The organism is Ruegeria sp. CJ2 (assembly GCF_056536745.1).
This window is the reverse complement of the sequence record NZ_JBQFQF010000008.1, coordinates 1-226,583: the sequence shown is the minus strand read 5'-3', so window position 1 is coordinate 226,583 and position 226,583 is coordinate 1. Positions and strand designations below refer to the sequence as shown.

Annotated in this window: 227 protein-coding genes, 5 tRNA genes and 1 riboswitch; of the genes, 90 read left to right on the top strand and 142 right to left on the bottom strand. The window is 57.5% G+C overall.

What is annotated here, in order from left to right:
• Positions 1 to 947: 3'-5' exonuclease (locus ACR0MS_RS13720; protein ID WP_480578955.1), on the top strand; the 947-nt coding region annotated here is incomplete at its 5' end.
• Between the two features lie 229 nt (positions 948 to 1,176).
• Here ACR0MS_RS13720 and ACR0MS_RS13715 read toward each other — a convergent pair.
• The 7 genes from ACR0MS_RS13715 to ACR0MS_RS13685 form a co-directional block, all read right to left on the bottom strand.
• Positions 1,177 to 2,394: a hypothetical protein gene (locus ACR0MS_RS13715; RefSeq protein WP_480573780.1), complete on the bottom strand. Its 1,218-nt coding sequence runs from the start codon at positions 2,392 to 2,394 to the stop codon at positions 1,177 to 1,179.
• A gap of 666 nt (positions 2,395 to 3,060) precedes the next feature.
• A tRNA-Phe gene (locus ACR0MS_RS13710) sits at positions 3,061 to 3,135 on the bottom strand.
• Between the two features lie 79 nt (positions 3,136 to 3,214).
• Positions 3,215 to 3,397 (bottom strand): DNA gyrase inhibitor YacG, encoded by a 183-nt coding sequence (locus tag ACR0MS_RS13705; RefSeq protein ID WP_480573777.1) that lies wholly within the window; start codon positions 3,395 to 3,397, stop codon positions 3,215 to 3,217.
• Complete coding sequence (locus ACR0MS_RS13700) at positions 3,394 to 4,416, bottom strand: ribonuclease E/G (protein ID WP_480573774.1); 1,023 nt, start codon at positions 4,414 to 4,416, stop codon at positions 3,394 to 3,396. The genes ACR0MS_RS13705 and ACR0MS_RS13700 overlap by 4 nt, the downstream gene beginning before the upstream one ends.
• A complete protein-coding gene (locus ACR0MS_RS13695) occupies positions 4,416 to 4,991 on the bottom strand; it encodes a Maf family protein (protein WP_480573771.1) in 576 nt (191 codons plus the stop codon). Before ACR0MS_RS13695 ends, ACR0MS_RS13700 begins: the two co-directional genes overlap by 1 nt.
• Before the next feature lie 11 nt (positions 4,992 to 5,002).
• The gene (gene infA / locus ACR0MS_RS13690) at positions 5,003 to 5,221 is read right to left on the bottom strand and encodes a translation initiation factor IF-1 (RefSeq protein WP_005978431.1); all 219 of its coding nucleotides are present in this window, start codon (positions 5,219 to 5,221) and stop codon (positions 5,003 to 5,005) included.
• Between the two features lie 90 nt (positions 5,222 to 5,311).
• Complete coding sequence (locus ACR0MS_RS13685) at positions 5,312 to 6,187, bottom strand: carbon-nitrogen hydrolase family protein (RefSeq protein WP_480573768.1); 876 nt, start codon at positions 6,185 to 6,187, stop codon at positions 5,312 to 5,314.
• A gap of 138 nt (positions 6,188 to 6,325) precedes the next feature.
• Here ACR0MS_RS13685 and ACR0MS_RS13680 point away from each other — a divergent pair, with 138 nt between their 5' ends.
• Complete coding sequence (locus tag ACR0MS_RS13680) at positions 6,326 to 6,541, top strand: hypothetical protein (protein ID WP_480573765.1); 216 nt, start codon at positions 6,326 to 6,328, stop codon at positions 6,539 to 6,541.
• A 20-nt stretch (positions 6,542 to 6,561) separates the two neighbouring features.
• Here ACR0MS_RS13680 and ACR0MS_RS13675 read toward each other — a convergent pair whose 3' ends face one another.
• From ACR0MS_RS13675 to ACR0MS_RS13635, 9 genes are all read right to left on the bottom strand, one after another.
• Positions 6,562 to 7,161 carry a GNAT family N-acetyltransferase gene (locus ACR0MS_RS13675; protein WP_480573761.1) on the bottom strand — a complete coding sequence of 200 codons (600 nt, stop codon included), beginning with the start codon at positions 7,159 to 7,161 and terminating at the stop codon, positions 6,562 to 6,564.
• Positions 7,154 to 7,552 (bottom strand): ketosteroid isomerase-related protein, encoded by a 399-nt coding sequence (locus ACR0MS_RS13670; protein WP_480573758.1) that lies wholly within the window; start codon positions 7,550 to 7,552, stop codon positions 7,154 to 7,156. Before ACR0MS_RS13670 ends, ACR0MS_RS13675 begins: the two co-directional genes overlap by 8 nt.
• A gap of 2 nt (positions 7,553 to 7,554) precedes the next feature.
• Positions 7,555 to 8,007: an arsenate-mycothiol transferase ArsC gene (locus ACR0MS_RS13665; RefSeq protein ID WP_480573755.1), complete on the bottom strand. Its 453-nt coding sequence runs from the start codon at positions 8,005 to 8,007 to the stop codon at positions 7,555 to 7,557.
• Between the two features lie 3 nt (positions 8,008 to 8,010).
• On the bottom strand, positions 8,011 to 8,490 hold the full coding sequence (locus tag ACR0MS_RS13660; protein WP_170385513.1) for a UPF0262 family protein: 480 nt from the start codon (positions 8,488 to 8,490) through the stop codon (positions 8,011 to 8,013).
• Positions 8,491 to 8,676: 186 nt separating this feature from the next.
• Positions 8,677 to 9,978, bottom strand: a complete 1,302-nt coding sequence (gene hisD, locus ACR0MS_RS13655; RefSeq protein ID WP_480573752.1) for a histidinol dehydrogenase — start codon at positions 9,976 to 9,978, stop codon at positions 8,677 to 8,679.
• 20 nt (positions 9,979 to 9,998) lie between these two features.
• On the bottom strand, positions 9,999 to 10,487 hold the full coding sequence (locus ACR0MS_RS13650) for a GNAT family N-acetyltransferase (RefSeq protein WP_480573749.1): 489 nt from the start codon (positions 10,485 to 10,487) through the stop codon (positions 9,999 to 10,001).
• 61 nt (positions 10,488 to 10,548) lie between these two features.
• Complete coding sequence (locus ACR0MS_RS13645; RefSeq protein WP_480573746.1) at positions 10,549 to 11,025, bottom strand: DUF2948 family protein; 477 nt, start codon at positions 11,023 to 11,025, stop codon at positions 10,549 to 10,551.
• Positions 11,022 to 12,290, bottom strand: coding sequence for a UDP-N-acetylglucosamine 1-carboxyvinyltransferase (gene murA, locus ACR0MS_RS13640; RefSeq protein WP_480573743.1), 1,269 nt, complete (start codon positions 12,288 to 12,290; stop codon positions 11,022 to 11,024). Before murA ends, ACR0MS_RS13645 begins: the two co-directional genes overlap by 4 nt.
• Before the next feature lie 6 nt (positions 12,291 to 12,296).
• On the bottom strand, positions 12,297 to 12,452 hold the full coding sequence (locus ACR0MS_RS13635; RefSeq protein WP_480573740.1) for a hypothetical protein: 156 nt from the start codon (positions 12,450 to 12,452) through the stop codon (positions 12,297 to 12,299).
• Between the two features lie 83 nt (positions 12,453 to 12,535).
• Here ACR0MS_RS13635 and ACR0MS_RS13630 point away from each other — a divergent pair.
• A tRNA-Thr gene (locus ACR0MS_RS13630) sits at positions 12,536 to 12,610 on the top strand.
• 145 nt (positions 12,611 to 12,755) lie between these two features.
• Here ACR0MS_RS13630 and ACR0MS_RS13625 read toward each other — a convergent pair.
• Positions 12,756 to 12,998, bottom strand: coding sequence for a hypothetical protein (locus tag ACR0MS_RS13625; RefSeq protein ID WP_480573737.1), 243 nt, complete (start codon positions 12,996 to 12,998; stop codon positions 12,756 to 12,758).
• Between the two features lie 669 nt (positions 12,999 to 13,667).
• Positions 13,668 to 14,135: a cupin domain-containing protein gene (locus ACR0MS_RS13620; RefSeq protein ID WP_480573734.1), complete on the bottom strand. Its 468-nt coding sequence runs from the start codon at positions 14,133 to 14,135 to the stop codon at positions 13,668 to 13,670.
• An 86-nt stretch (positions 14,136 to 14,221) separates the two neighbouring features.
• Between ACR0MS_RS13620 and ACR0MS_RS13615 the strand changes: the two genes are divergently transcribed.
• Entirely contained in the window at positions 14,222 to 14,800 is a 579-nt protein-coding gene (locus ACR0MS_RS13615; protein WP_480573731.1) for a TetR/AcrR family transcriptional regulator, read from the top strand.
• Between the two features lie 183 nt (positions 14,801 to 14,983).
• A complete protein-coding gene (locus ACR0MS_RS13610; protein ID WP_480573728.1) occupies positions 14,984 to 16,651 on the top strand; it encodes a pentapeptide repeat-containing protein in 1,668 nt (555 codons plus the stop codon).
• Between the two features lie 104 nt (positions 16,652 to 16,755).
• Here ACR0MS_RS13610 and ACR0MS_RS13605 read toward each other — a convergent pair whose 3' ends face one another.
• Together ACR0MS_RS13605 and ACR0MS_RS13600 are read right to left on the bottom strand one after the other, a co-directional pair.
• Complete coding sequence (locus tag ACR0MS_RS13605) at positions 16,756 to 17,277, bottom strand: hypothetical protein (RefSeq protein ID WP_480573725.1); 522 nt, start codon at positions 17,275 to 17,277, stop codon at positions 16,756 to 16,758.
• A gap of 394 nt (positions 17,278 to 17,671) precedes the next feature.
• The gene (locus ACR0MS_RS13600) at positions 17,672 to 18,622 is read right to left on the bottom strand and encodes a GlxA family transcriptional regulator (RefSeq protein ID WP_480573722.1); all 951 of its coding nucleotides are present in this window, start codon (positions 18,620 to 18,622) and stop codon (positions 17,672 to 17,674) included.
• A gap of 123 nt (positions 18,623 to 18,745) precedes the next feature.
• Here ACR0MS_RS13600 and ACR0MS_RS13595 point away from each other — a divergent pair, with 123 nt between their 5' ends.
• The 4 genes from ACR0MS_RS13595 to ACR0MS_RS13580 are packed head-to-tail and all read left to right on the top strand — an operon-like array spanning position 18,746 to position 23,215.
• A complete protein-coding gene (locus ACR0MS_RS13595; protein ID WP_480573719.1) occupies positions 18,746 to 19,453 on the top strand; it encodes a GntR family transcriptional regulator in 708 nt (235 codons plus the stop codon).
• A 7-nt stretch (positions 19,454 to 19,460) separates the two neighbouring features.
• Complete coding sequence (locus ACR0MS_RS13590; protein ID WP_480573716.1) at positions 19,461 to 20,378, top strand: dihydrodipicolinate synthase family protein; 918 nt, start codon at positions 19,461 to 19,463, stop codon at positions 20,376 to 20,378.
• A 3-nt stretch (positions 20,379 to 20,381) separates the two neighbouring features.
• Positions 20,382 to 21,878: an aldehyde dehydrogenase gene (locus ACR0MS_RS13585; RefSeq protein WP_480573713.1), complete on the top strand. Its 1,497-nt coding sequence runs from the start codon at positions 20,382 to 20,384 to the stop codon at positions 21,876 to 21,878.
• A complete protein-coding gene (locus tag ACR0MS_RS13580) occupies positions 21,875 to 23,215 on the top strand; it encodes an NAD(P)/FAD-dependent oxidoreductase (RefSeq protein ID WP_480573710.1) in 1,341 nt (446 codons plus the stop codon). The genes ACR0MS_RS13585 and ACR0MS_RS13580 overlap by 4 nt, the downstream gene beginning before the upstream one ends.
• Here the strand turns inward: ACR0MS_RS13580 and ACR0MS_RS13575 are convergent, their stop codons facing one another.
• The 4 genes from ACR0MS_RS13575 to ACR0MS_RS13560 all read right to left on the bottom strand — a co-directional run bounded on the left by ACR0MS_RS13575 (position 23,216) and on the right by ACR0MS_RS13560 (position 28,260).
• Positions 23,216 to 23,944, bottom strand: a complete 729-nt coding sequence (locus ACR0MS_RS13575; protein ID WP_480573707.1) for an SDR family NAD(P)-dependent oxidoreductase — start codon at positions 23,942 to 23,944, stop codon at positions 23,216 to 23,218.
• Complete coding sequence (locus ACR0MS_RS13570; RefSeq protein ID WP_480573704.1) at positions 23,941 to 24,672, bottom strand: SDR family NAD(P)-dependent oxidoreductase; 732 nt, start codon at positions 24,670 to 24,672, stop codon at positions 23,941 to 23,943. Before ACR0MS_RS13570 ends, ACR0MS_RS13575 begins: the two co-directional genes overlap by 4 nt.
• Before the next feature lie 64 nt (positions 24,673 to 24,736).
• Entirely contained in the window at positions 24,737 to 26,284 is a 1,548-nt protein-coding gene (locus ACR0MS_RS13565; RefSeq protein ID WP_480573700.1) for a trimethylamine methyltransferase family protein, read from the bottom strand.
• A gap of 155 nt (positions 26,285 to 26,439) precedes the next feature.
• Entirely contained in the window at positions 26,440 to 28,260 is a 1,821-nt protein-coding gene (locus ACR0MS_RS13560) for a BCCT family transporter (protein ID WP_480573697.1), read from the bottom strand.
• 568 nt (positions 28,261 to 28,828) lie between these two features.
• On the opposite strand from ACR0MS_RS13560, the gene ACR0MS_RS13555 reads away from it, so the two are divergent.
• The 7 genes from ACR0MS_RS13555 to ACR0MS_RS13525 all read left to right on the top strand — a co-directional run bounded on the left by ACR0MS_RS13555 (position 28,829) and on the right by ACR0MS_RS13525 (position 36,509).
• Positions 28,829 to 29,734 carry a LysR substrate-binding domain-containing protein gene (locus ACR0MS_RS13555; protein WP_480573694.1) on the top strand — a complete coding sequence of 302 codons (906 nt, stop codon included), beginning with the start codon at positions 28,829 to 28,831 and terminating at the stop codon, positions 29,732 to 29,734.
• A 100-nt stretch (positions 29,735 to 29,834) separates the two neighbouring features.
• Positions 29,835 to 30,989, top strand: a complete 1,155-nt coding sequence (locus tag ACR0MS_RS13550) for an aromatic ring-hydroxylating oxygenase subunit alpha (protein WP_480573691.1) — start codon at positions 29,835 to 29,837, stop codon at positions 30,987 to 30,989.
• 47 nt (positions 30,990 to 31,036) lie between these two features.
• The gene (locus tag ACR0MS_RS13545; protein ID WP_480573688.1) at positions 31,037 to 31,276 is read left to right on the top strand and encodes a hypothetical protein; all 240 of its coding nucleotides are present in this window, start codon (positions 31,037 to 31,039) and stop codon (positions 31,274 to 31,276) included.
• A 112-nt stretch (positions 31,277 to 31,388) separates the two neighbouring features.
• Positions 31,389 to 33,809 (top strand): GcvT family protein, encoded by a 2,421-nt coding sequence (locus tag ACR0MS_RS13540; RefSeq protein WP_480573685.1) that lies wholly within the window; start codon positions 31,389 to 31,391, stop codon positions 33,807 to 33,809.
• Positions 33,810 to 33,911: 102 nt separating this feature from the next.
• Positions 33,912 to 35,384: a flavin-containing monooxygenase gene (locus ACR0MS_RS13535; RefSeq protein WP_480573683.1), complete on the top strand. Its 1,473-nt coding sequence runs from the start codon at positions 33,912 to 33,914 to the stop codon at positions 35,382 to 35,384.
• A gap of 1 nt (position 35,385) precedes the next feature.
• Entirely contained in the window at positions 35,386 to 36,348 is a 963-nt protein-coding gene (locus ACR0MS_RS13530; protein ID WP_480573680.1) for an alpha/beta fold hydrolase, read from the top strand.
• An 84-nt stretch (positions 36,349 to 36,432) separates the two neighbouring features.
• Positions 36,433 to 36,509: transfer RNA gene (locus ACR0MS_RS13525), tRNA-Met, on the top strand.
• Between the two features lie 127 nt (positions 36,510 to 36,636).
• On the opposite strand, the gene ACR0MS_RS13520 is transcribed toward ACR0MS_RS13525, so the two are convergent.
• Complete coding sequence (locus ACR0MS_RS13520) at positions 36,637 to 37,044, bottom strand: c-type cytochrome (RefSeq protein WP_480573677.1); 408 nt, start codon at positions 37,042 to 37,044, stop codon at positions 36,637 to 36,639.
• A gap of 622 nt (positions 37,045 to 37,666) precedes the next feature.
• Here ACR0MS_RS13520 and ACR0MS_RS13515 point away from each other — a divergent pair.
• Complete coding sequence (locus tag ACR0MS_RS13515) at positions 37,667 to 38,887, top strand: APC family permease (RefSeq protein WP_480573674.1); 1,221 nt, start codon at positions 37,667 to 37,669, stop codon at positions 38,885 to 38,887.
• 44 nt (positions 38,888 to 38,931) lie between these two features.
• Entirely contained in the window at positions 38,932 to 40,548 is a 1,617-nt protein-coding gene (locus tag ACR0MS_RS13510; protein WP_480573671.1) for an MFS transporter, read from the top strand.
• Between the two features lie 3 nt (positions 40,549 to 40,551).
• On the opposite strand, the gene ACR0MS_RS13505 is transcribed toward ACR0MS_RS13510, so the two are convergent.
• Entirely contained in the window at positions 40,552 to 42,141 is a 1,590-nt protein-coding gene (locus ACR0MS_RS13505; RefSeq protein WP_480573668.1) for a trypsin-like peptidase domain-containing protein, read from the bottom strand.
• 316 nt (positions 42,142 to 42,457) lie between these two features.
• Between ACR0MS_RS13505 and ACR0MS_RS13500 the strand changes: the two genes are divergently transcribed.
• Entirely contained in the window at positions 42,458 to 43,762 is a 1,305-nt protein-coding gene (locus ACR0MS_RS13500; RefSeq protein WP_480573665.1) for a ferredoxin reductase family protein, read from the top strand.
• A gap of 265 nt (positions 43,763 to 44,027) precedes the next feature.
• On the opposite strand, the gene ACR0MS_RS13495 is transcribed toward ACR0MS_RS13500, so the two are convergent.
• The 3 genes from ACR0MS_RS13495 to ACR0MS_RS13485 all read right to left on the bottom strand — a co-directional run bounded on the left by ACR0MS_RS13495 (position 44,028) and on the right by ACR0MS_RS13485 (position 46,634).
• On the bottom strand, positions 44,028 to 44,873 hold the full coding sequence (locus ACR0MS_RS13495; RefSeq protein ID WP_480573663.1) for a universal stress protein: 846 nt from the start codon (positions 44,871 to 44,873) through the stop codon (positions 44,028 to 44,030).
• Between the two features lie 87 nt (positions 44,874 to 44,960).
• The gene (locus ACR0MS_RS13490) at positions 44,961 to 45,338 is read right to left on the bottom strand and encodes a SnoaL-like domain-containing protein (RefSeq protein WP_480573660.1); all 378 of its coding nucleotides are present in this window, start codon (positions 45,336 to 45,338) and stop codon (positions 44,961 to 44,963) included.
• Between the two features lie 150 nt (positions 45,339 to 45,488).
• The gene (locus ACR0MS_RS13485) at positions 45,489 to 46,634 is read right to left on the bottom strand and encodes an adenylate/guanylate cyclase domain-containing protein (protein WP_480573657.1); all 1,146 of its coding nucleotides are present in this window, start codon (positions 46,632 to 46,634) and stop codon (positions 45,489 to 45,491) included.
• A gap of 14 nt (positions 46,635 to 46,648) precedes the next feature.
• Here ACR0MS_RS13485 and ACR0MS_RS13480 point away from each other — a divergent pair, with 14 nt between their 5' ends.
• Entirely contained in the window at positions 46,649 to 46,777 is a 129-nt protein-coding gene (locus ACR0MS_RS13480) for a hypothetical protein (protein WP_480573654.1), read from the top strand.
• A 148-nt stretch (positions 46,778 to 46,925) separates the two neighbouring features.
• Here ACR0MS_RS13480 and ACR0MS_RS13475 read toward each other — a convergent pair whose 3' ends face one another.
• Together ACR0MS_RS13475 and ACR0MS_RS13470 are read right to left on the bottom strand one after the other, a co-directional pair.
• Positions 46,926 to 47,333: an ectoine synthase gene (locus ACR0MS_RS13475; protein ID WP_480573651.1), complete on the bottom strand. Its 408-nt coding sequence runs from the start codon at positions 47,331 to 47,333 to the stop codon at positions 46,926 to 46,928.
• Between the two features lie 17 nt (positions 47,334 to 47,350).
• Positions 47,351 to 48,100 (bottom strand): SDR family oxidoreductase, encoded by a 750-nt coding sequence (locus tag ACR0MS_RS13470; protein ID WP_480573648.1) that lies wholly within the window; start codon positions 48,098 to 48,100, stop codon positions 47,351 to 47,353.
• Between the two features lie 118 nt (positions 48,101 to 48,218).
• Here ACR0MS_RS13470 and ACR0MS_RS13465 point away from each other — a divergent pair, with 118 nt between their 5' ends.
• The 9 genes from ACR0MS_RS13465 to ACR0MS_RS13425 all read left to right on the top strand — a co-directional run bounded on the left by ACR0MS_RS13465 (position 48,219) and on the right by ACR0MS_RS13425 (position 58,630).
• Positions 48,219 to 49,097, top strand: coding sequence for a LysR substrate-binding domain-containing protein (locus ACR0MS_RS13465; protein ID WP_480573645.1), 879 nt, complete (start codon positions 48,219 to 48,221; stop codon positions 49,095 to 49,097).
• 103 nt (positions 49,098 to 49,200) lie between these two features.
• The gene (locus tag ACR0MS_RS13460; RefSeq protein WP_480573642.1) at positions 49,201 to 52,773 is read left to right on the top strand and encodes an AAA family ATPase; all 3,573 of its coding nucleotides are present in this window, start codon (positions 49,201 to 49,203) and stop codon (positions 52,771 to 52,773) included.
• 28 nt (positions 52,774 to 52,801) lie between these two features.
• Complete coding sequence (locus ACR0MS_RS13455; RefSeq protein WP_480573639.1) at positions 52,802 to 53,059, top strand: DUF4242 domain-containing protein; 258 nt, start codon at positions 52,802 to 52,804, stop codon at positions 53,057 to 53,059.
• A gap of 116 nt (positions 53,060 to 53,175) precedes the next feature.
• Entirely contained in the window at positions 53,176 to 54,591 is a 1,416-nt protein-coding gene (locus ACR0MS_RS13450) for an FAD-binding oxidoreductase (RefSeq protein ID WP_480573636.1), read from the top strand.
• A 174-nt stretch (positions 54,592 to 54,765) separates the two neighbouring features.
• Positions 54,766 to 55,167 (top strand): amidohydrolase family protein, encoded by a 402-nt coding sequence (locus ACR0MS_RS13445; protein WP_480573633.1) that lies wholly within the window; start codon positions 54,766 to 54,768, stop codon positions 55,165 to 55,167.
• 3 nt (positions 55,168 to 55,170) lie between these two features.
• The gene (locus ACR0MS_RS13440; RefSeq protein ID WP_480573630.1) at positions 55,171 to 55,395 is read left to right on the top strand and encodes a hypothetical protein; all 225 of its coding nucleotides are present in this window, start codon (positions 55,171 to 55,173) and stop codon (positions 55,393 to 55,395) included.
• A gap of 9 nt (positions 55,396 to 55,404) precedes the next feature.
• The gene (locus tag ACR0MS_RS13435; RefSeq protein WP_480573792.1) at positions 55,405 to 56,145 is read left to right on the top strand and encodes an amidohydrolase family protein; all 741 of its coding nucleotides are present in this window, start codon (positions 55,405 to 55,407) and stop codon (positions 56,143 to 56,145) included.
• A 33-nt stretch (positions 56,146 to 56,178) separates the two neighbouring features.
• On the top strand, positions 56,179 to 57,360 hold the full coding sequence (locus ACR0MS_RS13430; protein ID WP_480573626.1) for a carbohydrate porin: 1,182 nt from the start codon (positions 56,179 to 56,181) through the stop codon (positions 57,358 to 57,360).
• Positions 57,361 to 57,388: 28 nt separating this feature from the next.
• The gene (locus ACR0MS_RS13425; RefSeq protein ID WP_480573624.1) at positions 57,389 to 58,630 is read left to right on the top strand and encodes a membrane dipeptidase; all 1,242 of its coding nucleotides are present in this window, start codon (positions 57,389 to 57,391) and stop codon (positions 58,628 to 58,630) included.
• Positions 58,631 to 58,638: 8 nt separating this feature from the next.
• Here the strand turns inward: ACR0MS_RS13425 and ACR0MS_RS13420 are convergent, their stop codons facing one another.
• Complete coding sequence (locus ACR0MS_RS13420; protein ID WP_480573621.1) at positions 58,639 to 59,184, bottom strand: ZrgA family zinc uptake protein; 546 nt, start codon at positions 59,182 to 59,184, stop codon at positions 58,639 to 58,641.
• Between the two features lie 231 nt (positions 59,185 to 59,415).
• Here ACR0MS_RS13420 and ACR0MS_RS13415 point away from each other — a divergent pair, with 231 nt between their 5' ends.
• The 10 genes from ACR0MS_RS13415 (at position 59,416) to speB (ending at position 70,463) form a co-directional block, all read left to right on the top strand.
• Positions 59,416 to 60,687, top strand: a complete 1,272-nt coding sequence (locus tag ACR0MS_RS13415; RefSeq protein ID WP_480573618.1) for an imelysin family protein — start codon at positions 59,416 to 59,418, stop codon at positions 60,685 to 60,687.
• A 133-nt stretch (positions 60,688 to 60,820) separates the two neighbouring features.
• Positions 60,821 to 61,114, top strand: a complete 294-nt coding sequence (locus ACR0MS_RS13410) for a (2Fe-2S)-binding protein (protein ID WP_480573615.1) — start codon at positions 60,821 to 60,823, stop codon at positions 61,112 to 61,114.
• Positions 61,062 to 61,547, top strand: coding sequence for a bacterioferritin (bfr, locus tag ACR0MS_RS13405; protein WP_480573612.1), 486 nt, complete (start codon positions 61,062 to 61,064; stop codon positions 61,545 to 61,547). Before ACR0MS_RS13410 ends, bfr begins: the two co-directional genes overlap by 53 nt.
• Entirely contained in the window at positions 61,534 to 63,048 is a 1,515-nt protein-coding gene (locus ACR0MS_RS13400) for a di-heme oxidoreductase family protein (protein WP_480573609.1), read from the top strand. Before bfr ends, ACR0MS_RS13400 begins: the two co-directional genes overlap by 14 nt.
• Positions 63,048 to 64,058: an imelysin family protein gene (locus ACR0MS_RS13395; protein ID WP_480573606.1), complete on the top strand. Its 1,011-nt coding sequence runs from the start codon at positions 63,048 to 63,050 to the stop codon at positions 64,056 to 64,058. The genes ACR0MS_RS13400 and ACR0MS_RS13395 overlap by 1 nt, the downstream gene beginning before the upstream one ends.
• 3 nt (positions 64,059 to 64,061) lie before the next feature.
• A complete protein-coding gene (locus ACR0MS_RS13390) occupies positions 64,062 to 65,144 on the top strand; it encodes a DUF1513 domain-containing protein (protein ID WP_480573603.1) in 1,083 nt (360 codons plus the stop codon).
• Positions 65,145 to 65,246: 102 nt separating this feature from the next.
• On the top strand, positions 65,247 to 67,136 hold the full coding sequence (gene speA, locus ACR0MS_RS13385; RefSeq protein WP_480573600.1) for a biosynthetic arginine decarboxylase: 1,890 nt from the start codon (positions 65,247 to 65,249) through the stop codon (positions 67,134 to 67,136).
• Positions 67,137 to 67,158: 22 nt separating this feature from the next.
• On the top strand, positions 67,159 to 68,370 hold the full coding sequence (locus ACR0MS_RS13380) for a saccharopine dehydrogenase family protein (protein WP_480573597.1): 1,212 nt from the start codon (positions 67,159 to 67,161) through the stop codon (positions 68,368 to 68,370).
• An 84-nt stretch (positions 68,371 to 68,454) separates the two neighbouring features.
• A complete protein-coding gene (nspC, locus tag ACR0MS_RS13375; protein WP_480573594.1) occupies positions 68,455 to 69,624 on the top strand; it encodes a carboxynorspermidine decarboxylase in 1,170 nt (389 codons plus the stop codon).
• Entirely contained in the window at positions 69,621 to 70,463 is an 843-nt protein-coding gene (speB, locus tag ACR0MS_RS13370) for an agmatinase (protein ID WP_480573590.1), read from the top strand. Before nspC ends, speB begins: the two co-directional genes overlap by 4 nt.
• Here speB and ACR0MS_RS13365 read toward each other — a convergent pair.
• The gene (locus ACR0MS_RS13365; RefSeq protein WP_480573587.1) at positions 70,460 to 71,050 is read right to left on the bottom strand and encodes an HD domain-containing protein; all 591 of its coding nucleotides are present in this window, start codon (positions 71,048 to 71,050) and stop codon (positions 70,460 to 70,462) included. The genes speB and ACR0MS_RS13365 overlap by 4 nt on opposite strands.
• Positions 71,051 to 71,150: 100 nt before the next feature.
• Here ACR0MS_RS13365 and ACR0MS_RS13360 point away from each other — a divergent pair, with 100 nt between their 5' ends.
• Positions 71,151 to 71,981, top strand: coding sequence for a LysR family transcriptional regulator (locus ACR0MS_RS13360; protein ID WP_480573584.1), 831 nt, complete (start codon positions 71,151 to 71,153; stop codon positions 71,979 to 71,981).
• On the opposite strand, the gene lptF is transcribed toward ACR0MS_RS13360, so the two are convergent.
• From lptF to ACR0MS_RS13345, 3 genes are all read right to left on the bottom strand, one after another.
• On the bottom strand, positions 71,978 to 73,108 hold the full coding sequence (gene lptF, locus ACR0MS_RS13355; RefSeq protein ID WP_480573581.1) for an LPS export ABC transporter permease LptF: 1,131 nt from the start codon (positions 73,106 to 73,108) through the stop codon (positions 71,978 to 71,980). The two genes, ACR0MS_RS13360 and lptF, sit on opposite strands and share 4 nt — an antisense overlap.
• A 91-nt stretch (positions 73,109 to 73,199) precedes the next feature.
• Complete coding sequence (locus ACR0MS_RS13350; protein WP_480573577.1) at positions 73,200 to 73,643, bottom strand: hypothetical protein; 444 nt, start codon at positions 73,641 to 73,643, stop codon at positions 73,200 to 73,202.
• Positions 73,644 to 73,774: 131 nt separating this feature from the next.
• Positions 73,775 to 73,850: transfer RNA gene (locus tag ACR0MS_RS13345), tRNA-Trp, on the bottom strand.
• A gap of 142 nt (positions 73,851 to 73,992) precedes the next feature.
• Here ACR0MS_RS13345 and ACR0MS_RS13340 point away from each other — a divergent pair.
• On the top strand, positions 73,993 to 74,697 hold the full coding sequence (locus ACR0MS_RS13340) for a lysophospholipid acyltransferase family protein (RefSeq protein WP_480573574.1): 705 nt from the start codon (positions 73,993 to 73,995) through the stop codon (positions 74,695 to 74,697).
• Here the strand turns inward: ACR0MS_RS13340 and ACR0MS_RS13335 are convergent.
• The 5 genes from ACR0MS_RS13335 to ACR0MS_RS13315 form a co-directional block, all read right to left on the bottom strand.
• Complete coding sequence (locus ACR0MS_RS13335; protein ID WP_480573571.1) at positions 74,694 to 74,939, bottom strand: MoaD/ThiS family protein; 246 nt, start codon at positions 74,937 to 74,939, stop codon at positions 74,694 to 74,696. The genes ACR0MS_RS13340 and ACR0MS_RS13335 overlap by 4 nt on opposite strands.
• On the bottom strand, positions 74,932 to 77,187 hold the full coding sequence (locus tag ACR0MS_RS13330) for a xanthine dehydrogenase family protein molybdopterin-binding subunit (protein WP_480573568.1): 2,256 nt from the start codon (positions 77,185 to 77,187) through the stop codon (positions 74,932 to 74,934). The genes ACR0MS_RS13335 and ACR0MS_RS13330 overlap by 8 nt, the downstream gene beginning before the upstream one ends.
• On the bottom strand, positions 77,187 to 77,666 hold the full coding sequence (locus ACR0MS_RS13325; RefSeq protein WP_170385330.1) for a (2Fe-2S)-binding protein: 480 nt from the start codon (positions 77,664 to 77,666) through the stop codon (positions 77,187 to 77,189). The genes ACR0MS_RS13330 and ACR0MS_RS13325 overlap by 1 nt, the downstream gene beginning before the upstream one ends.
• Entirely contained in the window at positions 77,663 to 78,529 is an 867-nt protein-coding gene (locus ACR0MS_RS13320) for an FAD binding domain-containing protein (RefSeq protein ID WP_480573565.1), read from the bottom strand. The genes ACR0MS_RS13325 and ACR0MS_RS13320 overlap by 4 nt, the downstream gene beginning before the upstream one ends.
• A gap of 129 nt (positions 78,530 to 78,658) precedes the next feature.
• Complete coding sequence (locus ACR0MS_RS13315) at positions 78,659 to 81,871, bottom strand: reductive dehalogenase (protein WP_480573562.1); 3,213 nt, start codon at positions 81,869 to 81,871, stop codon at positions 78,659 to 78,661.
• A gap of 76 nt (positions 81,872 to 81,947) precedes the next feature.
• On the opposite strand from ACR0MS_RS13315, the gene ACR0MS_RS13310 reads away from it, so the two are divergent.
• Complete coding sequence (locus ACR0MS_RS13310; RefSeq protein ID WP_480573559.1) at positions 81,948 to 82,850, top strand: LysR family transcriptional regulator; 903 nt, start codon at positions 81,948 to 81,950, stop codon at positions 82,848 to 82,850.
• Here ACR0MS_RS13310 and ACR0MS_RS13305 read toward each other — a convergent pair.
• Positions 82,841 to 83,692, bottom strand: coding sequence for a LysR substrate-binding domain-containing protein (locus ACR0MS_RS13305; RefSeq protein WP_480573556.1), 852 nt, complete (start codon positions 83,690 to 83,692; stop codon positions 82,841 to 82,843). The genes ACR0MS_RS13310 and ACR0MS_RS13305 overlap by 10 nt on opposite strands.
• A gap of 103 nt (positions 83,693 to 83,795) precedes the next feature.
• Here ACR0MS_RS13305 and ACR0MS_RS13300 point away from each other — a divergent pair, with 103 nt between their 5' ends.
• Positions 83,796 to 84,497 (top strand): SDR family oxidoreductase, encoded by a 702-nt coding sequence (locus ACR0MS_RS13300; RefSeq protein WP_480573553.1) that lies wholly within the window; start codon positions 83,796 to 83,798, stop codon positions 84,495 to 84,497.
• A 2-nt stretch (positions 84,498 to 84,499) separates the two neighbouring features.
• Here the strand turns inward: ACR0MS_RS13300 and ACR0MS_RS13295 are convergent, their stop codons facing one another.
• The 3 genes from ACR0MS_RS13295 to ACR0MS_RS13285 are packed head-to-tail and all read right to left on the bottom strand — an operon-like array spanning position 84,500 to position 89,035.
• Positions 84,500 to 85,771, bottom strand: coding sequence for an NAD(P)/FAD-dependent oxidoreductase (locus tag ACR0MS_RS13295; RefSeq protein WP_480573550.1), 1,272 nt, complete (start codon positions 85,769 to 85,771; stop codon positions 84,500 to 84,502).
• A 40-nt stretch (positions 85,772 to 85,811) separates the two neighbouring features.
• Positions 85,812 to 86,846 carry an ACP S-malonyltransferase gene (locus ACR0MS_RS13290; protein ID WP_480573547.1) on the bottom strand — a complete coding sequence of 345 codons (1,035 nt, stop codon included), beginning with the start codon at positions 86,844 to 86,846 and terminating at the stop codon, positions 85,812 to 85,814.
• Positions 86,843 to 89,035, bottom strand: coding sequence for a dehydrogenase E1 component subunit alpha/beta (locus ACR0MS_RS13285; RefSeq protein WP_480573544.1), 2,193 nt, complete (start codon positions 89,033 to 89,035; stop codon positions 86,843 to 86,845). The genes ACR0MS_RS13290 and ACR0MS_RS13285 overlap by 4 nt, the downstream gene beginning before the upstream one ends.
• Before the next feature lie 237 nt (positions 89,036 to 89,272).
• On the opposite strand from ACR0MS_RS13285, the gene ACR0MS_RS13280 reads away from it, so the two are divergent.
• Complete coding sequence (locus ACR0MS_RS13280) at positions 89,273 to 90,187, top strand: LysR substrate-binding domain-containing protein (protein ID WP_480573540.1); 915 nt, start codon at positions 89,273 to 89,275, stop codon at positions 90,185 to 90,187.
• 133 nt (positions 90,188 to 90,320) lie between these two features.
• On the opposite strand, the gene ACR0MS_RS13275 is transcribed toward ACR0MS_RS13280, so the two are convergent.
• Both ACR0MS_RS13275 and ACR0MS_RS13270 read right to left on the bottom strand, forming a co-directional pair.
• Positions 90,321 to 91,478 carry an acyl-CoA dehydrogenase family protein gene (locus ACR0MS_RS13275; protein WP_480573537.1) on the bottom strand — a complete coding sequence of 386 codons (1,158 nt, stop codon included), beginning with the start codon at positions 91,476 to 91,478 and terminating at the stop codon, positions 90,321 to 90,323.
• Between the two features lie 112 nt (positions 91,479 to 91,590).
• The gene (locus ACR0MS_RS13270; protein WP_480573534.1) at positions 91,591 to 92,157 is read right to left on the bottom strand and encodes a TetR/AcrR family transcriptional regulator; all 567 of its coding nucleotides are present in this window, start codon (positions 92,155 to 92,157) and stop codon (positions 91,591 to 91,593) included.
• Positions 92,158 to 92,460: 303 nt separating this feature from the next.
• On the opposite strand from ACR0MS_RS13270, the gene ACR0MS_RS13265 reads away from it, so the two are divergent.
• From ACR0MS_RS13265 to ACR0MS_RS13235, 7 genes are all read left to right on the top strand, one after another.
• Positions 92,461 to 92,925 (top strand): nuclear transport factor 2 family protein, encoded by a 465-nt coding sequence (locus ACR0MS_RS13265; protein ID WP_480573531.1) that lies wholly within the window; start codon positions 92,461 to 92,463, stop codon positions 92,923 to 92,925.
• Positions 92,926 to 92,937: 12 nt separating this feature from the next.
• Positions 92,938 to 93,558, top strand: coding sequence for a pyridoxamine 5'-phosphate oxidase family protein (locus ACR0MS_RS13260; RefSeq protein WP_480573528.1), 621 nt, complete (start codon positions 92,938 to 92,940; stop codon positions 93,556 to 93,558).
• A 50-nt stretch (positions 93,559 to 93,608) separates the two neighbouring features.
• Positions 93,609 to 93,770: a hypothetical protein gene (locus ACR0MS_RS13255; protein WP_480573525.1), complete on the top strand. Its 162-nt coding sequence runs from the start codon at positions 93,609 to 93,611 to the stop codon at positions 93,768 to 93,770.
• 116 nt (positions 93,771 to 93,886) lie between these two features.
• On the top strand, positions 93,887 to 96,361 hold the full coding sequence (locus ACR0MS_RS13250) for a heavy metal translocating P-type ATPase (RefSeq protein ID WP_480573523.1): 2,475 nt from the start codon (positions 93,887 to 93,889) through the stop codon (positions 96,359 to 96,361).
• Positions 96,358 to 96,747, top strand: coding sequence for a Cu(I)-responsive transcriptional regulator (gene cueR / locus ACR0MS_RS13245; protein WP_180887400.1), 390 nt, complete (start codon positions 96,358 to 96,360; stop codon positions 96,745 to 96,747). Before ACR0MS_RS13250 ends, cueR begins: the two co-directional genes overlap by 4 nt.
• Positions 96,748 to 96,824: 77 nt before the next feature.
• The gene (locus ACR0MS_RS13240; RefSeq protein WP_480573520.1) at positions 96,825 to 97,697 is read left to right on the top strand and encodes an NAD(P)-dependent oxidoreductase; all 873 of its coding nucleotides are present in this window, start codon (positions 96,825 to 96,827) and stop codon (positions 97,695 to 97,697) included.
• Positions 97,698 to 97,802: 105 nt separating this feature from the next.
• Complete coding sequence (locus ACR0MS_RS13235; RefSeq protein ID WP_480573517.1) at positions 97,803 to 100,868, top strand: aminotransferase class III-fold pyridoxal phosphate-dependent enzyme; 3,066 nt, start codon at positions 97,803 to 97,805, stop codon at positions 100,866 to 100,868.
• 51 nt (positions 100,869 to 100,919) lie between these two features.
• Here the strand turns inward: ACR0MS_RS13235 and ACR0MS_RS13230 are convergent, their stop codons facing one another.
• Both ACR0MS_RS13230 and hemP read right to left on the bottom strand, forming a co-directional pair.
• Positions 100,920 to 101,396: a hypothetical protein gene (locus tag ACR0MS_RS13230; RefSeq protein ID WP_480573513.1), complete on the bottom strand. Its 477-nt coding sequence runs from the start codon at positions 101,394 to 101,396 to the stop codon at positions 100,920 to 100,922.
• Positions 101,393 to 101,560, bottom strand: coding sequence for a hemin uptake protein HemP (gene hemP, locus ACR0MS_RS13225; protein ID WP_180887396.1), 168 nt, complete (start codon positions 101,558 to 101,560; stop codon positions 101,393 to 101,395). The genes ACR0MS_RS13230 and hemP overlap by 4 nt, the downstream gene beginning before the upstream one ends.
• Before the next feature lie 221 nt (positions 101,561 to 101,781).
• Between hemP and gph the strand changes: the two genes are divergently transcribed.
• Positions 101,782 to 102,459 carry a phosphoglycolate phosphatase gene (gene gph, locus ACR0MS_RS13220; RefSeq protein WP_480573510.1) on the top strand — a complete coding sequence of 226 codons (678 nt, stop codon included), beginning with the start codon at positions 101,782 to 101,784 and terminating at the stop codon, positions 102,457 to 102,459.
• A 265-nt stretch (positions 102,460 to 102,724) separates the two neighbouring features.
• Here the strand turns inward: gph and ACR0MS_RS13215 are convergent, their stop codons facing one another.
• From ACR0MS_RS13215 to ACR0MS_RS13195, 5 genes are all read right to left on the bottom strand, one after another.
• Entirely contained in the window at positions 102,725 to 103,480 is a 756-nt protein-coding gene (locus tag ACR0MS_RS13215; protein WP_480573507.1) for an ABC transporter ATP-binding protein, read from the bottom strand.
• A gap of 9 nt (positions 103,481 to 103,489) precedes the next feature.
• Positions 103,490 to 104,245, bottom strand: coding sequence for an ABC transporter ATP-binding protein (locus ACR0MS_RS13210; RefSeq protein ID WP_480573503.1), 756 nt, complete (start codon positions 104,243 to 104,245; stop codon positions 103,490 to 103,492).
• Positions 104,246 to 104,257: 12 nt separating this feature from the next.
• Positions 104,258 to 105,463: a branched-chain amino acid ABC transporter permease gene (locus ACR0MS_RS13205; RefSeq protein ID WP_480573500.1), complete on the bottom strand. Its 1,206-nt coding sequence runs from the start codon at positions 105,461 to 105,463 to the stop codon at positions 104,258 to 104,260.
• 3 nt (positions 105,464 to 105,466) lie between these two features.
• Positions 105,467 to 106,498 (bottom strand): branched-chain amino acid ABC transporter permease, encoded by a 1,032-nt coding sequence (locus tag ACR0MS_RS13200; RefSeq protein ID WP_480573497.1) that lies wholly within the window; start codon positions 106,496 to 106,498, stop codon positions 105,467 to 105,469.
• Positions 106,499 to 106,604: 106 nt separating this feature from the next.
• Complete coding sequence (locus ACR0MS_RS13195) at positions 106,605 to 107,951, bottom strand: substrate-binding protein (protein WP_480573494.1); 1,347 nt, start codon at positions 107,949 to 107,951, stop codon at positions 106,605 to 106,607.
• 670 nt (positions 107,952 to 108,621) lie between these two features.
• Between ACR0MS_RS13195 and ACR0MS_RS13190 the strand changes: the two genes are divergently transcribed.
• A complete protein-coding gene (locus ACR0MS_RS13190; protein ID WP_480573491.1) occupies positions 108,622 to 109,467 on the top strand; it encodes a helix-turn-helix transcriptional regulator in 846 nt (281 codons plus the stop codon).
• A complete protein-coding gene (locus ACR0MS_RS13185) occupies positions 109,467 to 109,958 on the top strand; it encodes an A24 family peptidase (protein WP_480573488.1) in 492 nt (163 codons plus the stop codon). Before ACR0MS_RS13190 ends, ACR0MS_RS13185 begins: the two co-directional genes overlap by 1 nt.
• Positions 109,959 to 109,961: 3 nt before the next feature.
• Here the strand turns inward: ACR0MS_RS13185 and ACR0MS_RS13180 are convergent, their stop codons facing one another.
• The 15 genes from ACR0MS_RS13180 to urtA all read right to left on the bottom strand — a co-directional run bounded on the left by ACR0MS_RS13180 (position 109,962) and on the right by urtA (position 125,102).
• Positions 109,962 to 110,945 (bottom strand): type II secretion system F family protein, encoded by a 984-nt coding sequence (locus tag ACR0MS_RS13180; protein WP_480573485.1) that lies wholly within the window; start codon positions 110,943 to 110,945, stop codon positions 109,962 to 109,964.
• A 12-nt stretch (positions 110,946 to 110,957) separates the two neighbouring features.
• Positions 110,958 to 111,986: a type II secretion system F family protein gene (locus tag ACR0MS_RS13175; protein WP_480573482.1), complete on the bottom strand. Its 1,029-nt coding sequence runs from the start codon at positions 111,984 to 111,986 to the stop codon at positions 110,958 to 110,960.
• 11 nt (positions 111,987 to 111,997) lie between these two features.
• Entirely contained in the window at positions 111,998 to 113,395 is a 1,398-nt protein-coding gene (locus ACR0MS_RS13170) for a TadA family conjugal transfer-associated ATPase (RefSeq protein ID WP_171126260.1), read from the bottom strand.
• A 49-nt stretch (positions 113,396 to 113,444) separates the two neighbouring features.
• Entirely contained in the window at positions 113,445 to 114,647 is a 1,203-nt protein-coding gene (locus ACR0MS_RS13165) for a CpaE/TadZ family protein (RefSeq protein ID WP_480573478.1), read from the bottom strand.
• 11 nt (positions 114,648 to 114,658) lie between these two features.
• The gene (locus tag ACR0MS_RS13160; protein ID WP_480573475.1) at positions 114,659 to 115,357 is read right to left on the bottom strand and encodes a TadE/TadG family type IV pilus assembly protein; all 699 of its coding nucleotides are present in this window, start codon (positions 115,355 to 115,357) and stop codon (positions 114,659 to 114,661) included.
• Positions 115,354 to 115,845, bottom strand: a complete 492-nt coding sequence (locus ACR0MS_RS13155; protein WP_480573472.1) for a TadE/TadG family type IV pilus assembly protein — start codon at positions 115,843 to 115,845, stop codon at positions 115,354 to 115,356. Before ACR0MS_RS13155 ends, ACR0MS_RS13160 begins: the two co-directional genes overlap by 4 nt.
• Positions 115,842 to 117,386 carry a pilus assembly protein TadG-related protein gene (locus ACR0MS_RS13150; RefSeq protein WP_480573789.1) on the bottom strand — a complete coding sequence of 515 codons (1,545 nt, stop codon included), beginning with the start codon at positions 117,384 to 117,386 and terminating at the stop codon, positions 115,842 to 115,844. Before ACR0MS_RS13150 ends, ACR0MS_RS13155 begins: the two co-directional genes overlap by 4 nt.
• A 30-nt stretch (positions 117,387 to 117,416) precedes the next feature.
• Positions 117,417 to 118,268: a Flp pilus assembly protein CpaB gene (gene cpaB, locus ACR0MS_RS13145; RefSeq protein ID WP_171123777.1), complete on the bottom strand. Its 852-nt coding sequence runs from the start codon at positions 118,266 to 118,268 to the stop codon at positions 117,417 to 117,419.
• Positions 118,269 to 118,434: 166 nt separating this feature from the next.
• Positions 118,435 to 118,617, bottom strand: a complete 183-nt coding sequence (locus ACR0MS_RS13140) for a Flp family type IVb pilin (RefSeq protein WP_174825837.1) — start codon at positions 118,615 to 118,617, stop codon at positions 118,435 to 118,437.
• Between the two features lie 54 nt (positions 118,618 to 118,671).
• Complete coding sequence (locus ACR0MS_RS13135) at positions 118,672 to 118,854, bottom strand: Flp family type IVb pilin (RefSeq protein ID WP_174825836.1); 183 nt, start codon at positions 118,852 to 118,854, stop codon at positions 118,672 to 118,674.
• A 283-nt stretch (positions 118,855 to 119,137) separates the two neighbouring features.
• The gene (gene urtE / locus ACR0MS_RS13130) at positions 119,138 to 119,833 is read right to left on the bottom strand and encodes an urea ABC transporter ATP-binding subunit UrtE (protein WP_480573469.1); all 696 of its coding nucleotides are present in this window, start codon (positions 119,831 to 119,833) and stop codon (positions 119,138 to 119,140) included.
• 3 nt (positions 119,834 to 119,836) lie between these two features.
• Entirely contained in the window at positions 119,837 to 120,577 is a 741-nt protein-coding gene (urtD, locus tag ACR0MS_RS13125; protein WP_480573465.1) for an urea ABC transporter ATP-binding protein UrtD, read from the bottom strand.
• Positions 120,574 to 121,803, bottom strand: coding sequence for an urea ABC transporter permease subunit UrtC (urtC, locus tag ACR0MS_RS13120; RefSeq protein ID WP_480573462.1), 1,230 nt, complete (start codon positions 121,801 to 121,803; stop codon positions 120,574 to 120,576). Before urtC ends, urtD begins: the two co-directional genes overlap by 4 nt.
• Positions 121,804 to 121,806: 3 nt before the next feature.
• The gene (urtB, locus tag ACR0MS_RS13115; RefSeq protein ID WP_480573459.1) at positions 121,807 to 123,759 is read right to left on the bottom strand and encodes an urea ABC transporter permease subunit UrtB; all 1,953 of its coding nucleotides are present in this window, start codon (positions 123,757 to 123,759) and stop codon (positions 121,807 to 121,809) included.
• Between the two features lie 62 nt (positions 123,760 to 123,821).
• Positions 123,822 to 125,102 carry an urea ABC transporter substrate-binding protein gene (gene urtA, locus ACR0MS_RS13110; RefSeq protein ID WP_480573456.1) on the bottom strand — a complete coding sequence of 427 codons (1,281 nt, stop codon included), beginning with the start codon at positions 125,100 to 125,102 and terminating at the stop codon, positions 123,822 to 123,824.
• Between the two features lie 540 nt (positions 125,103 to 125,642).
• On the opposite strand from urtA, the gene ACR0MS_RS13105 reads away from it, so the two are divergent.
• From ACR0MS_RS13105 to ureG, 9 genes are all read left to right on the top strand, one after another.
• Complete coding sequence (locus tag ACR0MS_RS13105; RefSeq protein WP_480573453.1) at positions 125,643 to 126,314, top strand: urease accessory protein UreD; 672 nt, start codon at positions 125,643 to 125,645, stop codon at positions 126,312 to 126,314.
• Between the two features lies 1 nt (position 126,315).
• Positions 126,316 to 126,618, top strand: coding sequence for an urease subunit gamma (locus tag ACR0MS_RS13100; protein ID WP_480573450.1), 303 nt, complete (start codon positions 126,316 to 126,318; stop codon positions 126,616 to 126,618).
• A 15-nt stretch (positions 126,619 to 126,633) separates the two neighbouring features.
• Positions 126,634 to 126,795 (top strand): peptidase M23, encoded by a 162-nt coding sequence (locus ACR0MS_RS13095; protein WP_480573447.1) that lies wholly within the window; start codon positions 126,634 to 126,636, stop codon positions 126,793 to 126,795.
• Positions 126,792 to 127,097, top strand: coding sequence for an urease subunit beta (locus tag ACR0MS_RS13090; protein WP_480573444.1), 306 nt, complete (start codon positions 126,792 to 126,794; stop codon positions 127,095 to 127,097). Before ACR0MS_RS13095 ends, ACR0MS_RS13090 begins: the two co-directional genes overlap by 4 nt.
• Positions 127,098 to 127,590: 493 nt before the next feature.
• Positions 127,591 to 129,351, top strand: coding sequence for an urease subunit alpha (gene ureC / locus ACR0MS_RS13085; RefSeq protein ID WP_480573441.1), 1,761 nt, complete (start codon positions 127,591 to 127,593; stop codon positions 129,349 to 129,351).
• Positions 129,352 to 129,466: 115 nt separating this feature from the next.
• Positions 129,467 to 129,691 (top strand): hypothetical protein, encoded by a 225-nt coding sequence (locus ACR0MS_RS13080; RefSeq protein WP_480573438.1) that lies wholly within the window; start codon positions 129,467 to 129,469, stop codon positions 129,689 to 129,691.
• Between the two features lie 28 nt (positions 129,692 to 129,719).
• Positions 129,720 to 130,172 (top strand): urease accessory protein UreE, encoded by a 453-nt coding sequence (locus ACR0MS_RS13075; protein WP_480573435.1) that lies wholly within the window; start codon positions 129,720 to 129,722, stop codon positions 130,170 to 130,172.
• Positions 130,138 to 130,809 carry an urease accessory protein UreF gene (locus ACR0MS_RS13070; RefSeq protein ID WP_480573432.1) on the top strand — a complete coding sequence of 224 codons (672 nt, stop codon included), beginning with the start codon at positions 130,138 to 130,140 and terminating at the stop codon, positions 130,807 to 130,809. The genes ACR0MS_RS13075 and ACR0MS_RS13070 overlap by 35 nt, the downstream gene beginning before the upstream one ends.
• Positions 130,806 to 131,450, top strand: coding sequence for an urease accessory protein UreG (gene ureG / locus ACR0MS_RS13065; protein WP_480573429.1), 645 nt, complete (start codon positions 130,806 to 130,808; stop codon positions 131,448 to 131,450). The genes ACR0MS_RS13070 and ureG overlap by 4 nt, the downstream gene beginning before the upstream one ends.
• A 73-nt stretch (positions 131,451 to 131,523) precedes the next feature.
• Here ureG and ACR0MS_RS13060 read toward each other — a convergent pair whose 3' ends face one another.
• The 7 genes from ACR0MS_RS13060 to ACR0MS_RS13030 all read right to left on the bottom strand — a co-directional run bounded on the left by ACR0MS_RS13060 (position 131,524) and on the right by ACR0MS_RS13030 (position 137,089).
• Complete coding sequence (locus ACR0MS_RS13060) at positions 131,524 to 132,495, bottom strand: FecCD family ABC transporter permease (RefSeq protein WP_480573426.1); 972 nt, start codon at positions 132,493 to 132,495, stop codon at positions 131,524 to 131,526.
• Positions 132,496 to 132,538: 43 nt separating this feature from the next.
• Positions 132,539 to 133,486 (bottom strand): ABC transporter substrate-binding protein, encoded by a 948-nt coding sequence (locus tag ACR0MS_RS13055; protein ID WP_480573423.1) that lies wholly within the window; start codon positions 133,484 to 133,486, stop codon positions 132,539 to 132,541.
• Positions 133,487 to 133,498: 12 nt separating this feature from the next.
• On the bottom strand, positions 133,499 to 134,290 hold the full coding sequence (locus tag ACR0MS_RS13050) for an ABC transporter ATP-binding protein (protein ID WP_480573420.1): 792 nt from the start codon (positions 134,288 to 134,290) through the stop codon (positions 133,499 to 133,501).
• Complete coding sequence (locus ACR0MS_RS13045; RefSeq protein WP_480573417.1) at positions 134,287 to 134,643, bottom strand: DUF1636 family protein; 357 nt, start codon at positions 134,641 to 134,643, stop codon at positions 134,287 to 134,289. The genes ACR0MS_RS13050 and ACR0MS_RS13045 overlap by 4 nt, the downstream gene beginning before the upstream one ends.
• A 101-nt stretch (positions 134,644 to 134,744) precedes the next feature.
• A riboswitch (cobalamin riboswitch) is annotated at positions 134,745 to 134,950 on the bottom strand.
• 95 nt (positions 134,951 to 135,045) lie between these two features.
• Entirely contained in the window at positions 135,046 to 135,843 is a 798-nt protein-coding gene (locus ACR0MS_RS13040; RefSeq protein WP_480573414.1) for an iron chelate uptake ABC transporter family permease subunit, read from the bottom strand.
• Positions 135,843 to 136,574: an ATP-binding cassette domain-containing protein gene (locus ACR0MS_RS13035; RefSeq protein WP_480573411.1), complete on the bottom strand. Its 732-nt coding sequence runs from the start codon at positions 136,572 to 136,574 to the stop codon at positions 135,843 to 135,845. Before ACR0MS_RS13035 ends, ACR0MS_RS13040 begins: the two co-directional genes overlap by 1 nt.
• Positions 136,575 to 136,576: 2 nt before the next feature.
• Positions 136,577 to 137,089 (bottom strand): transcriptional repressor, encoded by a 513-nt coding sequence (locus ACR0MS_RS13030; protein ID WP_480573408.1) that lies wholly within the window; start codon positions 137,087 to 137,089, stop codon positions 136,577 to 136,579.
• A gap of 56 nt (positions 137,090 to 137,145) precedes the next feature.
• On the opposite strand from ACR0MS_RS13030, the gene ACR0MS_RS13025 reads away from it, so the two are divergent.
• The 3 genes from ACR0MS_RS13025 (at position 137,146) to ACR0MS_RS13015 (ending at position 139,680) form a co-directional block, all read left to right on the top strand.
• Positions 137,146 to 138,216 carry a zinc ABC transporter substrate-binding protein gene (locus ACR0MS_RS13025; RefSeq protein WP_480573405.1) on the top strand — a complete coding sequence of 357 codons (1,071 nt, stop codon included), beginning with the start codon at positions 137,146 to 137,148 and terminating at the stop codon, positions 138,214 to 138,216.
• A gap of 261 nt (positions 138,217 to 138,477) precedes the next feature.
• Positions 138,478 to 138,609, top strand: a complete 132-nt coding sequence (locus tag ACR0MS_RS13020; RefSeq protein WP_480573403.1) for a DUF1826 domain-containing protein — start codon at positions 138,478 to 138,480, stop codon at positions 138,607 to 138,609.
• A gap of 285 nt (positions 138,610 to 138,894) precedes the next feature.
• Positions 138,895 to 139,680, top strand: coding sequence for a 1-acyl-sn-glycerol-3-phosphate acyltransferase (locus ACR0MS_RS13015; RefSeq protein WP_480573400.1), 786 nt, complete (start codon positions 138,895 to 138,897; stop codon positions 139,678 to 139,680).
• Between the two features lie 25 nt (positions 139,681 to 139,705).
• Here ACR0MS_RS13015 and ACR0MS_RS13010 read toward each other — a convergent pair whose 3' ends face one another.
• Complete coding sequence (locus ACR0MS_RS13010) at positions 139,706 to 140,386, bottom strand: GntR family transcriptional regulator (protein ID WP_480573397.1); 681 nt, start codon at positions 140,384 to 140,386, stop codon at positions 139,706 to 139,708.
• 77 nt (positions 140,387 to 140,463) lie between these two features.
• Between ACR0MS_RS13010 and ACR0MS_RS13005 the strand changes: the two genes are divergently transcribed.
• The 7 genes from ACR0MS_RS13005 to ACR0MS_RS12975 all read left to right on the top strand — a co-directional run bounded on the left by ACR0MS_RS13005 (position 140,464) and on the right by ACR0MS_RS12975 (position 149,990).
• On the top strand, positions 140,464 to 141,534 hold the full coding sequence (locus ACR0MS_RS13005; RefSeq protein WP_480573394.1) for an AbrB family transcriptional regulator: 1,071 nt from the start codon (positions 140,464 to 140,466) through the stop codon (positions 141,532 to 141,534).
• Between the two features lie 184 nt (positions 141,535 to 141,718).
• A complete protein-coding gene (locus ACR0MS_RS13000; protein ID WP_480573391.1) occupies positions 141,719 to 143,119 on the top strand; it encodes a selenium-binding protein SBP56-related protein in 1,401 nt (466 codons plus the stop codon).
• Between the two features lie 3 nt (positions 143,120 to 143,122).
• Positions 143,123 to 143,782, top strand: a complete 660-nt coding sequence (locus tag ACR0MS_RS12995) for a hypothetical protein (RefSeq protein WP_480573388.1) — start codon at positions 143,123 to 143,125, stop codon at positions 143,780 to 143,782.
• Between the two features lie 335 nt (positions 143,783 to 144,117).
• The gene (locus ACR0MS_RS12990; RefSeq protein WP_480573385.1) at positions 144,118 to 144,303 is read left to right on the top strand and encodes a hypothetical protein; all 186 of its coding nucleotides are present in this window, start codon (positions 144,118 to 144,120) and stop codon (positions 144,301 to 144,303) included.
• Positions 144,304 to 145,211: 908 nt separating this feature from the next.
• Positions 145,212 to 146,570: a tyrosine-type recombinase/integrase gene (locus tag ACR0MS_RS12985; RefSeq protein WP_480573382.1), complete on the top strand. Its 1,359-nt coding sequence runs from the start codon at positions 145,212 to 145,214 to the stop codon at positions 146,568 to 146,570.
• Complete coding sequence (locus tag ACR0MS_RS12980) at positions 146,567 to 147,238, top strand: hypothetical protein (protein WP_480573379.1); 672 nt, start codon at positions 146,567 to 146,569, stop codon at positions 147,236 to 147,238. The genes ACR0MS_RS12985 and ACR0MS_RS12980 overlap by 4 nt, the downstream gene beginning before the upstream one ends.
• Before the next feature lie 487 nt (positions 147,239 to 147,725).
• A complete protein-coding gene (locus ACR0MS_RS12975; protein ID WP_480573376.1) occupies positions 147,726 to 149,990 on the top strand; it encodes a virulence-associated E family protein in 2,265 nt (754 codons plus the stop codon).
• A gap of 901 nt (positions 149,991 to 150,891) precedes the next feature.
• Here ACR0MS_RS12975 and ACR0MS_RS12970 read toward each other — a convergent pair.
• The 5 genes from ACR0MS_RS12970 to iadA form a co-directional block, all read right to left on the bottom strand.
• Positions 150,892 to 151,713 (bottom strand): ankyrin repeat domain-containing protein, encoded by an 822-nt coding sequence (locus ACR0MS_RS12970; protein WP_170623321.1) that lies wholly within the window; start codon positions 151,711 to 151,713, stop codon positions 150,892 to 150,894.
• Between the two features lie 486 nt (positions 151,714 to 152,199).
• Positions 152,200 to 153,936, bottom strand: a complete 1,737-nt coding sequence (locus ACR0MS_RS12965; RefSeq protein ID WP_170387170.1) for a Mur ligase family protein — start codon at positions 153,934 to 153,936, stop codon at positions 152,200 to 152,202.
• Between the two features lie 14 nt (positions 153,937 to 153,950).
• Positions 153,951 to 156,752: a cyanophycin synthetase gene (cphA, locus tag ACR0MS_RS12960; RefSeq protein WP_170576727.1), complete on the bottom strand. Its 2,802-nt coding sequence runs from the start codon at positions 156,750 to 156,752 to the stop codon at positions 153,951 to 153,953.
• A 20-nt stretch (positions 156,753 to 156,772) separates the two neighbouring features.
• Positions 156,773 to 157,663 carry a cyanophycinase gene (locus ACR0MS_RS12955; protein ID WP_170387166.1) on the bottom strand — a complete coding sequence of 297 codons (891 nt, stop codon included), beginning with the start codon at positions 157,661 to 157,663 and terminating at the stop codon, positions 156,773 to 156,775.
• A 55-nt stretch (positions 157,664 to 157,718) separates the two neighbouring features.
• Complete coding sequence (gene iadA, locus ACR0MS_RS12950; RefSeq protein ID WP_170387164.1) at positions 157,719 to 158,885, bottom strand: beta-aspartyl-peptidase; 1,167 nt, start codon at positions 158,883 to 158,885, stop codon at positions 157,719 to 157,721.
• A 520-nt stretch (positions 158,886 to 159,405) separates the two neighbouring features.
• On the opposite strand from iadA, the gene ACR0MS_RS12945 reads away from it, so the two are divergent.
• The gene (locus tag ACR0MS_RS12945; RefSeq protein WP_170645098.1) at positions 159,406 to 159,957 is read left to right on the top strand and encodes a 2OG-Fe(II) oxygenase; all 552 of its coding nucleotides are present in this window, start codon (positions 159,406 to 159,408) and stop codon (positions 159,955 to 159,957) included.
• Positions 159,958 to 160,162: 205 nt separating this feature from the next.
• On the opposite strand, the gene ACR0MS_RS12940 is transcribed toward ACR0MS_RS12945, so the two are convergent.
• Positions 160,163 to 161,473: an MFS transporter gene (locus ACR0MS_RS12940; RefSeq protein WP_170645099.1), complete on the bottom strand. Its 1,311-nt coding sequence runs from the start codon at positions 161,471 to 161,473 to the stop codon at positions 160,163 to 160,165.
• A gap of 12 nt (positions 161,474 to 161,485) precedes the next feature.
• Here ACR0MS_RS12940 and ACR0MS_RS12935 point away from each other — a divergent pair, with 12 nt between their 5' ends.
• On the top strand, positions 161,486 to 161,770 hold the full coding sequence (locus ACR0MS_RS12935; RefSeq protein ID WP_170645100.1) for a hypothetical protein: 285 nt from the start codon (positions 161,486 to 161,488) through the stop codon (positions 161,768 to 161,770).
• 103 nt (positions 161,771 to 161,873) lie between these two features.
• Here the strand turns inward: ACR0MS_RS12935 and ACR0MS_RS12930 are convergent, their stop codons facing one another.
• The 7 genes from ACR0MS_RS12930 to ACR0MS_RS12900 are packed head-to-tail and all read right to left on the bottom strand — an operon-like array spanning position 161,874 to position 170,212.
• A complete protein-coding gene (locus ACR0MS_RS12930) occupies positions 161,874 to 163,259 on the bottom strand; it encodes a M20 family metallopeptidase (RefSeq protein WP_170555235.1) in 1,386 nt (461 codons plus the stop codon).
• A gap of 12 nt (positions 163,260 to 163,271) precedes the next feature.
• A complete protein-coding gene (locus ACR0MS_RS12925; RefSeq protein ID WP_480573371.1) occupies positions 163,272 to 164,678 on the bottom strand; it encodes an amidohydrolase in 1,407 nt (468 codons plus the stop codon).
• A gap of 20 nt (positions 164,679 to 164,698) precedes the next feature.
• Positions 164,699 to 165,703, bottom strand: a complete 1,005-nt coding sequence (locus tag ACR0MS_RS12920) for an ABC transporter ATP-binding protein (RefSeq protein ID WP_480573368.1) — start codon at positions 165,701 to 165,703, stop codon at positions 164,699 to 164,701.
• The gene (locus tag ACR0MS_RS12915; RefSeq protein ID WP_170387152.1) at positions 165,700 to 166,677 is read right to left on the bottom strand and encodes an ABC transporter ATP-binding protein; all 978 of its coding nucleotides are present in this window, start codon (positions 166,675 to 166,677) and stop codon (positions 165,700 to 165,702) included. Before ACR0MS_RS12915 ends, ACR0MS_RS12920 begins: the two co-directional genes overlap by 4 nt.
• Positions 166,674 to 167,597 carry an ABC transporter permease gene (locus ACR0MS_RS12910; RefSeq protein WP_170387150.1) on the bottom strand — a complete coding sequence of 308 codons (924 nt, stop codon included), beginning with the start codon at positions 167,595 to 167,597 and terminating at the stop codon, positions 166,674 to 166,676. Before ACR0MS_RS12910 ends, ACR0MS_RS12915 begins: the two co-directional genes overlap by 4 nt.
• Positions 167,594 to 168,571 (bottom strand): ABC transporter permease, encoded by a 978-nt coding sequence (locus ACR0MS_RS12905; RefSeq protein ID WP_170482633.1) that lies wholly within the window; start codon positions 168,569 to 168,571, stop codon positions 167,594 to 167,596. Before ACR0MS_RS12905 ends, ACR0MS_RS12910 begins: the two co-directional genes overlap by 4 nt.
• A 60-nt stretch (positions 168,572 to 168,631) precedes the next feature.
• On the bottom strand, positions 168,632 to 170,212 hold the full coding sequence (locus tag ACR0MS_RS12900; protein ID WP_480573365.1) for an ABC transporter substrate-binding protein: 1,581 nt from the start codon (positions 170,210 to 170,212) through the stop codon (positions 168,632 to 168,634).
• Between the two features lie 181 nt (positions 170,213 to 170,393).
• On the opposite strand from ACR0MS_RS12900, the gene ACR0MS_RS12895 reads away from it, so the two are divergent.
• Positions 170,394 to 171,305 (top strand): LysR family transcriptional regulator, encoded by a 912-nt coding sequence (locus tag ACR0MS_RS12895; RefSeq protein ID WP_480573361.1) that lies wholly within the window; start codon positions 170,394 to 170,396, stop codon positions 171,303 to 171,305.
• Here the strand turns inward: ACR0MS_RS12895 and ACR0MS_RS12890 are convergent.
• The gene (locus ACR0MS_RS12890; protein ID WP_170387143.1) at positions 171,302 to 172,843 is read right to left on the bottom strand and encodes a M81 family metallopeptidase; all 1,542 of its coding nucleotides are present in this window, start codon (positions 172,841 to 172,843) and stop codon (positions 171,302 to 171,304) included. The two genes, ACR0MS_RS12895 and ACR0MS_RS12890, sit on opposite strands and share 4 nt — an antisense overlap.
• Before the next feature lie 67 nt (positions 172,844 to 172,910).
• Here ACR0MS_RS12890 and ACR0MS_RS12885 point away from each other — a divergent pair, with 67 nt between their 5' ends.
• Positions 172,911 to 173,495, top strand: a complete 585-nt coding sequence (locus tag ACR0MS_RS12885; RefSeq protein ID WP_170387141.1) for an RES family NAD+ phosphorylase — start codon at positions 172,911 to 172,913, stop codon at positions 173,493 to 173,495.
• A gap of 859 nt (positions 173,496 to 174,354) precedes the next feature.
• Here the strand turns inward: ACR0MS_RS12885 and ACR0MS_RS12880 are convergent.
• The 4 genes from ACR0MS_RS12880 to ACR0MS_RS12865 all read right to left on the bottom strand — a co-directional run bounded on the left by ACR0MS_RS12880 (position 174,355) and on the right by ACR0MS_RS12865 (position 178,051).
• A tRNA-Arg gene (locus ACR0MS_RS12880) sits at positions 174,355 to 174,431 on the bottom strand.
• A 64-nt stretch (positions 174,432 to 174,495) separates the two neighbouring features.
• Entirely contained in the window at positions 174,496 to 175,878 is a 1,383-nt protein-coding gene (locus tag ACR0MS_RS12875) for a sensor histidine kinase (protein WP_480573358.1), read from the bottom strand.
• A gap of 18 nt (positions 175,879 to 175,896) precedes the next feature.
• Positions 175,897 to 177,315, bottom strand: a complete 1,419-nt coding sequence (locus tag ACR0MS_RS12870; protein WP_480573355.1) for a dihydrolipoyl dehydrogenase family protein — start codon at positions 177,313 to 177,315, stop codon at positions 175,897 to 175,899.
• Between the two features lie 4 nt (positions 177,316 to 177,319).
• A complete protein-coding gene (locus tag ACR0MS_RS12865) occupies positions 177,320 to 178,051 on the bottom strand; it encodes a TVP38/TMEM64 family protein (RefSeq protein ID WP_480573786.1) in 732 nt (243 codons plus the stop codon).
• Between the two features lie 297 nt (positions 178,052 to 178,348).
• Here ACR0MS_RS12865 and rpmH point away from each other — a divergent pair, with 297 nt between their 5' ends.
• From rpmH to ACR0MS_RS12805, 12 genes are all read left to right on the top strand, one after another.
• Positions 178,349 to 178,483, top strand: coding sequence for a 50S ribosomal protein L34 (gene rpmH / locus ACR0MS_RS12860; protein WP_005980833.1), 135 nt, complete (start codon positions 178,349 to 178,351; stop codon positions 178,481 to 178,483).
• A gap of 25 nt (positions 178,484 to 178,508) precedes the next feature.
• Positions 178,509 to 178,934 carry a ribonuclease P protein component gene (gene rnpA, locus ACR0MS_RS12855; protein WP_480573352.1) on the top strand — a complete coding sequence of 142 codons (426 nt, stop codon included), beginning with the start codon at positions 178,509 to 178,511 and terminating at the stop codon, positions 178,932 to 178,934.
• Positions 178,931 to 179,188 (top strand): membrane protein insertion efficiency factor YidD, encoded by a 258-nt coding sequence (yidD, locus tag ACR0MS_RS12850; protein WP_480573349.1) that lies wholly within the window; start codon positions 178,931 to 178,933, stop codon positions 179,186 to 179,188. Before rnpA ends, yidD begins: the two co-directional genes overlap by 4 nt.
• A 56-nt stretch (positions 179,189 to 179,244) precedes the next feature.
• Positions 179,245 to 180,861 carry an acyl-CoA dehydrogenase family protein gene (locus ACR0MS_RS12845; protein WP_480573346.1) on the top strand — a complete coding sequence of 539 codons (1,617 nt, stop codon included), beginning with the start codon at positions 179,245 to 179,247 and terminating at the stop codon, positions 180,859 to 180,861.
• Between the two features lie 44 nt (positions 180,862 to 180,905).
• Complete coding sequence (gene ttcA, locus ACR0MS_RS12840; protein WP_480573343.1) at positions 180,906 to 181,799, top strand: tRNA 2-thiocytidine(32) synthetase TtcA; 894 nt, start codon at positions 180,906 to 180,908, stop codon at positions 181,797 to 181,799.
• A 71-nt stretch (positions 181,800 to 181,870) separates the two neighbouring features.
• A complete protein-coding gene (locus tag ACR0MS_RS12835; protein WP_480573340.1) occupies positions 181,871 to 183,415 on the top strand; it encodes a putative bifunctional diguanylate cyclase/phosphodiesterase in 1,545 nt (514 codons plus the stop codon).
• A gap of 123 nt (positions 183,416 to 183,538) precedes the next feature.
• Positions 183,539 to 185,368 (top strand): membrane protein insertase YidC, encoded by a 1,830-nt coding sequence (yidC, locus tag ACR0MS_RS12830; RefSeq protein ID WP_480573337.1) that lies wholly within the window; start codon positions 183,539 to 183,541, stop codon positions 185,366 to 185,368.
• Positions 185,365 to 186,102, top strand: a complete 738-nt coding sequence (locus ACR0MS_RS12825) for an MOSC domain-containing protein (protein ID WP_480573334.1) — start codon at positions 185,365 to 185,367, stop codon at positions 186,100 to 186,102. The genes yidC and ACR0MS_RS12825 overlap by 4 nt, the downstream gene beginning before the upstream one ends.
• Positions 186,099 to 186,752, top strand: a complete 654-nt coding sequence (yihA, locus tag ACR0MS_RS12820; protein WP_480573331.1) for a ribosome biogenesis GTP-binding protein YihA/YsxC — start codon at positions 186,099 to 186,101, stop codon at positions 186,750 to 186,752. Before ACR0MS_RS12825 ends, yihA begins: the two co-directional genes overlap by 4 nt.
• A gap of 238 nt (positions 186,753 to 186,990) precedes the next feature.
• Entirely contained in the window at positions 186,991 to 187,854 is an 864-nt protein-coding gene (gene argB, locus ACR0MS_RS12815; protein ID WP_480573328.1) for an acetylglutamate kinase, read from the top strand.
• A gap of 18 nt (positions 187,855 to 187,872) precedes the next feature.
• Positions 187,873 to 188,559, top strand: coding sequence for a ferredoxin (locus tag ACR0MS_RS12810; protein ID WP_480573325.1), 687 nt, complete (start codon positions 187,873 to 187,875; stop codon positions 188,557 to 188,559).
• Positions 188,556 to 189,053, top strand: a complete 498-nt coding sequence (locus tag ACR0MS_RS12805; protein WP_480573322.1) for a SixA phosphatase family protein — start codon at positions 188,556 to 188,558, stop codon at positions 189,051 to 189,053. The genes ACR0MS_RS12810 and ACR0MS_RS12805 overlap by 4 nt, the downstream gene beginning before the upstream one ends.
• Positions 189,054 to 189,099: 46 nt before the next feature.
• Here ACR0MS_RS12805 and ACR0MS_RS12800 read toward each other — a convergent pair whose 3' ends face one another.
• The 19 genes from ACR0MS_RS12800 to ACR0MS_RS12710 all read right to left on the bottom strand — a co-directional run bounded on the left by ACR0MS_RS12800 (position 189,100) and on the right by ACR0MS_RS12710 (position 207,269).
• Positions 189,100 to 189,891 (bottom strand): amino acid ABC transporter ATP-binding protein, encoded by a 792-nt coding sequence (locus ACR0MS_RS12800; protein ID WP_269149813.1) that lies wholly within the window; start codon positions 189,889 to 189,891, stop codon positions 189,100 to 189,102.
• A 12-nt stretch (positions 189,892 to 189,903) separates the two neighbouring features.
• The gene (locus ACR0MS_RS12795; RefSeq protein ID WP_480573319.1) at positions 189,904 to 191,202 is read right to left on the bottom strand and encodes an amino acid ABC transporter permease; all 1,299 of its coding nucleotides are present in this window, start codon (positions 191,200 to 191,202) and stop codon (positions 189,904 to 189,906) included.
• A gap of 3 nt (positions 191,203 to 191,205) precedes the next feature.
• The gene (locus ACR0MS_RS12790) at positions 191,206 to 192,438 is read right to left on the bottom strand and encodes an amino acid ABC transporter permease (RefSeq protein ID WP_480573316.1); all 1,233 of its coding nucleotides are present in this window, start codon (positions 192,436 to 192,438) and stop codon (positions 191,206 to 191,208) included.
• Positions 192,439 to 192,563: 125 nt separating this feature from the next.
• Complete coding sequence (locus tag ACR0MS_RS12785) at positions 192,564 to 193,580, bottom strand: amino acid ABC transporter substrate-binding protein (protein WP_171126054.1); 1,017 nt, start codon at positions 193,578 to 193,580, stop codon at positions 192,564 to 192,566.
• 207 nt (positions 193,581 to 193,787) lie between these two features.
• Positions 193,788 to 194,495: an ATP12 family chaperone protein gene (locus ACR0MS_RS12780; protein WP_480573313.1), complete on the bottom strand. Its 708-nt coding sequence runs from the start codon at positions 194,493 to 194,495 to the stop codon at positions 193,788 to 193,790.
• Positions 194,496 to 194,499: 4 nt separating this feature from the next.
• Complete coding sequence (locus tag ACR0MS_RS12775; RefSeq protein WP_480573310.1) at positions 194,500 to 195,171, bottom strand: HAD-IA family hydrolase; 672 nt, start codon at positions 195,169 to 195,171, stop codon at positions 194,500 to 194,502.
• On the bottom strand, positions 195,168 to 196,211 hold the full coding sequence (locus ACR0MS_RS12770; protein WP_480573307.1) for an RluA family pseudouridine synthase: 1,044 nt from the start codon (positions 196,209 to 196,211) through the stop codon (positions 195,168 to 195,170). Before ACR0MS_RS12770 ends, ACR0MS_RS12775 begins: the two co-directional genes overlap by 4 nt.
• Positions 196,212 to 196,320: 109 nt before the next feature.
• Complete coding sequence (locus tag ACR0MS_RS12765) at positions 196,321 to 197,631, bottom strand: replication-associated recombination protein A (RefSeq protein WP_480573304.1); 1,311 nt, start codon at positions 197,629 to 197,631, stop codon at positions 196,321 to 196,323.
• Between the two features lie 4 nt (positions 197,632 to 197,635).
• A complete protein-coding gene (locus tag ACR0MS_RS12760; RefSeq protein ID WP_480573301.1) occupies positions 197,636 to 199,021 on the bottom strand; it encodes a trypsin-like peptidase domain-containing protein in 1,386 nt (461 codons plus the stop codon).
• A 145-nt stretch (positions 199,022 to 199,166) separates the two neighbouring features.
• Entirely contained in the window at positions 199,167 to 200,057 is an 891-nt protein-coding gene (locus ACR0MS_RS12755; protein ID WP_480573298.1) for a DUF2950 family protein, read from the bottom strand.
• Between the two features lies 1 nt (position 200,058).
• Positions 200,059 to 201,372: a DUF3300 domain-containing protein gene (locus tag ACR0MS_RS12750; RefSeq protein WP_480573295.1), complete on the bottom strand. Its 1,314-nt coding sequence runs from the start codon at positions 201,370 to 201,372 to the stop codon at positions 200,059 to 200,061.
• Positions 201,373 to 201,504: 132 nt separating this feature from the next.
• Positions 201,505 to 201,927 carry a 50S ribosomal protein L17 gene (gene rplQ, locus ACR0MS_RS12745; protein WP_480573291.1) on the bottom strand — a complete coding sequence of 141 codons (423 nt, stop codon included), beginning with the start codon at positions 201,925 to 201,927 and terminating at the stop codon, positions 201,505 to 201,507.
• A 181-nt stretch (positions 201,928 to 202,108) separates the two neighbouring features.
• Entirely contained in the window at positions 202,109 to 203,125 is a 1,017-nt protein-coding gene (locus tag ACR0MS_RS12740) for a DNA-directed RNA polymerase subunit alpha (RefSeq protein WP_170403678.1), read from the bottom strand.
• A gap of 114 nt (positions 203,126 to 203,239) precedes the next feature.
• Positions 203,240 to 203,629: a 30S ribosomal protein S11 gene (gene rpsK, locus ACR0MS_RS12735; RefSeq protein WP_008757289.1), complete on the bottom strand. Its 390-nt coding sequence runs from the start codon at positions 203,627 to 203,629 to the stop codon at positions 203,240 to 203,242.
• Positions 203,630 to 203,644: 15 nt separating this feature from the next.
• Positions 203,645 to 204,013, bottom strand: a complete 369-nt coding sequence (rpsM, locus tag ACR0MS_RS12730; RefSeq protein ID WP_170332212.1) for a 30S ribosomal protein S13 — start codon at positions 204,011 to 204,013, stop codon at positions 203,645 to 203,647.
• A 210-nt stretch (positions 204,014 to 204,223) separates the two neighbouring features.
• A complete protein-coding gene (locus ACR0MS_RS12725; protein ID WP_480573286.1) occupies positions 204,224 to 204,871 on the bottom strand; it encodes an adenylate kinase in 648 nt (215 codons plus the stop codon).
• A complete protein-coding gene (gene secY / locus ACR0MS_RS12720) occupies positions 204,868 to 206,232 on the bottom strand; it encodes a preprotein translocase subunit SecY (RefSeq protein ID WP_480573283.1) in 1,365 nt (454 codons plus the stop codon). The genes ACR0MS_RS12725 and secY overlap by 4 nt, the downstream gene beginning before the upstream one ends.
• Positions 206,233 to 206,341: 109 nt before the next feature.
• Positions 206,342 to 206,815, bottom strand: a complete 474-nt coding sequence (gene rplO, locus ACR0MS_RS12715; protein WP_480573280.1) for a 50S ribosomal protein L15 — start codon at positions 206,813 to 206,815, stop codon at positions 206,342 to 206,344.
• 241 nt (positions 206,816 to 207,056) lie between these two features.
• The gene (locus tag ACR0MS_RS12710; RefSeq protein WP_480573276.1) at positions 207,057 to 207,269 is read right to left on the bottom strand and encodes a DUF1127 domain-containing protein; all 213 of its coding nucleotides are present in this window, start codon (positions 207,267 to 207,269) and stop codon (positions 207,057 to 207,059) included.
• Between the two features lie 295 nt (positions 207,270 to 207,564).
• Between ACR0MS_RS12710 and ACR0MS_RS12705 the strand changes: the two genes are divergently transcribed.
• Positions 207,565 to 209,301 carry a PGN_0703 family putative restriction endonuclease gene (locus ACR0MS_RS12705; protein WP_480573273.1) on the top strand — a complete coding sequence of 579 codons (1,737 nt, stop codon included), beginning with the start codon at positions 207,565 to 207,567 and terminating at the stop codon, positions 209,299 to 209,301.
• A 98-nt stretch (positions 209,302 to 209,399) separates the two neighbouring features.
• On the opposite strand, the gene rpmD is transcribed toward ACR0MS_RS12705, so the two are convergent.
• The 28 genes from rpmD to ACR0MS_RS12565 all read right to left on the bottom strand — a co-directional run.
• A complete protein-coding gene (gene rpmD / locus ACR0MS_RS12700; protein ID WP_074736195.1) occupies positions 209,400 to 209,588 on the bottom strand; it encodes a 50S ribosomal protein L30 in 189 nt (62 codons plus the stop codon).
• A gap of 13 nt (positions 209,589 to 209,601) precedes the next feature.
• On the bottom strand, positions 209,602 to 210,165 hold the full coding sequence (gene rpsE / locus ACR0MS_RS12695; RefSeq protein ID WP_170356677.1) for a 30S ribosomal protein S5: 564 nt from the start codon (positions 210,163 to 210,165) through the stop codon (positions 209,602 to 209,604).
• A gap of 173 nt (positions 210,166 to 210,338) precedes the next feature.
• Complete coding sequence (gene rplR, locus ACR0MS_RS12690; RefSeq protein ID WP_170356678.1) at positions 210,339 to 210,698, bottom strand: 50S ribosomal protein L18; 360 nt, start codon at positions 210,696 to 210,698, stop codon at positions 210,339 to 210,341.
• Between the two features lie 11 nt (positions 210,699 to 210,709).
• On the bottom strand, positions 210,710 to 211,243 hold the full coding sequence (rplF, locus tag ACR0MS_RS12685; RefSeq protein WP_170574987.1) for a 50S ribosomal protein L6: 534 nt from the start codon (positions 211,241 to 211,243) through the stop codon (positions 210,710 to 210,712).
• Positions 211,244 to 211,254: 11 nt separating this feature from the next.
• Positions 211,255 to 211,647: a 30S ribosomal protein S8 gene (rpsH, locus tag ACR0MS_RS12680; RefSeq protein ID WP_068340741.1), complete on the bottom strand. Its 393-nt coding sequence runs from the start codon at positions 211,645 to 211,647 to the stop codon at positions 211,255 to 211,257.
• Positions 211,648 to 211,660: 13 nt separating this feature from the next.
• Positions 211,661 to 211,966, bottom strand: coding sequence for a 30S ribosomal protein S14 (gene rpsN, locus ACR0MS_RS12675; protein ID WP_068340744.1), 306 nt, complete (start codon positions 211,964 to 211,966; stop codon positions 211,661 to 211,663).
• 19 nt (positions 211,967 to 211,985) lie between these two features.
• Positions 211,986 to 212,546: a 50S ribosomal protein L5 gene (gene rplE / locus ACR0MS_RS12670; protein WP_171126026.1), complete on the bottom strand. Its 561-nt coding sequence runs from the start codon at positions 212,544 to 212,546 to the stop codon at positions 211,986 to 211,988.
• Positions 212,539 to 212,850, bottom strand: coding sequence for a 50S ribosomal protein L24 (gene rplX / locus ACR0MS_RS12665; protein WP_480573268.1), 312 nt, complete (start codon positions 212,848 to 212,850; stop codon positions 212,539 to 212,541). Before rplX ends, rplE begins: the two co-directional genes overlap by 8 nt.
• A gap of 2 nt (positions 212,851 to 212,852) precedes the next feature.
• The gene (gene rplN / locus ACR0MS_RS12660; protein ID WP_008757934.1) at positions 212,853 to 213,221 is read right to left on the bottom strand and encodes a 50S ribosomal protein L14; all 369 of its coding nucleotides are present in this window, start codon (positions 213,219 to 213,221) and stop codon (positions 212,853 to 212,855) included.
• Positions 213,222 to 213,297: 76 nt separating this feature from the next.
• Positions 213,298 to 213,528 carry a 30S ribosomal protein S17 gene (rpsQ, locus tag ACR0MS_RS12655; RefSeq protein ID WP_068340771.1) on the bottom strand — a complete coding sequence of 77 codons (231 nt, stop codon included), beginning with the start codon at positions 213,526 to 213,528 and terminating at the stop codon, positions 213,298 to 213,300.
• A gap of 4 nt (positions 213,529 to 213,532) precedes the next feature.
• Positions 213,533 to 213,739 carry a 50S ribosomal protein L29 gene (gene rpmC, locus ACR0MS_RS12650; RefSeq protein WP_010437082.1) on the bottom strand — a complete coding sequence of 69 codons (207 nt, stop codon included), beginning with the start codon at positions 213,737 to 213,739 and terminating at the stop codon, positions 213,533 to 213,535.
• A 191-nt stretch (positions 213,740 to 213,930) separates the two neighbouring features.
• Entirely contained in the window at positions 213,931 to 214,320 is a 390-nt protein-coding gene (locus ACR0MS_RS12645; RefSeq protein WP_480573265.1) for a hypothetical protein, read from the bottom strand.
• A 134-nt stretch (positions 214,321 to 214,454) separates the two neighbouring features.
• Positions 214,455 to 215,075 (bottom strand): 2OG-Fe(II) oxygenase family protein, encoded by a 621-nt coding sequence (locus ACR0MS_RS12640; protein ID WP_480573262.1) that lies wholly within the window; start codon positions 215,073 to 215,075, stop codon positions 214,455 to 214,457.
• A gap of 73 nt (positions 215,076 to 215,148) precedes the next feature.
• Positions 215,149 to 216,516 carry an ArsB/NhaD family transporter gene (locus tag ACR0MS_RS12635; RefSeq protein WP_480573259.1) on the bottom strand — a complete coding sequence of 456 codons (1,368 nt, stop codon included), beginning with the start codon at positions 216,514 to 216,516 and terminating at the stop codon, positions 215,149 to 215,151.
• 22 nt (positions 216,517 to 216,538) lie between these two features.
• Positions 216,539 to 217,003, bottom strand: coding sequence for a CBS domain-containing protein (locus tag ACR0MS_RS12630; protein WP_480573256.1), 465 nt, complete (start codon positions 217,001 to 217,003; stop codon positions 216,539 to 216,541).
• A 300-nt stretch (positions 217,004 to 217,303) separates the two neighbouring features.
• Complete coding sequence (gene rplP / locus ACR0MS_RS12625; RefSeq protein ID WP_058283513.1) at positions 217,304 to 217,717, bottom strand: 50S ribosomal protein L16; 414 nt, start codon at positions 217,715 to 217,717, stop codon at positions 217,304 to 217,306.
• Between the two features lie 12 nt (positions 217,718 to 217,729).
• Entirely contained in the window at positions 217,730 to 218,440 is a 711-nt protein-coding gene (rpsC, locus tag ACR0MS_RS12620) for a 30S ribosomal protein S3 (protein ID WP_008758042.1), read from the bottom strand.
• Complete coding sequence (gene rplV, locus ACR0MS_RS12615) at positions 218,440 to 218,820, bottom strand: 50S ribosomal protein L22 (RefSeq protein WP_039538267.1); 381 nt, start codon at positions 218,818 to 218,820, stop codon at positions 218,440 to 218,442. Before rplV ends, rpsC begins: the two co-directional genes overlap by 1 nt.
• 3 nt (positions 218,821 to 218,823) lie before the next feature.
• Positions 218,824 to 219,102 (bottom strand): 30S ribosomal protein S19, encoded by a 279-nt coding sequence (gene rpsS / locus ACR0MS_RS12610; RefSeq protein ID WP_005980699.1) that lies wholly within the window; start codon positions 219,100 to 219,102, stop codon positions 218,824 to 218,826.
• A gap of 3 nt (positions 219,103 to 219,105) precedes the next feature.
• Positions 219,106 to 219,948, bottom strand: a complete 843-nt coding sequence (rplB, locus tag ACR0MS_RS12605; protein WP_050605843.1) for a 50S ribosomal protein L2 — start codon at positions 219,946 to 219,948, stop codon at positions 219,106 to 219,108.
• Positions 219,949 to 220,137: 189 nt separating this feature from the next.
• Positions 220,138 to 221,919, bottom strand: coding sequence for an ATP-dependent nuclease (locus ACR0MS_RS12600; RefSeq protein WP_480573251.1), 1,782 nt, complete (start codon positions 221,917 to 221,919; stop codon positions 220,138 to 220,140).
• 52 nt (positions 221,920 to 221,971) lie between these two features.
• Complete coding sequence (locus ACR0MS_RS12595) at positions 221,972 to 222,268, bottom strand: 50S ribosomal protein L23 (protein WP_008757532.1); 297 nt, start codon at positions 222,266 to 222,268, stop codon at positions 221,972 to 221,974.
• Positions 222,265 to 222,882 (bottom strand): 50S ribosomal protein L4, encoded by a 618-nt coding sequence (gene rplD, locus ACR0MS_RS12590; protein ID WP_480573248.1) that lies wholly within the window; start codon positions 222,880 to 222,882, stop codon positions 222,265 to 222,267. Before rplD ends, ACR0MS_RS12595 begins: the two co-directional genes overlap by 4 nt.
• Positions 222,879 to 223,604 carry a 50S ribosomal protein L3 gene (rplC, locus tag ACR0MS_RS12585; protein WP_171126011.1) on the bottom strand — a complete coding sequence of 242 codons (726 nt, stop codon included), beginning with the start codon at positions 223,602 to 223,604 and terminating at the stop codon, positions 222,879 to 222,881. Before rplC ends, rplD begins: the two co-directional genes overlap by 4 nt.
• A gap of 18 nt (positions 223,605 to 223,622) precedes the next feature.
• Entirely contained in the window at positions 223,623 to 223,937 is a 315-nt protein-coding gene (rpsJ, locus tag ACR0MS_RS12580; protein WP_008756422.1) for a 30S ribosomal protein S10, read from the bottom strand.
• 206 nt (positions 223,938 to 224,143) lie between these two features.
• A complete protein-coding gene (locus ACR0MS_RS12575) occupies positions 224,144 to 225,247 on the bottom strand; it encodes an acyltransferase family protein (RefSeq protein ID WP_480573245.1) in 1,104 nt (367 codons plus the stop codon).
• Positions 225,244 to 226,245 carry a sterol desaturase family protein gene (locus tag ACR0MS_RS12570; protein WP_480573242.1) on the bottom strand — a complete coding sequence of 334 codons (1,002 nt, stop codon included), beginning with the start codon at positions 226,243 to 226,245 and terminating at the stop codon, positions 225,244 to 225,246. Before ACR0MS_RS12570 ends, ACR0MS_RS12575 begins: the two co-directional genes overlap by 4 nt.
• A 95-nt stretch (positions 226,246 to 226,340) precedes the next feature.
• Positions 226,341 to 226,583, bottom strand: a 243-nt coding sequence (locus tag ACR0MS_RS12565; RefSeq protein WP_480578939.1) for a hypothetical protein, incomplete at its 5' end; no start/stop codon positions are given.

Sequence of the window (226,583 nt, the reverse complement as noted above, 5' to 3'; positions counted from 1 at the left end):
CAACCTGCCGTAACTTCAAGACAATCTCTTCGGGCTTCGGTCTCTTGTCTGCCATTCTTAGTCCTCCGTTTCCTGAACATAACGGTGGACCCGTTCAGTTGGGGAGGCTCAAGGCGACCGAGTTGTTGTTGTCTGAAGCACCAAATCTCCCCTACGTCGCCGTAGTTGTGGATGAAGCGCAGGACATGGGTGAGCAGGCTTTCAAGCTGATTAGAGCCATTGTCCCGGAAAAATCGACCGGCGATAAAAACACGATCTTTATCGTTGGAGATGCGCATCAACGAATTTATGCACGTCGTGCGAGCATGTCTGCTTGCGGTATAAACATTCGCGGCCGCTCACGCCGACTGCGACTGAATTACCGTACAACGCAGGAAATACGAGCCTGGGCCGTATCAATCCTGGAAGGGGTGAGTGTCGATGACCTAGATGAAGGAACGGATACACTGAACGGATACGTAAGTCTGTTGAAAGGGCCAAACCCTGAGCTTGCGTCCCATCCATCAGAAATTGAAGAACTGAAAGGTCTGGCCGATTGGGTAGGTAAGGTGATTTCTTCTGGCACTGCTCCTGAAGAGATTGGAATCCTTTGCAACCGGAGAAAGGACATTGCGCGTGTAGAGGATGCTCTTCACCGGATTGAAGTTCAAACAGTTGAACTGAAGGCTGGAGAAGCTGACAGCCGCGACAAACCCGGGGTGAGAATCACTACAATGCACCGCGCCAAGGGTCTGGAGTTTTTTGCCGTGGCAATTCCGTTCATGTCGAAGTCTGCTTTTCCACCGAAAATAGCTGTAGAGTCTGCTGTTGATGCTGCGGACTTGAATGACATCGTTGATCAGCACCGCTCGCTTTTGCACGTGGCAGCCACTCGAGCCAAAAAGGAACTTCGTGTCTCCTGGTCAGGGGACGTGACCGACTTGGCAGTAATCGGCGATAACGAATAGATTGGCTTCTTGCAAATTGTTGGTTGAACTCATTCGACTCTAGTTGAAATTGAGGAACATCCGCGATTGCAATTTATGGGACAACTTTTTCCTCACCAGACTATGTAGAAATCCAATTTTGCCGCCCGCTTTCAAGATCATCGGGCGGCAAGAAGTGGCGTACAAAAAGAAATAGAGGGATTTGCGTTGCGACTCCTAGCACTAGGTATCCGACCGTACGCGTAGCTATCTAAGAACTATGCACGTGGACAACTGTAGGCTTGTCGGGATCTGATCTGCCTTTCCAGTGAGGTCGTCGAAAAACCATTTTGCCGTTTCTCGCCAAGAACAGATGACCACGTACCAAATGCCTGACAGGTCCCCTTCGACGTCCAGTAGAAACTTTTTTAGTTGGCCCCCCAGAGTATAGCTTTTCAACGGTTTCGTCAGAGATCTTTAATTTAACTACGTTGATTACCCGGGGTTCGCTGTCTTTTTGTTTGGTTGGTCTTCGTCTGGTTCTTTGTTTTACAACGCCAGCAAAGACAGGCTTCTCTTGCCGAACGACGGCATCTCCATCGTTTGCTAACAAAATGGCCAACATCGCTGCGATGTTCGAAATCTCTCCACTTAGATCCTCAGGGTCGTTATGGTATAGATCCTCTGCTGCGAACGGATTGCTCTTCGTTAGTTCGTTTAGGTAACTTCTTCCTGTCTCGCTAAGTGAGATTTCTTCCATCATGGCAGTGTTGTAGACCCAAGTTGCAAAACTTAGTTTCTTTTTGTGACGAACCCTTAGAAAATCTCGGTCTGTTGGCCCAAACAAGTCCTTGAAATTATTGCGAAGGTCTTGATGACCGTCATTGTACCGCTGCCAGAGTTCCTCGGGCGTAATGAACGAAGGTTTGTTCCTGACATCGATCACACCGTCGTAGCAATTGAGACCCAAGCGCCAGAACTCAAACAATGCCCTTTCCTCCAGCTTAGTTCTGCTCACCGCGTATGAGGCATCCATTGTTTCCTTGGCAAATGCACGAGCCCGCCGAGACTCCTCGTGCGAGACCGATAGATTCCAGCATACCGAGTACTTTGCCAGACCGGGCGCGAGAACCTTGACCTGAATCCCCACCCGGTTCGCGATTGCTTCTCCGGGAAGCACATCTTGAGGAATGTGTTCGCGCAGAGGATTTAGTAGAAGGTTCCTTTCACGGCCGCCAGCTTCTAGAAAAACCGTCTTTGGTGCGTCGAAAACCGAAAGCAGTACTCCGCGGAGGCCCTCGGGGTCTCTAATCCTGAGATCTGAGGCCATGGACAGAGCGGAACCTTCAAAAAAGTAGGATTCTGCATTCTCCGTGACATCCCTCGCGAACCGCAGGACGTGACGCAGATGGCTTGGAGGAAGCACCTCCCTATCCGCCTTTGACATGCGAGTGATACAGCCAAGGCTCTCTGTCAAATAGTTTGTCATTAAACGACCGCTCCAGCTTGAAGTCCGGACAAACCAGCAGACTTAAATTGCGAAAGCCCGTTCAGCCCAAACGACTTGATTACCAGTCCAGCAAAGCCCTTCCGCACGGTCGACCTTGAAGCCTGAGAGCTTCTTTGAGCCCAGATGTGAACCCTCGCACACGAGTGTTGTAGTTTTTCAGTTACCATTGGTGTGCTTCCCATAACGTTTCGAAGTTACGTTATGATTTCCAAAAACCGAGAGATTTTCAACGCTGAAAGTTCACATATCATATTGATTTTATTAATTAAAGAATAGATGCGCTTTCTCCAAGGATAGCCAAGAATAGTGACAAGAATAGAAGCTGAGAACCAAGGATAGTGGCGTTGCGCTTTTGCAACATGTTGGTGATCTATCCTTTGCTGACCAAGCGACAACCCCATTCGCAGCAGCGCTTCTGTTCAGCTTGAAGGCCTTTGAACAGTCTACATGTAAGCCCATGTCAACGAGCAATTCACATTGCACGAATGTACATTTTGCACACATGAACTCATGAAGAAGCGATTAAGCTTTTTGAAAAACATCTTAAGTTGGGGTCAAATGGTACAGATATGGTACGCAGACCAATTCCGGTAATAGAAAGCAGCAGCAATCATCAAAATTATTAAATTATTTCAATGCTTTAAATGGTGCCCGGGGGCGGAATCGAACCACCGACACGAGGATTTTCAATCCACTGCTCTACCCCTGAGCTACCCGGGCACGGGAACGGCGACCGCCGTTGGGTGGAGGCGTTCTATGACTTGCCACTGGCAGTGTCCAGAGCCTTTTTCACATTTTTTCAATGTGGACGTTGCTGCGCTTTATCTTCTGACAACATGTCCGTTTCAACATCCTCTTCGCGCTGGGAGGGAACGGAATATGACCCATTCAGCCACTTGGCCAAGTCGATGTCGGCGCAGCGCTTTGAACAGAAGGGACGAAACTTGGTGACCGTGTCCTCTCCGCAGATGGGACAGCTCATTTCAACACCTCCGACAGGGGGATTCGGGCGCGTTTGCGCTGCAGTTCGAAATGTCCAAGAGGTGTCCAGCCTGCCATTGTCGTCTCGATCGGATCGGCCTTGAAAGCAGCACGCAGGGCCGATTCAAATCCGCGGCGATCTTTCTTGGGCATCGGGGCCAGATCCAAAGTGATTTGCCCGCCCAGACCGCGGACACGCAGCGCGCGGGCCAAACCCTTGGCACAGGCGAAGTTGGCCTTGGTTCCTGCTGCCAACGACGTGTCGGCCCCTGTATTCACATCTACGGCGACCAAGGCGCGGGTTGGCTGGATATAGAGATGACCGCCCCCCGGCAACAGCTCGGAAATCCCGCGGGCAACATCCAGAGCGTCAAGAACTCCGTGCGCATCGAATCCGCCAGCCTGCGTCACAACCTCGGCCGGATCCGTCCAGTCGCGCCATGCAAGAACATGCGGGCTATCGCCTTCCAACAGAAGCTCGGGCTCGGTCCCCGGATCATTCATAACCTGATCCGCATCTGCCAACATCGCGTTGATGTCCTCGGCGATTTCACCCGCATCTTCCCCGGCGCAGCACGACCGCAGAATCAACCCGTAGGAACTGCCATCCATACACTCATGAGCGATTTCCAGAAGGCGGTCCCGCTCATCCTCGTCCCGAATAGACCGCGAGATGTTCAGCCCCGGAGCGTCGGGCGTCACGATCGCATAGCGGCTTTTGAACAGCACCCGGTCCGTGACCGGCAATGCCTTGCCTGGCTCGGCATAGCCGGTTGCCTGAACCAGCATCAGCGCGCCGGGTGACAAGCCTTTGACCTGACGCAAAAAAGCAGGTCCGTTCGGCGTTGTCAGGAACATGCCGCCCTGTCCCTTGACCGGACGATCCGCACGGGCGCGATAGATTGTTCCGGGCGCAGGCGCGTCCCCTGCGATCAGGAAATCGTCAAGTTTGCCGTCGACCATCAACGCCGCGGCTTCGCGGCTGTCGATGTGGTCCAATACGATGGTGCGGCCTTTCATTATGCCTCACGATATAGGGGGTAGCCGATGCCTTGCAGCAATGCGGCGGTTTCAGACAGGGGCAAGCCGACGATACCTGTGAAGGAACCGGAAATCCAAGGAATGAAAGAGCCTGCAGGACCTTGGATCGCGTAAGCACCCGCCTTGCCCTGCCAATCGCCGGTCGCCAGATATGCGTTGATCTCAACATCGGACAGGCGCTTAACCTTGACCTGCGAGACCACATCGCGTTGCAGCACACGCTCGCCTCGCCGAACCGCGACCGAGGTGATCACCCGATGCCGACGCCCGGACAGAGCGTGCAGAAACTCGGCCGCCTGGCCTGCGTTTTCGGGTTTGCCCAGAATGCGGCGGCCCAGCGCCACGGTGGTATCCGCGCATAAAGTGATATCGTCACTATCCGCCTGCACCGCCTGCACTTTTTCGCGCGTGATCCGGCTGCAATAGGGAACCGGCAACTCCCCTTTCAACGGGGTTTCGTCGATGTCAGGGGGGCGGATCGCATCGGGCTGCACGCCAAGCTGGGCCAGCAGGTCCAGCCGCCTTGGGCTGCCCGATCCTAAGATAAACGCCATTGGGTTGGGCGTTACTTGAAGCGGTAGTTGATCCGACCCTTGGTCAGATCATAGGGGGTCATCTCGACCTGAACCTTGTCGCCAGCCAGAACACGGATGCGGTTCTTGCGCATCTTGCCTGCCGTATGTGCGATGATCTCATGGCCGTTTTCCAGCTCGACCCGAAACGTCGCATTAGGCAGGAGTTCCTTCACGACACCGGGAAATTCGAGCGTATCTTCCTTGGCCATGTTGTCTCCACATTTACGTTGCACTCGCAGAATCTACGAGGATGTGCGCTTAAATGAGCCTATTTTGGGCTTATTTCAAGGCCGGAATCGCTAAAGACGGGATAATGTGACGGATTCGACTCGGGTGGTCTGCTCGTCCCAATGGCTGCGGTTCAGCACATGACCGTCTGCACGCACCGTCGCGATGGCGCCAAGGTCGATTTCCGCGAAGGTCCAGCCGGGTTGATTTAGCGTGCCTTCCGCCAGTACGCCCGTTGCGGGGAACCCTTTGTCAGGTGGACCGAAAATACCGCCGGTGCCGGTGTTCATATCCACAGCCTCGGACCAGTCATTGCTTCCCACCAAGGAGGCCATCACCGTAACGCATTGATTTTCCAGGGCTCTGGACATCGCGCCGATCCGCACACGCCAATAGCCCGACAATGCTTCGGTGCAGGACGGCACAAGGATCAGGTCCGCGTCGCTTAGCGCGCGGCCCAGCAAAGGGAACTCGCTGTCATAACAGATCAGCACTCCGATCTTGCCCAGCGCAGTGTCGAACAGTTTCAGCGGGCCGCCCGGGGCGATGTCCCACTGTTCGCGCTCGAACCGGGTCATGATCTGTTTGTCCTGATGATCCTGCCCACCATCCGGCGCATAAAGCTCGGCCCGGTTCACCGGACGATCCGACCCGTCCACAACCGGGGCCGACGCCCCCAGAATATAAGCCTTGTGCTCTCGGGCCAGTCTTTGATGCAGGGTGCGCACCTCTTCCATCCGGTCGGATACGGCGTGGATCGACCGCTCCAAATCGCCTGCAACCTCAGCCCCATCCAGCGTCGACAATTCCATCGCGCCATATTCGGGAAAGACCAGCAACTCGGCCCCCTGCCCGGTGGCCTCCGAGACCCAGCGATCCAGCTTGTCTTCGTACTGCGCCCAACTGTCGAGCCAGTCGAGATTATATGCAGCGGTTGCGACTTTCATTTGGGGGATCCTTTGGTTCTGGATTGATGCAACACTAAGTCAGGCGCGTGCCATCTGTATACACCCCGCCGTGATCCGACAGGAAAGTGAATTGGCACAAAGGCCCTGACTTGGTTCAATAGGGACAGGAGGATCACCATGCAAAACCCCGAAAGCTTCGAAAAGTTCTATTTCGCCAAGGTTGGTATGGGCGAGGCCTGCGGCTGCGCCGAGCGTGTCATTGACGTATTCGAGTTCAATCGAAAAGGCGGGTCACAAACGAATACCGAAGTTCGACTGGAAAAGCCCAAACGCCGGTCGCTTCGTGGATGGGCGGTGAAATACGGCCTTCTCAGCCGCAGACAGGCTCGTTGAAGTCGGACTACTTGGCCGCGCTACGCGCCTAAATCCCTGATCCAAAATTGCAGCGGCTTCAGTGTCTCAGCGTCTTGCCCGATGTCTTTCCACGAAAACTGCGCGATCGCTCCGGGTAAGGGTTCATACCCACGCGCGCGCCAGAACGCGTCCAGTGGCCGGTAATGATTGGGCCGCATCGGATGATCCGCCGGGCGCTGCACCCCGCAGAAGGCGCATTTCTTGAAACCCAGCGCACGGGCATGCGCCTCGCGCAGATCGAAGAATTTATGGCCGACACCCTGCCCCCGGTAATCCGACAGCAAAACGGATTCCGCACAGTAGAAGATTTGCGACAGGTCCAGCCCGGTGCCCTCAAAGGCAGTCGCGAAATCGTCGGAATGGTCGGTCAGAGGGGCACCGGTAGATGCGCCGATCAGTCGATCGTCATCAAAGGCACCTACCACGATGGCCTTGTCGCTATCACGATAAGATTGCAGGTACTTCCGTTCGTAATCCAGATCACCATCATACAGATACGGCCAAGCGTGAAACACCTTGATCCGCAACCGGGCGACATCGTCCAGAGCGGCCTCAAGCGCCGCTCCGGTCAAGGGGCGGACGGCTGTAACCTCAACCATTCGAGACCTGTTTGGTCCAGTCAGCGAGGTTGTAGAAGGTCGTAACGCGGGTAATTTTCCCGTCTTTTAGATCAAAGAACGACCCCGCAGGCAGGCGGTAGGTTTGGCCATTCGCTTCGGGCAACCCTTCGTCGGTTTCCAGATAGGTGCCATTCACAGTGAATTCGGCCGCCGCGCGGGTGCCGCCTGCGGCGTCGAACACCACGATATCGGTCAGGTTTTCACGGTAGCAGCGGTTCATATGGGCGCAGAAGGCCGCGAACTTTTCTTTGCCAACCCGAATTTGGCCTTCGTTCACATGGTGGGCTACGTCGTCGGACAGGCAAGCCAGCATGCCCTCCACATCACTTGCGTTGAAGGCATCGAAATAGGTTTTGACGGTCTCGTTCATAATCACTCCGTAGGCTCGCCCCAGCGGTCTTTCAGATGCTTGATGATCTGATCGCGGGTCTGTCGGTAGTGATGTAGCTTTTCTTCCCGGTTCTCGCCCAGTCCAGTAGGGTCCATTATTGGCCAATAATCGACATCCAGGTGAAAAATCCGGGTTAACTCCAGTGCCCGGCGCTGGCTGGCGGGCGAAAGCGCCACGATCAGATCGAACGAGCTGAGGTCATCGCCCCATTCCTGCATCTCATCGAACGAGCGTGAACGATGGCGGGACAGTTCGACACCGATTTCCTGGCACACTGCGATGCAGAACCCGTCGATTTCCAGGTCATTATGAACACCGGCGGACTGAACATATGTGCCGGTGCCATAGAACTTTTTCATGATGCCTTCGGCCATCGGTGACCGAACCGAATTATGGTCGCAACAGAACAGGATGGACTGCGGCAGAGGCGTCACCCGTCACCCCCCGAAATGCAGCACGCAGATCAGCGTGAACAAGCGGCGGGCCGTATCCGTATCAACTTCGGCTTTACCCTCCAGCCGTTCCTGCAGAACCCGGCTGCCCTCGTTATGGATGCCGCGCCGGGCCATGTCGATGGTTTCGATCTGACTGGGAGGCAGGGACTTCACCGCGTCGAAATAACTTTCGCAAATCTGGAAGTAGTCTTTGACCACCTGCTTGAACGGCCCCAGCGAAAGATGGAACTCGGCTGCTTTCTCCTCGGCCTCCGTTGCGATGTCGAACACCAGCCGTTTGTCACGGATTGAAAGCTGCACATGGTATGGGCCATCCGGCACCGCCCTGTCCTCGCGCTTGGGCAGAACAAACGAGTTGTCTTCCAGCAGATCATAGATCGCAACCTTGCGCTCCTGCTCGATCTCGGGGGTCGGCGGGGGCAGATTGCGGTCATCCAGTTCGATATGCGAAATGCGGGTCATGTGCGTGCAGTCCGTTCAGGTCGGATCAGGCTTATCGCAACAGAAATAATTGGACAACGCGGGAATGGATCAAATCGGCTGCTCCGCAGGGTCAATTTCGCGCTTTTGCGGCAAAGGGTCGGCGAACATGCAGGGATGCCATCGGTTCTGACGCGCATCGGGCCCAAATTGCAGGCCGCCAAACCATCAGTCATTCAGGCGTTTCAGCCGCGCTGTTACTGACAGACCATGCGCCTCAAGGCTCTCTGACTGGGCCAGTTGCTCGGCCGCAGGGCCAATTGCGCGCAATGCCTCGGGTGTCATTTGACTAAGGGTGGTCCGTTTGAGGAAATCCATCACGCTGAGGCCCGAGGAAAAACGAGCCGACCGCGCCGTCGGCAGCACATGGTTGGGGCCGCCAACGTAATCTCCGATTGCTTCGGGGGTATATTGCCCAAGAAAGATAGCACCTGCATGGACCGTTCTTTCACTGAGCGCCACCGGATCGGACACGCACAGCTCCAGATGCTCAGGCGCGATTCGATTGGACAACACCGCGGCCTCGTCCAGATCGCGCACTGTAATGATCGCTCCGGAATCGCGCCAACTGGCCCCGGCAATCGCGCGTCGCTGCAAAGTTTCAAGGCGTTTCTCTACCGCCTTCGCCACGTCCTGCCCAAACGCGGCATCGTCCGTGATCAGGATCGACTGCGCGCTCTCGTCATGTTCGGCCTGGCTCAGCAAGTCCAGCGCGATCCAATCGGGGTCGTTATCCTTGTCGGCAATCACCAGAATCTCGGAAGGCCCCGCGATCATGTCGATGCCGACCTTGCCAAAGACCCGGCGCTTTGCGGCGGCGACAAAGGCGTTCCCCGGTCCGGTAATCTTGTCGACTGGTGCAATCGTGTCCGTGCCATAGGCCAATGCCGCGATCGCCTGCGCCCCGCCGATGCGGTAAATCTCGTCCACACCCGACAGCTGCGCCGCGAGCAAAACCAGCGGATTCACCTGACCGTCCGGTGTTGGCACCGTAATCGCCAGCCGCTCAACCCCTGCCACTTTTGCCGTTATCGCGTTCATCAACACGGAAGACGGGTACGAGGCCAAACCGCCCGGCACATACAATCCAGCCGCTGAAACAGCCGACCAGCGCCAACCCAAGGTCGCGCCGGATTCGTCAACCCATTGATGGTCGGACGGCAACTGCTTTTCGTGATATGCCCGAATTCGGTTCGCGGCCAGTTCCAAGGCGGCGCGATCGTCAGGCGTGACCTGCGCCACGGCTTCGGAAATTTCTGTCGGGGAAAACGCCAATGTGTCAGGCGTCAGGTCAAGTCGATCAAATTTTGCCGTCAGTTCTATGACCGCCGCATCGCCACGAGTGCGCACGTCTTCAATTATCTGCGCCACAACAGCGTCAACGTCGGGGCTGTCCTCGCGTTTGGCGGACAACAGCGCCTTAAACGCTGTCTCGAATTCGCGCGAGGTCGTATCTAGAAAGACGGGCATATTGTGCACTCCGGGACGTTTCACCGGGACATATCGCCCGGATGGGCTGGCCTCAACCCTTCAGCGGCCGGGTGCAGCGATTTGCGCATCGGATAATGCGGCATACCCAGCCGGTTCGTCGGTTCACCCACATCCAGCCACCCATAGCGGCGATAGAATGCGTGTGCGGTTGCCGTGGCCTCAAGATGCGCAGTTGTGCATCCCTGCCCGGCCAGTTGATGCTCCAATCGGATCAGCAATGCCAACCCGACCCCGCGCCGCACATAAGCAGGATCGACGTAAAGTAGCGAGAGTTCCGCCTCTTGGCGCACCCCACCGACACCAGCGACGACGCCATCCACCTCGGCCAGCCAGAGGATCGCCCCCGACTGTACCCATCGCCTTATGGTCTGAGGGTCCTTGTTGCCCGTCCACGCCGCCAGCAGAGAAGCGTCATTGTTGTGGTCACCCGCGCAAAGATAGGTGATCGACCGGATCAAAACCCGACTGATCTGAAACACGTCAAACACGGTCGCGCGACGTAACTCCAGACCCGTAGATGGCCCAGAGAACGCCTGCGCTATGCCGCGTTTATTCCGGATGGTGCGGGGCCTGCCCGGACGGAGCCTGATATGGACGGGTGACGTCCTTCAAGGTGGCGTCCAGCGCCTCGACCGTCAGGCGAATTGCGCCATCTCCGGCCAAGGTTAGCAAGACCTGACCTGAACCGTCCTCCGCGGCCTCGAAATCGACCGACAACAGGGACATGACCATGTCCTTGTCGCTGCGGTCGATACCCTGGCTGGCAACCGAAAGAACCGAGTCAAAAACCAGCACTGACTGCACCCGCTCGAATGGCCGGTCACGAAGGGCAGCAGCCTCCTTGTCTTCCCACCGAAAACGATTGAGCAGCAGACCGAAACGACGCTGCGACGGGCGCCACGTCATCTCGGTGATCGGAAACACCGCGTCCTGAGTGAGCGTCGAGATCACCTGTAGGTCGTCAGGGTCCTGCGCGCCCAGATTCAGAGGAGCCTCGCGACCGTCGTGGAAACTTGCATCAGTCATTGGTTCTTGATCCGTTCAATCTTGGCACCCACGCCTTCCAGCTTGCGCACCACATGTTCATACCCGCGATCCAGATGATAGACCCGGCTGACCGTCGTTTCACCTTCTGCCGCCAACCCTGCCAGTATCAAAGAGACTGACGCACGCAGATCCGTCGCCATGACAGGCGCGCCTTTCAAACGCTCGACCCCTGTCACGGTGGCCGTGCCGCCATGCACTTCGATATCGGCCCCCATACGCACCAGCTCGGGCGCGTGCATGAACCGGTTCTCAAAAATGCGTTCCTCAAGAACAGACGTTCCCTCGGCCGTACACATCAACGCCATCATCTGCGCCTGCAAGTCTGTCGGGAAACCGGGGAAGGGTTCCGTGACCACATCAACGGCGCTGACCCGTCCGTTCCGACGCGCGACTTTCAAACCCTTTTCGGTTTCGGTGACATTCACTCCGGCGGCATCCAGTTTCGCCGCAAAGCTCTCGACCAGAGACATGCGGCCGCCCAGCAGTTCGACCTCACCCCCGCAAATGGCCGGAGCCAGCATATAGGTGCCCAGTTCAATCCGGTCTGTCACAACCTGATGGGTCGCGCCATGCAGCCGGTCGACGCCCTGTATCTCGATGGTCGACGTCCCCTCACCGGCGATCTGCGCGCCCATCTTGCGCAGGCATTCCACAAGATCGACGATCTCTGGCTCGCGCGCGGCGTTTTTCAGAACCGTGGTGCCCTTGGCCAATGTCGCAGCCATCACGATGTTCTCGGTCGCGCCAACAGAGGCAAACCGCATCTCATGCACCGCACCTTTCAGCCCGCCGGGGGCCTTGGCATGCAGATACCCGTCTTTCAGCTCAATCTCTGCGCCCAGCGCCTCAAGCCCCTCGACATGCAAATCCATTGGTCGCGCGCCGATCGCACAACCGCCGGGCAGCGAGACCACGGCCTCGCCAAACCGCGCCAGCAGCGGACCCAACACCAGATTCGAAGCGCGCATCTTGCGCACGATCTCGTAATCCGCGGTGTGGCTGGTCAGGTCATGGCTGGACATCGCTTGCACCTGCCCGTCCTGCAGCGACGACACCTCGGCCCCCAGCGATTGCAGCAGGGCGGTCATGGTCTTGATGTCGCTCAGCCGTGGCGCATTGGTCAGCGTCAGCGGTTCATCGCTTAACAGCGTGGCCGGCATCAGTGTCAGGCACGCGTTCTTGGCCCCCGCAATCGGTATCTGACCGTTCAGCGGCCCGTTGCCCGTCACCAGAATCGAATCCATCTGCTCTTATCCCTCGTCCTTGCCGGCCCTGTCCCCGGATGCTGCGCGCGCCTTGGCCTGCGCCTTGCGCCGCGCCATATTCGCCTTGAGCGCGGCCTTCAGCCGATCCTCGCGCGCGTCTCCGGGTTTACCGTGTTTTTTTGGTGTATTTCTATCTGCCATAATCTTTCTCTACAGGAGGCGAAAAAAACCGTCCAGACACCCTTGCGCACCGTTTCGTTTGAGTCTAATCACCCGCCCACAGCGCTGCTGTAGCTCAGAGGTAGAGCACTCCCTTGGTAAGGGAGAGGTCGAGAGTTCAATTCTCTCCAGCAGCACCATCAAGCCCCCGAAACCTAATATACTAAAATCCAGTCGAACACTGGTTAGACCAACTATATTCTGCGGTGTCAGACGTCGGTGGATGAAACACGGTTGTTGGATGGGCTTTGCGACCTTTTGAATGCGGCTTTGGCTGCAATCGGGCTATTCGGAAAAATGTGCTTCGAAATGCAGGACCAGATGCTTTGGTTTTTGGCTGTTACCCTGTTCTTTCACGTCGTCGCGCGCCTCGCGCATCAAGCGCAGGACAGTCTCAAGGTCATCGCTTTCTGATTTCATCAATCCATAGGCATGCAGGATTTTCCCCGCAGGCTCATGTTCTCCGGCCATCGCCAGTTCCGTGGCGCATTGCCAAGATCGGTTCTTGACCATGTCGGAATATCTCATCGGCGTTCGGTTCCTTACTTCGTCGTTCCGGGCCTCCATCCGCTACTGGCACATCGCCGCCAGTTACGACCTACACTGGTGTACGGGTTTCCCTTTCGGATCTGACTGTTCTGGCTGCGAGACAGCATCATATTCAACAGATACAACATATCCGCTGTACAGTCTGCACAAACCCCGTTCTGGACTTTCTGGGGCATCCAATCGGCCTCCAACCATATTGGGACATCTGCGCAACCTTTGCATTCAACATGTCCAAGGTTGGTTCCTCAATCAGTCTTTCGATATTCGCCATACGTCTATCTCCATTCCAATCACCAAAATGATGTGGACGGAGGCAGTTCGTGCAGCATGTTTCAAAGCGCCAATGACATGCGCATTACGGCCAAATGAGGATCTGGTTGGGATTGTGGTTGCAGTCGGGGGGGCATCACAGCCTCCGTGAGTGCATGGTATTTTGGCTATGCGCCGCACCCCCTGATCCCGCCGCACTCCCCTCGGTTGATCAGGCAACCATACGAAACAGCAGGACTGCTGCACATATGGCAAGCACCCTGCGGGTCGGCATATGAAACCCTGCCAGAAACATTTGGCGATACGCCAAAGACCTATGCGAATAAGGGGTGCGACAAGGCAAATCGCCGCTGCCTTGTCAGGTGTAGTTGAGAAAGATCAGGCGTCTGCTGGGGCCAGAATCGTCATACCGGCCTTGGTTGCGACAGCCAAGATTGCGGGTATGTCAGGGGGTGCGTCCATTGCAGGAATCTCGGTCGTCCCGTCGGGCATGGCTTCTCCGGCCTCGGTAAAAAACGTGTCATGCATTGCGCCCGGGGAATTCACGCAAATCAATCGACCGGGACGCGCGCTGGTACAGGTAAAGGCGTGAACCGCACCATCCGGCACTTTTACAAAATCACCCCCTGAGACCTTGATGGTTTCGCCGTCCACAAAGAACTCGAACTCTCCGTCCAGCACAAAAAAACTTTCGTCTTCTCCGGCGTGATGATTGGGCGGTGCGCCCGCACCCGGAGCGGTCTTGATCTCGACCATCGTATAGCGATCCCCGGTCTCTGCGGGAAAGGCGTGAAAGGTCAGAAGATTACCAAGAAGGTGATAGATACGTGGACGAGATTCAGTCATCGGGCGACTCCCTTTACTTTAATCTACATACCATTATGATACACATATCTACTTATGAGACAAGTGTATCATAAAAGGGTCGGAACTTGGCAACGCGGACAAATCAAAAAAACCGAACACGCGAGGCACTTTTATCATCCGCACGTGCGCTCATGTCCGAAGGCACCGAAGTGACCCTGGCGAAAGTGGCCGAACACGCGCAGATCAGCCGCGCCACGGTATACAGGTATTTCTCGGACCCCGGCGTGCTGGCTCTGGACGCCACGCTGGACATGGAGGTTATGCCGACCTCGCACTTGCTTGAGGGGATTTCAGACGTGCGGCAGCGTGTTCACGCGGTGGCGCGCTATTACCTTGAATTTTCGCGCACACATGAGGCGTATTTTCGTCAGTTTTTGTCAGAATCCTTCAAAGCATCGCTTCAGGAAGGAAACGTAAAGATGCGAGGTGCCAGACGCGTTGCCGCTTTTGCAGAGGCTCTTGCCCCGGTACGGTCTGCTTTCAGTTCCGCAGAGTTCGAAGATCTTGCAAACCGACTTTCCATGACAACCGGCATGGAGCAGTTCATCATACTCGAAGACATTTTGCGCGTGGACCAGCCGACGGGTGCCCGGCTTCAAGAGGGGTTGGTCGACGCCCTGCTGGACAGATATCTACCGACTTAGCAGAATAAAAAGGAACAAAAACGGCCCGAACCGGCGCACCGGCATACACCAAGTTTGCCACCGCGGGCCGAAGTTTGTCCCAGCGTGTTTTCCGCGAAATTTTCGGAGTTCCGGAAAATGTGGCATAACTCACCCAAGCACGTGTCTCAGTAAACTGTTGTTTCCGAAGGACGAGAGTGACGGATGGGTATTAAACTGCAACGCCAAGCAACCAATTCGGCCAAATGCGCGAATTGCGGCGAGCTTACGGATATTACGTCCAGCACCTGCTCATCCTGCGGCGCTCCGCTAGGCGCGAATTGGTCAGGGTTTCAGGGCCGAACGTTGTGGGATGTCCTGAACCTTTTGATCGTGCCTTTTGTTCTGGCGGTGGGTGGGTTCTGGCTGAACGATCTTTCGGTCAAACGTCAGAACGAAATTCAGCAGCAGGAAACGCTCCGGCAGCGCGAAAGGGACGAAAGCCGATTGCAGACCAACGCGGTGCAGGCGTATTTCGACGCCATCGGCGAACTTCAGTTGGAACAGTCCTTGGGAAAGGTCTGGGTCAGACCCGCAGTATTGGCGATCGCAAGAACCAAGACGCAGACTATCATGCGGGAAATCAACCGCGAACGGCAGGGTCTGGTTGTTCAGTTTCTAAAAGATGCCAACCTCATTGTTCACCGGCAACCGGCAACTGTAACGCCGTTTTACCAAAGCAATGACTGTACGCCGCAGCTGTCTACGAAGGCAGACAGCCGTGCGTTTCTTTCCTTGGAAGACACCAAACTGATCGGGGTGTCGCTTGCCAACGCGGACCTGCAAGCCGTCGAACTGGCCGACGTGGACATGCGGGAAGCCGACCTACGCAATGCCAACTTGTCCTCGGCCATTTTGGTCAACTCGGATCTGCGAGGGGCCAACCTCAGCTCTGCGAATCTGATCGGGGCAGAAATGACGGGCACCTATCTGGTGAATACTCAATTGCGCGGCGCAGGGCTGACGGGCGCTATCCTGAGATGCGCGTTTCTGAGGAGGGCAAATCTGGAAGCCGCAGACTTGCGCCGGGCGAATTTCCGGGGCGCCACCATGGAGGGCGCCAACTTTTGGGCCGCAGACATACGAAATGCGGACTTGTCAGAAACGTTTTTGCGCAACGCAGACTTCAAGGACGCATTTCTGGATGGTGCCGACTTCAACTGGGCTGACCTGCAAGGGGCATTGCTGGACGATTCTTACCTTATCGGGGCTTCGTTTCTGGGTACCGACCTCAGTGGCGCGGATCTGACCAATGCCAGTTTCATCGAGGAAACCCACGACCCGGAGCTGGGCCAAAAAGACGAAACCCTGGCAAAGAACTTCGAGGTCGCGCAGGAAATGCTGCGGAACGCAATCCTGTGTGACACGATCATGCCTGACGGTTCAATTGAAAACCGTGACTGCAATCCAGCGGCAGGTGCAGAGTTGGCGGCCCCGGAGACAATGAAACCAATCGAAGACGTTGAGCGGATCGTCGGCACGTATTTTGTAGAAGGATATTTCGACGGCTACTTCGACAACGCAACGAACACATATATTGAAGAGCAATGCTGCTACAACGGTGTCCTTTCGATCCAGGCCGAGGACGACCTGAAAAACTATGTGCGCCTGCACTGGACGATCATTTCCGACGATGAAAACCAACAACGGGCCGAAGGTGTCGGCCAAGTCACCGACACCGGAGAGCTGTACTTCATCTTTTCCTTGGGTGCCTTCAAAGGCGACGGCCTGACATCCGCGATCGAGACCGACATGTTGTCAGCCAGGTTCCGCTTTTTGTTCAATGGCGGGTTTGGCGGCGAAACCTGGGGGCTGTTGGAAGCGCGTGAGTAAATTACCGTTTACTCACCCCTGCCCGGCGCATTTGCAGCGGTAGATGCCCGAGTTTCAGCGAGGGGATTGGCGTCTGTAAGCCGTGTCTAAGGCTGCAGACACCGTCAGTTCAAACGCTCGGACGCTGCCAATGCACCCGCCAGGGCATTTTCGATCTCGCCCGGGAAATCGCGACCATTTTCGTGCAAACCTGCCGCGACCCAGCCAACAGTGTGACCTCTGGCACCAATATCATTGGCCCGCACCAATGTCGGCGATGTGCGCTCCGTACGAACAAGCGCCATCGATTCCTCGATTTCGCTATCTGTCAGGACCATGCTGACTGCGCTGTAGATATCCATGGATACCTGCAACGTCTGATGCTCCAGCCGATGTACGGATTCCGAAAGCATACGCGTGCAAAAAGCCGAGAGAAAATACCACCGAAATATAGAGAATACGCGTTTTTGAAACTCACCCGTCAAACCCGCACCAAATGAGGTAGCGCGCGTGATCTGCTCAAAGGCCGCCTCTGCCGCTGAGGATGCCTGACAGATTTGGTGTTCGCGCATTTTTATTGGAACCCCGCACGAAATCGAACCAACTGCGGTGTCTTGTGTTTCAAAATTCATTTTGTCCTCCGGCACTAACCCTTGATGAGGACATGGGAAATTCAAAGATCATTCTAATGTTTTTTTCTGCCTTATTTCTCTGTAATCCTTCGAATTCTGGCAATAACAAAAATGACACAATTGGGCGTTTAACGCAAACATCTCCGCTCCTGGGTTGCATTTATCTTGATGCGGCCCGCCCCAAGCATGAGCCAAACCGTGCAACAAAATCAGACTTTCCTGCGCAAAATGCCCTCAAAACGGACATGATCTGGTACAAGTTATGCCTATTTTTCAGCCTAAAACGGTTCAATCCCGCGGATTTGTTTACCAGTAAGACTTTAACGAGGGGGTACGAGCGGGACTAAGGGGGTGAGCGCCTGCCCAGCCCGACTCGCCCAAGGGCAGAGCAGCTCCCCCATCACAGCCCTCAGTCGATCTTGCTTTTTTGCGCGTGTGGCGTGACACCAAAGCTTGACCGGTAAACCCTTGAGAAATGGCCAGGATTCTCGAACCCGCAGGCCATTGCGACCTCAGTGACAGACGCTTCGGTCTGCAACAGCAATTTCTGCGCCCGCTCCAGACGTAACTCCATGAAATACTTCTTGGGTGACGTGTTTAGGTATTTGCCAAACAGTCGCTCAAGCTGCCGGGTCGAAATGCCAAGGTCTTCGGCGATCTGCGATGGCGACACGGGGGCTTCGATACAGTCTCGCATGATGTGGATCGCCTTCGCCAAATGCGCGTTACGCATTCCGTTTCTGGATTGCAGCGACACACGCTGCTTCGCGGTGGCATTGCGCACGGCGTTGTAAACCATTTGGTCAGCAACCGCGATGGCCAGCTCTTCACCGTGGTCGCGTTCAATCAGGTGCAACATAAGGTCAGCGGTGGCCGTGCCGCCGGACGCGGTAATGTGCTTTTCATCCGCCACAAAAACACTGCGGACAAGGTTCACTTCGGGAAAGGCCTCCATGAAGGCGTCGTGATATTCCCAGTGAATTGCTGCCTGCATTCCGTCAAGAAACCCCGCCTCGGCCAGCAGCCACGCGCCGGAGCACAAGGCTCCGATCGGCGTGCCCCGCGCCCGCTCGCGGCGCAAGGTGGCCAGCAAAGGGCGTGTGACGTGGTTGCGCATATGGATGCCCGACAAGACGAAAAGCTGATCCGTTTTCGGAAGACTATCCAGCCCGCCATGCACCAATGTCACCAGTTCATTGGAACAGACCGCCCGTTCACCGTCTTCCGAGATCAGCGTCCAGTCGTAAAGTTGTTCCTCGCTGACCAGATTGGCGATCCGCAACGGCTCGACTGCGCACGAGAAAGCAAGATGCGAGAACTCCTCGATCAGGATGAAAGTGATGTGCCGGGTTTGGCGCATGGGGTGATCCGTTTGGCTGAGCATGTTTCATGCTGCACGATTCTTTTCTGTATACAACTTGTATTTTTTTCGAATACAGAAGGGAAGACCCAACACGAATCGTGTTTGACCAAGGGAAACCGGATGAAAGACGACGCCAAATCCCGCAAAGCGGAGCTGACCGAACATCTGAAGGTCGGCATCCTGACCCTGCGTTTGCAGCCCGGCACCGATCTGGACGAGGCGCATCTATCCGATGCCTTCGGCCTGTCCCGCACCCCTCTGCGCGAGGTGTTCCGGCAACTGGCAGGCGAAGGCTATCTGGATCTGCGCACCAACCGCTCTGCGCGGGTGTCCGAGATGTCATATACCACGCTGCGCGATTTCTTTCTGGCCGCGCCGATGGTTTATGGTGCCATTCTGCGGCTGGCTGCGCAGAACGCAACGCGAGCGCAGATCGACGCACTGAAAGACGCGCAGCAAGCGTTCAAAGCGGCCTTGCGCGCTGGGTCGGCCGAGGATCGCGCATTGGCCAACAACCGTTTCCACGACGTGACCGGAGAAATGTCGGACAATGTCTACCTTCTGCCCTCGTTCAACCGCCTGCTGATAGACCACGCCCGGATCGGGATGACCTTCTATCGGCCTCAAACGGCCAAGATGACCGAAAACCTGTCCGAAGCCAGTCGCCAGCACGACGCCATCATCGCCGCCATCGAAGCGGGCGATGACGCCGCGGCTGCGCAGTTGGCCGAGGACCACTGGAACCTGTCACGCGATCAGATCGAACTGTTCGTGATGCCTGACGCGCTGGATGTGCCGATGGGTGCCCCGCTTTCAAAACCTGCATGAGGATGCAATGAACCCGATTTTCAAGTTTGAGGGGATTTATACCCCCGTAGTCACGCCCCATCACGACGATGGGTCCGTGAATTGGGACGCACTGGCGCAGGTGATCGACTACCTGATCGAGAATGGCGTACATGGGCTGATCTCGGGCGGGTCCACCGGTGAGAACTATGCACAGACGGTCGATGAACGGCTGGAGCTGGCCCGCTTTACGCATCAGCAGTTGAAGGGCCGCCTGCCCTTGGTGGTCGGCACCGGCGCGATGCTGACGGCGGATTCGATCGCTCTGGCCTCGGGCGTGCGGGAAATCGGCGCGGATGCGATCTTGCTGGCCAGCCCGCCCTATGCGGTGCCCACCGACCGCGAAAACGCTCTGAACGCTCTGGCCATCGACAAGGCCGCCGACCTGCCGGTGATGTTGTACAACTATCCGCACCGCACAGGTACGATGATGGGAGAGGAGTTCCTTGACCGCATCGGGCGCAGCCGCAACTTCTGCGGCATCAAGGAAAGCTCGGGCGATATCAACCGTGTGCATCTGCTGGCGCGGGATTATCCGCATATCCAACTGGGCTGCGGCATGGATGATCAGGCGCTGGAGTTTTTTGCTTGGGGTGCGCCCTTCTGGGTCTGCGGTGGGTCGAACTTTTTGCCTGCTGAACACGTGGCGCTTTATCAGGCTTGTGTGGTCGAAGGGGATTTTGCCAAGGGCCGCCGGATCATGTCGGCGATGATGCCCTTGATGCGGGTGCTGGAACAGGGCGGCAAGTTCATCCAGACGATCAAGCACGGCGTGACCATGAACGGGATTGATGCGGGGGGGATGCGGCCTCCGTTGAAGGGGCTGAACAAGGATGACAAGCGCGCGCTGGAACAGGTGACGCGCGTGTTGAAGAAAACAATCGCTGACATCGTGGCGGAGGGATAAAGCATGGAACTGCTGACACAGGACGAATACACATCCATCGCCGCTGGTCTGGACCTGCCCACAGGGGCGTTCATTGACGGTGGCTACCGCCCCGCGATCTCGGGTCAGACGTTCGCAACGGTAAACCCCGCAACCGGAGAGAAATTGACCGATATCGCTGCCTGTGGCGCGGCGGATGTGGACTTTGCCGTTGAAAAGGCACGCGAGGCGTTTGACGATGGGCGCTGGTCGAAACTCCACCCATCCGAGCGCAAGGACGTTCTGATCCGTCTATGCAAGCTGATGACCCGCAACGCCCGCGAGTTGGCGGTGATGGAGAGCATCGACAGCGGCAAGACCATCTATGACTGCGAAACCGTGGACGTCCCCGAGACGATCCATTGCCTGAAATGGCATGCCGAGGCGATCGACAAAATCTATGATCAGGTCTCGCCTGCCAGCGACGATCATATCGCCATGGTGGTGCGCGAGCCGATTGGTGTGGTGGGGCTGGTGCTGCCGTGGAATTTCCCGCTGCTGATGCTGGCGTGGAAGATCGGGCCTGCTCTGGCGGCGGGCTGTTCCGTGGTGGTGAAACCAGCGGCTGAAACGACGCTGACCGCCCTGCGGATGGCGGAACTGGCGATGGAGGCCGGTTTGCCACGCGGCGTGCTGAATATCGTGCCCGGCGGCGGGGCCGAGGTGGGTGAACCCATCGGGCGGCATATGGATATCGACATGGTGTCCTTCACCGGCTCCACCACCACCGGCAAGAAGTTCCTGACCTATTCGGCGGAAAGCAACGCCAAAGAAGTGGTACTTGAGATGGGCGGGAAAAACCCCGCCATTGTGATGGAGGATGCCGAAAATCTGGACCGTGTGGCCGCGCATATCGTCAACGGCGCATTCTGGAACATGGGCGAGAACTGCTCGGCCTCGTCGCGCCTGATCGTGCATAAGGATGTGAAGGCCGAACTGCTGGAGCGGATCGCCCACCACGCGAAGCAATGGAACATTGGCGATCCGCTGAACCCCGAGACCCGCATGGGCGCACTGGTCAGCGAGGGGCATTTCACCAAGGTCAGCGGCTATCTGGAACAAGCCGAAAACGTGGTGATCGGCGGCACCGCCAAGGACGGGTTTGTCGAGGCCACGGTGGTTGAGGTCTCCGGTAACGACGCGGTGCTGGCACGCGAAGAGATCTTTGGACCCGTGCTGTCGCTGATCGAAGTGTCCGGTTTCGATGAGGCCATCAAGATCGCCAATGACACCGACTATGGCCTGTGCGCCTCGATCTTCACGGCCAACGCCAAACGCGCCATTCGTGGGGCGCGGGCGATCCGGGCCGGAACGGTCACGGTGAACAGTTTTGGCGAAGGCGACATCACCACGCCCTTCGGGGGCTACAAACAGTCGGGCTTTGGCGGGCGGGACAATTCGGTCCACGCGCATGATCAATATACCCAGCTCAAAACCATTTGGATTGATCTGGCCGATGACGCGGATGAGGCGGTGGATTGAGCAGCTACACCGCCCGAACCCTGCCCCTCCACCGCGGGCCAGCGGCCTGGAGCGCCATCCTTGGCGCACAGCCCCCAGCCTGCGAGTTGGAAGGCGATATCACGGCTGATTTCACCATTATCGGCGCGGGGTTTGCCGGGCTGTCGGCAGCCCGCCGTTTGATCCAACTACAACCAGATGCAAAGATCGTAGTGCTCGAAGCCGGGCGCGTGGCCGAAGGCGCGGCGGGGCGGAACTCGGGCTTCATGATCGACCTGCCGCATGATCTGGCCTCAGATGATTATGCGGGTGCGGGCGATGACCGGGCGATGATCGCCCTTAACCGGCAAGCCATAGCCTTTGCGCGCGAAGCGGTCGAGCAGTACCAGATCAACCCGAACTATTTCGACCCGGCGGGCAAGGTGAACGGCGCGGCCAGTGCAGCGGGTCACGCCCATAATGAAAGCTACGCAAAGCACCTGGCCAGTCTGGGTGAGACCGCCGAGGTGCTGGACCCCCAGCAGATGCATGAGTTAACGGGCTCGCGCCACTATCGGTCTGGCCTTTACACGCCGGGGACGGTGATGCTGCAGCCTGCGGGATACGTGCGCGGGTTGGCTGCCGGATTGATTAAGGACAGCGTAGCGCTGTTCGAGAATTCCGCCGTAACCGGCTTCGCAAAACAGGGCAGTGCGTGGCTGGTGCAAACGACGCGCGGCTCGGTCAGTACAGGTGCCGTGATCCTGACGGTGAATGGACATCTGGAAAGCTTCGGGATCGAAACCGACCGGCTGATGCAATTGTTCCTGTTCGCGGCCATGACACCCGAACTGGACGCGGATCAGATGGCTGTCATCGGCGGCCAGTCGCGCTGGGGTGTCACACCATCCGACCCGATGGGCACCACGATGCGGCGCATTGATACCGGTCAGGGCGGCAACCGGATCATCACCCGCACCTGCGCGGCGCTGCGCCCTGGAATGGCCGCCACTGCGCGCGATCTGAACCGGGCCGGGCGCGTCATGCAGCGCAAGTTCGATCAACGCTTTCCACAATTGGCGGGCCTGCAAATGCAATACCAATGGGCCGGTCATCTCTGCCTGAGCCTCAATGGTGTATCCGTCGCGCGTGAAATCGAACCGGGTGTCTTTTCCGGCTGCGTTCAAAACGGGCTGGGTACCGCCCGAGGGACTTTGACAGGTATCGCAGCAGCGGAACGCGCCTGCGGGCACAAATCCGACATCACCCGCCATTTCGAGGCCGAACAGCCCCCGAAACGCCTGCCGCCACAGCCCTTCCGCGAACTCGGTGCGAATGCCGTGTTGCGGTGGAAGGAATGGCGTGCGCGGGATGAATGATCAGGGCAAGCTGAGCTTTGCCATACGCCCCCCGTCAACCGTATAGACCTGACCGGTGATGAAACTGGCATCTTTGGAAGCGAGGAACGCCACCAACGCCGCGACCTCCTCGGGTTTGCCGGTGCGGTCGATAGGATGGATGCGCTTGATATCGTCCGCAAACCCTTCGGGATCAGGCATCGAGGCGATGAAATCCACGTTCAGCTCCGTGTCGATCCAGCCCGGAGCCACGGCATTGCAGCGGATGCCTTCGGCCCCGTGATCCACGGCAACCGCGCGGGTCAGCGCGTGCAGCCCTGCCTTGGATGCGCAATAGGCCGCATGGCCGGGATTGCTGCCCAACCCTTCGATGGACCCTATATTGACGATATTACCCCCTGCCCTGCGCAAATACGGCAGCGCGGCTTTGATCAACTGAAACGGGGCGGTCAGGTTGACCGTCAGAGTGCGCTGCCAATCGCCCAGGCTCATGTCTTCGACCGAGGCTTCCTGCATCATCCCGGCATTGTTGACCAGGATATCCAGCCGCCCTGCCCGGTCGATAACCTGATCGACCACCGACTGCGGGCTGTTGGGATCGCTGAAATCGGCCTCAATCCCGTTTTCATCCTCTCCGCGCTGCGCAGAAAACACCTGCGCGCCCTCATCCCGCAGGCGTTCGGCAATGGCACGGCCGATCCCGCTGCGCCCGCCTGTCACCAAGGCGGTTTGTCCTTCAAAACGGGTCATGCGACGGGTTTACCTCCGTTCACTTCTACCAACGCCCCGCACATATACCGCGCCGCGTCCGAGACCAGAAACATCACCACATCCGCGATATCCTCGGGTTCGGCAATTCGGCCCAACGGGACAGACTGGCCCAGTTCGGCCACCGCACTGTCCGGGTCGAAGCCACGCTTTTCAAACCCGGACCGCAACATTGGCGTGTTTACCTCATTCGGGCAGACGGCATTGATGCGGATACCCTGATGCGCGTGGTCCATCCCCATACATTGGGTCAATGAGGCAATGGCCGCTTTGGTCATGCAATAGACTGCATGGTTGGGACCGGGGCGCAGGCCCCAGCAGGATGCGGTGTTGACGATGGCCCCACCCCCTGCGGCGGCCATGATCGGAATCGCGGCGCGGCAGATGCGGAACGGGGCCTCGACATTCACGCCCAGTGACAGGGACCAATCCTGATCCGAGGTCTCGGCAACCGAGCCGCGGGTGATGACACCTGCATTGTTGATCACGATGTCCAGACCGCCCAACAATTCAAAGGCGCTTTGCGGCAGAGCGTCGGTATAGGCTGCGTCCAGCAGGTCGCCGGGCAAATGGGCCTCGGCTGTGATTTCGGCTAGGTCACGGTCAGCCACGGCGACCCGCGCCCCAGCAGTGCGCAGGCGCCTAACGATGGCGGCTCCGATCCCGCCTGCGGCCCCGGTCACAAGGGCGGTTTTTCCTGTCAGATCCATAGTACCTCTGATTTGAAAAAGCCCGCCCGAGAGGACGGGCGGGTGAGTTTCGGGGGAAATGACCTTAGTAGCTTTGGTTCAATTCGTCGGCGGCAGGGATTTCCCGCTCGCGGCGGGCGATATAGTCCAGCAAAGCCTCATTCTTGGCCTCGTCCAGCTTGGGTTCCTGGTACTCGGCCAGCAGGGTTTTGGCGCGGGTCAGGGCGCGTTCGGTGATCTCGACACTACCTTCGGCCTGCCACTGCTCGATCGAGTTGTTGTCGAACAGTTCCGGCATGAAAAAGGCGCTTTGGAAATTGTCCTGCGTGTGTGGGTGGCCCAGATAGTGCCCGCCGGGGCCGACATCAGGCACGGCGGCAAGCGCCTGATCGAAATCACCCCATTTCGGCCCCTCGGCCATGCGGTACGCCATAGCGCATTGTTCGGCGTCAACGATGAACTTGGCGACGGAACAGTGCATCCCGGCTTCATTCCACCCCGCGCTATGCCAGATATAGTTGGCACCCGCATGCATCACCGCCTGCAAGGTGGTGGCAGATTCGTACCCGGCCTGCGCATCAAAGGTCTTGGCACCGCCCAGCGTGTTCGAGGTGCGCCATGGCACGCCGTAATGCCGCGCCATCTGGCCGATCATGAAGTTCATCAGGCTGATCTCTGGCGTCCCGGCCATCGGCGCGCCGGATTTCATCGAGACGGTCGACAGGTAATGCCCATAGATTGCGGGTGCGCCCTTGCGGATGACCTGCGTATAGGCCAGCGCACTCAGCGCCTCGGCGTTCAACTGCGCGACCGTGGCGGGCACGGATGCAGGCGTGTTTGCCCCGCCCAGCACGAAGGGCGAACACAGCACCGGCTGATTGCGGCGACAGAAGGCCCGCATCGCGCCCAGCATCGTCTCATCCCAGACCAGCGGCGAGTTGCCGTTGCAATTGCCGGTCGTGACGGGGTGTTCCTCAAGAAAATCCTCGCTGAACAGGATGGCGCACATCTCCAACACATCCTCGGCGTTCTTGGGACTGGTGGTCATGCCCATGAAGGTCTTGTCCGAGTGTTTCATCGACGAATAGGTAATCCGCAAATGGCGCTGGCTGATCGGGTGATCATAGGGTTCGACGATGTGATGCGCGCTGGAATGCAGCGCGGGCAGCATGTGCGACAGCTTGTGAAACATGGCCAGATCGTCCAGCGTCGGGTTGCGGCGCACATCGTCCAGATCGCGCAGAAAGGGCGCGCCGGTCATGGGCACAAAAATCGAATGCGGCCCGCCCAGTCGCACGTTCTTTTTCGGATCGCGCGCGTGATAGGTAAAATCGCTGGGAATGGTCGCGATCAACTCGCGTACAAGACCACGATCCAGATAGACAAGCTCGCCCTCGACCTTGGCCCCGACTTTCTTCCAGTCCTCCAGCGCGATGGGGTCACGGAACTGAACGCCGACATTTTCGAGAATATCCATCGAGGCGTTGTCGATACGTTCGACCTGTGCACCGTCCATCACCTCACACAAGGGGATACCACGGGTCAGGCCGGGCAGCATGTCGAAGTTGGGCGCAGTGCGCAGGGCGCGGCGGGCAGAACGGCCTCCGGCACGGGTGTTGGTGCGAATGTTCATTGGGCAATCCTCCGATCTTGTCTGTCAGATTGGGGGATTCGGGTGCGGCGCACCTCACTGTTTGCGATATCTGTTTGCAGGAAGCGACACGGCGCTAAAACGAAAAACGCCGCCCCGATGGGGGGCGGCGTCAATCTCAAAGCGTTCAGGACAGCTTATTCAGCGGCCTGAGTCGCGCCGTGCTTGTCACGCTGACCGTCACGGAACAGCGCCTTTGCAAGCGAGATACACATCAGGCCCATCACTGCAGTAAACGGCAGCGCCCCGATGATCATCGCGTTGCGCAAGGCATCCATCGGGTTGTTCTCACCAGCGGCCAGGATCAGCGCACCGATTACAGCCGTCAGGATAACACCCCAGATGATCCGGTGCTTGATACCGGTTTCCTGGCTACCGCCGGACATGATGGTGTTCATCACCAGAATGCCCGAGTCCGCCGAGGTCACCAGGAAGGTCATGATCAGGATCACGCACATGACGTTCAGCATGGACAGCAGCCCACCGTCGATCATGTAGGACAGGGTCACGAACAGCTTGCTTGTGTTCGAGGCTCCGATGATCGCGCCTTCTGCGGCACCGGCCAGTTCCAGATCAATCGCGGTACCACCCAGAACGGTCATCCAGGCAAAGCACACCAGCGCCGGTGCGAACACGCAGCCCAGGATGAACTCACGAACCGAGCGACCCTTGGAGATGCGCGCCAAGAACAGACCCACGAAGGGCGAGAACGCGATCCACCAGGCCCAGTAGAAGGTGGTCCAGCCTGCCTGCCAGCCGAACTGACGGCCTTGCTCACCCGCAGCATAGGCTGCAGCCAAAGTCGCCTCGTCCAGCTCGGCCGCTGCGCCTTCCAGACCGCTCTTGAAGCCATCAAAGCTGCCCCAAGCATTGGTTGCGCCACCCATCAGATCAGCCGCATGCGCCTGCGCCTCGGCAGGAAGTGCCGCCGCGAATGCTTCGGCCGACAGCGGACCGTAAGCGTTAAAGCTCAGCGAGATGAAGTGCAGGATGTAGTCAATCATCGCCGAGCCATAGGTGGTCATGGCAAAGACGAAGGATCCGAACACAACGAAGGTGCCCAGCAGGATGATCGACAGAACCAGGTTCAGGTTCGACAGGTACTTAACACCACGGCCAACACCCGAAACCGCCGAGATGATCGACAGGCCCATGATGACCACCAGACCCGAGATCAGGCCCACTTTGCTGGGGGTCGGAACCTCGCCGCCCAGATCCATGATCCACCCCATGCCGGTGATGGCATAGAGACCGTCAATGAACTGGCTAACACCATAACCGATGGTCACGGACACGCCGAGGATCGTTGCAACAACGCCCAGAACATCGACCACGTGGCCGAAGAAGCCGTTGACGAAACGACCGAACAGCGGAGTCAGCGCCGAACGAATGGTCAGAGGCATACCGCGCGTATAGGCGTAATAGGCCAGCGACAGACCGGTCACCACGTAGATCGCCCAGGCATGGAAGCCATAGTGCAGATACGTAAAGCGATAGGCCGACTGCAGCGCATCGGGCGAGTTCCCCTCGACGGCGCCGGACACGACAACGGGGTTCGATCCCCACAGACCCAGCGGTTCAGCCGTTGCGAAAACCATCAGGCCCACGCCCAGACCAGCACCGAACATCATCGAGAACCACGAGAAATTCGAGAATTCAGGCTTTTCGCCTGGCTGACCCATTACGCGGCGACCCGTTGAGGGAATGAACGCGACAGCTGCGAGGAAGAAGAAGAAGAAGCCGACAATAACGATGTAGAAGCTGTTGAAAACTTCAAGCAACTTACCGTTCAAGCTGCCCAGAGTGCTGTTGGCGTTGGCGGGGAATACAAGCGCCCACAGAACCAGACCGACCATGATGGCCTTACTGATAAGCGCAATAGGGACGCTGTAGTTTTCATAGAAACCGGCATCTGCCGTTTCTATCTCAACGTCCGTAAAGGGTTCGGGTATCGACATGCTTTCCTCCGTGTTGTCGTTCGAATTTGGTAGCGATGGCTAAGATTGGTCTTGGCTTGTTTCGGATAATCAATCTTTGCATCTGTGTGCGATATCGACGGATCTGGTCTTGTCTATCCAGACAATGTCAGATCCGGATGTCCTGTCATTTTGCGGTTCCGTTTCGAGGTGACCGAGGTTGGGTTGCAAAAAACTCAACACAGCCCACCCTTGGACCGTCTGCAATCCTGTCCCTTGAGGTTGTGTTCCGCGTGTCCATCAATGTCCCTCTTTGCTTGTTACTTACGTCAGCTTGGGTCGTCGATCTGCGGCAGCACCGTCTTGCATCTTTAGGACAGAAGCCCCAAATGGCCTACTGGACACGACAATTATTGGTGAGGCTGACTATAGTGTCGTCACCGCTGGAATTCGGTCAGAACCGACACATTGGTCAAATTTGGCGACATTGACCGTAAACGTGAACTCAGAAAACACCAAATCTTAAATGCTTACTGGCTTTCACCTGCAACAAAACTAATACTAGAGTGAATGAAATTAATCCCAAAACTGACGACGATTCCCAACCATCATGTCCAGACGCCACTATAACCTTCCGCCCCTGACCACCTTATCCGCGTTCGAAGCCGCGGCGCGGCACCTCAGCTTCAAGAACGCGGCCGAGGAACTTTCCGTCACCCCCGGCGCCGTCAGCCACCAGATCAAGGCGCTTGAGGGCGACCTGGACACGGCCCTGTTTCAGCGAAAGCACCGGGGCGTTGATCTGACCGAAGATGGCAAAGCCTTGTACGAGGCGCTGTCGTCCTCTTTCGCCCGTATCTCGAAAACACTGGGCACCATCCGGGATCGCGCCTCGGTCGGGAAGGTCACGGTGGGGTCAACGACGGCCGTTGCCGCCCTTTGGTTGTCCCCCGCTGTCATCCGGTTCTGGCGCGACATGCCCGAGGTCAATGTTGATCAGTTGTCTCAGGACCGCGCATTTCGCGATCGGCCGGATGTAGACTTCTTCATCCGCTATGGCCGTGACAGCGACCCCGGCCTTTCGAACACGCCATTGTTCCGCGATCATCTGGTGCCGGTGGCCAGCCCCGACGTCGCTGAAAGGCTGACCGGAGCCAGCTTGGAGGAACTCGCATCCCAGCGATTGATTCACCTTGAGTCGGAAGACCGTAGCTGGACGACCTGGCCCGAATGGTTTCAGCAATTGGGGTATAACGGCACAATTCCGATTGAATCCCGCGTGAACAGCTATTCGGTCGCCCTGCAGCTTGCCCGCAAGGGGGCTGGGTTGGCGCTGGGATGGCAGCGCCTTATCCAGCCGATGCTGCAATCGGGCAAGCTGGTCGCCATCGGCCCTCATCAACTGACCGCGCCGAACCAGTTCTACCTCGTCGGCCGCCCCGACGAAGACCTGTCCGACAGCGCACGCGCCCTGAAAAACTGGATCATTCAAGAGGTTCAAGACGGCTCGGTTTAGGTGAAGTCACTCTCTGATGAGGTTTTCTGATATTGAGAGGGGCCCTGCCCTTCCGCCAATACAGATCAAACGCATCCAGCACCACCTTCAGGAGAGCCCGATGAACAAGCATAGCCCGCTGTCCTCCGTTCTGGCCGATGTGAACGTCGCCAACGGTCTGCCCAACGAACATTATGTCGACCCGACTGTCTTTGCCGAGGAGCGGAAGTCGGTCCTTTATGCAAACTGGTCCGGGATCGGGTTCGGCAAGGATGTGCCCGAAGAAGGCGACGCCAAGCCGGTCGACTTTCTGGGAATGCCCCTGCTGATCGTGCGTGACCGCGACGGAGAGGTCGGCGTTTTCCAGAACACCTGCCGCCACCGCGGTATGATCCTTGTAGATACGCCGCGCAAGATCGGCGGCGCGATCCGCTGCCCCTACCATAGCTGGTGCTACAGCCTGAAAGGAGAGCTGCGCGCAACCCCGCATGTGGGCGGCCCCGGCCACAACACCCACGAAGACGTTGACCGCAAGGATCTGGGTCTGGTCCGGGTCCGATCCTATGTCTGGCGCGACGTGATCTTTGTGAACGTGGATGGCAACGCCCCAGCGTTCGAAGATGCCCATGCCGCCCTGCTGGAGCGTTGGAAGGAATTTGACCAGCCTGTGTTTCACGGCGGCGAGACGTCTTCGTTCAAACTGGAGGTCAAGACCAACTGGAAACTGGCGGTCGAGAATTATTGCGAAAGCTATCACCTGCCCTGGGTCCATCCCGGCCTGAACAGCTATTCCCGGCTAGAAGATCACTACAACATCGAAGAACGCGGGCATTATTCCGGTCAGGGCACGCTGGTCTATCGTCAGTTGACCGATCAGGACGGCGCGACCTTTGAAGATTTTGACGGCCTCAGCGACAAGTGGAACGAAGGCGCGGAATATGTGGCGCTCTATCCGAATGTCCTGCTGGGCGTTCAGCGCGACCACGCCTTCGCAATCGTGCTGGAACCGGTCGATCAGGAAAACACGGTTGAGCATATCGAACTGTATTATGCGAAAAGTGTCGAGGACACGCCCCAGCATGACGGGTTGCGCGCCTCAAACGCGCAACTCTGGAAGACAGTGTTTGAAGAAGACGTCTTTGTTGTCGAAGGCATGCAGAAAGGCCGCCACGGTGTCCTGTTCGATGGCGGACGTTTCTCGCCTGCGATGGACGGGCCGACGCATAACTTCCATCACTGGGTGGCGACGCAGATCGAAAACGGTCGCGAGGAATAGAACCACGAACCGGTCGGCCTGCGCCGACCGTTCCCGGCGGAGGCCCAATGGACAAGACAGATTTGGATCGTCTGTTGCTTGAGGCGCATGATCGCAACGATCATGACGCCTTGATCCGCTATTATACTATGGCCGCTGACGAGCGTGAGGCTGCGCAGGATGTCGACGCGGCTTGCTTCTATCTGACCCATGCTTTTGTTTTTGCTCTGGAATCCGGCGCACCCGAAGCGGAACCTCTGAATGCGCGATTGGCCACTTATGGGCGCGCGCATCGGTTGGAATTCTGAGATTAGCTTCGCGTTAAACCTGCTCAACCCAGCATGAGAATTATGTCCGTTGCCCGGTCTGCGCCGATGGTGACAGAAAGCGCGAGGAACCCAACTTTGATACGGCAGGCTCATGAAAACGAATGCACAGGCGGTGGTGATTGGCGGCGGGGTGATCGGGTGCTCGATCCTCTATCATCTGACCAAACTGGGATGGTCGGACGTTGTGCTGCTGGAACGGGATGAGCTGACCTCGGGCTCGACCTGGCATGCGGCGGCAAACATCCACGGGCTGCATGACAGCACTAATATCAGCCGCATTCAACACTATACGATGACCTTGTATAAAGAGCTTGAGGCCGAGACCGGCCAAAGCTGTGGCGTGTTCCAGCCCGGCTCGCTTTATCTGGCGCAGACCGAGGAACGCGAGCATCAACTGCGTCTGCAGGCAGCCAAGGCCAAGCTCTATGGCATGAATTTCTATGAGATCAGCATAGAAGAGGCACAGCGCCTGAACCCGCTGGTCAATTATGACGGCATCCGCTGCGTCATGTTTGAACCCGATGGCGGTAATGTGGACCCCTCGGGCGTGACCAACGCCTATGCGGTGGGTGCACGCCAGCGCGGGGCCGAAATTCACCGCTTTACCCCCGTCACGGCAACGGATCAGCAAGAGGACGGCACGTGGATCGTGCGCACACCAAAGGGTGACATTCGCACGCCGTGGGTGGTGAATGCAGCCGGTCTGTGGGGCCGCGAAGTGGCCAAGCTCGCGGGGATTGAGCTGCCCCTGCAACCGACCGAGCACCAGTATTTCGTGACCGAAGCGATGCCGGATGTTCAGGCGCATGGCACCCGCCTGCCCTCGGTCAGTGACCGCGATGGAGAGTATTATCTGCGTCAGGAAGGAAACGGCCTGCTGGTCGGCGCCTATGAGAAAGACATGAAGTTCTGGGCCGAAGACGGCACGCCGCTGGATTTCGCCCATGACCTGTTCCCCGACGATCTGGAGCGGATCGAAGAAAACATGATGAACGCCATCGAGCGCCTGCCCGCCGTGGGCGAGGCCGGGATCAAGCGCGTCATCAACGGCCCGATGATCTGGTCGCCGGACAGCAACGTGCTGATGGGTCCGGTGCCCGAGGTAGATGGCTATTTCTGCTGCAACGGCATCATCCCCGGATTCTCGCAATCGGGCGGCATGGGTCTGATGGCGGCACAATGGATCATCGAAGGTGAAACCCAATACGACATGTTCGCCTGGGACATGGCCCGCTTCGATACATGGGCCACGAAGGACTTCACCAAGGCCCGCGTGCAGGACCAATATGCACACCGCTTTGCAATCCACTTTCCGAACGAGGAACGCAGCGCCGGACGTCCGGCCCGCACGCGACCCATCTATGACCGGCAGGCGCAGATGGGGGCCGTATTCGGCCTGAACGCCGGATGGGAGCACCCGCTGTGGTTCGCCGCAACGCCGGGGGCCACCGACACCAACGGCTTTACCCGGCAGAACTGGTGGGGGTCCGTGGGTGAAGAATGCCGGATGCTGCGTGACTGGGCCGGGATCATCGACATCTCGAACTTTGCCAAATACGTCTGCCGTGGACCGGGGGCCGAGGCGTGGCTGAATGCCGTTTTCGCCAACAAAATGCCAAAGGCGGTTGGCCGGTCCTGCCTGACGCCTCTGATCTCGAAACGCGGCGGGATTGCGGGGGACTTCACCGTGACTCGTGTGGCCGAAGATGAGTTCTGGATCATCGGATCCGGTATGGCCGAGCGGTATCACAAGAGGTTTTTCAAACAGGTCCCTCTGCCGGACGGTACGGTATTCGAAAGCAAGACCGAAACGATGTGCGGCTTTAACGTCGCAGGCCCAAAATCGCGCGAGATTCTGCAACAGCTGACCAACACCTCTCTGACAACCGATAATTTCCCCTTCATGCGATCGGCCAGACTCGAGCTGGCCGGGATCGACGTATTGGCCCTCCGCGTGTCCTTCACCGGTGATCTGGGGTGGGAGCTCCACTGCGCGACCGAGGATCAGGCACGGCTCTATGACGCTTTGCTTGAGGCTGGCAAGGAGTTTGGCGCAGGTCCAGTGGGCAGCCGGGCGCTGATGTCACTGAGGGTTGAAAAATGCTACGGCTCGTGGAGCCGGGAATACAGCCCCGAATACTGGCCGCAGGAGGTTGGGTTGGATCGCTTGTGCAAATTCGACAAGGATTTCCTGAACAAGGAAGCCGCGCAGAAGGTTCTGGAAAACCCTGCTCGCGAACAGCTGGTCTTGCTGCATCTGGACGAATCCGATGTGACGGCGTCCAACGCTGACGCAACCGGTGGTGAGCCAATCTTCAAAGACGGCGAAGGCATCGGTCGTGTAACGTCGGGCAGCTATGGCTACACGGTCGACATGTCGCTGGCGCTTGGGTATGTCAAAAACGCCCAGCCCGGCGATGAGGTCGAGGTGATGGTGCTGGGCCGCCCGCACAAGGCCACCATCCTGCATGAGCCGCCCTTTGACCCGAAAGGTAAGAAACTGCGCGCCTGATCAAACCGTGATCAGCACCTGACCTAACGGGACCCTATCCACGCGCCTGCTCAGTTTATATCCTGAACGCACCACCACGGTCGCTTTGGGAGGGGCGAACGCATGGAACATGAAACGGACATGCTGATCGTCGGCGCCGGGTTCTCGGGGCTGATCATGGCGATCGAGGCGCGAAAACGCGGGATCACCGATATCGCGATCCTTGAAAAGGCCAGCGATATCGGCGGGACATGGCGCGAAAACACCTATCCCGGCGTGGCCTGTGACGTGCCTTCGCACCTTTATTCCATGGCCACGCATCTGAACCCCGACTGGAGCCGCGCCTATGCGGGCGGGGCCGAGATACAGGCGTATCTGCAAAAGGTCGCACAGGACGAAGGGCTTTACGACCTGTGCCATTTCCACCAGCGCCTGAAAGCGGCGCGGTGGGACGGGGCGCGTTGGCAGGTCGAAACCCACGAGGGACAGCGCTGGTCGGCTCGGTTTCTTGTGTCCGCAATAGGCGCCCTGCATATCCCCAGCATTCCAGACATTCCCGGCGCAGACAGTTTTCCCGGCCTCAGCTTTCACTCTGCCACGTGGAATCACGATGTTCCTCTTGCAGGCAAACGTATCGCGGTCGTGGGAACTGGCGCTTCGTCCGTTCAGTTCGTCCCTGAAATCGCGAAAATGGCGGGCCAAGTCACGATCTTTCAGCGCAGCGCGCCCTATGTGCTGCCCCGCCCCGATGGACCCATCGCGCCTTGGGTGCGTCGGCTATATCAACTTCTGCCCATATTGCCCCGGCTTCGCCGCAAACTGATCTACCTGGTTTTCGAATACCGCCACCGGGTCTTTCGCGGCGACAAGGGGGCCGTTAACTTTGCCATGAAGATGTGGCGTAATTCGCTGGAAAAAGCGATCTCGGACCCGACCCAACGCGACATGCTGACGCCCGACTATCAGATCGGCTGCAAACGTATCCTAAGCTCCAACGACTGGTACCCTGCCCTTGCGCGCGACAACGTAACGGTCGTGCCACAAGGCGTGGCCGCAATCGAGGGCGATCAGATCATCGCCGCTGACGGCATGCGAACTCAGGCCGATATCCTGATCTGGGGCACCGGGTTCAATGTCACGGAAACGGTCGAATTTCTGGATATCACCGGAACAAACGGCCTGAGTTTGCGGAAGGCGTGGTCTGATGGGATGAAGGCCAATCTGGGCACCGCAATCGCCGGATTTCCGAACTTCTTCATTCTGTTGGGCCCCCACACCGGGCTGGGTCATAACTCGGTCGTTCTGATGATCGAGGCGCAGGTGCGTCATATCGGGCGCGTATTGGATGAAATGAACAGCAAGGGCACCCGGACCATCACCCCGGTTGCTGAAAAACAGGCGGCCTTCTTGCAGGAAATGCAGGACCGGCACGTGGACAGTGTCTGGCAGGCCGGAGGGTGTACCTCGTGGTATCAGGATGCCGATGGCCGCAACACCACCCTTTGGCCCGGCACCGTTTCAGAATATGAAAAGCGCATGGCGCAGTCCGGGCTCGAGCAATACTCGGTCGTCCTGACCCAAAGTGGAGAGCGTTGAGATGACCACCTTATTGATTATCGTTCTTTTGATCGCCGTATTTTTCGGAGCCATGAACCTCTGGACCCGAAAGCTGACTCAGGACGGCTTGAAGCAGGTTCCGCAACTGGGTCAGATCACCCCGGTACGCGGCGGCAGTATTCACTATGTCGAAGCAGGCGACCCAGCGAAACAGACCATCGTGATGATCCACGGCCTGGCCGGGCAGTTGCAGCATTTCACCTATGCCATGGTCGATATGATGGCGGATGATTACCACGTCATCGCAGTCGACCGCCCCGGCTGTGGGTATTCGACGCGCGATACAAGCGATCTGGGTCAACTGCACGAACAGGGCCGGATGATACAAGAGGTGCTGGATGCCAAGGGCGTGGATAATGCCGTCTTGGTGGGGCATTCGCTGGGCGGAGCCGTCTCACTGGCGATGGCGCTGGACAATCCGGACAAGATAAAGGCACTGGCGTTACTGGCCCCGTTGACTCAGGTCATGCAGGGTCCGCCGGACGTTTTCAAACCACTGGCGATCCGAACAGAATGGCTGCGCAGTTTTATCGGAAACACGATTGCAGTGCCGATGGCCGCCAAGACTGCCCCTCATACTCTGGGCATCGTGTTCGGCCCCGAACCAGCGCCCGAAGATTTTCTCGATCGTGCAGGGGGGGCCTTGGGTCTGCGCCCGACGGCTTTTGTCACCGCGTCACAGGATGTTGCGGGCATTGAAGACAGCATGGACGCGCAGGCCGCGCGTTACGCAGACCTGAAAGTCCCCGGCGGCATCCTGTACGGCCAAGAAGACGCCATCTTGTCCCCCGAAGCACATGCCGCGCCCATGACGCAGTTCGGCCTGACCGATGAACGGCTTGAGGGGCTGGGACATATGATACCGATCACGGCCCCCGACACCTGCGTCGCTTTTATCCGCCGCGTCGCAGAGGCCGCAGGCACCACAGATAAGACGGGCTGAAGCAGCGCCAAAAAGAATCCCGGTTTGGGGGTCATTTCCCTCTTGACCCTCTCGGGCCCCTCCCTTAAATCGCCTCTCACTCGTGGCGGAGTAGCTCAGTTGGTTAGAGCAGCGGAATCATAATCCGCGTGTCGGGGGTTCAAGTCCCTCCTCCGCTACCAAAATCCCCAGCATGTCAGTTAGAGACGCGCTCACGGCGGTGGGCATCGCCTTTGTTACAGCAGGCCTCGCGCTGCGGCTGGAGGTTTCGTTCCTCGTGGCGGGCATGGTTGTCGCCGCGGTCAGCGCCTAATCAGTCTGGATCGTTTCAAGAAAGGCGAGCAAATTCGCAAGCGGTAGGCCGACCATCATTCGTTGCCCGTTGGACAAAGGCATCGCGATTTGCTGGTCTGTCTCGAACACTGCACCAAAGATGGGCATTTCGCCCCCGTGGGCGAGCAGTTGTGAACGGCCATCAATCTGTTCAGCTATGCGAGCTATCGGAAACACGCCGTCGTTTTCAGCCGCCAATTTAGTCAGGTCGGGTGTTCGAATAGCCAGCATGTCGGCCATTGGCCCGTCCCCGGTCGCTTCGAAACCGTGGCATTGCCAGCAATATGTCCGGTACAGATTATTGCCGTCCTGAATGCTGATATCCTGCGCCAAAGCAGATCCGGTGACGAAAAACGCCAACAAAACCGTGTAAAAACCCTGCATTTTCTCCTCCATCGCGCTGTCTCAGTTAAGGACTAGTTTTATTGGTGCCGTTGAGGAGCTTCTTTGACCTCGCTCATGTTGGTCACGCCAATCCGACTGTCGCGTCGGTGGATGCACCGGAAGACTGGAGCGCAGCACCCGTGACCGCCCCAGTAAACAGGGTCGACGTGAACCGGCCGATAACACCGTGAACGGATTTCCATCCCAAAACTCGCTCTGATGAACAGGTTGGCTTTGTCCGTTCGTCCGACTGCAACCGACAGTTCACTTGTGTTCAGCGTCGCAAACCCAACGTGAAGCGTTTATTGACATAGATCAAAGCACCAACACGACTCACATAGTGAAATACGAATGTTTCAACGCGATCTACGTTCACTGACCTGTCCCCATACAAACATGAAGGTGAACGGAATTCTGAAGACGTGGAAGTTCCACACAGGGGGCTCGGCAAAAGTAGTGACGAGCCCCCTTATTGTTAATTGGCGGTCTATCAGCCTGAGCGTCGAGACTAATGCCAGTGAACGCGGTCTTGATCATAGGTTTCGCCCCGCCTGCGACCGCGGAGAGCAACAAGAAGGGCGCCTCGGGCACACCTTATCTAGGGCATCGGTGAAGAAACCTTATGAACACGATTGATCCACCAGAACAAAAACTCCGACGGGCCCTTACGACTCCGTTGCTCACGCTTTATGGGCTTGGTGTAACAGTCGGAGCCGGAATTTACGTTTTGGTCGGCGCAACAGCGGACCTTGCCGGTCCGTTTGCGGCGTTTTCATTTGTTGTGGCTGCGTCAGTGGTGTCATTAACGGCACTTTCATACGCGGAACTTGCAACACGGTTCCCCGTCAGCGCCGGTGAAGCCGCCTATGTTGAAGCGGGCTTCCAAAAAAACTGGATGGCCGTTTTGGTCGGCCTTGCTGTCGCAGCTTCGGGTGTTATCTCCGCATCTGCCGTTGCAATTGGCGCAGCATCGTATCTGCACGCTTTGACCGGTTTGGCGGCCCCTCTTTTGACCATCAGTGTTGTGTTGATCATGGGTACCATCGCGCTTTGGGGGATCACCGAGTCGGTCTTTGTTGCGGCCGTCATTACGATTATCGAGATCGCGGGTCTTCTCTTTGTGATTGGCTGGGGCATGTCGATCCAGGACCCGCAAGGATACCCGCTTAGCTCGATGCGCCCTCCCCTTGAGATCGACGCATGGAGAGGAATCTTCGCAGCCTCTCTTCTCGCCTTCTTTGCCTTCGTGGGTTTCGAGGACATGGCAAATGTGGCCGAAGAAGTGAAAGACCCTGTTCGCACCATCCCAAAAGCGATTTTACTCACGCTTGTTCTGGCGACTGTTTTGTATCTCGGGACTTCAATGACGGTTCTGCTTGTGGTGCCGATCGAAAAGCTGTCGACATCCGCGGCTACGCTCGCGCTGGTATTTTCAACTGCGCCCGAGATGATCCAAAATGGGTTTTCCGCAGTCGCAATCGTGGCAACCGTCAATGGCGTACTGATCCAGATGATCATGGCCTCACGGGTGATCTATGGGCTGGCCGACCGGGACCACCTGCCGAAAGTTCTGGCCATAGTGCCCAAGGCAACACAGACGCCAGTGGTCGCGACCCTACTGGTCGTGGCGATCATCGTGTTGCTGACACAAACACTTCCGATTGGAATATTGGCAGAACGCACGTCGCAGATCGTTCTGGGCGTCTTTGTGCTGGTCAACACCTCGCTGATCCTGCTGAAGTTGAAACCGGACAATTCTGCCAAGCATTTCCGCGTGCCTCTTTTCGTGCCAATCCTAGGTGTGATCACCAGCGGATTGCTTTTCGGAGCTGGATTTCTCTAAGTAAAAGTAACGAACCAAAGGCCCAAACGGACCTACTATGACACATGACGACTGACCAAATCTCCTTGCGATCAAAGCTCTGGGCCTGGTGGCATAGAACCTTTGTTGATCTGGCTCAGCAGTTGCAGTGGTCCTACCTGCCGCCGTTGATGGTGTATTTCGCGGCCGGGGTATCCGGCCTGACGTCGGTGGTCGGCGCATTTTTCCTGAAAGATTACCTCGACTTATCCGCCTCTTTCGTTGCGGGTCTGGCGTTTTGGACTGGCATCCCTTGGATTCTAAAAATGCCGCTTGGTCATATCGTCGACCTGTTTTGGCGCTGGAAATCCCTGCTGATCCTATTTGGCGCGTCCCTGATCACGTTGTCTTTGGCCACCATGTATGGGCTTGTGACCGCGCCTGCGCAGATGGCGTCCGTTATGCCGCTGGAAGACTGGTATGTTTTCGCTCTGCTTTTGGCACCTTCGGGCTATGCCATTCAGGATGTTGTTGCGGATGCCATGACAGTCGAGGCTGTTCCCAAGGTCAATCAAAACGGCCTCGCCTTTACACCTGAAGAAACCCGCGCTCAGCACACGACAATGCAAACCTTGGGCAGGGTCTCGATCATTTCCGGGTTCGCAGCGGTTGCGGCTGTAAACATCTGGATTTTTTCGGGAACCGAGGACCTGCAAAAACCCGATCGTCTCGCGCTTTATGGCCAGGTTTACCTGACAGCTCTGGCCATTCCCGTTTTGTCCGTCAGCGGTGTCGTTCTTCACGGAATAATTCAGCGCCAGCGTGTTCGGCGCGGGCACCTTCCGTTCAAGCCGGATGACATCACCGAGGTCAAATGGTCCATCTTACTTGGTGGCCTCGCCTTCGTCGTGCTCAGCATTGTTCTGGGAACGGCGGATTTCGCGTTTGCGCAAGAGACCGTCTTTGCGGTTTCACTTACGGTGATCCTTTACCTCATGTCTCGTCTGCTGAAGGAGTTGGAACCGGCACAAGCCAAAGCGCTGGTCGGAACCGCAATAATCATTTTTGTATTTCGCGCTGTGCCTCTACCGGGGCCTGGTCTGACCTGGTTCGAAATCGACGAACTGGGGTTCGACGAACAGTTTCTTGCAATCCTGGCTTTGCTAACGTCGCTGCTGGCGTTGCTTGGATTGATCGTTCTTCGGCCATTTATGGCCAATCGCTCTATTGCGCAGGTGGTCGTCTTGCTGACGCTCGCTGCGGGCGTGCTCGCCCTGCCCAACCTTGCCCTCTATTACGGCGTGCATGAATGGACAGCGGCGCATACCGGCGGAGTTGTCGACGCTAGGTTCATTGCCATTCTCGATACCGCTGTTGAATCTCCACTCGGCCAGATTGCCATGGTTCCGATGCTGGCCTGGATTGCGCGTAATGCCCCAGTTCAGTTGAAAGCAACCTTCTTTGCGGTGATGGCATCGTTTTCCAACATGGCCTTGTCAGCCAGCAGCCTCAGCACCAAGTACCTCAACCAAACATACGTCGTCACACGCGCCGTCACCAACCCGGAGAGCGGTATCGTTACGTCTACCGCAGACTATAGCCAACTCGGATACTTACTGATTTCAGTGGCCCTGATTTCGGTGATCGCTCCGCTTGTGACAGTTTTCATAGTTCAAAAATCGCGCTTCCGTACGCGCGAGTAGTCATTAGCTTTCTGTCTCTCTCAGCAAAGCTATGAGATGTGCAACTGGAACCCCAATGTTGGAACCACCGAACTCGGGCAGGATCGCGGCATTAATGGCAACCACCTCACCCCGTCGATTTAAGGCAGGTCCTCCGCTTCCACCCGTTGTGGTTTCGGCATCATAGACAATGGCACCCGTGCTGGTCCGCGCGACGATCCCTCGGCTGGCAAGCGGATGGATCTTGCTTTGCGCTGAAAGCCGTGACGCAATGGACCAGAAGTTCAGAGTTCCATCTTGCTCGAGCGTTTCCAAAAAGCCTGGACCCGCCTGCGCGATCAAAGCTTTCAAACCCGTGGGGTAACCCAGCAGGTACAGCTCTTCACCGACGCGCGACGTGGTCGCCGCCAATGGTATTCCAAGGCCCTGAACGCGGCTTGGATCCACGGCCAAAATCGCCAAGTCTGCCGTTTCACTGAACCGATCCAAATGCGCCTCTATCGGCTCTGTCTGATCCGGCAAATAGGCCAAAAGCCGTAACATTTCCGGTTCAAGACCCGCGTCGTTCAACGCTTTTTCTTGGTCCCCCGAGGTCCACGGCAATGCGACATGGCGGTTGGTTGCCATTAACGGAACCCCTTCAATCAGAAACCCGGTTCCGGTGAACTGAAATTCGGCAGGGTCGCCTGTCCCGTCAGGTTCGATCCAAGGTTGGCCAAACGGCGTTTTCAGGTTTTCTCCGTTCGGCCCCAGCATGTGCCGCAACAGCTTCCCGCTTTGAACGTGGCGCAATCCATAAGCCCCTTGAAGGAAAGCAACGGATCGAGTGGATGCCGCAATGACGCGCGTGGGCGCCCCCGCCCGCTGTTCGAGGGTTCCAAGACGTTGCTCGGTCGACAGAACCTGGTTTTCGAATGCATCACGCAGCGAAGCCAGATCGTCTGGCGAAAGCGCATCTTCTCGCGTCTGCGCAAGCATTACCGCGACTGCTTCGATCTTGCGGGATTCCTGTTCGATACTGTCGGCCAAACGCTTGTCGCTTTGATAAAGCAGGTATCCAAACCCCGCGATCGCAAATAGCATCGCAAGAACCGTGATCCTGAAAAGAACTGTGGTCTGAGACGCAAGCCGCCGCCCACTATCCCGCAGCGCACCCGACATTTTCCTTGCGAACGGTCGGCGACTTGTCCGGGTGTAAGCAAATGCGTCACTCAGGATATCTTCGACTGTATGACGCGCAGGAAACGAGTGATCGCATAACCTGTATCGAGACATCGGGCCCTTTTCGCCGAACTCGATCATGTCACCATGAGCAAGCGACCCTGACGAGATTTTCTGCCCATTCACCCATATATTACGCCCCGATGACGCGGTTATCGCGTATCCGTCTTCAGTCCATTGAAGAAAGGCAATGTCGTTATCGTGAGGGGGCAAATCGTCTTTCGGTCTTAGGCTCAACCCCCTGCTTTCACCGACAGAGACAGTCAGAGCAGTGTCGACAAGCCAATTCACGTTGCCGCGTGACGGTCCCGTCAGGCTTTCCAGGAAAGCCCGCACCTCGCCTTTGTCACCATGACCTGAGGGCGCGATCTCATTCTCGCCCGGATGTCGCATTTTGGTCCCCTGTCCTTACACGATGGGGCATTCTAACATACGGCGACACCAAACTCACCGTCACCCACGCGTGAGCAATTGATCCAATCCACGCAGCCTCTTGCAATCTCCAACTAGATCAATGGTCCCACTTGACCGCGACGCTCAGAAAGCCGACCGAAGATCGCCCGTTTCATCATGCGCAACCTTCTTCGTCTCCATTTCGCACCGCAAGATTGACCAATGTCAGGAGTCTTGATCGGATTTCCGGGTCAGCCTAGCGTTTACCCTAAATGAGCTTAGGTGTCAGACCTGCATCACAGCGGAGCAAAACCGTATGAAATGGCCGTATTTAGTGCTGATCTACGTTTTGCTGGTTTTGGCTCCACTGGGGTTTTCCTGGTCCCTTGGCTGGCCGCCGCGATCATTTCATCAAGAGCTCGCGTCCGGGCTTGGAATGCTTGCCTATTCAATAATCCTCGTGGAGTTTCTTCTGTCCGGACGGTTCAGGTTCATCTCTTCGGGATTAGGTATGGATGTGACCATGCGGGTGCATCAATTGATGGCGCGGACGGCACTGGGCTTTGCATTGGTTCACCCGCTTTTGTACCAAAGCACACCTTCTGGCGGACGCCGCCCGTGGGATACAACGCACCACCTAACGGTTACGACCGACTTTTCTGCGTTGGTGTCAGGTATCGGCGCATATTTTTTGCTCGTCATTCTGGTCGCCTCGGCGATTGCCCGCAAATCCCTTGAATACAAATATGAAACATGGCGCCTCTTGCACGGATTGGGGGCCTTGGTGCTTGCCAACCTGTTGTTGCACCATACCGTCTATGCCGGACGATATGGCAGTCATCCGTTGTTGACGTATTTCTGGTTTGCCATGACCGGCGTTGCCGTCGGAACCCTACTGTATGTTTATCTCATTCGCCCAATGCGCCAGCGCAAAAGGCCATGGCGGGTCACTTCCGTGTCTCGCCTCACACCCAGGCAATGGGAATTGCGCCTTAGGCCCGATGGTCATTCGGGGCTGGCTTTCGAAGCTGGCCAGTTTGCATGGCTCAATGTCGGCCACAGTGCGTTCTCTTTAAACGAGAACCCATTCTCGATAAGTTCAGCACCCGCGGACGGCCGCGAAGTGTCATTCGTCATAAAAGAGCTTGGGGATTTCACACGCAGCCTGGGGCAGATCGCTGTACAAACACCAGCCTATCTGGACGCCCCCTACGGAAACCTGTCGATCAACAACCGTCCTGAGAAAGGCATCGTTCTGGTCGCAGGTGGTGTCGGGATCGCGCCGATGCTGAGCATAGTGCGCCATGTAAACTCGACCGGGAAACAGCTAGATCTCAAGCTTATCTACGGAAACAGGGTGGAAGAGCAGATTGCATATCGGCAAGAGTTGTCCCAAGAAGACGCGGTATTTGTTTTGTCCGAACCGCCAAAGGATTGGCGCGGAGAAACAGGATTGATCGACGGCCCCCTTTTGGACCGCAATTTGTCTTCTGAACAGTTTGAACACTGGCTGTTTGTTCTCTGTGGCCCTCCTGCCATGATGGACACCGTCGAAGACCACCTCATCGCGCGCGGGACAGCGTCAAACCGGATTTTGTCTGAAAGGTTTGACTATGATTAACCCGATCAGGACCCTGCCCACACGCCAAAAGGTGAAACGCGCCGTGTGGGGCGTCAGCTTCGCAATTATCATCGCTGTCGTAGTCTTTTCCTTAAGGTAGCAACACAGGCCAACAACCCTTTGCTCGCTTCGCAAATGATGATCAACGGCTGGGCAAACCAGCACTCCTCTCAGGCGAAAACCTAACAAATTGGATGTTCTGAGTTTATTTTTACCCGTTAAGAACCATGGCTACCGGCCAAATTACGGTCGCTGGTTCACTTCATCAGTGCCCGAAAAGCACTGGCACGCCAGTCTGTTCCAACATTGCTTGCGTGGTTCCACCAAAAACTGACTCACGTAAATAGGAATGCCCATAAGCGCCCATCACAACAAGGCTGGCCCCCAATTCTGTTGCGTGATCTTGAATGCAGTGTTCAATCAAACGGCCGCCGCACGGAAATTGCGAGACGGTCACGTTGCACCCGTGATGATTGAGCCACCCAGCAATGTCAGTTCCGGGGACTTGACCATCAACACCATCAGGCAACGGCAGATCAAAACTCCCAATCACAACCTCCTTAGCGCCGAGGAAAAAGGGTAAAGCCAAATGCGCGGCCCTCGACGCAGGCAAGCTGTCATTCCACGCCAAAAAAATGCAGTCGTGTTGTGCAAACGGATTTCCGTTGATCATCAGGGGGACGGGCGAATGGAACAACACTCCGCATGCGATCTGGTGAAACAAATCGGGGTCATTTCTTAGTTCAGCATCTAAAAAGGCGACATCCGAACTGGAGGCTTGGCGGGCTACAATATGCTGCAACTCGGCTCCGGACCCCATAAAGGCGACTACATTGGCCGATATGCCCTGCTGGGCCAAATGCGTTTCAACCTCAGCGGCGCGCGTCCTTAGCGTGGCATTTTTTGCCTTCAAAACATCCAGCCAGTTTGAAGGAAGACCTGCCTCGACAAACCGGTTTGATCCATACTTCAGATAGGGCAATTTGGGTAAAGCGGAGGCTAAAATGCAGGTCAAATGCCCGTTCTGGGAACGGACAGCGTCCGCACATTCCAAAATGGGCGCGTCGTCAGTTTCGACCGCTACAAAATATGCTGAGGTTTTGCCTTGCATCCCTGACCTCCGTCCCAAACCTCACAGCGCGCAAGGGTCGAGCGCGCTATGTCAATCATCACAGAGGCAAGGTTCCCGTTCGTGCCTTTACTTCGGCAGCATGAAGAACTCTTCCAGAACAATCTTGCCGTCTGCCACCGAATACACGGCGATCTCTCGCAAAGTCATACGCTCACCGGTTGCCTTCTGAATCACTTCGGCCCTGAAACGCACACCAAAGCGGTTGGGTGGGTGGACGTATGGACCATCCACGTCGAGCTCCTGAATTTCGTGCGACGCCGCCCAATCCTCTCTTTTTCCCTTGATGGCTTCTCGGCCCTTTGTAACGCGGAATTGCCGGACCGGAGGCACAACCGCCTCTATCGACTGCGCGTTTTCGGCATAGATTTCATCAATGCTCGCGAGGCCCTTGCGCTCCTGCATAGACCGAACGAATGATCTTCCAATTTCAATCAAGTCTTCCATAAGCTTCCCCCATGTTGTCATTGACAGTACCACTTCTTATCCGTGCCAATCTTGACACGGATCAAAAAGCAAATGGCCAATGCGCCAAGGACGATCCGCTGGCATACCCGCACGCGCGGACTTACGTCCGAGCCTTCGGGTGAACGCCAACTATCTTGCGCCCAGATGTTCCGGAGTAAGCTGGAACGAAAAGACGTCGACGTCCTGATCGAAACCGCGCAACGTCTGTTCCCCCAGCGTGTCGGGCTTTTCAGAGACAAGGTCCACAAACTCACCCGTCGCTAGCAGCGGCGCATTGAGCGACCGTGTCAGGCCTTCCAGCCTGCTGACCTTTGCAACAGATGTGCCGGTCACCGTGAAATCCAGCCGTCTTTCGGTGCCAACATTGCCGTAAACGGCCGCGCCCATGTGCAGGCCAATGCCAAAGTCAAATTGATCCTCAGGCGGTACGTCTTCCCGCCTCTGAAATGCTTCCCGCGCGGCAGACAAGGCCGCTTCGCACATGTCTTCGGGCAATCTCCGGCGACCGTCGAACGGAAATATCGCCAGCAAACCGTCGCCTACAAATTTCAGGACCTCTCCACCGTGATCATGAACCGCCCCGGCCACGCAATCAAAGTACCGGTTGACTGCCGCCACGTAGCTTTCCGACGACAAGCGTTGACTAAGCGCGGTAGAGCCATGCATGTCGCTGTACAAAAGCGCGCAATCAATTTCCCGCACATCGCCACGCGAAACCTGACCGTTCAATACCGAGCGACCGGATATCCGGCCCAAGTAAGCTTCCATCAATTCAGCGGCCAGAAACTGCTCTGAGAAAACCCGGGTCGTGGCAAACAGGGGCGTAGACAGTCGTCTGAGGCCATTAATCTCACGGTCGGAAAAGCCAGACCGCTTCTTCGTCGCGAAAGATACCGAGACACCAAGCAGCCATTCCGATCCACTGTCAAAACTTATAGTGCGCGTTCCAAACGGAGCGGAGAAAACAAGGTAATCGGTGATGCCTGAAGCCGCGAGCTTTTGGTAAATAGGGTATTTTTCCCGGGTCGCCGGATCGGTCAGGTCCGCATGAATTGACGGCATCAGTTCCAGTTCCCCATCCAAGCTGTCAACCATGTCCCAAACATCGGTCTGCGTGAATTTCTTGGCCAGCTTTTCCGTGAGCTTCGTGTTTTCACCAAACGGAGCTTTGTCGAACATGTCATCCGTCACCGAGCCCCGAGGCATAACAGTCCAGTCGATGCGGTCGCTGGTCGCGTCCCAGGTCGCATCAAGCAGGCCAATGACGGGATGCATGACAAGACGGCCCAATGAAACCCGCGCAACGGGCACCCGCCATCCACCAACCGATGGCTCAGATGCTCAACCAAACCGCCAACGTCACCGTCAAAGAAGGCCAGCTTTTGCAACCAATCCGACATGCGATCGAAGACATCTGACATAGCGTTCTCCTCAATCATCAGTCTTTTACAACTCTTTGATCGAGTCATTTGATTTATTCGCGGATCATTTTCTTCGCTCAACTGCGGTCCTGAACCCGTCTAACAGGCTCGCTACACCGGGGTGTCGCATACCTGGTTGGCTTGTTCAGACCTCGCCACTTTCCTCTGGGTTCAAGGGCGCATAGCTTCCGTCCTCACGATGCACTTCTTGTCCACTAAGCGGCGGGTTGAATACGCAGACAAGGCGTAGGTCCGTGTCAGTCGCACGCACCACGTGCCGGTCATGTTGATCCAACGCATACAGCGTGAATGGCTCGAGGGTATGCCAGGTGTCATCGGCAGACGCCCTGATCTGCCCCCTGCCTTCGATACAATAGCACGCTTCAAAATGATGTTTGTATTCAAGTTCTAGCGCGGCGCCTTTTTTGACGATCGTGTCCGTCAATGAAAACCCCAATCCGTCAGAGGCAAGCAGCAACCTTCTGCTGCTCCACCCCGGACCAGAGACGTCCCGATCTGTCTCAAGAATATCTGCGAGCGTCTTAACAATCATCTTTCACCGCCTTTTTGCTATCGCACCGCGCGGTTCATTCCGCCGTCGGACAGTATACTCTGACCATTGATATACCGCGCGGCGTCACTGGCAAGAAAGACGCAAGCCTGCCCGATTTCCTCAAAAGTAGCAGGCCGCTGGGCGGGGATTTCCCGACGGGCCCGATCCGACAGGTTCACGTTCTCGCAAAATCCGGGCAGCAGGTTGTTCATACGGATGTTGTGCCGCGCGTAACGATCACCATAAAGCTTCGAGAAACTGTGCAATGCACCGCGCAGCATGCTCATGGGATAGGGCGCACGTGGCTCGACCGCGTTCATGGATGAGATATTGACGAAAGCACCGCCGCCTTGCTCGATCAGAATGGGCGTGACGATGCGGGCAATCTTGACGACGTTCAACACATACATGTCCAGACTTTCGTGCCACAACGCGTCGCTGAGCTCCAATAACGGCCCGTCAAAATCCGGGTCGAATCCGACGGTTTTGATGGCTTCAGGCACCGTCCCGCCATGACCCATATTGCTGACGATCGCATCAATCCGTCCGTACTTGCTCAGGGTGTCGTCAATCATCGCTTGCAGATCATCGACATCCAGAACGGACCCCCGGCGCCCAATACCGCCAAGCTCTTCCGCCAGTTCGACCGAACGGTTGGACGGGGACATCAACGAAACCTTGTAGCCGGCCTTTGCCATTTCAATGGCGCAGCCCCGACCGATGCCTTGTCCCGTTCCTGTCATCAGTGCGACCTTAACCTCGGGCATGACTTTTCCTTTCTTCAGACAAGTGGCGTGTGAGATTTTCTCATTTGAAGACAGTCTAGTTGCGGGGAACGCGCCTAAGCTATCGAGTTTTTCGGGCAGTGGTGTTACCTTTTCTCACATGACGAGTAACCTCAGACATCTCCGCGCCCTCCAAGCTTTTGATGAAACTGCAACCCACTCCAGCCTGACCCGGGCAGCGGATGTGCTGAATGTCACTCACGGTGCGATCAGCCGACAAATCAAGCTGCTGGAACTGCATCTTGGCGTGACGCTTTTTCATCGACGTCCCAATGGGGTCGAACTCACCAAAGCCGGTGAGCGTCTGTACCAATCGACGCGCGGCGCGTTTTCCGCATTGCAGCTGGGTGTGTCAGAGGTAAAGCGACTTCATCACCGCCAGTCGATTACTGTGTCCTTGTCCACATCGCTGGCGCTCAAATGGCTTGTCCCGCGGCTCAGTTCGTTTCAGCGGGAACATCCGGGTATCGCCTTGCTGCTGGATACGAATGACGCCTATGCGGATTTCGACAGGTCGGAAGTCGATATTGCCCTGCGTTTTGGCAAGCCCGGTTGGGATGGGCTATATCATGAGCAAATAAGACAAGAAGAACTCATAGTTGTGGCCGCGCCATCCCTTGTTGAGAATACTCGGAAACCGATGCGGGCCGAGGACGTGGCAGACCTCCCGCTTTTGCACGATGCGTTCAATGTTGGCTGGGAAAGCTGGGCTGCGCAGGTTGGGCTGAGCGCCGAGCGGATCAAGTCGCAAAGCATCAAATATGTCGACAGCGCCGTCTTGTTGGAGGCCGCGATTGACGGACAGGGCGTAGCACTGGCAAGGCATCTTCTGGCCGCCAGAGATCTGGACCTTGGTCGTCTGATCCGCCTTGATGACAGCAGTGCCCCATTGGACCGAGGGCTGTATTTCGTCTGTCGCCCCGGTGATCAGAACCGGGTCGCGATAAGAATTTTCAAGAAATGGCTGATGTCGATCTGAGCTTTTGACACTTTTCCCCAAGTCAGCAGTGAGACAAACGGGCGATCCTAAGACCAGAGTCGACGTTCTTGATTAGTATTCGACAACTCAGCATGATCTGACGATGGGAGTTGAGATCGAAAACTGGCTGAACGGTCTTGGTCTGGACCAATATGTTGACGCCTTCGTCCAAAATGACGTGGATGCGCGTGTCTTGCCACTTTTGACCGCAGAAGACCTGAAAGAATTGGGTGTCAGCCTCGGGCATCGCAAAATTCTGCTGGCCGCGATCTCTGATCTGACACCCGATGGCCCGCCTGCACCCAATGCTTTGGACAACCCGCCCGACGACGGACCCGAGCGATCATCCCCTGTGCCAGAGGCGTCAGACAGCGCAAACCCCGTCGCCGAGCGGCGCCACCTGACGGTGATGTTCGCTGACCTTGTCGGATCGACCGAATTGACGAACCGTCTGGACCCAGAGGACATGCGGATCCTGTTGTTGAACTATCAGGACGCGGTCGCGGGGGCCGTCAGTCGATATGGCGGCTACGTCGCGAAATATCTGGGCGACGGGCTTCTTGTTTTCTTCGGCTGGCCACGCGCCTACGAAGATCACGCCATCCGCGCGGTCAAGGCCGGGCTGGACGCGATCAAACGTGTCAGAGAACTTCGGACACCTGACGGGGACCAGTTATCCGCCCGCCTGGGTATCGCCAGCGGTGACGTCGTGGTCGGGGACACAGTCACCGAAAACACCTATGAGGAGGGTGCCATGACCGGCCCGATCCTCAATCTGGCTGCGCGGATTCAGGAACATGCAAAACCAAATACGGTTGTCGTGCCTGAGGAAGAAACCGAAGCTGCCCTGCATCGTATCTTTGAGTTTGAAACACTTGGAGAAGTGGACCTGAAGGGGTTCGAAGACCCGCGCACCTTGCTAGAGGTTGTGGCCGAACGTAGCGCCGAAAGCCGGTTCAGGGCCTCTCACGGGGACGAGAGCACCAGCGCCCTGATCGGTCGGGATTATGAAAAAGGCATCCTGCTGCAATCGTGGCAAAGGGCCCGTAGCGGACAGGGCGAGGTGGTTCTTCTGTCTGGTGAACCGGGTATTGGCAAGTCCCGTCTGACAGAAGAGTTTCTGGCGGACTGCACCGCAGATGGCGAGGCCGACGTTATCCGGTTGAACTGCTCTCCCTACCTGACCAGCAGCCCCTTCCATCCGGTCACGGAACGAATTTCCCAAGACGCAGGCGTCGAACCCGACTTCGACGACAATCAGATTCTGGAACATGTGCGCGACATGCTCAGTTCGCGCCCCGGGCTGAACCTGGAAAAGGTTCTGCCAGTCTTCGCCGCACTGGTTGCCCCACGCAGTGCGCTGGCGCGACAGGTTCTTGAAATGTCACCGCAAGAACAACGCGATCTTACCATCCAAACGCTGATCAAGACGGTAAAGATACGGTCAAACGCGCGACCCGTGATCCTGTGTGTGGAAGATGCGCACTGGATTGACCCGTCGACACAGGCCCTGTTGGAGCGGTTCAAAGCGATCTGCGCGGACCTGCGTCTGATGATCCTGATCACCCACAGACCCGAATGGGAGTTGGGCAAGAGCGAAGGTGAAGCGCATGTTCAAACCCTGAAATTGCGCCGCTTCGATTCCGCCCACGTCGCGAATTTAATCCGCAATATCTCGGGGACAGAGCCCGATCAGAACATGATCAATCTGATCATTGAAAAAACAGATGGCGTACCGCTGTTTGTTGAGGAACTGACCCGCGCAATCCTTGAGGCCGGAGGACAGGACAACGTCGCCATTCCGTCCTCGCTCAAGGGCGCTTTGATGGCCCGTCTGGACGCCGTTTCCCAAACCGCAAAGCGGGTTGCGCTGATGGGGTCCGTCATTGGCCGGGAATTCGATCCGGTCCTGCTGGGCGCGGCGATGGGAGAGGACAAATCAATCGTCCAAACAAGCCTGAATGAGTTGTCGCGGACCGGTTTGATTTTCGAAAGCGGTCATAACCGCGGGCATTTCGTCTTTCGCCATGCTCTGATCCGCGACACGGCCTATCAATCCATGCTTGGGTCGACACGGCGGCAGCAACATGCGGATGTCGCGCAGGCCCTGAACAATTTGCGATCCGCCGAGATCGCCCGCCGGCCCGAACTGGTCGCCCGCCATTTATCCGAAGCAGAGGATTGGGCCGCCGCTTTTGACAAGTGGCGCACCGCAACCGAAATGGCCCTTGCCCGGTCCGCCAGCCAAGAGGCGATGTCCAACGCGCGCGAGGCGCTTATGGCGGCGCAAAACATGGAGGCTGGGATCAGCCCGGAAACGATCATCGGGCAAATTCTTGTTGGCAGAAGCTATGACAGCCTTGGCGAGTTGCCGGAAGGGATTGCGGTTCTCAAGAAGGCCTCCGATGCTGCACGTGAGATTGGTGATATCGGGCTGGCGGCGGATGCAGCCAACCATTTTGCCGATTCCTGCATGATGTCCAGCGAACGACACGCCGAAGCCATAGAGCTTTGCAGCGATGCGCTAGAGGCGCTTCCAACCGAGGATGAACCCCGCCGGTGCCGCCTGATAAGCCAGCTTGCACGGGCCTATATCTTTGTCGGGCAATTGGCAGAAGGATCCCGGTATGGTCAGCTCGCCATGGAGCTTTCGGCAAAGCTGGGCGATCACAAATCTCAGTTCTCGGTCATGATGATGCATTATGGCGCGCCCTTTGTTGCCAGAAAGGAAAGCGAGGCACGAAACTGGCGCGAGAACCTTGAGGCCATGCACAAGGTTGCCGAGAAACTCGGCAGCATTGATCAGGGGCGCGACAGGACCCTAAGCCTGTTTGTGGGTGCTGAAATGGCAGACCGCCAACTTATGGAGCACTCGCTTGAGTTGTTGGCCGAAATATCCAGAAAGGACAATCACCTACAGCTTTACTGGGTGCAAAAGCACGCCCGCGCCATGGTTGCCATCATGGACGGAGACTTTGAGGCGGCGGAAAAACATGCGACCGAAGCCGTCAAAATTGGCCGAAAAACGCACGGCAAGCATGTCGAAGGTGTCTACGGTGTTCAGATGTTCACCATCCGCCGCGAACAGAACCGATTGCACGAAGTGGCACCGGTCATCAAAAGACTGATGTCGGAAAGCCCCGGCGATGTTGCGTGGAAACCGGGGTTTGGGCTGATCGCAGCCGAGCTTGGGTACAAGGAACCAGCCGAGCGTATTCTCAGCGAAATGGCTGAAAACAATTTCGTTTTACCGCCTGACGCGATGTATTCGACAACCTTGTCCTACCTTTCTGACATCAGCGTCGCCGTGGAACACAGGCGGCACGCGGAAACGCTTTTTGAGATTCTGAAACCCTACGAAGACCTGACGATTACAGCCGGTGCAACAACGGTATGCGCCGGTTCTGCCGCGCGGCGTCTGGGCAGCCTCGCCGCGTTGTTGTCGGATTGGGAGGCGGCCGAACGCCTGTTCGAAAAGGCGATCGAGATCGACACGCGAATGGCCTCGGCTCCCTGGATTGCGCATAGCAAGGCAGCTTATGCCGCGGCGCTGCGGCGTCGGGGGCGCGCAACCGACATACGCCGGGCGTTTCAACTGGAAGCGGAAGCGTTGGCAACGGCACAGAAATTAAGTATGGTTTCCCTTAGGTCAAAACTTGAAGGAACTGCCGTTTGACTGCTTGAAAAATGCTTGGGGGAGCATGATGCCAAGATATATTATCGAAAGAAATTTTGCCGAACAGCTTGTTGTAACAAACGACGACAAGATCAAGATCAAAGAAATCAACGACGAAGAAGGGATCGAGTGGATATTCTCGTTCCTCAGCGCGGATAAGCGGAAAACCTACTGCCTGTACGAAGCCCCGGACGAAGAGAGTTTGCGCAAGGCGGCGGAGCGGCTGAATATTCCAGCCGATGTCATTACGCCGGTCGACCGGATCGACCCCGGGATTTTTGCCTGAATCCCACCTATTCTCTTAAGGGACCGCAAAGTTACTTCAGCACCGGGAACAGGTGGGTCTCCAATCACTGGGGCAGCAGCGCAAGAAACCTTTTATGCAAATGAAAGGTTATCCCAATGTTTGATTTGAAATCGCTGGACGGCGATATGGTATCGGTTAATCAGGACGCGCTTGATGCCCTTGGCGCGTCTCTCAGAGGGGCCGTTTATCTTCGCGGCAGCCCTGAATACGACGAAGCCAGAACAACCTGGAACAGTATGGTCGAGCGTTACCCCGGCTTCGTGATCCGAGCCTTGGGTGCCAGCGATGTTCAGAAGGCGGTCAATTTCGTGCGCGATGCCGGGTTGGTGATGTCTGTCAGATCTGGCGGCCACCAGATTGCTGGTCACGCGGTTGCGGACGAAACAGTCATGCTGGACCTTTCGCATATGCGATCCGTCCATGTTGACCCGATTGCCAAGTCTGCACGGGTCGCTCCGGGTGCGCTGCTTGGAGATGTGGACCGCGAGACACAGGCTCATGGTCTTGTCGTTCCGACCGGTATCAACTCGACCACAGGGATAGCCGGGCTAACGCTTGGCGGCGGCTTCGGCTGGACCACGCGGAAGTTTGGCATGACGATCGACAATCTGGTTTCGGCTGAGGTTGTTACGGCTGAGGGCGAGATTGTCACCGCATCCGCCAGCAGTCACCCCGAGCTGTTCTGGGCGATCCGCGGGGGTGGCGGAAACTTTGGCGTCGTGACGTCCTTTGAGTTTCAATTGCATGACCTTGGGCCCGAGGTTCTGTCAGGATTGATTGTCCATCCCATTGAAAATGCCCCTGCGCTATTGGAAGAATACGCCAAGATCGCCGACGCATCACCCGACGAACTGACCGTCTGGAGCGTCATGCGAAAAGCCCCGCCATTGCCCTTCCTGCCGGAAGAGTGGCACGGACGAGAAGTCCTGATTTTTGCCGCCTGCTATGCCGGGGCGATGGAGGACGGCGAAAAGGCCGTCGCCGGATTGCGCGCATTGGGTGATCCCATCGTCGATGTTATCTCGCCGCATTCCTTCGTGGATTGGCAGGCGGCTTTTGATCCTCTTCTGACGCCGGGGGCCAGAAACTACTGGAAAAGCCATGATTTCGAGACGTTGTCTTCGGATGCGGTCACGGGCTTGCTTGACGGCATTGCCACGCTTCCTGACCCGGCGTGCGAGGTGTTCATGGCCCATGTCGGGGGTGCAATGGCACGGGTGGGCGCGGATTCAACTGCCTATCCACAGCGATCGGCGCATTTCATAATGAACGTACACACGCGTTGGGAAGACCCCTCAAAGGACGGCGAATGCATCGCTTGGGCCCGCGCCCTGTATGACAGAATGCAGCCGCACGCGACCGGCAGCGCCTATGTGAACTTCATGCCCGAGGATGAAGCGGACCACATGGCCGGAGCCTACGGCGCGAACAGCGACAGACTGTCAAAAATCAAGGGCAAGTATGACCCCGGCAACCTGTTTAGGGTCAATCACAATATCCTGCCGACCTGAACGGCGCAGGTTAACGCTTGTCTGACGGCGGCTCTGGCACGGGTCGCCGTCAAGGTCGATTGGACGGTGAAGCTTACGGCCCAACCGCCGTTCAAATCGTTGACACGGCATCGTCACCTCCTATCATATTCAAAAATACAAAAGTTTATAAACCAATATGATCAGGAGGGATGGATGCGGTTCGAAACGGTTAGCCTTTTTATATCGCTGGTGTTTTCGGGTGCTGCCTTTGCACAGGATGCCACGCCCGAACAGACGATTTTCACCAATGTGCATGTCTTTGATGGCGTGAATGAACAACGGATCGAAAATGCAAGTGTTCTGGTCGAAGGGAACCTGATCAAGACTGTCTCGACCTCACAGATAGACGCGCCCAATGCGACCGTGATCGACGGTGCGGGGCGCACCCTGACGCCGGGGTTCATCGAAACACACGCGCATCTGATGCTGATGGGGCCAAGCATCCCCGCGATGGAGGCCAACGCCACGTGGGAGGATTTCGGCATCCACGGCACACGTATGGCCGAGATGTACCTGATGCAGGGCTTCACAACGGTACGGGATGCAGGCGGCTGAAATTTGTCGACGCGCCGGGCCATCGATTCAGGGCAAATACTTGGTCCGCGGTACTATCCCTCGGGTGCGTTTCTGGGCACGCGGGGCGGACATGCGGATTTTGCCAGCTTTACGTCTCAACCCGGCGCGTCGACAAATTTCAGCCGCCTGAACATGGCGCAGGAAGTTGACAGCGTTGCAGACGTTCAGAAATTTGGCCGCAACAACTTTCGGATGGGCGCGACGTAGTTGAAATACATGCAGTCAGGCGGCGTCGTGTCTGCCTTTGATCCGTGGCAATTGCTGGCCGGATCGCCGGAAGAAATTGAGGCCGCCGTGCAGGTTGCCAGTGAATACGGCAGTTACGTCATGGCGCATTCCTACCGGAAAGAGGCTATCATGAATGCGCTCAACGCGGGCGTCAAAAGCATCGAGCACGGGTTTTCATTCGATTGCGAAATCGCCGCACTGATGAACGAGAAAGGTGCCTATATCACGACCAACCTGACCGCGTTCGACCCCGGCCTGTTGGAAATTCCCGCTGTTGCCAGCGTGCCGTCCAGCCTTGCCAAGGCCAAGTCTGCGTCCGAGACCTTTGCCGGCTATATCGACAACATGAAGGAATGCCCTGTCAAACGCGGGTTTCAAACCGATTGTGTCGGCTCGGTCGACGCCTGCAATATCCAGATCGCCTATGAGAAGAAGCTCAACAACGATTTCTTCGGCCCTTTCGTGTCCATGACAACGCTGACCTCGACGGGGGGTGAGATCGTTGCCTTGTCCGGCGACTTCATGAACCCCTACCCTGCGGGCAAGCTGGGTGTGATCGAAGAAGGCGCTTATGCTGACATCCTGCTGATCGACGGCAATCCGCTCGAGGATTTTTCCGTGGTTGGCACCGGTGATCAATGGTTTGGCGCCGATCCACGCCCCGAAAGCCCCGAGACCATTCGCCTGATCATGAAAGACGGGGTGGTCTACAAGAATACGCTGGAGTGACGCTTGCCTATCCGCTGGCCCGAGGGGTTCGGGATGATCAGATTGTTCAGCGTGTCGCTGGCATTCATGGTTTGCGGCACAGCAGCTTTGGCGCAGGGATTGTCCGGGCCATCATCTGTCGGCGCAGAGCTTGCGCCCGGTGACGGACTGACCGACCCGCAATACCGATCTGACTTTCCACGCAATATCGCTCCGAACTGGTTTGCGTGGAAGGACCGCCTTGCCGAGAATGGCTTTCGGTTCAACATCGACTATCTCGCACTTGGCCAGACAACAAATGCTGATCTGGGTGAAACAGAAGCGGCCGGTGGTATCGCGCGGTTCTATGGGAACTGGCAGGCAAGCGACCTTGGCTCGCTGACTTTCAAGATCGAAGATCGCCACAGCTATACCGACGTCGCCCCGCAGTTTCTGGGACTGGACGGAGGCGCGTTGTCCATTACCGGCACCGCGTTCAACGATAGCGGGCTTCTGCTGACCAATCTGTTCTGGACACAGCGCGCCGAGAACGGTGCATGGACCTTGCAGGTCGGGCAAATCGACGTGACGGATTTCGTTGATATCTACGGGCTGGTCAGCCCCTATAGCGGTTTTCAGAACCTCGCCTTCAACACAAACCCTACGATCAACACCCCCAATCAGGGGCTGGGGATCGCCGGGGGGCTTAAACTCAGCAGCAACCTATACGCGGTGGCCAGCATCGCCGACGCCAACGCAGACCCGTCCGACCCGAATTTCGACGTGTTCAGCGACGGCAACCTCTTTAAGTCATTGGAGCTGGGCTATACCTCTGCCTTTGATCGTATCTACTTTGACAATGTCCACCTGACGCTTTGGCATGCAGACGCCGCAGAGGACGGCAGCCGCGCCGAAGACTACGGTGCCGCCTTTTCCGCAGCCTGGTTCGTTGGAAACACGTGGATGCCGTTCTTTCGCGCAGGAGCCTCGAAGGGGACGGCGGCTTTGTACGACCGATCCGTCTCGACCGGTATCGGGTATTATGGGCGCAATACAGACCTTGCCGGTCTGGGCCTGAACTGGGCCGAGGCGCGCGGCGTCGACGGGGATCAGATCACGCTCGAAGCGTTTTATCGGTTCTCGATCTCGCCGGGGCTGCAGATCACACCGTCTGCCCAATTCATCTCCAACCCGCTGCTTAGTCCCGATCAGGACAACATCGCGCTGTTCAGCCTTCGCACGCGGATAGTCTTCTGACACCCGCTTATTTCAAAGGAGTATCCTGATGAACAAATTGATGGCCGCTGGCATTTTGGCTTTGTCTTTGGGTGCGCCTGTCCTTGCCAGCGAGGAAAGCAAAACCTGGGACGCCTCCGATGAGGCAAAGCAGTTCGTTCAGGACACGATTGTTCTGGGTATGCTGGCCAGCCCCTATGGGACAGGCTGGACAGAATACGACCAGCTTCACACCTATTTCCAACGTGCCCGAGACAACGGCATAACCGGGCACGAGATGACGCTTGCGGCAGCGGACATGTCTTTTGAAACGCTGCTTGAACAGCACTATCACTTTCGGGCAGCGATGGCCCAGCAGCCGGAAAACTACCTGATCGTGAACGAGACACGCGACATCGAAGCAGCCCATGCCCAGGGTAAGACGGCTGTGATCTGGAACAGCCAGACAGCCACGATCCTGGATGGCGACCTCACGAAAATGGCGCTACTCAAGGACATGGGGATCAAAAGCATGATCCTTGCCTATAACGACATTTTCAGAACCGGTTCGGGACAACTGGCGGCCTATAACGGGCGTGACATTGGCCTGACGCCGTGGGGTAAGTCCGTCATAGATGAAATGGTGCGGTTTGGGATCCTGCTGGACCTTAGCCATACCGGGTCAAAAACCGCCAATGACGCCATGGATTACATGGACCAGACCTATCCCGGCGTCCCGTATGTCTATACCCACTCGGTTCCTGCCGGGCTGTACAAAAACGCGCCAGAAGCTACCGCGCGCGGGTGCTATCGCGCGATCCCCGACGATGAAGCCCTGCGTGCCGCCAAGTCGGGCGGCTTTGTCTCGCCTACGTTTACGGAATGGATGATGGACGGCATCTGGCCCGAGGATATCTCACCCCAGCAAGCTGCTGACATGATCGACTATTATGTTCAACTGGTGGGTGTTGATCACGTGGGCATCGCCACTGACGACATGTTTTCGACCGAGCTTGTGGTGCAGTTCGCAACCGCCAATGCCAGCATGTATGATGACGGTGGGTATATGATCGACGCCTTCAACAAAGGTGCAACCGGCAACGGTGAGCTTGCCAAGATTTTGGCCGCAATCACCGACGACCTATGGGCGCGCGGTTACAGCAACGAGGACTTGGCGAAGATTTACGGCGGCAACAAGATGCGGGTCTATGCGCAGGTTTGGGAAGGCAAACCTCCGCAGCAATTCCTGCAGGAATACCCCGAACGCCTGCGTATGCGGCAAGAGTTTCGGGATCTTTTTCATTCTCGCTGATCCGAAAGTCAGCGCGCTGGAACGACGCTCAACACAGGTGTTGTACGGGTTACCTGCTGCGTAGTGCTGCCTTCGGCCTCGGTAAGCTTCACGGTCAATATCTTGGTATTTGGGAAACGATCGAAGTATCCGAACTCGATATCCTTTAACGCGTCCATGTTCTGACATCTGATTTCATAGTCGGCGTGAAATTCCGAATATTTACCCTGCTCGCTTTCTCCGATCGCGCTGGTAGCCACACCCAAGCGTTCCCCCGACAGTGTGACATTGGCCGAGGCCGCAAAGCACCTTGCATTGTCCGCCATGCGAAACAAATCCAGCGGGTCCGACAGACGCGAGACCGCAATCGCCACACGTGTTTGGTTGTCCTGTTCGGCGCCCAAGTCATCCATGATTTCGGAACCGGGGGCAGATAAGGACAAGGTGATCTGCCCACCCGAAATTGCGATATTCAAACGGCCCGACCCGACCTGTCCAAACGCCTTGGACCGCGTGGATGGCACAGCGATTGTGGGAATCAGGGCCAAAACGAAAACAAAGAATTTCTTAAACACGGCAACACCCAACACGGACTCTGCGCCCAAAAATAAACTGTAAGGCACCCCGTACAACCACAACGCGAGCCGCAAAACCCCACCAAATATGGGGAGTGAGCGGGCCTCGGCGGTCAAATTACCCGACAATAAAACTCAGGTTGACATAGTTGACTGTTTCACTCAGTTATCAATCAGCAAGCGCCGCAAAGCCCGCCAAACACCGTTTCAGAGATGAAAGATCCAACCCCGATGACAAAGTTATTTGCCGCCACCAGCGCCCTGACCCTAACCGCAGCAACCGCGCTTGCCGCGGGCGACGCCCAGTCCAAGTCGGACGTCCTGACCACTTATGCCAACATTGCCGAGGCGAAATACGACGACGGTCTGATTGCAGCGAAATCCCTGCAAAAGGCTGTGAACGCGCTGATCGCACACCCGTCGGACGAGACACTGAACGCTGCCCGAGCCGCCTGGATCGCGGCGCGCGTGCCGTATCAGCAGACCGAAGTTTACCGCTTTGGCAATGCCATTGTTGATGATTGGGAAGGCAAGGTTAACGCGTGGCCTTTGGACGAAGGGCTGATTGACTATGTCGATGCGTCCTACGGTGGGCCTAGCGACGAAAACGAATTTGCTGCTTTGAACGTCATTGCCAATCCTAATTTCGACCTTTCAGGCGAACCCATTGACGCCAGCAAGATCACCCCGGCCCTTCTAAGCGACACCCTGCACGAAGCGGATGGGATCGAAGCCAATGTCGCAACCGGCTATCACGCCATTGAATTCCTGCTATGGGGTCAGGACCTGAACGGCCACGGTTCTGGCGCAGGAAACCGTCCTTTCACGGATTATGTGCAGGGCGACGCGTGCACAGGCGGCAATTGCGACCGCCGCGCGCAGTACCTGAGCGCAGCAACGGACCTGCTGGTCAGCGATCTGGCGTGGATGGCAGAGCAGTGGAAAGAAGGCGGCGAAGCACGCGCTGCTCTGGCTGCGGACGAAGCCGCCGGTGTCTCTGCCATTCTAACCGGGATGGGTTCACTGTCGTATGGTGAACAGGCCGGAGAGCGGATGCGCCTTGGCCTGATGCTGAACGATCCGGAAGAAGAGCATGACTGTTTTTCCGACAACACACATAACAGCCACTACTATGACGGGCTTGGTATCCAGAACGTGTATCTGGGCAGCTACACCCGTATCGACGGCACCCCGGTCAGCGGCGCATCCCTGTCCGATCTGGTATCGGCGAGCGATCCGGAACTGGATGCCGAGATGAAGATCAAGCTGGCAAACACGATGCAGGCGCTGGGGCGTCTGAAGTCCACGGCTGAAGCCGGGTTTGCCTACGACCAGATGCTCGAGCGTGGCAACGCAGGCGGTGAGCAACTGATCATGGGCGGGGTCGACGGTCTGGTCGATCAGACGAAGACGATCGAGCGGATCGTCACAGCTCTGGAACTGGATCAGATCGAGTTTGAAGGCTCGGACAGTCTGGACAACCCAAACGCTGTTTTCCAGTAACTCAGGCTTTGCCGGAGGCGCGTCTTTTGCCACGCCTCCGGCCTTTCTCATCCCGAAGAACCACCAGTTGACTCTGGACCAAGGGCAAATAACCTACTAATTAAGTAGGAAATCTATCGAGCACCGAGTCGTCATGATCGTATGCCACTGCACAAATATTACGGATCACGATATCCAGGCTGCAATTGACTGGATGCGTACGGCTGATCCCTATGCGGTCATCACGCCCGGAAAGATCTACCATGCCCTTGGAAAGTCTGCGGATTGTGGCGGTTGCATGCCGCTTTTCTTAGACACGATGCGTTCCAGCGATAAGTTGGAAGTTCCCATGCAGCTTCGTGCGTTGCGCACCGAAGCATCACAGGAGAATACGAATGAAGGGCGACCCCAAGGTAATCGACTATCTGAACAAGTCACTGCGGCATGAACTGACCGCTGTCAGCCAATACTGGCTACATTATCGTTTGCAGGAAGATTGGGGCCTTGGTCACATGGCCAAGAAAAGCCGAGAAGAATCCATTGAAGAGATGGAACACGCGGACAAGCTGATCGAGCGGATCATCTTTCTGGGCGGGCACCCGAACCTTCAGAAACTTGACCCTTTGCGCATAGGGCAAACCCCGAAGGAAACACTCGAATGCGACCTGGCGGCAGAGATCGACGCCAGGGCCCTCTACAAGGAAGCGCGCGAATATTGTCAGAGCGCCGGAGACTACGTCACCATGTCTCTGTTTGAAGGATTACTGGCCGATGAAGAAGGGCATATTGATTTTCTTGAAACGCAGCTTGATCTCTTTGAAAGGATTGGCGAAGCCAACTATGCGCATCTCAACGCATCGAAAATGGATGAAGGCGAGTAAGCTTTCGCTTGCACTGGCGGCCGTTTGCGCGGCCGCCCCGTCCCTGTCTGCCGAACTGCAGGACCTGCACCTAAACGTCATCCCCAGAACCGAAGACGAAAAATCGCGAATTGCGGCTGTGACTGCAGTTCCGCAAGACTTCGATGGCCCGCAAAGATTTGAAGAACTGCCTGCAGGTGCCGCAACCGTGCGCCTGCGTACCGACGCGGACGCGTTCTCCCAGCCTTCTGGTAATCTGGAATTCGCCCAGGAACTCGACTTCAAAGTCGGCAATGGGCTGTTCAAGAAAATCTGGGTTTCGTCGCCATCCTCCACGCTGGCCTCGGATGGGTTGGGGCCGCTCTACAATGCGCGGTCGTGTCAGCGCTGCCACCTCAAAGACGGTCGGGGGCACACTCCGACAGGGCCAGATGACAACGCCATTTCGATGTTTCTGCGTGTGTCGATCCCCGGCGGCGAACAGATACAGGAGATCGAAGACTATATCGCTACTCAGCCAGAGCCCAACTACGGCGGGCAGATGCAGGATCTGTCCCTGCCCGGTCACCCGGCGGAATACAGGCTGGACATCACCTATGAGGACGTGCCCGTGGAACTTTCAGGCGGTGAAACTGTCGTCTTGCGCAAACCAACCTATAAGGCCGCCGATCTGGGCTATGGCCCTCTGCACCCCGATGCGATGCTCAGCCCGCGTGTTGCACCGCAGATGATCGGGTTGGGGCTGCTTGAGGCGATCTCGGTTGAAGACCTTCTGGCCAAGGCGGACCCTGACGACGCAGATGGCGATGGTATCTCAGGCCGCCCGAATATCGTCTGGTCGATCGAATATGATGAGCCGATGATTGGCCGCTTTGGACATAAGGCGGGGATGCCCACGATCACCCAGCAATCGTCTGCGGCCTTTGCCGGGGACATCGGAATTTCCAGTCCCTTGTACCCGGCAGCGTATGGGGACTGCACCGAATTGCAGGCAGATTGCGTAAGCGCGCCGCACGGAGACGGTGATGATCGCGTGTTTGAAATAGACCAACAGGGCATGGATCTGGTCGTCTTCTACAGCCGCAATCTGGGCGTGCCGGAACGTCGCGACGTGGACGACACTCAGGTACTGCGCGGCAAACGCGTGTTCCACGACACCGGATGCGCCGCGTGCCATACGCCGTCGCATGTCACACACCGGCTGGAAGATCGCCCCGAGCACAGTTTCCAATTGATCTGGCCCTATACCGACCTGTTACTGCATGACATGGGCGAAGGTCTTGCCGACAACCGCCCTGAATCTCGCGCGACAGGCCGCGAGTGGCGCACACCGCCATTGTGGGGGATTGGCCTGACGAAACAGGTCTCGGGGCACACCCAGTTCCTGCACGACGGTCGCGCGCAGTCGCTTCTGGAAGCTATCCTTTGGCATGGTGGCGAAGCTCAGGCGGCGCGCGATAAGGTTGTCGCGCTGCCCAAGGCAGACCGGGCAGCCCTCATTCGGTTTCTGGAGAGCCTGTAATGCGTGCCTTTCTGTTTGTCTGCGCGCTGATGGCCCCTTTGTCAGCAGCCGCTCAGGACCGGGTCCCTATCGTGACAGACGTAGTCGAAGCACATATCCTCCCCGGCTATGCAGATTTATCCGAGGCGACCGGGGCACTCAGCAGCGCGGCGCAGGTGGATTGTTCTGCAACGTCGTCCAATCTGCGCGCGGCTTACCACGCCGCTTTCGATCAATGGATCGCGGTAAGCCACTTTCGGTTCGGTCCCTCTGAAACTGAATACCGCGCCTTCGCACTGGCGTTCTGGCCTGACACCAAGGGGTTCACAGCCAAAGCGCTGTCCGGTTTGATTGCGGCCCGGGACCCCGCCGTTGAAACGACTGAGGGATTTGCCGAGACCTCGGTCGCCGGGCGCGGTTTCTTTGCTTTGGAGATGATGCTGTACGACACGGCCTTCATGGAAACCGATGATGACCTGTACCGGTGCGCCCTCGTTCAAGCGATTGCGACCGATATCAATCGCAACGCCAAGGCAATCGAAGCGGGTTGGGTGTCATATGCAAATCAACTGATCGAACCCGGAGACGAAAGCCCGTACCGCTCTGACGCCGAAGCCATGCAAGAACTGTACAAGGCGCTTATCACGGGGCTGGAGTTTACGGCCGACACCCGCCTCGGGCGCCCAATGGGAGCGTTCGACCGCCCCCGGCCTAAACGCGCCGAGGCGTGGAGGTCTGAACGCTCATTGCGCCACGTGGAATTGTCCCTGATCGCACTGCGAGATCTTGCGGCGAGATTGTCGGCTGATCATCCCGAGGTTGCCTCCGATCTGGGCAAAGCGTTCGAAAAGGCCATCGACCGAGCGCAGCGCTTGGACGATCCGGCGCTGGCAGGCGTCGCGACATCTCAGCGGCGATTGCGGGTCGAGGCGCTGCAACAGTCGATCAACGACATCCGGACGGTCGCCACAATTGATCTTGGCCCCGCCTTGGGCATCAACGCCGGGTTCAACGCGTTGGATGGCGATTAACCGATGACCAGCCGTCGCAGATTTCTGGCAGGACTGGCCGCCGCAAGTCTTACCCCCAAGCAGGGATGGGCGGTTATCGGCGCGCCAGATTATCTGGCCGCCGCCTTGTTTCCCGACGGATCACACAGGTTGGTCGGGGTGCTGGCCGATGGCGATATCCTGTTCTCGTTGCCCTTGCCCGCCCGAGGCCACGCCGCCGCCGCGCATCCACATCGCCCGCAGGCAGTCGCCTTCGCGCGGCGACCGGGGACCTTTGCCGTGGTCATTGACTGCACAACCGGCGCACAAACCGCGCGGTTGAATGCGCCCGACGGCAGGCACTTTTATGGGCATGGCACCTTTTCAAACGACGGCACGCGACTGTTCACAACGGAGAACGATTTCGAGGCCGGAGAGGGCGTGATCGGCGTCTGGGATGCCGCGCAATATACTCGGTTGGGTGAATTCCCGTCGGGAGGAACCGGCCCCCATGACATGCGTCTGATGGCAGATGGCAAGACACTGGTCGTCGCCAACGGAGGAATTGAAACGCACCCTGCCAGTGGCCGCACCAAGCTGAACCTGCCGATCATGCAGCCAAACCTGACGTATCTGGACATGGACGGCGCGATCCTGGAACAGGCCGAGTTGCCGCCTGCGCTGCATCAGAACTCGATCCGTCACCTGGCGATCCGGTCCGACGGGCTGGTTGGGTTTGCGACCCAGTGGCAGGGTCAAACCACTGAACACCCACCCTTGCTTGGCCTACACAGGCGGGGCGAAGCAATCCGGTTATTATCTGCCCGGGATGCGCATCAAGGCCGATTGCAAGGCTATGCCGGTAGCATCGCTTTTTCCGGCGATGGGGCATCGGTTGCGATCACCTGTCCGCGCGGCAACATGTTGCTCCAGTTTCGTGTCGAAGACGGTCAGTTGATTGGTGCGTTCGAACTGGATGACGTGTGCGGACTTGGCCCCGGCGCAGACGGGTTTGTTTACACCACCGGCACCGGCTCGGTTGGAAAGCTGGGAACAACGGTCAAAACATCGGTCCGGCAGAACTGCCAATGGGACAATCACCTGATCCCAGTCCGACGCCCGGCGTAAATTGGGCAAACTCGGCCCCTTAGATTACACTTGGACGAATCAAACAGCTACCGTATTGGCGGGCGCAACACCGGCACCCCTCTTAGTTAAGGACTGACTTGATTGAAACAGACGCCCGACGCACCGCATTCCATCTACGGGGTTGATAAATGGGGCAAAGACCTCATTGAGGTGACGGAGCAGGGCGAGATCGGTCTGCGCAACCCGCTTGCGCCCAACGCAGCCGCGATTAGCTTGCCCGGCATTCTGGCTGATCTGGACGATCGCGGGATCAAAGCCCCAATGCTGCTGCGGGTTTCCTCTTACCTGGAACATGAAATTGCGCATCTGAACGAAAGCTTTCGCGACGCCATCGCGCGCGTGGGCTACAAGGGCCCCTATCGCGGCGTCTTTCCGATCAAGGTGAACCAGCAGGCACAGGTGGTCGACCGCATTGTCGAGTTCGGCAAGAAATACAATTACGGGCTTGAGGCCGGATCAAAGCCCGAACTCGTCGTGGCGCTGGCGCATCGCCTTGCGTCTGAAGCACTGATTGTCTGCAACGGCGTCAAGGATGCCGAGTTCATCCAGCTTGCCATCCTGTCCCGCAAGATCGGCTTTAACACCGTCATCGTTCTGGAAAGCCCGAAAGAGGCCGACACGGTGATCGAGGTCTACAAGGAACTCGGCATCGAACCCCTGATCGGCGTGCGGGTCAAACTGACCAACCAGATCAGTGGCAAATGGGAAGAAAGCTCGGGCGACCGCTCGGCTTTTGGCATGAACACCGACCAGCTTGTGGCCACAGTGGACAAGCTGCGCGACGCAGGCCTGCTGCATTGCCTCAAGCTGCAGCACTCGCATCTGGGATCGCAGGTGCAGGACGTCAACGACGTCCGTCGCGCCGTGGGTGAGGCCTGCCGGTACTATACCGAACTCACACGCGAAGGCGTACCGCTGACCCATCTGGACCTCGGCGGCGGCATGGGCGTGGATTATACCGGTGAGAAAAAAGCGGCCGAGAACTCGATCAACTACACGGTCGAGGAATATTGCGCCAACGTGGTCGAGACCGTCGCCTATGCGATGGATGAGGCCGAGATTGCGCACCCAACGCTGGTCACCGAAAGCGGCCGTGCGGTCGTGGCGACATCCTCGATGCTGGTGTTCAATGTGCTGGAAAGCACGCTTTACGATGCACCGACCGCACCGGATGTGGAACCTGACGACAACCATCTGGTTTCGGACCTTGCTGCCGTTCACGGATACCTCAGCCAAGATCGTCTGCAAGAATGCTGGAACGACGCCACCTTCTATCGTAACGAGCTGCGCGCCCTGTTCCGCCGCGGCTATGTCGATCTGCGCCAGATGGCCCGCGCCGAGCGTATCTACCTGTCGCTGATGGCCCGCCTCAAGGCGCTGGCGGCAAGCGATGATCTGGACACGGATGTGGATGAACAGCTTGAGAAAGTGGCCGATATCTACCACTGCAACTTCTCACTGTTCCAATCCCTGCCCGATGTCTGGGCCATCGACCAGTTGCACCCGATCGTCCCGCTGCAAGGGCTGAACGAAACCCCCGACCGCCGCGCCGTGCTGTCCGACATCACTTGCGACAGCGACGGTAAGATCGACCGATTCATTCTGGCCGACGGTGTCTCGCCCAGCCTGCCGGTGCATTCGCTGCCCGAGGATAACGAATACTTCATGGGCGTCTTCTTCGTCGGTGCCTATCAGGAAACGCTGGGCGATCTGCACAACCTGTTCGGAGACACCAACGTCGTCACCATCGACCTGCGCGCCGATGGCGGGTTCGATCTGCTGCATGAACAAGAAGGCGACACGATCAGCCAGGTCCTGTCTTATGTGGAATTCGACCCGCAAGACTGCGTCGCCGCCTTCCGCAAAATGGTGGACGAGGCGATCTCGACCGGTACTCTGCAAGCCAAGGACCGCAAAACCCTGATGAGCGCCTATCGCGACTCCATCAACGGCTACACCTATTACGAATAACCCCTTGAGAGGAGACTACCCCATGGGCAAAACACTGGTTGTCGGCGCCGGCGGCGTATCCCACGCTGCCGTGCACAAGATGGCGATGAATTCGGACATCTTTACCGAAATCACTCTGGCCAGCCGCACGAAATCGAAATGCGACGCCATCGCTGCAGCCGTCAAGGACCGCGTCGGCGTGGACATCAAAACCGCCGAACTGGACGCCTACAAGGTCGAGGACACGGTCAAGCTGATCAAGGAAACCGGTGCCGAGATCCTTGTGAACCTCGCCCTGCCTTATCAGGATCTGGTGTTGATGGATGCGTGTCTTGAGGCTGGTATCCACTACCTCGACACCGCGAACTATGAACCCGAGGATGAGGCCAAGTTCGAATACCACTGGCAATGGGCCTATCAGGAACGGTTCAAGGCGGCGGGCCTGACCGCCATCCTCGGCTCGGGCTTCGATCCGGGCGTCACGTCCGTCTTCGCCAAATGGCTGAAGAAGCACAAGCTGGACACGATCCGCCAGATCGACGTGCTGGACGCCAACGGCGGCAGCAACGACCAGGAATTCGCCACCAACTTCAACCCCGAAATCAACCTGCGCGAAGTGCTGGCCGAGGTGCGTCACTGGGAAGGCGGCGAGTGGAAAACCAGCCCGGCCATGACCCACAAAGTCGAATTCGACTTCCCCGCCATCGGCCCCAAGAACATGTACCTGATGTATCACGAGGAACTGGAGTCGCTCAGCACCCACTTCCCCGAGATCGAACGCGCCCGCTTCTGGATGACCTTCGGCGACGCCTATATCACCCACGCCAAGGTGTTGGAGAACGTCGGCATGACCCGCATCGACCCGGTGATGCATGATGGCAAGGAAATCATCCCGATCCAGTTCCTGAAAACCCTGCTGCCCGACCCCGGCGATCTGGGCGCGGAAACCAAGGGCAAAGCCTGCATCGGCGACATCGCCACCGGTCAGGCCAAGGACGGCTCGGGCGAGAAAACCTACTACATCTACAACATCTGCGACCACGAAGAATGCTACGCCGAAGTCGGCAGCCAAGCGGTCAGCTACACCACCGGCGTCCCCGCCATGATCGGCGCGGCACAGGTCCTGAAAGGCAACTGGACCGAGCCGGGCGTCTGGAACATGGAACAACTGGACCCAGATGACTTCATGGATATGCTGAACACCCACGGCCTGCCGTGGCAAGTCCACGAACTCGACGGCCCGGTCGAGTTCTAGATCCGGAACTTCATCTGGCTATAAATATCCCGGGGGGTCCGGGGGGCTGGCCCCCCGGCCTCTCCACAATCGGAGACGCCTGACATGTCCGACATGATGACCACCCAAGCCGGTGACGCCGGTGCTTTCCGCAAATTCGACCTCAGCCGCGTCCCCACCCCCTGCTTCGTGGTCGACGAAAAAGCCGTCGAACGGAACCTCACTATCCTTTCCGATATCGGCACCCGATCGGGCGCACATATCCTTAGCGCGCTCAAAGCGTTTTCGATGTTCTCACTGGCCCCGCTGGTGCGCCAGCATCTCGGCGGCACCTGCGCCAGCGGCATCTACGAGGCGCGACTGGGCCGCGAAGAATATGGCGGTGAGGTCGCAACCTTTTGTGCCGGTTACAAAGACGCCGACATCGACGAGATCCTGTCGCTCTCCGACCACATCATCTTCAACTCGCCAGCGCAAAAGGACCGGTTCCTCGCCAAAGCCCAAGCTGCCAATGTGCAGGTGGGCCTGCGCATCAACCCCGAACATTCCGAGGGAGAGATCCCCAAATACGACCCCTGCGCGCCCTGCTCGCGCCTCGGGACACCCGTCAGCCAACTGACGACTGAGACCCTGATCGGCGTCGACGGGCTGCACATGCACACGCTCTGCGAACAGGGGTTTGAGCCACTGCAACGCACGTGGGCCGCCGTTGAACCGAAACTCAAACCCTTCCTAACCCAACTCAAATGGCTGAATTTCGGAGGCGGACACCACATCACCCGCGACGATTATGATCGCGAGGGGCTGATCAACTTCATCAAGACCATCCGCGCGAAATACGATGTCGATATCTACCTCGAACCCGGCGAAGCCGTCGCCTTGGACGCGGGCATTCTGGTCGGAGAAATCCTCGACCTGCCCACCAATGGCATGGCCCTCGCCATCACCGATATCTCGGCCACTTGCCACATGCCCGACGTGATCGAGGCCCCGTATCGCCCCGCTCTGATGGACGAGGCCGAGGCGGGCCATACTTACCGTCTGGGCGGCCCCTCTTGCCTCGCCGGTGACGTGATCGGCGACTACACATGGGACAAACCGCTGGAAATCGGCCAGCGCTTTGCTTTCCTCGATCAGGCGCATTACTCGATGGTCAAGACCAACACGTTCAACGGTGTTCCTCTGCCAACCATCGCCCTATGGAACAGCGAAACGGACGAACTGAAAATCATCAAGCAGTTCGGCTATGACGACTTTAAGGACCGCCTTTCATGAGCATTTTCCTCGACAGTGAACTGACCGCATCCGAGCGCACCGAAGACGCCCGTTTCCGCGTCATCCCGGTGCCGCTGGAGCGCACCGTGTCTTACGGATCAGGCACCGCCAAGGGCCCCGAAGCCATCATCGAGGCCAGCAACGAGCTGGAACGCATCACCGGCCATGCCGAGCCTTGCGTCGAGGGCATCTTCACCGAAGAGCCCGTCGATTGCGACGCCGCGCTGTCCGAGATCATGGAACGCCTCGCCCAACGCACCGAAAACGCCGTGCGCGCGGGCAAAGTGCCGGTGACGCTGGGCGGAGAACATTCGCTCAGCTATGGCGCAGTTATGGGCGTGGCGCGGGCACTGAACCAGCCTATCGGTATAGTGCAGATCGACGCCCATGCCGACCTGCGCAACGCCTATCAGGGCGAGAAACACAGCCACGCATCCGTCATGCACCTGCTGGCTGAAGAAGGCATCAAACTGGCCCAATTCGGCGTCCGCGCCTTTTCCACCGAAGAAGCGCAAAGCCGTCTGAAAAACCATGTCTTCCACGTGGATGCCGAGGAGCTTGTCACCGGCAATATCCACGCCGTTGACCTGCCCGAGGATTTCCCCGAACTGGTCTATGTCAGCTTTGACGTAGACGGTCTGGACCCTTCGCTGATGCCTGCCACAGGTACGCCTGTTCCGGGCGGGCTCGGTTACTATCAAGCCCTGCGGCTGGTCGAACATGCCCTGAAAGGTCGCAGATGCGTGGGCTTTGACGTGGTCGAACTGGCCCCCGATGGCAACGCGGCGTGGGACTTTACCGCAGCCCAAATCGTCTATCGCCTGATGGCGGCCTGTTAACCCTCAGCCGTTTCGTTCAGTTCCATATGCCCGTCGCCCTTGCTCAGCACCCGGCGCAACATTGGCTCAAAGAACTCCAGCGGCTTGGTCGGATAGTCCGGGTCGAAGGCTTTCTGATCGTATTCGTGGCAAAAATAGCGGCAGTCCTCCCAGTGAGGGCTGTCGCGATACTTGTCGCGGGCGTTGCGATCTCCGCCCCAATGATGGTTGTAGTAATAGCCCTGAAACACGCAGTGATGTTTCAATATCCAATAGGTCTTTTCGCTGACATAGGGCTTCATCATCGCTGCTGACAGCTCACCATGGTTATAGGGCGACAGGATATCACCGGTGTCATGGATCAGGGCGGCGACCACCAATTCCTCATCCGCGCCATCCTCATAGGCGCGGGTCGCGGCCTGTAGACTGTGCTGATAGCGGTTGACCGGGTATGGCGTCCAGTCTTCGTCCAGTGACCGGATCGCGTCTAAAATTCGGTCGGGCAGAGCTGCGTTATACGCCTCTTCATATTCGATAACGGCATCCCAGTCGGCTTTGGTGGCCTCCTCAAAACTGGTCCAAGTGGGCTTGTGGCTTTTGTCCAGCATGGCGCGGTCCTTTGGCTGTTTTCTGCAACAAGGATAGCGCAGGCGGTTTGCCCAAAAAAATGAATTGATTTTATCATATCAATCAAAAAATACTTTCAACATGCAAACCAAAGCCCTTGAGACCTTTCTGTGCGTTGCCGAGACCGGAGGCTTTCACGCGGCGGCCCGCAAATTGAACGTGACGCAAACTGCCGTCAGTGCCCGCATCCGGCTGATCGAAGAAGAGACCGGAAAGCCCCTGTTCACACGCGGTGCCGGGGGCACCAGATTGACGGAATTCGGACGCCAATTCCGACCCTATGCCGAACAGATGCTGTCGCTCTGGTCGTTTGCATCCCGCGATCTGCCAGCCCAGACACAAAACCGGGCCGCTTTGCGCCTGGGTGCGCAACTCAGCGTTTGGGACCCTCTGTTGGTCGACGTGGCAGTCCGATTTGAACAGCGCCTTGGGCAAATTCTGCTGACACTGAACTATGATCACGATCTGAATATGGTCGACGCCGTGGCGACGCATGTTCTGGACGTGGCGCTGACTCATGAAAAGCCAACGGATGCGCGGGTTGAGTATAAGGAACTCGCCCCGGAACGGTTGATCTTGGTTCAGGCGACATCCAACCTGCACGACCCCGTCTTCGTCAATCTGGAACTGGGAGAGGTCTATCAGGATCATGTGCGGTCAATCGCGCGACAGGCGTCGACCCAATCGGTCTTTTTGGGAAACTGCATGATGGCCCTGCGCTACATCCTCAAGAGGGGCGGAACCGGCTATTTCCCAGAATACCTTGTTGATGAGTATTTACATGCTGGCGATCTATGCCGCGTGACCGGTTCGCACGACCTGATGCTGCCTGTTTACCTAATCGCCCGAAAGAACAGCCCGGCCATGGAAAGTGTTCTGGGGTGCATGACAGACCTCAGAGGGTCGGGCTAGGCCGCAGACAGCGCCGTTCGACGGCGGGCGCGAAACAACGGACGACCTGCGATCAACAGGAACACGCACGAAATCAGGATGCCCAGCATCGCCGGCAGGTAAAGCAATATCCACAAATCCGGGTCGTCGATCACAACGGGCGACACAAATCCCCGCACGCCTTCCAGCAAAACCAGAATCGTAAACGCCCCGAATATCTGCGGCCAGAGTCCGAACCTTGAGAAACTTCCCAGCATCAAAGTGGCATATCCGGCCATCGCGACCGCCACGCATATGGCAATCCACGAAAACCTCTGATGCAGTTCGTCGATCAACTCGCCTTCGCTGAATTCCCCTGCCGCGATAATCTGATCCCGGCTTTGCAAAAGCTCCAGAGTCGGAATGGCCTCGAGACTGCGTTTCTTTATCCGGTTGGTGTTTGTCATCCCAGAGATGTCGTAGGACGCGTCCTGAAACAGGGTCGATGACAGCGTTCGCCCCTCTTTGGTCAAACGCAAAGCGACCCCGTCCACCATTACAAGGTGTATCCCCTCGCCATTATTGACCAGATAGGCGGTTTTGCTTGAGTAACTGACTGGATTATCCTCATCCCGACGGTCCGAGACGAACACTTCGTACAGCGTCCCATCCAGATCAATCCGCCCGATATACACCGTCACACCAACCGACGGGTGCATGAATTCACCCTCGTTCAATAGCTGGGCGGTGACATCACCTGCAACCTCGGCCTGACGTTGCTCGAGCTGATCAACGGAGGCGGGGCGCAGAAAGACACTAATCGCAGCCATCATCAGCCCGGTAATCAGCCCGAACAAAAACACGGCGCGGGCCAACCGCCACGGGCTGGATCCGGTGGCCAACATGACCGTGAGCTCGCTTTCCCGGCTCAGTCGATTGGTGGCATAGACCGCGGCAGCAAACACCGCCATTGGCATCACGGTTCGGATCAAGGTCGGAAGGGTCAGGGCAGTGAACTCCAGAAACACCATTGCCGACTGACCGCCGCTGATCACGCGATCAAACAGGCTGACCGACCGGGTGATCCAGAACACCCCCACCAGAACCAGGGTGAAAAAGCCGAACAGAATCAGCAGTTGCCGCAGGAAATAGCCATCAAAGCGCGACATGAGACCCCATTCGTCTGATAAAGTTCCCGGTGACAGTATTGTATTCGGAAAGCCGTGGAAACCGCGATTGGACACGCCGCCGAATTTTACCTCAATCCGGCAGCAGATGAATAGTCAGGTAGCACAAAAGCTGAAAACCACCCTGAACCATATGGTTTTCTTCAAGGTCGAATTTCATGACCGTCTGGTCAGACAGAAAGAACGCAAGCCACAGGCCAATTGACACCACAAAGGCCGTATCCACACGTTTAATCCATACCTTTTTGTTCTCATAAGGCGTTGCAACTGCCAACAAAAACAGCAACGCCGCAATCAAGGCCCAAGCGATGATACCGACGAACAGGGCGATATCCACGGCCGGAGTCGCTCCGAACTGTTCCAGAGTCTTTTCAAGAAATGGGTAGTTATGCCCATCGAACCAAGGCGTGGTGGTATACCCGAGCAGTTCGAGACCACCGATAAAGTCCGTAAGAAAGGCAAAGGCCCACCATATGAACCAAAACGCCACAAGGCTTTGCTTAAAGAAAATACGCATGAAGTGCCCCCAAAACAGCGAAAACTCATCAATAACGTGGCTAACACTACTTGATTTGCGGAAAATTCAGAAATCCCGGCCAGAATGCTACGGTGCCAACGGCACAGGCTCGTCCGAGGTTTTGAGGGAAATGGCAGGGGCAGCAGGGTTCGAACCCGCGACCTACGGTTTTGGAGACCGTCGCTCTACCAACTGAGCTATACCCCTAAGGTGCGCCTCAGATATGCCAGCAGCGCGGCGGACTCAAGAGGCTTTTTCAGATTCCGCCACAGTTATCCAATCCACAAACAAGTTGCGCGCGGCGTTGAGTTCTATAAGACACGTTTTCGCCAATAGAAGGACGCCTGACGTGAACCTCCGCAAGAAAATTGCCGACAGCGAAGCCGTCCTGAACTGGGCCGCGCGGCGGATCGCAAGCTATATCCGGATGGTCAACCGCAATACCAAATGGCAGCGCATCGGGTATGAAGAACTGGACCAACTGGCCGAAGAAGGCGAGCCTGTCATCGTTGTTCTGTGGCATCAGCGACTGGCGCAATCGCCCTATTTCTTTCCGCTGGACAAGGGTCGCATCTGTTCGATCACCTCGTCGGCACGTGCAGGCAGCATGGTAGGCCGGGTGCAGAAACTGTTCGGCATGGACACGATTGCCATGTCCAGCCACAAACGACACGTCGCCTTGTCGCGCGAAGTTCTCGGAAAGATGAAACAGGGTATCTCGATCGGGATCGCCGCCGATGGCCCGCGCGGGCCCGAACGTGTGTCCTCGACCGTGCCCCTGATCTGGGCGCGCACCTCGGGCAAACGGGTCTTTGGCATCACGTTCTCGGCCAAACACGGCAGCGAGGCCGGAACCTGGGATCGTCTTCTGATGCCGCGCCCTTGGCGGAATGAAGGCGTCTTTTTGTGCCGCGAATGGACGGATCCCGTTCCCCGCAAAGCGACCGAAGACCAGATCGAAGCGCTGCGCCTCAGCCTTGAGAAACACATGAACGACATCACTGCCGAGGCTGACCGGATGGTTGGGCGTGAGCCGTGGTCGCCGATGGGCTAACCGCCCCTCAGCCTTTGCATCAGGTAGATTTCGCTGCCTTCGGGGATCGGCTCGGTCAGACCGCTGGCAACAACGCGCCCGTCAATGGCGATGGACACGCCGGCATCTATCGGCCCCTGTAACTGGGGATGCAGCCGCACCAGTTCCTGTAGCAGCTCACCCGTGGTTTTGGCGTCGACCTCAACCACCTGCTGGCCCCCGGTCAAAAACCGAAGGCTAGACCAGAGGTGAACCTCAACCATTGTCCTTGAGCGCAGCCAGAATGCGCGGCGGAGACATCGGCAGTTGCTTCATCCGCACACCTGCCGCATGCGATACCGCATTGGCTATAGCGGCCAGAGGCGGCACGATGCCTGTCTCGCCCACTCCGCGCACGCCGAACGGGTGACCGGGGTTGGGGACTTCGACAATCACCGTGTCGATCATGGGCAGGTCACTGGCGACGGGGATACGGTAGTCAAGGAAGATCGAGTTCTGCAATCGACCATCCTCGCCATAGATATACTCCTCGTTCAGCGCCCAACCGATCCCTTGAGCGGCACCGCCTTGGTACTGTCCCTCCACATAGGTCGGGTGGATGGCTTTGCCCGCGTCCTGAATGACCGTGTAGCGGGTGATGCTGGTCTTACCCGTTTCCGGGTCAACCTCGGCATCCACAATATGCGTACCGAAGGACACGCCTGCACCTTCAGGCGTTGCCTCGAAATGGCCCGAGATCGGCCCCCCGGTACTGCCCATATTGGCCGTGATGTCAGCCAGTGGCATCGGATCGAAATCTCCGGCATTGGGGCCGGACGGGACAGCGCAGCCGTTTTCCCACTTTACCGCGTCCACCGGAATGCCCCACTTGGCCGCCGCGCGTTCGCTCAGTTTCTCAACAGCATGGCACGCCGCCTTGATCGTCGCCAGACCGCTGGCATAGGTCACGCGCGAACCGTGGCTGACGTCGTTATAGCCCAGCGTCGCGGTATCTGCGATTGTCACACGGATATTTTCATAGGGAATGCCCAGCACCTCGGCCGCCATCAGCGCCATCGACGCACGCGAGCCGCCAATATCGGGCGTCCCCACCATCAACTGGGCCGAGCCGTCCTCGGACAAAGCCAGCGACACGCTTGTCTCACCGCCGTGGTTGAACCAGAACCCGCAGGAAATCCCGCGCCCCTGCCCCGGTTTCAGCGGGGCCGAGTAATGCGGATGCGCCTTGGCCGCTTCCAGCGTTTCCACCAGACCGATCCGCTGGTAGCGCGGACCATAGCTGGCCTTGGTCCCTTCATGGGCTGCGTTTTTGAGGCGCACATCGACCGGGTCCAGACCCAGCTTCTTGCACAGCTCGTCAATCACCGACTCCACAGCAAACGCACCCATCGGCGCACCCGGCGCGCGGTAAGCGGCCTGTTTCGGACGGTTGGCCATGACGTCATAGCCGATCTGTTTGACGTTGGTCAGGTTGTAAGGCGCAAAGGCGCACATGGCGGTCATGTCGCCGGGCGCACCCGGGAATGCCCCGCCCTGCAAGCGGAATACCCCCTGCGCGGCAGAGATCGTGCCGTCCTTCTTCATCCCGATTTTGATATCCATCGACGCCGACGCGGTCGGGCCGGTCGCCCGGAACACCTCTGACCGGGTCATCACAACCTTGACCGGACGGTTGGCCTTGCGGCTAAGCGCCAGCGCGACGGGTTCGATGAATACAGTTGTCTTGCCGCCGAAACCGCCGCCGATCTCGGACGCAGTGACACGCAATTGCGAGGTTTCGATGCCCAAGAGCGCAGCACAGGTTTTCTGTGCGATCCAGTGGCCTTGGGTGGTGCACCACAACTCACCCTTGCCGTCATTACCCAGCATCCCCAGACAGGCGTGCGGTTCGATATAGCCCTGATGGGTCGCCTCGGTGGTGAAACTGTCTTCGATCACCAGATCAGCCTCGGCAAACCCGGCCTCGACATCGCCATGGCCGCTTTCGTGATAGCGCACGACGTTGGGATGCATCCCCTCGGGCACGGAATAATCCGCCGCGCCTTCGCGGATGACCGGCGCATCAGGGGCCATCGCCTTGTCCACGTCGGTGACGTGTGGCAGAACCTCGTACTCGACCTCGATCAGTTTCAACGCGTCGCGCGCCGCCAGAGCAGACGTCGCCGCAACAGCCGCAACTGCATGCCCGTCATAGAGCGCCTTTTCACCCGCCATGACGTTTTCCAGCACATTCCAGAATTCACCTTCCAGACTGGGCTTGAACGGCACTTCGGCAAAATCGGCGCGGGTGACGACGGCTTTGACGTCTTTCAACGCCTCGGCCTTGGACGTGTCGATCTTCACGATCCGCGCATGGGCGTGAGGCGAGCGCAGGATGGCACCGTGCAGCATCCCCGGGGCTGACATATCCGCACCGAACTTGGCGCGGCCCGTTACCTTATCCAAACCGTCCGGGCGGTTCGGGCGAGTACCGACAAAAGTGAAATCCGTTTTACGATCGTCCAGAGCCATTACGACGCCTCCCGCAATTCTTCTGCCGTTTCCATGACGGCGCGAATGATCTTGTCATAGCCGGTGCAGCGGCACAGATTACCCGCCAGCCAATACCGGGTTTCTTCCTCGGTCGGGTTGGGGTTTTTCTCCAGCAGCGATTTGGCCGCCACCAGAATGCCCGGCGTGCAGATGCCGCATTGCAGGGCGGCGTGTTCGATGAACTTCTGTTGCAGCGGATGCAGCACGTCACCATCGGCGATACCTTCGACGGTTTCGATCTGCTTGCCCTCGGCCTCGGCGCCCAGCATCAGGCAGGAACAGACCAGACGGCCATCCACCGTGACCGAGCACGCGCCGCAATCGCCGGTGCCGCAGCCCTCTTTCGCGCCGGTCAGGTTCAGCTTGTCGCGCAGACAATCCAGCAGGGTTTCACGCGGGTCGCACAGAAAATCGACCTCATCCCCGTTTACAGTGGTGGATACGTGGAGCTTGCTCATGCTTTCTCTCCCTTCGCGCGGGCATAGGCGATTTTGGCGGCGCGCTTGGCCAGAACGCCAGCGACCTCGGTGCGGAATGCGATCGTACCGCGTTTGTCGTCGATTGGGTTACAGGCGGCCGATGCCGCCGTCGCCAGCGCTTCCAGCGCGGCGTCATCCAGAGTGCTGCCGATGATGGCCTTGGCGCAATCGTCAACCAGCAGAACGGTCGGCGCGACCGCGCCAAGCGAGACGCGGGCCTCGGTCACCGTGTCGCCGTCCAGACGCAGGCTGACACCCACGCCAACAACGGCGATGTCCATCTCGGTGCGTGGAATGAACCGCAGATAGGCGTCGCCCGCGTTGTCTCCGCGCGCGGGGATGTTGACGGCCGAGATCACCTCACCCTTGGTCAGTGACGTCTTGCCGGGTCCGGTGGGGATGTCTTCGACCGCCACCTCGCGCTCACCATCGGGGCCAGTGACCGTCACGGTCGCACCTGCCGCAACCATCGCAGGCACCGAATCCGCCGCCGGAGAGCCATTGCACAGGTTGCCGGTCAGCGTTGCGCGCCCCTGCACCTGCGTGGACCCGATCAGATCCATCGCCTCAACCACGCCGGGCCAGTCACGGCCAAGCTCGGGGTGTTCGCTCATCTCGGCACCTGTGGCAGCAACGCCCAGCGTCCAGCTTCCATCGGCATTGCGGGTGATGTCGCTAACACCGTCGATCTTCTTGATGTCGATCAACGTATCGGGCGTGACCAGTTCCGAGCGCAACTGCACCAGAACATCTGTTCCGCCAGCCAGAAAGCGGGTGACGCCCGTTGCGCTTGCAGCCAGAGCCGACGCCTCGGCAAAACTGGCGGGGCTGTGATAATCCATGAAAATACCTCGCACCTGTTGATCAGGGTTCACTGGGGTTCGCAGGGGACGTTAGTGCAGCACCGCCCCCGCGTCCATGGCTGGAGCGACCAAATTTTGTGATTCAAAATGTCGTTTCTGAGCCTCTGGTCAGAGGTCGATCTCGATCACACCGTCCGGTTGCGCGGCGCGGCTTTGGCAAAGAATGATAGCCCCCTCGCGCTGCTTGTTGGACAAAACGAAATCTCGGTGCTCGACCTCGCCCGAGATCACACCGCACTTGCAGACACCGCAAATGCCGTCGGCGCATTTCACATCCACGTGAACACCCGCTTCATTCAGCACCTGAGCAGCATCTTTGTCGGCAGGCACGGTCAGTTCGCGGCCTGACTTCGCCAGTTTCAGCGTAAAGTCGTGATTCTCGTATTCCGGAAGTTCAGGGACCGAAAAATACTCCAGATGCCGCGCATCCTCGGGAAAGCCCTGACGCTCAGCCGCCTGCATGACGCCATCCATGTACCGGTCCGGCCCGCAGGTATAAACGTGCCAGCCGTCCTGATAGTCTTTCAGGATCGCATCCAGATCGGCGCGCGTGCCTTCGTCCGAGAAATGGTAGTGCACATGATCCGTCCAAGGCATCCCTGCCAAGTCCTCCAGATACCCGGCACCGGCGCGGGTGCTGGCGGAATAATGCAGCTCGAACGGTTTGCCCAAGGCGTGCAGCCGATGGGCAAAGGCGATCATCGGCGTGATGCCGATCCCGCCGCCCATCAGAAAGGTTTTCGTCGCGCTTTCGTCCAGTTCAAAATGGTTGATGGGCTTCGAGATGAAGACCTTGCGCCCCTCGTTGAAAATCCGGTGCAAAAGGGCCGATCCGCCGCGTCCGTCATCCTCGCGCAGCACACCGATCTGATAGGTCATGCGGTCGGACGGGTCACCGGACATGGAATACTGCCGCAGGTATTCCGGCGCGACCAGAACGTCCAAATGCGCGCCCGCCGTCCATTCGGGTAAGGGCGAGCCGTCCAGTGTCGAGAATTCATACTTGGTCACATCCGCCGTCATCTTGCCGACCCTCGTCAGCTCAACGCGCATCACCGGGGCATCGCCCGCGATCGCGTAGCGGTGGATCACGGACATATCACCAGCCGCTTTGCGCGCCTTGTATTCATCGGCAGTCACCATCGCCTGATACGCGGCAATCCCGGCCTCACGGTCCATGGCAAAGGGATAGGGCCAGGGATGCGGCGCAAGATAGGCGGGGTAGACCGCAAGTGTCTGGTCCTCGTATTTCAGGTCAAGATCGGTTTGCAGGTCACGCCGGTTCAACGGATGCCCGGTCGGGCGATAGGCGCCGTCCGATTGCAGTTCGATGTCCCACCACCATTTCTTGATGTCGTTCAGACCGCCATTGCCGACAGTGTCATCCAGTTTTGCCAACGCGGGCGCGGCTTGGGGGATGTTCATCGCAGCCCAGCGGAAAGGGCGTTCCTTGAAAATCCCCTCAAGGTTCCACGGGCAGGTCTTCATGCACCGCCCGCACATCGCGCCGCCCGGAGTGGTCACGCGGTAGGTAGCGCATTTTTGGCTGTCGGATTTCCAGATTTCATAGCCATTAAACATCAGCTTTGGCCCGGCGGTGATCGCACCCGAGGGGCATTCACGGGCGCATTTGTTGCAGCTTTCGCAAAAGGTTTGCAGGCCGAAATCAATGGGCTTGTCATGCGTTATCGGCATATCTGTGGTCACCGCGCCGGACTTCAGACGCGGGCCCAGATAGGGGTTCAGGATGACCTCTCCGATCCGGCTGACCTCACCCAGCCCGGACAGCAACAGGAGGGGCGGTTGCAGCACCTCGCCATCCATCACCGTATGCGCACGGGCCTTGTAGCCGAGGTTGCGGATCTGCTGCGCGATCACCCCGCCCAGCAGCGAGAACCGCAGATAAGCGCGCATCGACTGCGCGACGCTGATCCAGTCATCACCGCTTGCGCCCTCCATCGTTTCATAGCCCTGGTCGATGATCATGCTGATGGCTTGGTCGTGGGGCGGTGTGATCTCTTCCCCCGTCGCATCATGGGAATACCACGCCCATTCGGGGCACCGGCTAAGGCCCACCGCATCAACACCAAGAAAATAGGTTGCCGCCTTGATATTCGCAGCGTTCCGCGCGGCATCGGTCGGGGGTGGGGTGTCCGCGCTCTCTCCATCCTGCAACAACACAAACGCGCCCAGCGCCCGACGTTGAGCAAAACTGGGGGCCGCTTTGCGCACGTAATAACCGCCCTTCGCCGCGTCTTGCAGGTTTTTGCCCATATCGCCAAATTGCGCACGGGCAAACATGTCGGCGCGCTTGGGGACGCGGGCGACGTTTTCCCCATCAATATAGGTAGTGGGCGCATCGACCCGCTTGAGTTTTTCAAACGGATGCGCCCCATCCACATAGCGTCGCTTGGCATAAGAGTCCCGGTTCAGCGCATTCTTGGCAAACCCCGTGCCTAGCCACCATGCGGGACCTTGGGTGCGAAACCACGGCTGCTGCGCCATCGGTGCCAAAGGCTGGTCGTGCGTGATCTCCATCTCGGTCGTCACGGCCGCCAGCCCGAACCGTTTGCCCAACCACGGTACAATAACCTCCCCATCCTCGACCGAGCCAAGCCCGGCAGCGACCGCCAGTTTGCCCAAATCGACCTCGGAGGACATGACCGTGTGCGCCCGTGCATCGAACCCAAGAATGCGGATGTAGTTGGCGATAACCACCGCGTTCTCGGTGGCCAGCAGACACGCGCGGTGATCCTGCGCATCCATGATCCAATCCGCGCCGGGTTCATTCGGATCGGGATCGCGGATGCGTTCGTACAAAAAGACAATGGCGTGACGATGCCGGTCCATGGGGCGCGGCTCGGCCTCCATGCTTTCTTTCAGGTCGGCCATGATCAGATCAATGCCCGAGGCCAGCGTCTTGGTCTGGCGCGTCTTCAACGCATGAGCCAGACGGTCAATATCGGGGTTGCGGCGGGGTTCGGGCAACAAAGCCTCGGCAGGCAGCGGGCCGCAACCCATCATGGAGGCATCGCTGAAATACCCAAACGCCTTCAGGTGGTTGGCACGCTCTGTCGGATCTGCGGGTATCTCGGAGGGCACCGGGTTCACGAACCCGTCGCGGATCGCATCCATCATCGCCTGAAACTCACCCATCGCATTCACGATACTTTCAGGCCGATCAGAACGGTGGAAATTGAGAGCTGGCATCTGACGGACCCCGGTCAGATCAGGCATCGCGGTCTGCCGGGCCAGCCGTTCCAACGGGTACGACCCCATATGGACCGGCCTGTTCTTGTCCGAGAAAAAGCGGATCCCCATCGCGCGCCTCCTGTTTCCTACCAGTTTCCTAATGTGTCATGGACCTCCAATCCATTCATGAATAATCATAGTCTGCATGAGCAAAATTGATTTTACTGATCTGGACGGCAAAGTCCTGCGTGTCTTTCTCACGATCCTCGATGAAAATTCGGTTTCCAAGGCTGCTGACCGTTTGGGCGTGACCCAGTCAGCGATCAGCCATACGCTGGCCAAACTCCGACATGTTTTGGGCGACCCTTTGTTCGTCCGCTCCGGTCAAGGGCTGACCCCGACCGAGCGGGCGCTGTCCTTGAAAGACCCGGTGCAGCGCGTGTTGGACGGGATGCGCGCCCTGACCGACGATCGACCGTTCGATCCGCTTTCCGAAGATTTGCACGTACAGATCGCCACAAACGACATGCCGCGCGAATTGATCTTCCCCACGTTGCTCCGCACGGTCCGGGCCGAAGGTATCAGACTGCGGCTTGGCTTTATTCCCTCGGGCGTGCCGGACCCGGACCTACTGCGCAGCGACCGGTGTCAGTTGATGCTGTCCCCATTGCCACCGGATGGGCCGGACATCTTTCAAAAACGTGTCCTCAGCAGCCCGTTGATGATCTACTACGACGGAAACCGCCGCCAGCCGCCGACCGATTGGAAAACCTATTGCGAAACGGAACATGTCGAGGTGCGGTTCACGGACGGGCGCAGTTCGCGCGCGGTCATGCGGGGTGTGGATCAAAGCCAGATCAGGCCAGCCACCGTTACCCTGCCCCATTTCAACGCCATCCCTTCGTTTGTGAAAGGAAGCGATCTGATATCAACCGACACGGCATTGATGAAACGCGGCCCTCTTGCCGCGCTGGATTGCGCGCCTTTGCCGTTTCACTGCGAACCTGTCTCGATCTACATGGTCTGGCATCAGAGGTTTGCCAATGATCCAGCTCATCTCTGGTTGCGCGACAGAATCGAGAGCATAGCCGCCACCCTTCAGGATTGAGACAGCAGCCAGTTCTTGATCAACGCAACCAATTCGGGCTGCCGCGGTTTTGCCGGGGTGACAACATGGAACCCGAGGTCTTCGATCAGAACATCCGGCAAGGGCCGTTCAAGCTGTCCAGACGCAATTTCCGTCGCGACCAGAGGTTCATGTGCCAGCGCAATCCCCTGCCCCGAGGCAGCAGCGTCAATGGCCAGACTCGTCTGGCTGAAACTCATCACCCGAGGCTTCCCAACCAGCCCAAGGTGTTCAAGAAACAGCGGCCATAACCCATGCGTATCGTTCAGAAGCACATGGTCCAAAAGGTCCGCTGGCCGCGCGATCTGGCGCGCCAATTCGGGACTGCTGACCGGCACGAACGCGCTTGAAAACAATGGGGTTGATGTCAAATCGGGCCCAAACGGTGCCCGTCCCTGCCGCACGGCGATGTCCACGCCGTCACCCTTGAAATCCGCCAGCCGTTCCCGAGCGTCGATTTTGACCGTGATATCTGGGTGCCTGTCTGTCAGGTTTGGCAAACGCGGCACCAGCCATTTTGAGGCAAAGCTGGGTGTGACAGAAACAACAACCTGTCGATCGCTGGACAATTCATCCACGGCCTCTTCAATCAACCTGAACGCCCGGCGCAGTGGCGCATGAAAACGACGACCCGCCTCGGTCAGGGCAAGGCCGCGCGGCAGACGTTGAAACAGCTTTTCCGTCAGCCGCGCCTCAAGCCCGCGGACCTGCTGCGCCACGGCACCCTGAGTGACGCCAAGCTCCTCTGCGGCAAGCCGGAAATTCAAGTGCCGGGCCGCAGCTTCAAAGGCGCGGAGCGCGTTCAGTGGGGGCAAAGCAGTCATCTGCCTATCCTGTAGTTTTTCTACAGCATAAAGACAGAAGAACTGATTGGTCAAACCGTCGGTCAGAGCGCATCTTTAGGACATCAGACATCGGAGGTTTGAGATGACGAAAGTAGTGCTCATTACGGCAGGTGGCAGCGGCATGGGGGCAGATTCCGCCCGCCGATTGGCCGCGGACGGTTTCAAAGTGGGCATCCTGTCCTCGTCGGGCAAAGGCGAGGCATTGGCGCATGAACTGGGCGGGGTTGGTGTGACCGGATCGAACCAATCGGCAGGCGATCTTCAGAAACTGGTCGATGCGGCCATGGCCCATTGGGGGCGCATTGATGTGCTTGTGAATTCGGCGGGGCACGGGCCGCGCGCGCCCATTCTGGACCTGGCCGATGAAGACTGGCACACGGGAATGGATGTGTATTTCATGAACGCCGTCCGACCAACACGGCTGGTGACGCCGATCATGCAAGCGCAAGGCGGTGGCTCGATCGTAAACATCTCAACATTTGCCGCGTTCGAACCTGACCCCGTGTTTCCAACCTCGGGCGTGTTCCGCGCGGGCCTTGCCGCCTTCACCAAGCTGTTTTCGGACAAATACGCCGCCGACAATATCCGCATGAACAACGTCCTGCCCGGATTTATCGACAGCCTGCCCGAGAACGAGGATTTCCGCGCCCGCATTCCTCTGGGCCGATATGGGCGCAGCTATGATGAGATCGCCTCGGTCGTTGCTTTGCTTGCGTCAGAAGGCGGAGGTTACATCACAGGCCAGAACATTCGCGTTGACGGCGGCATTACCCGGTCGGTCTGAGGTCAAAACCGCGCTTTGACAAAATGAGTCAACGCCGCGCCGGTTTCAAAATAGGCGCGGCGCAGACCGGTCCAGTTTTCGCGATAGTCCGACACCGAAGGGACGGGCAAGAGATCGCGATCTTCGCGCAACAGGCTTTCAGCCACCAGTCGGCCAAACACGGTTCCCGGCCCGATGCCGCGCCCGGAATACCCATGGACAGAAAGCGCATTTGGGCCGATCTCAGTGATCTTGGGGATATGATCCGAGGTCATCGCGATCCGCCCGTGCCACCTCTCGATCAACGGCTGGTCGGACAGTTGCGGGAACAGTTCAGCCAGTTTGCGCCTGGCCCAACGCTTGTGTGAACCGCTCCCCGCATGCGCAAGGTCACCCATCGCACCGATAATGAACCGGCCGTCCTGATCGACGCGGAACGAAGTCATTATCAGGCCAGTATCCCAACACCCTTCACCGTCCGGCAAAATGCTGGCGCGCAGGTTGTCCGACAAGGGGGCGGTGGAAAACTGGAAATAGTAGACGGGGACATAAGCCGGTGCCGTAGCCGCAAGGCCTTGATGATAGGCGTTTGTGGCCTGAAGCACGGCCTTGGCCCGCACCGAGCCTCGTTCCGTGTCAAGCACCCAGATATCCCCATCACGTGTCAGCGAGCGAACCGGACTGCGCGTATAAACCCGCGCCCCGGCCTGGGACGCGGCCCTTGCAAGCCCGCGCACGTAGCCCAACGGCTGAATGGTTCCGGCCCGTGGATCAAAAAGCGATCCGTGGAAAGCCGCGCTGCCTGTACGTTGGCGCGTTTGATCTGCGGATAACAGCTCAACCGGCGCACCCACCGCGCGTTGCTGCGCGTAGCGGTTTTGCAGGTCTTTCAACCCCGCCCCGGAATGGGCGCAATGCAGGGTTCCGTTGTGCACGGGTTCGCAATCAATCGCGTGCCGCTTGATAAAGTCAAAGACATCGGCAGGTGCGGCAGCAAGTAGGTTGATCAGGCGATCCCCCGACTCTGCCCCCAGATGCGCCCGGATTTCCTCGGGCGGCAGCCACAATCCGGCATTGGCCAGACCCACATTGCGGCCCGATCCACCATGCCCGATCTCTTGCGCCTCAAGCAAACAGACCGACGCCCCAGCCCGCGCTGCGGTCAGCGCAGCCGCGCAGCCGGTATACCCCCCGCCAATCACCGCAAGATCGACTGTCAAAGTCTCTGTCAGCACGGTACTTTCGACCCGTTCGCGGCAGGTCTTTTGCCAAAGGGACTGGTCGTGATCGCGCACGGGCTGCTCCTTGAAAATTGGTCGGATCATCCGGCTTGCGTCAGCCGGTTGCAAGAGCCCTTTGATCCTCGCGCCCCATGGCCAGAAGAATGGGCTGCGTGTCCTGCTGTTCCTGAAACGCGGCCTTGTCCTTCAACCCGCGCCAGTTTGCCTGAACAAGTGACTGCGCAACCGCACTGCCCAGCGTTGCGCCGGGGCCGGTGACAATGAAAAGGTCGGGGGCAAATTCGCGGGCAGCGGTCTGTACGGAGCGGGTAAAATCATAAGCCTCCGTCACCTGATGCCCCAGAGTATAATCCCAAAGTTCCTGCGTATCGGTGGCGCCGGGCCACCAAATTTTGCCGCGCCCGTCGATAAGGGGTTGGGTTGGTTGGCCGATTAGTTCAACCCCCAGACGCAACCGCCCTTCGGCGGCGACGGGCGCTTGCAGATGCGTGTGGAATGCAGCGTGGTTCGCCAGTCGCATCGGGAACCGCTCCTGAAGAACGGGCTGAGAAGTTTCAAAGGCTTTCAGTCCCACCTCGTTGCCCGCCAATACCAACATGCCGCCCAAGTCGATCGACAATGCCAGATCGTGACCGTCGATCGCATTGATCCGCGCGACATCGGCCAGCAAGTCCGCCTTACGGACCGGATCGTTTTTCCAGGTCTCATCTGTGAAAGGATAAACAAGCTGCCCACCGATCAGGTGATCCTGCATCAGCGTCCCCATGGTGTTCACGACGCGGAACCCGTTTTCGGGCGACAACGCGCCCGCCACGGCCAGAGCAATGTACCACCCCATCGAGTTCCCGGTGACGGCGACCACCTCGATATCGTCTGCCAGAGCCATCGCATCCGACAGGGATGCCGCGTAGATCAATGGCGACGCCACATCCCCCCGCGAATACTTGCTGACCGCAAAACGCCCCGCGCCGTCCAGATCGGTTACAGGCTCTTGCCCGGCCTCAGTACGCATAGCGTCAAACCCGCGGAACATGTCCATGCGATTGCGGTGGTGGCGGTGCAGGTATCCCAGCTCTGGCTTGTTATAGGTGCCCCGTCCGGGACAGATGACAACAGCGGTGCGGGTCATGATCGGCCTCCGGTCAGCTTGAGCGCGGCTTCGATGATGCCTTCCTCGGATGGCAGCGGCGCGGCATAGGCGGGGCCGGTTGCGATAAAACAGTCCTCGGCCACGACTCGTGTGACAGGGGTATCGGCGCTGTTTTCGGCAAAAAAGGCCATCAAACCCTCGGACTGGCTTCCGGTCCGGCGGCATTCATCCACGATCAGGATATGTTTGCATCCCTTGGTAGCCGCGCGCAGCGCTTCGGCCGGTAGTGGCGCAAGCCAGCGCATATCAATGACACGAGGCTTTAGCCCGGCCGCCCGCAAAGCCGGCAGCGCCTTTTGTGACAGGTAGTGCCCGTTGCCATAGGTGACGATGGCCAGATCGGTCCCGTCACCGTGCACCCCAACCTTTCCCAGCGCGATGCGTTGATCCGGCGATGGATAGGTCGTCATCCACCCCGCATCCTGAGCCTCATGCAGATCGCGCATGGGATACAGCGCGATGGGCTCCAGAAACACCACAACGCGCTGCTCTTCCCGCGCCAATCGCACACATTCGCGCAGCATCTGCGCAGCGTCCGATCCGGTCGACGGGCAGGCGATGATCACCCCGGGAATATCGCGCAGTACGGCCAGAGAGTTGTCGTTGTGGAAATGCCCACCGAACCCTTTCTGATACCCCAGACCCGCAATCCGCAGGACCATCGGGTTTGAAAACTGACCGTTCGAGAAAAACGGCAATGTCGCCGCCTCGCCCCTGATCTGGTCTTCGGCATTATGCAGATAGGCCAGGAACTGGATTTCGGGGATCGGGATGAACCCGTTATGCCCCATGCCGATCGCCAGCCCCAGAATTGACTGTTCATCCAGCAGCGTATCAATCACCCGATCCGGCCCGAACCTTTGCTGCAGCTTTTGGGTCACGCCATAGACGCCGCCCTTGCGACCGACATCCTCGCCCATGCAGACAATCTCGCCATGTTCCAGCATCAAATCAGTCAGCGCCCAGTTGATCAGACGGCTCATGGGCTGGGGATCGTCCATCGCGCGCATATCGCCTCCGAACGCGGTCGCGCGCGCCTCGGCGCTCGGGCCATTTGTCGGCTTGCAGGCGCGTGTCGGTGGGATCAGGCTTGTCATGACCTCGGTCGCGTTGGCCAAGTGCGGGCGGGTGGCGGCCTCGGCCGCGATGCGATCGGTACGCGCGCAAATGTCCTTGTAAATCTGCAGCGCCTGACCGGGTGTCAGCGCGCCCGCCTGATCCAGCAGGCGCACCGAGTGCAGCAGGGGATCATTCGCTTCATCCGCTTCAACTTCGGATTTTGACAAATAGGTCGTGGGCACATCCGCCCCGGCATGACCGTACAGCCGCACTGTGCGCAGATGCAGAAAGGCTGGTTTACGTCGGATGCGGACGTAATCGGCGGCTTCTTTTGCCACGGCAAAAGTCTCAAAGATGTCCAGCCCATTGGCTTGGAAGTATTTTATCCCCGGTCGGTGCTGCATGGATGCCTGTATCCACCCGGTGGGCGTCTTCACCGAAATACCGATCCCGTTATCCTCACACACAAACAAAAGCGGCAACGGCGTTGACTGAACACTGGTCCACCCCGCCGTGTTGATCGCGCCCTGCGCTGTCGAGTGGTTGGCCGACGCATCGCCAAAGGAACACATCGCTATTCCATCTTCGGGCAATTCCCGGTGTTCAGGATCGTGACGCCGCGCCGCGCCCAATGAATAGGCCGCCCCGACCGCCTTGGGCAGGTGACTTGCGATCGTAGATGTCTGCGGCGGAATCATCAGCGCCTTGGACCCCAAGACCTTATGCCGCCCTCCCGATGTCGGGTCTTCTTTCGAGCAGGCAAAGCTCAGCAACATGTCCCACGCTATCTGCTGACCCGGCACTTGCTCGGACCGCGCGATTTGAAACGCCGCATCGCGGTAATGCAGGAACGCAATATCGGTCGGACGCAACGCATGGGCCACCGCAGCCATCCCTTCGTGCCCCGAGGAGCCGATGGTATAGAACCCCTGCCCCGCCTTCTGCATCGCACGGCTGGTCCGGTCCAACGCACGACTAAGCACCTGTGATCGAAACAGGGAAACCGCATCTGTCTTGCTTAGTCCCGGGCAAGGCAATGGACCGTCTGGCAGATCCCCCTGCGCAACCCGGGTCAGAAAATTGTCGTGAACGATCTGAGCGCGATCCATCAGCGGCCTCATTCAAAAACTGTTTCGCAGCAGCATCCACGATGGGATACTCTCTTTGTCACAGGCTTCACACAGTTTTGGCAACGGAAAGTCGCCGTTGCCCCTTGCACCGCCAACATATCCCATCCAGCCCGGCCCCAAGGCGCCTTCGCCGCAGGTGAATCCAGATCTCTGTATCGGACTGGCGCACACGAAAGGCCAGTGATATTCCATTCAAAAGGTATGAGGAAATGTCATATGATTGCGCCTCGTCGGTTTCTGCCCTCGATCCCCTCGCTGCTGGCGCTTGAGGCCGTGGATCGTTTGGGAAGCGCCTCGGCCGCCGCCGAAGAGCTGTCCCTAACCCAAAGCGCAATCAGCCGGCAGCTCAAAACCTTGGAAGAACAGTTGGGCGTCGACCTCATCCAACGCACCCATATGCGCCTTAACCTGACGCCTGCGGCACAGGAATATGTCCAGGTGGCCCGCGCGACCTTGCATCAGTTGGCGCAGGCTTCGCTGAAACTAAAGGCCAACCCGACCGGCGGATCCCTGAACCTGTCGATACTGCCCGCGTTCGGAATGCACTGGTTGGCGCCGCGCCTTCAGGACTTTGCCCGCAAGCACCCCGAGGTAACGGTGAACCTGAACACACGCCTGCGCCCCTTTGATTTTGACCGCGACCGCTTTGATGCCGCGATCCATTTCGGCCGCAAAGACTGGACCGGGGTCAACTATCTTCCCATCATGCGAGAGGACGTCCTTCCGGTCTGCGCGCCCGCGCTGCTGCCCGACCGGAACGACAACATCGAGTGGTTGCTGAAAGCGCCCCTTCTGCAATTGGAAACACGCCCCGACGCATGGGAGAAATGGTTCGCCGTGCAAGGACATGAGGTTTCGGGCATTCAGGGGATGCTGTTCGACCAATTCTCGACAATGTGCCAGGCAACCATTCACGGGCTGGGCGTTGCATTGCTGCCCAGCTATTTGGTTGATGACGACCTGAAGTCCGGACGGCTGGCCCTTGCATGGGACGGTCCGGGTTTCAGTCTGGGCGATTTCTATCTTGTTTGGCCGCAATCCAGGGCAGAGCCTGAGCCGCTCAAGTCCTTCCGGTACTGGCTGCAAGATCAGGTTGCGGCTTCAGTTACTGACGGCGCTGACGCGGACTGAGACCGCGCCTTCAACTTAACTGCCAGTTGGCAACGCGCGCGGCAGGCGCGGGCCACGTCCGCGCCTGCCATGCCCAACGGGAGGAGGTGTTTCGACAGAAACATCGACGACGGGCGGGAGAACCCCAGTCGATCTAGGTATCCAGAGAACGGGCGATCAATTCCTTCATGATCTCGTTGGTCCCGCCATAAATCATCTGAACCCGTGCATCCGCGTACAGGCGGGCGATGGGATACTCCATCATGAACCCGTAACCACCGAATAGCTGAAGGCATTCATGCATGACTTCGTTTTGCACCTCGGAGCCCCAATACTTGGCCATGGATGCCGTCGCTGCGTCCAGGGTTCCGGCTTCGAGCTTGGCAATACAATCGCTTACAAAGCTGCGCAGCACTTCGGCTTTGGTCTTGCATTCTGCCAACTTGAAGCGGGTGTTCTGGAAATCCATCACACGCTGCCCAAAGGCTTTGCGCTCCTGCGTGTACTTCACCGTTTCGGCAATGGCGTAATCAATGGCGCCCAGCGCGACAATTGCGATGGTCAGGCGCTCCCACGGCAGTTGCTTCATCATCTGGTAAAAGCCCTGACCCTCGTCCGGTCCGATCAGGTTCGTCATCGGAACCTTCACGTCTTCAAAGAACAACTCGGCCGTATCATTGGCTTTCATGCCCAGCTTCTTCAGATTACGTCCTTTGCGAAAACCCTCGGCACCGTCTGTTTCGACAGCGACCAGTGAAACACCTTTGGAGCCCTGAGACTTATCGGTTTTCGCCGCAACCAGAATGAGGTCGGCCGATTGTCCATTGGTGATGAATATCTTGGAGCCGTTCAGACGGTAACAATTCCCATCCTTTTCCGCCGTCGTGCGGATGGATTGAACGTCAGACCCCGTTCCGGGTTCCGTCATCGCCAGCGCGCCGACCATCTCGCCAGAGGCCAGTTTGGGCAACCACTTTTGTTTCTGCTCATCGCTTCCGTAGGCTGTTATGTAATGGGTGACGATGGACTGAATCCCATAGCCCCACCCGGCATCCCCATGCGAGGTTTGCGCATACATCGTGATCGCGTCGAACCCAATGTCGCCGCCGACACCGCCGAATTCCTCGGGGATGGCACCCGCCATCAACCCCATATCCCCGGCCTTGCGCCAGAAGTCCCGATCAACAACGCCATTGTCATTCCAGCGTTCGATATTCGGCACCAGTTCATCGGCCATAAACCGGTTCGCCATTTCAGCAAACATCTTGTGTTCGTCCGTCGCCCAAGCGGATGTAGCAGAAAACAGAGACATAGAGCGTCCTCCCAATTCGAATTTCGCTCAGCGTAATCCGCTCCGGCAGCCAATCCAATGCACCCAAAGGCACGCAACGCAACGTCGTTTCAGAAATTCGAACGGGCCGTAGCTATTTGGCCAATGCCGCTTCCAGAAGCACCGTTGCCGCGGCTTTGGCTTCGCGGGCCGGATCGCAGCTTTTCAGCAGAACCGCCGTAACGATGGCCCCTTCCTTCAGCAGCAGGATCTGACAGGCGAGGTTCTCAGGGGCTGACGCGCCTGCCCTGCGTGCAAGATCGGTGAAATACTCCAATAGCAGGCGTTTATGTTCGGCAGCCTGAACATGAATCGGATGCGTCTTGTCCTGAAACTCCGCACCGGCCTTGATGAACATGCAGCCGCGAAATCCATCCTCTTCGAACCATTCGGCCAAAGCGTCGAAACTTGCGATCAACTGATCGGCTGGCGGGTCGGCCAGGTCTTCGATGCGGCGCAGAAACCAGTTGCGAAAATTCTCGTCCCGCAGGCGCAGCGCGGCAAGGATCAACTCTTCCTTGGTGCGAAAGTGCTTGTACATCGAAGTCTTGGACACACCTGTTTCCACCACCAGCTTATCCATACCCGTGGCGTGGAATCCGTCTTGATAAAAGACCTGCAATGCCTTGCGGACCAGTTCATCTCGTTTGTTCGGGCGCATTTGTTCGCTCAATCCTTGACTGATCTGTACATATTAGTGCCGGTCAGAGACTACAACCTATTTCCAATTTTTTTAGGATTTTCTCAGCAAACGGGGCCGACCAGCAATTCTCCCCGAAGAAAAAATCCATTTGACACTTGACAAAGGTTACCGATCTGTACACCTTCAGCCCCAAGATGTACCGATCAGTAAACTTTGGAGCCTTCAGATGAGACGCCGTGCCAGCCCATTCTCACCTCAGTATGTCCCCATTCTTCTGACCATCGCATTGCTTGCAGCCTCGCTAACCTGAAAGGCACCGAAATGACCCGGCCCCCTCTTCCCCCATTCACACAGGAAACCGCCATCCAAAAGGTTCGGATGGCCGAAAACGGCTGGAACAGCCGCGACCCGGATGTCGTCACACCCGCCTACACCGAAGACAGCCAATGGCGTAACCGCGCCGAGTTCATCACCGGCCACGCGGAAATCCACGCCTTTCTGACGCGAAAATGGCGGAAAGAACTGGATTACCGCCTGATCAAGGAACTTTGGGCGCATTCAGACAATCGCATCGCCGTGCGCTACGCGTATGAATGGCACGATGACAGCGGCCAATGGTTCCGGTCTTACGGAAACGAGAACTGGGAATTTGCCGCCGACGGCCGGATGGCCAAACGCCATGCTTCTTTGAACGACTTACCGATTTCGGAACAGGACCGTCTGTTTCACTGGCCCAGCGGCCCCCGGCCTGACGATCATCCCAGCCTGTCAGAGCTTGGTCTTTAGAAAGGACAGCCCATGCCCCGCGCATTTTCCGAACTGATGTTCACGCCCTCCGTCCGCGCCCATCAGGAACGTATGGGATCCGCCAAAACTTATGCCAAGTTCCTTGAAGGCGGCCCCCAGCAAGGCCATGAGATTGGCCCGGCCGAAAAAGCGTTCATCGAAGCGCGGGATGGGTTCTATCAATCCACCGTGTCTGAAACTGGCTGGCCTTACGTTCAGTTTCGCGGAGGGCCTGCCGGATTTCTGAAAGTGCTTGGCCCGACAACGATTGGGTACGCCGACTTTTCCGGCAACAAGCAGTATATCTCTCGCGGAAATCTGGACGGCAATGACCGGGTGGCCATGATCCTGATGGATTATGCAAATCAGCGTCGATTGAAGATTCTGGGGCGGGTCACGTTTACCGAAGGCGAGGCCGCCGCAGCCAGCCTGTTTCCAGATGAGGCCGATGCTGTGGCGGAACGCGCCGCCATTATTCGGGTTGAGGGGCTGGATTGGAATTGCCCCCGCCACATCACACCGCGGTTTACCGAGGCTGAATTGCGCCCTCATCTGAACAACTTGGGTCAACAACTGGCGCAGCTTCAGGCCGAAAACGAGAGGCTGAAACAGCAACTGTCAAGCCGATCCTGAAACGGCTTGCCCGGAACTCCGAGTATTTTCTGATAACAAGGAAGCATTTCATGCCGCGTTCCACGTTGAATTTCGCTTTTGTGTGCCTGGCCGGTTTCACCTTGTCGACCGGAATTCTGATGCTGGGTTTTTTTGCATCCCCCGAAGCGGTGCGCTCCTCTCCGCCAACACCCTACAACTCTCTGCTGTTAGAGCATCTTGCGAAACGATAAGGCGGGTGAGGGCTTAATTCTTCGCCGAATTTCACAATTATCCGCGCCCATCCCCTTGACCTTCCTGTGACTGGAACCCTCATTTAGAGGGTGAAAAGCACATCGGGATGAGTCGGATGGCTGCACCACATGAAATTCAACTGAAAGTCACCGGAATGGGGTGTGCGTCTTGCGTTGGTCGCGTTGAGACCGCACTCGGCGATGTTCCGGGCGTTACATCGGCTTCGGTCAATTTTGCAACAGAGACCGCACAGGTCTCATTTTCCGGGCCAATTGCTGCCCTGACACGCGCGCTGGATCAGGCGGGTTACCCGGCTGCTCTTGCTCATACGACGCTGGCCATATCCGGCATGAGCTGCGCCTCATGCGTGCGCAAGATCGAGGGGGTTTTGTCAGATGACCCCGCCGTCGTTGACGCGCAGGTCAATCTTGCGACCGAACATGCGACTGTGGCGTATGTCGACGGGGCAACCACTGCGCAGGCGCTGGCTGAACTCTGTACCAAAGCGGGCTATCCAGCTCGTGTCGCGCAAGAGGACGGAGAAGCTGACCATAGCAAGGTGGAAGAAGCCAATTCGCTGACACGCGCCACGCTATTTGCCGCAATTTTGGCGTTGCCCGTTTTTGTGCTGGAAATGGGCGGGCATATGATCCCGGCCTTTCATCATTGGGTTCAAGCCACGGTTGGAACGCAGACTAGCCACCTTATTCAGTTTACTCTTACCTCTCTTCTTCTGCTTGGTCCGGGACGGGTCTTTTACGCAAAAGGCATTCCTTCTCTGCTGCGGAGGTCCCCCGACGTGAACGCGCTGGTCGCCATGGGGACCGGGGCGGCCTATCTGTATTCGGTGGTCGCGACCTTTGCGCCGGGGGCCCTGCCGGAGGGAAGCGCCAATGTCTATTTCGAAGCCGCATCCGTCATCGTCGTCCTGATCCTTCTGGGTCGCGCGATGGAGGCTCGGGCCAAGGGGCGCACCGGTGCTGCGATCCAGAAACTGATCGGCCTGCAGCCCAAAACAGCCAGAGTGGAACGGGACGGCACAATGATCGACCGCCCGATCTCGGAGATAGTGGTGGGTGATATCCTTCAGATCAGACCGGGAGAGCGTGTTCCGGTTGATGCCGAGGTTCTGGAAGGTACGTCCTTTGTGGATGAAAGCATGATCACAGGTGAGCCGATCCCTGTTGGCAAATCCGAGGCGGATCAGGTCGTGGGTGGCACCATCAACGGCACCGGGGCGCTGCGGATAAAGGCCGCGCGTGTCGGCGCCGATACTGTTCTGGCGCAAGTCATTCGGATGGTTGAGCAGGCGCAAGGCGCCAAGTTGCCGATACAGGGGCTGGTCGACCGTATCACCGCCTGGTTCGTGCCAGCGGTTATCGGTGTTGCAGTACTAACGATTGCGGCTTGGTTGCTGTTTGGGCCTGCGCCCGCCTTGCCGATGGCCTTGGTCGCAGGTGTTTCGGTTCTGATCATCGCGTGCCCCTGCGCCATGGGGCTGGCAACGCCAACGTCGATCATGGTGGGCACAGGCCGCGCAGCCGAATTGGGTGTTCTGTTTCGCAAGGGCGATGCTCTGCAACTGCTTCAGCAAGCCAAGGTCGTGGCGCTGGACAAGACCGGAACGCTGACACAGGGGCGGCCTGAGCTTGAGAGTATCGTGACGACCAACGGGTTCGACAACGATCAAGCCCTACGGCTTGCAGCAGCGGTTGAGTCCCGATCCGAACACCCGATCGCAACTGCGATCACGCGCGCGGGGCCTGCGGTGCCGCCCGATGCCTCGGATTTCCAATCGCTGACAGGCTTGGGGGCGCGGGCCTTGGTTGACGGGCAAGAGATTATCATCGGGTCGCACAGGCTGATGCGGCGGAACAGCGTGGATGTGGCAGAGTTGGAACAGGATGCCGACCTGCGCGCGGCCGAGGGCGCAACCCCCTTGTTTCTGGCCGTCGATGGCAAGGCCGCCGCAATGATTGCGGTTTCAGACCCGCTGAAACCCGGTACTGCCGAGGCCCTTGGCAGGCTACACGCGATGGGGCTGACTCTGGCGATGGTCACCGGCGACAATCGCGGCACGGCGCAGTCGCTTGCCCGGAAACTTGGTATTGATCACGTGACATCCGAGGTGCTGCCGGATGGCAAACTGGCCGCGATCATTGACCTGCGCGACCAGTTTGGATCGCTGGCCTTTGTCGGGGACGGCATCAATGATGCCCCGGCGCTTGCAGCAGCGGATATTGGTATTGCGATTGGCACGGGAACCGACGTGGCCATTGAAACGGCGGATGTGGTGCTCATGTCCGGTGATCTGCGCGGGGTGGCGAACGCGATGGATATCAGTCGCCGCACCATGCGTAACATCCGGCAGAACCTGGGCTGGGCGTTCGGGTACAACGTCTTGTTGATTCCGGTTGCGGCGGGCGTGCTTTTCCCCTTTGGCGGGCCTTTGCTGTCCCCAGCCTTGGCCGCCGGAGCAATGGCGCTTTCCAGTGTTTTCGTAGTCACAAATGCGCTGCGCCTGCGCAGGGTCCGGGCCACTTTGCCTGTAAGAGAACACACACAAACTCAGCAAACGGTGGCACCATGAATATCGGTGATGTATCGACTCAGACCGGATTGCCCGCAAAGACGATCCGCTATTATGAAGACATCGGACTGGTCAAACCCCTGCGCGATGACAATGGTTACCGCCGGTTCCGCAGTCAGGACATACACAAGCTGAATTTCCTGGGCCGTGCCCGTGCTTTGGGCTTCACGATCGAAGACTGCCGGACATTGATGGCCCTGTACGAAGACGACACCCGCGCCAGTTCCGACGTCAAGAAGGTCGCGCGCGCGCATCTGGCCCAGATCGAGGCCAAGATCGCTGACCTGAACGCCATGCGCGATACATTGGGTCACCTGATTGATGCCTGCGCGGGTGATGATCGGCCGGACTGTCCGATCCTGCAAGATTTGGGAGGCAAAGCGTAACACGGGGTTGCCCTTTGCACGCAGCTTTGATTTGTCTCTGCTGAACGACCCAGCCGGGCATGAGAGAGGATCACCAAATGGCAAAAGTCGCATTCCTTGGATTGGGCGTCATGGGCTACCCAATGGCCGGTCATCTGCAGGCCGCAGGTCACGACGTCACCGTCTATAACCGAACGCAAGCCAAGGCCGAAGCCTGGGTTGCCCAGCATGGCGGCGCAATGGCCGCGACGCCGCGTGAGGCAGCCGAAGGTGCCGAGTTCGTCATGTCCTGCGTTGGCAATGACGATGACCTGCGCATGGTTTGCATCGGTGAAAATGGCGCGTTTCACGGGATGTCAGACGGTGCGATTTTTGTCGACCACACAACCGTTTCTGCCAAGGTTACACGCGAGCTGTATGATGCGGGCAAAACCCGCGGGATCGCCTTTGTCGATGCTCCGATCTCGGGCGGACAAGCGGGGGCTGAAAACGGGGTCTTGTCAATCATGTGTGGCGGGGACCAGTCGGCTTATGACACGGCAGAGCCGGTCATGCAGGTCTATTCCAAAATCTGCCGTCGGATCGGCGATAGCGGTGCGGGGCAGATGACAAAGATGTGCAACCAGATCGCGATTGCCGGTCTGGTTCAGGGCCTGAGCGAAGCGCTGCATTTTGCGGAAAAAGCGGGGTTGGACGGTCGGTCGGTGGTTGAGGTGATCAGCCAGGGCGCAGCAGGTAGCTGGCAGATGGCGAACCGGTACGAGACCATGCTGGACGACCATTTCGATCACGGCTTCGCCGTTGACTGGATGCGCAAGGATTTGGGCATCTGCCTGAGCACAGCAGATGAAACCGGCGCGTCCTTGCCTGTGACGGCTTTGGTTGATCAGTTCTACAAGGATGTGCAGAAACTGGGCGGCGGGCGCTGGGACACCTCGTCCCTGATCAAGCGTTTGCGCGCGTTGGGATGAAGCAAGGGGGCTGTCTGCCCCCTCTTGGGCCGCGGCCCAATTCACCCCCGAGGATATTTAGGGCCAGATGAAGAGGATCCCGCTGAACGCGGGACAGGAATTCGAATGAGCGACTTGATTGGTTTCTGGACGGGCGCATTGCGCCAGCATTGGGGTCTGGATGCGCGACTGACCCGTTTGGATGGCGAATACGACCTTAACTTTCTGGTGCAGGCGACAAATGGTCAGGACTATGTGCTCAAAGTCATGCGCGCCGGATGTGAGCAGGAACTCGTGGACCTTCAGGTCAAAGCTTTGGATCACATCGCGCACGTTGCGCCGGGACTGCCCTTTCCGAAGGTGATTCAAGATCTTGAGGGTGTAGTTCTGCCACACGTCAACGATCAGGAGGGTGCGCCTCGTTTGGTGTGGCTGCTGGAATGCCTTCCGGGACAGTGTTACGCCAAGGCTGCGCCCAAGACCGAAGACCTTATACTCAAGCTGGGGCGCGTATTGGGCGCAACGGATCGCGCCTTGGAAGGGTTTTCCCATAGCGGGTTGAACCGCGCTGGATTCAAATGGGATTTGACGCAGGCGGGCTGGATCTTTGAAAACTTGGACGCGATCACTGACCCGTCGCGACGTGCACTTTTGGGCGAGATTTGCGACAGTTTCGCGGCGACCTCAACTGTACTTTCCGAATTGCCAAAGCAGGCTATTCACAACGACGCCAATGACTATAACATCCTGGTCGATGGCGAGCTGGGGCAGCGCCAAAGCGTATCCGGATTGATAGATTTGGGCGACATGTGCGCCGCGCCGCGCATTTGTAATCTGGCGATTGCCGGGGCGTATATCGTTCTGGATCACCCCAAACCGGAACAGGCGCTGGCCGCTTTGGTGCGTGGGTATCACGCGGCAAATCCTTTGCGTGCAGAAGAGGTTGATCTGATCTGGCCATTGCTGCGCATGCGACTGGCGGTATCGGTTGTGAACTCGACCCTGATGGCGGTTGAAAACCCCGATGATCCGTATGTCACGATCAGTCAGGCTCCCGCTTGGCGGTTCCTAGAGAACGAGGCGGTGAATGGTGGTCTGATGTCTGCACGATTGCGCGCCGCGTGCAGTCTACCGGTCTCTGACGGGGCAGAGCGCATCCATGCATATTTGCATGAGCATCGTGGCCAATTCGCTGCAATATTCGATCAGGACCTGAGCGATGCTCCCATGGGGTCGCTCTCGGTGGAGAACTGCGTCTGGCCGCAGAATCCGTTCCACATGCCTTTGGCCGAGGCCGCGCGTGTGGGTGAAGAATACGGTGAGGGCCTGTGGCTGGGCTATTACAATGAGCCGCGCCTGATCTATGCCGAGCCGGGGTTCCGCAAGGGGCCGTGGAAGGCGTCAGACCGGCGCACAGTGCATCTGGCGGTGGATGTGTTCGCCCCGGCGGGGACCGTATTGCATGCTCCGGTCAGTGGGCGGGTTGAGGCGATTGAGAACCGCGATGCGCATTTGGACTATGGCGGGGTCGTCATCCTGCATCACGAAACGCCCGAGGGGGATGCGTTCTATACGCTCTATGGTCATCTGGACCCCGAGGTATGTGATCGGCTGAAACCCGGCGATCCAGTGGCGCAGGGCGCTGCGTTCGCGCGGTTGGGGGACGCTACACAGAACGGCGGCTGGGCCCCGCATGTGCACTTCCAACTGGCGATGACCACCGACGGGATGCAAAGCGACTGGCCCGGTGTGGGTGATCCCGATGAGATGGAGCTGTGGCACGCGGTTTGCCCCAACCCGGCGGCCCTGCTGAACCTGCCAGATGACAAGGTGTTCTATCACCCCACCGACAAACAGGCGATCCTGCAAGGTCGGCAGCACCATTTCGGCGGCAATCTCAGCCTGACCTATGACGATCCGGTCATGCTGGTGCGCGGGTGGAAGCACCACCTGTTCGATGAATGGGGTCGCCCCTATCTGGACGCCTATAACAACGTCCCCCATGTGGGCCACGCCCATCCGCGCATTCAGGCGGTGGCGGCAGATCAGCTGCGGCGCATGAACTCGAACACGCGCTATCTGCACCCAGCGCAGACCGAGTTTGCAGATAAGGTATTGTCGAAACTGCCCGATCACCTTGAAGTTTGCTTCTTCGTGAACTCGGGCACCGAGGCCAATGAACTGGCCCTGCGACTGGCGCGCGCCCATACGGGGGCCAAGGGGATCGTGACGCCAGATCACGGCTATCATGGCAATACGAATGCGGCGGTTGCGATCTCGGCCTATAAGTTCAAAAAGCCTGATGGCGTGGGTCAGGCGGATTGGGTCGAACTGGTCGAGGTGGCCGACGACTACCGCGGATCGTTCCGTCGCGACGATCCCGACCGCGCCACAAAATTCGCGGATTTCGTGGACCCTGCGATTGCCGCTTTGCAAGATAAAGGCCACGGCATCGCGGGTTTCATCGCCGAGACCTTCCCCTCGGTCGGGGGTCAGATCATCCCTCCCAAAGGATATCTGCCAGCAGTCTACGAAAAAATCCGCGCCGCCGGAGGGGTGTGTATCGCCGATGAGGTGCAGACCGGGCTGGGGCGTCTGGGTGAGTATTACTTTGGATTTGAACATCAGGGCGCGCTGCCCGATATCGTGGTGATGGGCAAACCGATTGGCAACGGGCACCCCTTGGGCGTGTTGGTCACGACAAAGGAAATCGCGCAAAGCTTTGACAACGGGATCGAGTTCTTCTCGACCTTTGGCGGATCGACCCTGTCCTGCCGGATCGGGAAAGAGGTGCTGGACATCGTCGATGACGAGGGGCTGCAAGAGAACGCCCGCGTGATGGGCGCGCGGCTGATGGACGGGCTGCGCGGGATCGAGGGTGATTTCGGCTGTGTCGGCGACGTGCGGGGGATGGGCCTGTTTCTGGGGGTCGAGTTGATCAACCCCGACGGCTCTGAGGGCACCGAGATTTGCAAATACGTCAAGAACCGGATGCGCGATCATCGCATCCTGATCGGCAGCGAAGGGCCAAAGGACAACATCCTGAAAATCCGCCCGCCCCTGACCATCGAGGCGGATGATGTCGACATGATCCTGTGGACACTGCGCGACGTGCTGACCGAGGTGGGCGACTATGCCCCTGCCCCGACCTGCGATCATGACCATCACCATGCCGGCTGCGGGTGCTGCTGAACCAGAAAAACCCCGGCGCGAGGAGCGTGCCGGGGTCTAACGCGCCCGCCGCTAGTGTAGCACGGTCGCTGGGGGTTGGTGGCCGGTGGTCGGCATGGGGATGGCTGTGGTCATGCGGCGCAGAGCCAGCCCAAGCTCTTCCGATAGAGAGGCCAAAGCCGGGGCAAAATCCGCCCTCACGATCAGTGATGCCATCATCATGGCATCCTCGCGCGCCCCTTCGGAGGCCGAGGCGATCATCTGGGCAAAACAGTTTTCATCCGCCCCCAGGCACGAACAATTCAACCCGTGCCGGATCAGGGGGCGGCGTCCGTGATGGGCGCATAGGGAACACAACCGGTCCAACGTCATCATGGCAGCGCGTCCCACGTCCGAGCCCAGCGCGATCTCAAAATCGCTGGCCGCATCAGCGCGGGACTGGCCGCCGTCACTCCATAAACGCAGGTACATTACGGCACCGGCCTCGATCGGGCTTAAATCTGCCAAGCGACCGACGGGTGCCCCGCCGCGCGAAGATGGACCGCTCATTTCGTCAGGATCAATTTACCGGCGCGGGTGATGCGCAACGTGTAAAGCTGATCGCCCAGTTCAATATGGGCCAGGTTGCCACCCTTGGTCAGGTCTTCGGCCTTGTGCGAGGGCAGCATGGACACAGCATAGGATTGAGTGGGGTTCGGGGTCTGCATATTCATCAGGGCAACTCCAGAATATCTTGGCACTTGGCCGATTTTGTTCGCAATTCAAGTTTCTGGCTGGCCCGATTCCGGGGTAGCTGACTGACTTGCTTTTAATCTGATTATTTTACTCAGGTTTGTCAAGCGCCAAAATCGAATGCTGGATCGGCCTTCCTCAATTGCAAGGCATTCCCGCAGGGGATAGGTGTCACGCGACGATTAAACGGGTGGAGATTTCGATGACCGCAACAATCATGTTCGACCTTGATGGCACGCTTGTCGACAGCATCCCCGACATCGCTGCCGCCGCGAACAGGATGCTGCAGGACACAGACACGGCACCCTTGCCGCAGAACACGATCAAGCAGTTTGTCGGCAACGGCCTGCCGAAACTGGTCGAGCGTGTGATCCTGCACTGCGATCTTCCTTTGGAGCACCACGCGGACCTGACGCAGAAAACGCTGGCCTATTACAACGCAGCCTCCAGCGACCGGACGGTTCCCTATCCCGGCGTTGCCGACGCCTTGGCGCAGCTACAAGAGATGGGGTGCGTCCTTGGCGTTTGCACCAACAAACCCGAGGCCCCTGCCCGGCATATTCTAAGCGCCCTCAAGCTGGATCATCATTTTGACACCGTGTTCGGAGGAGACACGCTACAGGTTCGCAAACCGGACCCTGCCCATTTGAACGCAAGCTTTGATGCGGTGACATCCGCTGGCCCGCGCCTTTATGTCGGAGACAGTGAAGTTGACGCGGAAACAGCACAGCGGGCCGAGGTTCCGTTCCTGCTGTTTACGGAAGGGTATCGAAAAACGCCCGTTTCAGAAATTCCACATTCTCGCGCTTATGATCACGCCAGCAAATTGACTGCGCTCGTAAATGAAGTGCTGATTGAGATGGAGCAACTGACCTCGTGATAGCGAGGGGCCAGCTTAGGGGGTAAGTTGCCAGCCCCTCAGGGGAAAAGTGGTATTGTCCGCAGTCATTCCTTGGATAAGCCCGTGTTAACCACTTACGCCGGGGCAAGATATAGGGGATTTCCCGTAGTCCGGCGTAATCACCTGATAGGTCTTGGTATTTTGACCAAGAAAGCCGAAAATACCCGCTCCACCAAATGAAAATGGCGGGATGAGAGCCCATCCCGCCACGATAGAATTGAAACATCCTGCCGTTCGGCAGATGTCAGATAGCCAGATACTCTTCGCGCAACTGGGAATTGTCGAGCACTTCGCTGGCTGTGCCGTCGAAAACGATGCTGCCCGTATCCAGAATGATCGCCCGATCCGCCAGTTCCAGCGCGCGCACAGCGTTCTGTTCGACGATGATCGTTGTCATGCCTTGCTGTTTGACATGGACCAGCGTCTTTTCGATTTCATCCACGATCACCGGGGCCAGCCCTTCGTAAGGCTCGTCCAGCAACAGCACCTTGATGTCACGGGCCAGCGCGCGGGCAATCGACAACATCTGCTGTTCACCGCCCGACAGGGTCACCCCCTCTTGCTTGCGGCGTTCGCCGAGACGGGGAAACAGCTCGTAAATCCGCTCCAGTGACCACCCGATTGGGGGCGCGATCTGGGCCAGTTGCAGATTCTCCTCAACCGTCAGGCCGGGTATGATCCGGCGGTCCTCGGGCACCAGACCCAAGCCCGCAGCCGCCGCCTCATAACTGGTCATGTTGTGCAGCGGCTGATGATCGAGCCAGATTTCGCCATGGCGCACCTCGGGCTCGCCCACCCGCGCAATCGAGCGCAGGGTCGAGGTCTTGCCTGCCCCGTTCCGGCCGAGCAGCGCCAGAATCTCGCCTTCGTGCACGTTAAAGCTGACGCCCTGCACGATATAGCTTTCGCCATAGTAGGAATGCATGTCCCACACCGACAGAAAGGCAGGTGCGGTGCTGGCCATGTTCGCGTTTTTTGAAAAGTCAGGTTTCTCGTTCATAGCTTTTCCTTACGCAGCCTCGCCCAGATAGGCTTCGCGGACCTTGGGGTTGCCGCGAATGTTTTCCGGTGTGTCCTCGACCAATGGTGTCCCCTGCGCCAGAACGGTGATCCGTTCGGCCAGGCTGAACACCACGTGCATGTCGTGTTCGATGATCGCGATGGTGATATCGCGTTCGTCCTTGATCTGTTTCAGCAGGTCGATCGTGTTGTTGGTATCGGCCCGTGCCATACCCGCCGTGGGTTCATCCAGCAGCAACAGACGCGGGTTCTGACTAAGGCACATGCCGATCTCAAGCCGTCGTTTATCACCGCGCGACAGCGAGGCCGCGTGCATCTCGCGCTTGTCGGCCATATTCATCTCGACCAGCATCGCTTCGGCCTGTTCGACGATGTCCTTTTCATTGGCGATCGTCTCATAGGCGTGCATCCGAAACGCCCCATCCCGCATGGCGAAAATCGGGATCAGCATGTTTTCCATCACCGTCAGCTCACCGAAAATCTCAGGCGTCTGGAACACGCGGCTGATGCCCATCTGGTTGATCTGGTACGGCTCCAGCCCCAGGACCGAGTTATTGTCGAACAGGACCGACCCGGTATCCGGCATCAGTTTGCCCACCAGACAGTTCAGCAGCGTCGATTTGCCCGCACCGTTTGGCCCGATGATGGCGTGCACCGAGTTTTCCTCGACGCTCAGGTTCACATCCGTCAGCGCCTTGAGGCCACCAAAGCGTTTGCTGACGTCTTTCACACGTAGAATTGCCATGATCGCCCTCCTTTATTCCGCTGGCTCGGTTTTGCCCGACGGCGCGTCGTCGGTGCCTGATTTCTTGCGCTTGAACCAATTCAGCAAGCGCTGCCCACCTTCAACAAGGCCACCCGGCAGATAGATGACGACAAGCATGAACAGGATACCCAGCGTCAGATGCCAGCCTTTGCCGATGAACGGGTGGATCAGGAACACAACGGCGTCTTCCAGGCCGTCGGGCAAAAAGGCGAACCAGCTGTGCAGGACATTGTCGTTGATCTTCGAGAAGATGTTCTCGAAATACTTGATGAAGCCCGCGCCCAGAACCGGACCGATCAATGTACCAGTACCGCCGAGAATGGTCATCAGCACCACCTCGCCCGAGGCCGTCCACTGCATCCGTTCAGCCCCGGCCAGCGGGTCCATCGCTGCCATCAGACCACCGGCCAGTCCCGCATACATGCCCGAGATCACAAAGGCCGCCAGCGTGTATGGCTTAGAGTTCAGGCCGGTATAGTTCATCCGCTGCTGGTTTGACTTCACCGCCCGCAGCATCATGCCAAAGGGCGAACGGAAGATGCGGATGGCCAGATAGAACACAACCATCATGATCACCGCGCACAGGTAGTAGCCCGCGTTGAAATCGAAACTCCACGCGCCCACGTCCATCGTGTAGGTCGCACGCATCGGCAACCCGAACAGGTGTGGAAGGTCGGGCGCATTGGCCCCTTGAAGGATTTGCGGATCATCCGCGTAAACTTGCAGGCCGGTTTCACCATTGGTCAGGTTAAACTTGGGGTTCGACAGCACCGAATAGGCCAGCGCAAAGCTCATCTGAGCGAAGGCCAGCGTCAGGATTGAGAAGTAGATCCCCGACCGCCGCAGACTGACAAAGCCGATCAGCAGCGAGAACAGCCCGGCGACGACGACGCTCAGCGCGATGGCCGGGATGACGTTATAGCTGAGCAGTTTGAACATCCACACGGCCGAATACGACCCCACCCCCAAAAAGGCCGCGTGACCAAAGGACAGGTATCCGGTCAGGCCAAACAGGATGTTGAACCCGATGGCAAAGATGCCAAAGATCACAAAGCGCTGCATCAGGTCCGGGTAGCCCGCGTTGAACTGCGCCATGGCGCTGCCTTCCGGGAACGGATTCAGGATGAAGGGGGCCAGCAAGGTCAGGATGCCGACGATGATCAGCAGGCTGGTGTCTTTTTTGTTCAGTCCCAACATTGATTATTCCTCCATCACGCCTTTGCGCCCCATCAGACCGCGCGGCCGCGTCAGCAGCACGATGATGGCGACAAGGTAGATGATGATCTGGTTGATGCCCGGTATCGTGGTCGTGGCCCAGGTGGTCGACGCAAAGCTTTCCAGAATGCCCAGCAGGAACCCGGCCAACACCGCTCCGGGCAGCGATCCCATGCCGCCGACAACAACAACCACAAAGCTGAGAACCAGAAAATCCATACCCATGTGGTAATTCGGCGGGTTGAGCGGCCCGTACATCACGCCGGCCAGCCCTGCGACCGCGGCGGCGATACCGAACATGATGGTAAAGCGCCGGTCGATATTGATCCCCAGCAGACCCACGGTTTCGCGGTCCGCCATACCTGCCCGTACGACCATACCAAAGGTGGTGAACTGCAGGAACGAGAACACGGCGCCGATGATCGCTACAGCAAACCCGAAATAGACCAGACGCCAGATCGGATAGATGATCGCGTTCGGGTCAAAGCCGATCATGGTGCCCAGATCGACCGAACCGCTCAGCGCGTCAGGCGGCGGGGTCTGGATCGGGTTGGCACCGAAGAAATACTTGACGATCTCTTGCAGAACGATGGCAAGGCCAAAGGTCACCAGGATCTGATCCGCGTGCGGGCGCTTGTAGAAATGCTTGATCAGGCCGCGTTCCATCACGTACCCGACAAACAGCATGATCGGAATCGCAAACAGGATCGCCAGAGGCACCGACCAGTCGATAATGCTCGCTCCGACCTCGGGGCCGAACCAAGCCTCGACGTAAGGCGTTTCCACTTTCAGCGGATTTCCCAGAAAGTCGGTCTGGGTTTCGTCAAGGGTTACGAAGCTCAGATTCAAAAGCTTTTGCAGGGTAACGGCGCAGAACGCCCCGATCATGAACAGCGCCCCATGCGCAAAATTCACAACCCCCAGCGTTCCGAAAATCAGCGTCAGCCCCAACGCGATAAGCGCGTAGGCCGACCCTTTGTCCAGACCGTTCAGAATTTGCAATAGGATGGCGTCCATTGGCCCCACCTCGAGATTGGTCAGCGTAGATTGAGTGGTTCAGCAGGCCAGCATGCCTGCCGAAAATGTCTGGCCGCCCTCAGGCAGCCAGACCATTACCTCAGGTTTATGCGCCCGGGTTGCACTGACCCAGCTCGCCACCGGCGAACATTGGGTGCTCGGGATCGTATTCGACCTGCGCGCGCGGCGTGATCTCAACGATTTCCAGCGTGTCGTACGCGTTGGTCGGGTTCTCGTTGCCCCGCACAACCAGCACGTCCTTGAAGCACTGGTGGTCGGCACCGCGATACCAGGTCGGGCCGTTGCCCAAACCGTCGAACTCAAAATCTTCCAGAGCTTCGACAACACCACAGGGGTTGAAGGTTCCCGCACGCTCACAGGCATCCGCATATAGCAATGTCTGCGCATAACAGGTCTGGGCCGAGTTCGATGGTGGTTTACCATACTTCTCGCCAAAGGACTTCACGAAGGCTTTGGTGCCTTCATCCTGAAGCTGCCAGTTCCAGTTCATCGAACCCAGAACGCCTTTGATGTTCTCGCCCGCACCTGCGGCCATCAGTTCGGAATAGAGCGGCACGACGATCTTGAAGTCCTTGCCGTTGGCCACCTTGTCCAGAAGGCCGAACTGAATCGCGTTGGTCAGCGAGTTCACCATGTTGCCGCCATAGTGGTTCAGAACCAGCACGTCCGCGCCCGAGTTTAGAACCGGAGCGATGTAGGACGAGAAGTCTGTCGACGCGAGTGGTGTTTTGACCGTGTTGACCGTTTCCCATCCCAAGGCTTCGGTCGAGGCGACGATCGACTCTTCCTGGGTCCAGCCCCAGTTATAGTCTGCCGTCAGGTGATAGGCGCGGCGTTCGTTGCCCATTTCAGCCGCCAACACCGGCGCAAGGGCTGCACCCGACATATAGGCGTTAAAGAAGTGGCGGAAGCCGTTGGCCTTCTTGTCCTTGCCGGTGGTGTCATTGGCATGGGTCAGGCCAGCCATGAAGATCACGCCCGCTTCTTGGCAGAGACCCTGAACCGCAACGGCCACGCCCGAGGACGAGCCGCCATTGATCATGATCGCGCCGTCTTTTTCGATCATCGACTTGGCCGATGCACGTGCGGCATCCGATTTGGTCTGCGTGTCGCCCGTGACGAACTCGACCTTCTTGCCAAGGATACCGTTCCCTTGCAGTGCCTTGGACGAGAACGTGTTCAGGCAGCCTCCGTCGCCTTCGCCGTTCAGATGCTCGACCGCCAGCTGTTGCGCCAGCAGTTCGTCATTGCCTTCTTCGGCGTAAGGACCCGTCTGAGGGACGTTGAACCCCAGGGTGACAGAGGACCCCGTCGGTTCATTGGTGTAGGCGGCAGCCGACGAAGCCGTAAAGATCGTAGGCAGGGCCAGACCGGTCCCCGCAACGGCACCGGACTTCAGCACGCCGCGGCGTGTGACAGTTTTATTAGTCATTAATTCCTCCCATTTCCCATTTTCCGCCCTCTGGCTCCTCTTCCATCGGGCGAAATCGCATTTCTGCGTAAAGCAAGTATGGAGGTGCTTCTGAAAAATTCACAACAACCCATTAATTTTGCAGGAATCTTATGTAAACAAATACACAGGCACGGGAAGAATTTGTAATTGTTTTGCCCAAAATGGGTCGTTAGGCGTTACTTTTAGTCAATAAAATAGTAAACATGCGCAGTCCAAATACGCGAGGCGTTCCCAATATTCTCGTACGAGATGAGATTATTCGCCCGGATAGATCCACAAAGCAGTACCAAATTGAAACTTGCAGACAAGGCCTCCTGCCCATGTCCTTGCGCATGACTGGCTCAAACAGGGACGTCAGCGACCGTTGCCAACCCGACCCAAAGACCCCTTTTGATACCTCTAAGATCGGCCCGGAATACCTTCGTTTATTGGCCTTTCGCGGACACAGTGGCTGGTCAAAACACGCATTGTCACCGCAACGGCGACTAATTAGTCACAGCTTTCCAGCGTTACCCCAGAATTTATCAAAAATTAATTTTCGGTTCATTTTCAGGTGATATTTCTGGTAGGCCGAGTAGAATCGGTAGAAGTGAAAAGACTTTATAAATCATTAACCTGTAATTTTTTACGAGTAACGGAACGGTGTGACATGAATGGGGGGAATGCTCATCGAGGAGTGTGGCTGCCGAACACGCTTCACGCAAGAGCCATCATAAATTTCATTCACTGGAGCCAAGGCGGTCTTGTACTGGACGCCGCGCTGAAGGGCATTGTTGAGGCCTTTGGCGCAGAATGCGGCGTTGTCAGCCGGCTTTGGCTCAACAAGGGCGCACATCGCGTTGCCGCCCGAGCGGACACACGTGACCCAGCCGTCAGCCGTCCGCTGTTCTTGTCCTTTGCAAACGATGCGTTGGGCCCTTTCCGGAACATGCCGAAACGGGCATCCGTTTTCAGCCTGCGCGAGGACGGAGAAGACCCCAGCAATTTGTCGCCCGTCCTTGTCGACTGGGTATCTCATCGCAAGATCAAGGATATTCTGTTTGTCTGCCTTGATCATCAGGGGGGTGAGATCGACTTTCTGGAACTGCATTTCGGGCAAACCCCCGAACCCGGTTTCAAGGAAGCCATTGAACAGATCGCTCCGCAGCTTTCGGAAACCTACCAAAGCCGTCGGCCGGGTTTGGTCACCGAAGCATTGTCGCGCCAAACAGTTTCGACAATTCGGAAAAGCACGACCGACACCCCTATCCTGAGCACCGGAAACCCGGCTGGGTTGACCCGCGCTGAATGGCGCGTTTGCGCGCTGGTTTCGCGCGGAATTTCGCCTCAGGGGATCGGCGCAGAGCTTGGAATTGGGCCAGCAACTGTTAGAACGCATCTGAAGCATATCTATTCGAAAACAGGTTTGGATAACTTTCACATGCTGGCAAGACGTTTGGTTTCAGTCGAAGAACGCGAAGCACTGCACGGAAAGCAGCATCAGGCAAGGGCTTGATGCCAGACACCGACTGGCAGAATTGGCTGGCCTTGTGGCTGTTCGCACCGCTATTCGTCGCGATGGCCTGGACAGATTTCACCCAACTTAGGATTCCAAACACCTACTGCATTGTGGGCCTAATCCTGTTTGTGGCTGCTGCCCCCTTCCTGGCGTGGAACGAGCTACTTCTGCGCTTGTTGATCGGAGGGGCGTGCTTTGCGATCTGTTTCGGCCTGTTTGCCATCAATTGGCTTGGCGGAGGGGACGCCAAAATGCTGCCCATCGTCTTTCTTGTTATCCCTTCAACACAGATACCGAACTATCTGTTCTTGTTTGCTGCTGCGATGGCGGTCGGTCTGGTTGGGATGGCTGTGTTCCGCCGTCTTGCCCGCGACACGTCACCTCGCTTCAAGTCGACCGCCCAATCGCGAGAGTTTCCAATGGGTATCGCAATTGGGTCGGCAGGATTGGTCTTGATCGCCATATCAATCGTGGAACTGACCGGTTAACGATCAGTTCCCGAAAGTTTCGGCATAGCGGATGAAGATCGGCGTCAGGATAAGGCCAGCGATCGCGGGCAGCATCAGGAAGGCCATCACACCAGACATTTTCACCGGCAGCTTGTTTGCCATTTCCTGTGCCCGCAATTCGCGAAGCTCGCGCATTTCTTCCGCGTAAGTGTTCAGCGCTGCCGCAAGCGGCACACCGAACCTGGTCGACTGCAGAACAACACTCACGAAGGAGCTCATCTCCTCGATCCCGGTGCGACGCGCCATGCGCATGAGGGCTGTGTCACGGTCGCGACCGGCCTGAATTTCACTGAGAGCGATCAGGATTTCTTCTGACATTTCGGGCGAAACCAGCTGCATTTCCACAGCGACCTTCAGAAGGGCCTGATCAAAGCCCATTCCCGCTTCGACGCCGATCTGAAGAAGATCCAGCATGTTGGGAAAGGCATTTTCCATGAGCCGCTTACGCTCTTTGATACGCGCGTTCATCCAGTATTGAGGGCCAAAGAAACCAATTGCGCACAAAATGGCGACATTACGGATGATTTCCAACAGGTCCAAGCTGGACATGTATTTGCCGATGGAATTGCCGATACTGTTGGCGGGCTGCCAGTTCAGCAACAGGATGAACAGCAAAGGCAGAGACGTGGCCAACATCAACCGCAGGAAGTAATATCCCGCAATCGCATTCTTTCCGCGAAAGCCCGATTTCGCCAGAACCTGCCCAACTTCGAAGCGTTCACTTGCATCGCTTGGGATCAAGGCCGCGCTTAACCCTACCGGAGCCTCGCCTTCGAGGTCATTGGTTATTGTACGGGCCAGGTTTTGACGCTGACGACTCGGCATCATGCGCTCGGCCGCTGTAGAGCGTTCGCTTAGTGATGACGAAATTCCCAGAAAGGCAATAATGGCACCAACAGCAACAAGGCCAAGGATCAAGGCTTGCGTTACCCAGCCACCATCCAAAAGTGAACTAATAAATTCCATCGTAAATGCTCCTTATATCCGGAAATTCACGAGCTTGAACATCACGAAGGCATTGAGAACGACTGCCACCGCAATGACGCTCATTGCCGGCCAAAATGCCGGAGCGTCCATTACATCGCCATAATATGAGGGCGTAATAATCGTCATGAATACCGCGATCAGAACCGGAATGGATGACAGGATATAGGCGGTCATCCGTCCTTCGGCCGAAATCGCCTTGATCTTGCGGCGCAAAGACATGCGCGCCCGTATCACACGGGACAATGTGCGAAGAATACCCGCAAGGTCACCGCCTGTACCGTGCTGCATCATCAGCGCAACGGCGAGGTATTGAACATCTTCTTCGTCAACACGGTCCGCCATAGCCTTCATAGCTGTCGTCAATTCTTCACCAAACGCCACTTGGTCAACGACAAGGCCAAATTCTGTTCCGATGGGATCCGGCATTTCTTCGGCGACGCTTTGCAAGGTTGCGTTCAGAGGGTGACCCACTTTCAACCCGCGCGACATCAGGTCCAGCGCATCGGGCAGTTGCTTGATCAATGCGGCTTTACGCTGACGAAGCGTAGCACCCAAGGCGAGAAGCGGTCCGATCAGAAAGACCAGAGCTGAGATTGAGACCACCTGCAGAGGGTTAGCCACCATCGACCCACCGATCGCACAAATCAGGAACGCTGCGACGCAGGCCATCAGAAATACTTCTGGAACCATGTTCAAACCAGACGCCTTGAGCGCGGCAGGCAAATCGCCGACAAAAGGAAACTTCCGCAGCAGCGGTCTGGCTTCCTGCGGCTTCAGCAGGTTCAGTACGTCTTCTCCGGTTGACCCCTGGTTCAGCATCTGAACCCGGCGATTGATCGCCTCTTCGCGGTTTTCACCGCGCTTCAGAAACTGCCGTATTCCTTCAAAGGCAATAAGCGCGCCCAGGAAAATTGCCAGTGCCATAACCAACTGGGCGTCAAACCCGGCCACTTCCAACTCTGGGCCCAAAATGGCGTTGACGTCGATATCTGCAAAGAAAGCCCGAATTTGTTCAAACATAGCCGACCTCCTTAGTTGAATTGGACCGAAGACAAGTCCACACCGGCCGCGGCCAAAACATCGCTGGATTTGGGGCGAATACCGGTTGCAACGAACTTGCCCAGGACCTTGCCGTTTTCGTCCTTGCCTTGACGCTTGAAGACGAAGATGTCCTGCATGGTCACGACGTCCGCTTCCATACCGGTGACTTCGGCAATGGACGTTACGCGACGGGTGCCGTCAGACATGCGGTTCAGCTGCAGCACGAAATTGATGGCCGACGCGATGGTTGACCGGATCGCCGTGTGCGGCAGTTCCATTCCGCCCATCTGAACCATCTGTTCGACCCGCGCCAGAGCGTCACGGGGCGTGTTGGCGTGAACCGTCGTCATTGAGCCGTCGTGACCTGTGTTCATCGCCTGCAGCATGTCAAAGGCTTCCGAGCCACGCACCTCGCCCACCACGATACGGTCGGGGCGCATCCGAAGCGCGTTGCGGACCAGATCACGCTGCGCCACCGCACCGGTTCCGTCCAGACCCGCCGGACGTGTTTCCATGCGCAGGACGTGTTCCTGCTGCAGCTGCAATTCCGCGGCGTCTTCGATCGTAACAATACGTTCACGGGCACCAATATAAGATGACAGAGCGTTCAGCATGGTCGTCTTACCCGAACCGGTACCGCCCGAAATCAGGACGTTCATCTTGGCTTCGACCAGTCCGCGCAACAGGGCCGCAGCACTGTCATTCAGGGCTTCGTTCTGAACAAGACGCTGCATCGTCAACGGAACGCGGGCGAATTTACGAATAGACAGGGCCGGACCGTCCAGCGCACAGGGGCGGATGATCGCGTTGACACGGCTGCCATCTTCCAGACGCGCGTCCACCCAAGGCTGGCGTTCGTCAATCCGGCGACCCACGCGGCTGACGATCTTGTCGATAATTCTCAGCAGGTGGCGTTCATCACGGAACCGGGCCGACGTTTTTTCAAGAATACCAGCACGTTCCACGAAAATCTGTTCATGCCCGTTGACCAGGATATCGTTGATTGTCGGATCGGCGAGCAGCGGTTCAAGAGGACCAAGTCCCAGAACTTCATGCATCAGTTCTTCGACCAGTTGCTTGACTTCCTCGCTGCGCATCGCGCGGCCTTCGGCACGAAGAAGTTCCGTTGCATGCTTGCCAATCTCACCGCGAAGCGTTTCTTCTTCGACCTTGTCGATGACAGCCAGATTCAGCTTATCCAGCAACGAGTTGTGCATCCGCGCCTTCAGATCAATGCGCTCCAGCTCCATTGCTTGCTGGTTCGCTTTTTTCTCGGCGTCAAATGCGGCAATATCGGACAGGTTGTCGGCAACCTGCTTCGTGTCCAAAGCCACAATCTTGGCTGCGCCAGAAGATGTGCGACCTGTTCTGTCAAATTCACGAAACATATTCCAAACCCTTACTACTTGTTAATTCACGTCTACAGATGGCAACCGATCACTTGCCGACACGAGGCGGCATTGCGATACGGGTTTCATCTGCCAGTTTCTTGATAGCGCGCGTCGCAGGCGCCCGGTTCGAGACCTCCTGCAACGGAATGCCGCGATCAACGGATTCACGCACGGTGCGGTCGTCCTTGGGCACCCAATAGGCAAAGTCTTTTTCCAGCAGTTTCGACGCAGCGCGGTGATGCGCGGCGGGGAACAGCGGCTTTTTCTCAAGGCTGGCGACAAGTTGGATATCAATGGCCGGATTTTCGGCCTGATAGAAATCCATCAGTTTACGGGCGGAGCGAACCGACGGAACCGCGACGTCCGTAACCAGGTACAACCGGTCGGCCTGTGCAAGCACAGGGGTGATCCACTCAACCAATGCACGCGGCAGGTCCACGATGACATAGTCATGTGTACGCTTCAGGCTATCAAGAATTGCCGTGATTTGCTCTTCCTTGATTGCAGACAGCGGCCCATAGCGCGACGGCGCGGCCAGAACGTCAACGCCACAGGGCGCTTTCACCATGGCCTGTTCTAGAAACGCATTGTCCGGGATGCTTTCTTCCATTGCCATCCGCCACATTGCGTCGCTTTCTTCGACGTCCATCAGAGCCGCGATGGATCCGAACTGGAAATCAAGATCTACGACGGCGACTTCATGCGCGGCCTTTTTCTTAAAAAACCCTTCTTTGCACTGCAGCTCGTTGGCCATATTCGCGGCAACAAGCGAAGACCCTACCCCGCCTCGGGACTTCGCTACGGCAATGACCTTGCCAAGCGTTGCCTGACCACCCCAAACGGCAGGCAACTGCGCCTGGCGGCGGGCACGGATCGCGTCTACCTGCGGGACGATTTCTTCGTTAATCGCCGTACGGGGCAGAACATCATCCACGCCCAGCTTCTTGAGCTGACGCGCCTTTTCAAGCGGCAGATCCTCGGAGGCCAGAGCGATAATGATTGCATTCGGCATCCGGGCATCGCAAATGGACTGCGCCGTATCGAGCATGGTGTCAGAGCTTTCATCCACGTCGAAGAGAACGACATCATGCAGCGCGGCCATCGAGATCGCCGATCCATTGGCACTCTCGACCGTGTCCTTCTGGCCGGTGAACTTGCAGTTATCCTGACTGGCCAGGGATCCTTCGATCGCCGAATAGATTTCTTCGTCAGGTGAAATCAACAATACTGAAATCTGCTTAGCACTCATTATCTTTCTCCTTACTCTACCGCCCCGACAGCCAGGTCTTCGGCAGGAACCGAAGTGCTCATGGCGGGAAGGGAAATACTGTTTGGGGTATTGGATGTGACCGCAGGGCCTCCACCTGCCAAGGCAGCCAGTCCCGCCAGTGGCATCACGAAATCGAAGTCAACATCAATGAGATCTGCTGTGACAACAGGCGTATAGGGTCCTCCAAGGAAACCAAGCTGCCAATCATGCGAATAGGTAAATTGAACATTGTCACGGGTCGATCCAGGCGGAAGCAATGGCCCAATCTCGGCCCAAATGCGATCCGCATACTCGCGCGCTACGTTAACATCGCCTGGATTAGCGATTGGGTTTCTCGTCGGCACTTCCGCTAGGGTACACGGAAGTGGCAAGTTTGGTGTTTCGTTCACACAAATACCACCTGATCCACCCGTTCTGCACAAAGTTCCAAATCTGGTGTTAGTCGATTGGCCACTTGCCAGCGCATGTTCTGGGGGAAGGATCCCACACAAAGGTGGGCCAACAGTTGCCAGCCGCGCGGCTGTATGCATCGCTTTTTGCGCAGCCGTTGTTGACCAATACAGGCGACCGTAGTCGATGACGCCAAAAATCAGGAACAGGAATATTGGAATGACGATGGCCAGTTCGACCAATGCCGCGCCACGGTCCTGACGGCCAAGCAACCTTGCGATATGGGCTAGTTGTCTCATACGCCGTACACCCTGCTTTGATCCGAAATCACGGTGGTAATGGAAGTCAGCGAGTCGCCGAACCAGCCAAAAATTCCACCAAAGATAAAGTCAATCTCAACCTCGGCCGTAACTTCGACGATAGAGGCAGGGCTGACCCGATACGTTCCTGAACGGGGGATACAGGTAGGGGTGACATCAACGACGTTCGTCCCCCCCGGCATAATCGAAGAGCTACCCAACTGGTTGGTTACGATGTCAGTCACCAGCGGATCATAATTCGCAACGGTTCCAGCGCTGCACAAGTCCACAGGCGCAATGCGAGCAACCATGCGGGACGCATCCCGAACACCACTTGCCGTCGCCTGATGGATCCAGGTGATCCGGCCGCCTTCGATAATAAGCGCGATGAACAGCAGCAGGACCGGAAGGATGATGGCAAACTCGACCATCGGCGCGCCTGATTCACAACGCTTGAGCCGCGTGATATGTGCAATCAGACGTTTCACCGATACAACCTCACGACGTCACGGAAGATGCCTTCTTCGGTACTTGTGCCAGATCCGCCAACTTGCTCGACAACTTCAACATAGATGTCGAAATCACTACCAGTGGATTCCTCAAGCGGCTGGATCAGGAACACTTTCACAAATTCCTGGACCGGGACGTCCTCTGCACGACCTGACACTGGATTGTCTTCGCAATTGATCGCGGCTGCGATGAGGGTTCTGCGGTCAGGATCGGAACTCGGTTGCTTGGAACATTGCGCGCGACCAGTCTCACTCCGATTTTCAAGAATGTTTGTCTCATTCTTAAACTTTTCGATCTCATCAAGATACATTTGATAGCGAGTGGTTCCGGCCGGCATCAAGATAGTTCCATTTTCGATCGACGGATGCTCTTCCAGGGGATTATTTTCAGGGTCAAGACCAGTGCCATAGTTCAGGGCAAGGTAGTCGCTTTTGCCCTCATCCCAGTCACCGTCGCCAAACCGACCAGCGCCATTTGGAACCACCGAGGCACAGCTATCGGTTTCAAAACAATCATCGGGCGGGAAAGGCATCGTATCGGTAGATCGCGTTGGGTTATTGCCAAGGCAGCTACCGCCTGTGTTTTCCCAGCCGGAAATCACTTGGGGTCCAGGCGCATAAGCAGCATCATCCTTGAAGCTCTTCATCGTCGCATTGAACATGTCAAAGCGCGAATTGTAGATGGCGCTGCCGATCCCGTTCCTTTGACCTGGCTCGGTGTCAACACCGCGTTGGGCAACACATTTTGTCAAGTTGCCGTTTGCCGCAATCAAGCAGATATAGAGTTTTGAGCCTGTCAGCACCTTACCAGAACTGTCTACACAAGGACCATTCGGGTTGATTCCAATGTCTTCCGGGTCAAGGAACCCGAAATTCCCCGGGCCCCAAGCGGAACTATTCCCACCTGTGCGAAGTTGGATTGTTGAACCTTTATTCGCATTGGATGTCCATCCACGCGGGATGCAGAACATCAGAGGTGTCACGTCACAGGCGTAAGAAGTGTACCCTGCGATCGCCTTGGCACTAACTTCTTCATTAGGTGTGGCTGCACCAACTAAGGATGCCAAGGCCCGGGCAAACGGAATGAACACGGTTCTGGGGGTTGCTGTGACTTCGACCATGACAGCCTCGGCGGGGATTGTTGTCCGAAAATCCGCGTGGTCTACGGGATCATTGTCTTCAGGATCGTCGTCGGGGCTAGGCAACGCCTTAAGAAAAAGCAGATCGAAATCCGCAGCCGAATCCAAGGTTTTGTCACCATCGGCAAAGAACTGCTTGTCTGCGATCATCGCATTGGCCGCATTTGTAGCGCGTGTGATCGCGTCGGGGTTCCCATCCAGCTCTCCGGCGGCGGCCAAGGCGACATGGTCGACATAAGACTGAAGGTCAGTTTGCGTCGACGCCATACGTCCAAGGTCAAAGGTCAGGGCGGCAAATCCGATGATCATGGCCAGACATAGGGCCGCAAAGACCAGGATGGTTCCGTCTTCTTCTTTCTTGAAAGTACGTAACGAGAACATCATTAACCCTCCGAACAAACTCGACGCGCCTTAGTTCACGGTGCTGGACGTATCAGTGACAGGTGTCTCTTCTTCTGTAGTGTTATTTACGACCGGAACCTCTTGGACATCGGTAATACCGCGGCGTACCTTGACCACAGGCTGCGGCGTGCCGTCATCAACCGGTGACTTTTCAAGCAGGATGTCGCTCAGGCGCACGGTTTCCAGCGGCTTGTCGTCAAGCTCATCCAGAGACCGCAAGGACAGGCTCAGCTGACCGGCTTTCTGTGCCAGCGCCAGGCGTTGGCTTTCATCCGGTGTCACCTCGACCGTTACGGTGCGGGCAATTCCTGGCTGGTCCAGTTCCTCATCGGTTTTTTGGTCCACACCAATAACCCGAATGTTTTGCAGGATGGTCAGCGCGCGCAGGGTATCATCGCTGCCGCGGGTCAGAACGATGTCGACAAAATCGCCGGGGGTGACGAAGCCACCAACGCCGGTCTGCGCGTTGACGTTGATCGCCATCGCGCGGTTGCCTTCACCAATTGTCTGAACAATCGTGACTTTTTCACCAAATCCCGAGACTTTGGATGCCAGCAGAAGCTCTCCCTGCGCCAGGGCACGCTTCGCGCGGCGCGGCTCTCCACCCTGAGCGGGTACGACATCGTCGAAATTTGTGAACACGCCCGGCGGAACAGAGTCGGCCGGCCATTCAATCGTTGTAAGCTTGTATCTTTCGATCGGGCTACCGAAGGCAATGTTATCTGCCACGGCAACTACGCGAACGATGGTGTTATCGACAGCGGCTGCCTGATTTCTTTCAAGCTGGTCTTGGGCCCAGAATACCGCGCCCCCCGCCAGGGCGACCCCGAAGACTGTCATCAAAAATGATTTAACTCGCATTTTGCCCTCCAATTTCCGAAGTCGGCTTTGGCAGTCAGATTTGGGCGAATTGCTGTGTAACTTTACAAAACGGTAATCAAACTGACGCTACTGATTAAGTTGGGTGCTACCCCCCACAAAGAGCTTGCGGGGAGTTAGCTATTCAAAGAACTCATGTCGCCCTGAATCAGCGCGTCGCGGCGGCTGTTGTGGCGTCAGTGTAGTTAGAGTTCGTTTCGCTCGCCAAACTGGTTAGGAATGTACCACCAGCGATAATTGCAACCAGCAGAGCGACTCCGTATTCCACCAAAGTGGCCCCACGCTCGTCTTTACGGAGTTTCAGGAAAATCTTGCGAATAGATTCCGACATGATTTTTTCTCCAGATTATTGTTAGAGTGCGATAGACGCACAAACCAACGCGACTTAGCGAGTTTGGATCGACGAAGTAGCGTCGCTAAAGTTCGAGTTCGTTTGGGTCGCCAGGGACGTAAGGAATGTACCACCGGCGATAATCGCAACCAGCAGTGCAACACCGTATTCGACCAAGGTCGCGCCGCGCTCGTCTTTGCGCAGTTTCAGGAAAATTTTGCGAATGGAATTCGACATAACTTTTACTCCAGACTGTTTTAACAACGTGCGAAATCCGCACTCACGAGGCAGACATCCCCGTTAACAAATGGTTACCAAGCGGGAAGCTGCCAAACCTCCCCACAAACGCAAAAGTTTTCCCGTATAACGGGAATTTTTTGTCGTTTGGGGCAGATTTGTGTCCTAAATTCGGCCTCAGTCAGGAGAGTCGCGCCATGATTCTTAAAGAATCTTTAACGCACACAAAGAAAGAGCTGCCTTACATATGAAAGGCAGCTCAGAGCAACAAAATCTATTTATTCTAGACAGTTACGCCCTGAAGAACTTGCTCGCGCGACAGTTCCTGCCTGCTGCCCTTCATCAGAACCTCACCACGCCTTAGCACAACAAAGCGGTCAGCAAGGTCATAAGCAAAGTCAAAATACTGTTCGACCAACACAATTGCCATTTCACCTTTTGAGCGAAGGTGGCGTATGACTTCTCCGATCTGCTGGATGATATTTGGCTGAATCCCTTCGGTCGGCTCATCCAGCAGCAACAGCTTTGGTTTGGTGATCAAAGCGCGCGCGATTGCCAGTTGCTGCTGTTGCCCTCCGGACAAGTCACCGCCGCGTCGATTCTGCATCTGTTTGAGCACTGGGAACAGCTCGAAAATTTCCTCGGGAATGTGATGCTCGGCATTTGGAAGGCAGGCAAATCCGGTTTCCAGGTTCTCGCGCACGGTCAGCAAGGGAAAGATCTCCCGGCCTTGAGGGACATAGGCCACGCCTTTCCATGCCATGCGATGGGCAGGCAGAATGCCCAGATCCTCTCCGTTCAGGACCATCTGCCCACCGGATCGCGGATGCGTGCCCGAGATCGCCTTGATCAGGCTGGTCTTGCCCACGCCATTGGTGCCCATCACGCAGGTCACCTCGCCCTGCGCCGCCTGCATCGTAATACCGTTCAGGATTTGCGAATGCCCGTAATGAAGGGTCAGATCGTTCAATTTCAGCATCGCCTAACGCCCCAGATAGACGTCGATGACGTCCTGATTAGATGTCACATGGTCCAGAGAGCCCTCGGCCAGAACCGCGCCCTCGTGCAGCACCGTTACTTTGCAGTTCAGGCGGCGGACGAACTCCATGTCATGCTCCACGACCACCACAGCGCGGGTCTTGGCGGCCTGCACCAGCAGGTCAGTGGTGTGTTCGCGTTCCTGCGGGGTCATCCCAGCAGCTGGTTCGTCTACCAACAGCAAGCGCGGCTCCTGCGCCAGCAGCATCCCGATCTCAAGCCATTGCTTTTGCCCGTGGCTCAGCTCGCCGGACTTGCGGGTCAGTTCATCCTTGAGGCCGATCTCGGCGGCCAGTTCTTCGACCTTCTCCAGATCACCCTTCGAAGGGCGATAGAACAGCACGCCCAGCCAGCCGCGCTTGTCCTTCAGGGCCATTAACAGGTTTTCCTGCACGCTCTGATCTTCGAACACGGTGGGTTTCTGGAACTTCCGACCGACGCCAGCCTGCGCGATCTTGGCCTCGCTCATGCGCAGCAGAGAAACGGATTTCTCACCCCAGATCACACGGCCCTCATCGGGGCGGGTTTTGCCGGTCACGATATCCATGAAGGTCGTCTTGCCCGCCCCGTTCGGCCCGATCACGGCGCGCAGTTCCGCGTTGCCGATCTGAAACGACAGGTTGTTGATGGCGCGGAACCCGTCGAAGGTGACGGACACGCCGCTGACCTCTAGCAGAGTGCTCATTCCGTGGCCTCCTTTTCGCGCAATGCGCTTTCATCCGGCCCAAGGGCCGCGCCGTGGCGCTGCGGCGCGCGGCGGTTGGTCCAGAGGTCAAACAGCCCTCCGATCCCTTGCGGGGCGAACAGCGTGACCAGCACGAAGGACACACCCAGCAGCACCTGCCACCAGTCAACCCATTTGATTGTGTAGAACCCCAGCGGAATGTCCGGGGCCTGCCCGCCGGTGAACCATGTGCTGAGCAGGCTGACAAACGCCGCGCCGATGACGGCACCATACAGACGACCACGCCCGCCGATGGCGACCCATACCGCCAGATAGATCGAGGCGATCGGGGCCATTTCCTCAGGATTGATGATGCCCGCTTGCGGGTAATAGAGCGCGCCCGCAATGGCCGCGATGCAGGCGGTCAGGGTGAAGACGGCCAGCTTGTAGACCTCGACCGAATATCCAAGGAACCGCACCCGTGCCTCGTTATCGCGGATGCCGCGGATGACCGAGCCGAATTTGCCGGACACGATCCACGCTGCCAGCATATAGCCCAAGCCAAGCGCAAGCGCCGAGGCCCAGAGGAACCAGATCGACACCACGTCCTGCGAGGCGGTGACGCCGGGCTGGTTCTGCAAGCCCGACAAGCCATTGTTGCCACGCAACCCGCTGTCGTTCTGAAACAGGTACAGCGCCAGCGCCAAGGTCATGGCTTGAGTCAAGATCGACAGGTAGACGCCCGTGACCCGGCTGCGGAAGGCGAGCCAGCCGAAGATCAACGCCAGCAGGCCCGGCACCAATACAACCAGTATCAGTTGCAGAGTCAAACTGTGGGAAAAGGCCCAGATCAGCGGGAAGTCCGATGATCCAACCACGCCAAAGATTTGCGTGCCGATGGCGTCCACGACCTCGGCTGAGGTTGGCGGGATGTCGGCTTGGGACAGAGACTCGACCACGATCAGGCGCGTGCGTTCGTACATCAGCCACATGCCGATCATGTATCCACCCAGCCCGAAAAAGGCGAAATGGCCCAGAGAGAGGATGCCCGTGAAGCCCCAGACCAAATCCATCGCCACGGCAATCAGGCACAGGCACAGGGTCTTGCCCAGCGTTTTGACAAAGCTGGTCGAGATCACGCCGATCCCGAACCCTTCGGACAGGACGGTAACGCCCAAAGTGAACAGGGACAGGATGGCCAGAAAGACCAGCACCGAGGGGTTCTTGGCGACAAAGCTGCGTTCCATGGCTCAATCCCCCGCCGCGCGGCCTTTGAGGGCGATGATCCCCCGTGGCCGGAACTGGATGAAAATGATGATGAAGATGATCATGTAGGTTTGGGCTGCGAGGGTGTTCGAAGGGTTCATCCACTCGATCCCCTTTTGCAGGAAGCCGATCATTCCGGCCCCGGCCAGCGCGCCCCAGATATTGCCGACACCGCCGACAACAACTGTCATGAAGCTTTGCACGATATAATCGCTGCCTAGGTCGGACGTGACCTTGGCGAACAACCCAATCGCAACCCCCGCGATCCCGGCGATGCCCGAGCCGAGGCCAAAGGTCAGCATGTTCACCCGCCCCGGGTTGATGCCCATCGACCCGGCCATGCGCGGGTTCTGAGTCACCGCACGCATCTCAAGGCCCAACCGCGTGCGCTTCATGATGTAAAGAAACAGTCCCAGAAAGATCATCGCCAGCACGAAGATCGCGATGCGGATATAGCTGATCGAGACTACATCGTTCAGAACCCAAGCCCCGTCCAACCAGCCGGGCGCAGTCAGCGGCCGGGCCTGCGTGCCGAAGATGTTCTTGGCCAGCTGTTGCAATGCAATCGAGATGCCGAAGGTCGCCAGCAGGGTTTCCAGCGGACGGGAATAGAGCCAGCGGATCACAAGCCGCTCCATCGCGACGCCCATGGCGAAGGTGACGGCAAAGGCCATCGGGATCGCGACGATGATCGAGAGCGTATGGTCTGGGATGAACTGCTGCACCACATAGCCGGTGTAGGCGCCCATCATGATGAACTCGCCATGGGCCATGTTGATCACGCCCATCACGCCGAAGGTGATCGCCAGACCGATAGCCGCGAGGAAATAGATCGAGGCCAGAGAAATCGCGTCCAGCGTCAGGTCGAGCGTCTGGTTCAGGCCGACCTTCAGCTCGATCTGCTCCAGTGCTTTTTCGGCAGCCGCGGTGACTTCGGGCGAGGGTTCGGCATAGGTCTCGAAAAACACATGTGCGCCGAGTGCGGCGTCGATATCTGCTTGCGTGATCAACGCAGGAACGGTCCCAGCCTTGGCCAATGCCGCATAAGCCTGCGCGCGAGCGCCGTCGGTGTTCAACTGTGCGACCGGTACGCCACCCACGCGACCTCTGTCGATATTGGCGGCCAGTGCCTCGCGGATGTCATCGGGTGATACACGCGGCGCGGCCAAATCGCTGGCGACCAGCAGGTCATAGGCGGCATCTCGCGACAGGTCATCCGAACCGGGTTGCAGAACGTTTGCGATATTTGCGTCCGAGGGCAGTTCCACCGCCGTTTGCAGCTTGGTCACGACCAGAGGGTTCAGGGCTGCGCGGACATCGACACCCAGATCGTCGGACATCTCTTCAATCGCAGCCACACGCGCGGCGGTATCTTCGTCGTAGCCGATGGTCAGCAGCCGTTCGAGCCGCTGTTTCTGCGCTTTCAACTCGGCGTCGGGTTCGTCCTCAATCGACGCGCGCAGAGGAGCCAGCAAAGCGCCTTCGGGATCACGTTGGATTGACGTCAAAGCAGCCAGTCGTTTTGCACGATCCGGGTCGGTCAGTTGAAACTGCACCAACGCCGTGCCGATCATCGCGCGGATGCCGCTATTGGGTTTCAACTGTTTCAGGTCGGATTTCTCGAACGTGCCGACAACTTCTCCGGTGTCAAAATCGGTCAGTTCATACGACCGCCCTTCACCCTTTTTGCCGGCAAAAAACAAGCCATCCGACTTGCGCATCCACACGTTCTTGGCGGCCCATGTCTCCAACATCACCTGCGCCTGCGGCAACCCGCTGCTGGCAATCGCGTCAATCGCTGGCCCGATCGTCTTGCGCGAGCTTTTGGCGATGATCTCCTGATGCTCTTGCAGGATCGGTTGCAGGCCGCCCTCTTGCGCGTTGGCCGTCAGGCAGGCGCACAGGATTGCGAGGCCCGCAAGGAATAGTCGTAACATGTGGTGAAACCCGAGGTGTCTTGAGGGCAAGGCGGGCGATCACACCCGCCTTGCATTTTAGTTTAGTAGTTCGACAGCGTCTGAACGCAGGTCTTGGTCTCGGTGTTGTACATACCGCAGCCCAGCTCTTTCCAATCCGAGATCAGAACCGCCGATTCCGGCAGGAAGTCGGTCCAGGCGTCACCCGGCACAACCTCGGTCTCGCTGATGATGTCGAACTGACCGTCTTCCTGAATCTCACCGATCAGAACCGGCTTGGCCAGATGGTGGTTCGGCAGCATAACGGCGGTGCCGCCGGTCAGGTTCGGGAATTCCTGCCCGTACATCGCAGCGCGCACATCGTCGACTTCGGTCGAACCTGCTTCGGTCGCGGCGTTCACCCACATGTTGAAGCCAATATAGTGTGCTTCCATCGGGTCGTTGGTCACGCGCTCATCGCCCATGGTGGCTTTCCATGTTTCGACGAATTCAGCGTTGGCTTCGGTATCCGCCGACTGGAAGTAGTTCCATGCAGCCAAGTGGCCCACGAGGTTCGCGGTATCCAGACCCGACAGTTCCTCTTCACCAACCGAGAAGGCTACGACAGGAATGTCATCCGCCGATACGCCCGCAGCGGCCAGTTCTTTATAGAAGCCGATGTTGGCGTCGCCGTTGATGGTCGAGATCACGCCGACCTTCTTACCGTCGGCACCCAGCGCGACAACGTCCGCGACGATCTTGGACCAGTCAGAATGGCCAAACGGGGTGTAGTTGACGAAGATATCCTCGTCCGCAATGCCTTTGCCCTTCAGGTAGCTTTCCAGAATGTTGTTCGTAGTCCGCGGGTACACATAGTCAGTGCCCAGCAGCGCGAATTTCTCGACGCCCAGTTCGTCCAGGAAATAGTCGGTCGCAGGGATCGCCTGCTGGTTCGGTGCGGCGCCGGTGTAGAAGACGTTCTTGGACGATTCTTCGCCCTCATACTGCACCGGATAGAACAGCAGGCCGTTCAGCTCTTCGATCACCGGCAGAACCGATTTACGGCTGACCGACGTCCAGTTGCCAAAGATCACGTCCACTTCATGCACGGTCAGCAGCTCGCGCGCTTTTTCCGCGAACAGCGGCCAGTCCGAGGCCGGGTCGACCACAACCGCCTCAAGCTGTTTACCAAGCAGGCCGCCCTTGGCGTTTTGCTGGTCGATCAGCATCAGCATCGTGTCTTTCAGCGTGGTTTCCGAGATCGCCATGGTGCCCGACAGCGAATGCAGCACGCCAACCTTGATAGTATCTTCCGCCGACAAAGCAGCGGTTGCCATGGCAGCAAATACAACCGATCCGGCGAGTGTGGATTTGAGAGATTTCATGTAATCCTCCTGGCGGGGCGCAGGAGAGGGCTTGCGCAAAAGCGCGCCTTTCTTCTACCTGTTCCCCGCAACTGTTGTTGCGTTCCGTGTGGCGGTTGTGTCCGAGGTCCAATTCGCGCAGCCGTCACACACCCCCGGGTCATCTCCTCGGTGGGCACCCATACGGATTCTGCATCAGCGAGAATTTGGCAAATGCTGGACCTATCAATTTCGGCAATCCGCCGCATCTGCCCGTTTTTTGAACAGTTGCCTGAGGTCACGCCCAAAAATTAATCATGCACTGCGGAAAACCGACGAAAAACGGCGTCACGGAATAGAGTTCCGACGCACAAGCGTTGAAACAGGCAGCATAACTTCTGGTTCCGCAGGTGCGTCATTACCCAACATGCCTCCATATTGCCCAAGCAAGACGCGATGCCACCGCGCGCGAAGGGGGCGATTCGCCTGAGTGCAAAGCAATTGGGCGAAAAGTCGGTTTTAGACGGCTTTCGTCAATCGGGATCATTTAAGTGCCTGTTTCCCCGAACCGACGGGAACGCTTTGGACGCCGTACTTCTGAACACGGCTGGCGGCATCACCGGCGGAGACGCATTCCGCTTTCACGGGCGTGCGGGACCCGGCACAACACTGACACTGACCACACAGGCCTGCGAGAGGGCATACAAGGCGCAACCCGGCCCATCGGGACATATCCATAACCAACTGGTCGTTGAGGAAGGCGCGCGTCTGAACTGGTTGCCCCAGGAAACCATCCTTTTTGATGGCAGCGCGCTGGATCGAAAGTTGTCGATCGAGATCGCACCCGAAGCCACCGCCCTGCTGGTTGAACCACTGGTGTTCGGGCGGGCAGCAATGGGTGAGACCCTGACCAACATCCGCCTGCGCGACAGGATCGAAATCCTGCAAGGCGGAGCGCCCGTGTTTCTGGATGCCACCCGGTTTACAGGGGACCTGCATACGCACCTGTCAGCCCGCCATATCGCGAACGGAGCGGGGGCAATGGCTTTGATCCTCTTTGCCTCGCCCACCGCCGAGGGCCAGTTGGAACCTATCCGAGACATGCTGCCCGATACTGCCGGTGCGACCCTGATTCAAAATGATCTGCTGGTGACCCGGGTGCTGGCCGAGAACAGTTTCACGCTCCGCCGCACGCTGATGCCGGTCTTGCAGCGCCTAAACAATGACACGCTTCCCCGATGCTGGATGATCTGACATGAACCTGACCCCCCGTGAAAAAGATAAACTGCTGGTCAGCATGGCCGCCGAGGTCGCCCGCAAGCGGCTGGCCCGTGGCGTCAAGCTGAACCACCCCGAGGCAATCGCGCTGATCACCGATGCCGTGGTCGAAGGCGCGCGCGACGGGCGCTCGGTCGCCGACATGATGCAGGCCGGGGCCGAGGTGATCACCCGCGCGCAATGTATGGAAGGCGTGCCCGAGATGATCCACGAGGTTCAGGTCGAAGCCACTTTCCCCGATGGCACCAAGCTGGTGACCGTCCACAACCCTATCCGCTAACAAAGGAACACTGATATGACCCGTATGCTTTTCCCCGCCCTGATCCTTGCTGGTCCTGCCGCGGCCCATAACGGCACGCATGTCCACGCGCACGGCTCGGACTACGCCACTCTGGGCCTCGGTCTGGCGGTCGTCGCGGTGACGGCCTTGGCCTTGATGGTAAAGCTGAACAAATGATCCCAGGCGAGCTGTTCCCAGCCGAGGGCGAGATCACCCTGAACGCAAGTGCGTCGGCCGTGACGCTGATGGTCGCCAATACCGGCGACCGCCCGGTTCAGGTTGGCTCGCATTATCATTTCGCCGAAACCAACCCGGCGCTGGATTTCGACCGCACTGCCGCCCACGGGCTGCGTCTGGACATCGCGCCGGGCACCGCCGTTCGGTTCGAACCCGGTCAGGCGCGCGAAGTCTCGCTGATCCCCATCGGGGGGGCGCGCAAGGTCTATGGGTTCAATCAAAAGGTCATGGGGTCGCTTTGATGTTTTCGGCTACAACCGTCAACCATTTCGAACTGAGGTTCGCCCTCGGCTCGAGGGTGGGGGCAGGTCGGGGGCGAACCGGGGATCACTCCCCGGAGCGCGCTCAAAACCAGCCACGGTACTTTCCGATAAGTAACACAGCAGCGATTGTTGCTGGAACTAGCAAACTTGTAAGTTTCAGCCAGAACTCGATAGGTGCCATTGGATGCCCTCCTTGTTCGAAGCCGACGAATGATTCGGCGATGGACATCCTTCCTAATAGTCACAACATTTCGAGGTTGAAACACAGTTTTTGCAGTCGGAAACGCAGGGGATTTGCTGTCCCCAAGAAAGTTCTGCCAAAGCATTGGAACAATGAAAAAGAATTTTCCTCAGAACATTACATCTTAAGTAACACCATGAAAATAATAGATAATGATGAATACCACTGAAGAAAATCTCAAACGACGGCAAGCAAAATGCATGCTGATACATGACAGGGTGGTCAAAAAAAATGCCAGCAACAATCAAACGCTCTGACTATGCCGCCATGTTCGGCCCCACCACAGGCGACAAGCTGCGGCTGGCAGATACTGATCTGGTGATCGAGGTCGAACGCGACCTGACCGCCGAGCGTACCGGGGCAGCCGCAACCGGAGGGGCCGGAGACAATGCGCTGCTCTATGGCGAAGAGGTCAAGTTCGGCGGCGGCAAGGTGATCCGCGACGGGATGGGCCAGTCTCAGGCCACCCGCGCCGAAGGCGCGGTGGACACAGTCATCACCAATGCGCTGATCGTGGACCACTCGGGCATCTACAAGGCCGATGTGGGTCTGAAAGACGGACGCATCGCCAAAATAGGCAAGGCCGGGAACCCTGATACGCAACCCGGCGTCGACATCATCATCGGGCCGGGAACTGAGGCCATAGCGGGCGAAGGGCGCATCCTGACCGCAGGCGGCTTTGACAGCCATATCCATTTCATCTGTCCGCAACAGATCGAGGATGCGCTGCATTCCGGCCTGACCACCATGCTGGGCGGCGGCACCGGCCCCGCTCATGGCACTCTGGCGACCACCTGCACCCCCGGCCCCTGGCATATCGGACGGATGCTGCAGGCAGCCGATGCCTTCCCGATGAACCTGGCGTTTGCGGGCAAGGGCAACGCCTCGCTGCCCGCAGCACTTGAGGAACAGATCAACGCGGGGGCCTGCGCCCTGAAACTGCACGAGGATTGGGGCACCACCCCTGCCGCCATCGACTGCTGCCTGACGGTCGCGGATGCGATGGACGTGCAGGTGATGATCCATACCGACACGCTGAACGAATCCGGCTTTGTCGAAAACACCGTGGGCGCCATGAAAGGCCGCACGATCCACGCGTTCCACACCGAGGGCGCAGGCGGCGGCCACGCCCCTGACATCATCAAGATTTGTGGCGAGAACCACGTTCTGCCGTCCTCGACCAACCCGACGCGACCCTTCACCGTGAACACGGTTGAGGAGCATCTGGATATGCTGATGGTGTGCCACCACCTCGACAAATCCATCCCCGAAGACGTGGCATTTGCCGAAAGTCGCATCCGGCGCGAGACGATCGCGGCCGAGGATATCCTGCACGACATGGGCGCGTTTTCGATCATCGCATCCGACAGTCAGGCCATGGGCCGTGTGGGTGAGGTTCTGATCCGCACATGGCAAACCGCCGACAAGATGAAGAAACAGCGCGGTCGTCTGCCCGAGGAAACCGGCGAGAACGACAATATGCGCGTGCGCCGCTATATCGCCAAGTACACCATCAACCCGGCAATTGCCCACGGTTTGAGCCATCAGATCGGCAGCATCGAAGAAGGCAAACGCGCCGATCTGGTGCTGTGGAATCCCGCCTTCTTTGGGGTCAAGCCCGAGATGGTCCTGCTGGGCGGCACCATTGCCTGCGCGCAGATGGGTGATCCGAATGCCTCTATCCCGACACCGCAGCCGGTCTATAGCCGACCGATGTTTGGGGCCTATGGGCGCTCGGTCGAACATTCGGCGATTACCTTTGTTTCAGGTGCGGCACAGGCCGCTGGGATTGGTGATACACTGGGGCTGGCAAAGCAAACCGTTGCCGTGCAAAACACTCGCAATATCGGCAAGCGCGATCTGCTGCTGAACAACGCCACGCCGCAGGTCGAGGTCGACCCCGAAACCTATGATGTCCGCGCCGATGGCGAATTACTGACCTGCCAACCCGCCGAGGTTCTGCCCATGGCGCAACGCTATTTCATGTTCTGAAACATGCTGCGTTGCAGCATTTGCAACGCAGCCATGACCAAACACCTACTACAAAGTGAGGCCGACATGACACATCATGAAGACCAGGGGAGGACCAACAGATTTGAAGGTCCACATGGCACATTCAGCACAGCACACGATCCCGCGCGTTTCGCTCCCCGGACTGATCGCATCCCTCGGGACATCGATCTTTTCGTTTTTTGTCCGCATGGCAGACGCACAAACGCGCGTTCAGCAGATCAAATTTCTGCAATCCCTCAGCGACGAAGAGCTGCGCAAGCTCGGGTTGACGCGCGACAGGATTGTGCACCACGTGTTCGCGGATTCAATCTGGCTCTGACCCGGTTTTTGGCAGAGGGGGCAACCGCATGACCGCCCTTCTCTGCACGGCACGTCAGTATGCCAACCACACGCACGGGGATCCGGCCGATCACCTGTCACTGACCTATGAAGACCGTTTTTTGCGCCGTAAGGTGCTGACCTGTGAAAGCGGCGAGCAGATCCTGATTGATCTGTCTCAGACAACCTCGCTGGATCACGGCGGCGCCCTGATCCTTGATGACGGGCGCGAGGTCGAAATCCAGGCCGCGCCCGAAGCGTTGCTGGAAGTCACGGCCCCCGACCTGACCCGCATCGCCTGGCATATCGGCAACCGCCACACGCCCTGTCAGGTCGAAGCGGACCGCCTGCTGATCCAGGTCGATCACGTCATCCGCGACATGTTGCTGAAAATCGGCGCAACGGTGCGCGAGGTGCAGGAACCCTTCACCCCCGAAGGTGGCGCCTATGGCCACGGCAGGACCCATGGCCACGCCCACTGACGCCGATATCCTGACGCTGGCCCAATGGCTTTCGCCTGCTTATCCGGTGGGCGGGTTTGCCTATTCGCACGGGTTGGAATGGGCAATCGAATGCGGCAGCGTCACCAACGCCGCCGACACAAAGGAATGGGTTGCGGACGTGATCGAACATGGCTCGGGCCGGAACGACTGCGTGTTACTTTCTGCCGCTTATTTGGCAAACAGCGCGGCGTCTCTGACCGAAGTGGATCAGGTCTCGCGCGCATTCTGCGCCTCGTCCGAGCGGCTGATGGAAACTCGCCTGCTGGGAGAGGCGTTTTGCGGCATAACCGCGGATGTCTGGACGATGAAGCTGGGCACCCTGACCTACCCGGTTGCCGTGGGGTATGCGGCGCAACAACAAGGCTTGCCGCTGAGCTTGACGGCCCAGATGTATTTGCAGGCCTTTCTGTCCAATCTGGTCGCATGTGCAACGCGCTTGGTTCCGTTGGGTCAAACCGAAGGACAGCGAATAATCCGCGACCTGACGCCTATGTGCCAGCAAGTGGCGACCGGTGCTGTGACCTTGGGATTGGACGATCTGGGGTCGACGGCGTTTCTGTCGGATATCGCGTCGATGAAGCACGAAACTCAATATTCAAGGATGTTCCGAACATGAGCAATATGAACGGCCCCCTGCGCGTGGGCATCGGTGGTCCTGTTGGCGCAGGCAAGACAACTCTGACCGCGGCCCTGTCCGAAGCGCTGCGCGACAAGGTATCCGTTGGCGTGATCACCAACGACATCTACACCCGCGAAGATGCCGAGGCGCTGATGCGGATGCAAATCCTGCCGCAGGACCGGATCATCGGCGTCGAAACCGGCGGTTGCCCGCATACGGCCATTCGCGAGGATGCCTCGATCAACCTTGCGGCTGTCGCCGAGATGCAGTCACGCCACCCCGACGTCGAGGTCGTTCTGATCGAAAGCGGTGGCGACAACTTGTCTGCCACGTTCAGCCCGGAACTGGCGGATGTAACGCTTTATGTGATCGACGTGGCCGCAGGAGAAGAGATTCCGCGCAAAGGCGGTCCTGCGATCACCAAGTCGGACGTCCTAATCATCAACAAGACCGATCTGGCCCCACATGTTGGCGCTTCGCTGGAGGTGATGGACCGAGACGCGACGAAGATGCGCAACGGTCGGCCATTCGTGTTCACTTCGCTGCGGCACCGCAAGGGCGTGGCTAAGGTCGTTGACCTTCTAGCGCAAATCGGAGGGCTGAATATTCCCGCCACCGTGACCGAGGGGGCCGCCTAGCGCGCGCCCCTGGCAATGGAAGCTCATCGCGAGATTGCAGGCAAACTTTTCGACCTAAACAAAAGCCCCCTCGTCACTTCGTGTCCCGTGTTGTTTTAAACAACAAAAGAAAGACAAAGACCGACCCGATCGAGGTGGTTACGATGCCAACTGGCAGTTCCTGAGGTGCAAGCAACAGGCGGCTGAGGATATCTGAACCGGTCAGCAAAGCCGCCCCGACGATGGCGGCAGCGGGCACAAGACGGTTGTGCAAAGGCCCGGCGATCCCACGCGCGATATGGGGCACCATGAGCCCGACAAAACCGATAACCCCCGCAACCGAAACAAACACAGCCGTCGCCAGGGCCGCGACAAAAAACATCCGGAACCTCAAAGCCTGTACCGGAACGCCCAGCGTCGACGCCGTCAGGTCGCCGGTCAAAAGCGCATCCAACCAGCGGCTGCGCCACAGGGCATACGTCAGGATCAACAGCATCCCGGCGCAGACCAGCGGAAATGTCTCCCATCGGGCCAGACCCAGACCGCCCAGCATCCAAAAGATGACCGAGTGCGCGGCGCGACTGTCGCCCGCAAAAATCAGATAGTTCGTGATCGCCGAAAACAGAAATGACACAGCCAAACCCGCGAGGATCAGCTTTTCGGGCGCACTGGTGCGCAATCCGTGAACCAGTGCCAGAACAATGCCCGACGCGACAAGCCCGCCGCAAAACGCCGCCAGCGGCAGCGTCCAGAACCCAAGGATGTCGCCGGTCACCGTAATGACGAAGACCGCCCCTGCCGCCGCACCCGATGAAAGGCCGAACAGGAAGGGATCAGCCAAGTCGTTGCGTGTTGTGGTCTGAAGCACCACGCCAACAACGCCAAGCCCGGCACCGATCACGGCCGCAAACAACGCGCGCGGCAAGCGCAGGTCAAAGACAATGCGGTGCAGCGGTGACATGTCGCCATCCGCCATCCCGGTGCCCAGCTTGACCGCATCAAACGCAACAGCGACCGGGATTTGCGTTGTGCCGTAGATGGTTGAAACCAGCAAGAGGGCGACCACGACGACCTCCCCCAACAAGAGTGTCAGACCAAATCGGCCCATATTAGTTCAGGCCCGGATGCATCGCCTTGGCCATTTTCGAGATCGCCTCTATATTTGCGGGCCCTGGCGTCAGTTCTTCGTATCGCAGACCGATCCAACGCGCGTTCTTCACGGCGTCGGTCTGTGACATCACGGGGTGTTCCTGCAGGAACCTGAACGTGTCTTCCGCACCGTTGCCGGTCTGATAGTCCAGCAGCACCAGAAATTCAGGGTTCGCGGCAGCAACGGCCTCCCACGAGGTGCGGCCCCAACTGGTGTCCATGTCATGGGTGACGTTCTCACCACCGGCTGCGGCGATCATCGCGTCGGGGATGGCAAATTTACCAGCGGTAAAGGGCGCATCGGCGGGGCCGTCCAGCAGGAACACGCGCGGCTTGTCCAGATCAGCGGTTTGCGCTTCGATCTCGGCCAGTTCCTCTTTCCAGCCGGAAACCAGAGCCTCGGCCTTGTCTTCGACATGCATGACGGTGCCCAGACGCAGAACGTCGTCAAACAGCAGGTCCATGCTGGCCTCGGGGCGATCCTTGTCCAGATGCACGCAACTTTCCGTCAGGATCATTGTCTTGATACCAAAGGGTTCCAGCGTGTCGGGGGTCACGTCGCCACCGGGTTTCATCCCATAATACCAACCGGCAAAGAACAGGTCCGGCTCTACCGCGACCAGATTTTCAACAGTTGGGTATTTCGGCGCCAGCTCGGGGATGCCACCGCGCAGCGTCTCAAACTCGGGGCTGGTCTTGTACCAGCCGGTGATGCCGGTCAGACCAACGATCTTGTCCTGAAGACCCAGCGCAAACGCCATGTCGGTCATGTTCATGTCATGCACAACCAGACGCTCGGGCTGGGTGTCAAACACCAGAGGCGCACCGCAGTTATCTACCGTGACTTCGTGCGCGGCGGCACCACCTGCCAAAACAGTGGCCAGTGCCAGAGACAAGAGCTTTGTCATTCAGAAATAATCCTATTCATAAGATGTGATCGAGGTTTTTCGGATATCCAGCGCCGGGATCACGCGGCCTTCGTGGTGAAAGCACAGGTAATCGACGCCAAACGTGTCGCGGACCCTGTCCGGGGTCAGCACGTCAGCCACCAGCCCAAAACCGGTCAGCCGGGTGTCTTTCATCAGCGCCACATGCGTGGCAAATTCTGGGATCATCACCAGATCATGCAGGATCATCACCACGGTGATGCCCAGCTCGGCGACCAGCGACAGCATCCGCCCCTTCGTATCCGGGTCCAGATGGTTGGTGGGTTCGTCCAGAAACAAAAGCGTAGGATTCTGAGCCAGAGCGCGAGCGATATGCGCACGTTGACGTTCCCCCCCGGACAGAACGGCCATCTTTTTGTCGGCCAAAGCACTGAGCCCGGTGAGGTTCAGGATTCTGACCAGATCCGCAGCGTGTTCATCCGCGGATCGGTCGGCGCGGATCGGGATCTGGCCCAGCGCCACATAATCCCGCAGCAGCAGCCTGCCATCAGGAAACTCCTGCTGGCTGACCACGGCAATCGTCCGGGCCCGATCTCGGGCGGACATCCGTTTCAGACTGCGGCCATTGACCAGAACATCACCTTGGCCGACGTCGTGTGCACCGCATAACAGGTTCAACAATGTTGTCTTGCCCGCCCCGTTGGGCCCGGCAATGGCAAGGATCGCTCCTTCGCATAGGGTGAAAGAGACCTCCTGCAACAGGACATCGCCGCTGAGTACCTGATGCGTCAGATCGCGCACCGCCAAAATAGCCGGGTTGGTCACAAGCACCCCCCTTTTTCAAGGCGGGGCATACGAGACAGTGTTTTTGTAAACAGTGGTTCAGGACGCTCGGTTGCATTGGTCCAGCCATCCGCGCTGTCTTTGTATTGGCGGGCAAAGTCAATCAGCGCCTGAATATCCTGCGCGTCCTGAATATCGCCAAATAGATACTGCGCTTTGTCGATTGCCTGGAACCCGACAGTCACAGGCCGCGCGCATCCGGCCATGCAATCGACGGTGCGAATAGCAAAACCATCGGGCAAACAGTCTGACAAGGCGTCCGACAAGTCCTGCGCGCGGGCTTCGCCTTTGCACGTTTTGCAGATCAGAAGAAAATGGTCAGGCGTTGATGGCACAGTTTCCTCCGCCTGCTTCAAAGCGCGGGCGGAAGGTGCCGGAAATGTAAACACGATGTCTTCGTGTCATCAAAGCCTCCTTCCAGGACGCCCCGCCCCGGGTTGGTTAACACTTGATGGCAGGTCTCCTGACTTGCGGGTCAATGCTTGGCCATCCTTCCCGGCACTTGGGCCAGTGGGTCGTAGGCGTCGCTCACCGCTTACAGTTGCGGGGGCAGTCACGGACTGGGCGCCAAAAGGCAGCCGCACCGTATTCCCTTTTCATCCCTTGGGCGCACCATCGGGAACCATCATCCGAACGAGTGCCCCAGATCACATGTCAGGTCAACGACATTGTTGTGGGGGCCACTCAGTTTTCGAAACACGCAATGCCCGGCAAGATAAGTCCAAAGCTTTGCGGTATTACACCCCGCTTCGCGACCTCCAACCGAAAAGACTGAAACCGGCAAACAACACTGCAGCCACGCAGACGATCGAAGGGCCCGCCGGTGTGTCGAACACATAAGCTGCTCGCAGTCCCGCAACAGCCGAGAAAGCCCCAATTGCCGCTGCAATCAACGCCATCGTTTCCGGGGATCGCGCAAGGCTGCGTGCGGCCGCTGCTGGGATGATCAGCATCGCAGCGATGAGCAACACGCCGACCACCTTGATCGCGACGGCAACCGTAACGGCCAAAGACAAAGTCAGGATCAACTGTTCGCGCTTGGGGTCGAACCCGGTGGCGTAGGCCAATTCCTCGTTCAGCGTAGCCGTCAGCAGTTGCGACCAGCGCCATACGATCAACGCGACAACCAGCGCGGCTCCACCCCAGATCACGACAAGATCGGCGCGTGAAACAGACAGAATGTCACCAAAAAGATAGGCCATCAGGTCGATGCGAATGCCGGACAAAAACGACACGGCGACAAGGCCAAAGGCAAGCGACGAATGCGCCATGACACCCAGAAGCGTATCCATGGCATATCCGCGACCAGACAGCATGGTGACGGCCAGCGCCATAATAAGCGCAACAACCAGCGCGCCCAGAAAGATTGACATCTGGAACGCCAGAGACAGGGCAACCCCAAGGATCGCGGCATGCGCCGTTGCATCCCCGAAATACGCCATGCGCCGCCAGACCACAAAACACCCAAGGGGGGCGGCTGCAAAGGCCACGCCAATACCGGCGAGCGTTGCCCGCGTCATAAAATCATCAAGCATTATTCTGCCGCTTCGTGAGAGTGGTCGTGGTGGTGATCATGTTCGTGACGATAAAGGGCAAGTGCGCCGCCCGTTCCGGTTCCGAACAAGGCGCGGTATTCCGGTGCCGACGCAACAACGGCAGGCGACCCCTCGCAGCAGACATGACCGTTGAGGCAGATCACCCTGTCCGATGCGCTCATAACAACGTGCAACTCGTGGCTGATCATCAGAATGGCGCAACCGCTTTCCCGTCTCACCGACTCGATCTGCTGGTAAAAACTGGCCGAGCCCCGCTGGTCGAGACCTTGCGTGGCTTCATCCAGCAAAAGGATGTCAGGACGATTGATCAGAGCCCGTGCCAGCAGCACGCGCTGGAACTGCCCCCCTGACAACTGTGACATTTGGCGCTTTAACAGATCCGGGACCCCTGCCGCTTCCAGCGCTTTGGCGCAGTCACCTTGCGAAACGCGGTGAGTCAGGCGCATGAACCGTGACACCGAGATCGGCAATGTCGGATCGACATGCAGTTTCTGTGGCACATAGCCAATTTTCAGCCCCGGCTTCAGGGAAACCTTGCCAGCAGAGGGATTGGTCGCGCCGATAATGGCCCTGAGCAGACTGGTCTTACCTGAACCGTTCGGGCCAACGATGGTGACAATCTCACCGGCTTCGATCGCCATATCCACATTGTGCAGAACGGTATTCGCACCATACCGTACGCTAAGTTTTTCAACAGTGATCAGGGTCATTTCTACGCCTTTTCGGTGCAGTCGGGGCAAAGCCCCTCGGCTTCTACAACCGTTCGTTCGATTTCGAAACCCGCCGCACGCGCCGCTGCCCCGAGAACGCCTTTGGCCGGCGTGGATTGCGCCTCGGCCACGGCGTCGCATTTTCGGCAGATCATAAAAGCTGGCGAATGAGAGGCCCCCGGGTGGGAACAGGCAACAAACGCATTCAGTCGCTCGATCTTGTGCACGAACCCGTTCTGGACAAGAAAGTCGAGCGCGCGATAGGCCACCGGTGGCTGCGACCCAAAGCCTTCTTCGCGCAAGCGGTCGAGAATCGTGTAAGCGCCCAGCGCCCGATGTTCTTGCAACAACATCTCCAAAACCTTGCGACGGACGGGTGTCAGACGCAGGCCTTCTTCTTTGCATCGGTTTTCCGCTGCCGAGAGCCCGGTTTCGACACAAGTCTTGTGGTCATGCTTTTGGAACCCAACCGGGGCCGTATCCTCGGTCATTGCGGGTTGCGTATCACTTGTCATGTTATTCCATATCATGTATATCGCTCGCAATGTTATAAAATCACATCGAGGGCCTGATGTCCAGAAAGCTTGTTCCACTAACTCTTACCGCTGCATTCATGGGCGGGACGGCCATGGCCGATGTCCCCAATGTTGCGGTCGATATCGCGCCGGTTCACTCGCTTGTTGCGCGGGTAATGCAAGGTGTCGGAACGCCGGACCTGATCATTGCTCCTGGGGCATCGCCGCATGAATACAACCTGCGCCCCTCAGAAGCCGCTGCACTGCAAGATGCAGATCTGGTTTTTTGGATGGGCGATGATCTGACACCGTGGATGGAAGGTGCCGTCGAAACCCTTGCTGACGGCGCTACCGTCACGACCCTGTTGGAAACGGATGGGACGGTTCTTCTGGACTTCCGTGAAAGCGCCTTGTTCGAGGCCCATGATCATGAGGATCACGGGGACCACGGGGATGACCACGGGCATGACGAACACGCCGAAGACAAGGACCACGACGACCATGATTATGACGGTGAACATGATCACGATGACCATGACGACGAACATGCGCATGATGATCATGACGACCACGCAGATCACGACGGGCATGACGACCATGATGATCACGCACACGGGGAACATGACCCGCACGCGTGGCTGTCGCCTGAAAACGCAAATACCTGGTTGAACGTGATCGCCGCTCAACTGTCTGCGGCTGACCCGGATAACGCCGGTTCGTATTTCGCAAACGCTGCGGCGGCGCGCGAAGAAATGGCAGCATTGTCTGCTGAGGTCTCCGAGACGCTGGAACCGGTCCGAGGAGGCAGCTTCATCGTATTCCACGATGCCTATCAGTATTTTGAGGATGCGTTCGATTTCCCCGCCTCAGGTGCGATCTCGATCGCCGATGCATCCGACCCAAGCCCCGCCCGGATTGCTGAAATTCAGGCGCGCATCAAAGACGAAGGCGTGACATGCGTTTTGGCCGAACCGCAGTTCAATCCGGGGATCGTCAAGGTCGTGATGGATGGAACCGATGCCAATACCGGCGTGATCGACCCGCTTGGTTCGGATCTTGAACCCGGAGCAGCGCTGTACCCGCAAGTCATACGCAACATGGCGAAAACTCTGGCTGATTGCCTTTGATCCCCTGCCCGACCGACGTTGAACTCTCGGTCGGGCTGAACGTCAGTGGTATCGCAAGTGAGTGATTTCCAAGGTTCCAAGTGATCGCGATCTGCTGACGTTATCAATCCCAACCTCTAGGCCGACGGCCCGATCCGCTTCCGCAGAGGCGCCAAATGGAGGATGCCGCGTGACGGACCATCGTAAAGACCTGAGCAGCGCAGCCGTCGGAGTGGGCGTATCTGATACACCCGACGGACTGGCCAAAATCGAACTGCTGGGATGCGCGGCACGCTTTGGCCCCCGCCCCCTCCATCTGGTTTGCTACATCGCTCGCCCCCAATCGCGGGCACGGGTGAGACACGCCTTGTTCTGGTGCTGGACCCCGTTTTTAACATCGAAGAAGACGAGTGATGCCGCGAAATCTCGGCCAGACGAAACTCAGAAAGCGTAACCGCACAGACGATCCGGAAGGGAGGCTTCCGTACCCGTCGACCTAGCCCTCTTCAAACCACGAGGCCCCAGCCTGAAACCCGCTGCAAGGTTGTGCAGTTGAATTGAAAGCGTGTAAGCGTCTTGGTCACAACAAAGCAAGGGTTTGGGCACGGCTTGGGAAAAGGTAAAACTGATAATCCGGTGGACGACCTACTGCGCGCTCGTCTGCGCATACCAGTTGGAGCAGACTTTAGGTTAAAGGTCTTGCGGCAACTGATGGAGGGCATCGACTGGGTCAACCGGACCACGACCGGTCAGGCTTTCTTTGCCCTGAAAGAAACCGAAGAAATATTGTTGGAACTTGGTGAGCGTACCGGACCCGAATTGGTGCGCGCGGTTTTGGAGATGAACCAGGGAACCACGATCCGCGCCCATGGGCTTGAGAATATTCCGACCCGAGGCGCGGTCGTCATCGCGTCGACCCATCCGATCGGGACCTTTGATTTTCTGGCCCATGCGGGGGCATTGCAGGATCATCGCGCTGACCTCAAAGTCGTCGCCGGACGCGAGGCAGAACGGTTTCTGGGCCGCGATCTGATCGTTCCGGTGGATCTGGATCAAAAGGACAGGGTTCTGACGGCCCGACAGACCCGCGCCGGAATGCTGCAACATCTAAAGGATGATGGTGCCCTGCTCGTGTTCGGCTCTGGCCGTGTTCCGTATCTGAAAGATGGCCGTCTGGTCGAGCCTCCCTGGAGGACCGGAGTGACCCGTGTCTCGGCAGAAACCGGGGCGCCGATCATTCCCGCTTCGGCGAATATGCGCAACTCTCGGCACTACTACCGGACACGTCGTCTGGCTGCGGTTCTGAGTGGGGGCAATGACGAGTTCGGGCGCAAAGTCGCGTCTCTGCGATACGTGTCCGAGTTGATTGCCAAACTTGGCGGCTCATATAATGTTCACTATGGCCCGGTTCAGCCAGCGGGCACCGCGCCCGACATTCTGAAAAGACTGTCCGAAGGGTTGGTGCCCGGTCTCTATGAGCAATAGTGGCTAAATTGCTTAACTCCGGGCTTCACATATCCCGGTCCTTTGCCCGGTCGCGTTCCTGCAGCGCGCGGATGCGCATACGTTGCGCCGCCTGAACATGTGCACGCATTTCGGATTCTGCCGCCGCCCCGTCGCGCGCCTTCAACGCGGCCATGATGCGCCGATGTTCGGCCACGGCTGACTCGGCCCGTTCACTGTCCAAAAGCTGTGAGGGTCCCAGAATCAACAGCGCCTTTTGCAAAGACAATGTGGATTTTGCCAGAAACCTGTTTTTTGCCGCATCCAGCAACGTGGCGTGGAAAATCTTGTTGATCCGAACAGCATCCGACCCTGTACCCGCCTCGGCCAGCCGATCATTGAGAACGTCCAGCTCATCCAGTTCGATGTCAGAGGCCGCCCGCGCAGCAAGTCGCGCCGCGGTCCCTTCAAGCACCGCGCGCATCTCATACAGCTCCATCACTTCGGCGTAGTCGAGACTGCGAACCGTCGCGCCAAGGCGTGGAACATGCGTAACCAGCCCATCCGCCTCGAGTTGCCGGATCGCTTCGCGAACAGGCGTTCGGCTGACTCCCAGCCGTTCTGACAGTTCGATCTCGCGCAGGCGATCCCCCGGCAACAAAGCCCCTGCGCGAATTTCGTCCAACAGAGATTGATAAGCGGAATTGCCCTGCGGCCCGGGTTTGTTTTGATCGTCCTGAATGCTCATAACGCCGATACTTGCATGTTGCGTCCAGTTGAATACATATGGATACAAAATGAGTCAATGTCGATGGAACACGAGAGTTGGCTACTCAAGACACTCAACATTCTTTGCTGCTGAAAAGGTCCGTAACTGCGGGCCTTGCGGGTCTTGGCACCGTGATTTTCTGGGCGCTGAACCTGCCGCTGCCGTTTCTGTTCGGCCCGATGACAGCTTGCCTGATGGCTGCTCTGGCCCATGCGCCGATGGCAGGCTTCGGACAGGTTTCCGTTGCAGCGCGTACAATTCTGGGTGTTGCGGTCGGCGCGTCAATCACACCCAGCCTGTTTGTCGAACTGCCCAAAATGGCGGCCTCGATCATGCTGATCCCCGTGTTCATCATCCTGATCGCCCTGATAGGTGTCCCGTTCTTCCGCAAGCTCTGGGGGTTTGACACCAAGACTGCATTCTATGCCGCCATGCCCGGCGGCTTGCAGGACATGATCATTTTCGGGACCGAAGCCGGGGCAAACCCGCGCACCCTGTCGCTGATCCACGGGACACGCGTTCTGATCATCGTGACATTGGCGCCCATATTTCTGGCGGTGTTCTACGATGCGGAACTGACAAACCCGATTGGACAGCCCGCCAGCGAACTGCCCATTCACGAAGTTCTGCTGATGGTCCTGGCCGCATTGATCGGCTGGAAGGGGGGAGAGAGAATCGGATTGTTCGGTGCATCCATTCTGGGCCCCATGATTTTGACAGCCGCGCTATCGCTGGGCGACTTCATCCACTCACGCCCCCCGCGTGAGGCGATCTTGGCGGCTCAGTTCTTCATCGGCTGTGGCATAGGGGTGCAATTCGTGGGTGTCACCTGGAGAGAGCTTCGGCGCGTGGTCGCGGCAGGGTTCGCCTATGTCGTTGTGCTCGCGGTTTTGGCGGCAGGGTTCACTGCCGTCGTAACAACTTTGGGTCTGGGGCGTCCGGTCGAAGCGTTCCTTGCCTTTGCCCCCGGCGGGCAGGCCGAGATGACAGTTCTGGCCATCGTCTCGGGCGCGGATCTGGGGTTTGTCATCACGCACCACCTGACACGAATTGTGCTGGTCATCATAGGCGCGCCGATTGCGGCAAGCCTTATCCTGCGATTGTCCAAACCGAAGGACCAACCATAATTTGCAGGGCATTTCGCTTTGGACCGGCACTTGGGTCGTTGAGTCTGCCGGTCAAGGACGATACCCGGCATTGATCTCCTGCCGCCATATATTTAACGAATCTTGAATATGTGGCATTCTCAGGAATGGGCGTTTTTCGGCCTACCCTTTCGGCTCGGCGCCCGCGCTTTGGGAGGAGCCAGATATGAACCTGAGACCTGATCCTACATTTCATGCAACACCGAAACTCGCGATGGAGGCTCCGGCGGAGACGCTGGCCTTTACATTGATGCTAAGTCCCGACGGTTCCAAACCGGATGGGCTGGCAGTCATTGACGTGGATCCCAACTCCAAAACCTACAGCAAGATTGTTCACAAACTCATTATGCCCAACAAAGGCGATGAGTTTCATCATTTCGGCTGGAACGCGTGTTCGTCCGCGCTGTCCCCGCTGACCGGACACGCCTTTCTTGAGCGCAGGTATCTGATCATTCCGGGCATTCGTTCCTCGCGCATCTACGTGATCGACGTCAAAGAACCGCTTAAGGCAAAAATACACAAGATAATCGAGCCCGAAGAGGTGTTCGCCAAGACAGGGTATTCGCGACCCCATACGATCCATTGCGGCCCTGAAGGTATCTATGTCTCGACGCTTGGGGGTGGCGGCAAAGACGGCACGGACGGACCACCCGGCATTTTCATCATGGATTGTGAAAGCTTCGAAATCCTTGGCCGATACGAGATGGATCGGGGTGAACAGACCAAGCACTACGACTTCTGGTGGAACCTTCCGCGCGATTACATGGTAAGCTCGGAATGGGCCCTGCCCCCGCAATTTGAAAACGGGATCGTGGCCGAGGATTTGCTGTCCAACAAATACGGGCACAAAATCCACTTCTGGAACCTGCGTGAACGCCGCAATGCTCAGACCATCGACCTTGGTGAAAATCACCAGATGGCGCTGGAAATCCGGCCTGCGCATGATCCGGCAAAGGATTACGGGTTCTGCGGGGTCGTTGTGGACACGACCAACCTGCAGGGATCAATCTTCACCTGGTGGCAAAAGGATGACGGCACATTCGAAGCCAAGAAAACGATCACGATCGACCCCCGGCCAGAAAAGGCCGAAAACCTTCCACCCCTGTTGCAGGGGTTCGAGGCCGTTCCGCCACTGGTCACCGACATCGACCTGAGCCTCGACGACAAATATCTTTACGTCGCGTGCTGGGGTCAGGGTGAAATGCATCAGTATGATGTATCCGACCCAATGAAACCCAAACTGACCGGCAAGGTTGAGTTGGGCGGAATTGCCCGCGGAACAAAACACCCCAACGGCAAAGGCTTTGCCTATGGCCCCCAGATGGTCGAGATCAGTCGGGACGGCAAGCGGGTCTACTGGACCAACTCGTTGTATTCGACATGGGACGACCAGTTCTACCCCGATGACGAAGGCGGCCAGATGGTGATGGCCAATGTCGGCGAAAATGGCGGGCTGGAACTGGACAAGGACTTCTATGTCACGTTTCCAAAGGGCTATCGCAGCCACCAGATTCGTCTGGAAGGCGGCGATTGTTCAACCGACAGCTTCTGTTATCCGTCTGTCTGACGCGTGGACGGTTTAGATACGGCAACAGCCCTTTGGTGGGCTGTTGTCGCCTCGGGCATATATCATGGGATCAACCCGGGAATGGGTTGGCCCTTGGCGGTGTCCGCTGCATTGATGGACAAAAGCGGCGGCAGTCTCTTCCGGGCGCTGCTCGCCTTGGCGACCGGGCATCTTCTGGCGATGGCGGCAATCTTGTTCCCCTTCACCGCATTGCTGGTTCTGGCTGAATGGCAGCGGGAAATTCAAATTGCCGCGTCGTGTTTGGTGATTGGCTTGGGCCTCTATCTGCTTTTCAATCGCCGCCACCCTCGTTTTCTTGCGCGTGTGCCTCCGTCAAAGCTGGTGCTGTGGTCATTTCTGGCAGCGCTGGCCCACGGAGCGGGCCTGATGCTGGTTCCGATCTATCTAGGTATCTGCCGCACGGTCGCAACAAACGCAGGCCACGCGGCCGCGTCTGACCTGATGACCGGAAATGCCGGGATTGCCGTTGCTGTTGCCCTTGCTCATACCTTTGCCATGACGGTTTCCGGAGGCCTGCTTGCCTTTGGCGTCTATCATTGGCTGGGTCTCAGGTTTCTGTCGAAAAGCTGGTTCAACCTGGATCTGGTTTGGGCGCTCAGCCTGATCCTTGTGGGATCAATTTCACTGATCTTCACTCACTAAACCGACCGATCTTTGGCAACGATCTTGTCTGTTCAACAGAAAAACCACCGACCCCGAAAGCTGAAATCAAGGTTGGATGACTTGGAAAACAAGCCAAAACTAACGGCTTTGGACAAAACGCATCCTGAGGTAAGTTATTACCAGTAGTGCGTTTTTCAGTTTGCGAATTTTTTAGCGGCCATATGCGTAAGGCCTTGAGACAGATAGGATTTTTCTTGCGGCACAAATTCAAGATATTGGCAGGTTTGGCGGTGCTGTCTTTTGTCTGCGCCTTTTTTCTTCAATTGTATCGCGCCTTTACAGACCCAGAGCTTGCACTGGGCACAAGATGCAAAATGTTGTGGCACGACGCAGGATATCGGGTTCCGTTTCGCAGGATCGAAGAACGTCACATCAACCACGAAGGTTTCCTGATCAGCATCGGCCTACAGGACCCTTCAGGATCTGAATTGGACCCCGGCTTTTGCGCCTATGATCCTTTTTCAGACACCCTGACACTGGTCGAAATGCGCAATGGCTGAGTTTCACGGACTGACGTCGCAGTCTTCACCCGACCCGATTTGACTAAGGGGGGGCACCGCAACTGTTGTGAGTGCGTGGTACGTCGGCTGCGGGCCGCACCCCCTTATCCTGCCGAACTCCCCTCAGCGGACATTGTAGCCACGCTGTTCGGCCGGATTGCCGAATATGTGGCTGACGCCCAGCCATATGGCTTGCGCCCGGCTGCCAAATTCGTTCGCAGTTTTGCCAACTCCTATCGGTAAAAGCGCGTTTGATGGGAACGGTCATTTCACAGACACCTGTGCGATTATTTTCGGCGTCTCATCTCCACCCAAGCCTGTGCACGACACAATCAGACGGAAACTCACAAGATTTTGGCACGGCGCCGCAAGCCTTGGGCCTTTGGTCAGACCACTTAACAAAAGTGACGTCCAAAACGCGAAAAGGGTATTGAGATGATCAAAACACAGTCGCTGTCATTGCTTATCGTCTTGGTAATAACCGGGATGGCGTCCGCCATCGGTGGTCCAATTGTCGGAGTTCCCACGTTTTTCGGTATTGTCTTGATGAGTGCCATAGTCGTCGGCGGACGCGCCGAAAAAAGCGGTCCCGCTGCCCAGCGCACTTAACTGCCAGGTGATCCCTGCACATTTCAGGATGCTAAACGGATAACGCCGCTCAGACCTGAGCAAACACCATCAAGTTTTTTCGGAAGTTTTCACCAAGTGGCGGACCGAGGAGGATTCGAACCCCCGACCCCTTGATTCGTAGTCAGGCTTTGGGGCTTACATTGGGCTTCACAACGTTGCACAAAGTATCATTAAGCCTCTGAATTAACTTATATATTGTTTCATCCAGATGGACTACGTATCCTTGTCTTTGAGGCCACGGTGGCGACTCGGTGGCGACACATTCTGAGGTACCCCAAATGCCGACTGTGCGACTGACCCGCAAGACCATTGCCACTTTGCAAACAGCGGAAAAGCGCGTGGTGTTCTATGACGAAACGCTGAAGGGCTTTGGTCTGGCAGTGCGCCCCACTGGCTCGCGCAAGTGGATTGTAGAGTACCGGCCTGGCAATGGTGGACGCGGTGTTGCAAAGAGACGCTTAACGCTGGGTGATCCCGAGATGCTTACACCGGAAGCGGCACGCACGATGGCGAAGGACATTCTGGCGAAGGCACGGCTTGGTCAGGATGTGGCGGCCGAACGCTCGAACGAACGTGCGGCCGACACGGTGGCTGAAATAGCCAAAAAATGGATGGCAAACCATGTGGAAGCCAAGCGCAAGCCTAGTACGGTTGCACTGTATCGTGGAGTTCTCGACTGTCATATCCTCCCCGCCTTGGGGTCCAGAAAGGCCGTTTCGCTGACACGGCAGGACGTCTCCAAGATGCACCAACGCATTGCTGCAAAGGTTAAGGTCAAGGCCGAACCCCGAGCACGGCGTGGGGCGGCAATCAAGACTCGCGGCGGTCCCTACATTGCAAACCGTTGCTTAGCCGTCTTGAAGGCAATGTATTCATGGGCACTTGATATGGGACTGCTGCCGGAAGGTACCGCCAATCCTGCCAAACAGGTCGAGGCATTCAAAGAAAAAGGGCGCGAACGGTATCTTTCTGAAGCCGAAATGGGCAGGCTCGGCAAAGCATTGCGTCAGGCAGAAACCAGTGGCCTCGCATGGAAGGCGGACGAAACCAATCCCAACTCAAAACACCTACCCAAACCAGAGAACCGCTTCACGCGCTTCGACGTTTTTTCGGTTGCCGCAATTCGGCTGCTGCTTCTGACCGGTGCACGTTTGCGCGAGATTCTGCACCTCGAATGGCGGCACGTAGACTGGGAGCGTAGCCTCCTCCGACTCGAAGATTCCAAATCCGGAGCAAAACCAATTTTCTTGGGTAGTGCAGCTATGTCGGTTCTTGAAAGCTTGCCTCGGCGCGGGCGCTACGTAATAGCGTCCAGTTCGGCTGGTACGCCAGACGAAAAGCCCCGTGCAGACATAAACCGGTGCTGGTACGCGGTGCGTGCCGTTGCTGGGCTGTCGGACGTTCGGCTTCACGACCTGCGCCACAACGCGGCAGCCGTAGGCGCAGGTGCCGGTCTGTCCCTTCATCAAATTGGCGGACTCCTGGGGCACTCGCAGTCCAGCACCACACAACGGTACGCGCATTTGGCGTCCGATCCGATGCGCCGGGCCGCAGATCAAATCGGAAATACCATTGCATCAGCCCTTGGGCTCTGTGACGATAATTTGGTGTCCTATGATCATGAAAACCGCACATGAACAACGAAAAAACTGAACACCCTTTAGATGCAAACGATTCTGAGATTGAAACGCTCGAAGTCGAACTACCGCACTTAACAAGACACGAACGACTAGGAGTGTTTCAGCTTCGAGACTGGCTTCAGCGGCCGAATTGGTCGGCAACTGAAACCATGTTTCTGCTGGCGGGCATAGATCCGGAAGTGTCGATAAGTTTGGAACCGGGCGGTTGGTGGTTCCTTCCGGGCACACCGAGCCACGTCAATGAAATGGAGTTGAATGACCGCTTTGAACGACTGCGAGGGGTGGCGGTGCTCAGCGGAACAATTAAACCCAAAAATGCAGTCCGAGCGGCCGTTGAAGCCGGTATTGTGGTACCTTGGCTTGATATTGCTCTAGCGGACGAGATTTGCCGCCGGTTCTTTCCAACGGACTCAGCATACGGTGACACTAGGTCTGTACAAGCCCCTTTGATGGCCTCTGAAGTCGCCTCAATGGGTGGGAAAGCCAAATGGGATAGGAAACCAAATCCGGACCGAGAACTGTTTTACCCTCTCTTGCAGGAGGGCCTCAGTGCCGGAAAAACGGTGGCGGCAATCATAAAAGAGTTCGCGCATGAGTTCGATTATACCCCGCCTGATAGCACGATTTACAATTGGGCGAAGAAAATTAAGTCCGAGGCTTCCTAGGTTAAACGGAACTGCATTTTGGTTTCCACCTACTTGCGCTTGGAATCTAATTACTTGCGTTTATTATGATAAATTCAAATTCTATGCATTTTGGTCCGAACTGATCAAAGTCCGGAGGCTAATATGCAAACCCAAAATATCCCTCTCTATATTGACACCGTGACGGCGGCGAAGGTCCTTGGATTGTCCCGTTCATTGCTCGAAAAGTTCCGTTTTCACAAGGACCCAGATGGCCCACCCTACGTGATCTTTGGGCGCTCAGCTGTTCGGTATCACGTTCCCAGCCTTTTAAAATGGGCAGAGGCCCGAACTGTAAACGCCGCGACGCAGGGTTGACGTAGATTCGGACTGCACAGCAGTACGTTCTACGCTCTCAGCCAAAGCCCCGTTCTAGCGAAAACTGACAACAATATTCGACGATGAACCCCTCGCCGCGACCATCGGCAAGGGGTCTTCGATTGCACCAAACGGAAGAAAGGTACGGTAAATGAATACCCCAAGCAGCAATATTGAACAAGGCAACAATCTGCGACCTGCACTGGATAACCCGCTTGCGATCACGTTTTTCGCAAATCGCTATGCGCAACAGTCTGAAGAGGAAGAGGCAACACTGCGGCAGCTGGCGAAGCGCGTGTCCAGCGGCGAGTTTTGCGCTTCCAGCAAGAGCGCAATGGCCCATATCAAGCTCGGCCGCTTTTCTGGCGAGCGCACCGAGAAAAACGCGCTGCGAAGTAACGCGGCTCACATCGCTATCTCGGGCATCGAAGTCGACTACGATGCGGGCTTGATGAGCCTTGATGAAACCGAAAAGCTACTACGTAAGGTAAATGTTGCCGCCTTTCTATACACGTCGCCTTCGCATGACCCATTGAACAGAAAACACCGCTGGCGCGCCTTGTGCCCTTGCTCAAAGGAGTTGTCACCCTCCGGCCGCGCACAGCTGGTGGCCAGACTGAATGGGGCGTTGGGCGGTGTGCTTGCTAACGAGTCTTTTACCGCATCTCAATCTTTCACCTTTGGCTATGTATTCGGCAAAACCACACCGGACGTCCGGCTAATAGACGGCCGATTTGTCGACCAGTGCGACGACCTCGATGCCAATGCCATAGGAAAGCGCGAGAAGAACTTGTCCGAGCCGATGGCAGCGGTAGACCTTTCCAACGACACCGGTCGTGTGAAGGCCGCAGCGGCGATGCTGCGGCAATCCGCTAAGCGACTGGCGGCCACAATCCAAGGGGAAAACCGCAACGGCGCGCTTGCCCGCGAGGCGTTTCTATTGGGCGGTCTGATCGCCAATAACCTGGTACAGCCAGACGACGTATTTGATGCCTTCCTACCCGCTTTGGAATCCAACGGCTACCTTGCCGCCTACGGCGGCGAAAAGGACGCCACGCGAATAATCACGACACAGCTGAAGCACGGGGCGCTGCGGCCGGTAGACCCTCTGCCCGATCTATCGCACATGCTGACCTTGGAGGACGTGCCCGAGGCGACAACAACGGGGCCCAAGAAAAGTAGTATGATTGATCCCGACGATTGGGACGATCTAATCGGCCTGGCTCCCCCGCCGGGAATAGTCGCACCAGATTGGGGCAGCCCGATCACCTTAGGAAACGGACAGCTGGTGAACAATTTAAGTAACACCATCCATATCTTGGGGCGGCATATAGATTCGATTGTGCCCGGGCTGCGCTTCAACAAACTGAATCACGAAATGGAATGGGAAGGCGGGAAGGTCGACGATGCCACATTGTCCCTAGCGCAAGTCGGGATCGAAACGGCCGGGCTGAACAAGGCAACGAAACAGAATGTCACAGATGCTTTAGGGGTAGTGGCTAGACGCTTCGCCTACCACCCAATTTTGGACTACCTTAACGGGCTTGAATGGGACGGCGGGCCTCGGATTGATGATTGGCTAATTCGGACCGTGGGAACCTCAGATACCCCCTACGCCCGGGCAGTTGGCCGCAAGATGCTGATTGCAATGGTTGCGAGGATGATAGAACCGGGCTGTAAGTTCGATCACATGGTGGTCTTCCATGGGGCACAGGACCAAGGAAAAAGCACGCTTGGCGAAATCCTCGCTGGGGAGGGCTATTTCAGCGATACACTGCCTTCGATCCATAACAAGGAGGAAGCGATGCGTCATCTGGTCGGGCTGTGGCTGGTTGAGATGGCGGAGTTGGCCCCAAGCCGCAAAACGGATCAAGAAGACCAAAAAGCGTTCCTGTCGGGCAAGATCGACCGTGTGCGCTTCCCATGGAGCAAATTCTATACAAACGTTCCACGCACGTGCATCTTTATCGGGACGTCCAATGATGATGAGTTCCTGCGCGACCCCACAGGGGGCCGGCGCTTCTGGCCAATTAAGGTTCCAGGGTTGATCGATATTCCGCAGCTGCGAACTGAGCGCGATCAGCTTTTTGCCGAAGCTGTGGCCGCCTTCAAGGGCGGCGAACCATGGTGGATGGATCGGGAGTTCGAGGTCGCACACGCCCGCCCGGTGCAGGACGTAGCCCGAGAGATCGACCCTTGGGTAGAAAAGATCCAGCGGTACGTAGATGATGACCGCGTCGACCGCTGCGTGATCCGCATGGGGGAAGTTTTCAGCGATGCTTTGGAGCTGAAGCCGGTAAACCAAACCATGGCAAATTCCAAGCGGGTTGGGGTCATCTTAAAATCAATGGGCTTCGAAAAGATCCACACGCGGAGCGGGAAAGTCTGGATGCGAGGGGCAAATGAACTGTTGTGACCCCTGCCGCGCCCCTCATACACCGCTGGAGGAGTCACGCAATCCTATTTTATATCATGCTGTTACACTATTGTGACCCTTGTGACCCCTAATATTAGGAAGGTTGATTGGGAGTGATCCCGAGAGGGTCTGAAAAGGTTGTTGAGAGTACCACGGAGAGATTTGCGATCTACGGGTCACAGGGTCACGAAGGCTACACTCCCCGGGTTGTCGATTCCCGTGGCCCCTCCTGCAGGGGAGGCTCCCCCATGTGGGTGGCAAGCAGTGGCGATGTAGGCGGGAAAGGTGCTTATGGTGGGGCTATGACCTAAGGAGAAACCTCGCTTGGGTCCCTCCGAGAAGAAAGCCGCCCCTGGGGGGTGCGCGGAGCCCCGGCTTTCCGTAGTTTTTGGGGCATCCAGCGATAACAGACCTATTTCGATCTTCGTAGATTGTTCCAGCAACTCGTGCCAGCTAGCAATCAAAGATCCAACCCTAGGATTGCTTCCTAGGCTCTGGACTCATAGTCGGATGGAGCGTCCCACCAACGCAAGCCATTGCGAATTACATGGATGACGCCGCTGAGAAGCTTTCGGTCGTCTCCACGAGCAACCCCCCGTGGCTTTAGGAACATATGCTTGATGCGGTTGAGAAGCTCTTGGTCCGGCCAGAATAGATGCGACATGGACTATCCTCCTGACACCCTTGAAACACGAAGTTGTCGCCTTTGGAATCAACGCAGTGATGTCCGCAGTCCGGGGTAAAGCCGTCATCCGACTAAAACCGTCAGATGACGACACTGAGCCCAATGTGACCGATGCTTCATGGCAAACAATTTTCGGAGTGGGTGAAATGCAGACGTTCGCTACACTTTGTCATCTCCCAGCAAAGCGGGACAAACTGGTCGCCATCCGAATTCAGCTCAATCTTTCAATGTTGCGAGATATGCAATGATATCCACGCGATCTTTTTCATTTTCAATTCCGAGCATCACTTTGGTCGTCCCGGGTACAAACTGATATGGGCTAGCGAGATAGCTATTCAGTGTATCTGCATCCCACACCAAACCTAATTCGCGCAAATAACTTGAATAAGAAAACTCGGGATCGGACGCAGTGGGTCGTTCGAATACTCCCCAAAAGTTGGGCCCATTATCACCTGTTATCCCCGTCGACGAAGGTTTGCCGTGGCAGACTTCGCACCCCTTGGCTAGAAACTCTCCATTTGAAACATTGGCACCTTGCAACTTATCGGCAATCGGTTGGCTCTCTACTCGCTGTGGCGCTCCCGCTTCGATGAGCACCTCGGCGATTTCTATGTGCCCCGCTCTCAGCGCCTGATGCAAAGGAGTTGAGATATATGGTTCATAGCTGGCTGGATCCGCCCCAGCCTCAATGAGCACTTTTACTACTTCGATATGACCATACCCGGCCGCATGGTGGAGAGCGGTTCCAACCGTATAAATATCATTTCCCTGATAGAAAAAAATTGTGGGATCGGCACCTCGCTCAAGAAGAAGTTCAACCAACTCAGTATGGCCGAATTTTGCCGCAACAAAAAGCGGTGTAACGCCCGGTGCACTTGTCATGTTCGTACTGCGAAGTTCGAGCGGCACACCCTTTTCTAGCTCCGCGAGAACGCCCTCAATATTTCCACGTTTGGCGTGAAGATGGATGATTTCCGCCAATGCCTTCTCAAACGGAAAGATGAACAGCGACAGAGTAACTATAATTAGTCGAAACATATGCGCCTCCGAATTCAACGGCTTAAGCCAATCATAAGCAGATTGAGTCGTTGTACCAAATTCTACGGAAGAAATGGGTTCCTGTGCGACGTTCGCGCCAGTTCGTCAGCTTTGTGGTCGCTCGCAAAAGAAGTATTACCACCATCGCAACGCATGATGGCTAAGCGGGCTGCATCCGCAGCAATTGAGTCAATTTATAGATGTCGGCTCGGAGTCAATTTCGAGGGCCTGCTGCTTCGCACAGAACGACAGCATTTTCCGCACTGCGGTCGTTGAGTGGAATTCACTCAAAGTCTCCACTGAGCCCAAAGTACCGGATACTGCGCAACGATCACTTGGCGGGTTCTGCACCGTAGTCCGCCTCCGATCGGTCTCAGGTCGAAGGTGCAACATTTTTGGTGCATACTTCCCTGCCTGTTTGCATTTGCGCGCGCTTACATCGCCGTGTGCTAGCTACAACTGCGTGACACCGGCACCCGGCTCTGTTTATCCGTCGAGCATCGCGAGCACGGCGTCGCGTTCGGACAGGACCAACAGCAAGGCAAGATCACCCGGTTCCAGCTTTTCCAATATCATCGAGGCAGCTAGAGAGGGCGAAGATGCTCTCAGGACTTGTTGCGCGTCATATCCCTGTTCTAAGGCGGATTTTTTGATCAGGTCCGGGATTTCTCCCAATTCGCGACCTCTTAAATACCCTTCCAGTTCGGCTGCGACGACTACGTCGGGCTGGAAATTTAACGCCGTCGCGGTAACGTCCCGAATATCCTGATCCGACCGATCGCCAGCATGGCTGAGCATAATGTAACGCCGTTTCGCCGGTAGGCTTGACAGCGCATCGCAAACGGCCGAAATCGAATGCGGGTTATGCGCAAAATCCACAAAAACACGCGCATTATTGTAACTAAACTCGTTGCAGCGTCCGGGGTTGTCCTTGGCGTCGGGTTTGAACCCGGCCAACCCATCCCGAGCCCCCTGAACGGGCAAGTCCAGTGCCAAGGCAAGGCACAGGGCCGCCAGCGCGTTCAGGATATTGTATTTCGCAGCGCCGCCCATGGTCAGGGGAACATCGGAAACTGCAATGACTACCTGTTCGACCGCACCGTCGAAAAAGACGATATCTCCCTCCTGCACATAGGCGCAGCACTTGCCCGCATCACGCGCCTGACGGACAAGGTTGTTCTGCGCATCCAGCGAGAACCACCAGATATTTGCGGATGTATTTTCCGCTTCTGCGCGGACATACAAGTCATCGGCATTCAGTGCCAGCACGCCACCCTCGGCCAGCGTGCGATGCACGGCGAATTTGGCCTGAGCCAGTTCCGGCACCGTGTTGACCCCGTATTGCCCCAGATGGTCGTTTGCCACATTGGTGACCGCCGCTGCCGTTGCCGCGCGGGTCGGCAGCCCCCGGCGCAGGATTCCTCCGCGCGCGACTTCCAGACAGGCGACCTCCAGCCTTTTGTCACGCAACAGCATTCGCCCGCCGCCGGGGCCGGAATAATCGCCACGGTCGAGAATGTCGTCTCCCACCCGCACAAATTCGGTCGAGGTCAGCCCGGCAACCTTGCCCGAAGCGCGCGCGATCGCCTCAAGTAAACGGGTTGTGGTTGTTTTGCCGTTGGTTCCGGTTATGAAGGCCACCGGGATATTGTGCAGAGCCGACCAGTCCAAGTCATCGGGGGTAGGCAGCGCATCGACCGGCCAGGTCTGACTGCCAGTACCGTGCCCGATCGACACTTCGTCATCATCGCACAGGATATCCACACCATGCGCTTCTGCTGCCGCAATCAGGGCGATCAGCGCGGGATTGGCTTCTTTCTCCATAACGCTTTTGACATCCGCAACCATCTGATCGAAATCGCCGGGCTCGGATGCCAACAGTTCGGCAGCACAGAAATGCCAGACGGTTTGCACCGCGAAGATAGCGGAATAGAGCTGATCCATCGGTGCTGAAATCGCCAGATTGACGCCACCGGTGAAACTGCGGTGGGTTACGTCCTGATCCTGCCAGCCAAGTGCGTCCAGCACGCGGCGCGCGTGTTTTTCCCACAAAGCAGTGACCTGCGCGGTGCCGGTATCGGTGAAAAACACATCCATCACCGCGCCGGGGCGGTTCCACAACAGTCCCGGCCCAGTCAAGCGTCGGGCATCGTCTACCCGGACATGATCGGCGTACGCGCTTTCAATTGTCAGCGCGTTTTCAAGCTCTTCTATCCGGTCCATTCCGGTACCCCCGCTTAATCCGCGTCTTCGCTGATGTCGCGGGCCAGGCGCACGCCTCGCGCATCCCGGATCAGGTTCTGGTCGCTTTCGAACATGTCCTCGAACGAGGTGTCGATGGGGCTTGCCACCGGCGCAGCCTCTGTGACCGGCGCTTCGCTATCGGAGTTGAAATAGATGATCTGCTTCCAGCAGCGCGTTGTGTCATCACCGAAAATCACCAGCAGATCGCCCGGTGCGGCCCGTTCCAACGCTGCAGTCACCGCTTCGACCTCATCCGGGATGATCGTGATCGCGGCATCATCGACGCCGTTGTCGATCAGGGCCTGCCGCATCATTTGCGGTACTTCGTCGTGTCCACGGCCCCGGCGGCGGTCATCTGCCTTGCAGATGAAATGATCAAAATGCCCGGCCAATGCGGCGGCCCCGTCGATGATATCCTCATCGCGCCGGTCGCCGGGCATCGCAACAACGCACAGCCTTCGGCCCTTGACCTCCAACTGATCGGCCAGAGCCGCCATCGCCTTGAGCGCGGCAGGGTTGTGGCCATAGTCGAGGATCACCTTGAAGGGATGCTCGTCATAGACATTCATCCGCCCGGGTGCCTGGAAATAGCTGGTGTCGAAGGTGCGCAGCCCATGGCGGATATTGTCCAGATCCACTCCGAAACTATAGGCCATCGCGGCGGCGAACATCGCGTTCTGGACGTTGAAAATGGCCTTGCCTTCCAATGCCGCCGGGATCAGATGCGACCACAGCACCGGGATATGAAGACCGTTGTCATAAATGGTCAGCATGTCACCATTCATGCCCTTTTCAAGCACAATTGCCTTGCCGCCTGCCTTGATATGTTCCTTGACCAGGCTGTGCCCCGGATTGGTGGTGACATAAAAGATCTGATCTGCACCGGCATAGTCGGCCATTTTCAAACAGTTGATGTCATCGGCATTCAGAACTGCCGTGTCGGTGGCGCTTTCCACCACCACGCGTTTGACAACGGCCAGTTCCTCAACCGTGTTGATGCCGCCAAGACCCAGATGATCTGCCGAGACGTTCAGGCAGGCCGCTACGTTCGAGCGCTGATAGCCCAGACCCGAGCGCACAAGTCCGCCGCGTGCGGTTTCCATCACCGCAAAATCGACAGCCGGGTCGCGCAGAACGATCTGTGCCGACTTAGGTCCCGTCATGTCGCCCTTCACGCTCAGCTTGCCGTCAACATAAACGCCATCGGTCGAGGTCATGCCAACGGTCTTGCCGCTGGTTTTCATGATGTGCCCCAGCATCCTTGAAGTGGTCGTCTTGCCGTTGGTTCCGGTGATTGCCGCGATGGGAATGCGGGTTTCCTCGGTGGCCGGAAACAGCATGTCGATCACTTTGCCCGCCACGTCGCGCGGCTGACCTTCGGACGGTGCCACGTGCATCCGGAAACCAGGGGCGGCGTTCACCTCGACAATCGCGCCGCCGATATCCTTGTAGGATTTGGTGATGTCGTCGATCAGGAAATCGACGCCGCCCACATCCAGCCCGACGGCCATGATGGCACGCTCGGCCATGTCACGGTTGTCAGGGTGCACCACATCCGTCAGATCTATGGCCGTGCCGCCAGTCGACAGGTTCGCGGTTGATCGCAGATAGAAGACCTCGCCGTCAGGCAGCACAGTTTCTTCCGTCACGCCCGCATTTTCCATCAGGCGGTTGGCCTGATTGTCGATCTCCAGCATGGTCAGCACTTTTTCATGCCCGATGCCACGGCGCGGATCCTCGTTCACGATATCGACCAGTTCGGCAATCGTGTGCGTGCCATCGCCCACCACATGGCCCGGCACGCGCTTGGCTACAGCGACCAGCTTGTTGTTCACCACCAGCATCCGGTGATCGAACCCGGTGATGAAGCTTTCCACCAGAATGGCGCGGCTGCGGGAATGTTCCTTGGCTTCGGCAAAGCCTGCCTCGACCTCTTCATCCGAGTTCAGGTTGATCGAAACACCACGCCCATGATTGGCATCGAGCGGTTTGACCACCACCGGGTGCCCGATCCGCGCGGCGGCGCGCACGGCTTCACGCGCGGAATAGATCATGCGTTGCTGCGGCACAGGCAGGCCCAGATCGTTCAGCAGATTGTGGGTGTCTTCCTTGTCGCAGGAAATCTCGACCGAGATATGCTTGGTCTCAGAGGTTATGGTTGCCTGAATGCGTTTCTGGTATTTACCGTGCCCGAACTGAACCAGTGACCCAGAATTCAGCCTGATCCAAGGGATGTCACGCTCTTGCGCGGCCTTAACCAATGAGCCGGTTGAGGGACCAAACTCCTTGCGCTGCGCCCGCAGCACAAAGCTACGCAACTCGTCATCCCAGTTGAATTCCGGGTCGAAGTCGTAGTCCACCTGTTCCTTGAGGGATTGCGGCAATAGATGCATCAGCAGCCGCATTGCAAGCTTGCCTGCGTCCAGACCAACATCGCGCTGGCGGTATTCGTAAACCATGTTGTATTGGCCGGGTTCGCCTGTGCCGCGCGTGCGGCCAAAGGTTACATCCGAACCGGCCACGTTCTGCACTTCGATGGCACAATGTTCCAAAACATGACCAAGCCAAGTGCCTTCATCTTCGCGCAATCGGCGGATGAAACCACCGGGTTCGCGGTAGGAACAGCCATGTTCCGCCAGACCGGGAAGGGCCTGGGTCAATGCATCAATAAACTCGGAACCAATTTTGGCCGAAGGCCAATCTTCCAGAACGCCCAGATCAATGACGTGGCGAATGACCGGAAAACTTGCCCAGACATTCGGGCCGACAAAGATATTGGTCGAGATTATTTTCATGAGGCTCCCCGTTGGTTAGCTTATTGTTTCCCCCCGTTGGCGGCCTCATCCTCGGACAGATCCGGCAATGTGCAGAACGCCATATGCTCATCTGGCGGAAAAGCCTGGCGAGCCGTCAGATCATAACGGCACCCTTCACCCAGAACGTCAAGCCGAAGTCCAAGAAGGCTGAGTGCTTCGCCGCGACGGGCATCCCACATCGAAGAATGGGTCAAATGGCTGGCATCCACCACGGTAACCGTTCCGCTGCCGATTACTTCAAAGACGTTATCGGGCCCAATGAAGGCCGCCGTGTCTTCGTCAACGCCCAATCCGATTAGAAAAGGGTTAAAAGATGAAGCGGTTAGCAATCGACCCAGGCGGTTGCGTTGGGTGAAGTGCTGATCAATGATGACGGCGTTGGTCAGACCCATACCGGGAGCCAGCGTGATGTTACCTTCGGCTGGACCAGAGTTGCTGCTGCCACCTGCTACCATATGCTCGGACATGATCGAAGCACCGGCCGATGTTCCTGCAACCGGCACCCCTGCCGCGTTTCGGCGCCGGATTTTCTGGGCGACCAGCGTGCCTCCAAGAATCGCTGACAGGCGCAACTGGTTCCCACCGGTCATAAAAATTCCGGTAGCACGATCCAGCATCCCCGCGTAATCCGGGTTGTCGCAATCGGCGCGGCGCGAGATAGGCAGGAATTCAACCTTGCCTGCACCAAGCTCGGAAAAGATGCGGTTATAGTCCGGTCCGGTTTCTTCCAGCATCGAGGCTGTCGGGATTACGACGATATCAGCGTCGGCACCGCCGGACAGTTCTACGAACTTTCGGTGAATCTGCATTTCCTTTACGCGGTCTTCACCGCCGCCGATCGGAATGATGAACCCGCGCGGGGTTTCTGCATCAACGGGTGCAGGGCACATATCTTAACTACCTTCCGGTGCTATAGCGGGCAGCCACCGGGGACCGCGCGGACGCTCAAACCTGTTCATACATGCCGCGTCGGGCTATCTGGCCGTCGCGTACATGCCATTCCCCCCGGGCCATCACATGCCGCACGGCAGTGTTTTCGTCAAGAACGACCAAATCAGCGTCCATACCCACGTTCAGACGACCTTTTTGGTGCAGCTTCAGCAGGTCGGCGACATTTGAGGTCAGCGGAGCCAGCGCTTCGGGCATTGGTACTCCTCTGTTGGTGAGTTCGCGCAGCGTGTCCGGCAAAGTGTCCGACAAACCCACACCAAACCGTGTCAGATTGCCTTCATGGTCAAAGGCGGGCAGGCAGCCACCACCGTCAGAGCTGATGGTGAACCGGTCGGCGTGACCGCCCAAATCGCGAAACTGAATGTAGGCCTCAGTAGCAGAGATGCCCGGCTCGACATGTCCGCAGGGGAATGCGGTAGCGTCGATGTAACATCCGTGCCGTGCTAGCGCCACGGCCTGTTCGAAGAGTGGTTTGTTGCGATTGACATGGGTTGGATTGAAGACGCGTGCGGGGATTTCGCAGGTCGCGATAGCTTGTTCCAACATTGACAGCCCTCGCTCGCCATCTCCCATATGGCAATGCACAATCCCCGCCTTGCCAGTCATCAGGCCTGCGACATGCGCTTCGCTTGCGATCCGCAGAAACTCGTCCAATGTCGGTTGGCTCGACCGGTGATCACTGATCGCCAGTTCCCCAACACCGATGACCGGATCAAGGAACACAATGTCTCCACGGGCTGAACCGGTGAGGGTGGTCAGTGGGACGTGATAGCCACCGGTGTGACACCAGGCTGAAAGTCCTTCTTCGCGCAACCCATAGGCCTGTTGCACCAGCGTCTGCGTGTTGCGGGTCAGATCGTCCGTGCCCAATACTCCAACGACTGAAGTGACACCGGCACGCGTGAAAGAGGACAGGACAAGCGGCGGCACCCGACTGGCTGGCCCGGTTTCACCGCCACCGCCAGTTATATGCGCATGCCCATCAATAAAACCCGGAACAACCGCTGCGCCTTCGACGTCAATGATCTCTGCCTGAAGCTGGACAGGCAATTCGGGTTTATTGCTGCCGAGGTAAATGATGCGTTCACCCGCAGTGAGAATATGGCCCAAACCAACAGGTTCAGGTGAATAGAGGCGCGCATTCTTGATGAGCTTCAACACGTTGCAAATCCGTCAGTAGGAGCGAAGACGTCCTTCTTTGCACCAAATGGCAGCAGAAGAACCATCCCCTTTTTCGGGGAAAGCGTAGATGTCGGTCGTACGCCACTAGCAGACAATGAGAAAAATGAAGCGGATGGCAAGGTTGTCCGCGAAGTAGTCGTGTTTAAGGGTTGCGGCGAACGGTTGCTCCGAGCCCAATCTGTCTTATGCTGCGGAACAGCCGAATGTCCGCTTTTCTCCCGGGCGACCATCACGGTACGCGCCATCGCAATGACCTTAAGCCAGCGTGGAATAAACCTCGGCAACTCGCTGAAAGGTCCAATAGCAGGCGATAGCCGCACATCGTATACCGTTTGGGATCCGAGAACGTCTAGGGTGAATTCCAAATCCGGATTCCTGGACCCAAAACAATTGAGATTGTAGAAAAATTACGTCGCTTTCAGCCTCTTAGGTCGAAAACAGCGCAGCGCCATCTGTGCATCTTGGCAAAATTTAGTACCAATCAAAAATGGTGTACAGAATGCTGGAAGTTCATTCGATTCCCGGTGCATTTACCGCGCGGGAATGTGAGCAGATTGTTGCTGCATCACAAAAAGCCCCGGCGAACGAGGCTCTGCTTGTCGGGCAAAACAAGGATCATAATCTGCGCAGAGCGGATGTGACCTGGCTGGACGACGTCGAAGGCTCTGATTGGGTGATGTCACGCCTGATCAACGTTGTCCGTCGCTCCAACACCGACAAGTTTGGCTTTGATCTGAGCGAGTTCGCCGAAAGTCCGCAGATTGCCTGCTATAAAGCATCAGATGGTGGTCATTTTGCGTGGCATTCCGATATCGGCGACGGGTCAGTCGCCCGAAAAAGAAAGCTGTCGCTGGTCGTTCAACTCAGCAAACCCGGGATGTACGACGGCGGTGACTTGGAGATTATGCCGGGTGCGTATGCTGTAACGGCCAGCCGGTATCAAGGGAGCGCGACCATCTTTCCCAGCTTCTTGTTGCACCAGGTGACACCGGTTGAGAATGGTGATCGGTATTCGTTGACGGTCTGGGCGCATGGCCCGACGTTTCGGTGATGATTTCCGTACTCGTTTGATTAAGAGTCCGAGACTACAAGGCTAACGGTTCGTTTCGTGTAGGAAACAGAGTCGAAAGAGTTAAGCTTGCCTTTAACACATTCGCTGAAATGGCATTTCCTGTAGTCCAACGTCTCTGCTAAATCCTAGAAGCTGCACGTTACTGACGCCTGAGTTGCTTTGGTCACTCAATGGCTGGCCTCTATTATGTATCAGTCGGTAAGCGACTGGCGACTGATTTCTCATGGACTAAGTTTGGCAGGCTCACCATATCAGAAGCAACTTTGCCAGCTTCCTTTGAAGTACTTTCGACAGATATGCGTGTCTGGCCCAACCGGGGGTGCAGCTTACGAGCCAGAACCCACGTCCAAAGCAAACCTGCACCACCCGCGGCGAACACACCAGAGAGCGGTGCCACGAGAAGAACCAGCCAGGCGGCACCAGGTGTAATAATACCCGAAACATCGCGAAAACTCGCGTATATTGCTGACATCTCAGTTCGTTCGGAAGGTTTGACTGCGAGAAGGAACGGCAAACCAGCGGAAACATCGAGCAAGATCAGGAAAATCGAGCCCATCATTAAGAATGCGATTGTGACTTCAGGGATTCCGAATGGAACTCCAGCAAAAAGAAACAGCAGCCCGGACATGAGGAATCCGGTTCTGACTGCTGCGCGTACCGAACTGCGCTGCATGAAACGAAGCATCAGTGGGGTGCAAAACAGGGCGGCATTGGAAATCGATAAAGCAATCCCTCCAAGCTGGCTGCCTAGCCCGTTCTGAACCGCATAGATGGGCAGGTATACGACATAAATCCACCACCCACAGGAACGAACGACTGCGAATACCCATCCGGCAACCAATCGTGGTTGCGCAAAAAACCTCCCGAAATAGGCGAACGGATTTGCGGGAGCGCTTTGGCTTCTGGTGATGAGCCTGCCGTTTCCGAGGCGCATAACAAGAAAGATGAGCAGCATGACAATCGCCGCACCGGCTGCAATCAGGAACGGCGCAGGTTGCCACCGTTCGTACAATATCGCGCCAAGCGCAGGGCCTGCCGTCCAACCCAGCGCACTGTAGAAAAGCCGGGATGTCTCAAAACGTCCTAGTTCGATCTTAGCAACATGGTCGAGCACATAGGCGTTGAAGCACACAAATGTCGTCACAACGGCGAATGTCGTGAGTGCGAGCCCCGCAATAACGGCAGCAGGGGTCGCAACGGTCGTCACAACCGCACCCGCGACGTACGAAAGAGTGCCGAACACATAGACCAATCTCCTTGGGACAAACCGGATCAGGTAGGGAACCAGAAGACCGATCAAGAGTGAAACTGCGCCAATGGCGAAATAAATTTCGGATACAAATCGCGCATCCTTCAGCGCGTTGTACATCGCTACCGGAAAGACAGAGATCAAAATACCCCTGGCAATCGCCTCTGTACCCGCCAGAATGGCGAATCCCCGCACGCTGGGTGCTGGCGCATGGCGAAGCCATTCTGGTATTCGGCGTTCGTGCATGAGAAGTGCTCAATGGACTGGGAATCAGTCAAACCTGTTTCCTCATTTTTTCTCTCCTGGCAGCGACCCGATGTCGTTTTTGCTAATCGTGTAAGTTATAAAAATTCCATAACTGAATTTCGTTTTTTCTTTTTGGGAACCCGCTTCGCTGGCGTTCAATTTTCAACGCTGATTACAGCGAAGGGATTGCTTGAACTCGGGCTGGATTGGCCCAGTAGAATGGCCGCAAACCGGAAATCATTGCTCGACCGAAAAATCTACCGCTGCGGATGCAAGCACTTTCAGTATGAGCAATAGTCGTGGCTACAAAAGTCGGTTTTGTCCGCAAAGCGGTCAGTTAAAGTCGGGAGTGCGATACCCGCCCGATCCAGGTATGGATGAAAGCCTTTGTGGCGCGCGGTCAGAGTGGCCTGGCAAGGTCACCAATATCCCAGAAAAGACCGGCCATTGCCCGCAATGCATCACGCGACACCGACTTCAACACGTGTTCGTTTGGCGCGTGCTGTGAACAGCCACGATAGGAATGAGGCACCCAAATCGTTGGGAGGCCGAGCACATCGGAAAAGACCTCATTGGGCAGGGAACCGGCGAGATTTGGCAGAATATGTGGCCGCTTTCCAGACGTTTCTTCCAGCGAACGCGCGACAAACGACACCCAAGGATGCTCCGGCGATGTCCGCGTCGCATCGAAAAATCCGCGGTCGTGAGGTTTGATCTTAACGATCTGAAATCCTCTTGCATCAAGGTGGCGACGAAGGGCCGACAGGATACCGGCTTGATCGGTGCCAACAACGAAGCGGAGCTGACAGGCGGCCTTGGCATATCCCGAGATCGCGTTAACCGGCTCTTCGGGGACACCGCTTTTCATTGCGAGGATCGCAAAGCTGTTCCAGCCAAAGACCCGTTCGGCCGGTGTCAGACTTTCTTCGCCCCAGTCTTCGTCAATCTTCGGACCGCCATCTCCGCCTACCGGCAAATTGCGCAGGGTATGCCGGATGTCTTCGGTTAGGCTGGTCGGCCGCCACTCTGGTATTTGGATTTGGCCCCTCACATCGGTGATCGTCGAGAGGGCTTGCGCAAGGATCATCGCGGGGTCGGCAAGCAAACCGCCCCAGTTACCGGAATGATGCGCGCCGTCTCGAAGGTCAACGATGAGGTCGAACGAATTGCCGCCCCGTGCACCCATGAACATCGTCGGCGTGTCTGACTGAAGGCGTGGTCCGTCCGATGCGATCAGGACATCCGCGGCAAGGTTTTCTTTGTGCGTGGCGCAAAACTCCGACAGCCCCGGCGACCCCATCTCCTCACCCATTTCAATAAGGATTCGAATGTTGAAGCCGAGTGATCCACGAGCGTCGATGACGGAGCTCAACGCAGCCAAGTTGATGAGGTGTTGTCCCTTGTTGTCAGCGGTACCGCGTCCGAAGAGGCAATCGCCCTCATCCACAAGACGAAACGGGTAAAGCCCGTTGCGCCACTGATCGGTTTGGGCGCGGATCACGTCGCCATGCCCATAGGACAGGATCGTTGGGCCTGTGTCGTCCTCGATGCGTTCAGCGACAAGGATAGGACCTGCATCTGGCACAGGGTTCGGGTGTATTGCACAGGAGAACCCAAGACTGTGCAGGCGCGGAACGAGGGCTTCTTCAAGATAGCGCGGAAGTTCCGCCGCTTTCTCTGGTGTCTGGCTCTCCGTCTCATGGGCAACCAGTTCGCTAAGATCGGTTGCAAATCGACCGCTGTCAAAATATTCGGCGACGTTGTCTATGGCAGCAGCGCGGGTCATGTTCACTTTCCCTCAGACAGGTGGGCGCACGTCTGCAGGGATCGGACATGTGTACGGCGTTTCGCCCAGATGGTCTTGATGCGTCGCGCGCGCAGCATCGATGCGTGACGGGTCCTCAACCAGTCGACAGGCTGTCGCGGCCATTGCCTTTGCGGCGTAGATCATGCCTTTGTGCGCTGCGGGTGCCTTGCCTTGTGCAACTGTTTGCCAGGTATGAAATGGCGTTCCAATTGCGCAGGTCGCGACCCGAGCCTGAACCGTCGGAACAGCCCAACTCACATCCCCGACATCTGTTGAGCCTTCGCCACCATCGCTGTGGCGATCAAGAGGTGCGATGAAGTCGCAGAGTGCGAGATCCTTTCTGGGCTTAGCTCCGATCCGCTTGAAGGTCGTGTTGATGTCAGCCGTGGTCAATGTAGTCTGAATCTCACGGGCAAAGCTGAGGTCTGACTCGTCAAAGGCGACGGGTCCGAGTTTCTCTAGCTCGTGCTGCATGGTTTCTTCCAAAGGACGGTTTCCAAGCAGGTTTGAAACGCCGGAAAAGACCTGACTTGTGACCTGCGTTCCGGTCATCAGCGCCGCACCATCTGCAATCTTTCTGACACGCGTAACCAGATCGGCGAGGTCGGGTAGCGAACTGGCGCGGACGAGCTGGCGCACCGTGGCCTTGGCCTGCACCACGTTCGGCGCAACACCACCTGCATCGAGATAGGCGTAGTGCACCCGGGCGCTGTCGGGCATGTGCTCGCGCAGGTAATTTACACCGATGTTCATCAGTTCAACCGCATCAAGCGCCGACCTACCCAATTCCGGTGCACCCGCCGCATGGGCAGCTTTTCCATGAAAAGTGAAATCGATCCGGGTGTTTGCGAGCGATCTGGCCTCATTCACGCCTGTGAAGGTCGCTGGATGCCACGAGATGGCTGCGTCGACATCATCGAACAGTCCTTCACGCACCATGTATGTCTTGGCCGCGCCCCCTTCTTCAGCGGGGCAGCCATAGTATCGCACACGGCCCTTGATGCCGTTTTCGGCCAGCCATTCTTTCACCGCCGTCGCGGCCAAGAGTGCGGCGGCCCCCAACAGATTGTGACCACACCCATGCCCGTTGCCGCCCTCTTCAAGCGGCTGATGTTCAGCCACACCCGGCGCCTGGCTCAGATATGGCAGCGCATCGAACTCACCGAGGATGGCAATCACCGGACCCTCGTCTCCTGCTTCGCCAATCACGGCCGTAGGAATGCCAGCTGCGTTCTCTGTTATCTTGAACCCCTGAGCGCGTAACATCTGCACATGTTCGGCGACGGACTTGTACTCGGCATAAAGCGTCTCGGGCGTGTCAAAGACTCGATCTGACAAGGCGATAAAATCATCACGATGGCGGTCGACGTGGTCCCAGATCGGATCGGCGTTTTTCAAGGGGCTCTCCAGCTTCTCGTTCAAACGGTTTCGGCGTGTTCCAGCAGGCAAGCCGTTTCGCGCCCGCCGCGCCCCGCTTTCAGTTCAGGAACAGTGGTGCGGCACTCAGCGGTCGCCACGGGGCAACGCGGGTGGAAGGTACATCCAGATGGCGGATCTAGCGGCGACGGAATTTCCCCCTCAATCGGGGCAAAATCACGCCGGCGCTGATCAAGGCGCGGAGCCTCTGCAAGCAGCGCTTTCGTGTAGGGATGGCGCGGGTCCGAAAAAATTTCCTCAGTCGATGCGCTCTCGACAATGCGGCCCAGATACATGATCGCCACGCGGTCGGCGATGTGTTCGACGACGCTCAGGTCATGGCTGATGAACAGATAGGTCAGGCCCAGCTCTTCGCGCAGATCCATGAACAAGTTGATAACCTGCGCCTGGATCGACACGTCCAGCGCAGCGATGGCTTCGTCGCAGACAAGGAACTTCGGCTTCACGGCGAGCGCACGTGCAATTCCAATCCGTTGCCTCTGACCGCCGGAAAACTGATGCGCGTAACGCCGCTTGAGCGACGGGTCGAGGCCGACCTTGCGCATCACGTCGTCCACGTAATCCGCACTCTCTGCTTTGCTGACGATCCCATGCATACGCGGTGCTTCGCCGATGATATCTTCGACGCGCATTCGCGGATTTAGGCTGGCAAAGGGGTCCTGGAAGATCATCTGAATTGCGAGGGTCGCCGCGCGTTTGTCGGTGCCGTTCAACGTCGCAACATCTTTGCCTCCGTAGAACATTTGTCCGTCACTTGCAGGGTGAATGCCGGCAACAACACGTCCCAAAGTGGACTTGCCGCAGCCGGATTCGCCGACCAATCCCAGAACCTCACCCTTTTGAATCGACAGGTTCACGTTATCGACAGCATGGACCGTTTCTTCCCGGATGTTTGCGCCAAGTCGCTGTGCGATTTTCCCCGCGACGTCCAAACGTTTGGTGAAGCGCTTCGAAACGCCTCGGATTTCAACGAGCGGCTCAGTCAAAGCGTCGTCTCCTTGGTGCGTTGCGGATTGAAACAGCGAAGGCTGCGGCCATCCACGTCCTTAATCGGGGGGCGCTTGGAACACGCTGCCGTTAGGGCCTGACAACGCGGTCCAAAGGCGCATCCTTCAGGCAGGGCGAGCATGTTTGGCGTCATCCCTTCGATCTGGAACAAACGCTGCCCACGCCGGTTCGCCGTCGGAACCGATCCGAGAAGCCCGACCGTATAGGGATGCAACGGACGGTCGATAACATCGTCGATACCGCCTTGCTCAACGATCCGTCCTGCGTACATCACCGAAATCCGGTCCGCGAGCCCTGCCACAACGGCAAGGTCATGCGTGATCCAGATCATCGCAGTTCCCGTGCGTTTCGTCAGCTTCTGTGCCTCGTGGATGATCTGCGCCTGAATTGTCACGTCGAGCGCTGTCGTCGGCTCGTCGGCAATAATGAGGTCCGGCTGGTTCAAGAAGGCTGTCGCAATCGCCACGCGCTGCCGCATCCCACCGGAAAGCTGATGCGGATAGGCTTGCAATCGCTCTTCCGGCGATGGGATGCCAACCAAACCAAGCGCATCACGGCTTCTTTCCCAGGCGGTTTGGCGGCTTACGTTTTCATGGGCGAGAATGGCCTCGATCATCTGCGTATCGACGCGCAGGACCGGGTTGAGCGTCATCATCGGATCCTGAAAGATCATCGAGATTCGGTTGCCACGCAAGGTCTTGAGTCGCTCTTCCGGTGCGTTCGCGATCTCGTCACCATTAAAACGGATTGACCCATCGACGATGCGCCCGGGAGGTTCGATCAGCCCAAGGATGGAAAACCCGGTGATCGACTTGCCCGACCCGGACTCACCCACCAGACCCATTACCTCGCCCTTGGAGACGGTGAAATCCACACCATCTACGGCCTTGACCACACCCGCGTGCGTGAAGAAGTGGGTCTTCAGCCCGCTGACTTCGAGTACTTCAGTCATCTCTTCAACCTCGGGTTCAGAACATCGCGCAAATGGTCGCCAACAAGGTTGATGGACACCACCGTCATTAACAGCGCGACGCCGGGAAAAACGGAAATCCAGTAGCGTCCTGAAAGCATGTATTCGAATCCATTTGCGATCAGCACCCCGATCGACGGCTCAGTCTGTGGAAGTCCTACGCCAAGGAACGAAAGCGTCGCTTCCAATGAGATCGCACTGGCGGTTTGTACCGTGCCAACGACAATCAGAGGCGCCATGCAATTCGGGAGAATATGCCGAAAGACGATCCGCGAACGCGAAATGCCGAGACATTGTGCGGCTTCAACATATTCCTTTCCACGCTCGACAAGCGCGGTCGCGCGCACCGTGCGGGCGTAGTAGGCCCATTGCGCAATTACGAGGGCAAGAATGATCTTGTCGACACCCTTACCAAGTGCCGCAACCATCATCAGCGCAACCAGCGATGCCGGGAACGAAAGTTGAAGATCCACGATGCGCATAATGAACGCTTCGGTCCGGCCACCAGCGTAGGCCGCGACCAGACCGATCGCCATACCGATCAGAAGGGCAATCACTCCAGATGCAAGCCCAACGGTCAGAGAGATACGCAAACCATAGAGAATTGCCGAGTAGAGATCGCGCCCAGACCCGTCCGAGCCGAGCCACATTGTATATCCGTCGAAGGCTTCGGAACCTGGCGGCAAGCGCCCATCCATGACGCTGACCTGACCAAGATCGTAGGGGTTCTGCGGTGTGATCCAGGGTGCCAGGATGGCCAAAAGAACGATGATCAGGAATATGCCGAGCGCCGCTGTCGCGATCCTGCTTTCGAAGAACTCGGCCCGAAATCGCTGGAACGGCGTCTCGACCTTAGGGGATTTGGCGGTGGTCAGCGAATGATCTGTGACGGTGTCGGTCATGCGCCCTGATCCTGCAAACGAACCCTCGGATCGAGGATCGAGTAAAGTATGTCGACGATCAGATTGATCAGCACGAAGAACAGTACGATGATCATCAGATAGGCGACGACGACAGGCCGATCCAATTGCAGTATTGCGTCGATCAGCAGTTTGCCCATTCCCGGCCACGCGAAGATTGATTCAGTCACCACCGAGAACCCAATCAAACTGCCGAATTCGAGGCCCATGACGGTCACTACCGGGATCATAATGTTCTTCATTACATGCACCAGAATGATGCGTCGGGTCGAAAGCCCTTTGGCCCGGGCATATTTAACGTAATCCTGTCCCATCGCTTCCCTGACACCCGCTCGGGTGAGACGGATTGCCAGCGAAATCTTAAGAAGTGCCAGGTTGAGAGCAGGCAGGAAGATGTGGCTCAACCCATCGAGCGTAAAAAGGCTGCTGTGAATCCCAAGAAACGAGCCGATGTCGCCACGACCTGTCGCAGGGACCCATCTAAGTTCTACGGCAAACAGCATGATGAGCATTAGTCCGACCCAGAAGGTCGGCAGCGAGAAACCGAGAATCGAGCCAGCCATAACGCCTTTGGAAAGCGGGCTGTCGGGATAGAGCCCGGCATAAAGCCCCAATGGAATTCCGATCACGATGGCAAGAAAGAGTGCACTGAAGGCCAGTTCCATCGTGGCAGGCATATGGTGCAGGATCAGTTTGAGCGCGGGCTCACCGAAGACGAAGCTATCGCCGAGGTCACCCTGTGCCGCACCTTTGAGGAACAACCAGTACTGTTCCCAAATAGGCCGATCCAATCCAAGCCGTCGAATGGCCGCTTCGATGTCAGCCTGATCCGCGTCGGGGCTTACCAGCATGTAGACCGGGTCACCAACGATGTTGACGCCAAAAAAGACAATCACCGACATCAGGAAGACAACAAGCATTGCTTGCAGCAATCGGCGAATGACAAAAACGGTCATGAGGACATTCCCTGGGCAAAGGCTGCGGGCCGCTGCGAAGGCGGCCCGGATGCATTGCGGTTACTCTTTCACGACGCCTGTCGCGAGAGTGTATTCGTCGGTCCGAGGGATGTAGCTCAGACCTTTTTTGGCCGCCCAGGTGTTGACCTGGAAGTGCGTCGGAATGATCGCCACGTTCTCGATCGCGCGCTCTGTTGCCGCGGCGAGCAGTTCCTGCCGCTTTGCGTCATCGACTGTTCGCAGGGCTTCTTCGATCAACGCGTCGGTTTCAGCATCCGAGTGTCGGCCACGGTTTGATGATCCAAAGCCCGCATCCTTGTCATGGGTGTGGATCAGCGATTTGAGAGGCGAGGACGCTTCGCCGGACCCCGCGCCCCATCCGACGAGGATAAAGCTGAACTCCGGCAGACCCTCTGGGCTGCCTTTGGAAGCGCGCCCAAAGTATACCGAACGCGGCATGGTTTCGACGGCTGTCTTGATGCCAACACGGGTCAACATTTGCGCAATTGCCTCGGCAATTTTGGCGTCGTTGATGTAACGGTCATTCGGCCCATGGATTGTCATTTCAAATCCATCGGGATAACCGGCTTCAGCCAGAAGCGCTTTAGCACCGTCTGGATCATAGGCCACGACGTCCAAATTGTCAGACACGCCAAAGAACCCCTCGGGCAGAAGCTGACCGGCGGGCAGGGCAACCCCTTCCATGACACGCTCAACGATTGCATCGCGGTTGATCGCCATGCTGATCGCCTTACGGACGCGGACGTCCATGAGGGGGTTCTTGATATCGCCGCCACCGTTGGCCTTCACAAAGGGTGAATCCTCGCGGAATTGGTCCATGTGAAGATAGATCACTCGGTTGGACACGCCCTGGCTCAACTGAATACCGTCATTGCCCTGAAGTGTTGTGATATCGGTCGTTGGTACGCCCGATATCATGTCCACATCACCGGCAAGAAGCGATGCAACACGGCTCGGACCGGACGTGATTGGGCGGAATTCCACCTCGGACCAGATCGGTGCATCACCCCAGTAGTCGTCGTTCCGTACCAGCACGATGCTTTCACCCGGCGTGTAACTTTGGAACTTGAACGGCCCTGTGCCGATGGTGGCCGTACCCGCGTTGAAGTCTTCCGTCGTTGCTTCGCAGCCCACTTCTGAGATCACAGGGATCGTGGAAATGTCGTTGCCCATTAACGGATAAGGTGCGGCCGTTTTGAAATGCACCGTGTAGTCATCGATTTTGACGACTTCCTTACCCTTGAGATAAGTGCCGTATCCCGATGGAGAGTTCGGTACGTCCGGCGCGCGCGCCATGGTGCAGACTACATCGTCTGCCGTAAAGTCACTTCCGTCGTGAAACTTTACGCCCTCACGCAGCTTGAACTCCCAAGTCAATTCATCAATCGGCTCCCATGACACGGCAAGACCCGGCGATAGGCGCTGCTTCTCATCCTGCGCGATCAGCCGGTCAAAGATGTGCACGGACATCGCGTTGTTCGGACCCAGGTTGTGAAAATGCGGATCGAGTGACGTCGGCTCCGAAGCGAGGCCGATCGTTAGTTTTTCGGCCGAAACAGCACTGGCGCCGAAAGCCAAAATGCTGAGAGCGACGGCTGTCGCAGATGTGAGTTTCCTCATCAAAAAGACTCCCTGTTTGTTTGGCGCTTGTGAATGGGCGAATCTTTGGCCGATCCCGCGCCCTATTAAAAAAGGCTAGCTACCGCAAAAATCATTGCCAATACTTATTGCTATGCGTCTTTGCATAGACCAATCCAAGAGTTTGGATGTTCAGCCGCTTGTACCGGGGGAGTAATGTAGCATGACAGAACACAGACACAGACTGCGCGAGTTCGAGTCGCTAAGAGCCGTGATCACGACTGGGACAACCATCGGCGCCGCGCGGCGTCTCGGGATTTCGCAGTCTGCCGTGAGCCGGTCCTTATCACAACTCGAGGCCCGTGTTGGGCGATCGCTCTTTCTCCGGCGATCGGGACGTATCGACCCAACAGACGAAGCCTTGCGTCTCAACGAAAAACTGGACCCAATTTTCGAGACGCTGGCGGACGTTGAGGGCGCAGAATGGGCTACTCCGGATAACGAGCCGTTACGCCTGATCGTGCCGCCGACTCTGGCACATCACTTTGTCATCTCCAGGGTGGCCAGTTTTCTCAAGAAGAATGAAGGAAAGCAGCTTCAATTGGATATTCAGGCCACGGACGTGCTGGTCGCCGGCATTCTCGACCTCCGCTATGATCTTGGTTTGACGAGTGCGATGATCCAAAGAACTGGTGTTCATCTCATGCCTTGGCGCCGCAGTCAGGTGGTCTGCGCCATGCCGAGCAACCATCCGCTATCGGAAAAACGAGTGGTGACGCCGCACGACCTTGAAGGCGTCGCGCTGATCGAGTTTCTGCGAAGGCTGGGGACGCGAGCGATCACAGAAAAGATCTTTGCGCGCGCTGGAATTCGGCCGAAACAAGTCGCAGAAACGGCAACGAACATGGCCGCACTGGAGCTCGTCCGCGAGGGTTTGGGCGTGACGCTGATCAATCCCTTCCCGTTGTTGTCGTCAGGGATGGAAGGTGTCGTCGTCAGGCCATTTGACGCCGCCATTTTTTATGACACGAGCTTTGTACTTCCATCAGGCAGGCCACCTTCTCAGCTTGCCCGCCAGTTCATGCAATTTGTCAAGTTGACGACGCCGCAGGACAAATACTCAGAGCCCGTCTAGCGCAGCATCTTAGCCGACCACGAGGTGTCGACGTCCATCGGAAAGTTCGGTCGTGGCAAATTCGCAAACGGCCAGCGGTCGTGAACTGGCGACGTAAGCCCGCCCGTGTCGACCTCAAATACCTGGTTTGGCCCAAACCAGTTGGAAAACCCGGCCCGAAAGTGGCCTCTGGATTTCACAACAACAGTCCGGGCAGACGCAATATCCAGCCCGAACATATGAAAGAACACGGGGTCGGCAGTCTGTGTGCGATCGGTGATCACCACCACGGTGATACCACCAATACGAAGCGCAGCGGATGGCCCTAGGGCCAATCTCCGACCTGCCGTCATGCCCAGTTCACCTACCACATCTCCATTATGGAGACCCAAGACCTCTGCATCCGCCTCAAAAGGCACATCCCATTGCGCCCAGAAAGCGCTGGAATCGGAAGACCGGTTGAATCGTGCCCTGAATTTGCCGCCGACACCGATGCCATGGGCTTCGTTCGCAAGTTCCGGATCACAAAAGGAACCGAATAGGCATACTTCGACTTTTGCCGCATGAAGAGCGGCTAACAGTTCCGTCGTCCTGCCACTGCCGCCGCCACCAGGATTGTCACCGGCATCGGAGAAAATCACAGGCGTGCGCGCTTGGTCAGCGGAAATTGAGATCGCTTCCGTCACGGATGTCAGTTTCCGAACGAAATCCTTCCTCAATGACCAGGCCATGTCTGCCAATTCTTCCGCCAGTGCATTGGCCGCCTTCTGGTCCTCACGCGCGGTGACAACGATGCTCAGACCGTTGTCGGGCGTGTCGGAGAAAAGGAAATTACCGAAGATCGATACGTTTAGAATCTCACCTCGACCTTCGGCTTGTCGTCGCTGACCATGGTCGATCAGCGTGCCATACGGGTGCTCGGCACTTAGCAGGGTCACGGATGCCGGAACAAGAGGCAGTTTGACATGCGCGGTTTGGGGCCGGACGCCCGACGCCAAAACCCGGCGCAGCGAAAAGGCGGCTTCCTCGCCACGTTCTATCTGATCGACGTGAGGATTGGTCCGATAGCCGACGATCAGGTCACAGGCATCGACCATCCGTTGTGAGATATTTGCATGCAGATCGAGTGTCGCAATGACAGGTATGTCCGGTCCTACAACTCCCCGAATGTGTGACATCAACAAACCGTCAGGGTCGTGGTCATGCTCGGCAACCATCGCGCCGTGGTTGCAGATGTAGACTGCGTCAACAGGGCCAGCTGAGCGCAGCATGTCTTCCGAAGTCGCTATGACCTCTTCGATTACAGATTTTCGTACTGGACCCGCCGGGTGGCTGGCTGCCAAGATACAGGGTACCGGCGTCCAGTCGCCCGTAGCATCCATCGCCCTGACAAAGGCTGCAAATTCTATTGCCAGCTTTGGTGTCGCGGATCTCGCTTCAGACATCAAAGCATCGCCTGAAAGCCATGTCAGAGACTTAAAGTCCGACAAATCAGCCGGCGGTGCAAAACGATTTGACTCGAGAATCGCGCCAAGGAGGGCGATCTTTGGAACCTTCATGCGAGAGGCCTTTGGAAATGCAACACAATGCGAGGAAACATGAGTAGGTGATTTCAATCAAGGTATCATGCGTCTTCTCTTTTCTAGGAAAACCCCTGCCGCCCTGCGTCTTTCCTATAACGCGACGCGCAAACGATCAGTGCCACCCGTTATGCTGACAGAAGTTTCCGGAGAATTCGTAAAGATTGTTTGGGCCGATGACCCAGACGTTCACCTCATGCGCGGCGCACCGGATCGCCCACCCGCCCGGTTCAATCGCCGGGGGCAGGACGCTTTGTATCTGAGCCCTGATGTCGAAAGCGCAAAAGTCGCTATTGGTCAGGACGTCAGGAAGGATGATCGCCCGCGGGTTGTGTTGACTTTCGAGGTGGAACGATGCGCGTTGTTCGATTTGCGCAGCCCCGAAGCCGCAGATATCTATGCGCTTGCCAGTCAACCCTGGCGCAAACTCGTAGCTGCCGGTAGGGATCCGTCCTCATGGTTCGCTGCTGATCGGATCAGAGCAGACGGGCATATCGGATTGATTGATCCCTCACGAAGGCGCCCGGGCCTTTGGCACATCACTCTTTTTCGATGGAACGAGGCGAGCGCACCTGGCGTATTTCGGCGTAGTGAAGTGAAACCGGTTACCGTCCTGCTGGACTATCGATGACTTTTCGCTTTGCTTTTTCCTGTCGCAGCGAATGGCGGCTTTGCGGATTGCGACCGCAGTAATGCTAAAGGCTGCTGATAATCCGTTAAGGGCCTATTTTGTTGAAAAACTCCTGTTTTGCGCGGTTCCGAGTGAAAAATTGCCCGTACAGGCCCGGAAGAATTTTTCAGCTGAGGGGTCGGCCAACATCTGATGCTGGCGGCCAGCGGCCGTCTCAAAGCCCGCCAATGATGGTGGCAGTGGACTTTCTCGATTGGTCGCCGTTTCGCGAAAATCGCCGCTTTCTGTATTTTGGAGTTTTTCAACAGTATCGGCCGTTTGTTGACGTTGAGGCTTGCGACCCGACTGTCTTGTTCGTCCGCAACTCGGTCATAGCCGCATTTTTCGCCAATGTCTGCTCTGGGTCAAAGCTGCCGTTGAGACCGGTATCAGATCGTGAAGGCCGCAGTTGAGGCCGAGGGTTACCAGCGCAAACGTGCTGATGACTTTTGGGTCAACCACAATATCATTCAAGACATCCCAGAGCTAATTTGCACTTCTTCAGTCGCAATTTGCGATTTGTCGGACAAGAATCCGAACGTGTTTTATGAGGCTGGTATTGCCCACACGTTGGGCAAAGAGGTTATTCTAATTACGCAATCCATGAACGATGTCCCGTTTGACCTTCGCTCACTGAGGTGCATCACCTACCTGAACAACCAAGAGGGATTCGACAAACTTGCATCTGAATTGTTGGCCAGACTCCATTTTTTTGGCCTGATACACAAATCCATGGTGGCGACTCGGTGGCGATTCACACGCACAAAACACTAGATTTCTCAGACGCCCAAGGGCAATCACTTGAAATATTTAAGAAAAGTGGCGGACCGAGGAGGATTCGAACCCCCGACCCCTTGATTCGTAGTCAAGTACTCTATCCAGCTGAGCTATCGGTCCGCGTTGGTGAGGCGCTATGTAGACCCGGTGTTCGGGACGTGCAAGCCGATTCTTCAAAAATATTTCAAAAAGTACCGCCACCCCGAGGAAGCCTTATTTCAAACGTCGTCCCGTCGGGGCCAGTTTCGGCAAGAACAAGATCCCCGCCATGTCCGCGCACCAGTTCCTGCGAGATGGCAAGCCCAAGACCAGAGCCGCCTTTGCGCACCCCTCCTTGAAACGGAGTGAACAGGTTCTCACGCGCTTTCGGCGGCAGACCGGGGCCTGTGTCCTTAACCTCGAGGTACCAATTGGCCTCGTTCTCATAGCCGGAAATCGTGATGTTTCCGGGCTTCCCGGACGAGACCAGCGCCTGACGTGCGTTGCGGACAAGGTTCATGATGACGCGGAACATTTGTTCAGGATCGGCACGTGCCACAAGATCCTCGGGCACCGCGTTGCGGATTTCCACACAGCCCCCTGCAACGGACAAAAGTTCACTGGACACAACGTCATCAGCCACGTCACGCAATGGCACCATCGTCAGCGTTGGGGCGGGCTCTTCCGCGCGGCCAAAGGCCAATGTGCTCTCGCACAGAGAAACCGCGCGGGTGATCGAGTTCACCAGTTTCGGCGCCATGCGCCGCACCAGCGGATCATCGCTTGCCTCGATCCGGTCTGTAAAAAGCTGCGCCGACGTGAGGATGTTGCGCAAGTCATGGCTGACCTTGGCCACGGCACCCCCCAGTTGCGCCAGACGCTCACGCTGTTTCAAGGCTTGCGTCAGTTCCTTCTGCAACTGCTCCAGAGCTTCCTCTGCCTCACGCAGTTCGGTGATTTTCGAGTTGGGAGAGATGATGCCCCGCGCGTCCTCGGGCGCACCGGCATAGCGCTGCATATAACCCACAACGCTTTTGATCGGTTTGACCAGAACCACCCGCACGGCCAGAAACAGGAAAAACGCCGTGATGATCGAGATGACAAAGGACAGCCCCAGAATACGCAGCCCGTAATCGGTCATCGCCATGCGCAGCGGCTCGCTGTCCGTTGTGACTTCGATCAGCAGACCCGCGCCTTTCACCGGCTCTCCGATCACGCGGATCACTTCGTTTTCCGGGGTAAACAGCCGGGCCACAGCGTCGCGGATCAGAACCCACGGGGTCGCGTCACGCAGGTCGTAGGTGTTTGTGATCTGATCAGGAATGGGAGAGGACAGCATCAACTGCCGCACCTCATCGCGCCGCAGCACCACGTTATAGACGCCTGCATTGGCCAGCAGCTCGGCCTCGAGATCATCGGCCAGCATGTCATCGGCCAGCAGCGCCAGGGATGCAATCTGAGCACGCTCAAGGCGGTTCAGCAGGAAATCCTCGCGGAACCGCGCGATCGACGGGACAAAGATCAAAATCTCGGCCAACATGACGAAGACCGTGGTCAGGATCAGAAATCGGCCTGACAGAGAATTCAACCTGCTCTCCCTTTCTGGTCAGGGCAGCCAGCGCTGCACGAACCGGACCACCCGTTTAACCGTTTGATTCTCAAACAGCCTTGGCGAGAAATAGGCACCCGCCACGCGTTTGTTAAGCTCTCCGATCGTCGGATAGGGCGAAACCATCGCAGCAACCTGCCCCATCTTGAGGTTATTGGCCAAAGCCAGCGACCACAAGTTGATCAATTCCCCCGCCTGATGCCCCACGATTGTAGCGCCCACCGGACGGCCTTTTACGACCATGACCTTAATGAAGCCTTTCGTCTTGCGCTCGGAAATGGCGCGGTCGTTGTGGTGATAGTCGGACCGGGCAATTTCAACATTGCCCCCATGCCGGGCGTGGGCTTGCGCCTCGGTCAGTCCGACCTGCGCCAGCTCAGGATCCGTATAGGTGGCCCATGGGATATGCGCGGTTTTCGCCTTTGAGGGCAGACCGAACAGGGCTGACCGGATGATGATGCCCGCGTGATATCCGGCCACGTGGGTGAATTGCATCCCGCCTGCAACGTCTCCGATGGCATAGACCTTTTTGTTGGTGGTGCGTAATGCGTCGTCGACCTTGATGCCCGTCCGCGTGGGTTCGATCCCCGCCGCCTCAAGGTTCAGCCGGTCCGTATTGGCCTTGCGCCCCGCGGCCAACAACAGGTGCGAGCCCGAGAATATCTGGCCTGTCTCGGTCACAACCTCGACCTTGCCCTCTGTGCCGCGAATCTGCGCCACCATCGCCTGTTCATGAATTTCGACGCCTTCAGCCCGCAACGTATCCAGAACGATGGCTGCTGCCTCGGGGTCGTCCTTGCCCAGCGCCTGCATCCCCTCGATCACGGTGACTTTGCAGCCCAGACGGATATGGGCCTGCGCCATCTCCATCCCGATAGGGCCACCGCCGATGATCAGCAGATGCTCGGGCTTTTCGCGCAGGTCAAAGATGGTCTCGTTGGTGAAATACGGCACCTGATCCAAACCGGGGATCGGCGGCACTAAAGGCGACGAGCCGGTCGCAATCACCACCCGCCGCGCGGTGACCAGGTGGTCGCCCGCCTGCACCTGCGTGGGCGAGACGAACTGACCATATTCGCGGATCACCTTGACACCAAACCCCTCGAACCGCTCCTGACTGTCCATCGGTTCGATCTGTGCGATCACATCCTGCACGTGATCCTTGGCGGCAGCATAGTCCACCTGCGGCACCACATCGGCCACGCCCAGCGCCGAGGCATGCGCATGCCCATAAGCCGCCTTGCCGCTGGCGATCAGCGCCTTGGATGGAACGCAGCCAAAGTTCAGGCAATCGCCGCCCATCTTGTGACCCTCCAGCAAGATGACGTCTGCACCCATCTGGCTGGCACCGGCGGCCACGGACAGGCCACCTGACCCGGCACCAATCACCAGGATATCTGTCTTCAGGTCTTGCATGAGGTCAGGCGTCCTTCTTACCGCGTACCGCTTTGATAACTATCGGCAAAGCCGCCAGCACGCACAAGCCGATGATCGGACCAATCACAAAAGGCTCCCACAACAGCGACACATCCGGCGTCTCACCCCGGTCGAACACGCCGCCCAGACCTACGCCGATCCAAGTGTAGACGATGCCGCCGGGAATGATGCCCAGCGCGGTGGTGATCAGAAAGTTACGGAATTTCACGCCCACCAGCGCAGGCACCAGATTGGCCACGAAAAACGGCACCACCGGCACAAGGCGCAGCAGGAAAAGGACCGAGATTTCATTCTCGCGCAGCCCATCTTTCAGCTTTTTGACGGTGCCCTCGGACGATTCCAGTTTGGCGGTCAGGGATTCGCCCAACCCCCAGCGCGCCGCCAGAAAGATTGCGCAGGCGCCGATGGTCGCGGCAAAGACGTTGAAAACCGTGCCTGCAAATAGGCCGAACAGGAACCCGCCTGTCATCGAGGCCACCGCCGCTCCGGGCAATGAAAAGGCAACGATCACGATATAGATCGCGACAAACGCCCCTGCCATGGCCCAATAATGAGTGTCGCGCCATGCCAGCAGCGCTTCGCGGTTGTCCCGCAAAGTTTCAAAGGTCAGGTAGTCGCCCAGCGTGAAAAACCCCACCGTCGCCACAGCGAGAATCACCAGCAAAGGAATATGCCGCGTAAGCCCAGTGCGCGGGGCCTGAGTTGTGTCGCTCATGAGGCTGTCCGGTTTTGTGCGTTTCATTCTGCCCTCAACATGCGACGTCTGGCGGTTCAACAACAGGGACCTCACGCTGCGTTGATGTTTACGGCGGGGAATGTGAGGGTTTGAGGCGGCAAAACCCCCAAATTGAAACCTTTTGACGTGCGCGGTTACAGAATTGTTGCAAAAGGCATGAAAACCCCCACCTAGGGGTTTGACTTACCCCCCGCTACCCAGTAGAGGACGGGCTTCGAACACTAGGGCCAGGCGAATCCGCGCCGCACCCGACCGCTATAGATTGGAGACGGAGCGATGAAACGCACCTATCAGCCTTCGAACCTGGTTCGCAAACGCCGCCACGGTTTCCGCGCGCGCATGGCTACCAAAGCCGGCCGCAAAATCCTGAATGCACGTCGCGCACGCGGCCGCAAATCGCTGAGCGCATAAACCGCTCACCGATCAGGTTATGAACATGACGCCGCCGGAGGCCCCTGAGGATGGTGATAACCAACCGAGGGTAAAGCCCCCGGCGGCGTCCGTTTGCGCGCCTGAAACTCTTATCATCCTCAAAAAGCGGTCCGATTTCCTGAAAGCCGCCCGTGCGCGCCGGCAGGGAACGCCGTCGATGATGGTTCAGGCCCGAAAGCGCGCTGATGATGAGGCGGACGGAATTCGCGTCGGCTTCACTTGCTCCAAAAAAGTTGGCAATGCCGTGGCCCGCAACCGCGCCAAGCGCAGACTGCGCGAGGCGGCGCGCACGGTACTGCTGGCCAGTGGAAAAAACGGTTGGGACTACGTCCTTATCGGTCGCGCCGAGGTCACAGCCGAACGGCCCTATGATGCGCTGTTGGGTGATTTGCGATACGCGCTGCGCAAAATTCACAGCGCCAAGACGTGACACTTTTTTCCCATATCCTCGCCCTGCCCATCCGGATCTATCGGTTGGTTTTCAGCCCTTGGGTCGGTTTTAACTGCCGGTATCAACCGACCTGCTCGGCCTATGCCCTCGAAGCGTTGGAAAAGCACGGCCCGGTCAAGGGGACATGGCTGACCGTTCGGCGCATCGGTCGCTGCCACCCCTGGGGCGGAGACGGTTATGACCCCGTGCCGGAGTGTTCAGACTGTGAACGCTCAACGCGCGACCCGCAGTAACACTTGACCCGTTCCAATCCGCGCTGAACAGTTGGCCTATTCAGCCGGAGGCCCGAATGACATCCCAAGCGCGTCACACCCTGCCCACGCATGACGTCGTGAACCAACCTCCCACGCGCGGCGATAGCAACCTTTGGGGGACTGATCCTGTTCTCCAGGACCTTCTGCGCAATTTTGGTGGCCGCGCCGATCCTGTATCGGCCTATGGTGACACACTCGGGCGTGCCGAGACGCGTGAATTGGGGCGCGAGGCCAATCGGCACCTGCCGGAACTGGTGCCGTTCGATCAAGGTGGCCGTCGGATCGACGAAGTCAGGTTCCACCCTGCGTATCACCAGATGATGCAGATCAGCCAAACCGCTGGATACTCAGCGCTGGCCTGGGACGGACAGCCCGGTGGCCACACCACCCATGCGGCAATGGTATATTTGGCCAGTCAGGTCGAGCCCGGACATTGCTGCCCGCTGACAATGACCTATGCCGCAATTCCCGCAATCGACACGGACGCACATTTAGCTTCGATTTGGCGTCCAAAACTGTCCGCCTTCGGCTACGACGGGACAACCAAACCCATATCTGACAAAAGCAGCGCCGCGCTGGGGATGGCGATGACCGAAAAACAGGGCGGCTCGGATGTGCGAGCCAACACCACAACCGCCACACGGGACGGCGATCACTGGCGATTGCGCGGGCATAAGTGGTTCTGCTCGGCCCCAATGTCGGACGGGTTTCTGACCTTGGCGCAAGCTCCGGGCGGCTTGACCTGCTTCCTTGTCCCCCGGTGGTTGGATGGCGAGCGCAACGCGATCCACCTGATGCGCCTGAAAGACAAGCTGGGGAACAAGGCGAATGCCTCTTCCGAGATCGAATACCACGACGCGCTGGCTTATCAGCTTGGTGACGAAGGGACCGGAGTGCGCACGATTCTGGAAATGGTGCATCACACCCGGCTGGACACCGCCATCGCTCCGGCCGGGTTGATGCGCGCCGCGTTGACCGAAGCCCACCACTGGGTCTCACATCGCACTGCGTTTCAGCGCCGATTGATCGACCAGCCGCTGATGCGTGCCGTTCTCGCCGATCTGGTGCTGGACTGGGAGGGCGCATTGACGCTGGGACTGCGCGTCGCCCAAGCGTTTGATGGCGCTTGCGCCGAGGACCGCGCCTTGGCCCGCATCGGTGTCGCGCTGGCCAAGTTCCTGAACAACAAACGCTGTCCCGTCGTCGCGGTTGAAGCCATGGAGATTCTGGGCGGCATGGGATACGTCGAAGACACCGCCCTGCCGCTGATCTACCGCGAAGCCCCCCTGAACGGGATCTGGGAAGGGTCCGGGAACGTGATCTGCCTCGATATCCTGCGAACCCTGGCGCGAGAGCCGCTGGCCGCCGAGGTTCTGCAAGCGGAACTGAACGCCGCGACGGGTGTGGATCGGGAATACGACGCCGCGCTGAAGGCACATCGCGACCGCTGGCCGGGCATCCCCCCCGAAACCGAGGCGCGCTGGTTCGCAGAACGAACGGCGCTATTGCTGACCGCGTCCCTGTTGCTGCGGCACGCGCCCGGCCCCGTGGCCGATGGATTTGTCGACACCAGAATCGCCGAACACAGCGGCCGGATCGCGGGATCGGTCGCAGGTCTGGATACGAACGCGCTGCTCGGGCGCTTGGGATGACCCGCCCACTTGCCGGGTTCCGCCATCTATTGTAGGGGCTGCGCATGTTTGACGAAGCTGACGATATCCACCCGCTCTTTGCTGGCGCGCCCTCGACCACCGAGTTCAAGAAGCTGCGCAAGCGCATCGTGCGCCAGACCCGTGAAGCGATCGAGCAGTACGGGATGGTGGATCCGACGGCGCACGACAAGGACGGCAAGCCCCCTCGCTGGCTGGTGTGTCTGTCGGGCGGCAAGGACAGCTACACCCTGTTGGCGGTTCTTTATGAGCTGAAGTGGCGCGGCCTGCTGCCGGTTGATCTGCTGGCCTGCAATCTGGATCAGGGTCAGCCCGGCTTTCCCGCCACCGTCCTGCCCGAGTTTCTGGAACGGATGGGTGTGCCGCACCGGATCGAATATCAGGACACCTATTCCGTCGTCATGGACAAGGTTCCGCAGGGCCGCACCTATTGCGCTCTGTGCTCGCGCTTGCGACGGGGTAACCTGTATCGCATCGCGCGGGAGGAGGGCTGCTCGGCCGTTGTGCTGGGCCATCACCGCGACGATATCCTCGAGACGTTCTTCATGAACCTGTTCCACGGCGGACGCCTGGCTACAATGCCGCCCAAACTGGTGAACGAAGAAGGCGATCTGTTTGTCTACCGCCCTCTGGCTCATGTGGCCGAGGCCGATTGCGAGAAATTCGCCAACGCAATGAATTATCCCATCATCCCCTGCGACCTGTGCGGCAGTCAGGACGGCCTGCAACGCCAGCAGGTAAAACAGATTCTTGATCAATGGGAGAAGAACAGCCCCGGTCGCCGACAAGTGATGTTCCGCGCGCTGACCAACGCAAGGCCATCGCACTTGTTGGACCCCAAACTGTTCGATTTCGCAGGTCTGAGCCTGAACTCTGACAAAAAGGACGAAATTGAGAGCAAAATTCCTCTGTTGCGTTAACGACTGACTCAGATAGGTTTTCTACGGTTACCCTGAGCGCGCGATGCCCAAGGGAAAGGCCCGGAAACCTGATGTGGAAACATTTCTCTGTTAACAGAGCTCTCGATTTTCTAGCCACCGTGTTTAGCGGTCCGTCTGTTCTGGCCTTAGCGCCGGCAATCTGTCTTGCGGCATTTTGGATGGGCGGTGAGCGCACGCTTGTTACCGTGGCCCTCATTCTGCCACTGGTGATCGCTGCAACCATGGCGCTTGTCCGAAGGGTTCAGCCCACGGCCGCCGATCTGAACGCAGCCAGTGGCCTGATGCCCATTGATATGTTCGCCGCAGAGATGGAGGGCTTTTATGAAGCCAGCGGCAACATGCAGGAGGATTCTGCCTGTATGATCGTTGCGCTGGACGGGTTTTCCGACATTTCAGACCAGCATGGTCAGGCGGCGGCAAATCATCTGGCGGAACAATTCTGTGAGCGTGTCCTGTCGTCGATCCGCACGCATGACATTACTACGCGATTGGACCAGAACTCGATCGCAATCGGCTTGCGCCCATCCAGCCACCTTGATCTTGAAGCCTGCATTCAAATGTCTGGCCGTATTCAGGCTGCCATAGACGAGCCGATCAGCGTGAACGGTGCCAGCATTTATGTTTCCTGTTCGATCGGCTTCTGCCTATTGTCCAGCGTGAAGGAAGACGGGTTCGACTCGTGGATCGACGCCACAAGTGCGGCCCTAAACGAAGCCCAGCGAAACGGGCCATCAACGATCCGTGCCTATTCCGACGAAACCCGCCGCAGGTCGCGCACCCGGGCGAACCTGCGCAAAGAGTTCGAGGCCGCGCTGGACAGCGGTGAAATCCGCCCGTGGTTTCAACCTCAGATATCAACGGATACCGGCCAAATAACGGGGTTTGAGGCCCTTGCCCGATGGGAGCATCCGAAGAAAGGCGTTATCGGCCCACAGGTGTTTCTGCCCTTTGCCGAGCAAGCCGAATTGATGGAACGATTTGGCCAAGCGATGCGCCACCACGCATTCACGGCAATGCAGAAATGGGACCGCGCCGGGGCCCCAGTACCCCGAATTGGCATCAATTTCTCGTCCGACGAACTGCGCGACCCTGCCTTGATGGATCGCTTGAAATGGGAGCTGGATCAGCACGACCTTACTCCGGACCGCTTGGCGGTTGAGATTCTCGAGACCGTATTTTCAAGGCGACCGGATGATGTGATTACCCGGAATGTAACCGGTCTTTCCAATTTGGGGTGCTGCATCGACCTGGATGACTTTGGCACTGGACATGCGTCGATCGCGTCCATCAAACGCTTTGACGTTTCCCGGATCAAGATCGACCGCTCATTCGTCGCCAAGGCGGATAAGGATGCCAGCCAGCAGCAACTGGTCAGCGCGATTCTGACAATGGCGGAACGGCTGAACGTGGAAACTCTGGCAGAAGGTGTGGAAACCCCCGGGGAACATGCGCTGATGGCACAATTGGGCTGCAATCACGTTCAGGGGTTCGGGATTGGCAAACCGATGCCATTTGAAAAAACCCTGGACTGGATGGCAGCGCACCGCAACAAGGTCCGGGGTGTACCCAAGATCGGGCGTCAAGCAGGCTCTTAAACGCGAAATTACGCCACAAAAGCCTTATACGCGACGGCAGCACGGGCGATTCCGCTTGACCTTTGGGGCTGCACTCTGTTGAACCCACCGGGTGTGTTTCACTGCTTAAGGTGGCTGTCCCAGATGGACGATCAGAATAAGAATCTCATCCTCGCAACCGCGCTCAGTTTCCTCGTGATCCTCGTTTGGTTCGTGCTCTTCCCGCCGCCCGAGCAAACCACGTCACCGGAACAGGCCGAAATCAGTGCGACCGAGGCCAATGAGGTTCAAACCCCCAGCGCCACGGGAACCGGCACTGTAGGCGAAGCGACCACCGCTGCCGAGGAAACGCTGCCCGACGCACAGGCCCCGCGGGTTCAGATCGACACGCCCCGTCTGGAAGGCAGCCTGTCCCTGTCGGGCGGGCGCATCGACGAGCTGTACCTAAAGGACTACAAGGTCTCGATCGAAGACGGCGCCCCGATTGTCGAGCTTCTGTCCCCGGTCGGATCCGAATCCGCCTATTACGCCCTTTATGGCTGGGCGCCGGGTGCTGGTGTCACCGGCACGGATGTGCCCGGTCCGAACACGGAGTGGTCCCTGGAGCAAGGTGAAACGCTTGGCGTAGACGCCCCTGTCACCCTGAAGTGGGACAACGGAAACGGCCTGACCTTCCGCCGCACCATCTCGGTGGACGAGAACTATATGTTCGAGGTCACCCAATCCGTTGAAAACAGCACTCAGGCCGAAGTCGGCATGGCCCCCTACGGCATTCTGGCCCGCCACGGTATCGGCGAGGATGGTGATCTGCCCGGCCTCAAGAACTTCTTCATCCTGCATGAAGGTGTGATGGTCATGGCCGACGGCGTGCTGGATGAGATCGACTATGGCGATGTCCGCGATTTCGACATTGACCCCAATGAACGCGCACAGGCCGAGGTTTTCCAGGTCAAAGAAGGCGGTTGGGTCGGGTTCACCGATCACTACTGGATGACCACCCTGATCCCCGAGGAAGGCTCGGCCTTCAAAGCCGCCGCGAAATACGACGCGCGCCGCAAGATTTATCAGACCGAGACGGTTCTGCCGACGCTCACAGTGGCCCCCGGCGCAACCGAACAGGTGACCACGCAGCTTTTTGCTGGTGCCAAGGAATGGGAAACCATTCGGGAATATCAGGCCGACGGCGTTCAGAAGTTCATCGACAGCATCGACTGGGGCTGGTTCTACTTCCTGACCAAGCCGATCTTCTGGCTGCTGCACAATATCAATGCCCTGATCGGCAACATGGGCTGGTCCATTATCGGCCTGACCCTGATCATCAAGGCGATCCTGTTCCCGCTGGCGTTCAAATCTTACGTCTCGATGGCGAAGATGAAGGAACTGCAGCCGCAGATGGAAGCCCTGAAAGAGGCCGCTGGCGACGACCGCCAGAAAATGCAGCAAGGCATGATGGAGCTGTACAAGAAGGAAAAGGTGAACCCCGCCGCGGGCTGTCTGCCGATCCTGATGCAGATCCCGATCTTTTTCTCGCTGTATAAGGTGATCTTCGTGACAATCGAACTGCGTCAGGCCCCTTGGTTTGGCCCGTTCCAGGACCTGAGCGCACCTGACCCGACCTCAATCATGAACCTGTTTGGCTTGCTGCCTTGGGGTGGCCCGCAGCCAGACACGCTGATGGCGCTGATCTTCATCGGTATTCTGCCGCTGTTGCTGGGTATCTCGATGTGGCTGCAGCAAAAGCTGAATCCGGCACCAACCGATCCGACACAGGCGATGATCTTTGCGTGGATGCCGTGGGTGTTCATGTTCATGCTGGGCAGCTTTGCCAGCGGGCTGGTGGTCTACTGGATCGCGAACAACACGATCACGTTCACCCAGCAATACCTGATCATGAGAAGCCAGGGGTATAAGCCCGACGTGTTCGGCAATATCAAGTCCGGCTTCAAACGCACCCCGAAGACGGATGACAAATGAGTGCAGAAGTAACCAGCCTCTGGCGGCATCCGATCAAAAGCCACGGCCATGAGGCTGTCGAAACCGTAACACTGAGCCCCGGGCAGACCATGCCCGGGGATCGTGTTTGGGCGATCGCGCATGAGGCGTCCAAGGCAGACGGCTCGGATTGGGCGCCCTGTGCGAATTTCAGCCGGGGTGCCAAGGCACCGCAGTTGATGGCAATCACGGCAAAGCTGACAGGTGATACGGTGGCGCTCAGCCATCCACAGCGCCCTGATCTGAGTTTTCAGCCGGACACAGAACAAGATGCGTTCCTTGAATGGGTGAAACCTCTGATGCCGGCCGACCGTGCCGCGTCTGCGCGTATTGTCCGCGTACCCGGACGGGGGATGACCGACAGTGACTTCCCATCGGTCAGCCTGTGCAACATGGCCTCGCACCGGGCGGTTCAGCAAAAGCTGGGCAAGGACCTGTCCATCCGGCGCTGGCGCGGCAATATCTGGTTCAACGGTCTGCCCCTGTGGGAAGAATTCGAATGGTTGGGTCGCGAGGTTCAGATCGGACAGGCCGTGTTCCACGTGCGTGAGCGGATCACACGCTGTCTGGCCACAACCGCAAACCCGGAATCCGGTGAACGGGACGCGGATACTTTGGGCGCGCTGAACAGTTGGAATCACCAGGATTTCGGCGTTTACGCCGAGGTGGTCCGAGGTGGAGAGGTCAAAACCGGCGACACGGTGCAGGTGCTATGACAACGCTTCCCTTCCCCCTTGCCGAGACGCCCGACGAATTCGCGCTAGAGCGCGGGCGCAAGCTGTTTGCCGGATCTTCGGAATTCGTCAAAGGCGTTGTGGCGATGAACGGTCTGCCTGCCCCGGACCGGCTGGAGGTCTGCTTTGCTGGGCGTTCCAATGTTGGCAAGTCCAGCCTGATCAACGCGCTGACCGGCACCAAGGGTCTGGCCCGCGCTTCGAACACGCCGGGTCGAACACAAGAGATCAACTTTTTCACCCAAGGCCCCGAGCTGTATCTGGTTGACTTGCCGGGGTATGGCTATGCCAACGCGCCGCTCAAGGTCGTGGAAAAGTGGCAGCGGCTTCTGAAACAGTATCTGAGCGGTCGTCAGACCCTGCGCCGGGCCTTTGTTCTCATTGATTCTCGCCATGGTGTAAAAGCCGTCGACGCCGAGATCATGAAGCTGCTGGACACCAGCGCCGTGACGTTTCAATGCGTGCTCACCAAGGCCGATAAGGTCAAAGCCAAGGATCGCGAAAAGGTCTTGGATCAGGTGCGCAGTGCATTGTCAAAACACCCGGCTGCCTTCCCGGAAATCGTCCTGACCTCGTCGGAAAAGGGCGATGGGATCGCCACGCTGCGCGCGATTATTGCCGGACTGGAATAGCGGCAGCTAAACGCGCTGCGTCCAAGTGACGGCTGATCCTAGGCCTTAGCCAACTTCCGATTTATTCCGCATGCCAATGTGACAGGCGCGAAAAAGGCGACGCTGCAGTGACCACAGCGCCTTGCCGGGCGTTGGGCTGGAACGTGGACCACGGCATCGACACATCCCGGCAACACAAACAACAGCGATCTTGGCTTACGTGTCCAAAACGCCTAACACGAGGGGAAGAGGACAACACATGAAGACAAGAGATATGAACCGGGACTGGATCGCCACTGCTGCAACTCTGAACAGCGCTTTGCCGTATCTGCAGCGCTATGACGGCGCGGTCGTCGTCATCAAGCTCGGCGGTCACGCCATGGGCAGTGACGAGGCCATGGAAAGCTTTGCCCGCGACGTCGTGCTGATGCGCCAGGTCGGTGTGAACCCCGTGATCGTCCATGGCGGCGGACCGATGATCAACGCGATGCTGGACAAGCTGGATATCCAGTCCGAGTTTGTCGGTGGCAAACGCGTGACGGACAAGGCCACAGTAGAAGTGGTCGAAATGGTTCTCTCGGGCTTGGTCAACAAACGTATCGTTCAGGCGATCAACGGTCAGGGCGGTACGGCCGTGGGTCTGTCAGGCAAAGACGCCAACCTGATTGTCTGTGACCAGGCCGATCCTGCGCTGGGATTTGTCGGCTCACCGGCGCAGATGAACCCCAAAATACTGCACGATCTGTTTGCGCATGATGTGATCCCCGTGATTGCCCCTCTGGGTGCGGGCCGCGAAGGTGAGACGTTCAATATCAATGGTGATACGGCAGCGGGGGCTATCGCTTCGGCTTTGACGGCTGATCGCCTTTTGCTGCTGACCGATGTGTCCGGTGTCAAGAATGCAGCCGGTGAGGTGGTGACCGAGCTCAAGGCTGGCCAAATCCGCGAGATGACGATGGACGGCACGATTGCGGGCGGCATGATCCCCAAGACCGAAACCGCGCTGGACGCGCTGCACAGCGGTGTCCGGGCTGTGGTCATTCTGGATGGGCGCGCGCCCAATGCCGTGCTGCTTGAACTGTTTACCGAGCACGGCGCAGGCTCGCTGATCCGGCCCGACTGATCACACGGCGGAGGACCCATGACCGGGCAACCCACCCCCCTTTCTTACGCCACGGCAATTAGTTACGGCTGGGTGGGGCGCGTTGCGCATCAAGCTGGTCTGATTGTCATGGGTGCAACCCATCCCCGTAAAAGCGGCGCCAAGGGGCTGGACGGGGGGACTCTGGTCCTGTTGGGCGCGGGGGCGGCCTTTTGGTCGGTGCTGAAAGCCTCACCCGAGTGGCAAGGTCCTGACCCCGTGGATCGCTGGTCTGCCCGTGTTATCGGCCAGATGGCGCGGGATCTGGGCGGGCAGGCTCATTTCCCTTTTGGCGGACCGCCTTATGCCCCATTCATTGACTGGGCGCTGAAATCTCAGCGCACCTTCAGCAGCCCCGTTGGGGCGCTGGTCCATGACACTGTGGGCATGATGATTTCCTACCGTGGCGCGCTGCATTTCCCGCAGGAGTTTGACATCCCCGAGGTCACAACCGCGTCACCCTGCACCGAATGCCCGGCCCCCTGCACGACGACCTGCCCGGTCGGTGCGCTTAATAGTCGGGACTTCTACGATGTTGCCGCGTGCCATGCCCATTTATCAACCGAAGAGGGCCAGACCTGCATGACGGGCGGCTGCCTCGCCCGTCTGTCCTGCCCGATCAGTGACGGAGCAGGCCGAGACCCCGAGCAATCCGCTCATCATATGAGAGCGTTTCACCCCTCATGACCTTGACCTTGATCCTGACGCGGCACGCGAAATCCAGCTGGGGCGACCCGATACTTGACGACCACGCCCGCCCCTTGAACAAGCGCGGACGTAAATCCGCCTCGGCTATTGCCACGTGGCTGCGCGATAATGGGTGGTTTCCCGACGAGGTGCTCAGCTCAACTTCGGCCCGCACGCGTGAGACATGGGATCGGATGGGATTGCAGGCGGACAAGATTTGCTTTCACCGCTCGCTCTATCACGCTGACCCCGAAGGTATGTTGGCCGAACTGTCGGGTGCAACTGAACCTACGGTCCTGATGCTGGGCCACAACCCCGGTATCGGCGAATTTGCCCAGCGGATCGTTCAGAAAGCGCCGAAACACCCTCGTTTTCGGGATTACCCCACCTGTGCCACGACTGTGATTCAATTCGATATTTCGGACTGGGCCGATATCAAATGGCAGAGTGGGGAAGTTCTGGGGTTCACAACGCCGCGCGAGTTGCTGGAATAGAAAAAGGCGAGGCCCAAGCCCCGCCCTTTCCCAAATTTCAACCGGATCAGTGCCCCAGGATTTGGCTGAGGAACAGCTTGGTCCGTTCGCTCTGCGGGTTATTGAAGAACTCTTCGGGTTCGTTCTGTTCCACGATCTGGCCAGCATCCATAAAGATCACGCGGTTGGCGACCTGACGGGCAAAACCCATCTCGTGCGTGACGCACAGCATGGTCATGCCTTCCTCGGCCAGTTCGATCATGGTGTCGAGCACCTCTTTGATCATCTCGGGGTCCAGCGCCGATGTGGGTTCATCGAACAACATGATCCGCGGCATCATGCAGAGGCTTCGTGCGATAGCCACACGCTGCTGCTGACCACCCGAAAGCTGGCCGGGATATTTCAGCGCCTGATCGGGGATTTTCACCTTTTCCAGGAAATGCATCGCACGCTCTTCGGCCTCTTTCTTGGGCGTCTTGCGCACCCAGATCGGGGCCAGCGTGCAGTTTTCCAGAATGGTCAGGTGCGGAAACAGGTTGAAGTGCTGAAACACCATGCCAACCTCGGACCGGATCTTGTCGATGTTTTTCAGATCATTCGACAGCTCGGTTCCATCCACGACGATCGTGCCCTGCTGGTGTTCCTCCAGCGCGTTCAGGCAGCGGATCAGGGTGGATTTTCCCGACCCCGACGGTCCCGCGATCACGATCCGCTCGCCCTGATTGACGGTCAGATTGATGTCGCGCAGTACGTGGAAAGACCCGTACCACTTGTTCATGCCGTTGATTTCGATGGCGACCTCGTCGCTCACCTGCATCTTCGAGCGGTCGATTTCGCGTTCTACTGCAAGTTCAGACATGTGTTGAACTCCTTAGTGATGATCCGTGGCAAGGCGACGCTCGAGCCACTGGGAATATTGAGAGATGCCGTAACAGACGACGAAGAACAGAAGCGCGGCAAAGCCCAGAAGCTCCCAATAGACGCCGTTCCATTCGGTCGACGCCAAGATGGGACCCCGGATCATGCCCACCAGATCGAACATCGAGATGACCGAAACCAGCGTGGTGTCCTTGAACAGGCCAACGGCCACATTCACGATACCGGGGATCGAGATCTTCAGAGCCTGCGGCAGGATGATCAGCCGCATCGCCTGCGGGTAATCCAAGCCAAGACTGTCTGCTGCCTCGTACTGTCCGCGCGGAAGCGCTGCCAGACCGCCGCGGATCACCTCGGCGATATAAGCGGCCGAGAACATGGTGATCATGATCACAACGCGCAGGAACAGGTCGACCGTGCTGTCAGGCGGGAAGAAATAGGCCAACATCACCGAAGCCACGAACAACAGCGTGATCAGAGGCACGCCGCGGATGAATTCGATGAAGATAACACAGACCCACTTGATCAGCGGCATGTCGGACTGACGGCCCAGAGCCAATGCAATGCCCAGCGGCAGGGACAGCGACACACAGGTCACACCCAGCATCAGGTTAAGCATAAAGCCCCCCAGATCGCGGCTGGGAACAGCCGAGAGCAGCGCGCCCTCGTTCGCATCGTCCGGGATCAGCGCTCCGCCGACATTCCAAACGACCAGCGCGACCACGATGGCCCCGAAGAAACCGGCTGCAAAGCTGTTCTTGCCGAACTTCTGAAACACCGCAGCGGCTGCAACGCAGCCCAGCAGTGCCACGATGGGTACCATGATGGTTCCGCCCCAGATCAGCCAGAACGCAACAAAAGGGTACACCGCCGTGAACAGCAGCAACTTGCGCGGCAGGTCGAAGAACAGCACCGGCGCCACTGCGACCAGCATCAGCAGGAAGGCCAGGTTCGGGCGCCAATAGGCATCGACAGGGTATTTGAACCCATAGATCAACTGGTGCCAGCGCTCGGTCAGAACCGCGAAACAGGCTCCGGTCTTGCCGTCCAGAATCTCACGGCATTGCGCCAGTGAGTCCGCGTTCCAGACACCGTTCAAAATCCACGGAAGCGTGTTCTTGAGCAGCACATAGATCAACAGGATCGACAGAACCGTCAGGATTGTATTCGCAACGCCCGAGAAGAGATTCTCACGCAGCCACTTCACGATACCCGTCTGGTTCGCCGGCGGTGGTGATGGCGGGATTGTGCCATCAGCGACAAAGGCGATCGGGTTTGTTGTTTGATCAGCCATGACTCAGCGCTCCTTCAACTTGACGGATGCGTTGTAGATGTTCATCGCCATCGAGATCAGCAGCGAGGCCGTCAGATAGAACAGCATCAGCAGCAGGACGCATTCGATCGCGCGACCGGTCTGGTTCAGCGTGATGCCGCCCAGCGTGGCCGTGATATCTGCATAACCCACAGCAATCGCCAGCGACGAGTTCTTGGTGATGTTCAGATATTGCGAGATCAGCGGCGGGATGATGACCCGCAGCGCCTGTGGCAGGATCACAAGGTTCATGATCCGTCCAGGACGCAGGCCCAGCGCAGCCGCAGCTTCGGTCTGACCCTTTGAAATCGCCTGAATTCCTGCGCGCACATTTTCTGCGATGAAGGCACCGGTATAGATGGACAGAGCAAACCAAAGCGCGATCAGCGGACCGCCAACCTTGATACCCCCGCTGAAGTTAAAGCCCTTGAGCGCGGGAACGTCCCAAGTCAGGCCCATCAAAACCATCAGCAGGGCGAACGGCACCAACCATACGGCCAGTTTCACAAGACCTGTCTTTGGACGCTCGCCCGTCTGTTCCTGCTTCAGCGTTGCGCGCTTTTCGATTTCGCGCGTAGCAAACCATGAGCCCGCCAGAACTGCGATGACCAGCAGCCAGTTCAGGAACGTCGCGCCAAACAGACCATTCGCAAACTCGGGACGCGGAATGTAAACGCCTCGGTTGGTAAATGCGAACAGATCAAACAGCATGCTGGATGTCGGGTTGTCGCCACGAAATTCGCGCGGACCCGGCAAAACCGCCGTCATGATCGTGAAGATGATGATGATCCAGATCAGAACCGGAATATTCCGGAAAATCTCGACGTAAACCGCCATCAGCTTGGACACCAGCCAGTTATTGGACAGGCGCAAAACCCCGGCGATCACACCAAACACAGTTGCGGTGATACAGGCCAGAAACGCGACCAAAAGCGTGTTGAGAATACCGACAACAGCCGCACGTCCGTGCGAGGACTGGCTGTCATATTCGATCAAACGCTGGTTGATGTCGTACCCGGACGGATCGCCCAGGAAGGAATAAGAGATGTTGAGGCCTGCGGCCCTGAGGTTCTGGATCAGGTTGTTGCCCAGATACCAGATACTTAGCGCAATAACGATCGCCGCGATCACCTGGAACGTCAATGATCTGTAGCGGGTATCGTTTATGAGCATCGACAACCGAAAATCTGCTTTCGGCGGGTCAGTCATAGTCGACATATTTTGGGATCCCCGTGCTTTTCGGGTGCTTCCTTCCCGGCGAGGTTTTCCCCGCTCCTGAGCAGCCCGTAGCATTCTGTTATGGAAAAAGGGCGCAGGTTAACCCGCGCCCTTTTCTGTGGATTTTAGCGGAACGGCGGCGAGTACAGCAGACCGCCGTCGGTCCATTGTGCGTTCAGGCCACGTGCCAGACCGATCGGAGTTTCCTCACCGATGTTCTTGGCAAAGACTTCGCCATAGTTACCACCGGATTTGATCGCCTTCATAGCCCAGTCAGCGTCCAGACCCAGCATCTCGCCCAGCGTACCTTCGGTACCCAGCAGGCGGTTGACTTCAGGGTTGTCGGTGCCAGCGGCCATTTCGTCGATATTTGCCGAGGTCACGCCCAGTTCTTCAGCCGAGACCAGTGCGTTCAGAGTCCAACGGACAACGTCGCCCCACTCGTGATCGCCGTGACGGACCAGCGGGCCCAGCGGCTCTTTCGAGATGATTTCGGGCAGCAGGACGTGGTCACCGGGGTTTTCGAACGTGGCGCGGGTTGCGGCCAGGCCCGATGCGTCGGTGGTGTAAACGTCACAGGCACCAGCCAGGTACTGCTGCTGCGCTTCGGCGTTGGTTTCGATCGGAACCGGCTCGTAGCTGATGTTGTTCGAGCGGAAGAAATCCGCCAGGTTCAGCTCGGTGGTGGTGCCGGTCTGGATGCAGACGGTCGCGCCGTCCAGTTCCTTGGCCGAGCTGACGCCCAGAGCCTTGGGAACCATGAAACCCTGGCCATCATAGTAGTTCACGCCGACGAATTCGAACTTCAGGTCGACGTCGCGGCTGAAGGTCCAGGTGGTGTTACGGGCCAGCATATCAATCTCGCCCGAGGCCAGCGCGGTAAAGCGTGTCTTACCGGTGGTCGGAACGAATTCAACGGCGCTTGCGTCGCCCAGAACGGCTGCAGCAACTGCGCGGCACAGCGAGACGTCAAAGCCCTGCCATTCGCCATTCGCGTCGGGTGCGGCAAAGCCAACCAGACCGGTGGTCACACCACAGTTCAGCTTACCGCGTGCTTTGACATCATCGACAGTCCCCGCTGCCGCTGCGCCTGCAGCAAGGCCGGCAACGGTTGCCACGCCCAAGATTACGGATTTTTTCATTTTTACCTCTTCCTGATTTTCCGCCTCAAACTCGAGACGGTTCTGTCCGGCACCTTTGGCACCAGAAAGGTTTCCCCAAAGGTGTCTCCCCTTTAGTGGGCTTGAGTTTGGGCGCATTCATAAACAAACGTCAAGGGTCGGATCAGCGAAAACGATGGATCACCTTGCAGATGTCCGGGACAGCGACGGAATTTCAGGCGTGAGGGCTCAAACCGAGAGGTCGAAGAACCGTTTGGCGTGTAGAAATGCGGCCCGTTTGACCTCGGACGCGGCGTGGGCCTCGTCGTCATGACCCCATTGTTCGATTTGCCACAGTTCGTCCAGCCTTGAGATTTTCCAGATGTCCTCGGCAGAGCGCCAATCCGCAGCGGCTGCAAACCCAAGTACCAGCGACCCGGACAGGCTGACCAGATCATGGAAAGCCGCAAGCTGGAAGTCATTGAAATCATGGACACGTTGGCGCAATTCCTGCAAGGCCGAAACGTCCTGTGGCTGATGTAGGACACCTGCAACGGGCAGCAGGCGCGCCGCAAGTGCCTCGGCCGCCCAAACCAGGGCGGGGTCCCACTGATCAGCCTGCCGTTGCTGCAACTCCTGCGGGTGCGTGGCGCGATAGCATAACAGGTCCGAATCGCCGTAATCGGCCAGCATGTCTGCAACCTCGGCGTGCTGGTGCTGGACCTTGTCGATGGCCGCATTCGCCGAACGGGTGAATGGCATCGTGGTCGGGTCGACCTCTTTTTCCTGCGCGTCCCACTCGGCGGCGATTTCCTGCGCCATGCTTTGTGTAGGCACGATCAGCCCTGCCTTGGCCGGGGTTTTCACCCGTCGGCCATCCAGTTCCACCGTAAATCCACCCTCAGCGTAAACAACCGCGCTTTCTGTCCAGAATCGTTTCGGTTTCCAGTCGCTCATGATGTCAGGTCCAGATTTGATCCAGCGCGCCCGGCAACTGGTCGAAGGTTTCGATTATGGTCGTGGCCGCATCAAGTGCGGGGCGCGCATGATACCCCCATGTCACGCCGATGGCGGCTACTCCGGCAGCGGCGGCCATATCCATGTCAAACCGGGTATCGCCGATCATGACGGTATTCGCCGCCTCAACACCTGTTTCCGCCCGAGCCGTGTCAATCATCGACGGATGCGGTTTCGAAGGATGGTGGTCGGCAACCTGCCGCGTGACGAAATAACCTTGCAGTTCGTGCCCTTCAATCAGTGCATCCAGACCGCGCTGGGATTTCCCGGTTGCCACGCCCAACAGAACCTCGGGGATGGCGTGCAACGCCTCGATCACCGCGCGCGCACCGGGATAGAGCGGTGATCCCGCCATGCCCTGCTCCAGCCGATGCGCGTGGTAAGCTTGCTTATACCCCTCGACCAGCCGCGCCTGATCCGCATCCGACTGTTGCGGCGCAAGCTGTGCAATGGCCTTGGGCAGCGACAGGCCAACAATGGACAGAATCGCCTTGCGGTCCGGCACCGGCAGGGACAAGGCGTCAAAACTGGCGGTCATCGCGCCGACGATACTGCCCTGACTGTCGACCAGGGTGCCGTCCACATCGAACAGCACCAAACGCAAGGGTGCGCTCATTGCAGTTCCTCGAACGGGTCGTCGGCGGCCAGATCTTCGGTCCAGCCAAACGTATCCCAACTGTGCTTCATGTGATCGGGCAGAGGTGCTTTTACGGTGATCGTCTTGCGCGTCACCGGGTGCTGGAACGACGCCTGCCGCGCATGCAGGTGCAGCTTTTTGCTGATGATCCCGCCCAGTTGCGCACCCCAACCGTCGCCAAGGTTTTCCTGACCCGAGCCACCATACTTGCCGTCTCCGATGATCGGATGCCCGATCGCGGCCATGTGCGCTCGCAACTGATGCGTTCGACCGGTAATCGGCTCCATGGCCACCCACGCGGCGCGCCCTGCCACCCGGTATAGAGTGGCATAGAGCGTGTGCGCACGTTTGGCGCCGGGTGTGTCGTTGACCTCATTCAGGTGAACGGCGACCATCTTTTCGCCTTCGCCCTGCTTTCCGTGACCGGGCGCCTTGACTAGGCCGGTCTTGATCTCGCCCAGATACGGCGTCGGAACCCCGGCGACCAACGCCCAATAGATCTTGCGCGTATCGCGGTGACGGAAGGCGGCGGTCAGGCCCTTGGCAGCCTCGCGCGTGCGCGCCAGCAGCAAAACGCCGGATGTGTCCTTGTCCAACCGATGAACCAAACGCGGGTTTTCATCGTAACCAAACCTCAGCGCTTCGGACAGGCTGTCCACATGGCGGGTCTGGCCGCTGCCGCCCTGCACGGGCAAGCCGTGCGGTTTGTTCAACGCCAGCACGTGATCGTCTCGGTAGATCACGCAGGACTGGATCATCTTGGCGTCCGCGTCGGAAACCCGGCGTTTAACCTCGGCCGGTTTGTGATCGACGTCGGGCAAGGGCGGCACCCTCACGACCTGTCCAGCCTCAAGCCGGGTCGAGGCTTTGACCCGGCCGCCTTCCACACGCAATTCACCCTTGCGGCACATCTTTTCGATGCGGCCCTGACTGACATGAGGGAACAGACGGCGCAGCCAGCGATCCAGCCGCTGGTCTCCGTCACCTTCTGCCACGGTGATCATCTGTACGCCGCTCATGCCAATATCCCCTGCGCCGCGCGGTGAACCCGCGCGAAATGCGTGTCTTTCAGTGCCATAGAAAACATGCGCGTCTGTGGCGTGCCCAACCGCAAGAGTCAAGCAGGCGTTAGCCGTTGCGCTGCGCGCGAAGCTTGGCGAAATATTCCAGCCGCTTCTTCAACTCACGCTCGAAGCCGCGTTCGACAGGCTGGTAGAGATCCGGCCGCTGCATACCGTCCGGAAAATAGTTCTGACCGGAAAACCCGTCTTCGGCGTCATGGTCATAGGCATAGCCCGCGCCATAACCCTGATCCTTCATCAGCGATGTCGGTGCATTCAGAATGTGCTTGGGCGGAGGCTCGCTACCGGATTGATTGGCCAGCCGCATGGCGGCCTTGTACCCCACATACGCGCCGTTCGATTTGGGTGCCAAAGCCAGATAGACCAGCGCCTGCGCCAAGGCCAGTTCCCCTTCCGGGCTGCCAAGACGTTCATAGGTTTCCCATGATTGCAGGCAGATCGCCTGAGCCTGCGGGTCAGCCAACCCGATATCCTCAACCGCCATCCGGGTGATCCGGCGCGCCAGATACCGAGGGTCCTCGCCCCCCGTCAGCATCCGCGCAAACCAATACAAAGCCGCGTCGGGGTCGGACCCCCGCACAGATTTGTGCAGCGCCGAAATCAGGTTGTAGTGTTCATCCCCGGACTTGTCGTATTTCGCGGCCCGACGCATCAGCCTTGTGGACAAAGCATCCGGATCCAACGGCGCATCAACGTTCCATGCCGCAACCTGTTCGACCAGATTCAACAAAGCCCGACCGTCACCATCCGCCATTTCCTGAAGCGCTTCGCGCGCGGCACCCGTCAGCGGCAATGCCCGGTCCAGCTCTTTTTCCGCGCGTTGGGTCAGGTGTTCCAGATCAGACAGGCTCAGACGCTCAAGCACCAAAACCTGAGATCGGCTCAGAAGGGCCGCGTTCAGTTCAAACGACGGGTTTTCGGTCGTGGCTCCGACCAACAGGATCGTTCCGTCTTCCATATGCGGAAGAAACCCATCCTGCTGCGCCTTGTTGAACCGATGAATCTCATCCACGAACAAAAGCGTGCCTTGCCCGTTCTGACGCCGTATCTTCGCGGCCTCGAACACCTTTTTCAGATCCGGAACGCCGGTAAATATCGCGCTGATCTGAACAAAATGCAGGTCCGTTTCCTGCGCAAGCAATCGCGCGATCGTCGTTTTTCCAACACCCGGCGGCCCCCAGAAAATCAGGCTCGACAAACTACCTGACGCCAGCATGACGCCCAATGGCGCGTCGGGGCCCAAGACCGGCTGCTGCCCGATCACCTCGGACAGCGTTTGCGGCCGGAGGCGATCTGCCAGCGGTCGGTGCGGGCTTGCCGTGGGCTGGGTGGACCCGGTATCGAACAGATCGCTCATTGCGTCACAACCGGAACCGCAAAGACACGGTGCGTCCACCGCGCAAGATGTCGAACTGAAGCCTGCGGCCCGGATCGGTTAACGCATCGACCAGATCATCGGGATGCTGAATGCCCTGACTGTTGACGCTGTTGATCACGTCCCCCGCACGCAGACCGGACCGCCCACCATAGGGGCCCGCATTGACCACGACGACCCCAGTCTGAGACAACAGCAAACCCATCCGCGAGATCACCGCCGGATTGATGCGCGACACTTCCAACCCGGGCATGACCGTTTGATCATCCAGCGTGGTTTTATCGGCCGAAGGTGTTTCCGGGGCTTTGATCAGCGCGATCTCAAACTCTTCGCTGCTGTCGCCGCGCAACAGTGTAAGAACCGATGTACCGCCGACACCTGCCACAGACATCCGAAACTTCATCTCGGCGGGTGAGTTGACCTCATCCCCGTCAACATGGGTCACAACATCACCGACCCGTAACCCGGCCTCGGCCAACGGGCTCAGCGCGTGCAGGTCCGAGATCACGACCCCCTGCGGGATGACAAGCCCAAGGGACTCGGCGATATCGGCGCTCATATGCTGCCCCGCCATTCCTGCCCAGGGGCTTACAAAGCTGTCATTGCCGGATTGCGCTTGCCGAAGAAATTCAGCCACCAGATTAGCGGGGATGGCAAAGCCGATGCCGTTCGACCCGCCGGATCGCGTCAGAATAGACGTGTTGATCCCGATCAGGTCCCCGTTCACGTCGATCAGTGCACCGCCAGAGTTACCCGGATTGATCGCAGCATCCGTCTGAATGAAGTAGCCCCGCGCATTGCCCGTGGCCGTGCCCGTGCGCGCCAGCCCTGAAATAATCCCCGACGATACGGTCTGCCCTACTCCGAACGGGTTTCCGATGGCCAAAGCCAGCTCTCCGACCTCGACCTGATCGGAATCGCGCATTTGAAGGTATGGCAGGTCCCTCGCGTCCTTCAGCCGCAGAATGGCGATGTCGCTTTCCTTGTCACCCAACACGACCTGCGCCGAATATTCGCGGCGATCTGTTGTCACGACGCGAATCTCGGTTGCCATTCCGACGACATGGTAGTTCGACACCACGTAACCATCGTGCGACAGGATGACACCGGACCCCAATGAGTTCTGGACCCGCTGACGAGGTTCCGAGAATCCGCGACCGAAAAAGTCCTGAAAGAACGGGTCGGAGAACAGGGTGTTCGCACGCCCCTGACGGATGATCTTGGCATAGATATTCACGACCGCCGGCGACGCCTGCTTGACGACCGGCGCAAATCCCAATGAGATTTCGGCCTGTGATTGGGGAACACGGGTTTCTGCCGCAGCAAAAGACGCGCACGCTATGAAAAGTGCGGAAAGGGACGGGCGGAGCATTGTTTCCTCGACCTGCAAATCTCAGATGGATATGCGGCTCCGCGCGCCGTAATGCAAGCGCCGACGCACGAAGATGGCGGCTTCGGTCGCTAAGTGGGACTGCTATGAACGGTTACCGATGGCCTCGGCGTTCACTGGCGGCGCGTCATTCTACCGGTGACCAATCTGGGCCAGGATCATAGGTCTCGATCTCTGCGCTCAGGTCCAGCGTTTCCGGTCCCAAGTCAGCCTCGTAGACGATCCCGTTTTCGCCCACCAGGAACGAATGAATTCCCGTCTCTCCATAGTCCGCCGGAACCGCGAGCATCGCGTGACCGGCCACGAACTTGTCGCCAACCATATAGGAATAGGCGCCGCCGGGGGCATTCGGCCCCTGCCCCTGCAGGATCGTATAATAGTAGCCTAGAAACGGCTCGGCGTCGTAATCTGCTTCGCCATCGCTCCATCCGGATGCCGCAGCCCTTGCAAGGGCCGCCCCGACGAAACTGTCCTCATCCGGCCAGAATAGCCCGTTGCGCGCGCCCGGATCGGCAATGATCGTGCGCGCAAATTCCATGACGCCGTCACCGTTGTGATCGACCAACCGGAACGCTGCTTGCAGATCAACATAGGCTTCGAGCAGGTCGATCACTTCCAGCTCGTTCAGACCAATCTCACGCGCGGCGACTTCTTCAGCGCCCGCTTCGATGTCGAACTGCCAAGCCTCTGCGCTGCGCAGGATCGGGATGGGGAAAGGCCAACTGTCCTCGCCCAACAGGATCACAACCCCGTCGTCTTCGGGTTGAAAGCGATAGCCTTCGGCGTACATGGCCAGCACCTCACGCCGCCTTTGCTTGTCTTCGGCAGGATCGCCGGAGCCGATCAGATCTTCGGCTTCAGGCCCAAAAATTTCCAGCAGGGCATTTTGATCATCCGCCCTGAGAGCATCCACAAACGCGTCCAGAGCCGACTGAGGCGTGTCAAATCGCGTGCCCTCGGACATCGCCAGGCCAGCAGATGCGAGAAGAAAAAATACAGAAACAACCGCTTTGCGCATATTACCTTCTCCGTGCTCCCTTGGCCGCATGTCCACGCTTCGACGCGCTTTTGGCCCTGTTACCAGAGGATTTCTTCTTCATGGCCGAACCCTTGGCGGCCGATGGCTTGCGCTGAGTCGTCGCCGGTTTCTTGGCCTGGGGTTTCTTGACACTTTGCGGCTTCTGCTTGACCGGCTTCTTGACGGCGTCCGGCCGTTGCTTGGTGCGGTCAATGGCCTGCTGCTTGGCGGCGGCCCTGTCACCGTCCACGTTGCCACGGTTCACCTTCGGCAGTTGCTTGTCACCACCACGGTTGGCCAACGCGCTTCCCGCCACCGCCCCGGCACCAGCCCCGGCAGCAACGGCAGCGGCGCGATCACGACTGATATCCGCCGCGCCGGATTCCCGGCTCAGCTTGGCCCGTAACTCATCCGTCCGCCCCTCGGGTCGGTTGACAGGTAGATCGCCGCGCCCGCCTTCGGGCCTTTTGTGATCCGAAATCTTGTCGCGCGCCTGCTCTTTGCGCTCAGGGTCCGGGGTCCAGCCGATATCCGTTCGGTCACCCCGGTCAATCTCATTACCGATGTTGATATTGCCGTCCACATCTATGTCGATATCAGGATTTCTGACGATGGGTTGACCGTTCCACCCGCCGCAATTCCGGCAGCCCCAGTAGTCATTCCAATCGTCATCGTCGTCAAAGATTTCGTCAATCAGGGCAACCGCCCCGAATGTCAGCAGCGCGGCTCCGATTACGTCGCCAGTCGAGGGGCCGGTGTAGACGGTCTGCGGATCATATTGCGGAACGTAAACCGTTTCCGTGTTTGTCGGGGTGATCACAACCGTTTCGTCTTCGGTCACCTCAACGGTCTGTTCCGGCCCCGAGATCAGCGCGCCGCTGTCAATCGCCTGATCCCGCATGACCTGCACGGCATCCATCACGTCATCGGACTGCGCCAGCATTGCCGTCCCCATAGTCTCGGTCCAGTCGATATGCGTGGCCATCTGCCCTACAACTTCGGGGAAGGCCGTGGCCAGCACGCTGACGGAGGGATCCCATCCCATGGCGTCAATCTCAGGCTCCAGCTCGGATGGGTCGCGATCCGCATTGTCCAACAGGAACCGCTCGGCCTTTACGATTTCCAACGGTTGGGTGGCCGCCACGAATATCTGGATAAGCAACGTGTCGGGATACAACGCAACCGGCGCGACCAGCGTTTGCAGTTCGGCGTCGGTCAACAGGGTATCGTCGGCCTGCGCGTCCTGAGACGCCTCCTGCGCAAATACGGAAACGGGTGCGCAAAACCCGAGTATTAGAACAAGATATCTAAACATATTGCGATCCTTCAATTGAACCAAGGATCGCCCAAGTTAATGATTCTGGCAACAAAACCGCTTTTTGGCCGCCAGAACGAAAAAACCCCCACGCCTGAGGCGCAGGGGTTTCGTTCAGAAAGACAGGCCTTCTTATTCTTCGTCTGCGGCTTCTTCAGCAGCAACGCGGGCCTTGTCAGCCGCGCCTTTGGCGTCGACGTCGCGATCCACGAATTCAATGATCGCCATCGGAGCCATGTCACCATAGCGGAAACCGGCTTTCAGGATGCGGACGTAACCGCCGGGACGATCAGCATAGCGGGGGCCCAGAACCTCGAACAGCTTGGCGACGTCTTTGTCTTCTTTCAGCTGTGCTGCGGCCTGACGGCGGGCGTGCAGATCACCGCGCTTGCCCAGAGTGACCAGCTTTTCGATGATCGGGCGCAGTTCTTTTGCCTTGGGCAGAGTTGTTTTGATTTGCTCATGTTCGATGAGCGAGCCAGCCATGTTCGCAAACAGAGCCTTGCGGTGCTCATGAGTACGGTTCAGGCGGCGGTAACCACGTGCGTGACGCATTTTCTAGTTCCTTCTTTCGCGTTTTGCTTTGTCTGGCCGGCGATGCGTGTCACCGGCTCTCCTTGGGGCGGAAGTGCCCTTTTTGTCCCCGGCAGCCCGGGCATTTTTTAGTGTGCAAGCCGGGATGAAGCCCGGCCTACGGTGTGGGTCGAAGTAGGCCGGGCTTCAGCCCGGCACCGCCTTAAAAGGCGTCTTCGAATTTCTTCGCCAGATCTTCGATGTTGTCGGGCGGCCAATCCTCGACATCCATGCCAAGGTGCAGACCCATGCCGGACAGCACTTCTTTGATCTCGTTCAGCGACTTGCGGCCGAAGTTCGGGGTGCGCAGCATCTCGGCTTCGGTCTTCTGGATCAGGTCGCCGATGTAAACGATGTTGTCGTTCTTCAGGCAGTTTGCCGAACGGACCGACAGCTCCAGCTCGTCCACTTTCTTCAGCAGCAGCGGATTGAACTCCAGACCATCGTCCTCGTCCTGGCGGCCAGCCGATTCCGGCTCGTCGAAGTTGACGAAGATCGACAGCTGGTCCTGCAGGATACGAGCGGCGAAGGCCAGCGCGTCTTCCGGAGTGATAGACCCATCGGTTTCGATCTTCAGGGTCAGCTTGTCATAGTCCAGAACCTGGCCTTCACGGGTCGGCTGAACGTCATAGGCAACCTTCTTGACCGGCGAATAGATCGCGTCGATCGGGATCAGGCCGATAGGCGCGTCTTCGGGCTTGTTCTTCTCAGCCGAGACATAGCCCTTACCGGTGTTGACGGTCAGTTCCATGAACAGATCGGCACCATCGTCCAGGTGGCAGATGACATGATCGCGGTTCAGAACCTCGATACCGGCGCTTTCGCTGATGTCGCCAGCGGTTACAACGGCAGGGCCTTTGGCATTGATCGACAGGCGCTTGGGGCCTTCGACTTCCATGCGCAGGGCAACCTGCTTGAGGTTCAGGATGATGTCGGTGACGTCTTCGCGGACACCTGCGACCGACGAAAACTCATGCAGAACATTGTCGATCTGGACGCTGGTGATGGCGGCACCTTGCAGGCTGCTCATCAGAACGCGGCGCAGCGCGTTGCCCAGGGTCAGACCAAAGCCACGCTCCAGCGGTTCGGCAACCAGCGTTGCCTGACGCGCGGGGTCGTTGCCCGGCTTGCCGTCCAGTTGGGTCGGCTTGATCAATTCTGCCCAATTCTTATGGATCATGTAATCCCTCCATTCCTGTCCGCGCCCCATGACCAACAAGGTGCAGACGCCCGAGGTTCAAAATGACGTGCTGGGGCCGTGCGAAAACACAGCCCCAGCTCAATTCAAAATCGCTTAGACGCGGCGGCGCTTCGGCGGGCGGCAGCCGTTGTGAGCAATCGGAGTCACGTCGCGGATCGACGTGATGTTGAAGCCCACGGCAGCCAGCGCGCGCAAAGCCGATTCACGACCCGAACCGGGGCCCTGAACTTCGACTTCCAGCGTCTTGACGCCATGTTCCTGCGCCTTTTTGCCTGCATCTTCTGCAGCCATCTGAGCCGCATAAGGCGTCGATTTCCGCGATCCTTTGAAGCCCATAGTACCGGCAGACGACCACGAGATGGCGTTGCCCTGTACGTCCGAGATCAGGATCTTGGTGTTGTTGAAGGTCGAGTTCACATGGGCGACGCCCGATGCGATGTTCTTACGCTCTTTGCGCTTAACGCGAGTCTTATCACGTGCCATCAGTCAGACCCTCCCTTATTTCTTCTTACCAGCAATGGCCTTTGCGGGGCCTTTGCGAGTACGAGCATTGGTGTGGGTACGCTGACCGCGAACCGGCAGGTTGCGGCGGTGACGCAGACCGCGATAGCAGCCCAGGTCCATCAGGCGCTTGACGTTCATCTGAACTTCACGACGCAGGTCGCCTTCGACGGTGAAGTTTTCGTCGATATATTCGCGAATTTTCAGAACTTCGGCGTCGGACAGTTCGTTGACGCGACGGGTCGCTTCAATGCCCACGGCTTCGCAGATCGCTTTGGCCGAGGTGTTGCCGATTCCGGTGATATATGTGAGGGCGATTGGTACCCGCTTTGCAGTCGGGATGTTTACGCCGGCAATACGTGCCACGTGTCACTTTCCTTTTCGTTGCGGTTCCGTAACTCCAGAACCTTTTTTCACAACGCTTGACCTTGGCAGTGTCGCCAGTGGGCCCAGCATTATTCGAGGTGGTCGGGGCAGTTGGGACGAATCCCGCCTGCGGTCTTGATTCCCTTTGGGGATGGGGGTCGATATGGGCTTTTGGCGCTGCCGTCAAGCCCATATTCAAATGCCGATCACTCAGGCGTCCAGCACGCCTGCAATCGCGCCCTGAACCTCGTCGATCTCGCCCAGACCATCGACCCAGGACAGGTTGCCCTTGGCGTGGTAATAGCCGATCAACATCGAGGTCTTTTTGTAGTATTCCATCAGACGGGTCTTGAGGCTTTCCTCGTTGTCGTCCGCGCGGCGTTTGAAGTCATTCTCCTTGCCGCAATTGGAGCATTTGCCGTCTGCCGGGATCGGTTTGGTGATGTCGTTATAAACCTCACCGCAACCGCCGCAGGTCGACCGGGCCGTGATCCGCGCTACCAGAGCGTCATCGTTGACCTCCATCGCAATGACCGCGTCCAGTGTTTCGCCAGTGCTGTCCAGCAGCTCACCCAACGCATCAGCCTGCGCCAGCGTGCGCGGGAAACCGTCAAAGATGAAACCACCCTTGGCACCCTGCTCCAGCTTTTCGCGGATCAGGCCGATCACGATCTCATCCGTGACCAACTCACCCTTGGCCATCACTTCGGCCACGCGGTTGCCCATTTCGGTGCCGCTGTCCTTGGCCTCGCGCAGCATGTCGCCCGTGCTGAGCTGAACCATGCCGCGTGTTTCTACCAGGTGACGCGCCTGCGTCCCTTTACCGGCCCCCGGGGGGCCCAACAAAATGATGTTCATCGACGAGCGGGTCCCTTCCTGCCGCGTTTCTTACCCTTGCCGCGCAGTTGGGACTTTTCAATAAGCCCTTCGTACTGGTGCGCCAGCAGGTGGCTCTGAACCTGTTGGATCGTGTCCATGGTTACAGAGACGATAATCAGAACCGAGGTGCCGCCGAAATAGAACGGGATGGCGAACTGGTTCCGCAGAATTTCAGGCAGCAGACACACAGCCGCCAGATAAGCCGAGCCCAGAACCAGAACGCGGTTGACCACGTATTCCAGATACTCGGCGGTTTTCTTGCCTGGGCGGATACCCGGCACAAAACCGTTCTGCTTTTTCAGGTTGTCCGCCACATCGTCCGGTTTGAACGATACGTTGAACGTGTAGAAATACGCAAAGAACACGATCATCGAAGCGAAGAACAACAGGTACAGCGGCTGTCCGGGGCCAAAGTTGGCCAGCAGCCATGACATGATCGGACCGTTGGTCGCGCCTGACGAGAAGGTCGAGATCGTCACCGGCAGCAGCAGCAACGAGCTGGCAAAGATCGCCGGGATCACGCCCGCCGGGTTCACCTTGACCGGCAGGTGGCTGGAGCCGCCTTCATAGATCTTCATACCGGCCTGACGGCGCGGGTATTGGATGTGGATCTTGCGCAAGGCCCGTTCCATGAAGACCACAAAGGTGATCACGGCAATCACCATCACGATCACACCGATGATCACGGCGGGGCTGATCGCACCCGAACGACCCGAGGCAAAGAACTGCGCCAGTGCCGCCGGAACCTCGGCAATAATACCCACGAAGATGATCAGAGAGATACCGTTGCCGATGCCGCGCGCGGTGATCTGCTCACCTAGCCACATCAGGAACATGGTACCACCTACCAACGTGATCATGGTCGACAGACGGAAGAACAGCCCGGGATCGGTGGCCAGATCGCCCGATTCCAGCGAAACGGCCAGGCCGTAGGCCTGAACGGTGGCCAGGGCCACGGTGCCGAAACGGGTATATTGGTTGATCTTCTTGCGGCCCTGCTCGCCCTCTTTCTTGAGCTGTTCGAGCGCGGGGACCATGGATGTCAGCAGTTGCACGATGATCGAGGCTGAAATGTAGGGCATGATGCCAAGGGCAAAAATCCCCATCCGCCCCAGCGCCCCGCCGGTAAACATCGAAACCATGCCGCCGATGCCCTGCCCCGCTTGCTCCATGAACTCGCGCAGTGCTTGGCCGTCGATGCCCGGAACCGGAATAAAGGTGCCCAGACGGTAGACGATCAACAAACCCAGTGTGAACAGGATGCGGTTGCGCAGATCGGTGGCTTTGCCAAGGGCAGACCAGCTTGTGTTGGCTGCCATTTGTTCTGCTGCTGATACCATAAATCGGTCTCTCTTATGAAAACACCGCCCGGAACCGTTTTCCGGCTCGGGCGGCGTCTAGGAAAACTCTGAGGTCTATGTAAGCGGGTCTTGCCCCGCTCACAAGCGCTTACTCTGCCGCAGCAGCTTTTGTGACCGTCAGTGAACCGCCCGCTTTCTCAACTGCCTCAACAGCAGCTTTCGAAGCACCAGTTACTTCCAGGTTCAATTTGGCGCTGATTTCGCCTTTGGCCAGTACGCGGATACCGTCCAGCTTGCGACGGACCAAACCGGAGGCAACCAGTGCATCCTCGGTGATCGCAGCTTTGACGTCCAGCTTGCCGGCGTCGACGAATTTCTGGATCAGGCCCAGATTGATAACGGCGAATTCCTTGCGGTTCGGCTTGTTGAAGCCACGCTTGGGCAGGCGTTGGTACAGCGGCATCTGGCCGCCTTCGTAGCCATTGATGGCCACACCCGAACGGGATTTCTGGCCTTTGATACCACGGCCACCCATTTTACCTTTGCCGGAACCCGGACCACGACCAACGCGGGTGCGTTTCGGGGCGGCGCCAGCATTGTCGCGCAATTCGTGCAGTTTCATATCGCTTCTCCTTAGCCGGATGTGACCCCCGAAGCGTGATGGGTCAAACACGGCGTTTCTTGGTTTTGATTCTCGTGGACGCAAATCCACCGGAGCCCGATACAGCGTTGCTCCTCAGGATGCAAGTTTTGTTGTCCCCTTCGTCCACGATTCCGGGGAAAACAAGCGGGACGCGCCCCCCGAAACCCAAAAGAGACGCCAATTGGCGCCTCCGGGTCAGGTCAACGATCTGAGCAGATTGTCAGCAGTAGACGTGCTTTTGAGCAATATCGCGGATATCACACCGACGCACTCCGATGTCGTTCAACTCACGATCCGACAGACTTTGCAGCTCTGCATAGGTGCGGTTGTATTCGGCGCGCAGGGCATAACCCTCTTTGATGCGTGCGACGAGTGTTGCGATGCGGTCGCTCAGACCAAAGCCTTCGCGGGAATAGGTTGTTACGTTTGCCATAGTTTATTTCCTTTCTGAGCCCGAGGCGAATTCCCCGGGATACTGTTTGCGTTCCTGTTTGGGACAGGGCTCAAATAGGACTGGCGGGTATCGCTAACAACGGATGTTTCGGTCTATCCGGTATGCGTTGGGGGAATGGCGGAGCACGGGTTTCGCGCGTTCGGCTGATTTGGGTGGGTGTCCGCATTGCAGACGAAGCCGACTTCGGCCATGACGTGAAAAACACGGTAAACTGGAAGGTTCATTTGATTTTTGAAGGGCCTGACAATGAGCGAAGCGTCGCTATAGTCGGCTTATGGATACTGATCTGTTATTTTCCCGCCGCTGGCCAAAGTCTTCACTGGCTAAGGATGTCGCACAGATCGATATCGTGTCCTACGCTGAAGCATATCTTAAACTGAAGGCGCAAGCACCGACGCGACCACCTGACCGAGAGTATCTAGGAGGTCGAAGCGGATACCCGAGTACAACAGGGAAAACGAACCGACGGGAAGAACACTTTGCGATTGCGATGGTCAATGCTCAGCAAAACTGGCTGTTACCGAACGGTGTCCAATTTGAGCTAATCGATTATCAAGTTCCTTTGAAAGCCAGCCGCGCGGATCGTGAAATCGGCAAAATCGACATGTTTGGTATCACCGAACACGGAAGACCGGTTGTGGTCGAGCTTAAGGTTATCGGGCATGCCGGGGGGCCAAGTGACCCACCCCCAGTCGCGTTACTCGAGGGGTTGCGATATGCCGCAATCGTCGAGGCCAATCTAGGCCGTATCGCCGACGAATGTCGCAAAAGGTTCGGTCGAGAGATGCGGCTGGAGCGCCCGGAGATTGTGATACTTGGAGAAACCGATTGGTGGTCAAGTTGGCTACTTAACAACGCAGACTTCACGCAGGCTTTGGAAGAAAAAACACAGGGTCTATCGCAATCATTGGGCCTCGGTGTCAATTTCGCCTCGATCCCCAATGCCAAAGTTCAATATGGTCAACAGACAATCGCGCCCAGGCTAAATCCACTGGATCAACTGGAATACCCGTCGTTTTTGCCCAAGAGTGCAAACGTTGCTTCGCATGGAAAGGTTTACGACGCCCGCCAACATGAAGAGATGCTCCACAAGGTGTGGTGGGCACACGCAACGAACTTGTCACCGGACGATCTTGACGGTCGCGAAGGAACGAGAAGACCACCTGTCGCATCGGCAAAAAAGCCTGACCTTAACCTCATGCTTCCTGAAGAAGAGAAACAGGCTGCACAGATAAAAGCGGAAATCGCACCTCAGAACCGACACAAACACTTTGGGTCTTTCAAAAGTTCTCAAGCGTTGGCGCAAAGCGTGTTCGGTGCATTCAAAGCCGCTGATTGTTTGGATTTACTTGCGCAGGTACGCGCGGAATGTGGACGACCTGCATTTGGTGTGCATACCAAACTGGCTAAGATGTCTATGGAGGTGGACGTCCGTACCATGAACGAACCACGTTCCACTCAGCTGGACGTTTGTTTGGAAATGGAAGGTTATCGCGTAGCGGTCGAATGCAAGTACTGCGAGCCTGAGTTTGGAACGTGTTCCCGCGTTCGCGCTCCTAAAGCTGAGACGCCACTTTGCAGTGGCCGCTACACGCGACAACAAGGTCGGCAAGCAAGGTGTGCGCTCTCCGAGATCGGAATTACCTATTGGGACCACATTCCAAATGTTTTTGACTGGGACGCGCTGCAAGACCTGTCCCCGTGCCCGCTGTTGCCGACCTATCAGATTGTTCGCAATGTGCTTGCTGCAATTGTTGACAATGAAGGCAGCGTGCACCCGTCCAACGGACATGCAGTTTTTGTGTACGATGCTCGAAATCCGGTCTACCGCCCAGGCGGAGAGGCTGACGATCAACTTAGGTTAGCTTTGGGAGCTTGCCGTGTCCCGGGCCTTATCCGACGTGTGACTTGGCAGGAAATTGCACGGGTGTGCGCTTGTTCAGAGAACCTGGTTTGGTTGGTCTCTAACCTAGAAAGAAAGCACGGCATTCGCCCAAGCTCGGAAAACTGACTTTGCATTTTGGCCTCAAAGCGGACTAACAACATCCGACGCACAAAAAAAGCCCCCGCAAACAACGGGGGCTTTTCAATTCTAAAACGATGTCGCGCTTAGCCGCGCTCTTCGATGATCTCAACCAGATGCGGGATCTTGTTGACCATGCCGCGGACCGAAGGTGTATCCTCCAGCTCACGGGTGCGGTGCATCTTGTTCAGGCCCAGACCGATCAGGGTTGCGCGCTGTTCGGCGGGGCGGCGGATCGGAGAACCGATCTGCTTGACGACGATGGTTTTTGCCATGGTACGCTACTCCTTACGCTTCGGCTTCAGCCGGTGCTTCGTCCCGCTTGGGCAGGATGTCAGCAACTTTTTTGCCACGACGTGCGGCAACCGAACGCGGGCTCTGCTCTTTCTGCAGGCCGTTGATGGTGGCGCGGATCATGTTGTACGGGTTCTGCGAGCCCAGCGACTTGGACACAACGTCCTTGACGCCCAGCATTTCGAACACGGCACGCATCGGACCACCGGCGATGATACCAGTACCTTCAGGTGCGGTGCGCATAACCACTTTACCGGCACCGTGACGGCCCTCGATATCGTGGTGCAGGGTCCGACCTTCGCGCAGTTGCACGCGGATCATCTGACGCTTGGCTTGCTCAGTCGCCTTGCGGATGGCCTCAGGTACTTCTTTCGCTTTACCCTTGCCAAAACCGACACGGCCTTTCTGATCGCCGACAACCACCAGAGCGGCGAAGCCAAAGCGCTTACCACCTTTTACGGTTTTCGACACGCGGTTGATTGCGACCAGGCGATCTGCAAACTCCGGTGCTTCTTCACGGTCGCGGCCACGGCCCCGACGGTTTTCACGTTCTGCCATTTGGCATCCCTTTTCTCATGTGGCGCATACGGCGCCGTTTTCTTCAATCGAAGTGAACTGGAAAGCCCCCCGATCATCGAGGCAGGCGGACCCGCCTTCAAGGTGCCGAAGCCGGGCTGAAGCCCGGCCTACAGCGGTGTATCAGGTACGCCGGGCTTCAGCCCGGCACACCATCAGATCTTTAGACCGCCTTCACGCGCGGCGTCGGCAACTGCCTTCACCTTGCCGTGGAACAGGAAGCCACCACGATCGAAATAGGCCTCTTCGACGCCTGCCTTCTTGGCACGCTCGGCGATGGCCGCGCCCACTTTGGTGGCCGCTTCGACGTTGTTCTTGCCAACTACACCCAGATCTTTTTCCAGGGTCGAGGCTGCGGCCAGGGTCACGCCACGAACATCGTCGATCAGCTGAACGCTGATGTTCTTGTTCGAACGGTGAACCGACAGGCGTACACGGCCCGCGTTGACTTTGCGAAGTTTGTTCCGAACGCGCAGGCGGCGCTTCAGAAACAGGGTTCTTTTGCTGTTTGCCATTGTCTGCGTCCTTACTTCTTCTTGCCTTCCTTGCGGAAGATGAACTCGCCCTTGTAGCGGATGCCCTTGCCTTTGTACGGCTCGGGACGGCGCCATTCACGGATTTTGGCCGCGACTTCGCCCACCTGCTGCTGGTCGATACCTTCCACAACGATCTCGGTCTGCTTCGGCGCGGTGATGGTGACACCTTCCGGAGCAGTGAAATCAACATCGTGGCTGTAGCCGAGGTTCAGTTTCAGGGTGTTGCCCTGCATCTGAGCCCGGTAACCAACACCCTGGATCTCCAGCTCTTTTTTGAAGCCTTCGGTCACACCGGTTACCAGGTTGGCAACCATGGTGCGGCTCATGCCCCACTGCTGGCGGGCACGCTTGGACATGCCACGAGGGTTGATTTGCACGACGTTGTCTTCGACCGACAGCGTGACGTCATCGGTGGCGGTGAAGCTGCGGGTGCCTTTCGGACCCTTCACTTCGATGGTCTGGCCGGACACAGAGGCGGTAACGCCGCTGGGCAGCTCGACCGGTTTTTTACCAATACGAGACATTGCAGACCTCCTTAGAAGACGGTGCAGAGCACTTCGCCACCAACATTGTTGGAGCGAGCGTTTGCGTCCGACATCACACCTTTCGGAGTGCTGACAATCGACACGCCCAGACCCTGACGGACCTGCGGGATGTCATTGACGCCCATGTAGACGCGACGACCGGGTTTCGAGACCCGCTTCAGTTCGCGAATGACAGGGGTGCCTTCGTAGTATTTCAGGCTGATTTCGATGGCCGGATGACCGTTTTCACCGGTCGTCTTTTCATAGCCACGGATGTAGCCTTCGTCCGCCAGCACGTCCAGAACCCATCCGCGCAACTTGGAAGCCGGGGTGGAAACAGTGGACTTGCCGCGCATTTGCGCGTTGCGGATACGGGTGAGCATATCGCCGATAGGATCATTCATATCTATGTCTCCCTTACCAGCTCGATTTCACCATGCCGGGGATCTGACCAGCAGAACCCAGCTCGCGCAGCGCGATACGGCTGACCTTCAGCTTACGGTAGTAAGCGTGGGGACGACCGGTCAGCTGACAACGGTTGTGCAGACGGGTAGCCGAGCTGTTGCGCGGCAGTTTCGCCAGTTTCAGACGCGCTTTGAAACGCTCTTCCATCGGGCGGCTCTCGTCGTTTGCGATTTCTTTCAGCTCGGCACGCTTTGCGGCATATTTGGCCACCAGGCGTTCGCGCTTCTTCTCGCGTTCGATCATTGCTTTTTTAGCCATGTCTCTATCCTTCCGGCGCTTACGCGTTGAACGGCATGTTGAAAGCTTTCAACAGTGCCTTTGCTTCAGCGTCGGTTTTCGCTGTGGTGGCAATTACGATATCCAGGCCCCAGACCTCGTCGACCTTGTCGAAGTCGATTTCCGGGAACACGATGTGCTCTTTCATGCCCATGGCAAAGTTGCCCTGACCATCGAAAGACGGCTTCACACCGCGGAAGTCACGAATACGCGGCATCGCGATTGTGATCAGACGATCCAGGAATTCGTACATCCGGTCACCGCGCAGGGTCACTTTCGCGCCCAGCGGCATGTCTTCACGGACGCGGAAACCCGCGATCGACTTCTTCGCCTTGGTTGCAACGGCCTGTTGGCCAGCAATCGCAGTCAGATCTTCGACAGCAGCTTTTGCTTTCTTCGAGTCTTTGACGGCCTCAGCACCACACCCGATGTTCAGAACGATTTTGTCCAGCTTGGGCAGCTGCATGTCGTTCTTGTAGCCGAACTCTTCTTTCAGAGCGGCACGGATGGTTTCAACGTACTGAGCTTTCAGACGCGGGGTGTAGGTTGCGGAATCAAGCATCGATCACGTCCCCTGTGGTCTTGGCGAAGCGGACCTTCTTGTCACCTTCCATGCGGAAGCCAACGCGGGTTGCTTTGCCGTTTTTGTCCAGCAGCGCCAGGTTCGACAGTTGGATCGGGTTTGCCTGGGGCAGACGACCACCTTGCGAAGTTTGCGACTGACGGGTGTGACGGATGGCAATGTTGATGCCTTCGACAACAGCTTTACCGGCTTTGGGGTCAACCGAGGTGATAGTCCCCTCTTTGCCCTTGTCCTTGCCGGCCAGCACGACGACCTTGTCGCCTTTGCGGAGTTTAGCAGCCATGATTACAGCACCTCCGGAGCCAGCGAGATGATTTTCATGAAGTTCTTGCCGCGCAGTTCACGAACAACGGGGCCAAAGATACGGGTACCGACGGGCTCGTTGTTGTTGTTCAGGATGACGGCGGCGTTGCGATCGAAACGGATCGCGGTGCCGTCTTCGCGACGGACTTCCTTGGCGGTGCGCACGACGACGGCCTTACGGACGTCCCCTTTCTTTACGCGGCCGCGCGGGATGGCTTCCTTCACCGAGACGACAATGATGTCGCCAACGGAGGCGTATTTACGCTTGGAACCACCCAGGACCTTGATGCACTGAACTCGGCGTGCGCCGGAGTTGTCAGCGACATCCAGATTGGTCTGCATCTGGATCATGTGGTTTCTCCCGACCTGTGGGGGCTGCTCTTGTTAAATCCCCCAGGGTTTCGACAAATGGGAAAATCCCGGAAGCTTACGCTTCCAGAACTTCCCAGCGTTTCGTCTTCGATTTCGGCGCGCATTCGATGATGCGGACTGTGTCGCCGACCTTGAAGGCGTTCTTTTCATCGTGAGCCCGGTATTTCTTGGACTTACGGATGGTTTTCTTCAGAACCGGATGCGTAAAGCGGCGCTCGACGGATACGGTTACGGTCTGTTCGTTGGCGTCGCTGGTCACGGTACCTTGCAGGATACGCTTGGGCATCTGATTACTCCTCGGATGCCGCTGCAGCGGCCTTTTCGTTCAGAATGGTTTTGACACGGGCAGCATTGCGGCGGGCCGCTTTGATACCAGCAGTGTTTTCCAGCTGACCGGTTGCCTGTTGAAAGCGCAGGTTAAAGCTTTCTTTCTTCAGGTTGGCCAGTTCCTCGCGGAGCTGGTCCGGGGTCTTGTCACGCAGTTCTTGGGCGTTCATCGCCTTTTTCCTTTGCTCAAAACACCAGAAGGCCCCCTGACAGGGTCACCTTGGACCTGGTGGATGAATGATAGACATACGAATCGCCCGACAACGCCGGGAGATCGCAAGATGCCGCTCTATAGGGGGTTAGGGGTTTAGTGGCAAGAGGAAGTTTGGTGGTTTGAGAAAACGAGGCCAAGCGGCCTTGGTTATGCCTCTTCGGAGCTTTCAATCAAGGGATCAATATCCCTTTCGCCAGTAAGGGCTTCTAGAGCAAATTTCGCTGCTCTTTGCACGGTTCTTTTTCCCTCTGAATACCCGTCCTCAAATCCCAGAATAAGCCCGCAAAGCAGATTGTGTAGATCGTCCAATTTGGTGATCTTCGTACCACTAATTTCTATCAACTTGTGCTTCAAATCAGCTTGATCCATTTCCTCACCAGACCACTCAGCATACCACACCTCCCATGCCCCGCTTTTTGTTTCTTTGGGCTCCATGACGTAATAGCTGTCAAAGTCGTAGTTAAACTGCTGATCGTAGACGACGACTTTGGTGTCGTAAGCTTCAATCCAGTGCCGAAGGACTTTTGGTTCTTTCATGGAGTGCTCTCAATTCTTCTCTTTGTAGTCGTACAATTGCGCGGGTAGGCCCTCTTCCTCTAAAACCTTTTGGGCTCCGCCCGTTCGCCCCTCAATCGCTCCACTGGAGCGATTGCCGCTGCGCGGACCGGGGCTCACTCCCATTTGTAGTTAAAGCTAACACTGATCCGTTCGTCCTCTGCCATATTTATCGGCACCTCGTGGCGCAGCCAGCTTTCCCACAGCAACACATCCCCGACCTGTGGCTTCATATAGATGAACGGCTGCAAGTCGCGCCGCCCGCCTTTGATCCTCGTCGGCGCGGCCATCATGCGGCCTGAGCGAGGGTCTTCCAGTTTCAGCGCACTCGCCCCTTCGGGCATCGCCACATAGGTCGTGCCTGAAATCACACTGTGCGGATGCAAGTGGCTGGAATGCATCCCGCCCTCGGGCAGGATGTTGATCCACAGGTCTTCCAGCTTTAGCTGTCCTTCGCCCAGATCAAACTCCAGATCCTTGGCAAAGGCCGCCACGTGCTGGTCCAACGCGGTCACCAGATCGGCGAAGATCGGGAACCGCCAGGGCAGATCGGTCAGCGAGGCATAGCTGGTGTAGCCGGGATAGCCGTTTTCCTCGCACCATTCCTGCCCGGCCTCATCATCCTCGGCGATGACAAGGCAGGAGCTTTCCAACTCCTCTGCGTCGATCTTGGGATCGAACTCGGACAAAGCTGCGCGATAGAGACGGGTAACGAAGAGTGATTCAATCTGTGCCATGCCCCGGCTATAGCCCAGCGGGGACATAAGCGCGAGACCAGCCGCCCCAGAAAAGCGGCTGGTCGGGTGCGACTCAATAGAAGTAACGAAGCCAGATATAGACGTTGGCGATCATCAGGGTCAGGATCATGATCGGGAATGCCATGATCGCGAATTTGACGAAACCGATGGGCTGTTTGGCTTTCTCTGCAAAGGCTGCAACGGTCAGGTTCGCGCTGGCACCCAACAGGGTCCCGTTGCCACCCAAACAGGCACCCAGAGCCAGCGACCACCACAAGGGCTCGATCACATCCGGGCCGCCGAAAGTGTCGGCAGTGGATTCGATCAGCGGGATCATCGTGGCGACAAAGGGAATGTTGTCCAGAATAGCCGACAGGATGCCCGACGCCCAAAAGATGAAGAACGCGGTCCACATCATGTCACCTTCGGTCAGTTCCAGCACCTTCTGGCCAAAGAACTCCAGCAGCCCCACATGCTCGACACCTGCGACAATCACGAACAAGCCGCCGAAGAAGAAAATCGTGATCCATTCGACCTCACCAAAAATATGGTGCACGGACTCGGATTGTTCTTCGCCGCTTTGGTGACCGTAGGCCAGCAGCATCAACAGCCCGGCCCCAGCCAGCGCGGAAGTCCCCGGCTGGATGCCGTAGCTATGGCCCAGCGTAAAGCCCAAAAGAACCAGCGCCAAAACGGACAGCGATTTGATCATCAGGCTAACATCCGTGATCGCCTCGTCCTCGTTGAACCGCATTATCTTTTCGCTGGCCGACTTGGGAATGGCGGCCAGAGTGCGCCGGTTCATCAGGTAAATGATCCCGGTCAGAACAACCAGACAGATGGCGGAAATCGGCGCCAGGTTCACCACGAATTCGTTGAAACTCAGCCCGGCGGCAGAGCCGATGATGATGTTGGGCGGGTCACCGATCAGGGTCGCTGTCCCCCCCACATTCGACGCCAGAATTTCGGCGAAGAAGAACGGAAATACAGGTGTCTCCAACGCGTCGGTAATCAGCAAGGTGATCGGGGCGATCAACAGGACGGTCGTCACGTTGTCCAGCAGGGCCGAGAACACGGCGGTGATCAGGGTCAGCATAATCAGGATACCCGTCGGGTTGGCCTTGACCACCTTGGCGGCCTTGATCGCGACGTACTGGAACAAGCCGCATTTACTGGTGATACCCACAATCACCATCATGCCGATCAACAGGGCCAGCGTGTTGGCGTCTACCCCTGCCACGGCCTGTTCCTGATTGAGGATGCCAAAAAGCACCATCAAAGAGGCCCCAAGCATGGCCAGAATTGCGCGATTAACTTTCTCGGTAATCAGGACAGCATAAACAGCAATCAAAATACCGGTGGCGATCCACAGAGGATCAATTCCCAACAGTTGAGGGACAGAGAACGCGTGTTCTCCATGCGAAACGGAATGGTCGGTCAAGGGTCTGATCCGGAATTAGGGGTTAACTTAGCGCGTGGTCAATCAGCGAGTTGGGGCTGACTGTGCCCACAAAACGATTGGTATCCGGCTCAACAAGGAAGACGTGGCGCTTGAATTTATGGATCAGGAAGATGCCTTCCATCACCGGAGTGTCGGGCGCGGTCACCGGAATATTTGTCGGTTCCGACATATGATCCCCAACCCGTTCTTCATTCAGACGCTTAATCTGCTCTCCGAAATCCTCTTTGGTCAGACTCATGAAGCTGAGACTGGAAATTGGCACCCGCGATGTTTCAGAACTGACACCAATCCGGGCGGCTTGCGGCAGGATCATCTTGATCAGCGTCGGGGCGGTAAACACACCCTGAAAACTTCCATCGTCGGAAACCACCGGCAAGAACCGAGCGCGGCTGTCGCGAATGATCTCAAACGCTTTTGCGACGCTATCATCAGGGTGAATTGTCTTCTGGTTTTCGGGTGGGACCATGACGTCCCTGCAAGTAAGGCCCATTCGTGCTCTCGGTTTTTCAGCGGGTGTCAAAGCCAGGGTTTTATGCGCGCTCAAACCATGTTGATGGATTGAACTGCCCAAGCTCTGATCGGGAATAAGTGTGCGGGCTTCTTTTCACCTGACAGAAGAATTTGCCACCCCTGAGGTGCATGTTTTTTGCAATGCCGGTATTGAATTTCGGAAACGACCCACTATCGCGCCCGCAAACCGCCAAAACGTAAAAGCCCCCGCCGAGTATTCGGCAGGGGCCATGTTCTTTGGGTTTCCCCGGGCTGTTTACCAGTCTTCGCGAACCACGACGCGGGTCTTGATCGGCAGCTTCATCGCGGCCAGGCGCAGGGCCTCACGTGCGATGTCATCATTGACGCCGTCGATTTCGAACATCACGCGGCCAGGCTTGACTTTGCAGGCCCAGCGGTCGACCGAACCTTTACCTTTACCCATACGAACTTCGATCGGCTTGGCCGTGACCGGAGTGTCGGGGAAGATGCGGATCCAGACACGACCCTGACGCTTCATGTGACGCGTCATGGCACGACGTGCAGCTTCGATCTGGCGTGCGGTTACACGCTCAGGCTCAAGAGCTTTCAGGCCGTAGGTGCCAAAGTTCAGATCAGAGCCGCCTTTGGCGAGACCCTTGATCCGGCCTTTGTGCATCTTGCGGAATTTAGTACGCTTTGGTTGAAGCATATCTTTCCCTCCTTAGCGACGACCGCCACCAGCACCACGAGGTGCAGGGCCGTCCTGGAGTTCCTGTGCTTTACGGTCACGTGCCTGCGGATCGTGCTCCATGATCTCACCTTTGAAGATCCAGACCTTGATCCCGATGATCCCGTAGGGGGTCATCGCTTCGGCATGTGCGTAATCGATGTCGGCACGCAGAGTGTGCAGAGGCACGCGGCCTTCGCGGTACCACTCGGTCCGTGCGATTTCGGCGCCGCCCAGACGACCAGCAACGTTCACCCGGATACCCAGGGCGCCCATACGCATGGCGTTCTGAACCGAGCGCTTCATTGCGCGACGGAACGAAACACGACGTTCCAGCTGCTGAGCAATGGACTCGGCAACCAGCTGCGCGTCAAGCTCGGGCTTGCGCACTTCGACGATGTTCAGGTGCAGTTCGCTGTCGGTCATGCGAGCAAGCTTTTTGCGCAGAACTTCGATGTCCGCACCTTTCTTGCCGATGATGACACCGGGACGTGCAGTGTGGATCGTAACGCGGCACTTCTTGTGCGGACGTTCGATGATCACACGGGCAACACCGGCCTGCTTGCACTCTTTGTTGATGAACTCACGGATCTTGAGGTCTTCCAGCAGAAGATCACCGTAGTCCTTGGTGTCGGCGTACCAGCGGCTGTCCCAGGTGCGGTTGACCTGCAGGCGCATGCCGATCGGATTTACTTTATGACCCATTAGGCTTGCTCCTCAACTTGACGCACCTTGATGGTGATCTCCGAGAACGGCTTCATGATCTTGCCGAAACGACCACGGGCCCGCGGACGACCGCGCTTCATGACCAGGTTCTTGCCAACCCATGCTTCGGCGACGATCAGCTCGTCAACGTCCAGGTTGTGGTTGTTTTCAGCATTCGCGATTGCGGATTGCAGGCACTTCTTGACGTCCTGCGCGACACGCTTGTTGCTGAAAGTCAGGTCGGTCAGAGCCTTCTCAACTTTCTTGCCGCGGATCATTTGCGCAACCAGGTTCAGTTTCTGCGGGCTGGTGCGAAGCATGCGGGTTTTCGCCATTGCTTCGTTTTCAGCCACGCGGCGGGGGTTCTTTTCCTTGCCCATGACTTACTTCCGCTTCGCTTTTTTGTCTGCGGCGTGGCCATAATAGGTGCGGGTCGGCGAGTATTCACCGAACTTCTGACCGATCATGTCTTCCGAGACGTTGACGGGAATATGCTTCTGGCCGTTGTACACACCAAAGGTCAGACCCACGAACTGGGGCAGAATGGTGGAACGACGCGACCAGATTTTGATGACTTCGTTGCGGCCCGACTCGCGCGCTGCTTCGGCTTTTTTCAGCACGTAAGCATCGACGAAAGGACCCTTCCAAACAGAGCGAGACATGGATTAACGTCCCTTCTTCTTGGCGTGCCGCGAGCGGATGATCAGCTTCTGGGACGCTTTGTTCTTGTTGCGGGTACGCTTACCCTTGGTGTCCTTACCCCACGGTGTAACCGGTGTACGGCCACCCGAGGTACGACCTTCACCACCACCGTGCGGGTGGTCGATCGGGTTCATTGCAACACCACGAACCGACGGACGAACGCCCTTGTGACGCATACGACCGGCTTTACCGAGGTTCTGGTTGCTGTTGTCGGGGTTGGACACGGCACCAACGGTGGCCATGCATTCCTGACGGACAAGACGCAGTTCGCCCGAGCTCAGACGGATCTGAGCGTAGCCACCATCGCGGCCAACGAATTGCGCGTAAGTACCGGCCGCACGTGCGATCTGACCGCCTTTGCCAGGCTTCATCTCGATGTTGTGGACGATGGTACCGATGGGCATACCCGAGAACGGCATTGCGTTGCCCGGCTTGATGTCAGCCTTGGCGGATGCCACGACTTTATCACCAACAGCCAGACGTTGCGGAGCCAGGATATATGCCTGCTCGCCGTCTTCGTATTTTACCAGTGCGATGAATGCGGTCCGGTTCGGGTCATATTCGATCCGCTCGACGGTTGCCGCGACATCAAATTTGTTCCGTTTGAAGTCAACGATCCGGTAGAGACGCTTTGCGCCACCACCGCGGCGGCGTGAAGTGATCCGTCCGGTGTTGTTCCGGCCGCCCGATTTGGTCAAACCCTCAGTGAGAGACTTGACCGGACGTCCTTTCCAAAGCTCCGAACGGTCGATCAGCACCAGCCCGCGCTGGCCCGGCGTCGTCGGCTTGTACGACTTGAGTGCCATGCTTTCTGTCTTCCGTTTAGCAAGTGCAGGGGGTTTCCCTGCTATGTGATAGGCCCCCGTAGGTGCCAAGGGTATAGGGCCCCGAAGGTCCCCGGTTACAAATATCAGAGGCCCCGGAACGAATCCGAGGCCGCAAGACTGGGAGCGTGTAACAGGGTTGGGGGTGGGTGGCAATAGGGTGAGAAAAGATTAACCGTCCAAAAGCCTTTTCAAGTCGAGCGCAACCTCACCGCCCTCCTTAGTCCCGAGCAAAAGGTTAGGTGAAAGCTTCAACTGTTGATGAATCAGCGCCTTGAGTTGTTTAACAAGTTTCTTTCCCTTGATTGAGCCGGCGTAATGGTAGTCTAGCTCCTTTCGGGCATCTTCCAGAGAAGGAGTGCCAGCCCCTCCCGGATAGAATTTTTCATCTTTGTTTATTTGAGATCGTTTCGTCTTAAACGCATTCGCATCTTTCGCAGCGCACCACGCTTCTGCCAAGCAATCCTCGGCCTGGTCCTCGTCAATTTCCAGCGCTGAAATGAGATGTTCGCGCGTACAAAAATAGCCCTCTACGTCCGATGGTTCTGTGATCCACAGATCGCACCCGCTTCCTATGAACTTTCCAGTAAGAATATCTTTTTCGGCTTGGAGCATAAAGTCAGCGTCCCTATGAACAACCAATTTAGACAATCCTAGCATCGCTTTGAGTGCTTTGGCCCCATCCGCCGTAGGCAGATTTGTGACGCCAAACACGGGCCATATCGCGGTTTTCTTACTGTGATCCGGCCATTGATCGAGAATAGCTTGCAACAATGGGGTGTTTTTGTCCTCTGTCACAATCAGCGTACTGCGATCTAGAAGACCCCAGCCCATTTTCCCTCGAATAGTGTCGGAGTCTTGTGCAACTCCACCGCCCGTTAACCAAGCTAGTTTCACCTTGTCCGAAGATGTCCGAATGACATGCGGACTGTGAGTAGTGAGAATTACTTGAGTGGAAAATTCAACCGCTGCTTCCTCAATCGCGCGTATGAGTTTTTCTTGCCTATCGGGGTGGAGGTGTGCGTCCGGCTCATCTATGAGCAAAATAGATGGGCGAAACAGGACCAAATACGAAAAAATCTGTACAACTTGCAGGACTCCCGTTCCAGCCAACTCGAGCGGAGACCAATACTCGCTATGCATCTTCTCTGTATTTATAGTCGCTTGAATATCAAAATGATCTCCCTCATCAAAATTTATCCGAAGTTTGGTCGGCCCTAGCACTTTTGAAACCCAGCTTTCTAAGGTCTCAAAATCCTCAAGGCTTGATTGAGAAATCAGCAGGAGGATATTTCTCAAGACACTGTTTGCGTCGCCGCTTGCCGCACTTCTAAACACAGGCTGTCGGCTTTTCTTTTCCTCGCTTGATGGAATGCCAGCAAGACCAGGAATATAGGCCGTGAACGGGTGTACCCGGTTTGACAACTCAGCGTAAAGCTGTGACGGAAGCTTGCTTTCTTGGCGCAGGTCGATCTGAATTGCATCGTTACGACCTCGCTTGATTGGAATCCGTCCTAATAAGTGAGTTTCTGAATCCTCGTATTCCAAAGAAACAAAAACAGAGACGTTGTCTTGTTCGCCGCGGCCTTCTCTCAATTCTCTGTTATGTCCGACTACCTTGGCGTCTAGTGTCGGGTAGTAGTCAAGCGATTGAACTGCGACACTACGGGCTTGGTTGTTTTGAATTTTACTGTCTGCGACACATCGGCAAGCCCAGTGCAAAGCTTGAAGAAATGAAGACTTACCTGAGCTATTTTGACCGACCAGAATCGTTACATCGGCAAGTTCGACGCGTGCATTTTTAATCGCTTTAAAGTTTTCAACGGAAACGGCGCTAATTCGCAAAATTTCTGCCTCGTAAACACTTAGTTCCCGAGAGCTATCATTCTCAGGCGACCCCTGCAAACTGACATCAACAGGAAATCTCGGCAATGACTTGTATTTCCCAAACAAAAAAACCCCCGCTTTCGCGGGGGCCTTTATCTCTCTCCAAAGACGGGTTCGATCAGAGACCGGTGCTCACGTCGATGGTGTTACCCTCTTCCAGGGTCACATATGCTTTTTTGACGTCTTTCCGACGACCCAGCTGGCCGCGGAACCGCTTGACCTTGCCTTTGGTCACGGTGGTGTTCACCGCTTTGACCTTCACACCAAACAAGGCTTCAACAGCCTCTTTGATCTGCGGCTTGTTGCTGTCGATCGCCACTTCAAAGACAACCGCGCCATTCTCAGATGCCATGGTCGACTTTTCGGTGATGATCGGCTTGCGGATCACGTCGTAATGTTCTGCCTTCGCGCTCATTTCAGACGAGCCTCCAGTGCTTCGACAGCCGCTTTGGTGAGCACCAGAGTGTCACGCTTGAGGATGTCATAGACGTTTGCGCCCATCGACGGCAGGATATCCAGACCTTCGATGTTCTTCGACGCTTTCAGGAACCCTTCGTTCACGGTCGCGCCGTCGATGACCAGAGCGCGTTTCCAGCCCAGGTTTGCAACCTGTTTGGCCAGTGCAGCGGTCTTGCCTTCGGCTTCGGCGTTCTCGATCACAACCAGTTCACCTGCTTTGGCCTTGGCCGACAGAGCGTGGCGCAGGCCAAGCTTGCGGAACTTCTTCGGCAGGTCGTGGCCGTGCGAACGCGGGGTCGGGCCCTTGTACACACCACCCTTACGGAAGATCGGCGCGTTGCGGTCACCATGGCGTGCGCCACCGGTACCCTTCTGGCGATAGATCTTCTTGGTCGAGTAGCTGGTTTCCGAGCGGGTCTTGACCTTGTGGGTGCCGGCCTGCGCGTTGTTGCGCTGCCAACGGACCACACGGTGCAGGATGTCCGCGCGCGGCTCGAGGCCGAACAGGTCTGCATCCAGCTCGATGTTGCCGGCTTTGCCGCCGTCCAGTTTGATTACATCAAGTTTCATGCTTCACCACCTTCCGCGGGAGCTTCTTCCGCAGGTGCTTCAGTTGCGGCACCTTTTACGGCTGCCGGGAAAGGCAGGCCTTCGGGTGCTTTCTTCTTGACGGCGTCCTTGACGGTGACCCAGCCCGATTTCGGTCCGGGAACGGCGCCTTTGATGAAGACCAGGTTCCGGTCGGCGTCGGTTTTGACGACTTCCAGGTTCTGAGTGGTGACACGGGCAGCACCCATGTGACCGGCCATCTTCTTGCCTTTGAAAACCTTGCCCGGGTCCTGACACTGACCCGTTGAGCCGTGCGAACGGTGGCTGATCGACACACCGTGCGAGGCGCGCAGACCACCGAAGTTGTGGCGCTTCATCGCACCAGCAAAGCCTTTACCGATCGAGGTACCCGAAACGTCAACCTTCTGACCTTCCAGGAAGTGTTCTGCCGAAATCTCGGCACCCACTTCGATCAGGCCATCTTCGGAGACGCGGAACTCGGCCAGCTTACGCTTGGGCTCGACCTTTGCAGCGGCATAGTGACCGCGCATAGCTTTCGAGGTGCGTTTTGCCTTGGCAGCACCGGCGCCCAGCTGAACGGCGGTGTAACCGTCTTTGTCAGCGGTACGCTGTGCAACGACCTGCAGGTTGTCCAGGTGAAGAACGGTCACAGGGATCTGCTTGCCGTCTTCCATGAACAGGCGGGTCATGCCAACTTTTTTTGCGATAATACCAGAGCGCATAATCTATACCCTCCGATCTTACGACTGCAGCTTGATCTCGACATCCACACCAGCAGCGAGGTCGAGCTTCATCAGCGCGTCAACGGTCTGGGGGGTCGGATCAACAATGTCCAAGAGACGCTTGTGCGTGCGGATCTCGAACTGGTCGCGGGATTTCTTGTCAACGTGAGGGCCACGGAGAACCGTGAACTTCTCAATCTTGTTCGGCAGCGGGATCGGGCCGCGCACGTTCGCGCCGGTCCGCTTGGCAGTGTTGACGATCTCTTGCGTGCTGGCATCCAGAACGCGATAGTCAAATGCCTTCAGCCGAATACGGATGTTTTGGCTTTGCATAGATACAGCCTTTTATCAGGCGTTGAGGTTGAGAGGAGGACAGACGCGCATCGCCAACCCTCATCGAACCCAAAAGGCGGGAATCACCCCGCCTCTATTCGCAATGAGCGAACTCGCGCGTACTACAGGGGGAACGCAGATGTGGCAAGGGGTAAACTGAAATTGGCCCAGCTCAGTTATTCAGCGGTTCAGGAACAGGGATCACGCTAACTCGCGGACTGGTCGTTTCGCGTTTTCCGCGCAACCCCTAAGCCTTTTAGCCAGTATCGAAGCTGTTTGATCGGCCGTTCAAAATAATGTGCGAAAACAATGCCAACCGCAATTGATCCAAACAAAAGTATCAAATCTCTACCGACGAAATCGGCGAGAGTTGCGTCCAACAGATGTAAAGCCGGGTAGTGGGTTACGTAGATCGAAAAACAAGCCCCGGCCAACCATCGAACTTGAATTGCTCCAGGTACGCTCTTGGGGTTTACGATCGCTATTCCGGCAACGAACATCGAAGTGTAAATTCCGATTAAGAAATTCCATATGAACTCGTCCGAAAATCCAAGAACAGCGCGGGCATCCACGACACCCAACATCGCAGCCGTCTTGGACGCGAAAAACTCTGGGATGCCCACGATATGTCCAACCAGATAGAAAATCGGACCCAGAATGATCAAAGCCCAACCGAAATGGACGCTTTTTCGCGCAGGGCCGCCGGACTTTAACCAGTGCCAAAGGGCGACACCCATTACCCAAGCAGGCATCAGAAGCAATACGTCCAGCCCAACTATCGTGGCAATAGCCGCCAGGATCGCGACGCTGACCAAACCCTTGGTGAAAACCGCCAAACCAAACAAAACATAATATGCCGCTTCATAGCTAAGCGACCACAGCGGACCATTTGTGCCAAGGCGCAGACGACCGAAAGCGGACCATTCGTTTGAAAACGTCAGGCCGCGCAGGAAGAATTCAGTTGGAGGGTGCCATTCATAGAATGGTGCCGGGTAAGCACTTCTATCTATCAGCAAACCATAGGTATCAAAAATCAATGTCAACACCATGGCTGGAACCATGACTGAAAACAGGCGTGTCAGGCGATTGAAAGCAAAACGGGATGCTGTAGCATCTCGATCTGCAGCGTAGGCTATAACACAACCCGAAATGACAAAAAAAACGATGACAGCGTCACTACCGACATTCCAGTCGCGTAGGTAGACATATTTCGTCCCTGTAAAGCGCGGATACGCGAGATGGGACAAGACCACGATCAGTGTCGCAGCGACCCGTAGAACATCTAGCCAGAGGGATAATCCGCGCGTCATTCCTTTACTTTCGCCTCGTCAAAATTGTCTTGGGAAGTGGATTTGAACTTGACCCCGGTCGCTTCTTCGAAACTTTCGACAAAGGGACGAAGGATGGCTTCCTTCAATGTCCCATGAGGTTGTGCAATCGGATTGCCCTTGGCGTCTGCAAGTCCAAATTCAAGGTCCTCTTGGCCGTCCGGGATGTACAGTGTCCCAAACATCCAATCCCAAAACGCAAAGACTTCGCCATAATTTTTGTTGAAGTGCTTCTTCGCTCTGGAGTGATGAATCTGATGTTGAGCGGGAGAGATAAAAATATGTTCCAGTACAGGACCGTAGCTTAGCCAAACGTGACTGTGTCGGAAGTTCGCGCCCAGTATGTTGAACACGAAATACCCTGCATTGGCGCCACCGATAGTCAGCAAGTCAATTTTCCCAATTAACAAGTACAGAACAAGAGCTTGAACCGTGCCCAGTCCGAAACTGAAAATCACGTTGCGGATCAGAATAAAGACTGGGTGATTTCGATTGGCAGTAAGCGGTGTCAACACCTCGGCCGAGTGATGCAGGGCATGGAACGGCCATAGTAGGCGGCTTTCATGGTGAATATAGTGCGCCCAATATTTACAGAAATCCTTCGTAAGGATCACAATCAGCGTTGCCAGCGCGCTTCGTCCCCAGGTGACATCAAGCGGCTGAAACGACGAACCGCCAAGTGCAACGAGTTCATTCAACACAAATACCGCAACGACCGGAGTGATCAACGTAGCACCGAATAGACCTAGCGCGCCCAAAAATAGATTAATCACAAATACTTGAATATCCATAAGATTTGAGCGGTGAAAATAGACTTCACGTGGCAACAAAAACTGTGTGAAGCTCGAAGGCCGGCCACGGTACGCCCAAATTGCATAAGACAAAACAACGGTGCAGCACAAGTAAAAGACCGCCAGACGCGATTCATAGCTTGTGGCATACCATCCCAACGAGCTCCAAACCTTGTTTATTAAATCCAACCGCGATCTCCCTCGATGGAACAGCTATGCGCGTGCCCGAGCTTTCAATATCGCCAATCTGAACCCGAAATATGCCAAATTGTCGGCAAAATACGTCAAATTTTAAGAGCATCTAGCTGACACAAGTCGGAACCGGCTTCGAACTCCCTTCCCAAAGCAGATTTCATCAGAGGCATTGCCGAATGCACAATGAAAAAGGCCGCCCCCTTTGGGACGGCCTTCTTTAGTTTATCACCGTGTTGCTCTCGGCAGATTTTCCTTTGGAAAATCGCCTGCCGCAACCAGGCGTGGCAAGCGCGCCTTACTCGATGATTTTCGACACACTTTTTTGTGCGGCT

Bases quoted from the DNA above. Each gene is read 5' to 3' on its own strand.
- ACR0MS_RS13715 (WP_480573780.1), bottom strand. From the start codon at position 2,394: ATGACAAACTATTTGACAGAGAGCCTTGGCTGTATCACTCGCATGTCA.
- ACR0MS_RS13660 (WP_170385513.1), bottom strand. From the start codon at position 8,490: ATGACCCGCATTTCGCATATCGAACTGGATGACCGCAATCTGCCCCCG.
- argB (WP_480573328.1), top strand. From the start codon at position 186,991: ATGAAGACAAGAGATATGAACCGGGACTGGATCGCCACTGCTGCAACT.
- ACR0MS_RS12705 (WP_480573273.1), top strand. From the start codon at position 207,565: ATGGATACTGATCTGTTATTTTCCCGCCGCTGGCCAAAGTCTTCACTG.
- ACR0MS_RS13515 (WP_480573674.1), top strand. From the start codon at position 37,667: ATGAACACGATTGATCCACCAGAACAAAAACTCCGACGGGCCCTTACG.
- ACR0MS_RS12975 (WP_480573376.1), top strand. From the start codon at position 147,726: ATGAATACCCCAAGCAGCAATATTGAACAAGGCAACAATCTGCGACCT.
- ACR0MS_RS13670 (WP_480573758.1), bottom strand. From the start codon at position 7,552: ATGAACGAGACCGTCAAAACCTATTTCGATGCCTTCAACGCAAGTGAT.
- ACR0MS_RS13235 (WP_480573517.1), top strand. From the start codon at position 97,803: ATGAGCGACTTGATTGGTTTCTGGACGGGCGCATTGCGCCAGCATTGG.
- rpsH (WP_068340741.1), bottom strand. From the start codon at position 211,647: ATGAATGATCCTATCGGCGATATGCTCACCCGTATCCGCAACGCGCAA.
- ACR0MS_RS13210 (WP_480573503.1), bottom strand. From the start codon at position 104,245: ATGGCAATTCTACGTGTGAAAGACGTCAGCAAACGCTTTGGTGGCCTC.
- ACR0MS_RS12790 (WP_480573316.1), bottom strand. From the start codon at position 192,438: ATGTCGACTATGACTGACCCGCCGAAAGCAGATTTTCGGTTGTCGATG.
- ACR0MS_RS13450 (WP_480573636.1), top strand. From the start codon at position 53,176: ATGTTTGATTTGAAATCGCTGGACGGCGATATGGTATCGGTTAATCAG.
- ACR0MS_RS12575 (WP_480573245.1), bottom strand. From the start codon at position 225,247: ATGACGCGCGGATTATCCCTCTGGCTAGATGTTCTACGGGTCGCTGCG.
- ACR0MS_RS13700 (WP_480573774.1), bottom strand. From the start codon at position 4,416: ATGAAAGGCCGCACCATCGTATTGGACCACATCGACAGCCGCGAAGCC.
- ACR0MS_RS12805 (WP_480573322.1), top strand. From the start codon at position 188,556: ATGACCTTGACCTTGATCCTGACGCGGCACGCGAAATCCAGCTGGGGC.
- rplD (WP_480573248.1), bottom strand. From the start codon at position 222,882: ATGAAACTTGATGTAATCAAACTGGACGGCGGCAAAGCCGGCAACATC.
- ACR0MS_RS12990 (WP_480573385.1), top strand. From the start codon at position 144,118: ATGTTGTGGCACGACGCAGGATATCGGGTTCCGTTTCGCAGGATCGAA.
- ACR0MS_RS13100 (WP_480573450.1), top strand. From the start codon at position 126,316: ATGAACCTGACCCCCCGTGAAAAAGATAAACTGCTGGTCAGCATGGCC.
- ACR0MS_RS13565 (WP_480573700.1), bottom strand. From the start codon at position 26,284: ATGAACATTCGCACCAACACCCGTGCCGGAGGCCGTTCTGCCCGCCGC.
- ACR0MS_RS12935 (WP_170645100.1), top strand. From the start codon at position 161,486: ATGGACTGGGAATCAGTCAAACCTGTTTCCTCATTTTTTCTCTCCTGG.
- ACR0MS_RS13600 (WP_480573722.1), bottom strand. From the start codon at position 18,622: ATGCGCCAAACCCGGCACATCACTTTCATCCTGATCGAGGAGTTCTCG.
- rplV (WP_039538267.1), bottom strand. From the start codon at position 218,820: ATGGGCAAGGAAAAGAACCCCCGCCGCGTGGCTGAAAACGAAGCAATG.
- ACR0MS_RS12770 (WP_480573307.1), bottom strand. From the start codon at position 196,211: ATGAGCGGCGTACAGATGATCACCGTGGCAGAAGGTGACGGAGACCAG.
- rpsQ (WP_068340771.1), bottom strand. From the start codon at position 213,528: ATGCCCAAGCGTATCCTGCAAGGTACCGTGACCAGCGACGCCAACGAA.
- ACR0MS_RS13025 (WP_480573405.1), top strand. From the start codon at position 137,146: ATGTCCAGAAAGCTTGTTCCACTAACTCTTACCGCTGCATTCATGGGC.
- ACR0MS_RS13400 (WP_480573609.1), top strand. From the start codon at position 61,534: ATGAAGGCGAGTAAGCTTTCGCTTGCACTGGCGGCCGTTTGCGCGGCC.
- ACR0MS_RS13010 (WP_480573397.1), bottom strand. From the start codon at position 140,386: ATGAGCATTCAGGACGATCAAAACAAACCCGGGCCGCAGGGCAATTCC.
- ACR0MS_RS13275 (WP_480573537.1), bottom strand. From the start codon at position 91,478: ATGTCTCTGTTTTCTGCTACATCCGCTTGGGCGACGGACGAACACAAG.
- rpsN (WP_068340744.1), bottom strand. From the start codon at position 211,966: ATGGCTAAAAAAGCAATGATCGAACGCGAGAAGAAGCGCGAACGCCTG.
- ACR0MS_RS12945 (WP_170645098.1), top strand. From the start codon at position 159,406: ATGCTGGAAGTTCATTCGATTCCCGGTGCATTTACCGCGCGGGAATGT.
- ACR0MS_RS13215 (WP_480573507.1), bottom strand. From the start codon at position 103,480: ATGAACGAGAAACCTGACTTTTCAAAAAACGCGAACATGGCCAGCACC.
- ACR0MS_RS12630 (WP_480573256.1), bottom strand. From the start codon at position 217,003: ATGGTCCCACCCGAAAACCAGAAGACAATTCACCCTGATGATAGCGTC.
- ACR0MS_RS12725 (WP_480573286.1), bottom strand. From the start codon at position 204,871: ATGAACATCATTTTGTTGGGCCCCCCGGGGGCCGGTAAAGGGACGCAG.
- ACR0MS_RS13140 (WP_174825837.1), bottom strand. From the start codon at position 118,617: ATGTCGGAATCTATTCGCAAGATTTTCCTGAAACTCCGTAAAGACGAG.
- ACR0MS_RS13510 (WP_480573671.1), top strand. From the start codon at position 38,932: ATGACGACTGACCAAATCTCCTTGCGATCAAAGCTCTGGGCCTGGTGG.
- hisD (WP_480573752.1), bottom strand. From the start codon at position 9,978: ATGCCCGTCTTTCTAGATACGACCTCGCGCGAATTCGAGACAGCGTTT.
- ACR0MS_RS13595 (WP_480573719.1), top strand. From the start codon at position 18,746: ATGAAAGACGACGCCAAATCCCGCAAAGCGGAGCTGACCGAACATCTG.
- ACR0MS_RS13070 (WP_480573432.1), top strand. From the start codon at position 130,138: ATGGCCACGGCAGGACCCATGGCCACGCCCACTGACGCCGATATCCTG.
- ACR0MS_RS12965 (WP_170387170.1), bottom strand. From the start codon at position 153,936: ATGGACCGGATAGAAGAGCTTGAAAACGCGCTGACAATTGAAAGCGCG.
- ACR0MS_RS13610 (WP_480573728.1), top strand. From the start codon at position 14,984: ATGGGTATTAAACTGCAACGCCAAGCAACCAATTCGGCCAAATGCGCG.
- rpsS (WP_005980699.1), bottom strand. From the start codon at position 219,102: ATGTCTCGCTCTGTTTGGAAGGGTCCTTTCGTCGATGCTTACGTGCTG.
- ACR0MS_RS13330 (WP_480573568.1), bottom strand. From the start codon at position 77,187: ATGGCTCTGGACGATCGTAAAACGGATTTCACTTTTGTCGGTACTCGC.
- ACR0MS_RS13635 (WP_480573740.1), bottom strand. From the start codon at position 12,452: ATGGCAGATAGAAATACACCAAAAAAACACGGTAAACCCGGAGACGCG.
- ACR0MS_RS13305 (WP_480573556.1), bottom strand. From the start codon at position 83,692: ATGACTGCTTTGCCCCCACTGAACGCGCTCCGCGCCTTTGAAGCTGCG.
- ACR0MS_RS13575 (WP_480573707.1), bottom strand. From the start codon at position 23,944: ATGACCCGTTTTGAAGGACAAACCGCCTTGGTGACAGGCGGGCGCAGC.
- ACR0MS_RS13500 (WP_480573665.1), top strand. From the start codon at position 42,458: ATGAAATGGCCGTATTTAGTGCTGATCTACGTTTTGCTGGTTTTGGCT.
- ACR0MS_RS13455 (WP_480573639.1), top strand. From the start codon at position 52,802: ATGCCAAGATATATTATCGAAAGAAATTTTGCCGAACAGCTTGTTGTA.
- rpmD (WP_074736195.1), bottom strand. From the start codon at position 209,588: ATGGCAAAAACCATCGTCGTCAAGCAGATCGGTTCTCCGATCCGCCGC.
- ACR0MS_RS13150 (WP_480573789.1), bottom strand. From the start codon at position 117,386: ATGTTCTCGTTACGTACTTTCAAGAAAGAAGAAGACGGAACCATCCTG.
- ACR0MS_RS13380 (WP_480573597.1), top strand. From the start codon at position 67,159: ATGGGCAAAACACTGGTTGTCGGCGCCGGCGGCGTATCCCACGCTGCC.
- ACR0MS_RS13320 (WP_480573565.1), bottom strand. From the start codon at position 78,529: ATGGATTATCACAGCCCCGCCAGTTTTGCCGAGGCGTCGGCTCTGGCT.
- ureC (WP_480573441.1), top strand. From the start codon at position 127,591: ATGCCAGCAACAATCAAACGCTCTGACTATGCCGCCATGTTCGGCCCC.
- ACR0MS_RS13475 (WP_480573651.1), bottom strand. From the start codon at position 47,333: ATGATTGTTAAGACGCTCGCAGATATTCTTGAGACAGATCGGGACGTC.
- ACR0MS_RS13255 (WP_480573525.1), top strand. From the start codon at position 93,609: ATGCCGCGTTCCACGTTGAATTTCGCTTTTGTGTGCCTGGCCGGTTTC.
- ACR0MS_RS13180 (WP_480573485.1), bottom strand. From the start codon at position 110,945: ATGGAATTTATTAGTTCACTTTTGGATGGTGGCTGGGTAACGCAAGCC.
- ACR0MS_RS12765 (WP_480573304.1), bottom strand. From the start codon at position 197,631: ATGAGCGATCTGTTCGATACCGGGTCCACCCAGCCCACGGCAAGCCCG.
- ACR0MS_RS13075 (WP_480573435.1), top strand. From the start codon at position 129,720: ATGACCGCCCTTCTCTGCACGGCACGTCAGTATGCCAACCACACGCAC.
- secY (WP_480573283.1), bottom strand. From the start codon at position 206,232: ATGGTATCAGCAGCAGAACAAATGGCAGCCAACACAAGCTGGTCTGCC.
- ACR0MS_RS12780 (WP_480573313.1), bottom strand. From the start codon at position 194,495: ATGAGCGACTGGAAACCGAAACGATTCTGGACAGAAAGCGCGGTTGTT.
- ACR0MS_RS13410 (WP_480573615.1), top strand. From the start codon at position 60,821: ATGATCGTATGCCACTGCACAAATATTACGGATCACGATATCCAGGCT.
- rplC (WP_171126011.1), bottom strand. From the start codon at position 223,604: ATGCGCTCTGGTATTATCGCAAAAAAAGTTGGCATGACCCGCCTGTTC.
- rpmC (WP_010437082.1), bottom strand. From the start codon at position 213,739: ATGAACGCCCAAGAACTGCGTGACAAGACCCCGGACCAGCTCCGCGAG.
- ACR0MS_RS12755 (WP_480573298.1), bottom strand. From the start codon at position 200,057: ATGCGCAAAGCGGTTGTTTCTGTATTTTTTCTTCTCGCATCTGCTGGC.
- rplN (WP_008757934.1), bottom strand. From the start codon at position 213,221: ATGATCCAGATGCAGACCAATCTGGATGTCGCTGACAACTCCGGCGCA.
- ACR0MS_RS13240 (WP_480573520.1), top strand. From the start codon at position 96,825: ATGGCAAAAGTCGCATTCCTTGGATTGGGCGTCATGGGCTACCCAATG.
- ACR0MS_RS12595 (WP_008757532.1), bottom strand. From the start codon at position 222,268: ATGAGCGCGAAGGCAGAACATTACGACGTGATCCGCAAGCCGATCATC.
- ACR0MS_RS13585 (WP_480573713.1), top strand. From the start codon at position 20,382: ATGGAACTGCTGACACAGGACGAATACACATCCATCGCCGCTGGTCTG.
- rplF (WP_170574987.1), bottom strand. From the start codon at position 211,243: ATGTCTCGTATTGGTAAAAAACCGGTCGAGCTGCCCAGCGGCGTTACC.
- ACR0MS_RS13160 (WP_480573475.1), bottom strand. From the start codon at position 115,357: ATGAGACAACTAGCCCATATCGCAAGGTTGCTTGGCCGTCAGGACCGT.
- ACR0MS_RS13550 (WP_480573691.1), top strand. From the start codon at position 29,835: ATGAACAAGCATAGCCCGCTGTCCTCCGTTCTGGCCGATGTGAACGTC.
- ACR0MS_RS13035 (WP_480573411.1), bottom strand. From the start codon at position 136,574: ATGACCCTGATCACTGTTGAAAAACTTAGCGTACGGTATGGTGCGAAT.
- ACR0MS_RS13415 (WP_480573618.1), top strand. From the start codon at position 59,416: ATGACAAAGTTATTTGCCGCCACCAGCGCCCTGACCCTAACCGCAGCA.
- ACR0MS_RS13000 (WP_480573391.1), top strand. From the start codon at position 141,719: ATGAACCTGAGACCTGATCCTACATTTCATGCAACACCGAAACTCGCG.
- ACR0MS_RS13470 (WP_480573648.1), bottom strand. From the start codon at position 48,100: ATGCCCGAGGTTAAGGTCGCACTGATGACAGGAACGGGACAAGGCATC.
- ACR0MS_RS13505 (WP_480573668.1), bottom strand. From the start codon at position 42,141: ATGCGACATCCGGGCGAGAATGAGATCGCGCCCTCAGGTCATGGTGAC.
- ACR0MS_RS13620 (WP_480573734.1), bottom strand. From the start codon at position 14,135: ATGACTGAATCTCGTCCACGTATCTATCACCTTCTTGGTAATCTTCTG.
- ACR0MS_RS13365 (WP_480573587.1), bottom strand. From the start codon at position 71,050: ATGCTGGACAAAAGCCACAAGCCCACTTGGACCAGTTTTGAGGAGGCC.
- rplR (WP_170356678.1), bottom strand. From the start codon at position 210,698: ATGGCAAACAGCAAAAGAACCCTGTTTCTGAAGCGCCGCCTGCGCGTT.
- urtA (WP_480573456.1), bottom strand. From the start codon at position 125,102: ATGAAATCTCTCAAATCCACACTCGCCGGATCGGTTGTATTTGCTGCC.
- urtB (WP_480573459.1), bottom strand. From the start codon at position 123,759: ATGTTACGACTATTCCTTGCGGGCCTCGCAATCCTGTGCGCCTGCCTG.
- ACR0MS_RS12900 (WP_480573365.1), bottom strand. From the start codon at position 170,212: ATGAGGAAACTCACATCTGCGACAGCCGTCGCTCTCAGCATTTTGGCT.
- yihA (WP_480573331.1), top strand. From the start codon at position 186,099: ATGACAACGCTTCCCTTCCCCCTTGCCGAGACGCCCGACGAATTCGCG.
- ACR0MS_RS13270 (WP_480573534.1), bottom strand. From the start codon at position 92,157: ATGCGCCCGAACAAACGAGATGAACTGGTCCGCAAGGCATTGCAGGTC.
- ACR0MS_RS13195 (WP_480573494.1), bottom strand. From the start codon at position 107,951: ATGACTAATAAAACTGTCACACGCCGCGGCGTGCTGAAGTCCGGTGCC.
- rnpA (WP_480573352.1), top strand. From the start codon at position 178,509: ATGACGCCGCCGGAGGCCCCTGAGGATGGTGATAACCAACCGAGGGTA.
- urtE (WP_480573469.1), bottom strand. From the start codon at position 119,833: ATGCTGAAATTGAACGATCTGACCCTTCATTACGGGCATTCGCAAATC.
- ACR0MS_RS13300 (WP_480573553.1), top strand. From the start codon at position 83,796: ATGACGAAAGTAGTGCTCATTACGGCAGGTGGCAGCGGCATGGGGGCA.
- ttcA (WP_480573343.1), top strand. From the start codon at position 180,906: ATGTTTGACGAAGCTGACGATATCCACCCGCTCTTTGCTGGCGCGCCC.
- ACR0MS_RS13020 (WP_480573403.1), top strand. From the start codon at position 138,478: ATGCGCGGCACGCTTTGGCCCCCGCCCCCTCCATCTGGTTTGCTACAT.
- ACR0MS_RS12905 (WP_170482633.1), bottom strand. From the start codon at position 168,571: ATGACCGTTTTTGTCATTCGCCGATTGCTGCAAGCAATGCTTGTTGTC.
- ACR0MS_RS13325 (WP_170385330.1), bottom strand. From the start codon at position 77,666: ATGAGCAAGCTCCACGTATCCACCACTGTAAACGGGGATGAGGTCGAT.
- nspC (WP_480573594.1), top strand. From the start codon at position 68,455: ATGTCCGACATGATGACCACCCAAGCCGGTGACGCCGGTGCTTTCCGC.
- ACR0MS_RS13190 (WP_480573491.1), top strand. From the start codon at position 108,622: ATGAATGGGGGGAATGCTCATCGAGGAGTGTGGCTGCCGAACACGCTT.
- rplP (WP_058283513.1), bottom strand. From the start codon at position 217,717: ATGCTTCAACCAAAGCGTACTAAATTCCGCAAGATGCACAAAGGCCGG.
- ACR0MS_RS13465 (WP_480573645.1), top strand. From the start codon at position 48,219: ATGACGAGTAACCTCAGACATCTCCGCGCCCTCCAAGCTTTTGATGAA.
- ACR0MS_RS13570 (WP_480573704.1), bottom strand. From the start codon at position 24,672: ATGGATCTGACAGGAAAAACCGCCCTTGTGACCGGGGCCGCAGGCGGG.
- ACR0MS_RS13685 (WP_480573768.1), bottom strand. From the start codon at position 6,187: ATGAAAGTCGCAACCGCTGCATATAATCTCGACTGGCTCGACAGTTGG.
- lptF (WP_480573581.1), bottom strand. From the start codon at position 73,108: ATGTCGCGCTTTGATGGCTATTTCCTGCGGCAACTGCTGATTCTGTTC.
- ACR0MS_RS13520 (WP_480573677.1), bottom strand. From the start codon at position 37,044: ATGCAGGGTTTTTACACGGTTTTGTTGGCGTTTTTCGTCACCGGATCT.
- ACR0MS_RS13395 (WP_480573606.1), top strand. From the start codon at position 63,048: ATGCGTGCCTTTCTGTTTGTCTGCGCGCTGATGGCCCCTTTGTCAGCA.
- rpsK (WP_008757289.1), bottom strand. From the start codon at position 203,629: ATGGCACGTGATAAGACTCGCGTTAAGCGCAAAGAGCGTAAGAACATC.
- ACR0MS_RS12915 (WP_170387152.1), bottom strand. From the start codon at position 166,677: ATGACTGAAGTACTCGAAGTCAGCGGGCTGAAGACCCACTTCTTCACG.
- ACR0MS_RS13185 (WP_480573488.1), top strand. From the start codon at position 109,467: ATGCCAGACACCGACTGGCAGAATTGGCTGGCCTTGTGGCTGTTCGCA.
- rpsE (WP_170356677.1), bottom strand. From the start codon at position 210,165: ATGGCAGAACGTGAAAACCGTCGGGGCCGTGGCCGCGACCGTGAAGAA.
- ACR0MS_RS13675 (WP_480573761.1), bottom strand. From the start codon at position 7,161: ATGGTTGAGGTTACAGCCGTCCGCCCCTTGACCGGAGCGGCGCTTGAG.
- rplQ (WP_480573291.1), bottom strand. From the start codon at position 201,927: ATGCGTCACGCACGTGGTTACCGCCGCCTGAACCGTACTCATGAGCAC.
- murA (WP_480573743.1), bottom strand. From the start codon at position 12,290: ATGGATTCGATTCTGGTGACGGGCAACGGGCCGCTGAACGGTCAGATA.
- ACR0MS_RS13495 (WP_480573663.1), bottom strand. From the start codon at position 44,873: ATGCAAGGCAAAACCTCAGCATATTTTGTAGCGGTCGAAACTGACGAC.
- yidC (WP_480573337.1), top strand. From the start codon at position 183,539: ATGGACGATCAGAATAAGAATCTCATCCTCGCAACCGCGCTCAGTTTC.
- ACR0MS_RS13425 (WP_480573624.1), top strand. From the start codon at position 57,389: ATGAACAAATTGATGGCCGCTGGCATTTTGGCTTTGTCTTTGGGTGCG.
- ACR0MS_RS13390 (WP_480573603.1), top strand. From the start codon at position 64,062: ATGACCAGCCGTCGCAGATTTCTGGCAGGACTGGCCGCCGCAAGTCTT.
- ACR0MS_RS13430 (WP_480573626.1), top strand. From the start codon at position 56,179: ATGATCAGATTGTTCAGCGTGTCGCTGGCATTCATGGTTTGCGGCACA.
- ACR0MS_RS13540 (WP_480573685.1), top strand. From the start codon at position 31,389: ATGAAAACGAATGCACAGGCGGTGGTGATTGGCGGCGGGGTGATCGGG.
- ACR0MS_RS13170 (WP_171126260.1), bottom strand. From the start codon at position 113,395: ATGTTTCGTGAATTTGACAGAACAGGTCGCACATCTTCTGGCGCAGCC.
- ACR0MS_RS13485 (WP_480573657.1), bottom strand. From the start codon at position 46,634: ATGCATCCCGTCATTGGCCTGCTTGATGCGACCTGGGACGCGACCAGC.
- ACR0MS_RS13205 (WP_480573500.1), bottom strand. From the start codon at position 105,463: ATGTTGGGACTGAACAAAAAAGACACCAGCCTGCTGATCATCGTCGGC.
- cpaB (WP_171123777.1), bottom strand. From the start codon at position 118,268: ATGCGAGTTAAATCATTTTTGATGACAGTCTTCGGGGTCGCCCTGGCG.
- ACR0MS_RS13250 (WP_480573523.1), top strand. From the start codon at position 93,887: ATGGCTGCACCACATGAAATTCAACTGAAAGTCACCGGAATGGGGTGT.
- ACR0MS_RS13230 (WP_480573513.1), bottom strand. From the start codon at position 101,396: ATGAGCGGTCCATCTTCGCGCGGCGGGGCACCCGTCGGTCGCTTGGCA.
- ACR0MS_RS13545 (WP_480573688.1), top strand. From the start codon at position 31,037: ATGGACAAGACAGATTTGGATCGTCTGTTGCTTGAGGCGCATGATCGC.
- ACR0MS_RS13645 (WP_480573746.1), bottom strand. From the start codon at position 11,025: ATGACTGATGCAAGTTTCCACGACGGTCGCGAGGCTCCTCTGAATCTG.
- rplO (WP_480573280.1), bottom strand. From the start codon at position 206,815: ATGAAACTGCACGAATTGCGCGACAATGCTGGCGCCGCCCCGAAACGC.
- ACR0MS_RS12955 (WP_170387166.1), bottom strand. From the start codon at position 157,663: ATGTGCCCTGCACCCGTTGATGCAGAAACCCCGCGCGGGTTCATCATT.
- speB (WP_480573590.1), top strand. From the start codon at position 69,621: ATGAGCATTTTCCTCGACAGTGAACTGACCGCATCCGAGCGCACCGAA.
- ACR0MS_RS12835 (WP_480573340.1), top strand. From the start codon at position 181,871: ATGTGGAAACATTTCTCTGTTAACAGAGCTCTCGATTTTCTAGCCACC.
- ACR0MS_RS12710 (WP_480573276.1), bottom strand. From the start codon at position 207,269: ATGGCAAACGTAACAACCTATTCCCGCGAAGGCTTTGGTCTGAGCGAC.
- ACR0MS_RS12640 (WP_480573262.1), bottom strand. From the start codon at position 215,075: ATGGCACAGATTGAATCACTCTTCGTTACCCGTCTCTATCGCGCAGCT.
- ACR0MS_RS13040 (WP_480573414.1), bottom strand. From the start codon at position 135,843: ATGCTTGATGATTTTATGACGCGGGCAACGCTCGCCGGTATTGGCGTG.
- ACR0MS_RS13555 (WP_480573694.1), top strand. From the start codon at position 28,829: ATGTCCAGACGCCACTATAACCTTCCGCCCCTGACCACCTTATCCGCG.
- gph (WP_480573510.1), top strand. From the start codon at position 101,782: ATGACCGCAACAATCATGTTCGACCTTGATGGCACGCTTGTCGACAGC.
- rplE (WP_171126026.1), bottom strand. From the start codon at position 212,546: ATGCTTGATTCCGCAACCTACACCCCGCGTCTGAAAGCTCAGTACGTT.
- ACR0MS_RS12885 (WP_170387141.1), top strand. From the start codon at position 172,911: ATGCGTCTTCTCTTTTCTAGGAAAACCCCTGCCGCCCTGCGTCTTTCC.
- ACR0MS_RS13590 (WP_480573716.1), top strand. From the start codon at position 19,461: ATGAACCCGATTTTCAAGTTTGAGGGGATTTATACCCCCGTAGTCACG.
- ACR0MS_RS13625 (WP_480573737.1), bottom strand. From the start codon at position 12,998: ATGAGATATTCCGACATGGTCAAGAACCGATCTTGGCAATGCGCCACG.
- ACR0MS_RS13480 (WP_480573654.1), top strand. From the start codon at position 46,649: ATGAAACCCGCGCAACGGGCACCCGCCATCCACCAACCGATGGCTCAG.
- ACR0MS_RS12895 (WP_480573361.1), top strand. From the start codon at position 170,394: ATGACAGAACACAGACACAGACTGCGCGAGTTCGAGTCGCTAAGAGCC.
- ACR0MS_RS13310 (WP_480573559.1), top strand. From the start codon at position 81,948: ATGAGCAAAATTGATTTTACTGATCTGGACGGCAAAGTCCTGCGTGTC.
- ACR0MS_RS12910 (WP_170387150.1), bottom strand. From the start codon at position 167,597: ATGACCGACACCGTCACAGATCATTCGCTGACCACCGCCAAATCCCCT.
- ACR0MS_RS13445 (WP_480573633.1), top strand. From the start codon at position 54,766: ATGCGGTTCGAAACGGTTAGCCTTTTTATATCGCTGGTGTTTTCGGGT.
- rpsC (WP_008758042.1), bottom strand. From the start codon at position 218,440: ATGGGTCATAAAGTAAATCCGATCGGCATGCGCCTGCAGGTCAACCGC.
- ACR0MS_RS12825 (WP_480573334.1), top strand. From the start codon at position 185,365: ATGAGTGCAGAAGTAACCAGCCTCTGGCGGCATCCGATCAAAAGCCAC.
- ACR0MS_RS12810 (WP_480573325.1), top strand. From the start codon at position 187,873: ATGACCGGGCAACCCACCCCCCTTTCTTACGCCACGGCAATTAGTTAC.
- ACR0MS_RS13080 (WP_480573438.1), top strand. From the start codon at position 129,467: ATGGCACATTCAGCACAGCACACGATCCCGCGCGTTTCGCTCCCCGGA.
- ACR0MS_RS12785 (WP_171126054.1), bottom strand. From the start codon at position 193,580: ATGAAAAAATCCGTAATCTTGGGCGTGGCAACCGTTGCCGGCCTTGCT.
- ACR0MS_RS13260 (WP_480573528.1), top strand. From the start codon at position 92,938: ATGCCCCGCGCATTTTCCGAACTGATGTTCACGCCCTCCGTCCGCGCC.
- ACR0MS_RS13315 (WP_480573562.1), bottom strand. From the start codon at position 81,871: ATGGGGATCCGCTTTTTCTCGGACAAGAACAGGCCGGTCCATATGGGG.
- ACR0MS_RS13490 (WP_480573660.1), bottom strand. From the start codon at position 45,338: ATGGAAGACTTGATTGAAATTGGAAGATCATTCGTTCGGTCTATGCAG.
- ACR0MS_RS12980 (WP_480573379.1), top strand. From the start codon at position 146,567: ATGAACAACGAAAAAACTGAACACCCTTTAGATGCAAACGATTCTGAG.
- rplB (WP_050605843.1), bottom strand. From the start codon at position 219,948: ATGGCACTCAAGTCGTACAAGCCGACGACGCCGGGCCAGCGCGGGCTG.
- ACR0MS_RS13535 (WP_480573683.1), top strand. From the start codon at position 33,912: ATGGAACATGAAACGGACATGCTGATCGTCGGCGCCGGGTTCTCGGGG.
- hemP (WP_180887396.1), bottom strand. From the start codon at position 101,560: ATGAATATGCAGACCCCGAACCCCACTCAATCCTATGCTGTGTCCATG.
- urtC (WP_480573462.1), bottom strand. From the start codon at position 121,803: ATGGAACGCAGCTTTGTCGCCAAGAACCCCTCGGTGCTGGTCTTTCTG.
- ACR0MS_RS12930 (WP_170555235.1), bottom strand. From the start codon at position 163,259: ATGACCCGCGCTGCTGCCATAGACAACGTCGCCGAATATTTTGACAGC.
- ACR0MS_RS13175 (WP_480573482.1), bottom strand. From the start codon at position 111,986: ATGTTTGAACAAATTCGGGCTTTCTTTGCAGATATCGACGTCAACGCC.
- rplX (WP_480573268.1), bottom strand. From the start codon at position 212,850: ATGGCTGCTAAACTCCGCAAAGGCGACAAGGTCGTCGTGCTGGCCGGC.
- ACR0MS_RS12985 (WP_480573382.1), top strand. From the start codon at position 145,212: ATGCCGACTGTGCGACTGACCCGCAAGACCATTGCCACTTTGCAAACA.
- ACR0MS_RS12800 (WP_269149813.1), bottom strand. From the start codon at position 189,891: ATGTCTGAACTTGCAGTAGAACGCGAAATCGACCGCTCGAAGATGCAG.
- ACR0MS_RS13200 (WP_480573497.1), bottom strand. From the start codon at position 106,498: ATGGACGCCATCCTATTGCAAATTCTGAACGGTCTGGACAAAGGGTCG.
- ACR0MS_RS13350 (WP_480573577.1), bottom strand. From the start codon at position 73,643: ATGCGTATTTTCTTTAAGCAAAGCCTTGTGGCGTTTTGGTTCATATGG.
- ureG (WP_480573429.1), top strand. From the start codon at position 130,806: ATGAGCAATATGAACGGCCCCCTGCGCGTGGGCATCGGTGGTCCTGTT.
- ACR0MS_RS12760 (WP_480573301.1), bottom strand. From the start codon at position 199,021: ATGCTCCGCCCGTCCCTTTCCGCACTTTTCATAGCGTGCGCGTCTTTT.
- ACR0MS_RS12865 (WP_480573786.1), bottom strand. From the start codon at position 178,051: ATGAGCGACACAACTCAGGCCCCGCGCACTGGGCTTACGCGGCATATT.
- ACR0MS_RS13265 (WP_480573531.1), top strand. From the start codon at position 92,461: ATGACCCGGCCCCCTCTTCCCCCATTCACACAGGAAACCGCCATCCAA.
- ACR0MS_RS13435 (WP_480573792.1), top strand. From the start codon at position 55,405: ATGCAGTCAGGCGGCGTCGTGTCTGCCTTTGATCCGTGGCAATTGCTG.
- cphA (WP_170576727.1), bottom strand. From the start codon at position 156,752: ATGAAAATAATCTCGACCAATATCTTTGTCGGCCCGAATGTCTGGGCA.
- rpsJ (WP_008756422.1), bottom strand. From the start codon at position 223,937: ATGCAAAGCCAAAACATCCGTATTCGGCTGAAGGCATTTGACTATCGC.
- ACR0MS_RS12870 (WP_480573355.1), bottom strand. From the start codon at position 177,315: ATGCAAGACCTGAAGACAGATATCCTGGTGATTGGTGCCGGGTCAGGT.
- ACR0MS_RS13460 (WP_480573642.1), top strand. From the start codon at position 49,201: ATGGGAGTTGAGATCGAAAACTGGCTGAACGGTCTTGGTCTGGACCAA.
- ACR0MS_RS13055 (WP_480573423.1), bottom strand. From the start codon at position 133,486: ATGACAAAGCTCTTGTCTCTGGCACTGGCCACTGTTTTGGCAGGTGGT.
- ACR0MS_RS13165 (WP_480573478.1), bottom strand. From the start codon at position 114,647: ATGAGTGCTAAGCAGATTTCAGTATTGTTGATTTCACCTGACGAAGAA.
- ACR0MS_RS13280 (WP_480573540.1), top strand. From the start codon at position 89,273: ATGATTGCGCCTCGTCGGTTTCTGCCCTCGATCCCCTCGCTGCTGGCG.
- ACR0MS_RS13135 (WP_174825836.1), bottom strand. From the start codon at position 118,854: ATGTCGAATTCCATTCGCAAAATTTTCCTGAAACTGCGCAAAGACGAG.
- ACR0MS_RS12940 (WP_170645099.1), bottom strand. From the start codon at position 161,473: ATGCACGAACGCCGAATACCAGAATGGCTTCGCCATGCGCCAGCACCC.
- ACR0MS_RS13680 (WP_480573765.1), top strand. From the start codon at position 6,326: ATGCAAAACCCCGAAAGCTTCGAAAAGTTCTATTTCGCCAAGGTTGGT.
- ACR0MS_RS13360 (WP_480573584.1), top strand. From the start codon at position 71,151: ATGCAAACCAAAGCCCTTGAGACCTTTCTGTGCGTTGCCGAGACCGGA.
- ACR0MS_RS13090 (WP_480573444.1), top strand. From the start codon at position 126,792: ATGATCCCAGGCGAGCTGTTCCCAGCCGAGGGCGAGATCACCCTGAAC.
- ACR0MS_RS12845 (WP_480573346.1), top strand. From the start codon at position 179,245: ATGACATCCCAAGCGCGTCACACCCTGCCCACGCATGACGTCGTGAAC.
- infA (WP_005978431.1), bottom strand. From the start codon at position 5,221: ATGGCCAAGGAAGATACGCTCGAATTTCCCGGTGTCGTGAAGGAACTC.
- ACR0MS_RS13695 (WP_480573771.1), bottom strand. From the start codon at position 4,991: ATGGCGTTTATCTTAGGATCGGGCAGCCCAAGGCGGCTGGACCTGCTG.
- ACR0MS_RS13530 (WP_480573680.1), top strand. From the start codon at position 35,386: ATGACCACCTTATTGATTATCGTTCTTTTGATCGCCGTATTTTTCGGA.
- ACR0MS_RS12645 (WP_480573265.1), bottom strand. From the start codon at position 214,320: ATGAAAGAACCAAAAGTCCTTCGGCACTGGATTGAAGCTTACGACACC.
- ACR0MS_RS12795 (WP_480573319.1), bottom strand. From the start codon at position 191,202: ATGGCTGATCAAACAACAAACCCGATCGCCTTTGTCGCTGATGGCACA.
- bfr (WP_480573612.1), top strand. From the start codon at position 61,062: ATGAAGGGCGACCCCAAGGTAATCGACTATCTGAACAAGTCACTGCGG.
- cueR (WP_180887400.1), top strand. From the start codon at position 96,358: ATGAATATCGGTGATGTATCGACTCAGACCGGATTGCCCGCAAAGACG.
- ACR0MS_RS13030 (WP_480573408.1), bottom strand. From the start codon at position 137,089: ATGACAAGTGATACGCAACCCGCAATGACCGAGGATACGGCCCCGGTT.
- ACR0MS_RS13095 (WP_480573447.1), top strand. From the start codon at position 126,634: ATGACCCGTATGCTTTTCCCCGCCCTGATCCTTGCTGGTCCTGCCGCG.
- ACR0MS_RS13560 (WP_480573697.1), bottom strand. From the start codon at position 28,260: ATGTCGATACCCGAACCCTTTACGGACGTTGAGATAGAAACGGCAGAT.
- ACR0MS_RS12750 (WP_480573295.1), bottom strand. From the start codon at position 201,372: ATGTTTAGATATCTTGTTCTAATACTCGGGTTTTGCGCACCCGTTTCC.
- ACR0MS_RS12970 (WP_170623321.1), bottom strand. From the start codon at position 151,713: ATGTTTCGACTAATTATAGTTACTCTGTCGCTGTTCATCTTTCCGTTT.
- ACR0MS_RS13335 (WP_480573571.1), bottom strand. From the start codon at position 74,939: ATGGTTGAGGTTCACCTCTGGTCTAGCCTTCGGTTTTTGACCGGGGGC.
- urtD (WP_480573465.1), bottom strand. From the start codon at position 120,577: ATGAGCACTCTGCTAGAGGTCAGCGGCGTGTCCGTCACCTTCGACGGG.
- ACR0MS_RS12740 (WP_170403678.1), bottom strand. From the start codon at position 203,125: ATGATCCATAAGAATTGGGCAGAATTGATCAAGCCGACCCAACTGGAC.
- ACR0MS_RS13285 (WP_480573544.1), bottom strand. From the start codon at position 89,035: ATGGATCGCGCTCAGATCGTTCACGACAATTTTCTGACCCGGGTTGCG.
- ACR0MS_RS12890 (WP_170387143.1), bottom strand. From the start codon at position 172,843: ATGAAGGTTCCAAAGATCGCCCTCCTTGGCGCGATTCTCGAGTCAAAT.
- ACR0MS_RS13290 (WP_480573547.1), bottom strand. From the start codon at position 86,846: ATGACCCGCACCGCTGTTGTCATCTGTCCCGGACGGGGCACCTATAAC.
- ACR0MS_RS13705 (WP_480573777.1), bottom strand. From the start codon at position 3,397: ATGAGCTGTCCCATCTGCGGAGAGGACACGGTCACCAAGTTTCGTCCC.
- rpmH (WP_005980833.1), top strand. From the start codon at position 178,349: ATGAAACGCACCTATCAGCCTTCGAACCTGGTTCGCAAACGCCGCCAC.
- ACR0MS_RS12775 (WP_480573310.1), bottom strand. From the start codon at position 195,171: ATGAGCGCACCCTTGCGTTTGGTGCTGTTCGATGTGGACGGCACCCTG.